Source organism: Bradyrhizobium sp. AZCC 1719 (genome assembly GCF_036924525.1).
In the GTDB taxonomy this organism is placed as follows: Bacteria; Pseudomonadota; Alphaproteobacteria; order Rhizobiales; family Xanthobacteraceae; genus Bradyrhizobium.
The window spans coordinates 5452018-5676848 of record NZ_JAZHRU010000001.1; the positions used below are offsets into that span (position 1 = coordinate 5452018).

Below are 224831 nucleotides of genomic sequence, written 5' to 3' on the forward strand. Positions count from 1 at the left end.
CTTACCGTATCGGCAAGCCCTACACCGTCGCGGGCCGGGTCTACGTGCCGGAAGAGGATCCGAACTATCGCGCCGAGGGAATGGCTTCCTGGTATGGCGACGATTTCCACGGCCGGTTGACCGCCAATGGCGAGGTTTTCGATATGACCTCGCTGACGGCGGCCCATCCGACCCTGCCGATCCCGAGTTACGCTCGCGTCACCAATGTCCGGAACGGCAAGTCGCTGATCGTCCGCGTCAATGACCGCGGTCCGTACCACGGCAACCGCCTCATCGACGTCTCGAACAAGGCGGCGGAACTGCTAGATTTCAAAGCAAATGGTGTCGCTCGGGTGCGGGTTGAATATGTCGGCCGGGCCCCGCTTGAGGGTTCTGACGACCGCCAGCTCCTGGCGACGCTGCGGACCGGCGAGCCCGCGCCGTCCCCGGCTACGGTCCGGGTCGCCTCGGCCCGCCCGTTTGTTCCAGAGATGCCGTCGTCCGCGGGCCGAATCCGGGGCGAGGTGCCGATGCCGGAGGGACGGCCCTATAGCCTCGGCAATACCTCGGCGGACTACGCCTCGATCAACGCGACCTCGGAAATGTCGGCCTCCGGCCGCTCGCGCGGCCGTGCCGCGGAAAATCCGCGCGCAGTGTCCTACGAGAACGAGGCCAGCTATGCGGCACCACGCCAGGCTTACCTGCCGGTCGATCCGCGTGGTCCGAGCGAAGTCCTCAGCGGGCGCGGGCTGTACTAGATAGCGTCTTCAAGCGAAAGCCTGGCCCGGACTTGATCCAGCGTGGCGCCCGGTTCGAAGAAAGCGCGTCGAATATAGCTACTCCTTCAGGAAGGCGATCAGGGCAGCGTTGACCTCATCGGGCCGCTCCTGTTGAATCCAGTGGCCGGCCCCGTCGAGTATGAGCTTTTGCCGCAAGTTCGGCAGCACGCGCCCCATCTCGTTGACCAGCTTGGCGCCGATCAGCCCGGTGATGACGCCATCCTTCGATCCCGCGATGAACAGCGACGGCTGGTGGATTTGCGCGCCCTGCCAGGGTGCGGTCAGTTCCCAATTGCGGTCGATATTGCGGTACCAATTCAGTCCGCCGCGAAAGCCGGACTCCTGATAGACGGCCGCGAAATAGGCGAGGTCGGCCTCGGTCAGCCAGCCCGGCAATGGCCGATCAGGATCGGCGCCAGCGAGAAATCCCTTGCCCTCCTGAACAAATTGGTGGGCCGCCGGATCAGAGAACCCGCGCCCCGCCAGCACGATTCGCATGGTCGCTGAGACATCGCGCTCGAACTCGGCCTCTGCCACGCCCGGCGCCTGAAAATACTGCCAGTAGAAATTGGTGATGCCGTTGTTTCGCAAGGTCTCCAGCGGCAGGCCGCGTCCGCGGGAAGGGGGCGGAACACTGAGGCCCGCCACCTTGGTAAAGATATCGGGCCGGAACATCGCCGCGTGCCAGGCGACCGGCGCGCCCCAGTCATGGCCGACAATGACGGCCTGCTTTTCGCCAAGTGCCGCCACCAGCGCAACCATGTCGCCGACATTGTGGAAGATGGTGTAGGCGCCGACGTCCGCCGGCGCGCTGGTCCGGCCAAACCCGCGCATGTCGGGGGCTACGACATGGAAACCGGCTTCCGCGATGGCGCCGACCTGGTGCCGCCAGGAGTAGGATAATTCGGGCCAACCCATGGCAGAGCAGCACCAGCGGCCCCTGGCCCTGTTCGAAAACAAAGAAGTCGAGCCCGTTGACGGAAATAGTGCGTGAGGTTGGCATCGCGTTTCCGCCCTGTTTTTCGTATCTTGTCCGGAAATTGCAGCATCGCAACGATACGTTTCTTCGTTCGGCACCGCAATCAGATCGACACGGCCACAAGTCCAAAAACCTGTGTTGTTTGCGATACTTCCAACTGTTAGAACGCACGGATTCAGGACATCGCCGATGGCACCAGAAACTTCCGTTTCCCGTAAATCCGACACGGCGGCCATCATCCCGTGGCGCGGCCTGATGGCCGCTGTCTTCGCGCTCTCGGTCGGCTGGGGCGGCATCGTGTATGCCGCCAACAACAGCGTGCAGGGCGCTCCGAAGAAGGACGACGGCGGCTTCGATGGCGATGCGCCGACCGCGATCCTGATCGAGGCTTCCAGCGGCAGCGTGCTGTTCGAGAAGAACGCCGACGAATTGCGGGCGCCATCCAGCATGATGAAGCTGATGACGGTGGAGGTGGTGTTCGACGCCATCAAGCAGGGCAAGGTCAAACCGACAGACGAATATCGGATCAGCGAGAACGCCTGGCGCAAGGGCGGCGCGCCGGCCGGCGGCTCGACGATGTTTGCCATTCTCAACAGTAAGGTGTCGGTGGACGACCTGCTGAAGGGCGCGATCATCCAGAGCGGCAACGATTCCTGCATGGCGCTTGCCGAAGGCATGGCTGGCAACGAGCGGATTTTTGCCGCCGACTTCATGACCAAGCGGGCGCGCGAGCTCGGCCTGACGAAATCGACCTTCGGAAACTCCAGCGGGCTGCCGGACCCTGCCAACAAGATGACGGTTCGTGAACTGGCCAAACTCGCCCGCCACCTGATCCTCGCCTATCCCGACATGTACAAATTGTTCGGAGAGAGAGAATTCACCTGGAACAAGATTCGGCAGCAGAACCGCAATCCGCTGCTGAACACGCTAAATGGTGCCGACGGGCTGAAGACCGGCTACACCAAGGAGGGCGGCTACGGCATGGTCGGCTCCGCCTTGCAGAACGACACGAGGCTGATTGTCGCGATCAACGGACTGGAAGATTCCGACGATCGTGCCTCAGAGGCCAAGAAGATGCTGGAATGGGGTTTTCGCAATTTCGAGACGCGCACGCTGTTCGCGGCCAACCAGCAGGTCGGCTATGCCAAGGTGTTTGGCGGCGAAAGCCGCTCGGTGAAGCTTGCCAGCCCCGAGCCGATCAAGGTGATGGTACCGAAGAACGGCAGTGAGAAACTGATCGCGCGAATCGTTTACAAGGGCCCGGTCCAGGCGCCGATCCAGTCCGGCCAGCAGGTCGGCGTCGTCAAGGTGTGGCGCGGCGCCAATATCGCCGTGGAGGCACCGGTCTATGCCGCTGAAGCGATCGGCACTGGTTCGACCGTGCGTCGTGCAATCGACGGGGTCAGCGAGCTCGTCATCGGCGTGTTCCGCGCGAGCGCAGAGAAGCTCTGAGCATGACCCAGGCAACGCTGCAGCGGCCTTCCGGACGCGGGAAGTTCATTACGTTTGAAGGCGGCGAGGGCTCGGGCAAGTCCACGCAGATCAAGAAACTCGCCGAGCGCCTTGCCGCGGCAAAGCTGCGTACCATCGTCACCCGCGAGCCGGGCGGCTCGCCGGGGGCGGAAATCATGCGGCATCTCGTGTTGTCGGGAATGGGCAAGCTGCTGGGACCGGACGCCGAGACGTTGCTGTTCGCCGCCGCACGCGACGATCACGTTCGCACCGTCATCCAGCCCGCACTCAGCCAGGGAACATGGGTGCTGTGCGACCGCTTCTCGGATTCGACCCGCGCCTACCAGGGCAGCCTGGGCCAGGTCTCTCCGCTCGTGCTCAACGCCATGCAGCGCGTCACCATCGGTGACCTGAAGCCGGACCTCACCATCATTCTGGACATCCCGGTTGAAGTTGGTTTGCAGCGCGCGACCGCTCGCCGCGGCAGCGGCGTGCCTGACCGGTTCGAGTCGGAAGACCTGCAATTCCATCAGGACCTGCGCGACGCCTACAAGCAAATCGCCGCCGAAGACCCGCAGCGCTGCGTGCTGATCGACGCCAATGCCGATGCCGACACGGTTGCTGCCCGCGTCTGGACGGCGCTGCGCGAGCATGTGTTCGCGGTCCCGAGCCCGGCGGGGACGACATGAGCGCGCGCAAGGTCGAGCAGGAAACGGCGGTCAAACATCCTCGCGAAACGGCCGATCTGTTCGGTCACCGCGAGGCGGAGACGGCCCTGCTGAATGCCTATCGCAGCGGCCGCATTCCGCATGCCTGGCTGATCGGCGGCCCGCAGGGCATCGGCAAGGCGACGCTGGCCTATCGCATGGCCCGTTTCGTGCTTGCTAATCCCAATCCATTGCTGCCTTCGGTGCAGCGCGCCGAGACGCTTGCGCTCGATCCGGGCGATCCGGTCGCGCGCCAGATCACGGCCGGCGCCCATGGTGGCCTGCTGGTGCTGGAACGAGGCCTCAACGATCGCGGCGTGATGCGGACAGTCATCACCGTGGATGAGACGCGGGAGACGATCTCGTTTTTCGGCTCGACCGCGGCGGTCGACGGCTGGCGCGTATGTATTGTCGACACCGTCGACGAGCTCAATCCAAACGCCGCTAACGCGCTGCTCAAGATTCTCGAGGAGCCGCCGCACCGATCGCTGTTTCTGCTCGTCAGCCATTCGCCGGCGCGGGCCCTGCCCACGATCCTGTCCCGTTGCCGCAAGCTGCCGCTGCGGCCGCTTGCGACCGGCGACGTCGTGCGCGCGGCGGCGCGAGCCGCCGACATCGCACCCGATGATGCCGTGCTGTCGGAAGCTGCCGACGCGTCGGAGGGGAGCGTGTCCCGCGCACTGACGCTGCTCGGCGGCGACGCGCTGAAGCTGCAGCAGCGGACCGCGGCGCTGCTGGCGACGCTGCCGCAGGTCGATCCGCGCGAGCTGCATGCGCTTGGCGATGCGCTGGGCACCAGCGACCGGGTGGCGCTGGCTGCTTTCATCGACGGCATCGATCGCTGGATCGGCGAAAAGCTGCGCGTCGACGATGCCAATGCAAATCTGCCCCGCCTTGCACGGCTGGCGGAGGTATGGGAAAAGATCATCCGCGCCGCGCGCGACACCGAAGCGTACAATTTGGAGCGAAAACCGCTGGTTTTCTCGGTGTTCGGGATGCTCGCGGACGCGACGCGGTAACCCTCCGCCGGATATCAATTCCGACAATCTATGAGCAATAAAGGAATTCGTGGTGGCGACGGCTGCAAAGAAAGCTTCGAAAAAGCGCAAGGCGAAGAAGGTTCGCAAATCGCCGCCCGCTAGCGCCAGCAAGAAGGCGGCGGCGAAAAAGCGTGCAGCCAGGAAAAGTGCGACGAAGAGCAAGCGCGTCGTGAAGAAGGGCGGCAAGGCTTCGAAAAAGGCTGCAAAGAAGGCTTCGAAGAAAGCGGCGAAGAAGTCGACCAAAAAAGCTGCCAAGAAAGCTGTCAAAAGATCGGCGAAGAAATCCGTTACGAAAACGCCGTCGAAGAAGCGCGCGGTAACGCCGCAGGAAGCGAGCCCTGCCGTTCAAGCGGCGCCGGTCGCAGAAATTCCGAAGCCCGCCGCACCACGCGCAAAGCCGGCTCCCGTCGCCAGGCCGGCAGCGCCCGCCGAACGCGATACCTACTTCATCACGACCGCGATCGCCTATCCGAACGGCCTCCCGCATATCGGGCACGCCTATGAGGCGATTGCGACCGATGCGCTCGCGCGGTTTCAGCGGCTCAACGGCAAGGACGTCTTTTTCCTCACGGGCACCGACGAGCACGGCCTCAAGATGGTGCAAACCGCTGAAGCTGAAGGAATGGGCGTCGCTGAATTGGCCGCGCGCAATGCCGGCCGGTTCAAGGAGATGGACGAGCGCCTCAACGTCTCGTTCGATCGCTTCATCCGCACCACGGAGCCTGACCATCATCGCTCGGTTCAGGTGGTCTGGGATCGGATGCAGCAGAATGGCGATATCTATATCGATACCTATTCCGGCTGGTATTCGGTGCGCGACGAAGCCTATTACGCCGAGGAGGAAACCGTCCTCGGCGAGGACAATGTGCGCCGTGGCCCGCAGGGCTCGCCGGTCGAGTGGGTAGAGGAGAAGAGCTACTTCTTCAAGCTATCCGCATATCAGGACCGCTTGCTGCAACTCTACGAAAGCCAGCCGGATTTCATCGGCCCGGATTCACGCCGCAACGAGGTCATCAGTTTCGTTAAGAGCGGTCTGAAGGATCTGTCGATTTCGCGCACGACGTTCGACTGGGGCGTCAAGGTGCCGAACGATCCCGAGCACGTGATGTACGTCTGGGTCGATGCACTGACCAACTACATCACCGGCGTTGGCTTTCCCGACGAGAGCGATCCGAACTGGCGCTACTGGCCGGCGGACGTGCACGTCATCGGCAAGGACATTATTCGCTTCCACGCGGTGTACTGGCCGGCGTTCCTGATGTCGGCCGGGATTCCCGTGCAGAAGCGGGTTTACGCGCACGGCTTCCTGTTCAGCAGGGGCGAGAAGATGTCGAAGTCGGTCGGCAACGTCGTCGATCCCTTCAATCTGGCCGATCAGTATGGCGTCGACCAGATGCGCTATTTCTTCCTGCGCGAGGTGCCGTTCGGACAGGACGGCAATTACAGCCATGAAGCCATCGTCGCGCGCATCAACGCCGACCTCGCCAACGATCTCGGCAATCTGGCGCAACGCTCGCTGTCGATGATCGCAAAGCAGCTTGGTGGTGTGCTGCCGGAGCCCGGTGAGTTCACCGATAACGACAAGGCGATCCTGGCGCAGGCCGACGCCATGCGGGAAGTCTCGCGCACCGCGATGGCGACGCAACAGATCCATCAATGGCTGAACGCGGTGTGGGCCGTGGTGGCAGAGGCCAACCGCTATTTCGCGGGCGAGGCGCCCTGGGCGCTGGCCAAGACCGATCCTGACAGACAGAAAACTGTGCTGTACGTGACGGCGGAGGTGGTGCGTCAGGTCGCCATTCTGACGCAGCCGGTGATGCCGGATGCGTCGGCCAAGCTGCTGGATAGCCTCGGCATTCCGAACGAGAAACAAGCGCGCGATTTCGCGGCACTTGCCACGCGGATTGAGCCGGGAACGACACTGCCGCCACCGGTCGGCGTATTTCCGCGCTACGTCGAACCAAAGGTGGATTGAGCCGTTTGCAAGCCATGCTCGTCGACAGCCACTGCCATCTCGACTTCCCGGATTTTGCCGAGGACCTCGACGCCATCGTCGCGCGCGCCGAGGCCGCCGGGATCGGCCGCATCGTCACGATTTCGACCCGGGTCAGGCGGCTCGGCGGGCTGCTCGCGATCGCCGAGCGGTTCCCCAACGTCTATTGCTCGGTCGGCACTCATCCGCATCAGGCCGATGAGGAAGACGGCATTCCCGCCAGTGAGCTGATCGAGTTGACGAAGCATCCGAAGGTCGTGGCCTTAGGGGAGGCGGGGCTCGACTATTTCTATGAGCACGGCTCCCGCGAGGCGCAGGAGCGCGGCTTTCGCGCGCATATCGCGGCGGCGCGAGCCACTGGATTGCCGCTGGTGATCCATACGCGCGAAGCCGACGAGGATTGCGGCCGCATTCTCGAAGACGAGGTGGCGAAGGGAGCGTTTCGGGCGGTGCTGCATTGCTACACCGGTGGGCGCGAGCTGGCGATGAAGGCAATTGCGTTGGGCCTGTCGATCTCGTTCACCGGCATTTTGACGTTCAAGAAGTCGGAAGCCTTGCGCGAGCTCGCGGCCGAACTTCCGGCCGACCGCATCATGGTCGAGACCGACTCGCCTTATCTGGCGCCCGGCAAGTTTCGCGGCAAACGCAACGAGCCGTCCTACGTGGTCGAAGTCGCCAAGGTGCTGGCGGAAACGCGTGGCGTCTCGCTGGAAGAGATTTCGCGGCAGACGACCGAAAACTTCTTCCGGCTGTTCTCGAAAGTGCCGGCGCCAAAGGTCGCGGCATGAAGTTGACGCTGACGATCCTCGGCTGCGGCTCTTCGGCCGGCGTACCGCGCCCGGCACTCGGCTGGGGTGCCTGCGATCCCAACAATCCGAAGAACCGTCGCCGCCGCTGCTCGCTGCTGGTCGAGCGCACGGGTGCCCACGGCACCACGCGGATCGTGATCGACACTTCGCCCGATCTGCGCGAGCAGTTGATCGATGCGGAGGTCGATCACATCGACGCGGTGTTCCTGACGCATGAGCACGCCGACCAGACCCACGGCATCGACGACCTGCGTTCGGTCGTGCTGCACCAGCGCCGCCGCATTCCCGTCTACTTCAACCAGTCGACCGCCAAAGACATCATGGCGCGGTTCTCTTACTGCTTCATCTCGCCGGAAGGCAGCGACTATCCGCCGATCCTGACGCGCCATGCGATCGAAGCGGGCGAAAGCCACACCACCGAGGGGAGGGGCGGCCCGGTGAAGCTATCCGCTTTCCTGGTTCACCACGGCAAGATTCCCGCGCTGGGCTTCCGGATTGGGGCCGCCGCCTATACGCCGGACCTCCATGACGTTCCCGAAGAGAGCTGGCCGGCGCTGGAAAACCTCGATCTCTGGATCGTCGACGGGCTGCGTTATGCCGGGCATCCCAGCCATTTCAGCGTCAACGACGCGCTGTCCTGGATCGAGCGCTTCAAGCCGAAGCAGGCTGTCATCACCAACATGCATTCCGACCTCGACTACGAGGTATTGCGCCAGAGCCTGCCGCCGGGCGTGATCCCGGCCTATGATGGTTTGCGGCTGACGTTGAACAGCGCAGGCTGAGTCTGCCGCGGCAAGTCTGCGCGCCGGACGCGGAGGGACGTCGATGATTGGTCTGTTCTTTGAAGTCCAGACAAGGCCCGGGCACCGAGATCAATATCTCGATCTTGCGGCCTCGCTGAAGCCCGAGCTTGAAGCGATGGGCGGCTGTCTCTTCATCGATCGCTTCAGGAGTTTGACACGGGAGAACCTGCTGCTGTCCTATCAGATCTGGCAGGACGAGGGGGCCCTGACGGCGTGGCGAGCCCATGCTCACCATCACGACGTCCAGACAATCGGCCGCGAGAAGGTCTTTTCGGACTATCGCATCCGGGTCGCCCAGGTGATCCACGAAGCAAAGCCCGGCCAGCCGATCTGGCAACCCGAGCGGCGTACGCCTTACAACGATCCCGCAAGGCGCAAGCCGACTTATGTGCTGGCGGCGGAATCGAAGAACGCGACGCTACCGGCCGCGACCGAATTGCGCCGAGACGCTTTCGCAAGCGTCTATCGTGAGGGGCACTTCGCGCATTTGATCGATCTACCAGACGATCAAGCCGGCATCGAATTCGGCGCCCGGCTGTTTGCCGATCCGACAACACAGTACTTCCGCGTTTTCGAGGTCATGCGCGACTACGGCATGTTCGAACGCACGGAGGCGCCGCAGTACTACCGGCCGGTAGAACGATCGTAGGGTGGGCAAAAGGCGCGTAAGCGCCGTGCCCACCATCGCTCGTCGAACTTCCCAAGCGTGGTGGGCACGAGCGTGGTGGGCACGCTTCGCTTTGCCCACCCTACGAAATTACGCCGATATCGCCTTTGCCGAGTCCACCTGATTGCGCAGCATGAATTTCTGGATCTTGCCCGTGGACGTCTTCGGGATGACGCCAAACACGACGGCCTTGGGCGTCTTGAAGCCCGACATGTGGCTGCGGCAGAAAGCGATGATCTCGGCTTCCGTCGCCTTGGCGCCCTCCTTCAACTCGACGAAAGCGCAGGGCACTTCGCCCCATTTCGGGTCGGGCTTGGCAACCACGGCGGCAAACAGCACGGCCGGGTGCTTGTACAGGATGTCCTCGACCTCGACGGAGGAGATGTTCTCGCCGCCGGAGATGATGATGTCCTTGGAGCGGTCCTTGATGATGACGTAGCCGTGCTCGTCGAGCACGCCGAGGTCGCCGGTGTGAAACCAGCCGCCGGCGAAGGCTTCCTGCGTCGCCTTCTCGTTCTTGAGATAGCCCTTCATCACGATATTGCCGCGGAACATGACCTCGCCGATGGTTTCGCCATCGCGCGGCACCTCCTGCATGGTCTGCGGGTCGAGCACGGTGACGGCTTCCTCCAGCGGGTAGGGCACGCCCTGCCGGCGCTTCATCTGGGCGCGTTGGTCGGCGGGCAGTTCCTCCCAGCCCGGCTGCTCAGCGCAGACGGAGGCGGGGCCGTAGACTTCAGTCAGACCGTAGACATGCGTCAGCTTGATGCCGATGCTCTCGGCGCCCTCGAGCACGGCGACCGGAGGTGCTGCGCCCGCGATCAATCCGACCACGCGGCGAGCCTTGTCGCCCTTGGGCGCACCGGGCGCGTTGATCAGCGTGTTGTAGACGATCGGCGCACCGCACATGTGGGTGACGCCGTGATTTTGGATCAGCTCGAAGATTTTTGCGGGATCGACCTTGCGCAGGCAGACATTGATGCCGGCGGCGGCAGCGACGGTCCACGGGAAACACCAGCCGTTACAGTGGAACATCGGCAGCGTCCACAGATAGACCGGATGCTGGCCGAGATTGCCGGCCAGAATATTGCTGACAGCATTGAGATAAGCGCCGCGGTGATGGGTCACGACGCCCTTGGGGTTGCCCGTGGTGCCCGAGGTATAGCTGAGCGCAATTGCGTCCCATTCATCGCCGGGAAGCCTTGCGACGAAGGCCGGATCGCCCGCCGCGACCGCCGCCTCGTACTCGATCTCGCCAATCCGCTTGCCGCCCGCAAACGCCGCATCATCGACATCGACGACGTACGGCTTTGGTCCCTTCATCAGCGTCAGCGCTTCCGCAATCACACCGGCAAATTCAGGATCGACCAGGATGATTTTCGCGCCGCCATGGTCGAGCTGGAAGGCAATCGAGGGCGCGTCGAGCCGGATGTTCAGCGCGTTCAGCACGGCGCCCGCCATCGGTACGGCGAAATGCACCTCGTTCATCGCGGGTACGTTGGGCAACATCGCCGCAACCGTGTCGCCGACGCCGATACCCCGCGCGGCGAGCCAGGACGCAAAGCGCCGGCAGCGCGCATAGGTCTCGGCCCAGGTAAAGCTGCGGCCTTCATAGACCGTGCTGATGTGATCGGGATAAACGGCTGCGCTGCGGGCAAGGAAACTGAGCGGCGTCAGCGGCACGTAATTCGCCGGCGTCTTGTCCAATCCGATCGAATACTGGTTCTGGGCTGCGCTCATCGGCTGTGTCCCATCTACAAAGGTTTGACCTTACAAGAACCCGATGGAAATCCACGGGAAGATCGCCACGATAATCAGGCCGACCATCAGCGCCAACAGGTAACCCCAGATCGGCCGGATACCCTCGGCCGGATCGACGCGCCCGATGGCACAGGCCGCATAATAGCCCACTCCGAAGGGCGGCGCGAATAGCCCGATACCCATCGCAAGAATAACGATCATCGCGTAATGGACCTCGTGGACGCCGACGGCACGGGCGATCGGAAACAATAACGGCCCGAACAGCACGATCGCCGGAATCCCCTCGAGCACGCTGCCCAGGATCACGAAGGCCACGATCGAGACCGCGATGAACGTCGCCGAGCCACCGGGCAGGCCGGTCATGGCGGCCGCCAGCGTCCGCGAAAAGCCGGACTGCGTGAGGCCCCAGGCCATGCCGGTGGCGCAGCCGATGATCAGCAAGATCGCGCCCGACAGGCACGCGGTCTCGACCAACATTGGCACGATCCGGCGCCAGTCGAAATTGCGGTAGATCAAGAGACCGTAAATCAGGTAACCGACGATAAAGGCATAGACGATGCCGATGGTGGAAACCTCGGTTGCGGTCGCAATGCCTTCGACCACGGCGTAGCGGATCACGAATGGCAGCGCGATGGCGGGCAGGGCGATGAGAAACGCGCGGACGACCTCATTGGCGCTCGCCCGCGTGACGTGCCGCAGATCTTCCTTCCGGTAACGCCACCACACCAGCGCCGACAGCGTGATCGCCAGCACCAGGCCGGGCAGCAGGCCGCCGGTGAACAGCGCCGCGATCGATACTCCCGTGACCGAGCCGATGGTGATCAGCACGAGGCTCGGCGGAATGGTCTCGGTCTGCGCGCCCGTGGCGGAGAGGAGGGCGACCAGATCGCCCGGCTTGGCGCCGCGCGCCTTCATCTCGGGAAACAGCACCGGCGCCACGGCAGCCATATCGGCGGCCTTGGAGCCCGAGATACCCGATACCAGATACATCGCGCCGACCAGCACGTAATGCAGCCCGCCGCGGACATGGCCGAGCAAGCTCGCCAGGAACGCCACCATGGCGCGCGCCATGCCGGTCATTTCGATCAGCAGGCCCAGGAACACGAACAGCGGCACCGACAAGAGGATGAGGTGGCTCATGCCCTCGTCCATGCGCCCGACCAGCACCATCAGCGGCGTACCCGTGGTCAGCGCCAGATAGCCGTAGGTCGCCAAGCCAAAGCCGAACGCAATCGGCACGCCGGCGAACACGCAGAAGCCGGCCACGCCGACAAAGAAGATGATCAGATTGAGGTTGCCGAGCGGTTTGAGCGAGCCCCTGAGCAGCCAGAATATCGCGATGACAAGTGCGACCGACAGGATCGCGCCCAGCACCGTGCGAACGTTGCCGACGCGGGCCAGACGCAGCAGCGCGAACAGCGCCATCAGCGCAATGCCGACCGGCAGCGCCGCGGCGCGCCAGCTATTGAGGATCTGCAATGCAGGCGTGGTGATGTAGCTTTCCTCGTAGGCGTATTCGTAGGCTGGCCAGGCAATCAGGATGAGAAACGCCAGGGCGGCTGCTGTCGCCACCAGATCGAGATAGGCGCGCATGGCGGGCTTCGCGTTGGCGACGACCGCCGTCATCCGCATGTGCTCGGCGCGGCGGAATGCTACGGCGGCGCCGAGCATGGCGAGCCACAGGAACAGGATTGAGGCCAGTTCGTCAGACCAGATCAGCGGCCGATGCAGCGCGTAGCGCGCCACCACGCCGGCAAACAGGATGACGATTTCGGCGACAACCAGCAGCGCTGCGGGAAGCTCGACCAGCATTCCCAGGGCGTGTTCGATGGAAGCCAGCAACGAACGGCGGCGAGGGGGCTGAGCCACCTCACCGCCAACCACTTCACTCAGTTCGGCATGAGCCACGACGGCCGCCCGCTTCTTTTTTGACGCGTTTTCTTTACGCGAACCGGTATCCACTTCGCTCGAAAACGCTATGCGATTACGACAGCTTGCCTACGGATTTCTCGAGCAGCTCCCAAGCCTGGTCGCCGTATTTACCTTTCCATTCCGCGTAGAAGCCGGCCGAGCGCAGCTTGTCGCGGAACGGCGTCACGTTGGGCTGGTTGAAGGTCAGGCCCTTGCCCGCCAGTTCCTGCTGCAGCCCGGCGTTCAGCTTGGCGACGTCCTCGCGCTCCTTGATGGCCGCCGCGTTGATGTTCTTGGCGACGATCGTCCTGACATCCTCAGGCAGCTTTTCCCAGGCGCGGCGGTTCGCCAGGAACCAGAAGCCGTCCCACATGTGGTTGGTCAGCGAACAGAACTTCTGCACTTCGTATAGTTTGGCAGTCGAGATGATCGCCAGCGGGTTTTCCTGGCCCTCGACGATCTTGGTCTGCAGCGCCGAATAAACCTCGCTGAAATTGATCGAGGCGGGCGCTGCATCGAACGCCTTGAACATCGAGGTCCAGAGCGGCGACACCGGTACCCGGATCTTGAAGCCCTTGAGGTCCTCCGGGCCGCTAATGGGCTTGGTCGACGACGTCGTCTGGCGGAAGCCGTTATCCCAGATCTTGTCCATCACCACGAGGTTCGCCTTGGTGATTTCGCCGCGGATATAAGCACCCAGGCCCCCGTCCATGGCCTTCCAGACCGTGTCGTAATCCGGGAATGCGAAGCCGATGCCGCTGATAGACGCCGCCGGCACCAGCGTCGCTAGAATCAGTCCCGAGAGCGTGAAAAATTCCACGCCGCCGGACCTGATCTGGCTCAGCATGTCCGTATCGGAACCGAGCTGGTTGTTCGGGAAAATCTGCAGGTCGAACCGGCCCTTGGTCTCGGCTTTGATCGCCGCCGCCATTTCCTTGGCGCGGGCGTTCATCGGATGGCCGTCCGGAAGATTATTGGCGTATTTGTAGGTAAATTCGGCGGTCTGGGCTCGCGCCACCAATGGTGCGCCGATGCCGCCCAAAACCGCTGACGCAGCGGATGCCTTGAGAAGCGTGCGTCGTGAAAAGCTCATCTCATTCTCCCTTGAGAGTTATTGTTCTTGAGGTCCGAAACACGGACCTGCGGTCTCCACGGGATCATCAGCGATCGCCGCGCTCGCGCTTATTGCAGCGTCAGCAGATGTCGGCAATAGGAATGGCCGGGACGCAGCAGATCAGGACTCTCATGGCCGGCAAAGGCGGGCCGTTTCGGCGCCGGAGCTGACTAGATTTGCCAGCATATCCGCCCAAGTATTTGATCTAATTGTAGATATAAATATTCCATAATATACCTTATGCGAATTGCGGGTACGCGATCGGAGTGTGCCCCATTGGCAAGGATGCTTCGGGTTCGATCTGAGTCATTCGTGCTCTATTTGAGTCTGCCTGGATTTACGGCGCCCTGTGCACTTCAGGTCTAGGAATTTCGCAGCCAGAATGTGCTCGGCGTTAGACTGAGGGAACTCAACGCGGAAGCAGCGGACCAAGAGGTCCCAGGTCGATATTCAGGTCCTCGGCGGCGAGCCCGAAGTGCTCCCGCAGGCGCGATATGCGGTTGTCTAGAAGCATCAGCGTCATGCCGACGCGCTCCTCCTCCGCTTCGGTCAAGCCGCCCTCGTCGACACGACGAAGCGCCTGTCGCTCCACGAGTTGACGCAGCAACTCCACGACGGTGAGCACCAGGCGGGCCAGATCTCGTTCGACCGTGTCAGGCGCCATCGAAATGCGCTGGCGCGGCCCCTGCTCATGTCCAGCGACGTCGGCGCTCACTGGTCTCGCTCCGCTGCGCCAGATCGCGTGGTCCGGCCGAGCGACGTGATCAGAGCGCGAAGCGAGATTTGCACCATGTCGATGTCGGCGATCGCCAGCGTGATGTCTCCGGCCAGCACGATGCCACCCGCCAGGAGCCGGTCGAGCAGGTCGACTAGTGCGACCTCTCGAGCCGGGAACGCGGCGGGGCTCACGTGCGCTCCTCGCTGTCGGCGAACGAATAGGGCGGCCAGGGGCCCGTGATCTCGAGCGTCACGTGCGGGTTTTCGGCGCCCAGCCGCTGTGCACGGGCGGTGAGTTCTTCGGCGCGCCCGGCATCCACCAGGTAGGCTGCGTTGAATACATTTTCGCCTGGAGCAGCGGACAGCTCGGCGCTCTGCGTTCGGTGTTGGCGGCGATCGACGGCAAGCCCGGCGAGAACGGCGTCCACCTGCTCGGCCGCAGTGGTTGCGCGCCGCCACGCGTGCTGGCGCCGATCGCGCTGCTCGCGGCGGTTGCGCAGGTAGTCCCTGCCCGCGCGCGCCGATCCGGACCCGTCGGTTTTCTCAGCCACGGACATGGCGCCGGCAGATGCGCCCGCGTGCTGCACGTAGATCTTCACCCCCACCTCCACGCGGCCCGCGAATCGATCCAGCGTCTCGCGGAAGCGCCGGTACTCCCGGCGTAGCAACTGCGCAACGCGGTCGTCGGTGCGGTGAACGGTCGCGAGGCGGAACGGCAGCGTTGGTGTGCACGCGGCAATCGCCGCCACGACCCTGTGGTGCGCGCGTGCGATCACCTCTAGCTCCGCCAGCGTCTCCAGCCTGGCTCGCAGCGCGGTCTCGTCGGCGTCGGCAGGTGCAAGCGGACTGACCACGGCGACCAGGTCTTGGTGGCGGACCAGGTGGATCGCGGCGCCGTCGACGCCGACGAGGCCGGCCGCCTGGGTCGGATTGAACGGGCGCGCGACCGCGTAAGTATAGCTCGCTGTGCTCATCGCCGTGCCTCCAGAGTGGCGGTTTCCAGCGCCCTGATCTTCTTGCGCAACCGCGCGTTCTCGGCCGCGAGCGGCCGCGGCCGTGGCTGGGAAAGCGCCGGATCGTGCTCCCACCAGTCGATCCCCATCGCCTTGGCCTTGTCCACCGACGCGACCAACAGCCGGAGCTTGATGGTTAGAAGCTCGATGTCGAGCAGGTTGATCTTGATGTCGCCGGCGATGATCAGCCCTTTGTCCAGAACCCGCTCCAGAATGTCAGCCAGGTTCGGCGAAGCATCCTGGCGTCCGTGCCACAAGCCTTGTTCCATCATGCGATCATTCCTCGCTTTTGTCCCTCGTCCAGCCGGTCGAGGATCTCGTCCTCGCGTCGATCGAATTCCTCGGCATCGATCAACCCTTGATCCAGTTGCCGCGAAAGCTCGGCCAGCTCGCGCCGGATGGCTGCCGGGCCGCAATGCTGTTCGGCAGCGGCGTCGACCACCCGGTCGATGGTCCACAGCGCGAAGCGGGCCGGCGCGAGCGGCAGCAACAAGACATGCGACAGGAGTCCCACCGCCACGGCCCTCACACGTCCGCTTCGTTGCCGACGAAGCTGTATGGTGGCAAGGGCCCGTACAACTCGACGCTTGCGTAGCCGGGCAGCTCGCGGCGCAGCGGCGACAGGGCACCATCGAAGTCCGCCCGGGCGCCGGACGCCACCAGGAACGATACGTTGACGAAGCAACCGTCGACCGGCGGGCCCCGACGTATCTGCGCGGCATGTGGTTGCAGGCGGGCGATGACCTGGCCCGCGTCACGCGCGCGCCGCTCCGCAACGGCGGCGGCCACGTGCTCGCCGAACGCCACCTTGTCCTGATGGCGGCCGCCATCGGCGGCACGAAGTGCGTGATTTCGCGCGCGTAACTCGTCGTTCTGAAGCAAGAGGTCGCGGAGAAGAGCTTCCTCCGCATGAACGCCTTTGACGTTGAGCTCGACATGGCCATCGATCCGGCACAGCAGTTCGCCATAGCGACGCGCCCTCGATCGAAGCTCCGTCTGCACGGCCTCGTCGTCGGGCGCGACTATCCCGAACCGCATCGGCAGCACGGTGCCGGCTGCGTAGATCCGTCCGATGACCGCATCGTGCTTCACCAGATCGCGCCGCTTCGCGCGCAAGTTCTCCGGCGCGTCGCTAACCACCGCGACGAGATCCTGCTCGCACACGAGCCGGAGGGCGGGAGCTCGCTCTCCCACCCCCACCGCGCCTTCGAGCGGTAGTGGGTGCGAGGCACGCGTGACACAGTAGACGTAGCTGCTCATCAGTCGTCCTTTCCGTTGGGTCAGCCGATTTCCGTGCGCGCCCGGCCGGGTAGCTCGAGCGGCAGCGCGCCGTCGGGCAGCGAGCGGCCGATCCGGGGGCTGCTGCCGGTGAGATCGAGGCGGCCACACACCTCGGCGAAGCGCAGGTAAGCATCGACGCCGGCCACGACGACCCGCGCATCGATGGTGACCACCTCGAGGCCGATCACCGACACACGCACGAACACGTCGATGACCAGCCCGCGGTCCAGGATCAATTCAACGACTTTGTACAGCTCGCCCGACAATCTGCCGTTTGCTTGAGGCGTTTGAGTCATTGCTATTCCAGTCATACGGTTTGCTCCTTCCGGAAAACACGATTTGTCCTTCCGGAAGCTGATACGCGCATGGCTTCGCATCAGTTTCAAAACGAGGACGTAAGCCGCGTCGCCTCGCGCTGCCGCATGCGCTCGCCGCCAATTTTCACTGTCAGTGCAAAGGGTTTCCGTGGGGCCCTACTGCGCGTCGCGCCTTGGCGCTCTTAGGTGGACTCCGATGCAACCAGGAAAATCGGCAGTTTGACTCGAATGGAACCGGAGTGGACTCGAATGCAGCGGTGAAACAGCCGGTGAACATTTCCGTTTTTTGCTGCCGAGACTCAGATCCAATCAGAAACGACATGCACTGAGAACAGAAACGAGTCGCGGCTTAGGCCAATAACGAGTCCGTCAGACCCGTCCCTGCTGTGGAAGATTAGAAGGCAGACGTATTGCGCTCGGTCGCGCTCCGCTGCGGCTGGAACAAGCCTCATGGCCCGCCCGCAACTCGGCATTCAATCCAGCAGCACGGCATCGGTCGCCTGTGCGCAGAACCTCAATCCGCAGCCACTGCCACCGTCGCCAAGCTGGCGTTGCCTGCCGGCCCCGACGTTCGCGTGAAGATCACCGAAGCCTATACCGCATATGTCGCGTCCGACGAGAACGCATAATCGCATGCGCCCGAACCAAGATGCGCCTATGGCGGCGGCTGCTTGGTCCGGCGCGCGATATCAGAGAGGGACGTCCGCCGCGTCATGACGCTGGTCTTGCGCGCCGATCACGCCGCCTTGCTTAGCTCGGTCGTGAGCCTCTTCTCCGCATCGGTTGAGAGGGAGGTTCGAAGGACGCGCGGCTTGAACGGTTCGATCTCCGGCAGCACCTTGTCTTCGGTGACTTTCCTGAAGAGCACAAAGAGCGCAGAGGATCCTTCCGGAATCGTCTCTCCGAGCTTCTTGATGAAGTCGTCACGGATTCCGAAGTCGGTGAGAGAGCCTGATAAAGCGCCCATGCCGGCACCGGCAATTGCACCGAGCGCCATTCCGGCGAGCGGATTCAGGAAAAGGAGACCGACAAGCGCGCCCCACAAGGCGCCGGTGGTCCCGCCGGTGGCCGCGCCAACTTTCGTTAGGCTGACGGCTTGCTTGAGGTAGACTTTACCGCCCTTCTCGCGTTCAACGACGCAAGCATCTTCGAGATCGATGAGGTACTCCTTCTGCAGAGACCGCAGCTTGTTGAGCACCTCATCTGCGGTGTGCAGTCCATCAAAGCCGAGAACGACCAGATCGCTCATTGTGCTCTCCTTTCGTAGACAAGTTTGAACATCGGCATTGCTTTGTCTGTGCCCGCCTCCATCCCAATTCCCCAATGAGCGTCGGGCCCGCCGGGGAGTTGCCGCCACTCACGGACTGATCGATATTGCGATGGCACCGGGCAGCACTTGTCGCACCCAGCGCCACCGCGATCATTCTTGGTGGCAAGGCGACTGATCTCATCCGCAAACGTTCACCGGTACCGTACGCCAACCCCAGCCGGTCCAGACTTGACGATGACGCACAACGCTCCTGGCGACAACTCTGATGCTGTTTCAAGGCCAACAACAACCTGAGAGGCAATTGGTGCTCTAGCCTCGCCCTGAGTGACCTTCACGATGTGGTGAGCGTTGCCGGTGGACGGACCAGTCGACAGCTCAATCAGCTCGCGAGCTCGAGCCGGACCGTCAGCAGCCAGCGTTCGCCAATCTGCATTGGAGCCCGCTGATTTCATCGCTGGTACGAACCCCCGCTTTCCACCCACAATGCGGCTCCAGGCGAAACACAAAGCCCCGAGGCCAGTTGGTTCATGCCGGCCGCAACGGAGGTCTCATCATGCAAGAACGCGCCAGTCGTCCGACCGAAGCTCGCGCCATTCCATTCGACACCGCCAAGCTCGATTCCCTTATGGAAGCGGCTGGAATCGATATCCTGGTCGCGACTTCCAAGCATAACGTCCAATACCTGCTCGACGCGGAGCGCGCGATCTTCTTCGACTATATGGACGCACTCGGCGTCAGCCGTTACTTGCCCGTCCTGATCTACCCGAAAGGTGCGCCCGACAAGGCGGCCTATATCGGGCACCGGCTGGAAACGCACCAGCGAGCCGTGGCGCCGCTGTGGGTTCCGCAAGTCCGCACCGAGGGCAACGGCTCGTTGGATGCCGTTTTGCTCGCGGCAGGCCTGATCAAGAGCGCGGGCGTACCGATGAAGCGGATCGGGGTCGAAATGCCGTTCCTGCCGATGGACGCCGGCAGGGCTCTTTCGGACGCCCTGCCCGATAGCGAGATCAAGGATGCGCTGTTGGTGCTCGAGCGCCTGCGTGCCGTGAAATCACCGGCGGAACTGGCCAAGCTAAAAAAGGCCTCCGAATTGGTGATCGAATCCATGAACGAGGTGATCGCAGACCACGGCCCCGGCACCACCAAGCAGCAGCTTTTCGACGCGTTGAGGATTGCCGAGGTCAAGCGCGGATTGACTTTCGAGTATTGCCTGCTGGCCTGCGGCGCCAGCCACAACCGCGCGCCTTCTGCCGACCGCTGGGAAACCGGCGACGTGCTCTCGCTGGATTCCGGCGGCAACTATCACGGCTATATTGGCGACCTCGCGCGGATGGCCGTGCTGGGCGAACCGGACAGCGAGCTCAAGGACCTGCTGGCCGAAATCGAATCCGTCCAGCGGACGGCATTCGCCGCGGTGCGGCCGGGCGCGATGGGTGGCGAAATCTATGCCGCGGCGGAAAAGCGGCTCGCGCAGTCGAGCCAGCGCGACTGCACCGACTTTCTGGCGCACGGCATGGGGCTAGTCAGCCACGAGGCCCCTCGCCTGACGGCCAAGGGGCCTATTCCCTACGATGATCCCGACGCGCGCCGGCCCTTGGAGCCCGGCATGGTGGTATCGATCGAAACGACGATGAAGCACCCGCGCCGCGGCTTCATTAAGCTGGAGGACACGGTCGCAGTGACCGCAACCGGCTACGAGATCTTCGGCGAAGGCAGCCGCGGCTGGAATATCGGCGGCAGCGCACTGGTGCGGTGAGGTTGGGCTTTTGAAGTCAACAAAGGCCCAACTTCACGCCAGCTCAGTTGACCGCCGCGGGCGCCGGCAAGTCCATCGAGCGAAGACCATGTGACTTGAAGGTTGCAACGACCGTCGCGATGCGCGGTCGCCCGCGAACGTTGGCTTGCGGCTCAGCCCTTTTCGACGTCTCCGCCTGCGTCCAACCAGCCTTTGAAGCCGCCGAGATTGCGTACGTTGCCGTAACCCATATCCTTCAGCGTCTTTCCCACCAGCGCGGAGCGCCCGCCGGATGCGCAGTAAGCAACAACCGTCTTGGTGCGGTCGAAGGCCTTATCGTGCATCGCAGAGGCAGGATCCGCCTTGAATTCCACGAGGCCGCGCGGAATGGCGACAGCACCCGGAACTTTTCCAGAGGCGGTAACTTCCGCAGGCTCTCGAACATCGAGGAAAAGTACATCGGCCCTTCCCAGCAATCCCTTAGCTTCATCGGGACTGATACGCGGGACTTCGGCATCGGCTTCGGCGAGCATCGCTTGTACGGTTTTCATTGGGCCTTCTCCATATGTGGGCTCGCCAGCAACGGCTGGTGTTCTAATCTAAGCTCCCGCAAGGCACGCAATGCCAAATCCGCACAGCAAGGCCGTCGCAAGTTGCAAGGGGCTAATAGTCCATCCCGTTTTGATTTCGATCATGCAATTGAAGGATGCTGCGCTATATTTTTGGGTGTGGCAATCCTGCTGGTTGTCGCGGCAAATCTGGCCAACGCGGCCATACTGCGCTATTTCCCCCTGAACTTCGGCTTGCGCCGCTCCAGAAACGCTGCCACGCCTTCCTTGTGATCCTCGGTCATGCTCGCCAGCGCGAACTGGTCGACGTCCATGTGGCTGGCGAGATCGTCGAGCGCGTGCGCAAGGCGATTGATCGTTAGCTTGGTCATGGCAACCGACAGCGGCGGCTGGGCGGCGATTTTGACGGCGAGCGCCATCGCGGCGTCGAAGGCCTTGCCGGCATCGGCCACCTCCTCCACCAGGCGCCATTCGTAAGCCTCGGCCGCTGTGATGCGCTGGTCGGCCAGGATTACGGCCTGCTTGGTGCGGGCTGGTCCCATCAGGTGCAGCATGCGCGGCACGCTCTGCCAGCTCATATTCATGCCGAGGCCGATCTCGGGCACGCGCATATGGGCGTCGCGGGCCATCACCCGGAAATCCAGCGCGACCGCCAGCGCCACGCCGCCGCCGACGCAAAAGCCCTCGATGGCGCCGATCGTGATCTGCTCCATGTCCTGCCAGGCCCGGGTCAGCCGCGGCCCGAGCTTCAAGTGCCGGCGCAAGGCTCCGAGGTCCATGGTCTTGCGCGAACGGCCCTCGGGGTCCTTGAGATCAAAGCCGGCACTGAACGACTTTGCGCCGCCAGTCAGCACCACGACCGATGTGTCACCATCATCCTCAAAACTGCGGGCGGCGTCGGTAAGCTGGCGCAGCGCTTCCGGCGACAACGCATTGACGCCGTCGCCGCGGTCGAAACGCACAACAGCGATACGGCCGTCCGGCCCGAGGCCTTTTTCAATCGTCACAAACCCGGTCAATCCATCACTCCCTGTTCGTCATTTTTCGAAAGTTTAGACCAGAAAGAATTCCCGCGAACCTGAATCCTTCGTCGGTTCCCGTTCGTCTTGTTCGCGAAACCATCGCATCCGCTTGGCGCGGATCGGGGCGAACAAGGAGCATTTTGCAGATGGGACCATCATATCGCTGGGTGATCGTCGGCACGGGCGCATTGATGACATGCGTCGGCATCGGCGCCATGTTCTCGCTGGCCGTCTATCTGGAACCGATATCGACGGAAACGGAATGGTCGCGCGCCGGAATTTCGGGTGCGATGACCATCGATTTCCTGACCATGGGCATGGCCGGATTTGCCTGGGGCGCGGCCAGCGACAGGTTTGGCACGCGTCCGGTCGTCCTCTGCGGCGCCCTGCTCCTTGGACTCGGCCTGTTTCTTGCCAGCCGCGCGACTTCCCTGATCGAATTCCAGCTCACTTACGGCATTCTCGTCGGCCTCGCCGCGGGCGCCTTCTTCGCGCCGATGATCGCCGCCGCGACAGTGTGGTTCGAGAACAATCGCAGCCTTGCCGTCTCGCTGGTGTCCGCAGGGATGGGCGTGGCGCCGATGACGATCTCGCCATTCGCGCGCTGGCTGATCTCGACCTACGATTGGCGTACCGCGATGATGATCGTGGGCTTGATGGCGTGGGCCTTGCTGATACCGGCCGCGCTGCTGGTCCGGCAGCCCCCGGTGGCGAGGCCATCCGCCTTGCCGGCGTCGGGCGCTGGTAACGATCCGGGAGCAGGATGGTCTGTTGCGGGCGCGCTTCGTTCGCCCCAGTTCGTGGTGTTGGCGCTGACCTTCTTCGCGTGCTGCGCCGCGCATTCCGGCCCGATCTTCCATATGGTCAGCTACGCGATGCTTTGCGGCATCCCGGCGATGACCGCGGTCAGCATCTATAGCGTGGAAGGCTTGTCGGGGCTCGGCGGGCGTCTCCTCCTCGGCATCCTCGCCGATCGGCTGGGCGCCAAGCGGGTGCTGGTCTGCGGCCTCCTGGTGCAGGCGCTGGCGATTGGGACCTATCTCTACGTCAGCAAACTCGGCGAGTTCTACGCGCTCGCGATCGTGTTCGGAACGGCTTATGGCGGCGTGATGCCGCTCTATGCCGTGCTGGCGCGCGAATATTTCGGTCCCCGGATCATGGGAACGGTGTTCGGCGCCGCGACGATGGTATCGAGCCTTGGCATGGCGTTCGGGCCGTGGGCCGGGGGCATGATCTTCGACACTTTCCACGACTACCGCTGGCTCTACATCGGCGCGTTCAGCGTAGGCCTCGCCGCAATGGCGATTGCGTTGACGTTCCCGCCACTGCCGTCGCGATCACGCGAGCGGCTGCAGCCGGCATAAAGAGCAGATTCCCTGCCTCGACATAGCCCGGATTTTGCGCCTATCCTGACGGCATGAGCGACCCTGACCACGACAACCACGGCCATCATCACGACCACGAGCATTCCGAGCTCTCGGAGACCGAGCTGCGCGTGCGCGCACTGGAATCGATCTTGACCGAAAAGGGCTATGTCGATCCGGCCGCGCTCGATCTCCTGATCGATCTCTATGAAAAGAAAATCGGACCGCGCAACGGCGTTCGCGTGGTCGCCAAGGCGTGGAGCGATCCCGCCTATCGCGAACGGCTGATGAAGGACGCGACCGCGGCAATTGCCGAGCTCGACTATTCGGGCCGACAGGGCGAGCATATGGTCGTCGTGGAGAACACACCTGAGCAGCACAATATGGTCGTGTGCACGCTGTGCTCCTGCTACCCGCACCCCGTGCTGGGGCTTCCGCCAGTCTGGTACAAATCCGCGCCCTACCGCTCGCGCGCCGTCTCCGACCCGCGCGGCGTGCTGAAGGATTTCGGCGTGACGCTGCCGGACACCACCAAAATCCGGGTCTGGGATTCCACGGCCGAAGTCCGCTACCTCGTGCTGCCGATGCGCCCTGAGGGTACCGAGGGCTGGAGCGCCGAGCAACTCGCCGAACTCGTCACCCGCGACAGCATGATAGGTACCGGCCTGCCCAAGCAGCCCCGTGAGGCTGCCTGATGGACGGCGCGCATGACATGGGCGGTGCCGAGGGCTTTGGTTCTGTTGTGCCGGAGCCGAACGAGCCGGTGTTTCATGCTGACTGGGAGCGCCGGGCCTTTGCGCTGACGGTTGCCATGGCGCGCCCGGGCGGCTGGAACATCGACATGTCGCGGTTTGCGCGCGAGAACCGGCCGCCCGAGGATTACCTCAGCAAGAGCTATTTCGAGATCTGGCTGGCCGGTCTGGAAACGTTGATGATCGAGCGCGGGCTGGTGACGCGCGAGGAAATCGAGGCCGGCAAAGTGCTGGCGCCGCCCAAGCCTGGCGTGAAGCCGATCGCTCCAAATGAGGTCACGCCGGCGATCCGCCGCGGCGGCCCGACCGAACGCGAGGCGAAAGCACCTGCGATGTTTGCAATCGGTGACATTGTGCGGATGAAAGACATCCACCCGGTAACGCATACGCGGCTGCCGCAATATGTCCGTGGCCATCTCGGCACCATCGAGCTCAATCACGGCTGCCACGTCTTCCCTGACACCAATTCGCTTGGCCAGGGCGAAGACCCGCAATGGCTCTACACCGTGCGTTTCGACGGACCGGAATTGTGGGGCAAGGACGGCGACCCGACGCTCAGCGTCTCCGTCGACGCCTGGGAATCCTATCTGGAGCGCGCGTGATGGATTTGACCCCGCAGCAGGCCATGCGCGCCGCGGTCGCCGTTCCCGGCGTGCCGCGCGATGAAGACGGCCCGGTATTTCGCGAGCCATGGGAAGCGCGCGCCTTTGCGATGGCGCTGGCGTTGCATGAGGCCGGCGTCTTCACCTGGAAGGAATGGGCGGAGACGCTGGGGGCGCAAATCAAGCGCGCGCAGGCCGAAGGCGATCCAGATACGGGCGAGACCTACTACCGGCACTGGCTAGCGACGCTGGAAACGCTCGTCGCCGCCAAGGGCGTCATAACGTCAGATGTCCTGCATCGCTACCGTGACGCCTGGGATCACGCCGCCGACCGCACGCCCCACGGCGCGCCGATCGAGCTGAGGGCGGAGGATTTTGGGAAGTAGACACCGGTCGTCATACCCGCGAAGGCGGGGTATCCAGTACGCCGCGGCTTATCGGCTCAAACGAAGTCTCTGGAATACTGGTTCGCCTGCTTTCGCAGACGATGACATGCGAATGAGCGGCCTATGTCGCGCGAGCTACGCCCCCGCATATTCCCGCCAGCCCTTCGCCCGCAGCGCACAGGCCGGACATTCGCCGCAGCCATAGCCCCAATCGTGCTGCGCGCCGCGCTCGCCGAGATAGCAGGTGTGGGAATGCTCGCGGATCAGATCGACTAGCCCTGCTCCGCCAAGCTCCTGCGCGAGTTTCCAGGTGGACGCCTTGTCGAGCCACATCAGCGGCGTATGCAGCTCAAAATTCTTCGCCATGCCGAGATTGAGTGCGGACTGCAGCGCCTTGATGGTCTCGTTGCGGCAGTCCGGATAGCCCGAGTAGTCGGTCTCGCACATGCCGCCGACGATGTGGCGGATGCCACGCCGGTACGCCAGCGCCGCCGCGAAGGTGAGAAACACCAGGTTACGGCCTGGCACGAAGGTGTTGGGTAATCCGTCAGCGCCCATTTCGATCGCGACATCGCGGGTCAGCGCGGTATCGGAAATTTCCGCCAGTGTCGGAATTTCCAGCGTGTGGCTTTCGCCGAGTTTTGCCGCCCAATCCGGCCGCAACGACCTTAAGCCCGACAGCAGCCGGTCGCGGCATTCCAGCTCGATGGCGTGGCGCTGGCCGTAGCTGAAGCCGAGCATTTCGACGCGCGCAAAGCGCCGCAAGGCCCAAGAAAGGCAGGTGGTGGAATCCTGCCCGCCGGAAAACAGCACCAGCGCGGTTTCGGACGATGATTGGTCGCTCATGACGGGCAATTAGCACTCCCGCGCTTCAAGGCCAACCGGTGGAAATTGCCTCGATTTTAGCCTGTTCCGCTGGGATCGGTCGATCGCTTGCGGCATAAAGCGACCTGCCCCACCAAGCGACGGAAACCCCATGACCCCTTCCCGCGATATTTCCCGCCTCATCGAGATCATGGCGGCACTGCGCACGCCGGTCACGGGCTGTCCGTGGGACCTCGAACAGAACTTCGCGACGATCGTGCCCTACACCATCGAAGAAGCCTATGAGGTGGCCGACGCGATCACACGCGGCGATCTCGATGACTTGCGCGAGGAACTCGGCGATCTCCTGCTGCAGGTCGTCTATCACGCCCGCATGGCGGAAGAGCAGAACGCCTTTGCCTTCGGCGACGTGGTCGAGGCGATCACAGGCAAGCTGATACGCCGTCATCCGCATGTGTTCGCCGACAAGGACGGCAACATCGCTCCCGCGGGCGTCAAGAGCGCGTGGGAACGCATCAAGGCCGAGGAAAAGGCCGAACGCGCGGCGCGGCGGCCGCCGGAGGAGACCACGCATAAATCGCTGCTCGCAGCCGTCAAGGCCGGCCAGCCGGCGCTGACGCGCGCGATGGAATTGCAGCGCAAGGCCTCCACCGTCGGCTTCGACTGGAACGATCCCCGCGCGGTGCTCAGCAAGATTCGTGAGGAGGCTGACGAGATCGAAGCAGCCCTGGACAACGGCAAGCCTGACGAACTCGCGGCCGAAACCGGCGATCTGCTGTTCGCCCTGGTCAATCTGGCGCGGCATGTCGGCGCCGATCCCGAAACCGCGCTGCGCGGCACCAACGCCAAGTTCGAGCGCCGCTTTGCCTATATCGAGCGCGCGCTTGCAGCGAATGGCCGTTCGCTCGAAGACGCATCGCTCGCCGAAATGGACGCGTTGTGGAATGAAGCAAAGGGTGCGGAACAACCGGCCGCCTCAGCCGCAGCGGGGAGTGATCGAAGATAGGACGCGCGTTCGCGCGACAATTACGCCACCCGCGGAACGGCATCAAACCGCGACACCACGATATCGCGCTTGGTCTCGTCGACGCGCACCGTCATGTCGAAGCGTCCGTCGCGGAGCTCCTTGTTGAGCACTTCGGCATTGCGATGCAGCCAACTGATGCCGGCGCCGTCGGAAGCGTCGATGGAGAGGTCGAGCGTCGTGCGCGTGGCCGCCAGGCGATCCTCGATCGCTGTCAGCAGCGCATCGATCCCCTCGCCTGACGCGGCGGAGACCAGGAAGCACGGCCGCTCCGGCGGGCGGCGCGCGGCGATGTTGCGCAGGTTCTCGCGTTCTTCGGGATCGAAGCGATCGATCTTATTCCAGACCTCGAGGATACGTGCGCCGGCATCCGGATCGATGCCGAGCTGACGCAGCACGGCATCAACGTCGCGCTCCTGCGCCTCCGCGTCTTCATGCGAGATGTCGCGCACGTGGAGAATGATATCGGCCTCCAGCACCTCTTCCAGCGTGGCGCGGAAGGCGGCGACGAGCTGCGTCGGCAGGTTGGAGATGAATCCGACGGTATCGGAGAGCATCGCCTTGCCGCCATGCGGCAGGCTCAGCGCGCGCAAGGTCGGGTCCAGCGTCGCAAACAGCATGTCGGCCGCCTGCACTTCGGCACGTGTAAGCCGGTTGAACAAGGTCGATTTGCCGGCATTGGTGTAGCCGACCAGCGCAACCACCCGATACGGCACGCGCTGCCGGCCGGCGCGATGCAGCCGCCGCGTCGCCTGCACCTTCTTCAGTTCATTTTCCAGCCGCGTGATGCGGTCGCCAATGAGGCGGCGGTCGGCTTCGATCTGGGTCTCGCCGGGGCCGCCCATGAAGCCGAAACCGCCGCGCTGGCGCTCCAGATGGGTCCAGGACCGCACCAGACGGCTGCGCTGATAGTTCAGGTGCGCGAGCTCGACCTGCAGCGCGCCTTCTTTGGTCTTGGCGCGGCGGCCGAAAATTTCCAAAATCAGTCCGGTGCGGTCGAGCACCTTGGTGTTCCAGGCCTTCTCGAGGTTGCGCTGCTGGATCGGCGCCAACGCGCAATCCATCACGACCAGCTCGATGTCATGGCCTGCGATCAGGCCCGTGATCTCCTCGACCTTTCCCTTGCCGAGGTAAGTCGCTGGACGGATCTGGGTGACTGGCGCAATCAGCGCGTCGGCGATCGTGAGGTCGATGGCGCGCGCCAGACCCGTGGCTTCCTCAAGCCGGCCCTCGAAATCGCGCGCAGCCTCGTTCGCCTGCGCATCGGCATCGCCGCGGCGCATTCGCAAATATGGGCCGATGACGATCACCCGCCCGCTTTGTTTGGCCCCCGCCGACCGCGGACGGTCGGCGCTCCCTTCACGGTCGAAGGGTTCCAATCAGTTCACTCTCAAGCCGGAGCATCCTCACCGCCCTCGAACAACTGGATCGGAGCGCCGGGCATGATGGTCGAGATCGCATGCTTGTAGACTAGCTGCGAGTGGCCGTCGCGCCGAAGCAGCAAGCAGAAATTGTCGAACCAAGTGACTATCCCCTGCAGCTTTACTCCGTTGACCAGAAAGATCGTCAGTGGCGTTTTTGTTTTACGAACGTGATTTAGGAAGGTGTCTTGTAGATTTTGTGCGCGGTCTGCCGCCATTGTTTTTGTCCCGCCGTCTTGTGCTTCTTTTTATTAAGCCGTTGTTGCTCTCTCACGGAGCCTGCCCCGACCTGCCGGCCCACCCTGAGATCCCCCTCCGGTCGGCTCGACAGCGCGATTAGAGGGTACGCGCGGTTATTAGGCAAGCCGGTTCGGGCGCCACCGGCGCGGAACCCAGTGGCCATTCTCCGCAAGTGTCCGGAAAGAGATAAATATTCCCAAGCAGATGCATGGATCGGAGCGACCCCATTGGGTTGACGGCGCGTTCGATTCGCATCGCATAAGCGCGATTCAATCAGCCTCAGCCAACACCCAGTGCCTTGAGCTTGCGGTGCAGCGCTGAACGCTCCATGCCGACGAATTCGGCCGTACGCGATATATTGCCCGAGAACCGGCTGATCTGCGCGATCAGGTAGTCACGCTCGAACACTTCCCGTGCCTCGCGCAGCGGCAACCCCATGATGTGCTCGCCATTGTTGCTGGTCGGCATCGCCGGCACCATCGAGCCGACATCCTGAGGCAGCATATCGGCTGTGATGATCGCTTCCGGACCGCCGCCGGCCAGAATCATGACGCGCTCGACATTGTTCCGGAGCTGGCGGACGTTGCCGGGCCAGACATGGGACTGCAATACCGCCATTGCATCCTGGCCGATCTGCCGCTTCGGCAAGCCCGTCGCCGCCGATATCTGGTCCATGAAATAATCGATCAGTTCGGGGATATCCTCGCGGCGTTCCGACAGCGGGGGAACACGGATCGGCACCACTGACAGTCGATGGTAGAGATCCTCCCGGAAACGCCCCTCCGCGATCTCCTCCTCCAGATTGCGCGCGGTCGAGGAGATGATTCGGACGTCGACATGAATCTTGGCGGCGCCTCCTGAGCGCTGAAAGGTCTGATCGACCAGCACGCGCAGGATCTTGTTCTGGGTTTCGCGCGGCATGTCGGCGATTTCGTCGATGAAGAGCGTGCCGCCGTGTGCCTCTTCCAACGCGCCTGGCTTGCGCGGCTGCTCGCCGTTCGTCTGCTCGATGCCGAACAGCTCGACTTCCATCCGTTCCGGGGTGATCGCCGCGGCGTTGATGACGACGAACGGGCCTTCTGCACGGCTCGATGCGTTGTGCAGCGTGCGCGCTGCCAGTTCCTTGCCCGAACCGGAAGGGCCGACGATCAGGATACGGCTGTTGGCCTTGGCCGCACGGTCGATGGTCTGGCGCAACTGGTTCATGCAGGCGGAGCGTCCGGTGAGAACGCTCGCGGTGGGAGCCAGTTGCTTGAGTTCCTTCACCTCGCGCTTGAGGCGCGAGGTCTCCAGCGCCCGCGTCGCCACCAGGATCAGCCGGTCGGACTTGAACGGCTTTTCGATGAAGTCATAGGCGCCCCGCTTGATCGCCGCCACCGCGGTCTCGATGTTGCCGTGGCCGGAGATCATCACCACCGGAACGTCGGCGTGCTCCTTCTTGATTTGCTCGAGGAGTTGCAGGCCGTCGAGCTTGGAGCCCTGCAGCCAGATATCGAGAAACACCAGATGCGGACGGCGGTTGGCGACCTCGGCCAACGCCGAATCGCTGTCGCGCGCGGTACGGGTATTGAAGCCTTCGTCTTCCAGGATGCCCGCAACGAGGTCACGAATATCGGCTTCGTCGTCGACAATCAGAATGTCACTGGCCATGGGTTACACCTGCCTTGTCAGTTGCCTGTTGCGGCTTCGGTTTTTGTTTCATCATTGGTCGCGGATGCCGCCTTATTGGTTTCGTCAGTCTGTGGTTTTGCCTCCGGAGCCGGTTGCTTCGGCGCATGGCCGGATACGGCGAACCGCAGCCGCATCCAGGCGCCGCGCTGTCCGGGGCGGAAATCGGAGGCGTCCTTGAGCTCGATGCGGCCGCCATGGTCTTCCAGGACGCGGCCGACGATGGCGAGCCCGAGACCGGTGCCCTTCTGGCGCGTCGTCACATACGGCTCCAGCAACCGGGCGCGGCTCACTTTCGGCAGGCCGATACCGTTGTCGATCACGTCGATCACGATGTCGTCGTTTTCGCGCGCGGCGATGACGTCGATGCGTCCCTTGCCGAGCTCTTCCGGCGGCACCTGCTCGATCGCCTCCGTCGCGTTCTTGATGATGTTGGTCAGCGCCTGGGAGATCAGCCGGCGGTCGAACTGCGCGCGCATCGGGTCCTGCTTGATATCGGCCTCGATATCGAGATCGGGATGCCCGACCTTCATCAGGAATACCGCCTGCCGGACGGTGTCGGCGACGTCCTCGCCCTCCATGACCGGCTTTGGCATCCGCGCGAAGCGGGAGAATTCATCAACCATCCGCCTGATGTCGTCGACCTGTCGCACGATGGTTTCGGTACATTGTTCGAAGATATTCTTGTCTTCGGTGATGACCTTGCCGAATTTGCGGCGGATGCGTTCTGCCGAAAGCTGGATCGGCGTCAGCGGATTCTTGATCTCATGGGCGATGCGACGCGCCACGTCGCCCCATGCCGAGGTACGTTGCGCGGAGACGAGCTCCGTGATGTCGTCGAGCGTGATGATGTAGCTGTCGCGCGACTGGCTGGTCTGCTCGGCGCTGACGCGGACCGACAGGTTGCGCTCATGGCCGTCGCGGGTGATCGTGATCTGGCCCTGCACCAGGCGCTGCGCACCCTCGCGTGCGGTCTTCATCATGTCGTCTAGCTCGGGCAGGACGTCCGATAGCGGATGGTCGAGCGTCTCGGATTCGGCATGGCCGATGAGTTTCTCGGCCGAGCGGTTCAGAATGCCGACACTGCCTGAGGCGTCGACGCCGATGATGCCGGCGCTGGCCGAGGACAATACCGCCTCGATGAAGCGGCGGCGGCTGTCGATCAGGTCAGAGGCGCTGACCAGCTCGTCGCGCTGGGTGCGCAATTCGGCCGTCATCTTGTTGAAGGTCTCGCCGAGTTGGGCGAGGTCGCCTTCGGATTTGTGAACCGGCACCTGGACATGCAGATCGCCGGTCGAAACGATGTTGGCCGCGCTCATCAGATTGCGGATCGGCGCCACCAGCCAGTTGGCGAAATTCAGCCCGATCAGCACCGATGCCATCAGAATGGTCAGAGCGATCACGGCAAACATCAGCGCGAAGGCGACCTGGATGCCGAGCCGGCGGGCTTCGATCTGGGCATATTCGGCGACGCTGGCTTCGGTCTGCTTGAGCTGGCTGATCACACGCGGATCAAGCAGGCGTGCCACGTAAAGGAAGGTATCGTCAAAGGCGCGCAACCGGATCACCGCGGCCACATAATTGGCTTCGGGAAAGACCGCGATCGGCGGCTCATCTTCATTGACGTTGCTGAGAAAATCCTGCGGCGGCGTCGTGAATTCCTGCTGGATGCCGGTCTTCGCCGTGACCAGGACGTTGCCATCCTTGTCAACCAGCATCGCGGCTGGCAGGTTTCGCGCGGCTGCATTTGCGGTCAGCAGTTCCTGAAACGACCGCCGGTCCTGATCATACAACGGTCGCGCACGGGCAATATCTTCCGTCATACCCAGGATGTCGCCACGGATAAGCCTTGCGTGCTCCTGCATGTAGGCGCGGGCAACGGTTAGCGAGTTCTCAATGACCTCGCGTGTCGGACCCGAGAACAGCCGGTCCAGGCCGCGGTCGATGGTCACGTTGGCGACGATCGCGACGAGTACGGCCGGCAGCACGGCGATGATGGAGAACAGGCTGACGATCTGGACGTGCAGCCGTGCCGCGGCCCGGCCGCGCCGCCGCGCCTGGATCACCAGCCAGACTTCGCGGGTGATGATTGCGACCAGTAGAAGTGTGGTCGCTGCATTGATCAGCAGGAACGAATAGACAACCTGGCGAGTCGGCTCGATCGGCGTCAGGCCGGCCAAGACGATGAAGGTCAGAAATGCCGACAGCAGCGCGACGGCGACCGCAAGCGGCGCCACCCACTTCCGCAGGATCCCCCCTCCGGATTCGGTAAGCGATGGGTCGAACGATGGTGCCGAGTTCGTCTCTGCGGTGGTCATTCCGGCAATTCGGTGAGCTGAAAGGCTATGGCCCGCCAATTGCGGACTGATGCATTCATATCACAATGTTGCCGAATTGCGGCATCAGTAAGATGTTTGTTTTATCAATAGCTTACGGGCATTCTTTTCACGCGAGTGGTAAAATTGCCAAGCGTCGAATCATCCTCACCAGGCAATTATCCGCAACGTGACGGCAACCCATTGGGGAAGATGCCATCGGCAAGCTTTGTCGCAGAATCGGACAAGGCATGGGGGATTCGGGAAAGACGCCCAAGCCGTCCTGGGCCAGAACCGTGCACCAACATTCGAACCCGAGGTCCCGTCCTGCCCAAGTTCCCGCGCGGCCCTGCCAGCCCCGCATCCATCGTCGCCGCTATGAAGTGGGTAGCCGGTCTTCCGCCAAAGGCACGTGCCAGCTTTGCCAGCGGTCGATCTGTTCGTGGCACCTATGCGCCATCCGATCAGGCCAAGGAGATCACGAAATCCTGTAGCTTCACCAAGCCATCGCGCGTGCTGGCGCGCTTCTCGGTGGAAGGAGGCCTCGACACCAACGACACGTTGCTGCGCGGTTTCAGCTTCCGGCTTGGCAGCGATGGCCAGAGCTCGGAAATATTCACACAGAGCGCCCCGGTTCATTTCGCGAGGACGCTTGACCAGATGTTGGCTTTCCTCCGAGCGCGCATTCCAGGACCCGACGGCAGGCCGGACGTGGAAAAGGTCGAGGCATTCTCAGTTGCCAATCCCGAGACGCTGCATCAGGCAAGCTACATAGCCGCGCATCCGCCGCCCGCAAGCTTTGCCTGCACAACCTATTGGGGCGTGCACGCTTTTCCCGCGACGAATTCAAAGGGCGAGACCAGGTTCATCAAGTTCAAGGTCGCGCCGGTTGGCGAACAGGCGACCGAGCCCAAGGTCAGGGTAAAGCCTGCCGGGCTGCTGCACGACGACCTCGAAACCCGGATCGCGGCTCGCGATATCAGGTTCAGCGTAATGGCGCTTCTAGATCGTCCCGGTGACCCCGTCATGGACGTGACCGTCCGATGGCCCGATGAGGACGGACGCGAAGCGGTGCGGCTGGGAACTATCGTGATCACCGGTGTTGAAGCAAACGATGCGTGCGAGGAGCCCGTCTTCAATCCGGCAACTCTGGCCGAAGGCATCGGTCATCCGCTGGACGAGATGTTTGCGGCCCGCCGCGCCGCCTACACTATCTCGCAGACAAGGCGTCGCTGAGCGGACGAGACATCCCCGATCACGTTTCGCCTTCCGGCGCGCCATGCTTCTCACGACGCCACGCGCCCGGGCTGACGCCGACCACGGACGAAAATACTCGCGTAAAATGGCTTTGATTGGCAAACCCGGCCGATATCGCAATCTCCGACAGCGGCAGGTCACGGACGGTCATCAACTGCTTGGCCGCCTTCACGCGCTGGCGAAGAAGCCATTGGTGCGGCGGCAGGCCGGTGGAGATTCGAAATGCGCGTGAAAAATGGCTGACCGAGAGATCGAATTCTGCCGCGATCTGTTGCAGCGAAAGTGTCCCGCCGAGGTCGGCCTCCAGTCTTTCACAGGCGCGCTTGACCTGCCACGGCGCAAGGCCGCCGCGGGCCAGCTCGGTATTACGCCGCAGTCCGCCATAGGTCTGGGCAACGTGCGCGGTGAGCGCGAGCATCATGTGATCGATGAAAAGCTGATTGGCCTCGGACGGCCGCCGCAATCCTTCCAGGAACGAGGCGCCGATATGACGGACGACCGTGTCGTCGTGGCCGACGCCGAGCTCACACGCAAGATCGCCAATGCGCGGCGTGCCAGACTGTTCAGCGATGCCGTCGAGCGCCGAGCGCGGAAGATGGAAAAACAGCGAATGAAACGGCTTGTCGATCACATAGCGCGGATCGCACTTGAGATCGTACAGATAGGTTGCACCGGCCCGGACATCCCTCTTCATGATGCACTTGCCGCGCTCCCAAAGCTCGCAGTCCGGATAATCGTGAAGCTTCAGGCTGACGAGAAAGGCATCCTCCGGTGTCAGCGAGCCGGAAAGGCCGGGTACCGGGTTATCATCGCGCGTTTCGGTGACTGCAAGTTCAACGCCGCGCAGTGAACGCGTGACCAGTGACGGCGGCGCATCCTTCAGATGCAAGAAGCGCCCGAGCCTCGCGCCGAAGGCGCCCGCCTGTGCCATATGCGTTATCTCGCTTTTGAAGTTGGAAGGGCTGGTCGTCGCGCGTCAGCGAAATGAATGCGTATTATCTGCTTTCACAGCGCGGCCGTCTACGATGTTTGGCCAAGACCGCTATCTCATCAGCTTTGTGACAACGCAGCCGCTTGCTTTGGAATGGCAGCGCTGTTGCCCGTTTTCAACGCAAGCGCACGCAATGGTAGCGGCCCTTGCCTCATTCGACGGCAGAGGCCGGCCCTGCTCAACCGTTGAGCGACTTCGGTCACAAACGCTTGATGGCCGCTTGCAGCAAGATCAGGCAAAGCACCGCCGCTTTGGGAAAGACCCAGTAGTCCTACGCGCCTAGAACGCGCACCGAAGCTCTCGACGCTTGGCGGCATCAGTACGGTCAGACAGGAAGCAACAGCTTCGCGTCAGCACCGTAAGTCAGGCCCGGCGGCGCGAGCGAAAGGCCCCCTTCGAGCGAGCAACTGCCATGAGCAAGCCAATCCTGCGCAATTCTTCGCAAGTGAATTCCCACACCGCGTCGGACGCGGATCCTTCGTCGATTGCCGACTCCCGTGCTGCCGATGCGGAGATGGCACGCGTGCTTCACACCAAACCACTCCACATGGCTTTGGATGCCTCCGGTGCCGGAATCGCCCACTGGAAACATGAGCCATTGCACGACGTCGTCGAGCCCATGACCCATCACGTCATCATGGCTTACAACGGCTCGGTGCAGCGCATGGAGCGGCGGACAGGGAGATCGGTTGCGATTGGAACGTTTCGTCGCGGCGTTGTGATAATCATTCCGGAAGGATCAAGCTCCCGATGGGATATTCCGAAACCTGTTGATGTCGTTCAGCTCTACCTTCCTCACGCAATGCTGAAGCGCGTTGCCGACGAAGCCGACATTGCCACATCGACCAATCTCTTGGAGCGAACGGCGCATCCCGACCCCATCACGTCCCGATTGCTCCTAAGCGCCTCGGATGTCTTGGAGGGCAATGAGGCGCTGGATACGCTCTTCAGGCAGCAACTGACGGACCTCCTGGCCACGCGTCTACTTGCTGCGCACACCGGCTCGCCAACCACGATCCAGCCGGTCATGGGCGGGTTGTCGCCGAAGGTGCTCGGCCGCGCCATCGAGCGTTTGCGTTCGGATGCCGATGCGGACGTCTCGCTCGCGGCGCTCGCTTCCGATGCCGGCCTGTCGCGCTTCCATTTCTGCCGTGCCTTCAAGGAAAGTACCGGGCTTTCGCCGCATGCCTGGCTACGGCAGTACCAACTAGAGCAGGCCATGAACATGCTGCGCGACACTGACGATTCGATCGTGTCGATCGCAGCCGCGCTTGGCTACTCCTCGCAGACCGCTTTTGCTGCCGCGTTCAGAAAGCTGACGGGCGAAACCCCGAGCGATTGGCGGCGACGCATTCGGTAACAGCAATCGCTCTACAGGTACGGCAATCGCTCTGGGGCAGTCGCAAATCCAATTCGCTAGATCAGCGTGGCACAACGCCAACACCGGATGGAGATAAACGATGGCCTGGATGAACGTCGGTAACCCGTTTGCAATCGCACCGCGGCGGAGAGTCGTCGCCACCGCACTCATGTACGGACTTTCGTTGAGCGTTCGCTTCACCTCGGCAGCGGGCGAAGAAACGGAAGTTCCGGCACATGCCGTCCAAACCGCCCGCCCCGTCAGTTCCATCATCTTTTACAAGGACTGGCCCGCGAAGCCCGCTCCGTTGATGGCCTTTCAACGCGGCTCGCTCTTGGGATCCGGAGGCTGCCGAGCGGCATGTGAACGCCCCACGCCGACGTCGCTAATGCCGGACTGCCCCGCACCGTAACAGCCGGGACTCGTTTCACATCATCTTTGCGTCATCGATCGGAAGAGGTTTGCCGCCAATGCAGGGCGGCGGCGATGACGCGCGCACGTCCGAGAGAATCTAACCACAGGAGCAAACCATGCGACTTGTTATCATAGGAGCCGGCTTCGCCGGCATGTACGCCGCACTTTCCTCAGCCCGCCTGCGCGACATCCAGGGCGTTTCGCCCGAGGAGCTCGAGATCGCACTGATCGCACCCGAGCCGACGCTGGTGGTCCGTCCCCGGCTCTACGAATCGAAGCCGGAGACCCTGACGGCGCCTCTGCTCGATGTCCTCAAAGCTATCGACGTTGTCTACGTGCAAGGCAGCGCCGAAACGATCGACACCAAGGCTCGCATGGTGCAAATGGCTACGGCCAAAGGCACCCGAAAGACTCTCTCTTACGATCGCCTGGTCGTGGCTACGGGCAGCCGCCTGTTCCGCCCGAACATTCCCGGTCTTGCCGAACACGGCTTCAGCGTCGACCAACTCGACGACGCGATTGCCCTCGACCGGCATCTGCATAGCTTGCCCAATCGTCCGGCAATGAACGGGCGCGACACGGTCGTCGTCGCCGGCGGTGGTTTCACCGGCATCGAAGCGGCAACCGAGATACCGGCGCGGCTCCGCGCGATCCTCGGCAAGGATGCCAACCCGCGCGTCATCATCGTCGACCGCAACAGCGCGATCGCTCCCGATATGGGCGCGGGTCCCCGCCCCGTCATTGAGGACGCCCTGCTCAAGCTCGGCGTTGAGACCCGGCTCGGTGCCGGCGTCGCGTCGCTCGACAAATCCGGCGTCACGCTTTCCGATGGCGAGCGCATTGAAGCCGAGACCGTGATCTGGGCCGCCGGCATTCGCGCCGCACCGTTGACCGCACAGATCCCCGCCGAGCGCGACAATTTCGGCCGGCTGCTTGTCGACCGGGATTTGCGCGTGCCGTCGGTGGATGGCGTCTTTGCCACCGGCGACGCCGCTCGCGCGGCATGTGACGATGTCGGCAACTACGCGCTGATGTCGTGCCAGCACGCCACGCGGATGGGCGCCTTTGCCGGCAATAACGCCGCCGCGGAGCTCCTGGGAGTCCCGACCAAGCCATATCACCAGAAGGGTTACGTCACTTGTCTCGACCTCGGCGAGGCCGGCGCACTTTTCACGAGCGGCTGGGAACGCAACGTCAAGATGGTCGGCGACGTCGCCAAGAAGACCAAGCAGGAGATCAACACCGTCTGGATCTATCCGCCGCAGGCCGAGCGTGCCGCGGCGTTGGCATCGGCCGATCCGGAGCGCGTGACCGATGTGACTGGCTTCCTCTAGGCCCTTCACACGAAACGGGCCGCGCTTGCCCCACCGAAGCACGGCCCGCCCAGGATCGAGCGCTAAGATCGAGCGCACGAGTTTTCAAGGATGGATCAGATGATCCGCAACACAGCAGGAGAGAACATGAACCTCAACATGACCGCACCCCCCGTTAGATCGAAGCCCGACGAGTTGGTTCCGTCGCGCTACGCGCTGAAGGTCGGTGAGATTGACGTGCTGGTGGTCAGCGATGGCGTGCTACCGCTCCCAACCGCAATGTTGGCCCACAACGTCGACCCGGCCGTCCGGGCGGCCTGGCTGGACGAGATGTTCCTGCCGCCGGACGCGTTCGATTGGGCGCTGAACGTGGTCGTGGTGCGTAGCGGCGGCCGAACCATACTCGTCGACGCCGGACTAGGGTTCGACCCGGACTTGCACTTGCCGCGGGCCGGGCAGTTGATCAAGCGACTGGAGGCCGCCGGCATTGATCTTGCGTCCGTGACCGACGTGGTGCTTACCCACATGCACATGGACCACATTGGCGGGCTGCTCGTCGACGGGGTGAAGGACCGGCTGCGTCCAGACCTGCGGATCCACGTGGCGGCCGCCGAGATCAAGTTCTGGGAGACGCCCGATTTCTCCCAGGTCTCCATGCCGCCGGGATTCCCGGACGCGCTTCGGTCGGCCGCCAAGCGGTTCGTGAAAGAGTACCGTAGCCAGTTGCGGCCGTTTGAGGAGGAGTACGAGGTGGCGCCCGGGGTGGTCGTCCATCGCACCGGCGGCCACACCCCCGGGCACAGCGTGGTCCGCCTGGCGTCCGGCGGCGACCGGCTGACGTTCGCCGGCGACCTCGTGTTCGCGGTCGGGTTCGAACATCCCGAGTGGTACAACGGCTTCGAACATGACCCCGAGGAGTCGGCCCGCGTTCGTATCAGTCTTTTGCGGGAGCTGGCGGCGACCGGCGGCCTCCTGGTGGCCACTCACCTGCCGTTCCCATCCATCGGCCATGTGGCGGTCGACGGCGACGCCTTTCGTTGGGTACCGGCCATCTGGGACTACTGATCGCTTGTTGGGTTAGGGCCGAACCAGGGCGCGTACTCATAGCGTTTATGAGTGCGCGCCTCCCGGTGGATGCGCAATGATCGCGGGCAAACAAGCATCGGGATCGGCCGTGGCCGGCGGATAGGCTTATGAATTCCTAGCCGCCACTCCGGTAGACCTGAATGTCGAGATCCCTGATCTTCTTGCGCAGCGTATTGCGGTTGAGGCCGAGCAGGTCGGCCGCGCGGATCTGGTTGCCGCGGGTCGCCGCCAGGGCCGCGGTGAGCAGCGGCACCTCGATCTCCTTGAGGATGCGGTGGTAGAGGCCCGGCGGCGGCACGCCGTTCGGAAAGCCCGAGAAATGCGAGGACAGGTAGGCCTCGACCGCACCCCCGAGATTTTCCACGCCAATCGGGGCGTTGCCGCCCGAGGTGACGGCCGGCGGCGCCAGCTCACCATCGATCACCGAGGCCGTAATGACGTCCTGCGGATAAAGCGCGGCCAGCCGGCGCGCGAGGTTTTCGAGCTCGCGCACGTTGCCAGGCCAACGGTGCTGCTTGAGCCGTTCCAGCGCCAGCGTGTCGAGCTTCTTCGGCGGCAAACCGTCCTTCTCGGCGAGCGAAAAGAAGTGCCTGATAAGATCGGGCAGATCCTCGATCCGCTCACGCAACGGCGGCAGGCGCAGAGGCACCACGTTCAGGCGGAAGAACAAGTCTTCCCGGAACAGGCCCTGCTGGATCAGGATGCGCAGATCCTTGTTACTCGCCGCCACGATCCGTACGTCGGTCTTGATCGGGGTGCGGCCGCCGACGGTGGTGTATTCGCCCTGCTGCAGCACCCGCAGCAGCCGCGTCTGCGCCTCCATCGGCATGTCGCCGATTTCGTCGAGAAACAGCGTACCGCCCTCGGCCTGTTCAAACCGGCCTGAGGCGCGGGTGTTGGCGCCGGTGAACGCGCCGCGCTCGTGGCCGAACAACTCCGATTCGATCAGGTCGCGCGGGATCGCCGCCATGTTGACGGCGACGAACGGGCCGTTGCGGCGCTTGCCGTAGTCGTGAAGCGCGCGGGCAACCAGTTCCTTGCCGGTGCCGGACTCGCCGGAGATCATCACCGTGAGGTCGGTCTGCATCAGCCGCGCCAGCACGCGGTAGATCTCCTGCATCGCCGGCGAGCGGCCGACCAGCGGGATCGAATCGAATTCACCCTCGTCCGCCGCGCTCGTCACCCGCTCCTTCGGCTCGGCCAGTGCGCGGCCGACGATGGTGATGAGTTCCTTGAGGTCGAACGGCTTCGGCAGATATTCATAGGCGCCGCGTTCCGAGGCCCGGATCGCCGTCATGAAGGTGTTTTGGGCGCTCATGACGATGACGGGAAGGTTCGGCCGCATCTTCTTGATGCGGGGCAAAAGATCGAACGCGTTCTCGTCCGGCATCACCACGTCGGTGATGACGAGGTCGCCCTCGCCCTGGCTCACCCAGCGCCACAGCGTCGCGGCGTTTCCAGTCAGGCGCACTTCATATCCGGCGCGCGAAAGCGCCTGGTTCAAAACCGTGCGGATGGCGGTGTCGTCATCGGCAACGAGTATGCTACCTGCGGGCATTGCTATTCCTCATCTTGCGTCCTGTGAGGCAGGCGGCAGCGTACCCGGAACGCCGTCGCGGTTGCTTTGGTCGAACTGTTTGGCGGGATTGAACATCGGCATCAGCACCCGGAACGTCGTCTTCCGCGGCTGGGATTCGCATTCGATGATGCCGCCGTGATCGCCGACAATTTTGGCAACCAGCGCGAGACCCAGCCCGCTCCCGGTCTGTTTTGTCGTCACGAAGGGATCGAACAGGTTCGGTAGCAGGTCTTCCGGCACGCCGGATCCATTGTCCTTGACGCAGAACTCCAGCGGCAACGATACCCGCGATTTCTTGCCCGGCACCGACAGGCGGACGCCGGGACGAAAGGCGGTGGTGAGCTGGATTTCCGCATCGCTGCCGAGATCGGCGACCGCTTCGGCGGCGTTCTTCACGAGATTGAGGAAGACCTGAATGAGCTGGTCCTGATTGGCCAACACCGGCGGCAACGACGGGTCGTATTCCTCGATGAAACGGATGTTGCGGGCGAAGCCGGACTGCGCCAGGCGTTTGACGTGGTCGAGCACGGAATGGATGTTGACTGCCCCCCGCGCCACCGGGCGGTCGTCGCCGAACACTTCCATGCGGTCGACCAGGGTGACGATGCGGTCTGCCTCGTCGCAGATCAGCCGCGTCAGCATACGGTCTTCGGACGAGGCCGCCTGCTCCAGCAATTGCGCCGCGCCGCGGATGCCGGACAACGGGTTCTTGATCTCGTGCGCCAGCATCGCGGCCAGTGCGATTACCGAGCGCGCCGCGCTCCGGTGCGTCAACTGACGGTCCATCTTGTCGGCGATGGTGCGCTCCTGCAGCATCACGACGATGTGGCCGGGCCGTTCGGTGAGCGGCGCCACGTGCAGGTCGACCTGGCGATCGCCGCCGATGCGGGGCGTGCCGAGATCGACCTTGTATTCGTTGACGGGCGAGCCGCTCGATCGCACCTGGTCGATAAGCGCCAGCAGTGGGCTGCCGAACGGCACCAATTCTTTTAGCGACTGCCGCCGCAAGAACTGCGTCGAAATCTCGAAGAAGGATTCGGCGGCGATGTTGGCGTCGACGATGCGGCCGTCCGGCGCCACCAGCAGCACCGGGTTGGGCAGCGCGTTGAGAATGGCCTCGCTTTCGGAGGGCACGGCGCGGCGATATTCTGCGGCTGAATTCATGCAGCAGCACTCCATGCGAAATCGTCGAACGCGTCCTGCAGCGACCGGTGGACGCGGTGCGGATCCTCCGACGTCAGAATCTTTTGCCGCCAGCCCTTCAGCGTCTCCGCCGGCGCGCGGCTGCACTGCGCCGCCACCTCCAGCGCCCAGCCGAGATGCTTGCGCGCATGCTTGAGTCCGATGCGCAGCCCGTAATGGCTGCAGATTTCGTCGTAGAGTGCGCGCACATGCGCGAGTTGTTCGGCCAGCGACGGCGCAGTCTCAGCCTGTCCGGTCTCAAGCCGACGGCCGATCTGCCCCGGCAGCCAGGGTTGGCCCTGCGCACCGCGCCCGATCATCACGGCGTCCGCGCCCGACACTTCCCGTGCGCGGACCGCCTGCACGAATGAGGTGATGTCGCCGTTGACGACGAGCGGCACGGAAACCGCGTGCCTGACCGCGCGCACGGCGGCCCAATCGGCGGCGCCCTTGTAAAACTGGCAGCGCGTGCGCCCGTGCACGGTGATCATCTGCACCCCGGCGGCTTCCGCGCGGCGCGCCAGCTCGGGTGCGTTGAGCGAGCGATCGTCCCAGCCGAGCCGCATCTTCAGCGTCACCGGCACCTTGACCGCCGCGATCGTGGCTTCGATCAGCTTGAGCGCATGATCGAGATCGCGCATCAGCGCCGAGCCGGACTGGCCGCCAGTGACATGACGCGCCGGACAGCCCATATTGATGTCGATGATGTCGGCGCCGGCCGCCTCCGCAACCCTCGCCCCCTCCGCCATCCAGTGCGCCTCGCAGCCCGCGAGCTGAACGACATGCGGTCCGACACCGGCCGTCTCGCAACGCAGAATCGACATTGGCCTGCCGTGCACGAGTTCGTCGCTGGCGGTCATCTCGGAGACGACCAGTCCGGCGCCGAGAGTGGCGGCAAGGCGTCGAAAGGGGGCATCGGTGACGCCGGACATCGGCGCCAGAAAGACCCGGTTAGCGACAGCAATTTCGCCTATTTTCAACGGCTTAGAGCGTGAACTTTCCGGGCCGGTCACGGCGTTCTCTTGGTTGGGGCGGCGGCGTCATTGCAACCGTCGACGCATATTGTGAGCACAAATCTTGGGCAGTCAAGCTTCTTGCCTACACTTTAGACAGATCTATCATTTGCGCAAGTGCACTGCAACAAAAACTGCTTTTCCCACAGTTCGTGGGAATCGCTCTGTTTTCCCCATTCGGCGTGGTAAGGGCTGTGCGCCAGCACACCCGCCCTCTCTCACCACCCGTGATTCGTTCGTATTTGAGTCCAGATGCCCAGACCTGAGCGTACCGCAGCCATTCTCGTCGCAGCCGGACGCGGGCTTCGCGCCGGCGCCGGGGGACCCAAGCAATACCGCGAGATCGGTGGGAAGACGGTGATCTTCCGCGCCATGCAAGCGTTCAGCCGGCACCCAGACATCTTCGCCGTGCAACCGGTGGTGAATCCCGATGATGTCGCCATCTTCAACGAGGCCGTCGCGGGACTGCGCCACCAACCGCCCACGAATGGCGGCGCGACACGTCAGGCCTCGGTGCATGCCGGACTCGAAGCGCTGGCCGCGGAGAAGCCCGACATCGTTCTGATCCACGATGCCGCGCGGCCCTTCGTGACCTCGGCGGTGATTTCGCGCGCGATCGATGCCGCCGGCCGGACAGGTGCAGCTATTCCGACAATTCCCGTCACCGATACGATCAAGCAGGTCGGTGATGCCGGTCACGTCGAGGCGACGCCCGAACGCGCATGGTTGCGAATCGCGCAAACGCCGCAGGCGTTTCGCTTCGATGTCATTCTCGATGCCCATCGCCGCGCCGCGCGCGACGGCCGCAGCGATTTCACCGATGATGCGGCGCTCGCGGAATGGGCGGGATTGACGGTGGCGACTTTTGAAGGCGATCCTGCAAACATGAAACTGACGACGCCTGAAGATTTCATTCGTGAAGAAGCCCGGCTCGCCGCCCAACTCGGCGACATCAGGACCGGCACCGGCTACGACGTGCACGCCTTCGGCGACGGCGATCATCTGATGCTCTGCGGCGTTCGAGTTCCGCACGTCAGAGGCTTTCTTGCCCATTCCGACGGCGATGTCGGCCTGCACGCCCTGGTCGATGCCATCCTCGGCGCGCTGGCGGACGGCGATATCGGCTCGCACTTTCCGCCGAGCGATCCGCAGTGGAAGGGTGCGGCGTCTGATAAATTCCTCAAATATGCCGTCGATCGCGTCACCGCGCGGGGCGGACGAATCGCCAATCTCGAAGTCACGATGATCTGCGAGCGCCCGAAGATCGGGCCGCTGCGCGATGTCATGCGCGCCCGCATCGCCGAGATCACCGGGCTCAACATCTCGCGTGTTGCCGTGAAGGCGACGACCAGCGAACGGCTCGGCTTTACCGGCCGCGAGGAAGGCATCGCCGCAACCGCGAGCGCCACCATCCGCCTGCCGTGGGATGATAAAGGTTGGAGCGAGTAAGATGAGCGGCAGCGACGCCCGCGCCCTCGCCCGCTCGCTGCTTGATTTGTGCCGGATGCGCAAGCTGATGATCGCCACCGCGGAGTCCTGCACCGGAGGCCTGGTCGCCGGCGCGCTCACCGACATTCCCGGCTCTTCTGATGTCATCGACCGCGGTTTCATTACTTACTCCAATGAAGCCAAGCGCGCGATGCTCGGCGTCAAAGTCTCGACACTGACAACCTTCGGCGCGGTCAGCAAGGAAACCGCGACCGCAATGGCGGTCGGCGCGCTGGAGAAGGCCGGCGTCGATCTTGCGGTATCCATCACCGGCATCGCTGGCCCCGGCGGGGCCACGCCGGGCAAGCCGGTCGGCCTCGTGCATTTCGCGGTCGCGTCGCGCGACGGCAAGATCCTGCATCGCGAATTCCGTTTCGGTGCGATCGGCCGCACCACCGTGCGCCAGCGTTCGGTGGTGGAAGCGCTGCGCATGTTGATGGAGCTGGCGCGCGGCCCGCAGCCGCCGGTCAAACCGCGACGCGAAACGATGAGCCGGCTACGCCCACGGGTGGCCCGTACGCCGCGGCGCAGCGCCGTCAAACGACGCCGGCCGACGCGGCCATAAACCAGCATCAAACCGCCGCGGCCAAAGCCTTAGCGCGCGTTTCGCTCAGCGAACTCACCGGCGTCAACGCCTCTGGGCTGATCGAAAGCTCGATGATGGCCGGAAGGCCGCTTGCGACGGCTTCGTCGAACGCGCGCGCGAAATCTTCAGTACACTCGACATATGCTCCGAAGCCGCCACAGGCGCGTGCCAGTGCGGCAAAGTCGGGGTTGGCCAGATCGGTGCCGGAGACACGGCCGGGATAGGTCCGCTCCTGGTGCATCCGTATGGTGCCGTACATGCCGTTGTTGCAGACGATCACGATCAGCGGCAGCCGGTTTTCGACCGCGGTCATGAACTCCAATCCGGTCATCTGGAAGCAGCCGTCACCGGCGAACGCGATCACGGTTCGCTCCGGATGCTGTAGCTTGGCGGCAACGGCCGCCGGCAAGCCATAGCCCATCGATCCAGAGGTCGGCGCCAGTTCGGTGCGATACTGCCGATAACGCCAGAAACGGTGCACCCAGACGGCATAATTGCCGGCGCCGTTGCAGATGATGGTGTCATGGGGCAAGCGATCGCTCAAACCGCGCACGACCTGCGAGAGCTGCACGTCGCCGGGCGAGCGGGTCGGCTCGGCAAAGGCGAGATAGTCGGCATGCGCTGCCTTGACATAGTCGGCGCGCGATTGATGCTTCGGCCCCAACCGCTTGATGGCGGCTGCAAAGGCCGCGCTGCTCGCGACCACGCCGAGCGTCGGCGAATAGACACGGCCAATCTCTTCCGGGTCGGGATAGACGTGAACCAGCGGCTGCTTCGGTTTCGGAATATCGAACAGCGTGTAGCCGGATGTGGTGGCCTCCCCCAGCCTCGCGCCAAGCGCGATCACCAGATCGCTGGTTCGGATCCGCTCGGCGATTTTTGCGTCGAGACCGATGCCGACATGGCCACCATAGCAGGGATGCAGATTGTCGAAATAGTCCTGGCATCGGAACGAGACGCCGACTGGAACCTCGTGCGCAGCGGCAAACGTTTCGAGATCGCGGCGGGCCTGATCGCTCCAACCGCCGCCGCCGACGATCAGGAATGGCCTCTTCGCCTCCGACAGCAGCGCATGGAATTGCCGCAAGGCGCCGTCATCGGGCGCGACCGGAATCGGATTGTAGGGCGGCGCATCCGCCACCTCCGCGGTGTCGGTGAGCATGTCCTCGGGCAGCGCCAGCACGACCGGGCCGGGACGGCCCGAGGTCGCGGTGAAGAAGGCGCGCGAAATGAACTCGGGAATCCGCCGCGCATCGTCGATCTGGGCGACCCATTTCGCCATCGGCCCGAACATCTGGCGATAATCGATTTCCTGGAACGCCTCGCGTTCCATCATGTCGCGTCCGACCTGGCCAAGCAGCAGGATCAGCGGTGTCGAGTCCTGGAACGCGACATGGACGCCGGAGGACGCATTGGTGGCGCCGGGGCCGCGGGTGGCGAACACGATGCCGGGCCGTCCCGTCAGCTTGCCATAGGCCTCCGCCATCATGGCGGCGCCCCCCTCCTGCCGCGCGTTGATGAACCGCACGCGCTGGCTCTGGTACATGCCGTCGAGGGCAGCCAGGAAGCTTTCGCCGGGCACGCCGAACACGGTGTCGGCACCGTGCAAGGCCAGTTGCTCGATGAGAATATGGCCACCGGTTCGAAGATTTGCTTCCATCGCCTTGTCCTTCCGTGTCGGGGATTACGGATTTGCGACCGGCTTAAAGAGTCGCGTCGGCACCAGCAACCTGTTTCCTTGCGATACAGATCGACCGATCAGTTGCCTTGTTGCTCCTTCGGTCCTACCCGTGCCTCTACGCCAGTCACGGCCTCGTAAGCCTTGATGACGGCGGTGCAGGACTCGCCGTCGTGCCCGAGCAGCGCCGCCTGCCGGTAGGTCTGGTGCACGGCCTCCGCCATGAACCCGGGCAGACCCGCCTCCTCCAGCCAGCGCGCGTAATAGCGGACGTCCTTGCGGGCGTTCGCCAACGACATAAGCGGGGTGAAGTCGCCATCAAGCGTAGCCTGGCCGTAAAGATCGAGCATGCCGCTCTTGCCGCCGGCCGCCGAGATGATGCGGATGAGTTGCGAGAGGTCGAGCCCGTCCTTGGCCGCGAGCGCAAACCCCTCGCACCACGCCGCCACATTGGCGAAGGCGATATAGTTGTGAATGAGCTTGAGGCGGATCGCGTGTCCCAATGGGCCGATGTGGAAGATGTTTTCGGCATAGAGCTCAAAATAGGGCCTGAGGTCGTCGAGCAGGTCACGCTCGCCGCCGAACAGTACGTTGACCTTGCCGATGTCGGCGTGTTTCGGGGTTCGCGTCATAGGTGCTTCGGCATACCGACCGCCGGCTGCCCGCACCATGCGGTCGAGCTTTGCGACCATCTGCGGGCTGCCGGTGGTGTGATCCACGACGATGAATCCCGGCGCCGGACTGGCGAGCAGCCCATCGCTGCAAATCATCAACGCCTCGACATCCTCGGCCTCGTTGACGCAAATCATGACGATGCGGCAATTGTCGCGAATTTCCTGAAGACCGCTGGCAGCGGTCGCGCCGAACGATTTGGCAACGGCCATGGCCGCCGGGTTGAGATCGTAGGCGGTGACCGCCACGCCCTTGGCGACGAGGTTCTTGACCAAGCCTCGTCCCATTCCACCGAGGCCAATAAAGCCAACGCGTTCGAGTGTCGTCATTTCAACCGTTCCGTTGTTGTTTCCTGGATTCTTTCCGAGAGCCGATCGCGCCGAGTTGCGGAGCCTAGCTTCGGGTCCCGGTGGCGGGCTTGCCGTAAACCGCGTCCGCCCGCTTTTCGAACGCGGCGGCAAAACGCTGGAAGGCCGTATCGAACATCGTCCCCATCAGCATCGCCAGCATCCGGCTCTTGAATTCGTAGGACAGGAAGAATCCGACGTCGCAGTCGGTTTCGGATTTCGGTTCGAACGTCCAGCGGTTCTCCAGATTGCTGAAAGGGCCCTTCAGATACTCGACCATGATTTTCAGGTTCGGCCGGTCCAGCGTCACCCGGCTGGTGAAGGATTCCCGTACCAGCTTGAACGATATCGTCATGTCGGCGACGACGACTTCAGTGCCGTCAGCTTTCTGCGTACGTTGCCGTATCCTCAGCGATTGGCACAGCGGCACGAACTCCGGATAGCGCTCGACATCGGCGACCAGATCGAACATGTGCGACGCGGTATGATGAACCCGGCGCTTGCTGGAAAAGCGAGGCATTGGACGCGCTCAACCGTGTAGCGCAGCCCGCGCCGCCCTGAGCTTGGCAAAATCCTCGCCCGCATGATGCGACGAGCGGGTCAGCGGACTGGCCGACACCATAAGAAAACCCTTGGTATAGGCGACCTTCTCGTAGCCCGCGAATTCGTCAGGGGTCACGTAGCGCATGACGGCGTGATGCTTGCGGGTCGGCTGCAGATACTGCCCGATGGTCAGGAAATCGACGTCCGCGGAGCGCAGATCGTCCATCACCTGCAGCACCTCGTGGCGCTCCTCGCCGAGGCCAACCATGATGCCTGATTTGGTGAAGATCGTGGGATCAATCTCCTTGACCCGCTGCAGGAGCCGGATCGAATGGAAGTAGCGCGCGCCCGGGCGTACCGTGAGATAACGCGCCGGCACGGTTTCCAGATTGTGGTTGAATACATCCGGCTTGGCTGCCGCGACCACCTCCAGCGCGCCTTCCTTGCGCAGGAAGTCGGGGGTGAGGATTTCGATGGTCGTGGTCGGGCAGCGCGCGCGAATGGCGCGAATCGTCTGCGCAAAGTGCTCGGCGCCGCCGTCGGCGAGGTCGTCGCGATCGACCGAGGTCACCACGACGTGGGTCAGCCCGAGCTTGAAGGTCGCCTCCGCGACATGTTCCGGCTCATTGGCCTCGAGCGCGCCGGGCATGCCGGTCTTGACGTTGCAGAACGCGCAGGCCCGCGTGCAGGTGTCCCCCATGATCATGAAGGTGGCGTGCTTCTTGTCCCAGCACTCGCCGATATTCGGGCAGCCGGCCTCCTCGCACACCGTGACGAGGCCGTTCTCCTTGACGATCTTTCGCGTGTCGGCATAGCCGCGGGTGTTCGGCGCGCGCACCCGGATCCAGTCCGGCTTCGGCGGCGACAGCGCATCCGGCCGGTTCACCTTTTCGGGGTGACGCGGGCGAACCTGGTTCAGGGAAACGGTATCGACGAGAACGACCATGGTAAGTCCGGAAATTGCGAGAACATCTAGCTAATCCGTGTTGCAGATGGCTGCAACTCTGTTGCGGAAAACCGCAACCCGATTGCGGCCGCAATCTAGCTCGCGAAACCTAGCAGATCGTGCAAGATAATGACGAATTTCACCTGTTCCGCGAACGATTCTCACCTGAAAATGGTTCAAAACTCCAAGCCTGCCGGCGCCGCCGCCCTCCGGCTCGGCAAGCCGCTGAAACGCTCGTTTTTCGACCGCAGCGTGCACGAGGTCGCGCCCGACCTGATCGGGGCAACGCTCCTGGTCGACGGCGTCGGCGGCACCATCGTCGAGGTCGAGGCCTATCACCATCTGGACCCGGCCGCGCATTCGTTCCGCGGGCCGACGCCGCGCAACCGCGTGATGTTCGGCCCGCCGGGTTTTGCCTATGTCTACCGCTCCTATGGCATCCACTGGTGCGTCAACTTCGTCTGCGAAGAGGAAGGCTCCGCCAGCGCCGTGCTGATCCGTGCGCTGGAGCCGACCCATGGCCTCCCCGCCATGCGCCGCCGCCGCGGCCTGCAGGATGAGCGGGCGTTGTGTTCGGGGCCGGGCAAGCTCACGGAAGCGCTTGGGATCACGATCAAGCACAATGAACTGCCGCTCGACGTGTCGCCGATCGCCCTGCATGCGCGCGTGGGCAGACTCGACATTGCCGCAGGCGTGCGGATCGGCATAACCAAAGCGGTCGATCTGCCATGGCGCTACGGATTGAAGGGGTCGAGATTTTTGAGCAAGCCGTTCTGACAAGGCGGTTTCTCTTTCAGCCGTCATTGCGACCGCAAGCGAAACAATCCACATTTCGGCTCGGGGATAGATGGATTGCTTCGCTGCGCTCGCAATGACGCGGAGATAGTGACGCAACACTCGATCGTCATACCCCGCGAATGCGGGGTATCCAGTACGCCGCGGCTTTTCGGCTTAATCACTGCTGTCTCTGGAATACTGGGTCACCCGCCTTCGCGGGTGACGACAATTGAATGTGCGTTTGCATTCTCGCGACATGAATTGCCCGAGGTTTTCCTGAAGCTTCCTGCCCTCTCCGATGAGAGGGCGCAGGGAATGCCGGGTGCTTGCTGCACCCGCGGTCTCGTGTGCAAATGCACTTAAGAAGTGCGCACACGAGCATACAGGTACAGCCGGAGCAGCCCGGCATTCCCTGCGCGATGGGTTTACGGCTTATGCCGCGCTCTCCCTGGAGACGAATTCCTCTTGCCTCCATCACTGACGAATTGACGGCTCGCATGACTCGGTTGAGTGCTGCAAGCCTCCGCCAGCTTGACACCAGCCACGGGTGCCAGGACCACACGGTTTTGCCGTACGCAGCTTCCTTCGCCAGAGACTTCAACCAGCCAAGTGCGTGCCGGCCAAAATTCTGGCGGAGGCGTTTAAGCGCCGTACGTCCTGCGCGCTGTGTTCACTCACGGCAAAAACCGCCCTGCGATCACATCCACGCGCCCGACGCTGCCGCGTCCACCGCAACCCGCCCCAACGTCAGTGACGATGGCCAACGCCCCTCTCCTCGGGACGGGATGGCGGAAGTTGTAGAGGTGATTTGGGTCAATCACGAAGAGGAATATTTTTGATTCCCAAGCTTGACACGATTTCGGAAAATCAGAAGTGATTTGCCCGAGGGTTGCTTTGCCGCACCTTGAGCTCGAGATTGTGCTTGCAAGGAAAGCAAATCAGCCAGTAGCCCTGCATGAGGGGGCTATATGCGGGACAAGCTAATCCCGGATCTCGCTTCGCTCATCTGGGCTCCGCATGCTTGAATTACGATGGCAGTGCAGTCCAGCACTGCCACCGTAAAATACGCGAAATGAGCATCAGGATGCGCGGCTTAACAGATCAGCGAAGCGCTGCAGGTACAGCGGCCAACCCTGATCACCCGCGACTCCATCGCGCACGCTTTGCCACCCCTCGCCGTGGCGGTCCAGGTGTCGGTGCTCGATCTCAACGCGTGTCCGGTGCGCCGTCTCGGCCGTAAATCGCACTTCCCACTCGCTGGTCTTGTTCGGATCGGTCTCGATCTGCCATTGCGGGCTAATGTTCCAGCTCAAGAGCACTCGATTGGGCGGCTCGTACGCCAGCACTCGCGCCCACCGGCACTCGCTGCCGTCAATGCCGCGGTCATAGAGATGGCCACCAACTCGCGGCTCGAACACCGTCTCGGCGATCGGCACGCCCAGCAGGTTGTGCTCGGCGGGTTTGAAGCGGCCAAAGTCCTCGGTGAAGACCTTGAATGCGCGCGCGATCGGCGCCTCCACCACGATAGAGTGCTTGACGGATTTGATCGCTGCTTGAGTGCTCATTTCGGCTCCTCCGGTGGTTGCTCGATGGCTGTCTTGTAGGCTGCCATCGTCTTGCTCCAGAACACGTCGAGTTCCGCACGAAGGGCTGCCAACCCGGCGGGATCGACGCGGTAGATCCGCTGTTTGCCGGCCGGCGCGTCGACCACGAGCCCGGCGTCCTTCAAGACCCTCAGGTGCTGCGAGACTGCGGGGCGGCTAACCGGCAGGGCACGCGCCAGTCCACTGACCGAGCTCGGATGATCGACCAATCGCTCGAATATTGTGCGCCTGGTCGGATCAGCGAGCGCCGTCCACCCACTCTTCGCGTAAGCCATCGCTAACGCGTAAGTCAATACTTACGTGTTGTCAAGCCACATTCAACGATTTCTGGCAGGGGGCGTTTCGGATTGCGTCGCTATGGATGTCACCGTAATTCGGTGTACTGGCACCAGGCTGACATTCCGGCTGCTCAGAACGAAGCTACACCGTCAGCACATCTTCAATCCGGATCGGCAAGCTGCGCACGCGCTTGCCTGTGGCGTGAAAGACGGCGTTGGCGATGGCGGGGGCCATGCCGACGAGCGCGATCTCGCCGAGGCCTTTGACGCCGAGGGCATTGACGTGTGGGTCGATCTCTTCGACGAAGTACGCTTCAAGTTGGGGAATGTCGAGATTCACGGGCAGCAGGTAATCGGCCATATGGGCGTTGACCGGGCGGCCGTCGCGCGGATCGAGGACAGTGCGTTCCATCAACGCCATGCCCATTCCGCCGATCATGCCGCCAATGCATTGGCTCCTCGCAAGTCGCGGATTGACGACGCGGCCGATGCCATAGGCGCCCGCGGCGCGGCGCAGCCGGATCGTGCCGACATCGGGATCGACGGCCACCTCCGCAAATACGGCTCCAAAGGAGTGCATGGAAAAGCGGGCCGCGACATCGGGATCGCGCTGAGCCGAAGCCGTAGCCTCGATGGGGCGGCCGTCCTGAGGGCGCTTTGCGGCTTCCTCCTGCACGGCAATACAGGCGGCGCGGATCGCAGAGCCGACCGAGGCCATCGTCCATGAGCCGCCATGGGATGGAGCCGGCGGATAGTCAGAGCGGCCAAGGCTGAAGCGCACCCGTTCAACAGGCAGCCCCAGCGTCTCGGCGGCAACCTGCGTCATCGATGTGTAGGTGCCGGGACCCATGTCGCTTGCCGCCACTTCAACTTCGGCGGTGCCGTCCGCAAGCAGCCGCGCCCGCGCATTCGCCGGCGCATGGAAGGCCGGATAGCTCGCCGATGCCACGCCCATGCCGACCAGCAGCCGGCCATCGCGCATCGAACGAGGTTCGGGTAACCGCCGCGACCAGCCGAAACGTTCGGCGGCGAGGTCATGGCATTTCATCAGCGACCGGCTGGAGAACGGCTTGTTCTCGCCCTCATCGATCGCCGGCTCGTTGCGACGCCGCAGATCTATCGGATCGATTCCGAGCTTGTACGACAGTTCATCCACGGCACATTCGAGCGCAAAGACACCGCTTGCCTCGCCGGGGCCGCGCATATGGTTCGGGGTGCCGATATCGAGTGGCAGCAGCCGGTAGCGGGTCCGCACGTTCGGCGTGGAGTACAGGAAGCTCGTAACCGAAGTCAGGGCCTCCATGAACTCTTCATAGCGGCTCGTCTCGCCGGTGCCTTCGTGCACAATGCTGGTGAGCTTGCCGTCCGCCGTGGCCCCGAGAGCCATCCGCTGCAGGGTGCGGGGCCGATGGCCCGTCATGAAGAACATCTGCTTGCGCGTGAGTACGAGCTTGACGGGACGTCGCAACTGTCGCGCCGCCATGACCGCAAGCGTCACATGCGGCCATGTCCTGAGCGACGTGCCGAAGGCACCGCCGATAAACGGACAGATCACCTGTATGTTCTCGGGCGGCAGGCCGAACACGGCTGCGATCTCGGCCTGTTCGTTGACGACGAACTGGCTCTTGCTCCACAGCGTCAGCCGATCTCCATTCCAGGCCGCGACGGTGGCGTGCGGCTCCATTGGATTGTGGTTTTCGCGCGCGATTTCATAGATCTCGTCGACCTTCACCGGCGCGTCCGCGAGAGCGCTGTCGGCATTGCCGCGCGCGGTGTCGGCCGGCAGCCTCGCATCCGGCTGCTTCCCGGCTTCCGGAACGACAGGCCGGGCTTTTGGGTCGGCAGGATCAACGAGCGGCCGCTCGGCCGTGTAGGAGATGCGCAGCGCCGCAGCCGCGCGCTCCGCCTGGTCGAGCGTATCGGCGACGACGATCGCCACCGGTTGCCCGTAGAAGCGCACCTGGTCGTCCTGCAGCACATGCAGCCGCTCGCCTGTCGCCGGATCGATATAGCTCCTGTGCGGCGCGTATGGCAGGCGCGGCGCATTGCGATGGGTGATGACGGCAACGACGCCCGGCATCTTCTCAACCGGCGCGGTCTCGATATCGGTCACGCGGCCGAGCCCCACCGTGGCACCGACGATCACCGCATAGGCCTGGCCGCCCTGGTTGAAGTCGGCCGCGTAGCGCGCCGCGCCTGTGACCTTGGCGCGACCATCCACGCGCGGCAGCGGCTTTCCGATCACGTTCGTCGTCATGCGGCTTCTCCCGTCATTTCAAGAGCGCGGACGATCGTCCGGGGCAGCAGTTCGAGCTTGTAATGATTGCCCGACAACGGACGGGCTCCTTCGAGCGCCAGCCGCGCGGCGGTTTCGAAGATTTTGCGATCCGGTGCCTTGCCGATCAGCGCTTTCTCCACCGTGCGCAGGCGCCATGGCCGGGTGGCCACGCCGCCGACAGCGAGCCGCGCCTGACGGATCACGCCGTCCCCGACATCGAGTGCGGCGGCGGCGGATACGAGCGCGAATTCGTAAGAAGCGCGGTCGCGTACCTTGAGATAGCGCGCCCGCCGGCTGTACGGACCGCCGGGGACCCGCACCGCGAGGATCAGCTCGCCAGGCAGCAGCGTATGTTCGAGATGCGGCGTATCGCCCGGCAAGCGAAACAGTTCCTCGACCGGAAAGCTGCGCTCGCCCCGCGGCCCCCTCACCTGCATCGTGGCATCGAGCGCGACCAGCGCGACGGCAACGTCCGAAGGATGCGTTGCCGCGCAATGATTGCTCGTGCCGAGAATGGCGTGGCCGGCATTGAGGCCATCGATCGCGGCGCAGCCGGAGTTCGGGGTGCGCTTGTTGCAGGGCGCGTCGTGCATCCGGAAATAGGGGCAGCGCACGCGCTGGAGCAGGTTGCCGCCGATGGAGGCCATGTTGCGCAATTGCGGCGAGGCGCCCTCGATCAGGCTTTCGGCAACGAGCGGGTGCAGGCGCTGCACGCCTGGGTGGGCGGCGACATCGGCCATGCGGGCGAGCGCGCCGATCACGAGATCGGAACCCTCGATGCGGATTTCGGAAAGCGGGAGCGTGTTGATGTCGACGAGGTGTTCCGGCTGCTCCACCTCCTCCCGCATGAGGTCGATCAACGTGGTGCCGCCGGCGATGAAACGTCGGCCGGACGATGCGGCGGCGATGGCGGCCTGGACAGAGGTCGCCTTCTCGAGCGTGAATGGAAGCATGGTCAGGCCCTCCTGGCAGCGTCGGCGACCGCAGCGACGATGCCCGGATAGGCGCCGCAACGGCAGATATTGCCGCTCATCCAAAACCTGATTTCATCTGGCGAGCCTGCATGGCCTTCGGCGATGCAGCCTATTCCCGACATGATCTGTCCGGGGGTGCAGAAGCCGCACTGCAAGCCGTCGTGCTCGACGAACGCAGCCTGGAGCGGATGAAGCTCGCCATTCGTTTCAAGGCCTTCGATCGTCTTGATCTCAGCGCCCTCATGCATCGCAGCCAGCGTCAGGCAGGAGACGATCCGCCTGCCGTTGAGAAGGATGGTGCAAGCGCCGCAGGCGCCCTGATTGCACCCCTTCTTCGTGCCGGTGAGATCGAGCGTCTCGCGCAGCACATCGAGCAGTGAGCGGCGGGGGTCCAGGTCAAGCTCATGCTGCCTGCCGTTGACCACCAGCCGGACCCGTCCCGTCGATGCGGCGGGAGGCCGTTCAGAGATGGGCTGCGCGGCGACTTCCGATGCGACCGCGAGAGTGGCCGCTCCCCCGACCGTAAGCAGCACCGAACGGCGCGATAATCCGCCACGCTGCTCTTCGGTCTCAACAGCACCGTCGGTGAACGGCTCATCGCTTGTCATGATCGTATGCTCGCTTGCTTGTTGACGTGATTATCGTTCGCTGATTGCGATAAGATGACGTCACAATTCCTCTTCGACGCTCGGAAGCGGATCGGATTGCGCTGCGCACCAGACATCAAGCGCGGCCAAGCGATCGCCTCGGATGAACAGCGCGAACTAAGCATGAACCTAGTGGGGTGTACCGTTCGGATATTGCGGCGACTATCGCGGTGTTGCGATGAAGTGCCGCCGGGCACCTACAGAGCGCGTCGGAATGCCGACGGGGTCACGCCGACGATCGTTCGGAAAGCCGCCGCGAAAGCTGATGGCGTCTCGTAACCGACTGCAAGCGCGACCTCTGTGACACTCAGGCCTGAATGGGCGAGAAGCTCGCGGGCGCGGCGCATGCGTTGCGCGGTCAACCACGCGTGCGGGGTCTGGCCGGTCGACTGCCGAAATGCCGTGCAGAAGTGGAAGCGGCTCAGGCCGACAAGGGTGGCGAGTTCGTTGAGCCCGATATGCTGTTCGAGATTCTCGCGCATGAACGTCGTGACGCGCCGCACCTGCCAGTCAGCAAGCCCGCCCTTTCTAACCTGAGCAGACAAGCTGCCAAATGATGAATGCTCGCGGATCAGCCGCGCGCAGAGGAGGTCGATCGCCTGCTCCACGAACAGACGGGACGATGCACTGTCCCGCGCCGCCTCGTGGCTGAGAATTTCAAGCAGCCCCGCCGCCGCGGGATCGCCGAAGGCCACGCGCGGAAGAATCTCGACGCGTCTTCCGCCCGCAATCTCGTCGGCGCATGCCTGGAGGCGTTCCTGCGTGAGGTAGACGTGCGAAACCACCACGGGGCCGGCAATGTTCCAGTGGCCGTCAACGCCTCTCGGGATGAGGGTGAAGGCTTTCGAGTTGGTCCTGGACGTCAGGCGCTTGTTCTCAATCCGCCAGGATATCTCGTGCTGTCCTTCGTGGCAGCCGACGGCGACGTACCCGGCCACGCCGCGCATGTAATCCTCTTGCAACCCGCCATGCGCCCACTTCCGTGTCAGGCGCGTATCACCGTGCAAGATCTCAGGCACCAATACCGGTGGCTCGTCCAAGATGCGCGCCATCTCAATGGCAGGATCCGGACTTGAGTGGCCGGCTGTAGATCGGGCCAGGCCGCGTTGATTCGGTGCGGCCCTGCTTCGGGAACGGAACAGCCGCTGGTCCAAACTGTCGTCCTCGTCGAGCCGCTACACTTTTGCACCACCATTATGCAAAAAGACGCAGCCATTGGGTAGAAAAACATCTGCGACAATCCTGACGCGCCCCCTCCTGACTGCCTACAAATTGATCAACCCATGGTCGCGCGGTTCGGCTGAGGCCCTCCGTCCTCGCGGCTGAAGCCGGCCGCCTCCCCCGCCGTGTTCAATGCCCAAGAGAACTCGCCATTGCAGTCCCGTCCACTGCAAATTGAAATGGTAGACATCGCCGTAACGACGCGCATCGCTATTTCAACAATCGCAACATCGGCTCAATCCCGTCACGACACGCCCACGTTGAACCCGTAAGTGTGGCCTGCTGTTTCGCCTTGCGCGAGTGAAGTGCCCACAAACTGTGCTGCGTCGAACATGCGGAACACGTGGTGAATTTGCGCAAACGACGGCGCCACCAACCAGCAACAGAAAACTGCAAACAAAAGGAGCTGTAGATGGCCGGCGTGTTTCCTGTTCAAGGATTTGGATTCCTCTCCAACTACAATGGCGCATTCGTCGCCGGTTCCGCGCTCGCCGCCATGCAGGCGATCGCCGGCACCAATTCAAATTCGATCGAACTCGCTCCGCGGCTGTTTATGCAAACGAGGACGTCGAATGATGTTTTCGCCGATCCCAACAAGACCGAGAGCGACGCCAATATTCTCCAGGCGGCGGCAAATGCGCAGGCGCTCGGGCTTTCGGTCACGCTGAAGCCTATGGTCTCAGCCCTCGATGGCACGCTCGCATACGCACTCATTCCGAGCGATCCCGCCGCTTTCTTCGCTTCCTACAAGACCGCAATGGTCCACATGGCTGAAATCGCCGAGCAAGCGGGCGTGACCATGCTCTCGATCGGCAATGAGCTGGGCAAGCTCTCCGGACCGCCATATCGAAGCTACTGGGTCGACCTCATCGATTCCGTACGCGCCGTGTTCCACGGCGAGATCACCTACGCAGCCGCAACCGACGAAGCCATCAATGTCAGCTTTTGGGACAAGGTCGATGTCATCGGAATCAACGCCTATCCGCCGCTGACGACGACAACCGAGCCGACCGTCGAGGAGATGGTCAATGCGTGGAACAACATGTCCACGGACGACTACTGGGCGAAGGTGATGAATCACATGTCGCCGGTCGATTTCTTCCATTCCCTTGCCTTGCAGTACGACAAGCAGGTGTTCTTCACCGAAACCGGTTATCGCAGCCTCGACGGAACCAATATCAGCCCGGGCGGCTGGGCCGAAGGCACGACGCAGGATGTGCAGGAGCAATACGATGCCTTCAACGCCTTCTTTCAGGTTTGGGGATCGGAAGGCGGAAGCTGGTTCAGGGGCGCGTCGATCTGGAACTGGGATACGAACAACAAATATTCGCCGATCGGCTACTCGCCCCAGGGCAAGCCTGCGCAGGAGTTGATTACCGAATGGTATGGAGGTCAGCACCAGCCGCCCGGCCAGACGCTAACGGGTTCTCCGTCTGCCGATTTGATGGATGTCGGCGGCGGCAATGACGTGCTGTCGGGCGGGGTCGGCAACGACACGATCAAAGCCGGCGGCGGCGATGACACCATTACCGGCGGCCCCGATACAATTCCGAAACTCATGGAGACGTCAGTCACGGTGACGGGCTACAGCTCCGTCGTCGACGGCGTCGGCGCCAAGATGCAGCTCCTGATCAACGGGCAGCAGGTCGGCAGCACCGTCGAATTCCACGGCGCGAGCGATCCATCGGGTTTCCAGACCTTCACATTCACATTCGCCAACCCGGCCAGCGTCTCCAGTCTCGATCTCGCCTTCATCAACGACATCGCCAACGCCAATGGCGACCGCAACCTTTATATCAAGGACATCACCGTCAACGGCGAGCACCTTGCCGTGTCAGAAGGCGTCAATCCCAGTTCGCCGGGGACGTGGAACCTCTACCAGAACAAGTCCATCCACTATGACATGACCGGCCGCCAGGACCTGTTCTTCGGTTCGTCGACCGATGATGACGATCTGGAAGGAGGCCCGGGCAAGGATGTGATCAGCGGCGGCGCCGCCACGGACATGATCCAGGGTAGCGCGGGCAATGACACCATCAACGGCGGCCCCGGCGCGGACGTGATCCGCGGCGGGGCGGACGACGACACGATCAACAGCGGCGCCGGCATCACCACGGCGACCGATCAGCTTTATGGCGACGACGGCAACGACGTCATAAAGGCCAGCACCGGCGATACCGGCGCCCTGCTCGACGGCGGCAGTGGCAAAGACCAGCTCTATGGCGGCTGGGTAGCCAATGTCCTGAATGGCGGTGACGGCAACGACTATCTCTCCGGCGGCGGCGGACTGGATACGATGCACGGCAACGCCGGCGACGACCAGCTCAAAGGCGGCCCGGCGGCAACCCAAATGTCCGGCGACGACGGCAACGACAGCTTGCAGGGCGGCACGGGCAGCGAGTTTCTGTACGGCGGCAGCGGCAACGACCGGCTGACCGGCAGCGCAGGGAACGATTATCTAGCCGGCGGCACCGGCAACGACACATTCGTGTTCGCCCCCGGCTTCGGCAAGGACACCGTTGCCGACTTCCAGAATACCGATGGCGTGCAGGATATCGTTCAGTTCAGCAAAACGGTGTTTGCCGACTTCAGCGCGCTCCAATCGCACATGGCCGAGGTTGGCACCAGCGTCGTGATCACGGTCGACGCCAACAATGCGATCGAGATCCAGAACAAGACAATGAGCCAACTCCACGCCAGCGATTTTCTGTTCGTGTGAGCTCCACTGCGGGATGATGACTCAAGCTATCTCAGCCGTCATTGCGAGCGGAGCGAAGCAATCCACGTCTCGGCATAACGGATGGATGGATTGCTTCGCTGCGCTCGCAATGACGGGGATAGTTCGGAGCCCTTCTTACGACGCCAGCTTCAACCGCTCCAGTGCTTCCTGCAGCTTTGCCTTGCGCGCGACCGCCGCCTCGCGCTTTTCCTTTTCCTCTTCGACGATCTCCTCGGGCGCGTTGGCCACGAATTTCTCGTTGCCGAGCTTGGCGTCGACGCGCTTGATGTCGGCCTCGGCCTTGACGATTTCCTTGTCGAGCCGGGCCTTTTCAGCCGACAGATCGATCACGCCCTTGAGCGGCAGAGCGACAACCTCGCCGCGCACGAGCAACTGAACAGCGCCTTCCGGCGGGCGGTCGGCGAAATCGATCGCGGCGAGCCGCGCCAATCGCTTGACGATGTCGTTCCAGCGCTGCGCGCGCCCCTTTGTCTCCTCGGACGCACCCGACAGCACCACCGGGATCAGCGTGGCCGGCGCGATGTTCATTTCCGAACGTACCGAACGGATGGCGGTGACGAGATCGACCACCCACCCGATTTCGGCCTCGGCGGCCGGATCGCTGAAATCCCCGGCATCGAGCGCGACTATGGCCGGTGCAATTACTGGATCGCCGGGTCCTGCCATCGCCATCGCGGCGATCTGCTCGGCGGTAACCGAACTGACCTTGCGCGGCCATTCCGCCAACACCAGCAGGCCGTCGCGCTTGGCCGTCACCGCCCAGAGTTCCTCGGTGATGAAGGGCATGAACGGGTGCAGCAATTTAAGGATCTCGTCGCGCGCCCAGGCGATCATGGCGCGGGTCTCGGTTTTCGCCGCCCCCTCCTCGCCCATCAGCACCGGCTTTGCGAGTTCGAGATACCAGTCGCAATAGACATTCCAGACGAAACGATAGATGGCGTTCGCCGCATCGTTAAAGCGATAGCCCTCGATCGCCTCGGTGACCTCACGCGTGGCGCGCGAGGTTTCATGCGCGATCCAGCGGTTCAGCGTCTCCCTGGCATTCACAGGATCGAAGCCGTCTGGCTTCTCGCAACCGTTCATCTCGGCAAAGCGGCAGGCGTTCCAGAGTTTGGTCGCGAAATTGCGATTGGTTTCGACCAGTTGCGGCGAGAGCTTGATGTCGTGGCTGTGCGCCGCGCCGCGCGCCAGCGCAAAGCGCAGCGCGTCGGCGCCAAAATCGTCGATGACGCCGAGCGGATCGATGACGTTGCCTTTCGACTTCGACATCTTCGCGCCCTTCTCGTCGCGAACCAGGCGGTGGATGTAGACGGTCGAGAATGGCGCATCCTTCATGAAGTGCAGGCCCATCATCATCATCCGGGCGACCCAGAAGAAGATGATGTCCCATCCCGTGACGAGCACGTTGGTCGGATAGTAGCGCTTCACTTCCGCCGTTTCGTCGGGCCAGCCGAGCGTCGAGAACGGCCACAGCCCTGATGAAAACCAGGTGTCGAGCACGTCCTCGTCACGCGTGATGAAGCCCTCGCGCTTGGTGGGATCCAGCGCCATCTCGCGCCCCTGCTCCGGCGTGATGACTTCCTGCTCGACGTAATAGCCGAGTGCGTTGCCGACGGCTTCGTCTTCGGTCTCGGCGACGAACACCTTGCCGTCAGGACCGTACCAGGCCGGGATCTGGTGGCCCCACCAAAGCTGGCGCGAGATGCACCAGGGCTGGATGTTTTCCATCCATTCGAAATAGGTCTTTTCCCAGTTCTTCGGCACGAAGCTGGTCGCGCCCGAGCGCACGGCTGCGATCGCCGGCTGCGCCATGGTCTTGGCGTCGACATACCACTGGTCGGTCAGATAGGGCTCGATCACCACGCCGGAGCGGTCGCCATGCGGCACCATGTGCGTGTTCGGCTCGATCTTTTCCAGGAAGCCGAAATCTTCCAGCCGCGCCACGATCTTCTTGCGCGCGGCAAAGCGATCGAGATTGTGCAGCTCTTCCGCGAGCATCAGCGCGCCTTCCGGCAGGCCGCGCAGATAATCCTCGTTGTCGACGAGGGCCATGCAGCCCTCGCGATCGAACACGTTGATCTGCGGCAGGCCGTGACGCTTGCCGACCTCGAAGTCGTTGAAGTCGTGCGCCGGCGTGATCTTGACCGCGCCTGAACCCTTTTCGGGATCGGCGTAGTCGTCGCCGATGATGGGGATGCGGCGGCCGACCAGCGGCAGGATCACATGCTGCCCGATCAGGTGCCCGATCCGTTCGTTCTCCGGATGAATCGCAACGGCGGTGTCGCCGAGCATCGTCTCGGGACGTGTCGTCGCCACGACGACAAAAGTCGAGGGATCGTCGGGGCTAAAAGTCTTGCCCTCGATCGGATAGCGCAGATACCAGAGGCTGCCCTTGACCTCGACCTGCTGCACCTCGAGATCTGAGATCGCGGTGAGCAGTTTCGGGTCCCAGTTCACCAGCCGCTTGTCTTTGTAGATCAGGCCTTCGCGGTGCAGCTCGACGAACACTTTCACGACCGCGCGCGACAGCCCCTCGTCCATCGTAAAACGTTCGCGCGACCAGTCGCAGGAGGCGCCAAGGCGCTTCAACTGATTGACGATGACGCCGCCGCTTTCCGCCTTCCACTGCCAGACGCGCTCGAGGAATTTGGCGCGGCCAAGGTCGCGGCGGCCCGGCTCCTGCCGTTCCATCAATTGCCGCTCGACCACCATCTGGGTCGCGATGCCGGCATGGTCGGTGCCCGGCTGCCACAGCACATCGCGGCCGCGCATGCGCTCGAAGCGGCAGAAAATGTCCTGCAACGTGTTGTTCAGCGCGTGGCCCATATGCAGCGAGCCCGTCACGTTGGGCGGCGGGATCACGATGGTGAACGGCGCGGCATCTTTCCGTTCCGGGCGGCCGGCCTTGAACGCGCCGCTTTCCTCCCAGATCCGTGACATACGGCTTTCGATATCGGCGGGCTGGTAGTTTTTTTCGATCATGGCACTGCAATTGGGGATATCGGGGCGTTCTCGAGCAATCCGTCGCCGGTCCGCTTAGAGAATACGCATCAAAACAACGTGGTAGCGCCCGGCTCTGATGTGATCGGTGCCGGGCCGGCCCCTAGAAAGCCGCCACAGCGCCTCAAGTCAACCTGACAACTTAAGTCCGGGGCAGCGGGAAGCCGCGATAACGCCGGTTTGACTGTCCGAATGGGGATCCGCCCGGAACTAGAGCCTTTTCGGTTCTGATTGAATCAGAACCGGGCTCTAGATTCTTGTTTTGACGCGTTTTCTTGACGCGAGCCGGTGTCCACCCGGGATCAAGTCCGGGGCAGGCTTTCGCTTGAAAACGCTCTACCGCCCGCGCGAAACCCGCTCGATTTCGGCCTTGACGATCCGCTCCACCAATCCCGGCAGATTGTCATCGAGCCAGGATTTCAGCATCGGCCGCAGCATTTCCTTGACCAGATCTTCCAGCGTCCGCGCGTTATTGCTCAGCACGGTATTGGCCAGCGAATTGAAGGCGGATTCGACCGCGGAGACGGTCGAGCGCGACAAGATCGGCTGCTGTGGTGCTTCGAACGGCGGCGGCTCGTGGGCTGGCTGCCGCCCCCTGTGGGACTCGCTGAACTCGATGTCGTCCTCCGGCTCGATCTTGTTGAAGGAGGCTTTCGGTGGCGCCGGATCCGGCAGCGCCATCTCGTCGGTGAGTTCGAACACGTCGGCTTCCGGCTGCGCAGGCCTGATCTCCGTCTCGGGCGTTGCCGCATCGAGACTCGCCAGCATCGCGTCGATGTCGTCCTGGTTGTTGCTGGCGGCCGGTTCAGGCGCGGGTGCAGGCGGCGGCGGGGCCGGCGCGGGCTTCGGAGCAGCCGGCTTGGGGGCAATGGCCGACGGCGGGATGTCCTTCATCACCGGTTTCGGCGGCGCCGCCGCGGCGGCCTCCGGCTTGGCAGCGGCAGGCTTTGCCTCGTCGTCGGCAATGATGCGACGGATCGACGCCAGAATCTCCTCCATCGAGGGCTCTTGGACCTTTGCAGGTTGCGTCATCTCCGACTCCACATCGAAACCATTTTACACCAAAGCCAAGAGGGAATTGCCGGTTCCGGAAATGCAGGCCGGGATTTTCACCGCACAAGCCTGACTTGTCCCCAGATCAAGCCCGCCCGCGGCATCGCGCGGGAGGTCTGCTCCCCTCAAAACACAACCCGACGCGCGTCCGTGAGATGCAAGGACGCGAGCCGCGAATCGCTCAGCTCGCCCAGGAAACGGTACGTCATGGCCACAAATGATTGCAAGCAAAGCGCCCGGCGCTTCAGGCGCCGGGCGACGATATTCGTCCTGTGTTGCGCGGGGTTGCGCCGGTATCAGCGGCCGTCGGGTGTACGAACGCCGGCCCAGCTATCGCGCACCTGATGATAGTGCACGCTCGGATCGTAGATCGTGGTGGGCAGGTTCAGCACCTGCGGCGTCAGCCGTCCGATCTTGTCCAGCACGGAGTATGACGCCACCACGCGATCGTGCTGCGCGGTGACGAGCGCGACGCGCGCATTCACCAGCGCCTGCTGCGCGTTCAGCACGTCAAGCGTGGTGCGCTGTCCGGCCTTGGCTTCCTCGCGCACGCCGTTCAGCGCGATTTCCGACGCCTGCACCTGCGCCTGGGCGGAGGCGACCTGCGCCTTGCCGGCGACGAGCTGCCCCCATGCCGTGACTACGTTGGCGCGGGTCTGGTCGCGAGTCTGATCGAGCACGAGACGTTGTTGCGCCGCCGTTTCCTTGGACTGGCGGATCAGCGAATATTCAGTGCCGCCCTGATAGATGGGCACCGTGAGCTGCGTGGTCACGGATGCGCCGAACGTGCGGTACTGGATCAGGCTCTGCTCATAGGCCTGCTGGACCGAGCCCTGAATCGTGACCGTCGGCAACAGCGCGCCTTCGGCCACCTTGACCTGGAGGTAGCTGACGTCGATGCCGAACATCGCCGCGGTGACGTTCGGATTTTGCGTCAGGCCGAGCTCGACGGCCGCCGGCAGCGTCGACGGCAGGAAGCGGTCGACCGGCGAGCCCGGCGCCAGCGCTTGCGGCTCGTTGCCGATGATGCGGCGGAAGTTCGAACGCGTCGTCGTCAGATTGGCTTCCGCGGTCAGGAGCTGCGTCTTGCCGGCGGCAAGCTGGGCTTCCGACTGCGCAACGTCGGTGCGCGTGACTTCGCCGACATTGAAGCGGTCGCGCGTCTGTTTCAGCGTCTGCTCGAGCACGCGAACGTTACTCTTCTGCACCTCGACGATCGCGGAATCGCGCAGATAGTCCATGTAGATGGTGGCGCCGCTGAGCAGGACGGTCGATTCGAGTGCACGCAGCGCTTCGCGCGCGCCGGAAACCTGGCCTTCCGCCGCCCTCGTTCTGTTCGCGGTCTGCTGACCGTTGAACAGCGTCTGCGTGATGGTGCCACCGATGCTGCGCGGCGAATTGGCGCCGACAATAGGGGTTCTCACGATATTGTCGGGAGTGCCGCCCTGAGTGCTGAGCGTATCCGTATACTGGACGCCCGCGCTTGCGTTGACCGAAACCCTGGGACGATAGCCCGACAGCGCCTGCGGCACGTTCTCGTCGGTGATGCGCACCTGCGCGCGCTGCGCGTTGAGCTGCGGATTGTTCTGATAGGCGCGCACCAGCGCTGCCTCAATTGTGTCGGCCAAGACGGGCGTCGGGCCCATGCACACTAATAGAAGGGCCGAAGCCGCGGCCCCGGCAAATGCCTTCACCCCACGCATCCCAAGCAATCCAATCATTTTTGAAACGCCCGGCCGATGACCATGATCGCACACGATCATTAACCGAACGTCGCTTCACTTGAAGTGAGTCCCAGCTCACCTTATTCCGCACCTAGGCTGGACGGAACACCCCGGCAAGCAAACCCCGTCGAAACTCTTCACGTGGGGCAATCGGGCCACACTTCTGATTTCGAAGAGGATTTAGCTGGCTACGGCGGGCGATTATTGGGCGTGGGAAGGGCTGAAAGGCTAGAAAACGAAGGCCGGAACAAGTTCCATGCCGGGCAGCACCGGGGCAACGGCATCGAACAGCGTCCGGTGACCGAAATCGCCGTGCGAACAGGTCACCATGGTGGCCCGCGCCGGCTGCGACTTTGCAAAAACGCCCACCAATCGGCCACCGTTCCGCAATTGCCCGTAGAGCCGCTCCGGCACGATCTCGGTTGCGCCGTTCAGCACGATGACGTCCCAGGGCGCGTTCGCCGGGTCTCCATCGGCCGGCGCCGCGGTCCGAACCGTCACGTTTCCACAGCCATTGGCGGCCAGAATCGCCTGTGCCCTCGCCGCCAGCGCCGAATCGTTCTCCGTCGCGGTCACTTGGGTAGCGAATCGGGCGATCACGGCGGCGGCGTAGCCGGTGGCGCAGCCGACCACGAGGACGCGATCGCTCTGCCTGATCTCGGCCGCCTGCAGCATCTTCGCCAGCACTGCCGGCTTGATCAGGAAGCGCTTGGCCGAGCCCCCTTCGCTGACGTCGAGATCGAGATCCAGATAGGCCAGCGCCTGCTTGTTTTCGGGAACGAAGGCCTCGCGCGGCACCGCCAGCATGGCATCGATAATTCGGATATCGGTCACGTCGCTCGGACGCACCTGACCATCGACCATTTTCTGGCGCGGGGTCGCAAAACCGGACATAGGCGAAGACCCTGAAAGCATGCGGCGTTGCCGCCGGGGAGCTGAAACCGGGCCATCTTTGGTACAAGCTCCGGCAAAACGCAACATGCGGGCGCCTGCGACCACCGCCGGTGCGGAAAAGCCGCTGCTCTCGCCTACTCTATCGCCACGGCTAATCTGGCGATCAGCCGCGCCACCTCATCCAGATGTTCGTTGTCATGCTCTTCGACGGCTTGCGCGAGCCGAAGCAGGCATTCGTCGTCGCTCATGGCGGGAATGTCGCTCGGAACGATCGGAGGTGCCGCGCGTGTCAGTTCGGTCACATTGGCTGGCATCGAATCAGCTCCCGTGAAACCCGGCACCACAGAGGCTCCGGGCCGATTGAGTCGAATTGGCGGCCCGATCCAGGACCCCCTATAGATGACGCAATTGCCGGCGCCCGGTTCCGCCCGCCATCTGCCCGGGAGACGAAAGCACTGACAAACCGTTGTCGTGCGAGGACTTTCCGGCCCTGCTTCAAGCAAATGCGCAGCCTGTGATTTGGTCCTTTGCAAGCCCGAAAGGCTTTGTTATACGCTGCCCGCTCGCGAACCTTTGTTTCGCCTATTCCTCGGTAGCTCAGCGGTAGAGCATTCGACTGTTAATCGAATGGTCGCTGGTTCGAATCCAGCCCGGGGAGCCACCGCCTTTTCTACGCCAAGGCGCGATGCAGCGCGCCAACATGCGACTTTTCACCGCGTAACGATCTGGTTCAAGTTTCCATCAGCCTGGCGGACAGGAATTCGATGAACCGCTGGGTCTTGGCTGCAATGAGGCGAGTTTCGGTGACGGCGTGAATGCTGACCGGCGACCCCTGCCATTCCGGCAGGACACGCCGGAGCCTGCCCGAGGCCAAATCTTCGGCGACGATCTTCTCGGCAAGCAGGGCAATGCCCTGGTGGTTGACCGCCAGGGCGCGGATCATCCCGACGCTGTTGACCGTGAAGCGGCCGCCAACGTCGACATCGATCTTGTTCATCCCCTGATGCAAGGTCCAGATCCTTGGCATGCAGATACATTCGTGCTCCGCCAGGTCCGCCGGTGTTGCCGGCTCGCCTGACGCCTCGATATAGCCAGGAGACGCATAGAGGTGGCGCGAGTGCCGCCCGATCAGGCGGGTGATCAGACTGGAATCTTCCAGCTTGCCGATGCGGATCGCCACATCGAACGGCTCGGCCACTAGGTCGACGCGGCGTGGAGTCAGATCGAATTCGAACGTGATGCCGGGATAGCTTTGCGCAAAATCGACGATGATCGGCGTGAGGTAAAGCGTGGCGAAGTCGACCGGGAGCGAAACCCGCAGGACACCGCTCGGCTGCTCCAGCATCGCGCCGAGCTGTTCGTGCGCGAGCCGCGCCTCATCGACGATACGCTTGCTTCGTTCGTAGTAAAGCTGGCCGGCCTCGGTGAGCTCGATCTTGCGTGTCGTGCGATGCAGTAATCTTAGGCCTATCGCCTTCTCCAGCTCGCTGATGCGTCGCGACAGAGTGGAGTTTGGCATGCCGAGAGCCTCCGCCGCCTTCCGGAAGCTCCTGGCTCTGGCCACCTCCACGAACAGCGCCATGTCGTTCAAGTGGCTCACGCTATTGCTCCATATATGGAATATTTATTTCAATTTTGCCGGATTTATCCCGACATTGGAATAGTGGACAAGCGCTCCTGCAAATGGAGATCCCAATGAGTCCCCTATTCACCCCTGTCCGCGTCGGCCGCTACACTCTACCGAACCGCCTCGTCATGGCCCCGATGACCCGCAGCCGCGCCGGCCTCGACGGTACGCCGGGCGAGCTGGCCACCGAATATTATTCCCAGCGCGCCGGCGTCGGCCTGATCGTCACCGAAGGCACCCAGCCCTCGGATGACGGCCAGGGCTATCTCACCACCCCGGGCATCTACACGCCCGCCCATGTCGCCGGCTGGCGGAAGATCACTTCTGCCGTGCACGACAAGGGCGGCCACATCTTCATCCAGCTCATGCATGCCGGGCGCATGTCGCATCCCGACAATACGCTGCATCGCCGCCAAGGGGTCGCGCCGTCCGCGATAGCGCCGGGGACGGGTATGTTCACCATGACGGGGATGCAGGACATTCCTACGCCGCGCGTGCTGACGACCAAAGAGGCGCGCCAGACGGTCACCGATTTCCGCCATGCCGCGCGCTCGGCGGTCGAGGCCGGCGCCGACGGCATCGAGATTCACGGCGCGAACGCCTACCTAGTCCAGCAGTTCTTCGCGCCAAGCGCCAACACGCGCACGGACGAATATGGCGGGTCGATCGAGAACCGAGCGCGCTTCGCCATCGAAGTCGCCACGGCGATCGCCGAGGAGATCGGCGCGGACCGCACCGCGATCCGCCTGTCCCCCGGCACGACGATATGGGGGATCGACGAAGGCGCCGAAGCGCCGGACCTCTACCGCCATCTGATCGCCGAACTCGACAAACTCGGGCTCGCCTATGTCCACGTCATGCATCAGGGCAACGAGCCGTTGCTGGCCGACATCCGCAAACTTTGGTCAGGGTCTCTGATCCTGAACCGCCCAGGTCGTGCGCGGGAGCAAATTGGCGCCGATGTTGCATCCGGCCTGGCCGACCTTGAAGCCTACGGTCAGATGGTCCTTGCCAATCCAGACTTTGTCGAACGGTTGAAGACCAATGCGGCGCTGAATGCGGCAGTCCAAGCCACTTTCTATGGTGGCACCGCCATAGGCTACACCGACTATCCTGCTTTAAGCGCGCAAAGCGCAGCCAAGTAAATCCGCAGACGCCAGTAGTCCAATAGATGTCTCTTACCTGAGACGGACTGCCTAATGAAGTCCTGCACGAGGGACTTCCAATCCATGTCTTCCACAGGAAGGAGAAACCTCTTGAACCCACCCGATGGCTTTAAAAGTGCCCCCCGCCGGTCTGAACCGCTTGGCTCCGGCCGGGCCCTACGTCTTCAAGCATATGGCGGCACAGAGAGCCTGAAAGTCGATTGGGTATCCGCCCCCGAGCCTGGTCCCGACCAAGTGCTCGTCCAGGTCAAGGCTGCCGGAGTAAACGGAATCGACTGGAAAATCCGTGAAGGCTACGTCCGCGACAAGTTCAAGTTATCTTTGCCCGCGACGCTTGGCATCGAAATGGCGGGGGTCGTGCTGCGGACCGGCTCCAACGTCGAAGGCGTGAGGGTCGGAGACCGGGTCATGGCCGCGCTGGGTGGCCTGGGCGCTTATGCTGACCATTTGCTGATAAATGCCGAAAAACTCGTCAAGACGCCTACAGTCCTGTCAGACATTGACGCGGCGGCAGTACCGGTGGCAGCGATGACGGCATGGCAAGTCCTTCAGGTCGCCGATTTCGACCTTCGGGGGCGGCTGGTGTTGATCCACGGCGCGGCTGGTGGGGTGGGCAGCTTCGCTGTCCAGTTCGCCAAGACGGCTGGAGCGACCGTCTATGCTACTGCCTCAACCAAGAGCGTGGCCCATGTCCAAGCCTTGGGCGCTGACGAAGTGATCGATTACCAGAAACAGAACTTCGAGCTTCTTGCGAGCGACATTGACCTTATCGTCGATCTTGTCGGGGGCCAGGTCTTGGACAAATCTTGGGCCGTCCTATCGCCTAGCGGCGTCCTGGCCAGCATCGCTGCAACTGATGTGGTTTCGCGCGCCCCGGCAGGCCGTCATGGCATCTGGTTGTCAGTCAAACCTGACACCGCGCGCCTAGCCACAATCGCTCAAGAGATCGCTGACGGCTCGCTGCGGTCGACGATTTCAGAAGTGGTCGGCTTCGACGATCTGGCATCCGCGATCGAGCGCAATCGCACTGGCCACGCTCCCGGAAAGATAGTCTTAGACCTCACCAGGTGACTGCAGCTCATGGTAATCGTCCCTAAAAGGAGACCGTCTGCATTCGGCTCATGTTGGGACGGCCGTGAACCACAGTTATGCTGTCTCACGTTCTACTGCCCGATAGCGGCCGTAGCCCACTTTGACGAGCAGTTCCTCATCGCACATCCGGGACAGATAGCATCGGGGGATGCCGACCGCTGTGAGTGCCCCCGTCCGCACCTCGCCCCTCTCGCGAGCCAAGGCAACAGCTCGCTCCCTCAGCGTGGGCTTCGGCCCGCCAGCAAGGCGTAGGGGCTTCGGCGCGATCTCGGTCGCGCTTGCGCTGCTTCGGCAAGTGGGGCGCACTCGGGCGGAGGACAATCGCCAATTCGTATTTCTCAGTTTCGTCGACCCCGGCGAGCCAGCTACGGCTTTTCTATTCTCCGACACGACAGAACAATCGCAATCGGTGCGGCAGAGGCAGGCCGAGGTACCGCGTTGCCTGCGGCCCGGATATCGCCGGGGAACGCCCCCTTACGGGCGAACATAGGCTGTCACTCAACCTGGCGGCCCCATATTTAATTTCGGAAATTAATTACACCACACTTGACTACCTATATAATATCTGAAAGGTTACATTTAATAAATCGATAAAAAATTGGGGCGTCTATTATGGGTAAAGTATTTAAATTTTTGGCTGCGGGTTTACTCGCCGGCATCTTTCATTCGCCGGCCAATGCCGCGCTGGTGAGCTTCACCGGCGACGGCACTTTCTCCTATATCTCCAATTGCAGCAACGGTAGCCCTGGCTGCTCGATTTCCGCCGACAAGAACGTGCTCAAAATGTCGGGCGCGTCGTGGCCGACATACCAGCCGAGCACGCTGACCATCACGGACATCGTCGGCACCAACGTCCCAACCAATCAGGACGATTACGTCATCGGCAAGATTACCTGGGTGAACCAGGCGACCTACAACACCGACCAGAACTTCAACGTCAATTACAAGTTCAAACTGAGCTTTACCTCGCCGAGCGCTTCGTACGATTCACAGGTGTTCAACCTGAACATCAAGCAGACGACAAATCCGTCGCCCGACAACGTCTTCAACATCAGCCAGACGACGCTCAACAATCTGGGTCCATTCACGCTCAACGGCGTTACGGTTTCCGACATTCACTTCGTTGAAGTTGGTGACGGATGGTACAATGGAAGCACCTGGATCAACCCGGAGTGCGGGACGTCGACGCTTTACATCGTGGCGGACTTCACGGATCAGATAGTTGCCCCCCCGGTCCCGGAACCCTCGACATGGGCGATGATGATCCTCGGCTTCGCCGGCGTCGGCTTCATGGCCTATCGCCGCAAGCGCGGTGGAAACGCGCTTCCCGCGGCCTGATCTCACTCACCGAAAACAACGCAAAAGCCGCCCGTGATCCGGGCGGCTTTTGTTTGTCGGCATCTCCGGCGCCCTACTTCGCCGCAATCGCGGCAATGAACAGCGCACAAGCCGCGGTGGAAGCGACCGTCCGCACGTGGTTCCAGCGTGTCCAATCCGTCAGGTAGCGCGCCCACAGCGAGGCGGCCTCGTGGCTTGCGGGATCTGCCGCGGCAAGCGCGTTGTTCAGGGGCACGTTGAAGACCATCGTCACGACGAACATGCCGAGCACATAGAGCATGCCGCCGGCCAGCATCGCCATCGCGCCGGGCTCGCTCCAGCGCAACAGCGCGGTCACCGCCAGCGCCGCACTCGCTGCCGTCGTTCCCAGGAAGATCGGCATGAACAGCGACTGCACGATCGTGACGTTGATCGCATTCATTGCCGCGATGCCGGAGGCCTGTCCGATCCGGCCGAGCGCCGCCATGATGAAGGTCGAAAACGCGAAATAAAGCCCGGCGAGCAGACCGCAGCCGAGGGCACAAAACCACAGCAGAGCGGTGATCAACATCTGCAGCATGATCATGCCCTCCATACACCGGTCGCGGCGGTTCGGCGGGCATAATCGGAAAAGTCCCGCGCCGGACGCCCGAGCGCCTGCTCGACGCCGTGTGCGACACCCGAATTGCGTCCGTCGAGCACGACGGTGAACAGTTCCAACATCAGTTCGATGACGTCCTCCGGCATATGGGGCCGCATGCCGGCCGCAAAATCGTCCGCCGCGATCTGCCGGTATCGGACCGGCCGGCCGACGGCACCGGCGATCTCGGCGACCGCTTGCGCGAACGTCAGCGCACGCGGTCCCGTCACCTCGTAGACCTTGCCGGCATGGCGCCGATCCGTCAGCGCCGCGACCACGACTTCGGCGATATCGTCGGCATCGATAAACGGTTCGGGCACGGCGCCGGCCGGCAACGCGATTTCGCCGGCGAGCACGCCTTCCAGCAGATAACCCTCGGAAAAATTCTGATCGAACCAGCTTGCGCGCACGATGGTCCAGGGAACGCCGGATTGCTGCAGCGCCGCCTCCGCCCGCTGCGCGCCCGGCTCGCCGCGCCCTGACAGCAGCACGACGCGCTCGAGCCCATTGTCGCGCGCCAGCCGGCCCACTTCCGCGATTGCATCAGCGGCACCCTCGACCGCAAGGTCCGGCTGGTAGGTGACATAGGCCATCGAGACGCCGGCAAACGCGGCCGGCCACGTCTCGGGCCGGGTCCAGTCGAACGGGACAAGTGTCGAACGCGACACCGGCCGCGTCGGGATGCCGCTCGCCCTTAGCAGCGCATCGACCCGCGCGCCGGTCTTGCCCGCGCCGCCGACGATCAGGATCGGGAGTTCTGACATGGATCACTCCTTTCGGACACAATACGAGAATATCTCGTATTTGCTAAACCCGATAAACTCTCGTATTGGTAACGTCAAGTCGCATTTGTGTGAGAGAACCGATGGCTAGGCAAAAAGCCGGACAGAAGGTGGCCGCAACGGCTGCGCCCGTGTTGGCGCGGCTGGTCCCGACCCAGCAGCGCAGCCGCGAGCGGTTCGAGAAAATCCTGCAATGCGCGGCAGAGCTGATGGCCGAGAAAGGCAGCGAAGCCTTCCGCATGAGCGACGTCGTCGAACGCAGCGGCGTGCCGTTCGGCTCGCTCTATCAATACTTTCCGGACAAGACCGCGATCATCGGCACGCTCGCGGAACGCTACAACGCGATCGGCCGCGATTGCGTGCGGCGCGATCTCGCCGTGGTCAGGACTACCCGCGATCTGCACCCGGCCCTGTGCCGCATGACCGACAGCTACTATCGGATGTTCATGGAAGTGCCGGTCATGCGCGACATCTGGCAAGCGACGCAGGCCGACCGGGCGCTGCAAAAACTTGACGAGGAGGACGGCGTCTATCTCGCCGGGCTGCTCGGCGATACCCTGCGGCGGATCGCACCCGATGTATCAGCAACTGCGCTGGCCTCGTTTTCCCAACTGATGATGACGCTGATCGCGGCGACCGTCCGCCACGCCATCACGCAGGATACAAAGGAAGCCGTCCGCATCCTCACTCTGTTCAAGCGGATGCTGCCGAAGAATCTGGCGGCGTTGGAGACGTGAGGACGTCGGCGCGGGAATGCCGTACCGCCCCGCCCCTACCGCTCGAACACCGCAGCACAAGCCGGGCTCAGGCTCGCCTTCTGCCGGCGCAGGCATGCGGTGATCGCACGCGCGTTCGGGATCTCACCGGCGCAAAGCCGGTAGACGTCGGGCGTGCAGGCCCTGCGCTGTTCAGGCGTGCCTTGCTGGGCATGGGCCGCACCGCTCGCCATCAGCGTCAGCAGGAAGCCGAGCGTCGAAGCCCGACGGGAGCGACAAAGAACAGCCGCACTTCGCGCAAACCTTGCCTTCATGACCGCGTCTCCCTGGACCATGCCCGCCTTGACAAGGCAGGTGTCGTCCAGCCGAATACGCGAACCGATTTTTGCAAAATGTGATTTTTCTCACACGCGCCGCGCGTGGGCGTGCCTAGGGTTCGCGCGGGGAACTCAACACTTTAGTAACCAGCTTTGCCGCGGCCGCCGGATCGATAAAATTCGAACGATCCGCTCAATCTGGGAACAAAATACCTTTGAGATCATCGCCTCTGGAACCCGGAGAGCGCGATGAGCGAAGTTGAATACGATCTGCTGCTGGAAACCGTGCAGACGGCCATTGCGCCGGCCCCGGAGGATGATTTCGTGGTCCCGACCCAGCGCCTTTATCCGTCGCCACGCGCCGCCAACGACAATGGAGCCTCTTGGCCGCTGGTTCCGTTCCCTGAGGGCTGGCACGCTGCCTGCTGACCGAGGCCGGCTTGCTGCGGCCTCTCATATAATCGGTCTAAGTCGTTGATTATATGAATGGAGGCCACGACCAGAATTGAACTGGTGTACACGGTTTTGCAGACCGTTGCGTAACCACTCCGCCACGTGGCCCCATCGGGCGCACTCATATACGCCTCGCCCCGGATAGGCAACCAAGCAGCGCAATTCCTGCCATCACTGGTTAGCAAACCGCCTCCTCAACCTGCGGACGGATCGCCAATTCGATTGTTCCGCAGACCCAGCTTGGCGGTCCTTGCGCGGATGCCCCCGACCGTCCGCTTCATTTCGAGTGCGATGGTCCTCGGGGGCTTGCCGCTGCCGATCAGCGAGCGCAGCAGCGCATCGTCTTCCGCCGTCCATTCGGCGCCGCTCAGTTGAAAGCGATCTTCGCAGCCCGTTTCCTTGGCCGGTGCCGCAAACCGCTCCCAGCCCAGCGTCTCATGGAAAATGACGACAAAAGCGATCCAGAGAACGATGGCCCGCCCCTCGGACAGGGCGGCGGATTTGAGATGCTCTGCGCTGAACGTCGCGGGCCGCAAAGCGTCCAGCGCAGGCCAGATGTCTGAAGCGATGGAATTGACGAAATAGACGCACAGCGACACGAAGGGACCAGCGGCCATAGCGCCGATCGCTGCGATCAGCCACAGCGGCAGTTTTCCCTGGGCTGTTTTGCTCACCAATTGGGTGGCGAGGCCGGTCAGGCACCAGGGCACAATGGCGAGCGAGAGAACATAAAGTGTCGCCCCCGCGCCTCCCATGATGGCGGCATACGGTCCGAGAACGACCGAAAGCACTGCCAGCACGATCGGAACGCCGCAGAAGAAAACGAGATCGATCAAGGCCTGTTTGGACAGGCGCCTATGCGCCACCAGTTCCATCGCGTTGCTCCGCTTGCATCCGACGCGTCAGTCATAGTGCGAGCGACGGAATGGAGCAACGTATCCGCCAGATCCAAGCTGCCAACTGGCGCGGCCAGGCAACGTCAACAAATGCCGCGTTAAACAAATAGAGTATGCGGACGCGGACGGCGCGGCACCGTCGCCCGCGCCGTCCAGACATCGCGCACGGCTCAGACCCGCTCTATTGCCTGAAGCCGCCGCCGTCCAACGGCGGGGTCGTCGAGCGAGCGCCGCAATTGCTCCTCCAGTTCATCAAGCAGGAAGAAACTGACATCGTCGACGGAGCCCTGACCCTTGGCGAAGGGCTGTTCGAGCAGCCGGATCAGATACAGGACGTAGACGAACATGTAGGTGATGAATCCAAACAACAGGGCCGCGGCCGGATCACCCTCCGTCTTCAGCAGCAGCAACAGGACGATGATCGAGAACACCAGTGTTTGCACGAGCACATGCACCGATGGGACGAATTCGACGCGCTGGATGGTGTAGATGCGAAGCAGCACCCTGCGCATCGCATCCTGATTGGTGCGAAGGCGTACGACGAAATTCGCCGCCATGCCCATGCCCTCCAGTCGACCGAGGATCGGCGTCAGCTTGCTGAGCTCGTCGAGCACGGGGGAAATGTTCTTGTGGTCGTAGGCGCGGTCCAGGCCTTGGCGGAGCTTTGCGATGACCCCGATCAGGATCAGCCGCGCTTCCCTGAGATTGAAGCGCTCATTGGTCCGCGCGAAGCATTCCAGGTCGCCGTCGATGGCTTCGACCGCGGTGCGCAGTGCCGTCGGAATTTGTTCGGCTTCTTTGTAATCCTTGAGAATGCTCGACAGCAGGAAGCCGATAATGAATATGGCGCCACCAATGCCGCTGGTCACCAGCCCGTTGAGCTCGAGGAACTCGAATCCGAAATAGTGAACGATTGCCTTGGCGCCGCCGAGCAACAGGACGATGATGCCGACCGTGAAGAACAGGCGGAATTTCTTTCGCAGGCTGATTTCGGCGCCGCCGAAAGGGAGATGCGAGCTGATCGAAGACGACAATGCGCGAGTATCCTTTCCCTGGAGAACGTACAGGAGACAAGTTCCGTCCGTTCAATTGCAGTATTTGCGGCCCGAATTCCGATGACTTCAAGGGCGGTGATCCCAACTACGCTTTGTCATCTCGAGCCTTGCACGTGCGTACTGAAGACGAGCCGCGCCCAGCCGCCCGACCTCAGATACGCTCGACGCAGATAATCATTAAGCCTGCAAATGGCTCCCCGTTCCCGCGGCGGCGTTGGCGACATATCGCCACAATGACACAGGGGCTTGGACGGCGGCTTCAGGCTGCTGTGGGCGGCTTTTTCATCGGCTGGCCGCTATCAGGACCGAGGCCTATTGCGACCGGACTCACGCGCGCTTGAACATCGAAAGCGCTCACCAGGCCGCGAGACTATTACCTGCGGCGATTTTCTTTTTGAGCGAACGACAGCTTCGGCCCTGCCTATCTCGCTCGACAAAATGCATCATTGCGCCAACGGATGCAGAACCTGAATGTTGTTCGACCAACCGCCTTCGGGCGGGTTTTAATTTTGCGTCATCGGCGAGCCGAATGCAATGCAACATGTGATTGAGCAGTTGACACGTCTATCGCGAAACGATGCTATGTTGCCGATTTAATTAAAAAGTAGGTAGCATCCATGAGAAAATCCGCGTTCTTATTGCCGTTAGTCGCCTCCACGTTTTTTGCGTTGGCGACCCTGCCGGCCTCGGCCAGTGTTTATGACTCGCTCGTTGTCTTTGGCGACAGCTTATCGGACAGCGGCAACAACGCCGCGGTAATCGGCGTCAATGCAGGGCAGACCATTTCAGGTAACACGTACGTTCCCAGTCAGCCCTACGGATCTGGCGTTTACAGCAATGGACCTGTCTGGGCATCAGACGTTGCGTCGAAACTTGGCATAACGCTTCAATCTTCGCTACTTGGCGGAACCAATTATGCCTATGGCGGAGCGACCACAGGTCCGGTCGTCAGCGGCTTTCCGTTTAGCCTGCTCACCCAGGCAAATCAGTACCTGGCCACTAACATTGCCTCTCCCAATGCGCTGTATGTAATCGCGGGCGGCGGGAATGATGCCAGGGCAGCGCTCGGCGCAATCGCCGCGTGCCCTGCATGCTTGGGGCCAACCGTGGCGGCAACTGCCACCGCATACGCAAACAACGTCGGGTCGATCGTGGACGCCCTTCAAGCGGCCGGCGCCAAGAACATCGTGGTCTGGAACACTCCAAATCTCGGACTGGCGCCCGCTGTCACAGCCGCAGGCGCCTCCGGATTGGGGACTTTCCTCGCGAGCAGTATGAACGCAGCACTCGCCGCGGAACTGGCGGGCGAATCCGGCGTATCGACTTTTGATATTTTCGGTCTGGGCACGACGATCGCACTCAATCCAGGAGCGTTTGGGTTTACTAATGTGACCGATGCCTGCGGAGCCGTCCCTGGCGCGAACTGTGATACTTACGCATATTGGGATGGCATTCATCCGACGGCTGCGGCTCACGCGGTACTTGCCGACGCCTTCCTCGTGGTTGCCGGAGTTCCCGAGACATCGACCTGGGTGATGATGATCATCGGCTTTGCCGGCGCTGGGTACATGACGTATCGCCGTCGTCAACCATCAGCCGCTCCTACCGCAGCCTGATCAGCTTGCCCGCCCCGATCCGAAAGCAGAGACCGCCTTCGGGCGGTCTTTTCGCCCGCCCGGGAACGTCAATGCGCAAAAAGGTGATTAAGCACGACGACCGCGCCGACTTCGTTTTCGGTTGAACGCCCGGTACGCGATTACAATAGCATGCTGATGGCCACGACGATGAACGGCGCGGCCACCAGCAGAACCGGCCACAGCCGGAACATCAGGCGACGAGACTACTACCTGCAATTTTCTTTTTGAGCGTCTCGCAGACGGTGCGGACTTCGGACGTCATCAGGGAACAATCCTCGATCTGCAGGAAGTAGCGCTTGCCTTCCTCGCGATAGTTTGCAGCCAATTCCTTGATCTCGGACACCATGGCGTGAACGCCAGCCACCATCGCTTCACATCGTTTGGCGGCGTCGGTTAGTTCCACACCGAGTGCTTCAATCTCTTTCACTGCCGCATCATATTCGCGGACCACAGCTTCGGCTGAGAGCTTTCCGACCTGATTGACCCCTTCCTTGTGCTCGACATAGTCGGGCATCGGGCCTTTCGGTAACGGGTGGTCATTGCTGTGGGGTATCTCTTGGATAACGGGCGCTCGGCGGGCGTTGTAGATGAGAGTACCGATTTCCCCTTCGATTTCATCAGCGTCAAGCAATGGAGAGCGAGTGAGAACTTCTGTAGTTAAAGACATCGACTTGGCTCCAAATTGTTACGCGGAGAGCGGAGAATTTATCATCGTCAATGGGAATGTCATCCTTGTCCACAGGCCGCTATGTCTTCTTGCAGACATTGGAACCGCCGCGTTGGTATCATGGTCATGACGGAATACGGAACAAACGCTGCACAATTTGAGATGCAGCAGCCGCTTCGACGCAACTCTTGCTTGAAAACCAAGAGTTAGCCGCGCTTGCGACGGCGGTAATCCCGCTTCTTCGGCTTCGGCGCGAGTTCCGGCATCGCCGCCTGCACTTGCTGATACCTCGCCAGCATGCGGTCAAAGCTGGCGTTGAGCGCCTCCGCGACCTCGGGCCGCTTCTCGAGCCCGGCGAGCAGCAGGCCGGCGGCCTCGATGGTGGAGAGGCCGTCGCGGCGCGGCTCCTTGCGGAGTTTGCCGTAACGCGAGGGGCGCTTCGGGCCCAGAATGACCCGCTGGCATTTCAGCATCCACGCGTTGCGCCACCACAGCGCCTTGGCCTGGCTCCATGTGCCGTCCAGCAGCACGACGCCCTCGATGTCGGACAAGATGGCGCGCTGGTGCGGCTCGACCTCGCCCTTGCGATTGATCGCCACGATCTCGGCATCGGTGTCGAGATCGCTGACCTTGGCCGAGCCGAGATAGAGCACCGCCCAGCGGGAAGGGTCATCGACCTTCCGTCCCAGCGCCTTGGAGAGGCTCGGCCAGGACAGGCCGATTTTGACGACCGCGTCCTTGAAGTGCATAGCGGTCAGCCGCGCAGTGCCGAGCGCCCTGTCCTGCTCCTGCGGATGCTGCAGGATCAGGAGCGAGATCTTGCTCTCGATCGGCCTGACGCTGTCGCAGATGCAGAGCGGCAGCGGCTTGCCGCAATGCGGACAGTCCGGAACGGCCTCCACCGCGGTTCCGGCCTCGGGATTGGATTGGTCTGACATCCGCCCGCTATACGCTTTCCGCAGCCGGTAATCCAACTATTCGGCAGGTGCGGCGATCGCGGCCGGCCGGGATCGCTGCCGCAGCCGGTCGATCAGGAGGTAGATCACCGGCGTCGTGTACAGCGTCAGGATTTGCGAAACCAACAATCCGCCGATGATGGTGATGCCGAGCGGCCGGCGCAGCTCGGTGCCGGGGCCGGTGGCGATGACCAGCGGAATGCCGGCAAACAAGGCCGCCATCGTCGTCATCAGGATCGGCCGGAAGCGGGCGCGGCAGGCCTCGAAGATCGCGTCAGCCGACGACAGGCCGCGGTGGCGCTCGGCATCGAGCGCGAAATCCACCATCATGATGCCGTTCTTCTTGACGATGCCGATCAACAGAATGATGCCGACAAAGGCGATCACGGTGAGCGGCGTATTGGTCACCTGCAGCGCCAGCAGCGCACCGAGGCCTGCGGACGGCAGGGTCGAGATGATCGTGATCGGATGCGCCAAGCTCTCATAGAGCACGCCGAGCACGATATACATCGCCACCAGCGCGCCGAGGATCAACAGCGGCTGCCGCCCGCTGGTCTTGTTGAAGTCGCCGGCACTGCCGTCGAAACTGCCGCGGATGCCTTCGGGCATGTGCAGTTCCTCGACCGCACGCTGGATGTTGGAGGTCGCGACCTCCAGCGGCACATCGGGCAGCAGATTGAACGAGACCGTCGTCGAGGGGAACGATTGCGAGTGGTACACCGCAAGCGGCGACAGGCCGCGCTGGTAGCGCACCACGGCCGATAGCGGCACCTGGGCGTCGTTGGCGCCTGCCACATAAATCCGCTCCAAATTGGAAGGATCGCTCTGGAACTTCGGATCGATTTCCAGCACCACCATGTACTGGTTACGCTGGGTATAGATGATCGAAATCTGGCGCTGCGCGAAGGCGTTGTTCAGGGCGTTGTCGATGTCCTGGACGCTAACGCCGAGGCTCGAGGCGGTCTTGCGGTCGATCACCAGCGACAATTGCAGCCCGCCGGGGTCGCGGTCGCTGGAGATGTCGGTGATGCCCTCCACCGTCTCCATGCGCTTGGCGACCAGCGGCGCCCATTTCTGCAGGAGCTCGAGATTCGTGCTCGACAGCGTATACTGGTAATCGGAATCGCTTTGCCGGCCGCCGGTGCGGATGTCCTGCGCCGCGAACATGAACAGGCGGATGCCGGCGACCCGATAGAGATTCTTGCGCAGGCGATCGATCACCTGCGCCGTCGACATGCCAGCCCGCTCCTCCGGCGGCTTCAGGCTGATGAACATGGTGCCGCGATTGGAGCTGCCGCCGCCCGGACCGGCGGTGCCGCCGAGCGAAGAGCCGACGGCAGCGACCGCCGGATCGGCCATCACGATATCGGCCAATTGCTGCTGCAGCCCGAGCATCGCCTGGAACGAGGTATCGGGAGATGCGCGTGTAGCGCCGATCACCAGCCCGCTGTCGTCGGTCGGGAAGTAGCCTTTCGGCGTCTTGATATAGAGCACCACCGTCAGCGCAATGGTGGCAAAGAACACGAGCAGGGTCAGGAACGGGAAGCCGAGCACCGCCCGCAGCGTCCAGGCGTAGAAGGAAACGATGCGCGACAGCGTGCCCTCGACCAGCCGGTCGAGCCAGGTCGCGCGATCGGAGGTCGCTTCCTTGATATAATGCGCGCAGATCATCGGCGTGATCGTGAGCGACACGACAGTTGACACCACGATGGCAAAGGTCAGCGTCAGCGAGAATTCGCGCAACAGCCGGCCGACGATCCCGTCCATGAAAATCAGCGGCGTGAAGGCCGCGATCAGCGACAGGCTGATCGACAGCACGGTAAAGCCGATCTGCTTGGCGCCTTCGAGCGCCGCCGGGTACGGCGCCATGCCATGTTCGAGGTTGCGGTACATGTTCTCGATCATGACGATGGCGTCGTCGACCACGAAGCCGACGGAAATCGCCAGCGCCATCAGCGACAGATTGTCGATCGAGAATCCGGCGAGCCACATGCCGGCGCAGGTGCCGGCCAGCGCCAGCGGCACCGAAACGCCGGCCGCAATCGTCGGCGTCAACCGCCGCAGGAACGCGAACACCACCACCATGACGAGAAATGCCGTCGCCAGCAGCGTGTATTGCATGTCGAGCACGCTGGCGCGGATGGTGCCGGTGCGGTCGACGAGCGTCGAAATTTCCACGCCGCCGGGCAGCCACTGCTTCAGTTCCGGCAGCAGCGCCCTCACCCGATCGACAGTATCGATCACGTTGGCATCGCCCTGCTTGGTGATCTGGATCAGAACCGCCGGCTGCTTGTTGAACCAGGCGATCGAGCGGCTGTTGCGGACGGAATCCTCGACATCGGCGACATCGGCGAGGCGGACGAAATTGCCGGCGGAACTCTTGATGATGATGTCGCGGAATTCGGCCGCGGTACGCATCTGCTTGTTGGTCGAGATCGTCTCGCTCTGGCGGCCGCCGTTGAAAATGCCGACTGGTCCCAGCGGATTGGCGTTGATGATGGCGAGCCGCACGTCGTCGGTCGCAATCCCGGCATTCGACAGCGCCACCGGGTTGAGCGCGATCCGTACCGCCGGCTGGTCGGCGCCGGTGACGTTGACTTCGCCGACACCCGGAACCTGCGAGATGCGCTGCGCAATCACGGTATCGGCGACGTCATACATCGCGCTCGTCGTCAGCGTCTTCGACGTCAGTGCCAGCACGAACACCGGGGAGGCCGCGGGATTGGCCTTGCGAAAGCGTGGCAACGACGGCAGATCGGTCGGCAGATCCGCCAGCGAGGCGTTGATCGCCGCCTGCACGTCGCGCGCGGCGCGGTCGATGTTGCGGCCGATCGAGAATTGCAACTGGATGCTGGTGGTGCCGAGCGAACTGGTCGAGGTGATCCGGTCAAGGCCCGCAATTTGGCCGAGCCTGCGCTCCAGCGGCGCCGCAACCGTCGAGGCCATCACGGAAGGATCGGCGCCAGGACGCGTGGCGGACACCCGGATCATCGGGAAGTCGACATTGGGCACTGACGAGACCGGCAGAAAGACATAGGCGACCATGCCGACCAGGAAGAGCCCGATCGCCAGCAGCGTGGTACCCACCGGCCGCCGGATGAAGGGCTCCGAGATCGATGCCATCTACTGCATCCCCTCGGTGGCGCCGGCAACCGTGGGTCCGGGCGGCCCTGGGTCTGGCACCGCCTTCTCGATTTTGCGATTGATCCGGTCGAGCGCCAGATAGATCACTGGCGTTGTATAGAGCGTCAGCAACTGGCTCAGCAGCAACCCGCCGATGATGGAAATGCCTAGCGGGAAGCGCAGCTCCGCGCCGGTGCCGCTTTCGATCGCCAGCGGCAGCGCACCGAACAGCGCCGCCAGCGTCGTCATCATGATCGGGCGGAAGCGCAGCAGGCACGCCTGCACGATAGCCTCGGAAGGCGACATGCCCTGACGCCGTTCGGCTTCAAGCGCGAAGTCGATCATCATGATCGCGTTCTTCTTGACGATGCCCATCAACAGGATGATGCCGATCAGGCCGATCACCGACAGGTCCTGCCCGAACAGCATCAGCGCCAGAATGGCGCCGACGCCGGCGGACGGCAGCGTCGAGAGAATGGTGATCGGGTGAATGTAGCTCTCGTAGAGCACGCCGAGCACGATGTAGATGGTAACGATCGCCGCCAGAATGAGCCATGGCTGGCCGGCCAGCGACTTGGAGAATTCGGCCGCATCGCCCGAATAGACCCCGACGATGCTGCCGGGCATGCCGATCCTGGTCTCGATTTGCTTGACCGCCGCGACGGCATCGCCCAACGCCTCGCCGGGGCCGAGGTTGAAACTGAGCGACACCGCCGGAAATTGCGCGAGATGCGAGATCGCCAGCGGCGCGGTAGTACGGGTCAGCGTCGCCACCGCCGATAGCGGCACCTGGGCGCCGGGCGCGCCGGCGGTCGTGCTCGCGGCCCCCGGGAGATAGAGTTTCGACAGGATCGACGGATCGCGCTGGTACATCGGCATCGCCTCCAGCACCACGCGATACTGGTTGGCCTGGCCGTAGATCGTCGAAATCTGCCGCTGCGCAAAGGCGTCGTTGAGGGTGTCGTTGACCGCCTGGAGGCTGACGCCGAGCTGGCCGGCGCGCTGGCGGTTGATGTCGAGCGCGGCGCGCAAGCCGCCCTCCTGCGCTTCCGACGAGACATCGCGGAACAGCGGATCCCGGCGCATCTCGGCAACGAGCTTCTGCGACCACAGCGCCACCTGCGCGGCATCGGTGCCGGTCAGCGTATACTGATACTGCGAGCGGCTCGACTGGGTCGAGATCTGCACGTCCTGCACCGGCTGGAAATAGATGGTCATGCCGGGAATTTTCGCTGTGCGCTGTTTCAGCCGGTCGACCACCACGGAAATATCATCATGCCGCTCGCCGCGCGGCCTAAGCGTCATTACCAGACGCCCGACATTGGTGGTCGGATTGACCGATCCGGCCCCGATCACGGAGACGACGCCGATCACGTCCGGATCGGCCTGGATCGCGGCCGCCGCCGTCGCCTGCCGGCTTTGCATCTCGGCAAAGGAGACGTCGGGACCGGCCTCGGTCACGGCGGTGATCGAGGCCGTATCCTGCAGCGGCAGAAAGCCCTTCGGCGCAATCACGTACATGATTAGCGTCGCGGCGATGGTGGCGAACGTCACCACAAGGGTCGCGCGCTGGCGCTGCAACACCCATAGCAGCGTGCGATGGTAGAAGGCGACCATGCGGTCGATGAAGCGGCTGACGGCGGCAAGCCCCGGCACCGTCATCTCTTCCCCGACATGCTTCAATAGCCGCGAACACATCATCGGCGTCAGCGTCAGCGACACGATCGCCGAGGTCACGACCGCAATCGTCAGCGTCAGCGCGAATTCGCGGAACATGCGCCCGACCAGCCCGGACATGAACAGCAGCGGGATGAAGACCGCGATCAGCGACACCGTCAGTGAGATCACGGTAAAGCCGATTTCGCTGGCGCCCTTCAGCGACGCCTCCATCACCGATTCGCCGTTCTCCATGTGGCGGACGATGTTCTCTATCATCACGATGGCGTCGTCGACTACGAAGCCGGTGCCGATCGTCAGCGCCATCAGCGACAGATTGTCGAGGCTGAAGCCGCAAAAATACATGATGCCGAAGCTCGTGATCAGCGAGAGCGGCAGCGCCACGCCCGCGATCAGGGTCGCGCGCAGCGACCGCAGGAACAGCAACACCACCAGCGTGACCAGCACGACGGAAAGGATCAGCGTGAACTGGACGTCCCGCACCGAGGCGCGGATAGTGACGGTGCGGTCGGAGACGATGTTCAGATTGACGCCGGCCGGAATCGCGCGCTGCACCTTGGGTATTTCGTCGCGGATCTGCCTGACGACGTCGATGACGTTGGCGCCGGGCTGGCGCTGGATGTCGATGATCACGGCCGGCGTGCCCTGATACCAGCCGCCGGTCCGGTCGTTCTCCAGCCCGTCGATGATGATGGCGACGTCGCCGATCGTGACAGGTGAGCCATTGCGATAGGCGATGATGATGGGCTTGTAGGCCTCCGCCGCCGCGATCTGGTCGTTGGCGGCAATTGTGTAGGCCTGCTGCGCACCGTCGAGCGATCCCTTCGGCCCTGAGACATTCGCGCCCGCGATGGCGTTACGCAGATCCTCCATCGAAATGCCGTAGGCCGCGAGCCGCGCCAGATCGGCCTGCACCCGCACCGCGGGCTTGAGCCCGCCGAGGATCGCAACGCGCCCGACGCCGGAAATCTGGCTGAGCCGCTGGCCGAGGATGGTGTCGGCGATATCGCTCATGGCGCGGAGCGAAATCGTCTCCGACGTCAGCGCCAGTGTCAGGACCGCCGCATCCGCCGGGTTTACCTTGGCGTAGGTCGGCGGATACGGCAGATTCCTTGGCAGGATGCCTGCCGCTGCGTTGATGGCCGCCTGCACGTCCTGGGTGGCGCCGTCAATGTCGCGGTTGAGGTCGAACTGCAGCGAGATCTGGCTGACGCCGAACGAAGAGGTCGACTGCATCGAGGACAGCGAGGGAATCTGCCCGAGCTGGCGCTCCAGCGGCGCCGTGATGAGCGAGGCGACCACGTCGGGGCTGGCGCCCGGCAGTTGCGTCGTTACCTGCACGGTCGGGAAATCGACCTGCGGCAGTGCCGAGACCGGCAGCGCCCAATAGCCGAGCGCGCCGCCGATCATCAGCGCGATCCCGAGTAGCGAGGTCGCGATCGGCCGGCGGATGAACGGTTCGGAGACGCTCATGGTTGCGTGCTCACTTTACGAATTCATTTCAGGCGTGCGGCGCATCGATCATGGCTGCGCCTTCGCAGCGCCGCCACGCGCTGGCTCGGCCGGCGCCGGGCCGGTTTGTCCCTTTTGATCGCCCTCGCCGCGCTCGCGCCTGCCGCGGCGCTCGCCATCGTTTGCTTGACCCTCCTTGCCCGGACCTGCCTTGGAGTCTCCCTTGGCATCGGGGCTGCGGCTGCGCTTGCGCGGCGCGAGGTCGGCGGTTGGCGCCCTGTCGTCGGTGCCAATCAAGACATTGGCGCCGTCAGACAGATTGGCAAAGCCGGTGGTCACCACGCGGTCGGAGATCGAAAGGCCGCTGGCGATGACGGCATCGTTTTCGTTCTGCTGCGTCACCACGACCGGCTTTGCGGTCGCGACATTGTCGGGGCCGATCACATAGCTGAATGTCCCAACCGGACCACGTTGCACCGCCGAGCTCGGCACCACGATCGCCTTCTCCAGCGTTTCGACCTTCAGCCGCACATTGACGAACTGTCCGGGCCAGAGCTGAAATTTGGCGTTGGGAAACTCCGCCTTCAGCTTCAGCGTGCCGGTGGTCGGATCGACCTGGTTGTCGATGCCTTTGAGCGTACCGGTGTCGATGACGGTCACGCCGTCATTGCCGAACACGTCCACCGTCAGCACGCCTTTGGCGGCGGCAGCGTTGACCCGCACGATCTGCTGCTGCGGCAGGCTGAACTGCACCGCGATCGGCTGCAGTTGGGTGATGATGACGAGGCCGGTGACGTCGGAGGCGCGGATGATGTTGCCCTGGTCGACCTGGCGCAGGCCGGCGCGCCCAGACAACGGCGCGATGACTTTGGTATAGCCGAGCATTGCCTTGGCATTGTCGATCGCGGCCTGATCGGCCTGCACCAGCGCTTCCTGCTGGGCGACCACGGCGCGCTGGGTATCGGCCTGCTGCTTGGATCCGGCATTCGATGCGGCGAGCTGCTGATAGCGCGCCAGATCGAGCCTTTGGTTGGCGAGCAGCGCCTCGTCCTGTGCCTTCTTCGCCACCGCCTGGTCGTACTGCGCCTGATAGATCACGGGATCGATTTCGGCCAGCACGTCGCCCTGCTTGACGTCCTGACCTTCGACGAAGTTCACCTTGATCAGCTTGCCGTCGACCTGGGCGCGCACCGTTACCGTGTTCAGCGCACGGACCGAGCCCACGGCATCGAGATAGACCGGCACATCCTGCGTGCGGGGCATAGCCGCCAGCACCGGTACCGGGAGATCGGGACGCGCGCCGGGCCCGCCACGGCCGGTCTGCTTCTGCTGAAAGGCGTTCCAGCCGAGATAGCCGAGTCCGCCGAGGATCAACAGCGTGATCGAAAGCGACACCATCCGCCGGCCAATGCCGCGCACGACGCGCTTGCGCGCCGTCTTCGGGTCATCTTTCACTTCGGGCTTAAAGAGCATTGACCGGCCTTTCCATCCTGGGCTCCCAGCCGCCCCCCAGCGCCTGATAGAGGCTGACGATTGCCAGAAGCCGGGCCAGTTGGGCCTGCGACAGCGCATCCTCGGCCTGGAATAGTGTTAGCTGCGTATTTAGCACAACTACGATGTCGGCAGTCCCGGCCCGTAACTGCTGCTCGGACAATTCAAACGCCCGCCGCGACGCCGCCACGACCTCGCGCTGCAGCCGCAGCTTCTCGGTGGTCTGGCGGATCGACATCAGGGCGTTGTCGACATCGGCAAAGGCCTGCACCACCGTCTTGCGGTAGGTCTGCAGCAGTTCATCCTGCAGCGCCTTGGTGAGCTCGAAATTGCCGAGGATCCTGCCGCCGTCGAAGATCGGTTGGGTCAGGCTGCCGACCATGCTGAAGAACGCGGCTTGCGGCTGAAACAGCGCCGTCAACGCCGAGCTTTGATAACCGCCCTGCCCCGTCAGTTGAATGCTCGGAAAGAACTGCGCGCGGGCGCTGCCGACATTGGCGGTGGCCGAGGCAAGCTGCGCTTCCTGGCGGCGGATGTCAGGGCGTTGCGTCAGCAACTCGGAAGGCAGGCCCGGCGTGACGCGTGGCGCGGCAATCCGATTGAGGGTTCCGCCGGTGACACGCACCGATTCTGGCGGCCGCGACACCAAAGTTGCCAGCGCGTTGATGTTCTGGTCGAGCGTCTGCCGCAGCGGCGGCACCAGCGCGCGCTGGTTGGCCACCACGCTTTCCTGTTGCGCGACGTCGAGGTCGGTACCGGTGCCGGCTTTGAAGCGCTCCTTGATGGCGTTCAGGATGCGCTCGGCGCTCGCGATGTTTCGCTGTGCGGTACGAATCCGATCCTGCGCGGCAAGCACCTGGAAATAGGCATTGGCGACCGTCGTCAGCGTGGTCAGCGCGATGACGTCACGGTCAAAGCGGCTGGCAGCCGCAGTCTCCTCCGCCGCCTGGGCGGCGTCGCGGTTCTTGCCCCAGAAATCCAATTCGTAGCTGGCGCTAAGCGATGCCGAATAGTTGACCACCTCCCGGCCGCCAATGGACAGGCCGCTGGTGCTCGAACGGGAGGTGCGGGAATAGCTTTCCGACCCGGTAGCACTGAGAGTTGGCAGCAGCGCCGCGCCCGCGATTCGTGCCTGCGCATCGGCCTGCCTGAACCGCGCGGTGGCGGCCGCAATATCCAGATTGACGGTCTGCGCCTCTTCCATCAGGCCCGTCAGCTCCCGCGAACGAAATCCGCGCCACCAGTCGAGCGTCGGGGGCGTGTCCGCAGCCTTCGAAAGCCGGGCTGCTTTGTAGCCTTCGGGGATGTCGAGTGCAGGGTCGGGAAGGTCCTTGGTCAGGATGCAGCCCGCCGAGCTGGCGACGAGGCCAAGCACGGCAAGCGATCGCGCCAGCCGCTTGCCGCCCGGAATGAGAACAGGCCAACCTTCGATCGCAGCAGTTGCAATTCGCTGGGTCACACCCGTTCTCCACCGGGCAAGTCCCGGCCCGGCGCAATATGCGCGCTTCTCCTGTTGGGCTGCGATACGTTCACAGGGGGTGATGCTTCCGTTGGAACCGAACCGCGATATTAGCCTTGCGATCAGCACGCGGACAGCCCCGCGCAGCCTCTCGCCGATCGTGCGTTCAGATGCTTAAAAGCGGGCGACAAAGAGCTCACTTTCCCTTGTTTTATAGGGCTCGGAACGATGTCGGGACGCCGCAGGACCGCCGAATTCTTACGAAGATTTCATGGGGTTTTTCCCCTGTTCTGACGTCGACACCGGCTCGTCGCACAGCGGAGCCCCGGCCTGTGGCCGATTTGAAACTCCGGGAACAGCCGAATCTCGCGCATCGACCGGACACCGTTTCCACGAGGACTCGGCCATCGCTTCGGCTGTCGCGTGACGAGCCTGCCGATCGATCTGGACGTGGCCGAATCGAACCGGCAATCGTTGCTGCTCTGCGTCAACCGCGCGGCGCTCACAGCTTGCACGAGGCATGCGGCCGGTCCACGGGAGGGCACAGCCTTCAATACCGGCTTGGCGAGTGGAAAAATCAACGTTTATACTTCGACGGCGTTGTCCACCCGTGCCAAGCATTGAAGCAGGGTCGATCGACCATGCGAAGCCGGGTAAACCGCAATTCGATGGATCGCACATGCCCGAGTTGATTTCGGTCACATCGGAAACTGTAGACGCGACGTTTCCGGAATTGCCCCGCATGGTCCGGCTGGCGCTGGGCTTTGGTTCAAAGCTGCAACACGGCACGCTCGACGTGACACTGGCCGACGGCCGCATGGTCCGGTTGGGCGGCAACGGGCCGGGTCCTGCCGCCGTGATGAAGATTTACGATTACGGCTTTGCCTCGCGGCTCTTGCGCGGCGGCGACATCGGCATTGCGGAAGCCTATCTGCGCGGCGAATGGGACACGCCCGACCTCACGCAATTCCTCTATCTGTTCTGCGTCAACCAGGACTGGATGCAGACCATGCTGATCGGCAATCCGCTGACGCGTACCTTCCAGGCCGTCAGGCATTGGCTCAACCGCAACACAAAGGGGCAGGCTCGTCGCAACATCTATGCGCATTACGACATCGGCAACGCCTTCTATTCGGCGTGGCTCGATCCCAGCATGACCTATTCGTCGGCGCTGTTCGAGGACGACACACCCGACCTGACGGCCGCGCAGCACAACAAATACCGGCGGCTCGCCGAGGCCATCGATCTGCGGCCGGGCCAGAAGCTGTTGGAGATCGGCTGCGGATGGGGCGGCTTTGCCGAATATGCCGCCAAGACGTTCGGCGCCAAGGTGGTCGGACTTACCATCAGCAAGGAGCAGCGGGACTTTGCGCAGGCGCGCATTCAGAACGCCGGGCTCAGCGACAGGGTCGAGATCAAGCTCAGGGATTATCGCGACGAGCGCGACCGCTATGATCGGATCGCCTCGATCGAGATGATCGAGGCGGTCGGCGAGCAATTCTGGCCGAAGTACTTTTCACAGTTGCGCGACCGCCTGCTGCCTGGGGGGCTGGCCGGCATCCAGGCCATCACCATCCAGGACAGCCTGTTCCAGACCTATCGCCGCGAAGTCGACTTCATCCAGCGCTACGTCTTTCCGGGCGGCATGCTGCCGTCGCCGCAGATCCTGAAAACGCTCGGCGAGCGCTTCGGTGTTCCCGTCATCCGCGAACGCATTTTCGGACAAGATTATGCCAAGACGCTCGCGATCTGGCGAAGCAATTTCCGCGCGGCCTGGCCAAATCTGACGCCGTCGGGTTTCGACGATCGCTTCCGGCGGCTGTGGGAATATTACCTCGCCTATTGCGAGGCCGGTTTCCTGTCCGGAAATATCGACGTGCGCCAGGTGGTGTTTGCGAAATCGGGCTGATCGCCTGCCCCAACGCTGGCTTGTATGGCCGGCGGCCCTCCTTTAGGGTCGCCTAACGATTAGGCAAACAAACCGGCGATTTCAAAGACATGGCCTTCAACAAAGACGTCATCGAAGCGATCGGCAACACCCCCCTCATCAAGCTCAAGCACGCTTCGGAAGCGACCGGCTGCACCATTCTCGGCAAGGCCGAATTCATGAATCCCGGCCAGTCGGTCAAGGACCGCGCCGGCAAGTGGATGATCCTCGAAGCCGAAAAGCGCGGCGATCTCAAACCGGGCGGGCTCGTGGTGGAATCGACCGCCGGCAATACCGGTATCGGGCTCGCCGTGGTCGCGAGCGCCCGCGGTTACCGCACGCTGATCCTGATCCCGGAAACGCAGAGCCAGGAAAAGAAGGACATGCTGCGGCTGTGCGGCGCCGAGCTCATCGAGGTGCCGCAACTGCCCTATGCCAATCCGAACAACTATCAGCATGTGGGACGGCGGCTGGCCGCCCAGCTTCGCAAGACCGAGCCGAACGGCGTGTTGTTTGCCGACCAGTGGAACAATCTCGATAATGCCAAGGCGCACTACGAATCCACCGGACCCGAGATCTGGGAGCAGACCGGCGGCAAGGTCGACGGCTTTATCTGCTCGGTCGGCACCGGCGGCACGCTCGCCGGCACCAGCCGCTTTCTGAAGGAGCAGAACAAGGACATCGTGACCGCCTGTGCCGATCCGCACGGCTTTGCGATGTACGAGCTGTTCAAGCACGGTCAGGCCAAATCGACGCCAGGCGACTCGATCACCGAAGGCATCGGGCTCGGCCGCGTCACGCCCATCATCGAGACCGCTGTTGTCGATGACGCTTTCCTGATTTCCGACGAGGAAGCCATGACGGTGATCTACGAACTGCTCGAGCAGGAAGGCCTGTGCCTCGGCGGCTCCACCGGTATCAACGTCGCTGGCGCGATCCGATTGGCAAAGCAGCTCGGACCCGGCAAGACCATCGTCACCGTGCTGGCCGATTCCGGCGGCCGCTATCAGTCAAAGCTGTTCAATCCGGCATTCATGCGCTCGAAGAACCTGCCGGTGCCGGCATGGCTGGAAAAGCGTACCAACATCGACGTGCCGTTCGAGAAGGTGTGAGGGGATTTTTGTAGGGTGGGCAAAGCGAAGCGTGCCCACCAACAGTGTCGCCGCGGATAGATGGTGGGCACGGCGCAGGAGCGCCTTTGCCCACCCTACAGCAGCCGCTAATGCCGCAAAATCTGGCTCAGGAATAGCTTCGTCCGCGCGTGCTGCGGATTGGCGAAGAATTCCTGCGGCGTGTTTGACTCGATCACCTGGCCCGCGTCCATGAAGACGACGCGGTTGGCGACTTCGCGGGCAAATCCCATTTCGTGGGTGACCACCAGCATGGTCATGCCTTCCCTGGCGAGATCGACCATGGTGTCGAGCACTTCCTTGACCATTTCCGGGTCGAGCGCCGAGGTCGGCTCGTCGAACAGCATCACCTTCGGATTCATGGTCAGTGCGCGAGCAATGGCGACGCGCTGCTGCTGACCGCCCGACATCTGGCCGGGATATTTGTTGGCCTGATGCGGGATCTTGACCCGCTCCAGGAATTTCATCGCGGTCGCCTCGGCGTCCTTTTTCGGAATGTTGCGTACCCAGATCGGCGCCAGCGTGCAGTTCTCCAGCACGGTCAGGTGCGGAAACAGGTTAAAGCTCTGGAACACCATGCCGACCTCGCGGCGGACTTCATCCACCCGCCGCAGGTTCGGACCGAGTTCGATGCCCTCGACCACGATCTGGCCTTCCTGGAATTCCTCCAGCGCGTTGATGCAGCGGATCAGCGTCGACTTGCCCGAGCCTGAGGGGCCGCAGATCACGATGCGCTCGCCCTTGGCGACATCGAGGTTGATGTCGCGCAGGACGTGAAAATCGCCGTACCATTTGTTGAGTGCGTTGATGCCAACGATCGAGTTTGCGGTCATGGTGATGTACTCAGTTGCGACGATGTGCGTTCAGCCGGTTCTCGACGAACAGCGAGTAACGCGACATCCCGAAGCAGAAGACGAAATAGATGATGCCGACAAAGGTAAAGCCGGTAAACAGCGTTGTCGGGGTCGACCAGACCGGATCGGAGAACGAGGCGCGCAGACTGCCAAGCAGGTCGAACAGCGCAACGATCGAAACCAGCGAGGTATCCTTGAACAGCGCGATGAAGCTGTTGACGAGACCGGGGATGACATGGCGCAGCGCCTGCGGCATCACGATCAGAGCCGTGGTTTTGCCCCAGGACAGGCCGAGCGCGCTCGCCGCCTCCCCTTGCCCGCGCGGGATCGCCGCCAGCCCCCCGCGGATGACTTCGGCCTGGTACGCACCGGCAAACAGCGCAATGCCGATCAGGGCGCGCATCAGCCCGTCGATGGTGAAGCCGGCCGGCACGAACAGCGGCAGCATATAGGTTGCAAAGAACAGCACGGTAATCAGCGGAACGCCGCGCCAGAACTCGATGAAGGCGATCGAGAAAATCCGGATCAGCGGAATGGTCGAGCGCCGCCCGAGGGCCAGCGCAATGCCGACCGGCATCGAGGCGACGATGCCGACGACCGATACAACCAGCGTCACCAGAAGGCCGCCCCACAACCGCGTGTCGACCTCCGGAAGTCCACCGCTGTCGAGCCCCATCACCGCGATCACCAGGGCGATGGCGACAAAGACCCCAAGGCAGGTGACGAGCGGACGCCAGCCGGACCGCAAGCCGCCACCGAGCCAGAACAGCAGCGCCGAGACTATCAACGTAGTCGCGCCGAGATCAGCCCAGACCGGCTGGCCGGAGGCCTGGATCTGATCGCGCAGCCAGGTTAGCGGCAACAGGACCCAGCCAATCACCGTGCTCACCAGTACGATCAGCTTGCCGAGGACCCATAGCAGCGGTCCGATCACGGCCGTCGCCTCGCCCGCGGCCACGAGCTTCCTGCCGCCGTCGCCGATGCTATCGTTGAAGCCAGACAGCAGCCCGGCGGTCCAGCTCACGCCGAAGCCGCCGAGCCCACCGCCGCGCAGCAGGAAGAAGGCGACGACAGGTAACGCCACGAAGAACAGAATGGCGTTCGGACCCTTGGCCGGTAGCCGCGGAATCAGCAGCGGAACCAGCAGGATAGCGGCAAGAATGAAGGTCAGGTTGACGCGCCAGCGCTCCGGCTCCGGGTAGAAGCCATAGATGAACTGGTAAATCTTCGCTTGAATGAACGGCCAACAGGCGCCGACGGGGCGTCCAACATTTTCAGCGAGGCAGGCCGTCCGATCCGTGCCGGTCCAGACCGCATCGACCAGCGCGAACTTCACGGCCGGAACGACAGTGACCCACAGCAACAACACGCTGACAATCGTGATCAGGATGTTGGTCGGCGAATTGAACAGCCGCGTGCGCAGGAAGCCGATGAAGCCGGTGGTCTTCACGGGCGCGGCCCGCTCGGGCACGAGGTCCTGGCGGACGAAAATGGATGAAGTCGTGTCGCTCATCCGCCCATGCTCCGGCTGATCCGCCATCCATAGAAACTCATGATCGCGCTGGTGACCAGCGAGATCAGGAGATAGACGCCCATGGTGATGCCGATGATTTCGATCGCCTGCCCGGTCTGGCTCAGCGTGGTCCCGGCGAACACCGAGACCAGATCGGGATAGCCGATCGCGACCGCCAGCGAGGAGTTCTTGGTCAGGTTGAGGTACTGGTTGGTGAGCGGGGGCAGGATCACGCGCATCGCCTGCGGGATCACGATCAGCCGCAACACCGAGCCGCGCTGCAGCCCGAGCGAGGAGCCGGCTTCCATCTGGCCCTTGTGCACGGAGAGAATGCCCGCGCGCACGATCTCGGCAATGAAGGCTGCCGTGTAGGTCGACAGCGCCAGCGTCAGAGCGACGAATTCCGGTATCAGGCGTGAGCCGCCTGCGAAGTTGAAGCCTCTGAGCACGGGCACCTCAAACGTGACAGGTACGCCGAAAATCAGCACGCTGAGCAGCGGCAGTCCGATCACCATGGCGAGCGCATAGGGCCAGACCTTGATCACCTTGCCGCTCTGGAAGAGCTGACGGCGCGCGTATCGCCACAATGCGATCGCGGCGACGATCGCAACCAGCAGGGCGACGACGAACGGCTCGAAGCCGGCCTCGCCGATCGGCTTCGGAATGACCAGGCCGCGGTTGCTGAGAAAGAAACTGCCGAAGACCGAGATGCTCTGCCGCGGATTGGGCAAAGCGGCCAGCACCGCGAGATACCAGAACAGGATCTGGAACAACAGCGGCAGGTTGCGGATCAGTTCGACATAGCCGCCCGAGATTCGCGCCAGTAGCCAGTTCGGCGACAGCCGGCCGAGCGCGACCAGGAAGCCGATCAGGGTGGCGAAGAAAATGCCGATCACCGAGACCAGCAATGTGTTGAGCAGCCCGACGAAAAATACGCGCGTGTAGGGATCGGACCCCGAATACGGGATCAGGCTCTGGCTGACGTCAAAGCCGGCATTGTTGGCAAGGAAGCCGAAGCCCGCGGTGATCCGCTGCGCCTGCAAATTGGCGCGGGCGTTGGCGACGATCTCGTAGGAGATCCATGCGAGCGCGGCAACGAACAGCAGTTGGAGGACGAATCCGCTCCAGCCAGCACGGCCGCCGAGCGCGCGCTGCAGCCTGGGAAGTAGCTGCGACGGTGGTTTTCGGGGTTCGATGGCCATCGCCGCAGCCCCTCTCGCTGGCGCTTAGCGGATCGGCGGGGCGTACTGGATACCGCCCTTGCTCCAGAGTTGGTTGAGGCCGCGGGCAATACCGAGCTTGGAGCCGGAGCCGACGTTGCGCTCGAAGGACTCGCCGTAATTGCCGACCGCCTTCACGACCCGCACCATCCAGTCCTTGGTCAGGCCGAGTTGCTCGCCCAGATTGCCGTCTGTGCCGACGGCGCGCTTGACCTCGGGTTTGTCGGACTTGGCCATCTCGTCGACGTTCTTCTGTGTCAAGCCGAGCTCTTCGGCGCCGACCATCGCATACAGCGTCCATTTCACGATATCGAACCACTGATCGTCGCCATGGCGGACCATCGGCCCGAGCGGTTCTTTCGAGATCACCTCGGGCAGCACGACGTGATCGGCTGGGTTGGCGACCTTCAGGCGTTCGGCATAGAGCTGGGAGACGTCGGAGGTGAACACGTCGCACCGGCCGGACTCATAGGCCTTGACGGTCTCGTCGGCGGTCGCGAACGCGATCACCTCATACTTCATGTTGTTGCCCTTGAAGTAGTCGGCGAGGTTCTGTTCGGTCGTGGTGCCAGTCTGCACGCAAACCGACGCACTGTTGAGTTCCAGCGCCGAATTCACCTTCAGCGACTTCTTCACCAGAAAGCCCTGGCCGTCATAATAGGTAACACCGGTGAAGTTGGCGCCCAGCGAGGTATCGCGCGACAGCGTCCAGGTGGTGTTGCGGGACAGCACGTCGATCTCGCCCGACTGCAGCGCGGTGAAACGGTCCTTGGCCGAGAGCGGGACGAATTTGATCTTGGTCGCGTCGTTGAAAATGGCAGCCGCGATCGCCCGGCAGATGTCGACGTCGAGCCCGGTCCAGTTACCCTTGTCGTCGGGCGTCGAGAAGCCCGGCAGGCCCTGGCTGACCCCACAGGACAGCATGCCCCGGTCCTTGACCGTCTTGAGGGTTTGCGCCGAGGCGGCCTGGGCCGAGAGGCCGGCGGCAAGGGCAAGGGTAACAACCAGAGATACGCGTTTCATGGGTTAGGCCTTTCAAGGGGACGTCCGGAGATCGTTTTTTAGGCAACGCCTGACGTTGTGGGGCCAACCCGCTGATCCCTCGCTGAAAAGCGTCGTCCCGACCGTGCATTTGGCGTGCCAATCCGGTCAGGCGGTGGATCTGATATCGCGGCAGGCCCCTCAACTTGCAGCGACTGTTCGTTGGCGCGCATCTCAGAACGACTGGCGTGCCGGGTCAAGGGGTTGACTGCCGTCTTCTGTGTCTTGTTATTAACTCACCCGGCCTCGACCCGCCGCTCGCCGGTGTTTTCGCGATCAAGTTGTGGCTGCGGCATAACGTCTTGGATAATGCAAACGCATGAGCTTTTCGAACGACGGTCCGCCCAACCCGCCAAAGCCCGAAACCAGACTGGTCACCGCCGGCCGTGACACCAAGGGACAAAGGGGTTTCGTCAATCCGGCGGTGTACCGCGGGTCGACCGTGCTCTATCCGACCGCGGAGGACCTGCACGCCCACCGCGCCGAATTCTCCTACGGGCGTCATGGCACCCCGACCACGCAGGCGTTGCAGAACGTGCTGATGTCACTGGAGGGCCCGCAATGCGCGGGCGTCGGCCTCGCGCCATCGGGACTTGCCGCCATCACCACCACGCTCCTGTCGGTCTTGAAGGCCGGCGATCATCTGCTGGTGACCGACAACGTCTACCGGCCCTCGCGCAACTTCTGCACCGGCATGCTGACCCGTTACGGCGTCGAGGTCGGTTATTTCGATCCGCTGGTTGGCGCTGGGATAGAGAAGCTATTTAAACCGAACACCAGAGCGGTACTGGTCGAGGCGCCCGGCTCGCAGTCGTTTGAAATGACCGACATTCCCGCCATCGCTGAAGTCGCGCATGCAAGGGACGCGCTCGTCATCGACGACAACACCTGGGCGACGCCACTGTTTCACCGCTCGCTCGACCAGGGCGTCGACATCAGCATGCAGGCCGCCACCAAATATATTGGCGGCCATTCCGACATCATGTTCGGCACGATTTCGGCGAACGCAAAAGCCTGGCCGCTGCTCACCGAGGGTATCCGCCTGCTCGGCGTCTGCGCCGGACCCGACGACGTATTCCTGGCGCTGCGCGGCACCCGCACGCTTTCGGTGCGGCTCGCGCAACATTATCGCTCGGGCCTGGAAATGGCGCGCTGGCTCGCCGGCCGCCCCGAGGTCCTGCAGGTCTTGCATCCGGCGCTCGAAAGCCATCCCGGCCACGCGATCTGGAAGCGCGACTTCACCGGCGCCTCCGGCCTGTTCAGCATCGTGCTGAAACCGGTCGCCCAGAAGGCGGTCGATGCCCTGCTCGACGCCGTCAAACTGTTCGGCATGGGCTATTCGTGGGGCGGTTTCGAAAGCCTCATCATCCCGTTCGACTGCGATCCCTACCGCACCGCGACCAAATGGTCCCCCGGCGGACCGACGCTGCGGCTCCATATCGGCCTCGAGAGTGTCGACGACCTCAAGGCCGATCTCGATCGCGGCTTTGCGGCGTTGAAGGCGGCCACCTAAAGCCTGACGAGATCAGGTCCGGCCTGATGCCTCGTTGACCGCCCAACCAAAATGTCGAAAACAACCCCATGCAAAGTAGCCGGCAACGGCCGGCATAGCAGGCGGTGGACTGAACCTAATCTCATCGCACTCTAGGCGGATACCTCACGCCGGCCGCCTAATGTCCCCGCCTCGCGGTCTCAGCCATCTCAGCCGCAAGCAATAGCGCCGCGCGGCTGGCGCCAACCGAGGCGACGCCTTGGCCGGCGATGTCATAGGCCGTGCCATGCGCCGGCGTACAGATCGGAAACGGGAAGCCGCCGAGAATTGTCACCCCGCGATCGAAGCCCATCAGCTTCATCGCGATCTGGCCCTGGTCGTGGTACATCGTCAACACCGCATCGAAGGCCCCGTTCTTGGCGCGCAGGAAAACCGTATCGGCCGGAAACGGCCCTTCCGCCGCTATTCCTTCGGCCCGGCCGGCCATAACAGCAGGCTCGATCAGATCGATCTCCTCGCGGCCGAAATTGCCGCCGTCACCGGCATGCGGGTTGAGCCCGGCCACCGCGATACGGGGCTCGGCAAAGCCGGCCTGTCGCATGCAGGCATCGGTCAGTTTCAGCGCGCGATGGATGCGCTCGACGGAGAGACGCGAGGCCACATCCTTGAGCGCAATGTGCGAGGTGACGCGGGCATTCCAGAGCCTGTCGAGCACGTTGAATTCGCTGGCTGGCGTTTTCAGGCCGGCGACCTCGGCGGAGAACGCGATCTCGTCATCATACTCCGCGCGCGCGAGCCGCATCGCCTTCTTGTTGAACGGCGTAAAGCAGACGGCGTCGGCCTGCCCGTCACGCGCCAGCGTGAGCGCGCGACGATAATTCTCCAGCGCGAACGCGCCGCCGGCCTGGCTCGCGACACCACGTTCGATGGTCGCGGGATCGAGATGGCCAAGGTCCATAAAAGCGGCGTCACTGCCGATTGTTCGCGGGTCCGCGGATGGCGCTACATTTGGCAGGTCCGTCCTGACGCCGGCCACGCGCGCGCCTTCGTCGAAAACGCGGCGATCTCCGATCACGATCAGGCGTGCGTGGGAACGGATTTCATCGAGGCAGGCGAGTTTTGCGGTCAACTCCGGGCTGATGCCGGCGGGGTCTCCCATCGCCAGCGCGATCACCGGCTTGCCGGGGCTATGCGGCTTCATATGATCCTCACCTTTTCATCAGCAGCTTCGTCCGGCTTTCGCAGCAGACGCACAATCTGTAGCGCAAGCGGAAGCAGCAGCAACGCCATCGCGGCCAGAACGAGGGTCGTCACCAGCCGGTTCGCAAAGAATATCCCGATCGATCCCTTCGACATCAGCATGGCCTGCCGGAACGCGTCCTCGGCCTTGTCGCCGATCACGATCGCAAGCACCAACGGAGCCAACGGATAGTGCAGCTTCTTGAAGAGATAGCCGAGGACACCGAAGCCGAGCATCAAGACGACGTCGAGATAGGAGTTCGAGACCGAATAGGCGCCGACGACGCAGATGATGACGATCAGAGGGGCGATGACGGCGAAGGGAATGCGCATCAGGGCGGCGAACACGGGAACGGTGAGCAGCACGAGCGCAACCGCAACGATGTTGCCGACATACATTGAGGCGATCAGCCCCCAGACGAAATCCTTCTGGTCGACGAATAGCATCGGTCCGGGATTCAATCCCCAGATCATCAGCCCGCCCATCATGACAGCAGCCGTAGCCGAGCCGGGAATGCCGAGCGAAAGCATCGGCAATAGCGCGCTGGTGCCGGCGGCGTGGTCGGCGGTCTCCGGCGCGACGATGCCCTCGGCCTCGCCGGTGCCGAAACGCGCGCCGTTGCGCGAGAAGCGCTTGGCGATGCCATAGCTCATGAAGGAAGCGGCGGTCGGACCGCCCGGCGTAATGCCCATCCAGCAGCCGATGGCGGCGCTGCGCAGCAATGCAATGCCATGCTGCGGCAGACGGCCGAGCGCCCGGACGACTTCCTTCCAATCCACCCTCGACGATACCGCGCGGGCCTGAAACTCCTCCTCCACCGCAATCAGCAATTCGCCGATGCCGAACAGCCCCATCACGGCAACGACGAAGCTGACGCCCTTCACCAGCTCGTCGATACCCATGGTGAGCCGCACGCTGCCCGAGACGGTATCGATGCCGATCGCCGCGATGGCAAAACCGATCGCGAGTGCCACCACCGTCTTGATCGGAGCCGCACCGCCCATGCCGACGAAACTGGCGAAGGCAAGGAAATAGACCGCAAAATATTCGGGCGGTCCGAAGGCGAGCGCCACCTGCGCCACCCAGGACGCCAGAAACGTAATCAGGATCACGCCGACAAGCGCGCCGAACGCCGCCGAGCCGAAAGCGGTGGCCAGCGCCGTTGTCGGCCTGCCATCGCGCGCCATCGGATAGCCGTCGAAGGTGGTGGCGACCGACGATGGTTCGCCCGGGATGTTGAACAGAATCGACGTCACCGAGCCGCCGAACAACGCGCCCCAATACATGCTCGAAAGCAGGATGATCGCCGACACCGGCTGCATGCCGAAGGTCAGCGGCAGCAATAGCGACACTCCGTTTGGCGCACCCAGGCCGGGCAGAACGCCGACGAGAATGCCGAGCAGGACGCCGATCACCATCAGCGTCAGGTGCGGAACGGTAACCGCGATGGTGAAACCGTGCAGGAGCGATTGAAGGTTTTCCATCGCCCGTCCCTTCAGAAACCGAACGCGGCGGCGAGCGCGCCGTGCGGCAGCGACACCTGAAACATGCGCTCGAACACGATGTAGAGCGCCAGCGGCGTAGCCGCGGCGATGACAAGCGCGCGCAAAACCGATTGCCGCCTCGGCAGCGCCAGCACCGCGAAAACATAGCCCGCCGAGGCGAGATACATTCCAACCATTGGAATGACGGCGACGAAAATCGCGGCTGGAACGAACAAGCCCGCGAGGCGGCGCAACTCGGACGGCGTTATGGCTGTCCTGACCATTGCGAGGGTGCCGCGCCCCACGGCGCCCTGCGCCATGTTGTAAAGGCTGCCGAGCACGATGATGATTCCGGTCAGGAACGGAAACGTGCCGGCGTCGACGCCGGCGCTCGACCAGCCGATGCCGTTGTCGATGCTGGAAACAACGACAACGACGCCAAAGAGTGCGGTCAGCGCCGCGGCGGCTATCTCGAGCGCGCGTCGTGATATCATCGGTCAGGCCCTACTTCACCAGCCAGCCCTGTTCGCCCGCGACCTGCTTTACATGTTCGAGGTCCTGCTTGATGAAGTTGTCGAGCGCAGCGCCGGTTAAGAAGGTATCAACCTGCGAGGTCTTCTCGATGTAATCCTTCCACTCCGGCGTCGCCTGCACCTTCTTCAACAGATCGACGTAGAACGCCGCCTGCTCCGGGCTGACCTTGCCGGGCAGCCAAACCGTGCGCGGCTGCTCATATTGCGAAATCGCAAGCCCTTGCTCGACACAGGTCGGCACGTCGCTCCAGCCTTCTGACGCCGTGACCTTCGGCCCCTGCGGCAACCGCTTCGGGCTGAACGCGCAAAGCGGACGCTGGGTGCTGCCGCGCCATTGCCCAAGGCTCTCGGAGGGATTGTTGACGTGGGCATCGATATGGCCGCCGGCCAGTTGCACGGCAGCCTCGGCGCCGCTCTTGAATGGGATGTAGGTGAACTTGACCTTCGCCGCCTTCTCGATCATCCGCGTCAGCACCTCATCGGTGTCCTTGGACTGTGCGCCGCCCATCTTGAACTCGGTCGCGGCCGCCGCCTTGAGAAAGTCGCCCGCCGTCTTGTAGGGCGCGTCCTGTTTCACCCATAGCAGGAACTCGTCCTGCGCCATCGCGGCGATCGGGGTGAGATCGGTGTAGTTGAAGGCGACCTTGGAGACGAGCGGTTGCTGCCACGCGTTCGAGGTACCGAAGATCACCTTGTAGGGATCGCCGGCGGACGCCTTGCCGTAGACATAGCCTTCCGCCCCGCTGCCGCCGCCCTTGTTGACGACCACGACCGGCTGGTCGGTCAGTTTGTATTTGGTGACGATGCTCTGGACGGCGCGCGCAAGATTGTCGGTGCCGCCGCCCGGCCCCGCCGTTGCGACGAACTCGATCGGCTTCTGCGGCTGCCAGGCCGCGGTGGCCGGAAGCGCGCCCGCGAGCATGAACGTTGCCGTGGATAGCAGCAGTTTTGACGTGATCTTCATGGTTTGCTCCCCGTAGGCATTTCTTGTTGTCGTTCGTATTCTCGTTTTCTCGTCAGGCGACCTGCTCCTTGCGGCCGGCCGAGGCGGCAATGATCGCACCCTCCCGCTCGAACGCGTCGATCTGCGCCTGATCAAAACCATGTTCGCGCAGCACCTCGCGCGTATGCTCGCCATAAACAGGCGCGCCCGAACGCACCTTGCCTGGGGTCGCCGAGAATTTGACCGGCAGCCCGATTGTCTTCACCGGTCCGAGCGTCGAATGTTCGACCTCAACCACCATCTCGCGCGCGAGCGTCTGCGGATCGCTCAGCGCTTCCAACATGTCGTGCACGGGGCCGCAGGGCACGCCCCTCTCGTCAAGTGCCGCCAGCCAATGCGCCCGCGTCTGTTTGCGGAAACGCCCGCTCAATTCGGCTTCGAGCTCCTTCAGATTCGCCATGCGGTCGGAGCCGTTGACGAAGCGCGGGTCGGAAGCCAGTTCCAGCGCGCCAAGCGCTTCCAGCATCAATAGCCAGTGCTTCTTGTTGGCGCCGCCTACCACGAACCAGCCATCGGATGCCTCGAACGCCTGATACGGTGCGTTGAGCGGATGGGCCGAGCCCATGGCGCGCGGCGCCATGTTGCTGGCGAGCGCAATCGTCGACTGCCAATAGGTCTGAACCAGCGCCGCCTCGTAGAGCGAGGTCTCCACCCATTGCCCTTCACCGGTCTTGAGCCGGTGTGAATAGGCGGCAAGGATGCCCATGCTGGCGAGGAGTCCGGCCGTGATATCGGACAGCGGCGGGCCGCATTTGACCGGCGGACCATCCGGCCGTTCGCCCGTGAAACTCATGATGCCGCTCATCGCCTGGGCCACCAGATCGAAGCCGCGACGATGCTTGTACGGGCCGGTTCGGCCGAAACCGGAGAGCGAGCAATAGATCAGCGCCGGAAAATCCCGATGCAGTTCCTCATAGCCGAAGCCTAACCGCTCCATCGCGCCGGGCGCGAAATTCTCGACCAGCACGTCAGCGTCCGCGATCAGCCGCCGCAGCACTTGCTTGCCGCCTGCGGTCTTCAGATCGAGCACGATGCCGCGCTTGTTGCGGTTCATCATCAGGAACGAGGCCGCCTCGTCACCGATCTTCGGTGGCACCGAGTGCCGCGTGTCGTCGCCATTGGGCCATTTCTCGATCTTGATGACATCGGCGCCCATGTCGGCGAGCATGAGCGTGCAGGTCGGTCCCGCCATCACATGGGTGAGATCGATGACCTTGAGGCCGGCAAGCGGCCCCGAACGCGGCGTCGTGTCGTTTTGAAGGGACATGCGGGCTCCTATTGGCCGCGCCATTGCGGCGCGCGCTTGGTGAGAAACGCGTCGAGCCCTTCACGGAAATCCTGGCTGGTGTAGCACATCAGGATGAGGTCCTCGCCCTCCTCGCGCGTCAGCCGTTTCTGCAGCCGGGCGACTGCCTGCTTGGTCGCGCTCAGCGTCAGCGGCGCGTTGCCGGCAACGAGCCGTGCGATCTCGTCGGCGCGCCTGTCGAGCGCGGCCAGATCATCGACGACCTCGTTGAGCAGGCCTACCGAGGCCGCCTCCTCGGCTTCGACAAGCCGTGCCGTGAAGATCAGATCCTTGACGCGCGCCGGGCCGATCAACGCGGTGATGCGGCTGATATTCGACATCGACAGGCAATTGCCGAGCGTGCGCGCGATCGGAAACCCCATCCGCGTGCTTCGGGTGCCGATGCGGAGGTCACAACAGGCCGCGATTCCCGCACCGCCGCCGGTGCAGGCGCCGTTGATGGCGGCAATGGTCGGCACCCGGCACGTTTCGAGAATGCCGAGCACACGGTCGATGCGGTTCTCGTAGTCGAGCCCGTCCTGCGGCGCCTTGAAGGCCCGGAACTGGTTGATGTCGGTGCCCGCGGCGAACGCCTTGTCGCCGGCTCCCCGCAGCAGCAGCACCTTGATCGCATGGTCGCGGTTGGCGCGCTCGCAGATCGCAGCCAGCCGCTCGTACATCGCGAAGGTGAAGGCGTTGCGCGCCTGCGGTCTGTTGAAGGTTATCCGGCCGATACCGTCATCAAGGGCAAACAGGAGGTCATCCTCCCGTACCGTTACGTCTTGATCCATCCCGTCGGCCCTTTCTTAATCGATTTTAACCAATTCTGAATGCAAAAACACGATTTATCAAGCTGGAACTAGCAAGCTTCCGGTGATATAGCCATTTTTGCATTCAAACTGGATCTTTACGGCGATGCTTCATGAGGAAGTCGTAGGCCGCGTCCGCGCCATGTTGCTCGATGGCGAGATCCCGCCGGGCGCGCGGATTCCCGAGCGCGACCTCTGTGAAAGGCTGCAGATCTCGCGCACGCCGCTGCGCGAAGCCCTCAAGGTGCTCGCCGCCGAGGGCCTGGTTCAGTTGCTGCCGAACCGCGGCTCGCGCGCGGCCAGGCTGACCGACAGGGACATGCGCGACCTGTTCGAGGTGTGCCAGGGGTTAGAGGCGCTGGCCGGTGAACTGGCCTGCGAGCGCATCACGGATGCCGAGATCGCCGAGGTCGCCGCCGTCCACGCCGCGATGGTACAGCACTACGGCGATCGCGACCTTCTCCAGTACTACCGCTGCAACCGCACCATCCACGAGGCGATCATCGCCGCGGCCGGCAACCCGGTGCTGTCAGGCCTATATGAATCCGTTACGGCCCGCATTCGGCGTGCGCGCTACGTCACGCCGATGACACCGCGGCGCTGGGCGCTGGCGGTGCAGGAGCACGAAGCGATCCTCAATGCACTCCAACGCCGCGACGGCGTGGGGTTGTCGCATATCCTGCGCGCGCATCTGCGCCACAAGCGCGAGGAAGTCTTGCAGGCCGGCTTCGCGGAGACCGAGCCGCAAGATGAGGCTCGCGCATCATAGCAGCGTCTAGCCTGACGCTGATTCGCATCCGAAGCGCCGTCCATCTCTATCCGCATTCGGCCGTTGCTACGCCCACGCCGAGACGCCCCCGGGTTTTTGCGGAGCGGTTTTTCCAAAACGATAACCACCCGTTCACCATGACGGCGAATCCCGCCATGCGATCGACCAAATAATTCAACCCTCAAGTTCCCTTATACCTTTGATGCCTAGTCATACCTCCGGGGATGGCTGCCATTGCAGTGCAGTGGGACGTCCCTGCGTAAGAGTAGTAAAGCGTATGAACATCGCACGTGTCGTCGTTCTGACCATCGCATTGAGTGCCGGCGGTGTTGCCGCCTATCTCGCCCGTGGCACCGAAGAACAATCCCGCCCGGCGGCCGAACCGGTCGCACAATTGCCGACGGTGGAGATCCTGGTCGCGAAGTCCGACATCGGGCTCGGCCAGCCGGTCAAGCCCGAGGACCTGCAATGGCAGGCCTGGCCGGCCGCGACCGCCGGCAGCAATCTGATCAACCGCGCCAGCAAGGCCGAAGCCATCAACGAAATCGCCGGCTCGATCGCGCGCAGCCCGTTCTTCGCTGGCGAGCCGATCCGCGAACAGAAACTGGTCAAGGCCAATGGCTCCGGCTTCATGGCAGCCATCCTGCCGACCGGCTCGCGGGCGCTCTCAACCGAGATCTCGCCGGAAACCGGCGCCGGCGGCTTTATCCTGCCCAACGACCGTGTCGACGTCATCCTCTCCAAGCGTGAAAAGAATCCGGACAGCAAGGGGCCCGACGTCGTCCAGTCGGAAATCATTCTCTCCAACATCCGCGTGCTGGCGATCGATCAGGCGCCGAAGGAAAAAGAGGGCAGCAACTCCCTCGTCGGTCGCACCGCCACGCTCGAACTGAAGCCCGAGCAGGCTGAGACGCTGGCGCGTGCGCGCCAGAGCGGCACGCTGTCGCTCGCGCTGCGCAGCATCACCGATGTCAACGCGGCCGAAGGCCGTTCCGAGGAACAGGCTCAGCAACGAAGCCAGAGCGTCAACGTGGTTCGCTACGGGATCGCTAATCAAACGACGGCACAGAAGTGACCGAAAGGACGCCCGAGATGAAGTTTGGGGAAAATCAGTCAGCGATGCGAACCGTGGCGGTGCGCACCCTGTTATTGTCGGCTGTCGCCGCGCTGACGCTCGGGCCGCTGCTGCCTGTGGTCGCAGCCGAGTCCGAGAAGGATCCGGTGACGACGTCTGCCATCGGCCCGGTCAAGATGCGCTTCCTGTCGCTCGGTGTCGGCAAGTCGGTTGTCGTCGACCTGCCGCGCGATGTGAAGGATGTGCTGGTCGCCGATCCGAAGATCGCCAATGCCGTCATTCGCTCCCCGCAACGCGCCTATATCATCGGCGGCGCCGTCGGCCAGACCAACGTGGTGTTTTTCGACGGCGACGGCCAGCAGATCGCCTCCTACGACATCGCAATCAAGCGAGACCTCAACGGCGTGCGCGCCGCGCTGCGGCAGTCGTTGCCGGGGATTCAGATCGAGGGCGTCGGCGACAGCGTGCTGCTGACCGGCTCGGTTTCGAGCCCGGTCGAAGCCCAGCAGGCCGGCGAGATTGCCGCGCGGCTGGTCGGCGGGTCCGAGAAGGTCGTCAACTCGATCGTCGTCCGCGGCCGCGACCAGGTGATGTTGAAGGTCACTGTCGCGGAGGTCCGGCGGGATGTCGTCAAACAGATGGGTGTCGATCTCAGCGCCCAATTGAATGTCGGCAATACGACTGTGAATTTCAACAATGCCAATCCCTTCACTGCAAACAACGCGCCCCTCGTGCCTGGCAATGGCCTTGGCATAGCAGCCGGCACGATGCCGTCGGTCCAGGCCGTGCTTCGCGCGATGGAAAAGGCCGGTGTCGTGAAGACGCTCGCCGAACCCAATCTGACAGCGATATCAGGCGAATCCGCAACGTTTATCTCAGGTGGTGAATTTCCCATTCCGACCGGCGTGAGCTGCCAAACAACAACAGGCGGTGGCTTCGGAAATTGCGTCCAGACTGTCAGCTTCAAGAAATTTGGCATCTCGCTCAACTTCACGCCGGTCGTACTCTCTGAGGGTCGGATCAGCCTGCGGGTGATGACGGAAGTTTCGGAAGTCTCGACCGAAAACTCTCTGACTGGCGGCCAAGGTGGAACAACCATTCCCTCGATCAAGACCCGCCGCGCCGAGACGACGCTGGAAATACCCTCCGGCGGCTCGATGGCGATGGCCGGCCTGATCCAGGAGCAAACCAAGCAGGCCATCAACGGGCTGCCGGGGCTCGATCAATTGCCGGTGCTGGGCGCGCTGTTCCGCAGCCAGGACTTCGTCAACAACCAGACCGAGCTGATGGTCATCGTGACGCCCTACGTCGTGCGCGCGGTCGCGCAGAAGGAGTTGTCGCGGCCCGACGACGGGTTTGCGCCGGCATCCGACTCCCAATCCACGCTGCTCGGGCGCATCAACCGGATCTACGGCGTCGCCGCTCGCATCGATCCCGTCAGCGACGTCCAGGGCAATTTCGGCTTCATCATCGATTGAGACCGCAGAACTGTTCACCGAGTGGGGACGAGGACAGAACGATGACAACGAAAATTCCGCTCCATCGCGTCAAGGCTTTGGGCATTCTTGGTGCCCTCTTCGGCCTTTCGGCGGCGCTCGGTGCCTGCACGCCGCAGACCACGGAAATCGTGACCGCCAGCGTATCCGATGATTACCGCCACCGTCATCCGATCGCCGTGACCGAAGCCAACCATTCGATCGTCGTGTTCGTGGGTCATGCCCGCGGCGGCCTCTCCGGGCCGCAACGCACCGACGTCATGGGCCTGGCGCGGACATGGGCGCGCGAAGGCACCGGCGCGATCATTGCGGACGTCCCGGTCGATACGCCCAATGCCCGCGCGGCTGCGGCGACGTTTCGAGAAATCCAGTCGGTGCTGATGGCGGGCGGCGTGCCCTCGCGCGCCATCACGCTGCATCACTACCGTCCCGACGATATCAGGACCTTGCCGACGATCAGGCTGAGCTATCCGAAGATCAAGGCGGTGGCCGGCCCGTGCGGCCTGTGGCCGCAAGACCTCGGCCCGAACATCGACAACGTCGCCTACAACGAAAACCGCTCCTATCACAATTTTGGCTGTGCCACCCAGCGCAACCTGGCGGCGATGATCGACAATCCGGCGGACCTCGAGCAGCCGCGCCCCGAGACGGCCGCCTACACGCCGCGGCGCAATATCGCCTTTGACAAATATCGCAAGGGCGTTGCAACCGAAACCGCCTACCCCGAAGCCGACAAGGCCAAACTCAGCGATACAGGCAAATGATCAGCCGCGTCTTTCAAAACTCCGACGACCAACTGGACGACACCCCGGCGCAGCCCGAGGAATACATCTCGCCGGCGCCGCGCGTATCGGTACAGGCCTTTTGCGCCAGCGTGGCGATCGCAACCGCGGTGCGCGCGGCGAGCGAAGACCGCCGTCTCGGCAAGGCGCACCTTTCGGTTCACATGGGCGGTATTGCCGCCGCCATCGAGGCCTACCACAAGGCACCGACGCCGAACGTTATTTTGCTGGAGAGCGACCCGGCCACCGACATCCTCGAAGGCCTCGATGAACTCGCGACCGTGTGCGACGCAGGAACGCGCGTTGTCGTCATCGGCAACGCCAACGACGTCGCACCCTATCGCGAACTGGTGCGGCGTGGCGTCAGCGACTACGTCACCGGACCGATCGAACCGATCGACGTAGTTCGTGCGATATGTGGCCTTTACGCGGCCTCCGAGACCGTAGCCGTCGGCCGTATCGTTGCCGTCGTCGGCGCCAAGGGAGGCGTCGGCGCATCCACCGTCGCGCACAATGTGGCCTGGATGATCGCGCGCGATCTGGCGCTCGATTCCGTCGTGATCGATCTCGACCTTGCCTTCGGCACCGCCGGCCTCGACTACAATCAGGATCCGGTTCAAGGCATCGCCAATGCAGTCTTCCAGCCGGAACGGCCGGACTCTGCCTTCATGGAACGTCTGCTGGCGAAATGCACCGACCACCTCGACCTGCTGGCCGCGCCGGCAACGTTGGACCAGGTCTATGATTTCGGCGCCGATGCGTTCGATGCGATCTTCGACACGATGCGCATGACGACCCCGTGCATCGTGCTCGACGTCCCCCATCAGTGGTCGGCATGGACCAAGCGCACGCTGGTCGGCGCGGACGACATTTTGATCGTCGCCGAGCCTGACCTCGCCAATATGCGCAACACCAAGAACATGCTGAACGTGCTGAAGGCGGCGCGGCCCAATGACCGCCCGCCGCTCTATTGCCTGAACCAGGTTGGAATGCACAAGCGTCCGGAGATCTCCACGCGCGAATTCGCCAAGGCAATCGAGAGCCAGCCGATCGCGGCGATTCCGTTCGATTCGAAGATGTTCGGCACCGCCGCCAACAACGGCCAGATGATCGCGCAGATCGCCGCCAAGCATCGCACCACCCAGATGTTCCTGCAGATCGCGCAGCGCATGACGGGCCATGCCGTGACCAAGCGGTCGCGGACTTCGTTCCTGACGCCGATCATCAAGAAGCTGCAGGGCGCGACGGCCCGCAGGGCGTGAGCAAGGGATAACGGCGCAGCGGCGTTGGCCGCTGACGCTGATCGCGTTTTCGAGCGAAAGCCTGCCCCAACTTGATCCGGGTGAATTCAGGCTCTGTTGGTTCTGATTGGATCGGAACCGGTTGAGCGCTAGACTAGTCGATGCGTCGGGCCGAGGCGATCGGCATCTTGTCGGCCTCAGCTCGCGCGTTCTCCCTGTCCTTGCGCGCCAGCATCCGCTTCAATTGCGCGACGTTGGCTGCCGCCTCGGCGGGCGGCAGGTCGGCTTTCACGATCTTTTCCGCCTCGGCAAAATGACCCTGCAGGCCGACCGCCAGTGCAAGATTGGCGCGCACGCGCGGATCGGTCCCGGCCAGGCTGTGGGCGCGGCGCAGCGTCTCCTCGGCCCTGGGCAGGTCCTTCGAAAGCACGTAGGACAGTCCGAGATTGGACAGCACCGACGGATGGTCGGGCACGATTTTCAGCGCGCTCGCATAGTATTGCCGCGCCTCCTCGTATCGGCCGAGTTGATCCAGTGTTGCTCCCTGCGCCGACAGCAGCCGCCAATCGGGATCGTCGGGGCTGTGGGCGCGGCCGAGCACGTCGAAGGCCTGCTGGAAATTGCCATTATCCGCCAGCGCGCGGCCGTAGGCTGCGAGCAGCAGCTTATTGCCCGGATGGGCGATGGAGGCCTGTTCGAGCACCGCAACCGCCTGCGACCGCTGCCCTGTCGCGCGAAGCGCCTTGCCGTATTTCAGGGCCGCGTCGGCATCCTTCGGATTGACGCGATAGCGTTCCTGGTAAAGTTGGATATCGCGGCGCGGATCGGTGGTGTGGTCAGCGTCGGCCTTCTCGCCGATCGAACCGGTAATGTCTGACAGTCCCGAGGTCTGGCAGCCGCCAAGCCCCAACACCAGGATCAGGGTCGACGTGCACGCAAGGAGCCGCGTGACGCGGAGCGGACGGGGTGGCTTCTGGAACATGTAGCGGGACTCACGGCGGCGACTGTCCAGAAGTGTTCACAGCTTAACCCTAAGTTCCGGTTAAGCTGGCCCGCTTTTGCGGTAATTGGTGACCTTTGCGGGCGGCTGCCGCCAGGCACGCGCGTGCCGGTCCGTTTCGCCGAGCCGCCTAGTCGAGGAATTGCGCGCCGAGTTCGCAACCGATCCGCCAGGCCAGCTTGCACTGACGCGGCCTTCCCTCCGAAAAGATCACCGTGAATTCGGGAGGAATTTCGGGATATTCGGCGATGATCTTCACGCCGCCATCCGACATGTCTGTAATCATGCAGTCGCGCGGCAATCCGCCGGTCGCAAACTGTATTTTCGCAAAGTTTCTGCACGCACGTCGTTCGCTTCTGCGGCGATTCGCTAACATGTCTACCCTGGCCTTGCTGGAGTGATTCACCCGAAGGTGCCCTCAGCTTTACAGAAGAATTGTTGGAATTGACCTAGCGCAACGGCTCGCAATGTAACTGATACGTTCGAATTCCGTTTACCGAACCCGGAGCCGAAGACCTCCGAGCACCGGCAAACTACGATCGAGCAGCGCCCATGCACTGCAATTTTCGGCAAATTAAAGGGTTGATCGCCCCTCGTTAGGCGATAGCCTGACCCCTCGACTCGATTTGGCGGAAACCGACGCGCATGGGAAGCCTCGTCCTTCTCGACCTGATGGGCGGCGTAGCATTGCTGCTGTGGGGCCTGCACATGGTCCACAGCGGAATCCTGCGCGCGTTCGGGCCGAACCTGCGAATGTTACTGGCGAAGGCCCTGAGCAACCGCTTCTCCGCCCTCGCCGCCGGTCTCGGCCTGACCGCGCTGCTTCAAAGCAGCACCGCGACGGCGCTGATCACGAGTTCGTTTACGTCGGACGGGCTCGTCAGCCTGGTGCCTGCGCTCGCCATCATGCTCGGTGCCAATGTCGGCACCACGCTGATCGTGCAGATCCTGTCGTTCAACATCGCCGCCGTCGCGCCGGTGCTGTTCATCATTGGCCTGGTCGCCTTCCGCACCGGGCCACGCTCGCGCATCAAGGACATCGGCCGCGTCTTTATCGGCCTCGGCCTGATGCTGCTGGCGCTGCACATCCTGCTCAATACGCTGGCGCCGGCGGAGAACGCGCCGGGCGTGCGCGTATTCATGAACGCCATCACCGGCGATCCCGTGCTCTGCATCCTGTTCGCTGCGATCGTGACCTGGCTCGTGCATTCCTCCGTTGCCAGCGTACTGCTGGTGATGTCGCTGGCCTATGCGCATTTCATCACCCCCTATGCGGCGCTGGCGCTCGTGCTCGGCGCCAATCTCGGCAGCGCCATCAATCCGATCGTCGAGGGCGCGCGCCGCGACAATCCCGCCAGCTATCGGCTTCCGCTCGGCAATCTCGTCAACCGGCTTGTCGGCGTGCTGCTGGTGGCGCCGTTCCTGCAGCCGATCGCGGAGCTTCTGATCGCGTGGCAACCGGATGTGGCCAAGGCAACCGCCCTGTTCCACATCGCCTTCAACGTTGCGACCGCAGCTCTCTTCATTGGCCTGCTCGACGGCATGGCGCGGCTGTTGAAGAGGTTGCTGCCCGAGCGCGTCAAGGAGGCCGACCCGACAGGTCCGCGCTATCTCGACGAGAGCGCACTCGAGACCCCTTCCCTCGCGTTGGCGGATGCCGCCCGCGAGACCCTGCATATGGGCGATCACGTCGAGATCATGCTGCGCAAGGTGATGGCGGCGATGATGACCAACGACCGCGCGCTGGTCGACGAGGTCTCGCGGATGGACAACAACGTCGACAGCCTCGACGAGGCGATCAAGCTCTATGTCACGAAACTCACCCGCGGCAGTCTCGACGAGCGCGAGGGACACCGGGCGATGGAGATCGTCTCCTTCGCCATCAACCTCGAGCATATCGGCGACATCATCGACAAGAATCTGAGCGAGCTGGCAACCAAGAAGATCAAGCGCCGCTTCCAGTTCTCGGCCGAGGGCGCCGAGGAGCTTTCGGCTTTCCACAAGCGAACGATGGATTCGCTGCGGATCGCGTTCGGGGTCTTCATGTCGGGTGACCTCAACGAAGCGCGAAAATTGCTGGCCGAAAAGGCCGCGCTGCGCAATGCCGAGCTCGCCGCCACCGAGCGGCACCTCGACCGCCTGCGCGAGGGCCGGCCCGAAACCATCGAGACCACGTCGCTTCATCTCGACGTGTTGCGCGACCTCCGGCGCATTCACTCGCACATCTGCTCGGTCGCCTACCCCGTGCTCGATGCCGCCGGCGAACTCGCCGCCCATCGCAGCGCCGAAAGCGAATTGCCCGCACTGCCCACGGCGGCGCCGAGCCGCTGACAGTCAGCGATCGAGCGTCTTCGAGGCGGTGGCACGGTTCTTCACGATCAGCATGATGTTTCTGATGTAGATGATCGTGGCCATCGACTGGCCGATGATGATCACGGGCTCGCGCTTGGCGATGCCGTAGATCAGCGTCATCATGCCGCCTCCCATCGAGAAGAACCAGAACGCCATCGGCACCACGCTCTGTCCGGCCCGCTCGCTCGAGATCCACTGCACCAGGAATCGCGCGGTGAACAGCAATTGCGCGATCAGCCCGAACGCCAGCCAGAAATCGAACTTGGCGACGAACACGTCGTAGAGATAGTCGCCGAGCGCCTGGCCGTATTGAATCAGCATCAGCGAACCTCGATCGCAACGGGCATCGACTTCTTGCGTCGGATCAGCCACCACACGCCGGCGAGATCCATGATCCCGATCCATAACCGGTCAAAGAAGCCGTAATTGGACACGCCGGAATGGCGCGGGCGGTCGATCACGTCGACGTAAGCGATGTCGAAACCTTCGCGGCGCACCAGCGCCGGCAGGAACCGATGCAGCCCGTCGAAATAGGGCATCGAGAGGAACACCTCGCGCGGGAACGCCTTCAGCCCGCAACCGGTGTCGCGGGTACCGTCGCGCAGGATCGCGTTGCGCACGCCGTTGGCGATCCGCGACTGCAGTTTCTTGAAGCCGGTATCCTTGCGCCCGACCCGTTGGCCTGCCGCAAGACCGACGCGGCCACCGCCTTTTTCGACGGCCGCGATCAGGTCCGGCAGGAACGCCGGATTGTTTTGCCCGTCGCCGTCGAGAGTCGCCACGATGGCGCCGCGCGCGGCCCGCACGCCGCTACGCACCGCCGCCGATTGCCCACTTGAGGCAGCGTGCTTCAGTTGCCGAAGCTGCGGATGCTGTTTCATCATCGCCGCCAGCCGCTCGGCGGTCGCATCCGTCGAACCGTCGTTGACATAGATGATCTCGTAGGCCCAGCGGCGGCCGAGTGCGCTGACGATTTCCGCAATCAGCGGCGCGACGTTGTCCGCCTCGTTGCGCACCGGTACGACGATTGAAACGGCGACCGCATCTCTGTCGGCAGGTATCAAATCGGCACTCGTCTGGTTGGTTGGAAGGACCCGGAACCGGGCGTATCGGGCCGTCTGGCGGCGTCCGCTTTTATGGGGCGAAAGCGCCGCGGGCAACCCTTTTGAGGCGCCCGGACGAGGGCCCGGCAAGGGACACGATGCTGCCGTCGCGCTGGATCGCAAATCCGAGCCGGCGGGCCGCAAACCAGTATCGCACGAACATCGCTCCGACGATGCCGATCAGCGCCCCGGCAACCACGTCACTGGGATGGTGAGCAACCAGCACCAGACGGGTCGCCGCAATGATGAGGGCATAGACGGCCATCGCAAAGCGAGCTTTCGGCCAGATGACCGACACGGCGAACGCGAGCGCAAAGGCGGTCGTGGCGTGGCCGGAAGGAAAGCTGAAATAAGCGGGGTGGCCCGCGAAGTGCGAGAAGTGGAAAGCATTGGCCTCGCCGCCGACAAACGGCCGACCGCGACCGATGCTGTATTTCAGCACCTCGGTGACCAGACTGGACACGGCGACGGCGCAGAAGATGAACTGCAGCCGTGTTCCGAGACTAAGCAGCAATGAGCGCCTGATGCCATGCAGGGCCGGTGCGGCGATCGCGACCGCGATCAGCAATCCTGCCAGCCCCGCCAACACATATTCGTCCTTGCCGAAATCAGTGAGAATGCGGACCCACCACAGCGAGGGCGTGCCGCGCTTTGGCATCTGGGCGATTTCCCACGCATCGATCGCATACATCAACACCACGATCGCTGCGCCGAGACCTGCCGAGATCCACAAGACGTGACGCGCCGAGCGGCGAGCGGCTTCGGCTCGCCGCGAATGCGACGGCGACCGCACGAGCTGCGCCAGTGACAGCCACGTCAGCGTGGAGAAACGCGCAAGATAGGTTTTGGAATCGTCAACAGAAGGGCTCGCAGCCATCTTACTCCGTGCCTTCCGAGCGGAAGATGGCGATCGAGATCGCCTTGCCCTGCGAAATGTTATAGCCCTCGATCCGCTTCGCTACGTTGTAGCGCAGCCCGATTGCTTCAGCACGCTGGACGAAGGCGCGCTCCGTGCGCCATTCAACCAGCGCGAAGCGGCAACTGCCCTGCCCGAGGAAATCGGCCGCGCCGGATCCGTCGGTGAGCAGCGTGCCGGTACCGGTCATGAAGACGAGGCTCGGCTCATGAAAGCCCGCGGCTGCCGCCTTTGGTCCGACGCAGACCACGTTGCGAAGCGCGCGCGCGATCTCAGCGCTTGGAAACATGGCAGTCAGCGACGGCATGACAATGCCGTAGATTCCGACCGCCAGAAACATCGCCGCGACCACGGCATTCAACAGCGAGCGCTCAGCGCGGCTGTCCTCGAACATCCACCACGCGATCAGGCCGAAGATCATCGCCGCCGCCAGGAAGGGCCAGGCCGGAAATGCCGGGTAATGCGTCAGCTTGATGGCGCCGATGACGGCGATCACGGCTGCCCCCGCCGGAATGACAAACCACCAGGCCGCACCGCGCATCAGCCAGGAGCGCGACAGCACGCGGCGCTCCAGCGCGCCGGCGGTGAGGATCGCAATCGCCGGATAGAGCGGCAGCACGTAGTGCGGCAGCTTGGTCAGCACCAGTTCGAACACGATCCATGACGGAACCAGCCACGCCAGAAGATATTGCGCGCCGGGCTCGCGCCGCGCGCGCCATACCGCCGGCGCCGCCATTCCCGCCAGCGCCGCACCCGGCCAGAACGTCACCCAGAACAGCAGCAGATACAGGCCGGGCGGCGCGCCATGGGACTCCTGCGCGCCGAGTTTGCCCAGCATGTCGCCGCCGAGCGAATTGGAGAAGAATGCCTCGCCCGCGCGCCAGAAGATCGCAACGAACCAGGGCAGCACCAGCACCAGCGTCCACATCAGCCCCCAGACCGGGCGCAGCCGCCAAAGCCATGCCGCCGAGCGGTCGAGGATCGCAAGTGCCAGGATGGTCAGCCCGACGAACATCAGGATCAGCGGCCCCTTGAGCAGGATGCCGCCGGCCAGCGCCGTCCAGAAGATCGCCGGCGGGGCCCAGGGCGGACGCGCCGGATCCTCGCCACGCTGCCAGGACAGATACACCCGCGCCATTGCCCCCATCGCGGCGACAACGGTCAACAGCAGCATCGCGTCGGTTTTGGCCAGCCTTGCTTCGGCGCCGAGCAGGACGGAACTGCACATCATCAGTGCTGCCAGCGCGGCCCCGCGCCGCGTGACAAAGGCGAGCGCCGCCCAGTAGGTCAGGAGAACCGCGCCGATAGCCCCGATCAGGGAGGGAATCCGGTAAAGCCAGATCCGCAACTGCGCGCGCGGCAGGCCGAGCGATGAGGCGGTTTCGACCACGGCGGCCTGCAGCCAGTAGATGCCGACCGGCTTCTTGTAGCGGACGTCGTCCTGGAAGCGGATGTCGACGAAATCGCCGCTTTCGACCATCTGCTTGGTCGCCTGCGCAAAGCGCGCCTCGTCGCGGTCGATTGCCGGAATGTTGAAGAATCCGGGCAGGAAAAGCACGATACCGCAGAGCACCAAGAACACGATGGCGCGAAAATGGTTCGCGGTGGCATAGTCGAACACAACGGCCAGCCTGCGGCCAGAATGCGCAGGTTTTACAGGCTGTTGGCCCGCTCCAAAGCGTGGGGGGTGCAAGGTTTCCACCATGCTGCTCGCATACGATGAAACCGCACTGCAAACAACACCGCAAAACCCCTAAGTCGTGGTCATCAGGTGGCTTTTTCCTTACTGGACCCGAATGACCACAGTGTCGGCCGCGCCGGTCGCGTCGATCACCGTCAGCCGGGCAAAGCCCGGTCCGGGCGGATCGACCAGCCGCTGCCGCCGGCTGTCGATCTCGCCGACCGAGGCGCCGTTCACCATGACGGTCAGCGGCAGCACGCCACCGGCGACCTTGACCGGCATCGCGGCGGCCTGCCCGTCGCTTGAACGGTCGACGTCGATGCGCGACCCGTTCAGGGGAAACTGGATGCGCGGCGCACAATCGGTGCCGGTCCGGATCAGTTCGCCGACCGGACGGAACCGCCGCAGTGGCAATGGCAGTTTGGCGTTGCTGGCGATCAGCGCACCTTTCGGCGACTTCGGCAGCGCCGCCGGGATTTTTCCGGTGCGCGCAAAGGCGTCGAACAGGATCGGCGCGGCGGCGGTGCGGCCGACCAGCCCCGGCACCGGCGCGCCGTCGGGACGCCCGACCCACACGCCGATCGTGATGCGGCCATCGAAGCCGACCGACCACGCGTCGCGATAGCCGTAGCTGGTGCCGGTCTTGAACGCGATTCTGTTGTGCACGCCGTTTTCCGGCGGCGGCGTGCCAAGCAATACGTTACCGACCTGCCAGGCGGCGGCCTGGTCCATCAGCCGCAGCGGCTCTCGCTCGTCCCTGGTGAGCACGATCTCGCGCAGCGGCCGCGCCGCGCCCAGCCGCGCCAGCCCGGCATAGAGCTGCGCCAGGTCCTGCAAGGTGACGCCGACGCCGCCAAGGCCCATCGCAAGGCCCGGCGCCTCGTCCTTCGGCAGCACGAGGTTGCCGCCGGCCTGCTTCAGCCGTGACGACAGCCGGCTGGAGCCGACGCGGTCGAGCAGCGCGATCGCTGGCACGTTCAGCGAGAGTTGCAACGCCTTACGCACCGGCACGGTGCCCTGGAACATCATGTCGAAATTTTCCGGCGCATAGGAGCCGAAGCGGATCGGCCGGTCGTCGATGAGGCTTTCGGGGTGCACAAAGCCATCCTCGAAGGCGAGCCCGTAGATGAACGGCTTTAGCGTCGATCCGGGCGAGCGCACCGCGCGGGTCATGTCGACCTGCCCGGCGCGGCGCTCGTCGAAATAATCCGCCGAGCCCACACGCGCCAGCACGTCGCCCGTTTCGTTGTCGACCGCGATGATAGCGACTGAAATATTCGACCCCTGCGCCACGGTACGGTCGCGCGCCAAGGCCTCCAGCGTTTTCTGCAAGCCGGAATCCAGCGTGAGCTTGATCAGCGGCGTATCTTTCACCGTCGCCATCGCGGCATCGGAGGAATGCGGCGCCAGGATCGGCATCGGCTTGCGCAGCCGCGGCACCGCCACCGCCTTGGCCTGCGCCGCGTCCTCTTGCGACACGACGCCATCCTCGACCATCCGTGCCAGCACGCGGTCCCGCGCGACGTGGGCGGCTTCCGGATGACGGTCGAGCCGGCGGCGCTCCGGCGATTGCGGCAGCGCGACCAGCAGTGCGGCTTCAGCGAGCGAAAGCCGCTTCGGCTCCTTGCCGAAATAGGCAATGGATGCGGCGCGGATGCCTTCGAGATTGCCGCCGAACGGCGCCAGCGCAAGATAGAGATCGAGGATTTCGTCCTTGCTCAGTTGCCGCTCGAGCTGGACCGCACGCACCATCTGGCGCAGCTTTGCGTAGACCGAGCGCTCGCGCCGCGGCTCCATCAGCCGCGCCAGTTGCATCGTAATGGTCGAGCCGCCGGAGACGATGTGGCCGCGTGTGACGAGTTGCAGCGCCGCCCGCCCCAGCGCCAGCGGATCGACGCCGCCATGCGACCAGAACCGCTGGTCTTCATAAGCGAGTAGCACCTTCAGATAGCCGGGATCGACCGCCGCCTTCGCATCGACCGGCAACCGCCAGCGTCCGTCGGCCATCGCATAGGCGCGCAGCAGCTTGCCGTTGCGATCGACGATGGTGGTGGAGACTTTGCGCGCCTCTTCCAGCGGCAACGGACCCAGCGAGTAGACCCAACCCGCGAAAGCGGTCGTGATGACGACGAGGGTAAAGGCCAGCGTTACGGCGATCCGGAAAAAGCGGCGAGGCCCAATACCACCGTCATGCCCGGGCTTGCCCGGGCATGACGATTGAGATTGTGGTGACACCGCGTCGCTCATCCCACCATCGCTCATTTCGCCGGACGCACCTCGACCGAGCCGGTGCCGGTACGGCCGTAGCGCGAGGGGTTGTACATGTCCTCGACATAGGCCTGCGGCAGCACGTATTTGCCGGGCGAGACCGCGCGCACGATATAGGCCACCGTGAACACCGACTGGTCGTCGCTCGCCCGCTCGATCGCCGCGGTGAAGCGGTCGTCGCGGAACTCAGTATGCTCCGGCTCCTCGCCGTCCTCGATCCAGTCCAGCGTGCCGCTATCACCCGACGACACCAGGCGCGGGTTGTCGATCTCGAGACCAGCCGGCAGATAGTCGGCCACCATGATGTGCCCGCGTTCCGGCTTGGCCTCGGTGATCTTCAACACCACCGCGAAGCGATCGTTCTGCTTGGCCTTGGTGACGTCGGCGGGCTTGCCGTCGAGTGTGAAGTAATTGCGCTCGATCTTGAAGCCGCTGGAAGCTGCCGGCTCGGGGGTAACCGGCGAGCCCGAGACCGAGACCACCGCCTGCACCGGTGCATCGCCGGTATTGGTGATCTTGACCGGCTTGCCGGCCACCGCCTCGGCCTTGTAGCTGCGATAGACGGCGGCCTTGACCGGCGATCCATCGATATCGAGTGCCAGCGTTTCCTTCGACAGCGCCCGCGCGGCCAGCACCATCCATGCATTCTCCTGCGTGGAGGTGTAGGGCGTCAGCCCGCGCGCCGCTTCGACCCGCTGAACGGCCTGCGTCAGTGTCGCCCGCGGTGCGTTGCCTTCGCTGGCGAGCGAGACCAGCGCCGCCGCGTCGCGCAGTGCCGAGCCGTAATCGACGCGGCCGAACTCGAGCACCGGTTTTGGCGCCAGCGCATCGAGTGCCGCCGCGTAGACCCGTTCCGCCCGCGTCTTGTCGCCGACCAGCGCCAGCGCCGCGGCAAGCTGCGATTTCGCAATCGGCGTTGCGAGATTGCTCAGCTTGGTGTCGGCGAGATAGCGGAGATCGCCGATCGGCGCTGCGCCATTGCGGGCGAGCACGTAGAGGCCGTAGGCCAGATCGCGGCCGCCGTCCTTTTCCGGCTCGTTGGCATTGACCACCGAATTGCGGATGCGATCCAGCGCGTTCTTGAACAGCACGTCCGGCACCGCAAAGCCCTTTTCGCGGGCCCGCGTCAGGAAGTCCGTCACATAGGCATCGAGCCAGGCGTCTTCGCCGCCCGCCGACCACAGGCCGAACGAGCCGTTCGAGCCCTGCCGCGCCAGCAGCCGCTCGATCGCGTCCTTGATGCGCTGGTCGACGGCGGTATCCATCGCCAGGTGCGCGCCGGCAGCGAGATCATTGACATAGAGCAGCGGCATCGCGCGGCTGGTGATCTGCTCGGAGCAGCCGTGCGGATAACGATCCAGCGCTTTCAAAATGGTCGCCGCATCGAGTGCGGTGGACAGGCCGACCGACAGCGACACGCTGCCGGTGCCCGAGACCAGGTCGGAGAACATGTCCGACGTCAGCGTCAGGCTTTCGCCTTTGGCCAGTGTCCGTATCGAGCGTCGCGCCAGCACCTGCGTCGCCGCCTTGACGTCGAGCGCATAATGCCGCGCCAAGGCCAATCCGTTCGGGCCCTTGACGTCGACGTCGAGATTGGCGGTACCGGCGCCGCCGGCATCGAGCGCCAGCGACATCGAGGTCCGCTGCTTGGCGGCGAGTTTGACCGTCGTGGTCGGATTGCCCGTCACCTTCACGGGTCCCGACGTCTTCACGCTGATGCTGTAGTCGCCAGGGGCGCCCTCGACATTGTCGAGGTCGAAGCTCATGGTGCCCTTGTCGCCATTGAGCAGGAAGCGCGGCAGCGTCGCCGTCAGCACGACGGGATCGCGCACCGTGACATCGATGGTGGCGCGGCCAAGCTTGGTCGCGTTCCACGCCACCGCCATCACCCGCGCGGTGCCGGCGAATTCCGGAATGTCGAAACTGATCTCGGCGGTGCCGTCGGCGCCAACCGTGACGATGCCGGAATAGAGCGCCAGCGGCTTCTGCGTGGGCGGCGAGCCCTGCAGTTCGGCGCCGGCGGAATCGCCGCCGGTCCTGATCTGGCCGCGCGTGCCGTGCATGCCGTCGATCAACTGGCCGTAGAGGTCGCGGATTTCGGCAGTCAGGCGGCGCTGGCCGAGATAATAGTCATCGGGCGCCGGCGGCTTGTAATTGGTCAGGTTGAGAATGCCGACATCGACCGCGGCAACCACGACCTTGGCGTCCTCGCCGGGATTGAGCCCGCCAAGCTTGACCGGAATCTTCAAGCTGGTGCCGGGCCGAACCAGCGGCGGCGGCGACAGCGCGACCTGCAGCGTACGCGCCTTCTTGTCGATCCCGAACCACTTCAAGCCGATCGCCCTTCCGGGCATCCGCAACGCCGCCGCGTCCAGCGGTCGCCGCAGCGTCGCCAGCACATAGGCGCCGGTGCCCCAATCCTTGCCGACGGTCAGTTTGACCTGCTGGGTGCCTTCCTTGACGTCGACGATCTGGGTCGTCAGCAATCGGTCGCCGAGCACGTTGACCGTCAGCTTGCCGGCCGTGCGGGCATTGACCGACACCACCATGGTATCGCCGGAGGCGTATTCCGGCTTGTCGATCGAGGTCTCCAACAAATCAGGCGTATCGGCGCTGCCGTCGGAATACCAGCCGACGTCGAACTGCACCGAGGTGATCGGGCCATCCGCCTCGTTCGATTTGACGTCCAGGCGATAGCGGCCGGGCTCCGGCGCGACCGACACCCGCGCCGCCTTGTCGGCTGTGAGCGTCAGGTCGCCATCGGCAACGCGTTTGGTGGATTTGACCGGCTCGTATTCCCAGGACGAATGCTGCCGATACCACTGATATCGGGACTCCATCTTCAGGAGTTCGTAGCGCAGGCCGTCTCGCGACAGTTGCTTACCGTCCGGGCTGACGAAGACCACGTCGAACTCGGCCTTGTCGCCTTCAGCGACGCTCTTGTCGCCGAACAGCGGCTTGATGCCGATCAGGGCCGCGGTCGGCGCCACGGGGAGCACCAGCTTGCGCTCGACCGCGCGGCCGCCGGTCTCCACCATCCGGATGAAGATCTGCGCCTCCTGCGGCTGGGTCGAGGTCGGCGCCTTCGCCAGCGACACCGGGAAAGTCGCCACACCGTTGGCGTCGGCCTCAGGCAGGTTCTCGATCGGGGTGCGCTCGTTGGAAGCGGTTTCCTCGTCCTCCACGCCGAACTGATAGCCGGGATAGCCGGGCCGCCCGGAGGCTGCGGGGGCGACCAGCATGTCGCCTTCGAGCTGCAGGCCCGACGCCGGCGCACCATAAAGGAACTTGCCAGCGACCTTCAGTTCAACCGGAGTCTCAGCCTTGATCACCTTCTCCTTGGCCGAGACGTCGAATTCGATCCGTTCGGGGATGTAGTCCTCGACCATGAAGGTGGTCTCACCGACGGACGAGCCCTTGGGGTCGGTAAAGGCGCGCACCCGCCAGGTCCCGGTCGGGACCGCCGAATTGAGCGGCACGGCCATGGAGCGGCCGCCCGCACCCTGGTCGGGGAGCTGGGCCCGGCGGAATTCGACGCCGTCCGGCCGCTCGATCACCAGCGTCAGCGGCCCGCCGGCCATGGCGTTGCCCTGCCCGTCGCGCAGCAGCGCGGTCAGGTAGACCGTCTCGTTCGACCGGTAGACGCCGCGCTCGGCATAGACGAAGGCGTCGGCGCCGGGAGGCACCACCCGCCCCGACACGCCGCGGTCAGTGAGATCGAAGGCATTGGCCTTCAGGCTGAGGAAGGCGTAGTCCGCCTTCTCGCTCATCACCGTCAGCAACGCCGGCGACAGCCCGCCCTCGCCGCGCGCAAGCCCCGCCTCGAAAAGGACGTGGCCGGCATCGTCGGTCTTGCGGGTGGCCAGGATCTCGTTGTTGCGCGCCACCAGACGTACTTCGGCCCTCGATACCGCTTCGGTCGAAGCCAGCGAATTGACGAAGACATGGATGCCGTCATTGCCGGAAAACGCTGTTAGCCCCATGTCAGAGACAATGAACCATTGCGTCGCCAGAGTGCCGTCATCGTCGCTGCTGCTGCCCGGGCCCTTGGCGGCGGCCGTCATCACGTAGACGCCGGGTTGCAAATCGCCGAGCGCCTGGTCGACCGGGAAAGCTGTCACGACATCCTGGTTCAGCGTGGAGGCGGTAGCGAGCTCGCCGGACCAGACCTTGACGCCGCGCTCGTTGCCGAGATCGGAGAGCTGATAGCTGGAGAGCGTCTTCTGAAAATCGCTGTCGACCACTGTGCTGATCAGGTTACGGTCGCCGATCCGGAACACATTGACGTTCACCGAAGGCGTATTGACGCTGACCAGCGGAATGCCGCGCTGGCCGGTGCGCGGCAGCACATAGGCGCGGCCGGTGAAACGCACGAACGGCTTGCGGTCGCGGACGTAGACGTTGAACTCGGCCGATTTCGGCAGGCTCTCCTTCACCGTGGACGGCAGGCCGGCGCGCAGGTTGATGTTGTAGCGCTCGCCATGCTTCAGCCCGTCGACGCAGAGCTGCTTGCCCTCGCTCGTCAGCGCCGGCTTGTCGGTGCCGGCCAGCGCCACGAAGGGCGCGAAATCGACCCGCTTGGCGAGGTCTTCGGAGAACTGGAAACAGGCGCGCGGCGAGGCGCCGTCGGAATCCACGGTATAGTCGAGCAGCCGGAAGCCATGCTGGTCCCGCATCTTCTCGTACTGGCCGCGGACCTCGGCGACCTCGCGCATATCGAGCGACAGCCGCAACGCATCGAGCGCCGGACGCCACAGCTTGCGCTCGGACATCGCCCTGCCGAGCACGGCCAGCGCATCGGCCTCCTCGGCCTGGTTGCCGGCGCGCTGATAGGCGATGTAGGCCGCGGTCGAGGCGCGCTCGTAGAGGAAGGTCTGTTCGCTGGAACTGACGGAGCGGATCTGGAAGATGGTCTTGGCGAGCCGCAGCCAGTTGGCGCTGTCTTCCGGCGTAGTTGCTGCGATCTGGCCGAGGATCTGCAGGCCCACCCGGAAGTCGGCGCGCTTGAAGGCGGCGTCGGCGTCGTTGCGCAGCGTCGCGGAGGACTTGGCCACCGCCCCCGCCTCGCTCTTGATCTGGGCCTCCAGCTTGACGGCCGAATCGGCCAGCTCATCGCGCTTGAACGCCTTGTCCGCGGCCCCCGCCGCCGTCAGGCCAAGCGCCAGCGTGGCGCAAATCACTGTGGCGCGAACCAAACCGATCATGATGGGCTCCTTGCCGCGGACAGATGCCGCGAAACGTCGAAAAATGCGCGAAAAGGTGACGGACTGATGGCGGTGGCGAAGGCTTGCGGAAGGGTCGCATGCATGGCTTAGGCAGTCCAAACGGTCGCGGGCCGTCCCATAGCAGACGGTCAGCGGGGAGGCATGTATATTGGGGCAGGCCCGAGGCTACGGCCCGCCGTCTGGCTTTGTCGCACCCTTGAGGAAATCGGTTCGACCGTCTTGGCGGGAAGGCGGATTTTTCATATTGGCAGTGCTAGAAAGGCTCAAGGCGGCGAGGCCGCCCCGACGGTCCCATAGCTCAACTGGATAGAGTAACGGATTTCTACTCCGTGGGTTGCAGGTTCGAATCCTGCTGGGATCGCCACTACCATTTCGCGCTTTTCCGCAATTTCGACTTCATTCTCGTCTCGGTTTAGATTCTCGGCTTATGATGCCGGCCAGCGATTGCTTCCGTCGCCCTGACAAAGGATGCGGACGTCATGCCAAAAAAGGGAATCACCGGCCACGACGAGTGGGTTGTCACGGAAGCGCTGGCGACGGCGCTGGTCGCACTTGAGCAGCTCGAGCCGACCCAGCAGTCGCGCCAGCAGATGGACGACATCCGGAAACTCCTGGCGGCAAATTGTCAGCCTGGGACCATCAACCTGCATCTCGCCCAGGCTAAGTGCCGGCTGAACCCCCATGCCGATCGCGCCATCATCTATCGCGAGTACGGATTTCAGGACTGGGAAGTCTGAACGGCGAGCGTGCTACCTGCTGGAACAAGCTCGGAGCGCTGGTGTTCTGTCGTAGGGAGAGGACCGCGACAATTCTGTGCGGAAGGCTGGGAGGATATTAGGATGAAACTACCGCACGCACCCGCCGCGGCAGCTCTGACGATTTTGGCCGCGACGATCGCCCTGCCCGCGCCCGCCCGCGCTCAGACCTATGATCCCAACTATCCCGTTTGCCTGCAGGTCTACCAAGGCTTCGTGGACTACTATTTCGAGTGCCACTATCGAACGATGGCGCAGTGTCAGGCGTCGGCATCGGGCCGCTCCGCGCAATGCGTCGTTAACCCGTACTATGCCGGGCGCGGCAAGCGCCAGAAGCGGTACCAGTCCTACTGAGAGTCGGCTCGCTTCGACGGGGCGGCGCTCGGCGTGGCTCCCGCCTCGCCGCTCCCGCCCCCTGTTCACCAGCCGTAGCTGCCGAGCGCCAGTGGCCTTCGTTGCGCCTTAGCCGTTCGCGTCGTGTCGGACTGCAGGCAGCGCCGGGCCGCTTCGATCTCGGCATCGCTCGCGCCCTTGCTCCGTGCCCAGTGCTCCGCGGCGGGCGCACTGTATTTCGCCACGTAGTAGCGCACGACCGGACACGAAATTCGACGCAAGACACCGGACTGGTCACTCGCAAATCCGGCGCTTGATGTACCCAGACACAGCGCCAGCACACATATCCAACGTAAGGCCATGTGATTCCCCTCTCTGTGTCAGAGGGCCATGGCTTTCAGCGACGCATCAAGCCCGATTGTGAGTTCCGTCAACGGAACGGTCGGGGCTGTGCTTAAGCCGCAACTATTGCCGTCGTGACGGCGTCGCTCCGCCCGTGAACGCGACTTTCTACGACCGTTAAAATTGATTGTTTACGAAAAAGACCGAACCTGATTGCCGCCCGGGAGGAATACGCTAGCCTCTGCTTGCCAGAACGAGCGTGAACCGTTGGTAGCTCAGATGGAATTCGAACGCCGATCTGTCGCAAGGACGACGATTTCAAAAAGCGCGTTGCTGTTCTTTGACGCTCAGCGCGGTGTATTCACCTGCCGCGTTCAGGATGTCACGAATTCCGGGGCTGGAATTGAACTCCACGACCTCAACCTGCTGCCACTGAATTTCGAATTGACCTTCGATAATTTTCATAACGTTCGCGAATGCCGCGTGATCTGGCGGCAAGGCGACTTCGTCGGTGTTGCGTTTCAAAACTGATCGATCTGCGGCCAGGCCGCCATAGCGCAGGACCGCAGCAGGCAAAACAGGCTTGAAGACAAAAGAGTCTTGAAGACAAAAGTATCTTGGAGACAAAACAGCCTTGGAGGATGGAACTAACAGCGGGGCTCCGCGTCGAATCCATGCTTCGGTTCCACTGGCACGCAAGCTAATGACGGGCGAGCTGCCTTCGCGTATCGTTTGCGCTCGGGTCGTTTGGAGTTTGCGACGGGAGTTCGAACATGTCCTGGGATCGTCCGTTCGCTCAGCCTGTGCCGCTCCCGAAGGGGCCGCCAGCGCAAACCCTGCGAGATGCCGCCGACTACATCAGGACCCTTCCTCAGCCCGAACGCGACCGTCAGGAATGGCGGCTTGCCGTCCAGATGCTTATTGATGCCGCCGAAGATCGTGGACCCGTGCTGTTCGCGCGCATGGGAATTGTCAGGGCCTTTGAGACGAGTATTGAAACGACGCTCAATGCGGAGTCCCAGGATCCCCGCCAGGCAAGCTGAAAGAAAGCAAAGCTGAAGGGAGACCGTGACGCCGGCATCTGAGCCAAGGTCGGCGTCACACAGATGGTGCCGGAGAGCATGAAGACGCTTCAAGCCCGGCAGCTCCAAATCGAACGAGAACTCGCGCTCGCAGGCGAAGTGCAAGGCACCCCGCTGCCGAACGACCGTCGGCCTGCCTAGGCTACATTCCTAATTCGGAAATCATCGATCCGCTTGCCGGACTTCAATTTTGCAAGGAGCCAGCGAGGTGTCTTCCCTCGGCCTGCCCACGTCTCGGACGGCCGATCGGGATTCCGGAATTTCGGAACGACCGTTGGATACGGACGCCGCCCTGTCGATGATTTCGTGCGCTCGGCTTCGACGACGCCCTTGAGTTGCTTCAGGCGATCTTCAAGGAGACGTTTCTCTGCAAGCAGAGTCGTTGCCAGCCTGGCGGCTACTTCTTCGTGGAGTGCCCACAGCTCATCCGTGGACATTGATTTAAAGTCTTTCCGGTTCACGACCGTCCCCAATCATGATTCGATGGTTGTCATCGTTGGTTGCAAAACATGAGTAGAATAAGGCCGATTTAGAACCTCCTTCGGGCAGAAAAGTTCCATCCCCTTTGGCATCGTGACACGACACAACCATAACGGAATCTGCTCGAAGGTGCACCAAGAAGCTGCGCCAAATTTTTTCTCCGCAGGTTGCAACTGTTGATTGATTCAGACGCAGAGCCCGCGATGATTTGAAGCTAACCGCCTCTCGTTGACGGTTCCCTAATCGCGACTGCTTCGCGAGCGGCGGCTCTCTGGCAAGTCATTACAGATTTGCGCCGGAACGGCGGCCTTTCGGCCGGGTGAAGGGCGGTGCCCCGCCCGCAAATCATCAGGAAGCGCCGGCGGCGGCGACCATCTGTGACTTTTGTCCTGCGCGATTAGGGTGCCCATAATAGCCGAGCGCTCGTCTCCCTGGGGTAGGCGATAGGAGCGGCACCCGGCTATTCGGGCCGCGCGGCGGTGCGGCCTGAACAGGAACTCATTTATGATTTAAAGGAACTTTAAAAAGCTATTGAATCATAACGATTTTGTCGGAACGCAAATCGCGCCGCATCAGCACCGGGCTTGCCGCGGAACCGGAACGACGGAAACGGCCATGAATAGCCCTGGCATGAGGAAACGTAACGCTCTCGACACGTTTCCCCCTGTCTTGTGAATGAACGGCCGAGCGCGGGGGCCCCTTGAGTCTGCCACCACCCGAATTCGATCGCGACGAGGCGCTGGTGTGTATGGCGCTGGCGTTCTGCCTGGCCGGTGCATCGACCAGCATCATCTACCGGCTGCTGGGTTAAGGGGGTGCGGACGGATCAGTGAGCCACTGTGCGCATGCCAACGAGCGCGTGGCGCGCTTTTGGTTTTGCGATGTGATGGTGCCGATGAAGCGAGGTAAGCCGCGGCTCAAGTGCTCGCGGTCAGGAGTAGACGAGGCCCGGAGTGCCTAGGAGTCCGGGCCTCGTGGCCTCCAGTGGTAGCGCTCGTCGTGATGAACGAACGCCCTGCCCCCCGCTGCAAGCGACGGCGTTATAGATCGGCGTTACGTGCACAGCCAATCCGTACGAGTACGGTGAGCTGGCGCCCGCGCGGGTCGCGCGTAGTCTCCGGGCCGGCGATCACTGCATTCCGTCCCGTTCCAAAGGCGAGATCTGCGGCGAGCTACGCCAAGCGCCGCCATTCGCCTGCCTCTACCGCTTATCGAACGGAATGTACTGGTGATACTCTTTCGGCACTGAGCTCCGGTAACGCGCAGGCACCGTGCCGCGGTCGATCGAACGGTCGATCTCCTGCTGCCGGGTCATCTTGGCCGGTTTCTTTTTCTTCGGCGCCGCCTTTTCCTTTTCGGCCGCGGCGGCTTCCGGCGCGGCGGGGGGCGACGTTGCCGTTGCGGCAGTGCCGCCAGCCGGCGCGCCTTGCGCCAGCGCGACGGCCGGCAGGAGGAGGAGAGCCGCCGCCGACGCGGCCAGCACAAGACGAGACGGCTTTGGCATGGAAAACTCCAGTTCTGGCCTGCTCCGGTTCCAGCCAGATCCTATTACGTCCGTAACCGTCCGCACACCGGGATTTTGGCGAGGCGGACGGGCATGGACCGGCTATGCTTGACCCGGCTGCAGGTCGTGAAAACGTACGCGAGCCGGCTGCACTGCCAGTCCGGACCAAGCGCGGCACTCAAGACCGGCTCCGGCCTGGACAGGCCGGGCGCAAAGAAACCGATGGCGCAGGCCAGTGAGATGATGGCGGCGGCGAGAACAAGGTTCTTGCGGGTCCACCAATTGTGCGGCATGGCGGTCGCTCCTGTTTCGAAAGCGCGGAGCATAGGATCACTCCACCCGCAGTGCCTGTGAACGGCTTCACATTACACGGATTTGTGCGCGAGCCCGATGGACGCGGAAATGGGTATAACTGGCGCAAATCCGTTGCGCGCGCGCAACGCTTGATCGACACTGCCCGCTCGGGGCGAGCGCGTGTGCGGGGCGTGCGATGGACGAGCAGGAAACGGGCAAACAGGATTCCGGCAAGCAGGAAGCGAGCTACGACTATCATCGCTACAAGCAATTGCTGGCGGAAGCGGTCGACGAGACCAAACGGCTCGAGCTGATCGAGATCATCGTCAGGGAAAAGGCCCGCGACAGGCTGGAGGCGCAGCGGATGGCGGACCGGGTAGCGATGACCGCGATGACGGTCGCACGCGTCCTTGGATCCGGGGGCCGTCGCGATATCTAGAGGAGCGATCACTTCTCCGAAGCGAGCATCACCAGCGAGCCGATCAGCCCGATCAGCGCACAGGCGAGAAGGCCATATTGAAGGATCGCCAGCGCCCGGCCTGGGGCTTCGGTCGCCGTTGCCATCTCGTAGAGCAGCCAAGCTGACGTAATCCCGCTCATCAGGATCAGTTTGGCCATTTGCTGCTCACGCAAGCCTCCCCTGCTCTACCCGCCCCCTTTCGACGCTGGTATTTTGCCCCGGGTTCACTTACCTAGTCCCCATTCCGCGCGCGTGGCGCGTCCAACCCCAAGAGTGAAAGCGACAAGGCCTCTTTTATGAGTGGATTCAAGGAACCTAATTTCGCGGACCGCCAGAAGGCCGCGATGCAGGCGCGGCAGAACATTTTGAACAAGTTTCGCGCCCAGCCGGGACCCGACGATCCCGAGGTGAAGCGCCGCCAGGCCGAGCGCGAGGCCGTCGCGGCCGCCCGCGCCAAGGCGAGAGAGGCCAAGGAGGCCGAAAAGGCCGAGCAGAAACGTCGCGAGGCCGAGGCCGCCGCGGCGGAGGCCGCCAGATTGGCGCGCGAAAAGGAAGAAGAGGCCGCCAGGCAGGCGGCGCTGGAGGCTGAGCAAAAGGCCAAGCGCGACGCGCGTTACGCCGCGCGCAAGACCAAGGGCAAGAAGAAGTAGGCCTGCGATTCGCGGCCGATACTGGCGCGTCCGCTTAACGGTCATTCCGGGGCGATGCAAAGCATCGAACCCGGAATCTCGAGATTCCGGGTCTGGTCCTTCGGACCATCCCGGAATGACGGCGGCTCAGTTCTTCTTCATGCCGTCTTCTTTTTTCATGCCCTCGTGCTTCATGCCTTCCTTCTTCATCATACCGTCCTCTTTCTTCATGCCGTCCTTCATGCCGTCCTTGGACATGGACTCCTTCTTCATGCCGTCGCCCTTGCCCATTTTGTCCTGAGCGAAGGCGGCTGGCGCGAACGCGAGGCTGAGCGAAACAAGCGCGGCAGAAAGGCCGAGGCCGATACGGGTCGTGGTGGTGGTCATGGGATGGTCGTCCTTGGTTTGGGTGGGCTTCTCGAAAGCGACGTCTGCCGCTTCCCCAACGACGATGGCGCGAAGGGGTTTGTTACCGGCCACGCCCCAAAGTTCTGCAATTCTCACGGTTAGTTGAAGCGGGCGATTCAGCTAATATGGGCTGAAGCCGGTCCGGATTGCCGATCCAAGAACCGATTGCAGGGGACAAACCATGCTCACGCGCCGCCATGTCATCGCATCTGCGCTCGCCGCACCCGCCGTGCTTCGTTTCGGCACCGGTACGGCCCATGCGGCCACCACGCTGAAGATTTCGCACCAGTTCCCGGGCGGCACCATCGACAAGGGCGACTTCCGCGACCGGCTGTGCCGCATCTTCGCTGCCGAAGTCGCCAAACGCAGCGGCGGCGAAATCGCCGCCGAAGTCTATCCGAACGCCTCGCTGATCAAGACCAGCGCGCAATTCTCGGCAATGCGCAAGGGCGCACTCGATATCAGCCTCTACCCGATGCCGTATGCCGGCGGCGAACTGCCGGAGACCAATATCGGCCTGATGCCGGGCCTGGTCGCAACCTACGACCAGGGCCTGCGCTGGAAGAAGGCGCCGGTCGGCAAGGCGCTGACCGACTTCCTCGCCGACAACGGCGTTATCCTTCTCACATGGGTCTGGCAGGCCGGCGGCGTCGCCAGCCGCTCCCGACCGATCGTCGCGCCTGACGACGCCAAGGGGTTGAAAGTGCGCGGCGGCTCGCGTGAAATGGATGTGGTGCTGAAGACCGCGGGTGCGTCGATCCTGTCGATGCCATCGAACGAAATCTACGCCGCGATGCAGAGCGGCGCCTGCGATGCCGGTATCACCTCCTCCACCAGCCTGATCTCGTTCCGCCTCGCGGAGGTCGCCAAATCGCTGACCTCGGGCGCCGGCGCCTCCTATTGGTTCATGCTGGAGCCATTGATGATGTCGAAGGCAATCTTCGACAAGCTACCCAAAACGCAGCAGGACATCATCCTGACGGTCGGCAGCGAACTGGAAGCGTTCGGCCGCAAGGGCGCGCAGGATGACGATATCGAGGTCGCCAAGGTCTATGAGAAGGCCGGCGCCAAGGTCAGCACGCTCGATGTCGCGACCGTCAGCAAATGGCGCGACATCGCGCGCGATACCGCCTGGAAGGACTACAGCGCCAAGTCGGCAATGTCGGCCAAGCTGCTGAGGCTCGCCAGCGACGTCCCCGCATGATGCATGGTCCGCTTCCGGATCAACGCCCCGCGCGAGCTGCGATCGAGCCGCCGGCCACCACCTGCAACAGGTCCGTACGCACCGCCTCGATATGCTGTTCCAGAAACCGGCAGGCCTGGTCGATCTCTTTTGCCCGGCACAGCTCGATCAGGTGCGCGTGCTCCTTTTCGGCCGTGCCCATCGCCTTGGTATTGGAGAGCTGCAGACGCGTGTAGCGGTCGCTGGTCTGCAAGAGCGCCACGACGATCGCCTTGGTACGTGGCTGCCTGGCGTGAACGTATAGTGCCATATGGAAGTCAGCGTTGAGCTGCCCCCATTCGCTGACGTTGCGCGCCTTGATCGCTTTCTCGAAGCGCTTCTGGATGTCGTCCAGCGCGGCAAAGTCTTGTTCCGCAAAGTGCGGCGCCGACTGCGCCAGGAGCCGCGGCTCCATGATTCCGCGAAGATCGAACACGTCGTTGATTTCGTCCAGCGATAGCTCTGAGACGATCGCGCCTTTTTGCGGGACGATACGCACCAGCCCCTCCGCCTCGAGCTGAAACAGCGCTTCGCGCACGGGAATGCGGCTGACGCCGTATGCCTCGCCCAACGCATCCTGCCGCAGTTGTGAGCCGGCCGGATAAGTCCCGTCGAGAATGGATTGCCTGAGCTGATCGACGATCGCAGCCGACAGCGTCCGGTGCTTCAGAGGGACTTTCATTTGATCTTCCGTCGTCATCGCCGGCCTTTCCGATCGAGGCGGCCCTGTTTCGCACGTTGAAATGGTCCGCGGCAGCGAAAGCCGAGGCGGCCCATAATCTCCATTTGACAAGATTGTATAAATTATACAATTTCGAATGGCACGAGAAATCTTGACGGGCAGCGGGGCTCTTTATGATCGAGCAGGCAATTGCGGACATGCCAGCGTTCAGCGCCCGGGGAATCGTCGTCAGGGCTTCGAGTCTTCTGCTCGCTTTCGAGCGCATCGCCTTGATGGGGCTGATGTATCTGCTGACGGCTCTGATCCTGGTGAACGTCGTCACCCGCTATTCGCACTTCCCGATCTACTGGATCGATGAATCGGCGGTCTATTGCGTGGTCTGGCTGACCTTCATCGGCGCCTCCGCCATGACGCGGCTCAGGCTCGACTTCGCCGTCACCATGATGACCGAGCGCCTCTCGGCGCGGCATCAGAAGCTCGCGAAGATCATCGCGACGGGCATGGTCGTCGTGTTCGGTGTGGCGCTGATCATCACCTGCTTCCTCTGGATGGATCCGATCGGGCTTGCCCGCGCCGGCTTCGACGCACGCAAGCTTGCCGCCGAGACATTCAACTTCCTCTACACCGAGCGCACCCAAACGCTGAACTGGCCGACCTGGGTGCTCTATTTGACGCTGCCGATCTTCGCGGTCTCCATGACCATTCATGGCTTGGCAAACCTGCTCGAAGATCTCGAACTGGTGCCACGGATGCCGCCAAAGGGCTTTCAACTCTCCGAACTCGACGGGGTCAACTAGTGATCACGTCAGCCGCCTTCATCGCGATCATGCTGGTCGGGGTACCGATCGGCCTTTGTCTTTGCCTGGCCGGGTTCGTCTTCATCATCGCATCAGGCAATCCGGTTCTGTTTCAATCCTACCCGCTGCAGCTCTTCGGCGGGGTCGACAGCTACGGCCTGATCGCCATCCCGCTCTTCATCCTGATCGGCGAAATCATGAATGGCGGCGGCATTACGCGGCGCATCGTCGACATGGCGATGGCCTTTGTCGGCTCGCTGAAGGGCGGGCTGGCTTACGTCAATATCCTCGCCAACATGTTCATCGCCTCCATCCTCGGCTCCGCGACCGCGCAGGTCGCCATCATGGCGCAGATCATGGTGCCGGAGATGGAAAAGAAGGGCTACGACAAGACCTTCGCGGCAGGACTCACGGCCTATGGCGGCATGCTCGGGCCGATCATTCCGCCGTCCGTGATGTTCGTTGTCTACAGCGTCTTGGCGCAGATTTCTGTCAGCGACATGCTGATTGCCGGCATCGTGCCGGGCGTCATCCTCACAGCGATGTTCTTCATCGTCGTCGCGCTGATGGGTTTCGTCTACAATTATCCCCGAGGGGAATATCAATCACCACGGCAGCGGGCGGCGACAATCCTGCGCACGTCACCAACCCTGCTTATTCCGATCGTCATCGTCGGCAGCATACTCGGCGGATTGGCAAACGCGACAGAGTCCGCAGCCGTTGGCGCTGTCGCCGCTGCGCTGATCGGAAAATTCTGGACCAAGGAGTTCAGGTTTTCACAGCTGCCGCAGATGATGCTGCGCGCAGGCATCTACTCGGCCATCGTGCTGTTCCTGGTCGCCGCCGCGGCGGTGTTCTCCTGGGTCCTGGTGTTCGGCAAGGTGCCGCAGGAGACCGCGGCATGGATACAGTCGGTCGCCAAGGATCCAGTCAGTTTCATGCTGATCTGCAACGTGATCCTGCTGGTGATCGGTACTGTCATCGACGGCGTTCCCGGCCTAATCATGACGGTTCCGATCCTGCTGCCGGTCGCGACCGAAATCTATCATATCGATCCGCGCCACTTCGGCGTGGTCGTGGTGATCAATCTGGTGCTCGGGTTGCTGTCGCCTCCGGTCGGTCTTTGTTTCTTCGTGGCGGCAGCCGTCACCGGCGCCAAGCCCGGCAAGATGTTCATGGTGACGCTGCCGTTCTTCGGCATCTCCTGCATCCTGCTGGTGCTGCTCTCGCTCTATCCCTCCCTCTCCCTCGTCCTCATCAAGTAGGTCCAACCCCTTAAGGAGCATTGTCATGTCGCTTTCACGTCGCCGCTTCCTTGCCGCCAGCGCGGCCGTGCCGCTGTTCGCGCCGTCGCTGGCACTGGCGCAAGCCAAGGAGCTTCGCCTCGGCTTGATCACGCCCAATGGTCATTCCTGGAACAAGGCGGCGCTAAAACTCGGCGACGATCTCAAGGCTGCCACCAACGGCCGCCTGACCATGACGGTCTTTCACTCCGGCCAACTCGGCAACGAGCCGGCGATGATGCAGCAATTGCAGTCCGGCGCGCTCGACATGGGCTTCATCCAGGCCGCCGAGCTCGGCTCGCGCGTGCCACATATCGCAGCAATCAACGCGCCCTACATCGTGCGCTCGACGCCGTCGGTCGCCAAATTCGTTCGCCATCCGGCGGCGATCAAGCTGTTCGAGGTGCTGCCCAAGGAGACCGGAACGATCGGACTGGGCTGGGGTATCACCGGCATGCGCGCCATCTTCTCGGCGAAAGACCTGACTGGTCTCGCCGACATCAAGGGCATGAAACTGCGCATCAACCCGACGCCGGTCTATCGCGATTTCTATTCCTCGCTCGGCGCGGCGCCGACGCCGATCCCGACGCCGCAGGTGTTCGACGCCATGGCGAACGGCCAGGTCGACGGCCTCGAGGCGGACCTGGAGTTCTCCTGGAACCAGCGCTTCGACAAAGTGTCAAAAGTCATCCTGCAGATGAATGCCGTCTTCATGCCGATGGCAGCGATCGTCTCCGGCCGCGTCTGGCAGTCGCTGCCGGCGGCCGACCGCGAGCTGATCACCAAGACGGTCAAATCGACGCTCGATGCGCAGATCGATGAATTGGCCGACAATGAGCCGAAGCTGATCGAGAACTTCAAGAACGCGCCGATCCCGATCCGTCAGGTCCCGGCCGGGGATACCGAAGCGGTTATTGCCGAATTCGACAAGATCTGGCTGCCCAAGGCCCCGGTGCTTGCCGAACTGCGGAAAGTCGGCGCGACGCTCTGATCCCAACCATCGTTTTCAAGCCAAAGCCCGGCGGATTCATCAGTCCGCCGGAACAATTCCAATGGAGCTAAACAAATGAGCCCACGTATTTCCTGGGAAGGCGTCTTCCCGGCCGTCACCACGCAATTCAATGACGACCTGTCGCTCAACATCGATGCGACCGCGAAGGTCATGGACGGCCTGATCCGCGACGGCGTTTCCGGACTGATCGTCTGCGGATCCGTTGGCGAGAACACCTCGCTGGAGCGCAAGGAGAAGGTCGCGATCATGGAAGCCGCGAAATCCGTTGCGGCGGGTCGCGTACCCGTGCTGTGCGGCATTGCCGAGTTCACGACCGCCTTTGCCGTCGAAACCGCCAAGGAAGCGGCGCGCGTCGGCATCGATGGCGTGATGGTGATGCCGGCGCTGGTCTATTCCTCCAAGCCGCATGAGACGGCCGCACATTTCCGCGCGGTCGCCACGGCGACCGACCTGCCGGTGATGCTCTACAATAACCCGCCGATCTACAAGAACGACGTCACGCCGGACATTCTGACCTCGCTCGCCGACGTCGAGACCGTCGTCTGCTTCAAGGACTCTTCCGGCGACACACGGCGCTTCATCGACACCCGCAACATGGTTGGCGACCGCTTCGTGCTGTTTGCCGGCCTCGACGACGTCATCGTCGAGAGCGTCGCCATGGGCGCAGTCGGCTGGGTCTCCGGCATGTCGAACGCCTTCCCGCGCGAGGGCGAGACCTTGTTCCGCCTCGCCAAGGCGGGACGTTATGCCGAAGCCATGCCGCTCTACGAATGGTTCATGCCGCTCTTGCACCTCGATGCCCGTCCGGATCTTGTCCAGTGCATCAAGCTCTGCGAGCACATCATAGGCCGCGGCACCGCGCTGACCCGTCCGCCGCGGCTTGCGCTGCTGCCGCACGAGAAGGCCGAGGTCGAGGCCATGATGGCGAAGGCGCTGAAGAACCGGCCAGTGCTGCCGAATGTCGGGCTGAAGGCCGCGTAAGCGGCCTACTTGGCGGCGTCACAGGCCCTCATGGTGAGGAGCGCGAAGCGCGTCTCGAACCATGAGGCCCCCTCTGTGGCCTACATCCTTCGAGACGCCCGCTCTGCGGGCTCCTCAGGATGAGGAGTTTGAGCGGCTATGACGCAGTAGGACTATTTGGCGGCCCGCTTCGCGTTCAACGCCGCCGCGACGCGGCTGACCGGCGGGCGGCCGATCAGCCCACTGACGACATTGGTGGCCGCCACCAGCTTTGCCATGTCGACGCCGGTCGCAATGCCCATGCCTTCGAGCATGTAGACCACGTCCTCCGTCGCGACATTTCCCGTCGCGCCGGGGGCGTAGGGGCAGCCGCCGAGACCGCCGGCGGCGGAATCGATCACGCGGCAGCCCTCCTCCATCCCGGCATAGAGATTGGCGAGCGCCTGGCCGTAGGTATCGTGGAAATGCATCGCCAGATTGGCCATCGGCACATGGCCGGCGACCGCGCGCAAAAGCTGCCGCGCTTTCAGCGGCGTGCCGACGCCGATGGTGTCGCCGAGCGAGATTTCATAGCAGCCGAGGTCCCACAGCACTTTTGCGACATCGACCACCGCCTGCGGCTTGATTTCGCCCTCATAGGGACAGCCGAGAACGGTGGAAATATAGCCGCGCACCCTGACGCCATCGGCCCTGGCGCGGGCGAGCACCGGCTTGAAGCGTTCGATCGATTCCGCGATCGAACAATTGATGTTGGCGCGGGAAAAGCTTTCCGACGCCGCAGCGAATACCGCGATCAGTTTGGCGCCGGCGGCCTGAGAAGCCTCGTAGCCCTTCTCGTTCGGCACCAATACCGGCAGTTCGCAATTCGTATGATGGCTGACGCCGCGCAACACCTCGGCCGATCCGACCATCTGCGGGATCGCCTTGGGCGACACGAACGCGCCAACCTCCACCGCCTTGAGCCCCGCGCCGATCAATGCCTCAATGAACGCAATCCGGTCGGCGACGCTGATCGGGGTTTTTTCGTTCTGCAACCCATCGCGCGGGCCGACTTCGACAATGTGAACGCTGTCGCTCATGACGCTACCGTCGGTTCGATTTCGGCAAGTTCGACGCCTTCGCCGACGATATCGCCGACCTTGCACCTGATTTTCGTCAACACGCCCGCAAACGGCGCGCGCAGGGTCTGCTCCATCTTCATGACTTCCAGCGTCAGGATCGCCGCGCCCTTCTCCAGCGTCGCGCCTTCCTCGGCCAGCAACGCCACCACGGTCCCCGGCAGCGGCGCCACGATCTTGTCCTCGCCGACCAGTTCCTCCGTCTCGCCGCCGAACGGATCAACCCAATGCAGGTCGAAGCGGCCGTTCCGGGTGCGGAGATAAAGCTCGTGGCCTTCGATCACGGCCGTGACGCGCGATTTCATGCCCTCGATCGTCAGATCGAAACTGCCTTCTTCCGCGGGCGACGTCGCGAAAACGAACTCGTGCTTGCCGATGGTCAGTTTCGACGGACCATTGCCGTAGTGCAGCGTTACCTTGTGTTCGGCGCCCTGCCCCTGACGTAACGAGAACACCCGCTTCCGCTGCCCGACCGGCATCCAGCCAAACGTCTGCCAGGGCGAATGCGCTTCCTTGCGCGCAGCCTTCTGCTCATCGACAACGATTGCCGCTACCGCAGCGCAAAGTTCGAGATCCCCTGCCGTCCCCGAGGATTCCGTCAGCTTCTTCAGTTCGCGCTCGATGAAGCCGGTGTCGATGGTATTGGCGCGCACCTGCGGGTGCGTCACCAGCGCGGACAGGAACGGAATGTTGGTGACAATGCCGCGGACGTCGGTCTCTTCCAGCCCACGATTCAGCCGCTCGATCGCTGCCTGACGGGTCGGCGCCCATGCAATGACCTTGGCGAGCATGGCATCGTAATATGGCGACACCGCATCGCCGCTGCGATAGCCTGCATCGATCCGCAGGCCGTCGACCGCCTCAGGCGTGCGCCAGGTCCTGATCCGGCCGACTGATGGCATAAAATTCTTCTGCGGATTTTCGGCGTAAACCCGCGCCTCGATGGCGTGTCCGTTCAGCTTGATCTCGTTCTGCGCCAACGGCAGCTTTTCGCCGAACGCCACCCGCAACTGCCATTCGACGAGATCGACGCCGGCGATGAGCTCGGTCACGGGATGCTCGACCTGCAGGCGGGTGTTCATTTCGATGAAGAACACCTCCTTGCCGTCGGAGACGAATTCGATGGTGCCGGCGCCGACATAGTTGACGGCGGCAGCCGCCTTGCGCGCAGCCGCGCAGACTGTTTCGCGTTGATTGGCGTCCAGCGTCGGCGACGGCGCCTCCTCGATCACCTTCTGGTGCCGCCGCTGCAGCGTGCATTCGCGTTCCCAGAGCGAGAGCAGATTGCCGTGGCTGTCGCCGATGATCTGCACCTCGATATGCCTTGGGTTTTGCACGAATTTCTCGATCAGCATGCGATCGTCGCCGAACGCAGCCTTCGCTTCGCGCTTGGCGCTGACGATCGCCGCCGCAAGCTCGCCGGCCGAATTGACCACGCGCATGCCCCGCCCGCCGCCGCCGGCGGAAGCCTTGACCAGCACGGGGAAGCCGATCTTCTCGGCGGCCTTCGCAAGCGTCGCCTCGTCCTGGGCCTCGCCGTGATAGCCGGGCACCAATGGCACGCCAGCCTTTTCCATCAGCGCTTTCGAGCCGGACTTCGAACCCATCGCCGTCATCATCTCGGCCGTGGGGCCCACGAACACCAGCCCGGCATTCAGGCAGGCTTGCGCGAATTCGGCATTTTCAGACAGAAAGCCGTAGCCGGGATGCACCGCCTCGGCGCCGGTCTGGCGCGCCGCTTCGATCACGCGCTCGACGTTGAGATAGCTGTCGCGCGCCCGCGCCGGCCCGAGCAGCACGGCCTCGTCGGCCATGGCGACATGCATGGCGTCGCGGTCAGCCTCGGAGTAGACCGCGACGGTGCGCAGGCCCATGGCGCGGGCGGAGCGGATCACACGGCAAGCAATCTCGCCGCGGTTGGCGATCAGGAGGGTGCGAAAACGCCGGTAAAGTTTCGAGCGGTCCATCATCACATCCTGAACAGGCCAAACTTCGTGGGTTCAATCGGCGCGTTGGCCGCGGCGGACAACCCAAGGCCCAACACCAGGCGGGTGTCGGCGGGATCGATCACGCCATCATCCCACAGCCGCGCGGTGGCGTAATAGGGATTGCCCTGGCTTTCATACTGCGCGCGGATGGGCGCGCGGAACTTGTCCTCTTCCTCGGCCGACCAGCTTTCGCCCTTCGCCTCGATATTGTCGCGGCGGACCTGGCTCAACACCATGGATGCCTGCTCGCCGCCCATGACAGAGATGCGAGCATTCGGCCACATCCAGAGGAAGCGCGGAGAGTAGGCGCGGCCAGACATGCCGTAATTGCCGGCGCCATAGGAGCCGCCGATCACCACGGTGAATTTCGGCACGCCGGCGGTCGCCACCGCTGTCACCAGCTTGGCGCCGTCGCGCGCGATGCCGCCGGCCTCATATTTCTTGCCGACCATGAAGCCGGTGATGTTCTGCAGGAACACCAGCGGGATGTTGCGCTGGCAGCACAGCTCGATGAAGTGCGCGCCCTTCAGCGAGCTCTCGCTGAACAGAATGCCATTGTTGGCGATGATGCCGACCGGATAGCCCCAGATATGGGCGAAGCCGCAAATCAGCGTCGCGCCGTAGAGCTTCTTGAACTCGTCGAACTCCGAGCCGTCGACGATCCGCGCGATGATGTCGTGGACGTCGAACGGCTTTCTGCCGTCTGCGGGGACGACGCCGTAGATTTCCTCGGCGGGAAACAGCGGCTCCCGCGGCTCGCGCATGTTCAGCACCGCGCGCGCCGGCGGCTTCAGCGTGGCGACAATGCGCCGGGCGATTCCGATCGCATGTGCATCGTTCTGCGCATAGTGATCGGTGACCCCGGAATGGCGGGAATGCACGTCGGCGCCGCCGAGCTCTTCGGCGGATACCACCTCGCCGGTCGCGGCCTTCACCAGCGGCGGGCCGCCGAGAAAGATGGTACCCTGATTGCGCACGATGATGCTCTCGTCCGACATCGCCGGCACATAGGCGCCGCCCGCGGTGCACGAGCCCATTACGATGGCGATCTGCGGAATGCCCTGCGAGGACATCTGCGCCTGGTTGTAGAAGATGCGGCCAAAATGCCGCTCGTCCGGAAAGATCTCGTCCTGCATCGGCAGGAAGGCGCCGCCGGAATCGACCATGTAGACGCAGGGCAGATTGTTCTGGCGCGCGATATCCTGCGCGCGCAGATGCTTCTTCACCGTCATCGGATAATAGGTACCGCCCTTGATGGTGGCGTCGTTGGCGACGATCACGCATTCGCGGCCCGAAATGCGCCCCACCCCGGTAATGACGCTCGCAGAATGAACGTCGCCACCATAGAGCCCGTGGGCCGCCAGCGGCGATAGTTCGAGAAACGCCGTGCCGGGATCGACCAGCAGGTCGACGCGCTCGCGCGCCAGCATCTTGCCCCGCGATGTATGCCGCTTGCGCGACACCTCGCCGCCGCCGCCGGCGACCACTTTGAGCTTCTCGCGCAGTTCGGCCACGAGACCCCGCATCACGTCGGCATTGCGGGCAAACTCGGAGGACGTAGGATCGATGGTGGAATGAAGCGGCATGATCGGCGTTTTCTTTGGATGCGAGGGAGCCGTTGGAATGGCTTCAGGACGGCCGGAACGTAACGTTCGAGGACGATATGACAGCCTGTATCATCTTTGCCTCGATGTGAAGTTCAAGCCGTCTTTTCAAACAGCTCCCGCCCGATCAGCATGCGGCGGATTTCGCTGGTGCCGGCGCCGATCTCGTAGAGTTTGGCGTCGCGCAACAGCCGCCCCGTGGGATAGTCGTTGATGTAGCCGTTGCCGCCGAGGAGCTGGATGGCGTCGAGCGCGCATTGCGTCGCCTTCTCCGCGGCGTAGAGGATCGCGCCGGCGGCGTCCTCCCGCGTAGTCTCGCCGCGGTCGCAGGCCTTGGCCACCGCATAGACATAGGCGCGCGAGGCGTTCATCGTGGTGTACATGTCGGCGATCTTGCCCTGCACGAGTTGGAAGCTGCCGATCGGCTCGCCGAACTGCTTGCGCTCGTGCACGTAGGGCAGCACCACGTCCATGCAGGCCTGCATGATGCCGATGGGACCTGCCGCCAGCACCGCGCGCTCATAGTCGAGGCCGCTCATCAACACGTTGACGCCGCGGCCGACCTCGCTCAGCACGTTCTCCTCGGGGACTTCGCAATCCTCAAACAGCAGTTCGCAGGTGTCGGAGCCGCGCATGCCGAGCTTGTCGAGTTTCTGCGCGGTGGAAAATCCCTTCATGCCCTTTTCGATGAGGAAGGCGGTGATGCCGCGCGGGCCGGCGCTGGCGTCGGTCTTGGCGTAGACCACCAGCGTGTCCGCCTCGGGGCCGTTGGTGATCCACATCTTGTTGCCGTTCAGCACAAAGCGGTCGCCCTTTTTCTCGGCGCGGGTCTTCATCGAGACCACGTCGGAACCTGCGCCGGGCTCCGACATCGCCAGCGAGCCGACATGCTCGCCCGAGATCAGCTTCGGCAGATATTTCCGCTTCTGTGCATCACTGCCGTTGCGGCGGATCTGGTTGACGCAGAGGTTGGAATGCGCGCCGTAGGACAGGCCGACGGAGGCCGACGCCCGCGAGATTTCTTCCACTGCGATGCAGTGCTCGAGATAACCGAGGCCGGCGCCGCCATATTCCTCCTCGACGGTGATGCCGTGCAGGCCGAGCGCGCCGATCCTGGGCCAGAGGTCGCGCGGGAACTGATTGCTGCGGTCGATTTCGGCGGCGCGTGGGGCGATTTCGTTCTGCGAAAACGCATGCACGGTTTCGCGAATTGCGTCCGCGGTCTCGCCTAGGTCGAAGTTGAGAAGCAGCGCCCTGTTTGAGGCCATCGTTCCACCCTTGCATTTCTTCGAATTAAACGATCATACGTTTTTTTACTATCCTCGCAAGTGGGACCTATTCAGGCTCAAATGGACGCTGCAGACTATTGAAATTACTATATTTTCGTGCCAGAATTATACGACCGCTTGCTCGTTTCCCGAGGCGGCGAACGCCCTCCACTCTCAGAGGCCCAATGGCGCGGACGATCGGCTCACATGGCCCCAAGACGATGGAGGCGATCCGCAAGGCCGGGCTGCGCCTGATCTTCGAGCACGGCTACGCGGCGATGAGCCTGCGCCAGCTTGCGGCCGAAGTCGGGATCCAGTCGGGCTCGCTCTATAACCACATCTCGACCAAGCAGGAATTGCTGTTCGTCCTGATACGGGACCACATCAACGAGCTGCTGCGCCAGCTCGATCGAGCTCTGCTCGGGAAACTGGAGCCGGCCGACAAGCTTCGTGCCTTCGTCGCCTTTCACGTCAGTTACCACATGACCAAGAAGCGCGAGGTCTTCATCGCCAATTCCGAGCTGCGAAGCCTGGAGCCGAAGAACTACGAGGAGATCGTGGCGCTGCGCGGCGCCTATGAGCGGCGGCTCGCGGAAATTCTCACCGAGGGTGTCACGGAAGGCGAGTTCGAGGTCGTTGACATCCAGGTGGCGACGTTTGCGATCCTGTCGCTCCTGACCGGCCTCACTGCCTGGTACCGGCCCGGCGGGCGGCTCACCAAGGAGGCGATCGTCGCCGCCCATGAGAAGCTCGTGCTATCGGGCGTCGCTCCTGGCGCGACGCCTGAGCGGGCGCAAACCAAGTGCGCGCCCTCCCCTGATGTCACGGCTCGCGGCAGGCCGGAGGGCGGATGAGGCGCCGATGACGGAACGTCAACCCCTCGACGAATTCGACCTGAAAATCCTGTCCGAGTTGCAGAAGGACGGACGTATCCGCAACAACGAGCTGGCAGACAGAGTCGGCCTCTCGGAGCCTCCGTGCCGGCGGCGCGTTCGATCCTTGCGCGAGCGCGGCTATGTCAGTGCCATCAAAGCCACGCTCGACGAAAAGCTCCTTGGTTACGAGGTTATTTCCTACGTATTGATTCAGTTGCAGAGCCAGGCTCAGGCGACGTTGCAGGCGTTCGAAAGATCGATCGCGGCAATACCGCTGGTCCAGCAGAGCTGGCGCATTTCGGGCGACGCCGATTATCTGCTCAAATGCGTGGCGCGAAACGTCGAGGGCATGCACCAGCAGCTTCTGCAATTTTCAGCGATGCCCGAGGTCCGCAACATCAGAACCTTCCCGGTGCTTGGCGTCGCCAAGGATGCGCCGTTGCCCATATTCCCAAATCCGGCGGCATCTGACCCGGGGCAGTAGGCCCCACGTCTACCGCGCCGATCGGGCGCTTAGCTCTACTGCGTCATAAGCCCCTCATGGTGAGGAGCGCGAAGCGCGTCTCGAACCATGAGGCCCCGTCTGTGGCCCTACATCCTTCGAGACGCCCGCTCTGCGGGCTCCTCAGGATGAGGGGTTTGGAGCGGCTGTGACGGAGATTAGTGGGTCCAGGGCTCGCCGCGCCTGAAGGCGAAATTGTCGGCGTAAGCGGCCGGCCGGCGCACCGAATCCTTGGGCTCGATCACCTGGTAGGCGATGCCCTTGCGCTCGCAATAGGCGATCGCGTCTTCCTTGGTGTCGAAGCGCAAGGTGAGCTGCTGCTTCATGTCGGAGGACGAGGTCCAGCCCATCAGCGGCTCGATCGCCCGCGGCTGCTCGGGCTCGTAATCGAGCTGCCATTCCTGGGTCTGGGCCCTTCCCGATTGCATCGCGTTCTTGGCAGGCTTGAAAATGCGGGCGGTCATTGGATGGTCGGGTCCTCAAGCGATATGCGACATGGAAGCGTTTGGTGGAAACGGCCGGGATAGTATAGAGACACCTTTCAGGAATTTGATCGGTGATTCCGGAAACCCGGATGTACCATTTCCGTGCCGGTATAGTCATTATGCCGTACTGTGACAATCCAGGGCTATCCGGCGCCCGGGACCCGGTCTTGCGGCGCGATCTTCCCGAAAGCATCACGAAGCGGCACCCATGAAAATCAACGCTACCCTGCCAGAAAAAGGACGCGACCTCCGGCTCGACCTGTTTCGCGGAGTCGCGAACTGGGCGATCTATCTGGACCATATTCCCGACAATGTCGTGAACTGGATCACCACCCGCAATTACGGTTTCAGCGACGCCGCCGACCTGTTCGTCTTCATTTCCGGCTATACCGCCTCATTCGTCTATGCCCGGATGATGCTCGAGCGCGGCTTCATCGTCGGCGCCACCCGGCTGACCAAGCGCGTCTGGCAGCTTTATGTCGCCCATATCATCCTGTTCGTGATCTATATCGCCTCGATCAGCTATCTGGCGCTGCGCTTTGGCGACTCCGAACTGGTCAACGAATTCAACGTCGCCGTCCTGGTCGACAATGCGACCGAAACGCTGCGGCAGGGCTTGTTCCTGAAGTTCAAGCCGCTCAATCTCGACGTGCTGCCGCTCTACATCGTGCTGATGGGCCTGTTCCCGCCGGTGCTGTGGATCATGCTGCGCCAGCCCAACTGGACCATGCTGGCCGCGATCGTACTGTGGCTGGTGTCGCGGCAGACCGGCTGGAACCTGCCCGCCTATCCGATCGGCACCTGGTACTTCAACCCGTTCGCCTGGCAGGTGCTGTTCGTGTTTGGCGCATGGTGCGCGCTCGGCGGCGCCCGGAAGAACATGCACATCATCAACGCGCCGATCACGCTGTATCTATGCATCGCCTACCTGATCCTGGCGCTGATCATGACCATGGCCGGCCGGTTTCCGACGTTCGGCGAGCTGTTCCCGCAGTGGCTCTATTCGATGTTCAACCCGAACGACAAGACCAACCTTGCGCCCTACCGCTTCCTGCACTTCGTGGCGATCGTGATCCTGGTGATCCGTTTCGTGCCGAAGGAATGGCCGGGGCTGGAGTGGAAGATCTTCGATCCGCTGGTGGTCTGCGGCCAGCAGTCGCTCGCCGTGTTCTGCGTCGGCGTGTTCCTGTCGTTCGTCGGGCATTTCGAACTGTCGATGAGCACAGGCTCGCTGTTCGCGCAGATCTTCGTCAGCCTGACCGGCATCGCGATCATGACCATCGTGGCCTATTACATTTCCTGGTCGAAGCGGCAGGACAAGCCGCTCAAGCCGGCAGCGCCGAAAGCCGCCTGAGCGGCTTCCGGCTGAATCGCGGCAGCCGGTTCAGGCCGGTTGCGCGGTCGACGCCACCAGCGTCCGCACGTCGGCGTAGATGTTGACCAGCGGCGCGACCACCTTGTGCATCGCGTTCTTCGATACGATGGTGTCGTGCATGACCAGATGATCGACGCCCGTGGTCAGGAAGCAGTTCACGGCATCCTGCGGCGTTTCCACGATGGGCTCGCCCTTGATGTTGAATGAGGTGTTGATCAGCACGGGAACGCCAGTCAAGGCCTCGAATTCCTTCAGCAGGCCGTAGAGCATCGGATTGGTTTCTTCGCGCACGGTCTGGACGCGTGCCGTGCCGTCGACATGCACGATCGCGGGAATCTTGTCGCGCCATTCAGGGCGAACCGGCTTGGCGATCAGCATGAAGGGCGAGTCTTCCTCGCCTTCAAAAATTTCCTTCATGCGCTCGGCCAGTACGATCGGCGCGAACGGCCGGAACGCCTGCCGGTGCTTCACGCGGCTGTTGAGGATGTCCTTCATCTCACCCTTGCGTGGATCGGCCAGCAGGCTGCGGTTGCCGAGCGCGCGCGGCCCGAATTCCGAGCGGTCCTGAAACCAGCCGATCACCTTCTGGTCGGCGAGCAGTTTGGCGGTGTCGCGGCAGACATTGTCGCTCCTGACGGCGTCGACCTGGATCCGCACCAGAAACTTCTGCAACTCCTTGGCGGCATCCTGATCGCTGTAGCGCCTGCCGACATAGGCGTGATCCATCACGAAGGCGCGGCGTTGCCTCAGAATTTCGAGCCAGCCGTAGTAGGCGCAGCCGATTGCAATGCCGTCATCGCCGGCCGCCGGCTGGACCCAGACGTTCTCGAAGCCGGCTTCGCGGGCGACGCGCCCGTTCGCCACGCAATTCAGTGCAACGCCGCCGGCCATACAGAGGTTCTTCGCGCCGGTGGTTTCGCGCAACCATCGGGCGCGGGCCAGCAGCACGTTCTCGGTGTCGTCCTGCGTGCGCCAGGCCAGGTCCTCCCAGTGCCGCATCGCGGGGTGTTTTTCCCAGTTGCTGCCGGGTTCGAACACGTAAGGCTGCTTGAAGTCGGCGGTCCAGTGCGGCACGTGCAGCTTGCCGTCGTGCAGTTCGAGCAGATGCTTGACCTGGTCGCGGCGGCCATAGGGCGCCAGTCCCATCAGCTCGCCGCACTTATTCCAGTCGCCGAAGATGTAGGTTGAGGCGCGGCTGTAGAGCGCGCCGAGCCCGGGCATGGTGTAGAATTCGTCGCTGAGGAAGCCGCGGTCCGGCTCCATCCAGACCTTCTTCAGGCACTCGAGCGTCGTTCCGTCGAACTTGTAGTAACTCTCGGACTCGCGCGCCAGCGGCGTCGCCGTGTCGCTGGCGGGAAACGATTCCATGACATCGGAGCGATAGCTGCCGACGCCATCGACGATCATCACGACGCCATCCTCGAACGGCGACACCGCGAACGCGCTGTAGGCGTGCGCGAGGTGATGGGAGATCGTCACCACCTTGTCCGAATGTTTCAGATACAGCGGATGCTTGGCTGCCTCGTCGCGCTCGAACTCCGGCAGGAAGCCCGGCGCGTCGAAATAGACCAGCCGCTCTTCCATTTCCGGGACCGGCAGGATGTAGCAATTGCGCACCACCAGATCGACGTCGTCGAGCGTAATGCCCTCGGCTTCGAGGCAATAATCGATCACTTCCTTGTAGAAGCCCGAGGCGTGCTTGGTCCGCGTGATCCGCTCCTTGGCGATCGCAAACGCAATGGCGCCGTCGCGCAACAGGCAGGCGCTGACATCATGGTCATAGGTGTTCAGACCAAGGACATAAGTGTGTTTTTTTGGCATGGGTACTCGTCAGGAGAGGATCGTCTTGCGCTGAGAAATGGAAATCGTGTCGACATCAAGTTGCTGGCATGGCGTTGCCGTAGCTTCTTTCGAAATTCTGCAGCGCACAACCATCAGTGTTCAGCAAGTATTCAGGAAGATGAATGGCGCAACGCAAGATTCCTCGGCAGACCGGCTGTAACTTGACCTTACCTGCCCTTCTCAATAAAGTCCCGAAAGCTTCGAAAGAACCTTGTAAAATATTGTCTTAGCGCATCTGAACCGAAAGCTTTCTCGCGCGTCTTAGTGAGACGGTGCAGAAGTTCAGATGTTTGGAAGTGACCGGGAGATTCTCGAATGGCTAAACGCTACAATATCCTGACACGCTGCCTTGCAGCGCTGGCCTTGTTGTTCGTCTATGTGGCCAGCACGTCTGCGATTCTGGTAGGCGGCACGACGACGTCCGCGCAGGCGTATCGCGGCAGAGGCAGAGGCTATTATGGCGGCCGTGGTTTCTATCGCGGCGGTCGTGGCTTCTATCGCGGCCGGGGCTTCTATGGTGGGCCCGTCATTGTACGTCCTGGTCCGCGCTGCTGGTGGACCCCTTACGGCCGACGCGTCTGCAGGTGGTGATAGAACCGATTGCCGTCGTGTGAGACGGGATCATAAAAGGAATCAGGCGTGCCGATCGGCACGCCTTTTTCTTTGGCCGATTGCTTCCGCGCACAGTGAGCGCCGGCCGCGCCCGGCTTAGCTTGCAAGCCGCGGTAACAGCTTGAGCGCATTGCCTCGCTCGATCCCCGCCATCTGCTCCTCCGTGAACACGTCCGCCTCGCGCAATCCCTTTACGTGATCGCTGCCGGTCCGGTATGGGAAATCCGTGCCGAACACGATCTGCGACGGCGGAATGAGCGACGCCAACGCCGACATCGCGGCGCGGTTGGACGTCTGCGCGGTGTCGTAGAAGAATCGCTTCAACTCGGCGAGGGTGCCGTCGGGCACTGTCTCCTTGGCCTTCGGCACCAGCAGCGGATGGCGGACGAAGCGCTCGATCAGAAACGGCATCGTCCCGCCGGCATGCGAGAAGATCCATCGGATATCAGGGAAGCGCCTCGCGTTACCGGAGAAGACGATGTCGGCGATCGTGCGCGTCGTGTCGGTGCCGAACTCGATCATGACGGGCGGCTGCGTCGGCGCCAGGTTCACGCAGCAATTGGCCGCGGTGGGATGGGTGTAGACCAGCGCTTTGCGGCGATTGAGCTCCTCCATGACCGGCAAGAACACGGGATCGCCGAGCCACTTGTCCCCGTAGCTCGTCATCAACGCGATGCCGTCGGCCTTGAGCGTGTCGAGCGCATAGGCGAGCTCGCGCAGGCTGCCTTCAGCGTCGGTGAGCGGCAGCATCGCGAAATTGCCGAACCGCCCCGGATAATCCGCGACCAGCTTTGCGGCATATTCGTTCGACTCGCGGCAGAGCCTCCGTGCCGTATCGCCCTTGGTGAAATTGACCGCGGGCGTGGTGACGGACAGCATCGCAGTGGCGATGCCGGCCTTGTCCATATCGGCGAGCGATTTCTCGATCGTCCAGTTCTTCATCAAGGGATCGCCGAAGCCGCTGTCGTTCGACGCGGTCACGTATGTTGGCGGCGAAAGATGATGGTGAACGTCAATCCGGAACGGCTTTGCGTCGGCGGTTTGTGCCCCTGCCCGACCACCACCGATCGCCGTCGTCAGCGCCAGCGCGCCGGCACCCAGCATGAAGCCACGCCGGCTTGGTGCGGCGAATGACTGATTTGAGTGACCACAGCAGAAGCATCCCCGCAGCGGGGCGGTGCGCAAATCCGTCATTCGTTCTCTCCCCGATCTTGTTGTTGTTGCGTGCAGCCTTCAGCCGTCGAGAATGGCGACCGCCCGGGTCCAGCCGGCAGATGCCCGCTCGATCTTTACCGGGAAGCACGACACCATGAAGCCGGTCGACGGCAATTGCTCGAGATTGTGCAGCTTCTCGAGGTGGCAATAGCCGATGTGGCGCCCGGCCTTGTGGCCTTCCCAGATCAGGCTGGCGTCCTTCGTCTCGGCATATTTCTTCGCGGTGTAGACGAACGGCGCATCCCAGCTCCAGCCGTCGATGCCGGTCAGGCGCACGCCGCGCTCCAACAAATACATCGTCGCCTCGTAGCCCATGCCGCAGCCGGAGGTGACGTAGTCCTGCCGCCCGTATTTGGCGCCGGCGCTGGTATTGACCACGACGATCTCCAACGGCGACAGCGTATGGCCGATGCGCTTCAATTCCGTTTCGACATCCTTGGCGGTCGCGACGTAGCCATCCGGAAGATGCCGGAAGTCGAGTTTCACACCCGGCTGAAAGCACCATTCCAGCGGCACCTCGTCTATGGTCCATGAACGCTCGCCGCGGTTCATGGTGGGATGGAAATGCCAGGGCGCATCCAGGTGCGTGCCGTTGTGGGTGGAGAGCGATACCTGCTCCACCGCCCAGCCCTGGCCATCAGGCAGATCTTCCGCCTTCAAACCTTCGAAGAACTGCAGCATCCGCGGCAGGCCTTGCTGGTGATCGATGTACTGGATGGTCGGGTGGTTGCCGGGCGGATCGGCCGGCACGTCGTTTTGCAGGGGGACGGAAATGTCGATCAATCTGCGCGCCATGGCGTTTCCTCGCTGGATGTTCTTTTTGTGTAGCGTGGTCGCAAACGGCTATTGCCGCTCGACCCGGTTCTTCAAGATGCCGATCTTTTCGACTTCGAGTTCGATGGTATCGCCGTGCTCAAGATACCAGCCGAGTTCGAGCCCGCATCCATTGCCGACGGTGCCTGATCCGATGAATTCGCCGGGCATCAGGGTCTCGTCCTGGCTGACATGGGCGATGATCTCTTCGAACGAGAATAGCATGCCCTCGGTCACCCCTTGCGAGCGCATCTCGCCGTTGACGCGTGCTTCCATCTTCAACTTGTAGGGATCGCCGATCTCGTCCGGGGTGACGATCCACGGGCCCATCACGTTGCCGCCGTCGAAACTCTTGCCCTTCGCCGGACCTAGCCGTCCCTCCATTTCAATGCGCTGGGCATCGCGCGCGGAAAAGTCGTTGAAGATCGTATAGCCGAAGATGTGGTCTTTAGCCTTGGCGGCGGAGATGTTGGCGCCCTTGTTCCTGGTGATGATGCCGAATTCGAGCTCATAGTCCATCACCTGGCTGTAGCGCGGCCACTTCACCGTGGTGTTGGTCCCGCGCACGCTGAAGCGGTTGGTGATGTAATAGATCGGCTGCTTGCGATAGACTTCCGGCAGTTCGCCGAGCGGCTCGGCCTCGATCCGCGCCAGCTCGGTCATGTCGCCCTTGGCGCGTGCGGCGAGTTTGAGCTGCCCGCGCGGGGCCTGCAGGATATGCAGCGGGAACGACATGCCGTCCCGCATCTGCCGCGGCTCCGGGACCGGCGCGAGAATTTCCGCCGTCGCCACCGGCACCGACAAGCTCTCGTCCTTGCCGTGCTTGTCGAATGCCTTTGCCGCCTGTTCGAGCGCGGCGTCGCCGGCGTCGATCAATGCCAGCATCGATGCGAAGGCCGGGTTGGCGCTCCCGCTGCGGCTAGCAGCAGCCACGAGATCGAACAGAAGCGTGTCGCCCCCGTGCACGATGCCGATCTTTTCCTGACTGCCGGATTTGAATGTCGCGAGTTTCACTGGATGCACCCCTTGTTTTCTTCCGAAATATATGATCAAAAAAAATATCGATAAACAAGACGGAAAAATGTGTAGTGGGGAGAACACCGTGAAAAAGGTCCTTGCCGCCCTCGCGGTCAGCGTGGCGCTGACCGGCACCGCCTTTGCCCAAGCCAAGATCCAGGTCGGTTGCACGGCGACTTCGGATTGCGCCTCGGCAATGATCGCGATCGACGAAGGCATTTTTAGAAAGCACGGACTCGAGGTCGAGATGACGCCGATCGGCATCAACTCGAACATCCCGGCGGCGATCCTGTCGAATTCGATTCAGATCGGCGGGCCGACCTCGACGGTGTTTTTGCAGGCCGTCGACGGTGGGCTCGATCTCGTCGCTATTGCGGGTGCTACCACCATGAGCCCGGTGTCGAACGGCAACATCACCGCCTTCGTCCGCAACGGCATCACCATCAAGGAGCCGAAGGATTTCGTCGGCAAGAAAGTCGGAGCGCCGGGGCTAAACGCCTTCCTGCATGTGCTGTTCGTGAAATGGCTGGTGGAAAAAGGCGTCGATCCCAAGGGCGTCAATTTCGTCGAGGTCACCTTTCCGACGATGGCCGATATCATCAAGTCCGGCGGCGTCGACGCCGTGCTGACCGCTGAGCCGCTGGTGACGCGGATGACCAATGCCGGCCTTGGTTCGGTCGGGGCGCGCTATGCGGTCGAACTGGCGCGCACCGATCCGATCATCTTCTACGCCGCCTCGCGCGAATGGGCGGAAAAGAACGCCGCGGCAGTCAAGAAATTCCGCGATGCGCTCGCCGAATCCGCCGAGATCGTCAATAATGACCGCGAAAAGGCGTCGAACTCGATTGCCAAGTTCACCAAGCAGCCGATCGAACTGGTCAAGGCGACGCCGCCGAACCGTTCCGAACCGGCGCTGAAGCCCGAGCAGCTCTCTTGGTGGATCGAGGTGATGTCGTCGCAGAAGATGCTGCAATCCAAGCTCGACACATCGAAGCTGGTCCTGAAATAGCAGATTGCACGATGCCTGCTTCCGAACGCCAATTGAACCGACCGGTGACCGAGGCCGCTACCTTGAGCGAGCGCGCGGCCATGCTGGTCGAGCAGGACATCCTTGCCGGCCATCTGGCGCCGGGATCGCGGCTCGGCATCGTCGACCTCGTGCAGCGCTACGAGATCGGCGCCACCCCCTTGCGCGAGGGCCTGTCACGGCTGATGTCGCGGGGGCTGATCGTGGGCATCGGACAGCGTGGCTTTCGCGTCGCCGACATCAGCCGCGAGGATCTGCTCGACATCACTACGATGCGCACGGCGGTCGAAGTCGAAGCCATCAGGCTCGCCATCATCCATGGCGACGACGCCTGGGAGGCCGACATCGTCAGCGCGCTGCACCAGATGCGCCGGCATATCGAGCGAACCGGCGATGAATTCCGCGAGGGCGCCGGGGACTTTGACCGGCTGCACAAGGGCTTTCATACCGCGATATTGGCGGCTTGCGGCTCAAAGCGTCTGCTGGCCGCCCATTCGGACCTCTACGACCAGGCCTACCGCTACCGCCGCGTGATGATGCGCTCGTTCGACAGCGGCAAGAAGTTCGTGCGCGGGCATCAATTGCTGGCTGACCGGATTATCGCACGCGATATTCCCGGCTCCCAGGCCATGCTGGAAGCGCATCTGCGCTCGACCCTCAATTTCGTCTATCCTCCCGGCAGCGAGAGCTGAACCATGGCAAGCGCCGCAAAACGCCTCGACGTGGGTACACCTGCACCGCAAGTCAGCTTTGACGCGGTCACGCTGCAACTCGGCGGCAAGACCATCATTGAGAATCTGAGCCTGGGCGTGCGGCCCGGCGAATTCCTCTGCATCGTCGGCGCCTCCGGTTGCGGCAAGACCACAGCGCTGCGGCTGGCGGCCGGTCTCTACCAGCCGACCAGCGGCAAGGTGAATTTCGACGGCCAGCCGATGCGCCAGCCGCGCCGCGAGATCGCGATCGTGTTCCAGGATTACGGCAAGGCACTGCTGCCGTGGCGCACCGCGGCGGGCAATGTCTCGCTGGCGCTGGAAGCGGGCGGCATGCCGTCGGCCGAGCGCCCTGCCCGCATCGAGGAGCTTTTGCGCACGGTCGGCCTGCCCGGCCATGCCGGAAAATACCCGTCAGAAATGTCAGGCGGCATGCAGCAGCGCCTGCAGATCGCCCGCTGTCTCGCACAGGAACCGAAGACGCTCCTGATGGACGAGCCGTTCGGCGCGCTGGATGCGATGACGCGGCAGGGATTGCAGGATGAGGTATTATCGCTGGTGGCAGCCAGCGGCGCTACCGTGATCTTCGTGACCCACGACCTCGACGAAGCCATCTATCTTGGCGACCGCGTTATCGGCCTGCTGCCGCATCCGGGACGGATCGGCATCGAGTTGCCGGTCAACCTGCCGCGCCCGCGCGATCAATTGTCGACCCGCGAGCATCCGGAATTCCTGCGACTGCGGCGGCAATTGTTCGATTTCATCAAGGCCACCGAGCAGTGACGGCGAATTCCGCCAAGGCGCTCGTGCTGCCGCTCGCCGTGCTGGTGGCGTTCGAAGTCTGGGCACGCGCCACCCATCTGCAGAGCGACAGCCTTGCGCCGCCGAGCGAGATCGTGATGGCGCTGTTCGGCGCCTTCGCCGATCTCTCGATCCTGGCGGCGACGCGCGACACGCTGTTTTCAGCTTTCGCCGGGCTTGCGATCGGCACCACCATCGGCTTGGCGTTCGGCATCGCCTTCGGGATTTCGGATACGCTCGATCGCCTGATGGAAGTAACCGTCGAGGCCATCAGGCCGATCCCCTCGATTGCACTGTTGCCGATCGCGCTGATCGCGCTTGGTTTTGGCTACCGCATGGAAATCGTGATCGTGGCGTTCGCCTGCGTCTGGCCGGTACTGATCCTGTCGCGCGCGGCCGTGCGCAGCATCGAGCCGCGGCTGATGGAGGTGGCGCGGGCGCTGCGGCTGCCGCCGGCACAGCGGGTCTGGAAGATCATCATCCCTGCGGCGCTGCCACGGATCTTCGTCGCCTTCCGCCTGGCGGCCGGCATCGCGCTGATCGTCGCCGTGACGGTCGAAATCGCGATCAACCCGCTCGGACTCGGCGCCGGCATCATGCTGGCGCAGCAGGCGCTGCGCCCGGACCTGATGCTGGCCTATCTGGTCTGGATCGGCGCCATCGGCTACGCGCTGAATATCCTGTTGGTCGTCGCCCAGAACCGCCTGTTCGGCCGCGCCGCGTTGAGCGGAGACGGCGCATGAACCGCGCGGCCCTCCTGTGGCGCGTGGCGAGCTTTGCGGTTGCGGGCGGCTTCGTCGCGCTATGGCAACTGATCGCCAATTTAAAGCTGGTCTCGCCGGTGTTCCTGCCGGGACCGGACCGGGCCTGGGCTGCGCTGGTGCGCGGGTTTTCCTCCGGCGATCTCTGGAGCAAGCTCGCCGGCACGCTCGAGCACATGGCCTATGGCTGGCTCGCCGCCTCCATTGCCGGCATCGCGATCGGCGCGATCATTGGATCGTCGCGCAGGATGCGGACCTTTGTCGCGCCGTCGCTGGAGTTTCTACGGCCGCTGCCGGTCTCGGCGATCATTCCGGTGGCGATCGCCATGCTTGGGCTGACGCAGGCGATGGCATTGTTCGTGATCGCCTTCGGTGCGATCTGGCCGATCATGCTGGCGACCATCCATGGTTTTGCGGCGGTCGAGCCGCGGCTTTACGAGGTCGCGCGCTCGCTGCAGATGTCGCGGCTCGCGGTAATCTTCAAGATCGCGCTGCCCTCCGCCAGTCCCGACATCCTCGCCGGCATGCGCCTCAGCCTGACGGTGGCGCTGATCCTGTCGGTGGTCTGCGAAATCCTGGCCGGCCTCGACGGGCTCGGCCACTGGGTTCTGCTGTCAGCCCGCGCGTTCCGCTCGGCCGACCTGTTCGCCGGTGTCATCCTGCTTGGCGTCACCGGTTACGTGACGTCGGTGGTGATGTCGCTGGCGGAGCACAGACTGCTGGCGTGGCAGACAGCGCAACGCTAGTCTAGTCGATGCCCCCCTGACAAACGTGCTCCAGCCGAACCCGCCAGACCTCCGGCCCCTCCTCCAGATAGGTCCATCGAAATCCATCTCCGTAGCGCATTTCGAACTGGTGGCGCAGCGGCCGTGGCGGATGATCCGCAATCAGTTGCAGCGACGCTTCGGGCATCAGGTTTTCGAACAGCCGGACGATGATCTCATGGCGGAATCTCGGCTCGATCTCTCGCACGTCGATGACGCGTTCGGATGGACTGCTGGGTTGCGACATTAAAGGCTCCTGACGGTGTTGGGGCTCACCAGCCCTGGCGATTTCGCCGTGGTGGCGCGCGCTCTGAGAAAATCGTTGGTCGTCGGCACGTTTGGATAAATCGCCGCCAACTCCCGGAAACCTCGCTCCGGCGGCATCTTGCCGTCGAGCACTTCGCGGAACGTGCGGATCACGGCGAGCATGTCGCAATGCTGTGGCGACAGCCTCAACGAAGCAACGTTGGCCTGCACGAGATCGTCGAGATCCAGGATCAGGTTGGTGCAGGCGTGGGCGAGCGTCTGAACCCCGTTCACCACCAGAAACCGTTCGTCGTCGAGCGTGTCCACCGGCAGGCCATCCGGATCGGCGGCGCAGACAAAACGGCAATTGTCCTTGGCGAGCTTGTGCAGGCGCGCGTGATAACACCGGGCCGAGATTGCCAATGGGGCACGGCCGAACGCGAACACCTCGATCTCGGCGAGCGGTGTCGCAGCCGCAATCGCCGCAATCGATTTCAGCGGCAATTCCGGCGGCAGGCAGATGCGCCGCGCACCCTGCGCGGCGAACCATTCCGCCGTGCCTTCATTGTAGACGTTTACGAACGGCCCGACGACATGCGGCCGCCCAGCGAGATGGGAGATGCAGGAAATGTCGTTAGCCTCGACGAGCCATTCGCCGACTTGGGCCAATTCCGCGGTACGCTTGCGTTCCCGCTCCAGCGTGACGAGCGCCAGCGAACTCACCAGCACCTGTTTCCCTGCCGCGGTCAGCCGCTCGATCACCGCCGGAAAATGATCGTCGAAGAACGGCATCCGCTTGGAGCAGACCACCTCGCCCACCGCCACCGCGTCCACCGCGGCCTCGTCGGCGATGCGAAAATAGAAATCGCGCCAGACGTCCGGCTCCCAGTTGAACAGGACGGGGCCCAGCGTGAGCTTCATCGGAGTTGTCGTCGTCATGTCTGCATCACCGATTCATCCCTATCGCCAGTTCTTGCGGTAGGCACCGAGTGTCGAGTTCTGCCCTTCGGTCAGGGTGGCCAGGCGATCGGCCGGCGGCTTCTCTCCCGCATCGAGCGCATCGAGTTGTTCGCGAAAACCGCGCACGACGCCCTCGATATAGGCTCGGCTGCGCTGTCGCCCCTCGATCTTCAGCGCGGTCACGCCAGCGGCGCGCAGACCGGGCAGAATGGCTGCCGCGTCGAGGCTGACGGGATCCTCGAACAGGTAGCCTGACCCGAGCGAAGTCTTGAAGCGGCCCTTGCAGAGGGTCGGATAGGCCGCGGGCTCACCTTTGGCAAAGCGATTGATCGTAAAATCGCCAAGTCGCGACACCAGCGTTCCGCCCTCCTCGCGGTAGGTGACATGGCTGGCCGGAGAACAGACGCCATTCATGTTTGGCGACTGTCCCGTCACGTGGGACGACAACGAACAGCGGCCCTCCGCCATCACGCACAATCCGCCGAAGATGAAGACTTCGGTCTCGCAATCGATCGCGCGGGTGATCGCTGCGATTTCCGAGACCGTGAGGACGCGTGGCAGTACGACACGCCTGACGCCGAAACGGCGCACATAGAAACCGATCGCATCGGGATTTGACGCCGCGGCCTGGACGGAAAGATGCAAGCGTTGATCCGGATGGGTGCGCGCCGCATAGTCGATCAGGCCGACATCGGCGATAATCAGCGCATCCGCGCCGGCAGCTACCGCGTCGTCGACCGCGCGATGCCAGAGCGCCTGGGCACCAGCCGTCGGAAAGGTGTTGATGGCGACCAGCACCTTGGCATCGCTCCGATGGGCATAGGCAATCCCCTCGGCCAATTCGCGACGGCTGAAATTCAGGCCTGGAAAGTTCCGCGCGTTGGTCGCGTCGGCAAAACCGCAATAGACGGCATCGGCGCCGGCATCGACGGCGGTGCGCAGCGCGGCCGGCGTCCCCGCCGGACAGATCAATTCCATGTTCGCGCCCCCTCCTGTTTCGCGGCAGCCGCCACGCCCTTCAAGTGAAGCAGCGCCCCGGCCAGCAGCCTTTCGCTCAAGGGCGCCAGCGGTCCGAACAGGGTGGCCGTATCCGCGACGAGATCTACGCCCGCATCGTCAATCGCGTTGCGCAACGCGAGCACCGCCTCTACGTCGCCCTCGACCACGAGATCGCGCGAGAAGAACAGCGCATCGCCGTCATAGGACCCGTCGATGAGTCCCAGGAGGGCCAACAGGGGTCCGGCAATCCGGACCGGAATGCCGGCGGGAAGGCTCCGTACCGCGACCAGGCTCGGCGTTTCCGGGTGCGGCGCCAGCACGAACGAAAATGGCAGATCGGAAGGCTCGAGCCCAAAGCGCTTGTGCGCATGCTCGCCGAGCCGCTCGAAAATATGCGGATGGCGCGCCACCACCGACCGCAGCACCAGCGATAACGGCAACTGCAACGGGCTGAGCGGCAACGGTTGCAGGGTGCGGGTGATCAATCGCGGAAGCGTCGGTACGGGCGGCATTCTCACGCAGTCAGCCTCATTTGCAGGGCACGTGGCGACCGGAATGGCACGTCCATCGTCGTGCTGCTTACCGTCGGGGCTGGCGCCCAATCTTTGTCCTGGAACAAGGACGGCCGCAAAAATCTCGTGGAGGGGTTCGCTTTTAAGTGAGGTGTCCGTGCCCCGACGCGACTTGCCGCCATTCCGCGATCTCAGAAGTTTCATGTCCCATCTGGAACACGTGGGGCGCCTGGTCCGAATCCGCGAGCCGGTGTCGGTCGTGCACGACATGACCGAGATTCACCGGCGGACTTTGCGTGCCAATGGCCCGGCGCTGCTGTTTGAAGCGCCGCTCATGCCCGATGGAGCCCCGGGGGAAATGCCGGTGCTCGTTAATCTGTTCGGTACGAAAGAGCGAACCGCTTGGGGCTTCGGGGTCGATCCGGCAGGGCTCGGCACGCTCGGAGAAATGCTGGCGGAGCTCCGGGAGCCGCGACCGCCCCGCGATTTCGCCGACGCGATGTCGAAAATGCCGCTCGCCCGGGCCGCCATGACGATGCGGCCCAAGACGGTTCGTACGCCGCCGGTGCAGGAGATCGTATGGCGCGGAGAACAAATCGATCTCAGCCGCCTGCCGGCGCAAATTTGCTGGCCGGGCGAACCGGCGCCCCTGCTCACTTGGCCGCTGGTCATTACGCGGCCGCCGGACGATGAGAGCGGAGACGAGATCAATGTCGGCGTCTACCGGATGCAGGTGATCGGCCGCGACCGCGCCATCATGCGCTGGCTCGCCCATCGCGGCGGGGCGCGCCACCATCACCGGTGGCAGGCGCGAGGAGCGGACATGCCGGTGGCGGTGGCGATCGGCGCCGATCCCGCGACCATCCTCTCTGCCGTCCTGCCCCTGCCTGAAACGCTGTCGGAATTCCGTTTCGCCGGGCTGATCCGCGGCGAACGGCTGCGGCTTTCGCCGTGCATCACCGTGCCCCTGATGGCGCCGGCGGATGCCGAAATCATCATCGAGGGACTGGTGTCGCCGGACGAGACCGCACCGGAAGGGCCGTTCGGCGATCACACCGGCTACTACAATGCCGTGGAGCATTTTCCGGTGATGCGGGTGACGGCCGTCACGATGCGCCGCAATCCGGTTTACCTGTCGACATTCACCGGCCGGCCCCCGGACGAGCCATCGCGCATCGGCGAAGTGCTCAACGAGCTGTTTGTTCCTCTGGTCAGGAAGCAATTGCCGGAAATCGTCGACCTCTGGCTGCCGCCGGACGCCTGCTCCTACCGGGTCGCGATTGCGTCGATCGACAAGCGCTATCCGGGCCAGGCGCGCCGCATCATGCTTGCGCTGTGGTCGTTGCTGCCGCAGCTCACCTACACCAAGTTCCTGATCGTCGTCGATGCCGACATCAACGTGCGTCGGTGGGCGGATGTGGTTTGGGCCATCTCGACCCGCTCCGATCCCTCCCGCGATCTGGTCACGCTTACCGATACACCGATCGACTATCTCGACTTCGCGTCACCGAAGGCGGGTCTGGGCGGCAAGCTCGGGATCGACGCGACCCGCAAGACCGGCGCCGAGACGACGCGCGAATGGGGCCGCGTCCTTGAGATGGACGCGGCCGTCGTCACCCGCGTCGATGAGCTATGGCAACGGCTCGGCCTGACCCAAATGCTTTCGCAAGGGGCGCTTTCGCAAGGGAGGGTGCCATGACGGCGCGGCGGCGGATCGTCGTCGGCATCAGCGGCGCGTCGGGCGCAGCCCTTGGCGTGCGCGTCGTCGAACTGCTGGCCGCGACCGGCCAATGCGAATTGCATCTCGTGGTCACGCCCGCCGGCGAGCGGACATTGGCTCATGAGGTCGGCGACGGTGCCCTGCCCCGCGTCGCAGCGATGGTGGCGCGCCATCATGCGAGCGCCGACATCGGCGCCAGCATCGCCAGCGGCTCATTTCGAACCGCAGGCATGATCGTCGCGCCGTGTTCGATCCGGACCTTGTCCGCCATCGCAGCCAGCGCCACCGACAATCTGTTGGTACGGGCTGCCGACGTCCAGTTGAAGGAGCGGCGCAGGCTGGTGCTGATGGTGCGCGAGAGCCCGCTTCATCTCGGTCACCTGCGGGCAATGGCGGCGGTGACGGAATTCGGCGCGATCGTGGCGCCGCCGGTGCCGGCGTTCTACGCCCGGCCGGCGACCCTGGCGGAAGCAACCGATCACATCGCGCGCCGCGCGATCGGCTTACTCGATATTGATCTCGGCATTTCCATGCGCGAGTGGCAAGGCTAACGGCAGATCCGCCGATGCTTGAGTGCTTTCAAGCGAAAGCCAGTCCCCGACTTGATCCGGGTTGGACACCGGTTCGCGTCAAGAAAACGCGTCAACCAAGAATCTACATCCCGGTTCTGATTCAATCAGAAACCGACAAGGGTCTATGGTTGGGAGGCGCGCTCCGGCACGGCCGACGAAGAGACGCTCGCCCGGAGGCGCTGCGGTTCCTGCTGAAGCCAGGATCGCCGCCTCTCTGCGCTCAGGAGATCCCTGCCGGCATGTCCGACCCAGCGCCACAACGCCCGCAGACTGAAGGTGACGAGCACCTCATGGTGCCGCATCCCCTTGCCGCCCTTGACCAGCCCGAGATCGCGAATGATGCAGTACGTCCCGCTGCTCATGCGGGCGAACTTCGCATCTCGAAAAAAATTGCGCACACGCGACAACATGCGCGCAGCATGCACCGCAGATCGATTTCGTCAATCTTGACGGCTGCCGAATCGACCACGCCGGAATACGAAAGCCGTCAGAGCGTTGCGTTGTTGTTGCGTTCGCCGATGCGATACAGTTGCGCGGTCCGAACCGGCACACGACCCAGCACCGCGCGCCGCTCGTTCATGCGCTCGCTCGGCGAATCCGGCTGCGCAAAGCACTCAAGGATCTGAATGCGGATTTCCTCCGCGAGCGGGCCTTCGACCCGGCGCATGCGATTCCAGAGCCGGATGATTTCCCGTTGCTTCTCGACATCCATTGGTCACCTCCAAACAACGACCAAAGAGAACATAACAGGAACGAAATTGCAAGCCACGAATTCGCGTCGGTGTCACAAGTCATGAAAGCGAAATTGCAGTATCGAAAGGTCGCGCGCACGCGTAGGCGTTATCGACAACGGCGTCCGTCACGCCTCGGATAAAATCATCATTAAGCGCGCCGAAGGCAGCTACTCCGAGATCTCGGTTTCAACTCTAAATACAGAGGCCGAGAATCTTCAGTCGGCAGGCCTCAGCCGCGCGCGATTTGGACTTCGCAGCGTTTGCCTGCTTAGAATCCTTCGGCGAACTCTTTGGCGAACCCTTCGGCGCCTTGGGACGCTCATAGTCGCCTGCGATCACCATGGCCCAGTACGTACGACCGGTCCGCGCGCTTTTCACGCTGGCAACACCTACGCGCGTCGCGCCGGGCAACAGGAGGTTCTTCCGGTGCCCGGACGAATTGATCCACTGGTCGAGGGTTTTGGGAAAACCGTCGTAGCCGTACGCAATGTTCTCTGCGGCCCGGCCTGCGCCCGCCGGGCCGACACGCGTATTGAACCGGCCAAGGACATCGTGATCCAGTTTGTCCTTTGCGGCCATCGCCTCGGCTTGATCGTGCGCAATCCGTGTGAGAATCGCATCCAGGGTTACGCGCTTCTGCCCGTGCTTTAGCCGAAAATCAGAAATCATCTGCGCGGGATTGGCCGCCGCCGGCCGGCTCCCTGCGGTGGCAAAGCAAATCACCAGCCCCAGCAGAAGGGCCTGCCGCACCAGAATGACTGTCTTCCTACCAGCCACAATTGTTCCCCCGCCCCTCCCCAATTGTGCCGGGAAGATTCAATCCGAAAAAGACGTAGCAAGTCATTGATTTTATTGGTCGGGGCAGCTGGATTCGAACCAACGACCTGCAGTACCCAAAACTGCCGCGCTACCAGGCTGCGCTATACCCCGATCCGACGCTGGAAATGCTCGATACACGCTAAACCCGCAGCCATCAAGGCGATGGAAACCGGTCAGCGCTTGTTGAACAGCGGGTGCGCCACCCGGTCGCCGGGCTGAATGCCGTATTTTTGCGCCGTGCCGGCAATCACTTCCAGGACCCCCCTGGCAAGCCCACCCGAGGAGATGATCTTGGTGGAGTGCGGCTCGGTATTTTCCGCGATTCGCAGGATGCGGCCGTCGGCGCGGATGAAGATCATGTCGAGCGGAATGTAGGTGTTCTTCATCCACATCGAGATCTGCTGCTCCGGCGAGAAATCGAACAGCATGCCTTTGCCGTCGGGGAGTTCTTTTCGGTACATCAGCCCCTGAGTCTTCTCCTCCTCCGTCGTCGCCATCTCGACCAGGAACACGCGTACGCCTGACTTGGTGGCGATCTCGAGCGGCTGAACGCTCGCGGCCTGCGCGGCAGGATTGGCGCAGAGGATGAAGAGCACCGCAGACGCCGCGGCCAGCGACGTCACCAGGCGGCCCGGGATGCGAAGCCGCGCAACCATCAAAGCGAAATTCATCAAAGCACTCACGCCGGATATCTCGGGAGAAATTGCCGGGAACCCTAACCTGAGGATTGCGGCAAATGCCAGAGGCCGCCGCGCTGAGGCGCGACGGCCGGCTCACGTTTGCGTCAATGGTACGGCAGGATCAATGCGACGACAGCGCCGACGGGCCGGTCTCCGGATGAATTTCGGCTGCCATCATGCCCTTGGACCCGGGCCCGTAGCGCACCAGCACGTACTGGCCCGGCCGCAGTTCGGTCATGCCGAAGCGGCGCAGCGTTTCCATGTGGACGAAGATGTCAGGCGTGCCCTCGCCGCAGGTCAGGAAGCCGAAACCGCGCAGCCGGTTGAACCATTTGACCTGGGCCCGCTCGAGACCGCTGGTCGGCGTAACGCTGACATGAGTCCGAGGCGGCAGCATCTGCGCCGGATGGATCGCGGTGGACTCATCCATCGAGACGATCCGGAACGCCTGATAGCCCTTGGCGCGCTGCACGCATTCGACCACCACCCGAGCGCCTTCATAGGCGGTCTGGTAGCCGTCGCGCCTGAGCACGGTGACGTGCAGCAGCACATCGGGCCAGCCATTGTCCGGCACGATGAACCCATAACCCTTCGAAGCATCGAACCATTTGATGATGCCCGATATTTCGACAAGGTTAGCTGCGGCATCGCCGAGCCCTGACAGCGCGTCCGCCGCCGGATCGCGCTGTGCGCCGGCTGCATATTCACCTGGTCCAAGCCTGTTCTGCCCTGTCCCGCCTGTCGGCGGCCCCCCGAGCTTCTTGGACCCAAATTCGTCCGACCCCATGACCCCGGACCTCACACTTCAAAAAGCGGTCCACTGTCGCCGTAGCGGACCGGAACACGCGCCCTACCATGACCATCATGATAACGCAGCGCGAATCTCTCGAATCAAAGATAACACTCCCGATTGTGGCGCATAGCTAAAAAAACAAACTGGCCTGCAACTATGAACAGGCTTGCACAGCCGCGAATCAGTTGGAGATCAATTGCCTACAAACGGTCCGAGCGTTTCTCCGATGTCGTGACGGATCACCAGATCGGCAACGTCGTCCTGTTCAGTAGGTTCATTGTTGATGATCACGAGCTTCGCGCCGCAGTTCTTGGCCATCAACGGAAAACCCGCGGCAGGCCAAACAACTAGCGACGATCCGACTGCCAGGAACAGGTCGCAATGCTGGGCCAGTTCGGTAGCGCGGCGCATCGCGTCTTCCGGCATCGCCTGTCCGAACGAGATCGTGGCCGTCTTTACCGGCTCTTCGCAGATGGTGCAGTCGGGTGCGCTGCCGGCTTCCTCGAAACGCTGCTTTACCCATGGAAGATCATAGGCATGTCCGCAGCCGATGCAGCGAGCATAAGTCGTGTTGCCGTGCAGCTCGATCACGTCATCGGCCTTAAAGCCTGACACCTGGTGTAAATTGTCGATGTTCTGGGTGATGATCGCCGGCGTCTTGCCGGCTTTGTAGAGCGAGGCCAGCGCGCGATGCCCGCGACCGGGCTTGGCCGCGGCAAACGTTGCCTCCATCGCAAAGCGTCGCCGCCAAGCCTCGGCCCGCGCGTCGGCGCTTGCAACGAATTCGTCGAACGCGATTGGGCGGTTGCGGGTCCACAGGCCGCCCGGGGAGCGGAAATCCGGAATGCCGCATTCGGTGGAAATGCCGGCTCCGGTAAAGGGAACGATACATGCGGCTTCGGCGATCATGTTGCCGAGCTGCTCGACGCCGCTGCGCAAATCCTTGGCGATCACCGCTGATATTTTCCGAATTGTTGGGCCGCGCGGATTATAGCACGGTCGTTCGGATTGCCAGACAGATGCGCCCCAGCCCGGCCGCGCATGCGCGTCGATAAGGCGGCTTTATAAAGCAACCTTATCCCGCGCTAACTCATCAAGCCGCCTTATCAAGCCCTTCGGCTCTTTGGCTTCTTCAATCTTCTTCGCTTTTGGCGCGGGTCCGCTTTCCGCCTTCTTCACCGGCTTGCCATACTGCGCCAGCTTCTCCAGTTCCGCCTCCAACTCGGCGCGGCGCGCAGCGACTTTCTCGAACAACTTATCAGTGGCGTGCTCGCGCAGGCCCGCGAGTTCTTCGATGCTCAATGAATCCAGATCGATCTTTGCCATTGGAACCTCCCGTTTGTCTTTCGCTAACGGGAACCCGCATGAGCGACAAGAATGCGCCACACCTTATCCACCGCCTTCGCTTCAGGCGGCACGCGATCACAATGCTTCCCCATTCCCCATTCACGCCCCATTCGCGCGGGCCAATGATGGCGGGCGCGAATCAAAAAACGGATGGGTGATGACGGAGAAGGAAGAAAGACTCGCGCGCGACCGTGCCGAAATCGCAGCACGCGTCGCGAGCTTCAGGCAAACCCAGCAGAAGTTCGAACGCGAGCGCGAAGAATATTACGAAACGACCTTGGCCAACGCGCTGAATGGATCCAGCCGGCCATCATTCTGGCGTTGAGGCAGAACCGGCAAGAGCACTGTTCGACTTCCGCGTAGTCGCCGACGGAAATATCGCGGCGCGGAACCCGCAATAGAATTTGCTGCGGCTGGAACCAAGCCGATGCCTCGACGTTTTCCTAACAAGTGCAGCAACCTTGCGAGAGGTGAAAGCACGAAAGCCCCGTCTAGATCTTCGGATGTAGGCGGGGTTTTCGTTTGCCGGTTTGGAGGGCGGCATTGCGAGCTATGCGATCCCGCGGACCTGACCATCGAATTGCGCGGAACGAATACGATCCGTTCGGTGTTTCACTACCGGAAGGTGCATCATGCCTGCGTGGATGGAAATTCTGATCAATTTGATCGGTTATGCCGGCTTCATCGCCATCGCGACCTATCACAAATCGCCGGACGAAAAATTGCCGGACCGCTGACTATCGAGTCCTCCCGTTGCAGGGTCCTCGTGGGCGTCAGTTTGTCTTGCGCGGTTCGCCGAAACAGCCATGCTGGCGCACGGGCGCTTACAGTTCGGCCTTCATGCATCGCGCAGCAGCGCGAGATAGACTCCCTTTGTTCTCCTGGAACGAACAGGGGGTGCGTTTCAAGCACGATTACCTGCTTAAGATAACGTTACCTCGCCGTCCCGGCCGTCGAACCTTTTTGGTGCAGCCCGTACCTATCTAAAAAAGGTGCTGCGATGACCCAGGCCGACCACTATCGAGAACAATCCGACAGAGCCCGACGGCTTGCCGAAGCCGTCAAGGATCCGGAAGCTTCGAAGAAACTGATCGAGATGGCCGAGGAATTCCGCCTCTACGCCGAGCGACTGGAACAGATGCATTAGCGCGATTGCGCGGGGCGTGCACGGCATAGAGGCTTTAAGCTTCTATTTACCCCTTTGCGCTGTAGCACCCGGCCGTTAACCCAACCTCTTTACAAGACGTAAACACGAGCCTGACAAGTTTCGATCAGGAGGGTTGCACCCATGGTCATTTACCCCATACCGGTTGAAGTGACACAAGCCAGAATCCAACTCGTCGTCGATCAGGCCGCCAAGGCGCCGCCGCATACGATCAATCAGGATCTAAGGGCCGTCGACCACGCCAAGGCAGCCGCCATCGAAGCGGCCCTGGCCGATCTACAGACCGACGAGCCGTCGCTGGTGGACGTCAAAGTCTGACCTGACCGGGAAATACCAATCTTGCGCGCGAGGGCCAGACTGCGTCGGCCCCCTCTCACGCTCGCCATGCGAGCTGTTGTGCGTGCACGACGCCGAGCGTCAGCAGACCGCCGATGCCGGCGAGCACGGCCAAGCCAGCGAACCAGACCCATTGCGGCCTTTCCTTGTAAGCGAGGAAGGCAGAGCAAACCGTACACACGATCGTCGGCATGTTTGCGACCAGTAAGACCCATGCGAGCATCTTTAGCCTCCCAGCGAGAAAGCGGATGCGCAAAGGCTAGCGATCGTCGCTGAACGAGACTGTGCGGGCAGTCACATCCGCATCCCAGCGGCAGCGCTCGACATGCTCGTTGCGCGTCGAGGCAGGCATATCCTTCGTCAATGCATCAGGCGCGGCACGATAACCGATACCGCCAGCAATGCGCCGAGGCTGCTCACCACGGACAATTTCATCCGGGCCGTCCTGGCATCGGTAATCGGGAGCACGAAAAAGAAAACCATCGCAACTATGAGCACGCCATAGAGCAGGTACATGGTCGATCCCTCCGTTGCCGCCACAGTGGACGGAGGGGCCAACCGCGTATGTGTAGGGGATCACGCAGGTGACGCGGTGCCGCCCAGTAAATCTTGCAATTTTACGCTTTTGGTTGTCTCTATCACAACGTGAGCGTGCCACACCGTTGATCAAAGTTCGAGAGAAAAAGAAATGCTCGGGAAGTTTCTGCGCGACGAGGGCGGCGCCACCGCAATCGAATACAGCCTCATCGCCGGCTTTATCGCCTTGGCCATCATCGCCGCCGTCGGAATGACCGGCGAAAAACTGGTGGCGCTATTTGAGAGCCTTATTCCCGCGTTGACTCTTTAGGTGCGATTAAATTTCACGGCAAGGGTGAGGATCGCGAGCCCACCGCACCATGGGCTACGCGATCCAATAAGCTACGCGATCCAATAAATTGCTGTTCCAACGACAACGAGAGCAATGGCACCAGCGGTCAAAGTCCCGAGTTTTTGCTCGGACTTTGTCGGCAAATCCTCCCGCGCCGCATTCTCTTCAGCCGGATGATCTTGTTTCATACAACACCTCTCTCGTTTCAAGACCGGCGTAGCGGTTTCGTTCCTGGAACCAAGGTTCGAAATTTATCGACAAGAGGACGAGAGAGGAATTAGCTCAAAAGCACATCGGCTACGGAGTTTTGGTTAGGCACGGATGTGCGCACTTTTTAGAAGTCGATAGACAGATCGGCAATGCCTTCCCATCCGAAAAAGAGGTATGGGAGGCGGCGCCGGCTGATGGCCTCGTGGCGGAGGCCTCGTGGCGGACGTTCCGGTTGCAGACGAGCAAGACGGGCAAGTGAATCCCTGCGAGGTAACCACGTCGAACACTTCGCCGACGTTTAAGGCGCGGAGCTACTCAATAAACCAACCCACCCATAGGCTGTCTCCGACACCGAGTTTCTCGAACGGACACGGGCTCGAACAGGCATTGTGCTTGGGACCGTGCCCCAGCGGCCTACTAGTAGCTTACGGCTCAGCTTGCGCGGTCTGCAGCTTGCTCCCAAAGGGATTCGATCGTGCCTTCTGGTAACCTTTGTTCGCTTGGATTGTCGTCTCGCCTCAGAGTTCTAAGCGATCGGAAGAAAAGATATTTGGTTAGGCGATTTCGGAGCAACTGATAAACCAACAGGACGATCACCAACATCGTCCCAAAAATTCCGATGAAAGCCATTGCACTACTTTTGTATCCCCAGCCTGCAAGCGACTGCATTCCAAAGCCACCGCATAGCAGCAGCAGCCCAATCGCAGCATCGACCTTTTGCTCAGCGAACATTTTGAGTAGGTGCGAACTGAATCCACCGTATCCGCTCTTAGCCTGTAGTTCCATCGACCGAGCCCGAACAAATACTAAGGCTCGTGCTATCAGTACGGCGCCAGCGATATCGTAAATGTTGCCTACGACGCTAAAATAGTTGGCTGAAGAAGCATCGTAAAAAATCCCCAAGACCATTGCCACCCCCACAGGTTCCACAATCTATACGTCAAACATTTGCCGTCTCGCCACGGGCAGCGCATAGGCAGCGCGAAAGCACGCACAATTGCTTACTTCGGTCATGGCCCCCTCAGAGCTTCATCGCAGCAATAATCAAGCCTGCAGTCGCGAAAGTGGCACTAAAGCACCACTGCCAATGCTTCACCCAGAAGTCGGCAACCACGTGGGCGGCCTTGGATGTCCAATGGCGGCGGCACTCTCCCAAGTAGAATATGAAACCGTCATGCTCAGGGGTAACGTAAGTCCCTTCCCACCACTTCCGCAAAAGCTTCTTCACCGCGAATCACCGAGTCGTTGAACATAGGGAATGGATATCACCCACTTTCTCAACGTATCCGGTCCGTTCACGTTATCCGCTGTATTCACACCGGGGGTTTAACTGACGCGTCCTTGGACCTTAGACCCACACCGCCCGCCCGAGAGGCGCTCACAGTGGTCTGTGGCTAAAAACACGGGGCGACGGAAAGACCTAACGCTGGGTTTGAATGCTTGCGCCAACCCACTCGGAGAGCCAGAGAACGGCCGTGGAAGGACTGACACCCAATTGACACGCAATACCCTGCCCTGTGGTGCATTTTGCTGCTATTTGTTAGCCGCGACGCCCCAAATGATGGAAAATCCGCAAACGTTCTCAGGAGGACAAGAAACATGCGCTATCTCCACACCATGCTGCGCGTCCGCAATCTCGATACTGCGATGAAGTTCTACCGGGACGCGCTGGGGCTGAAGGAAGTACGCCGGGTCGACAACGACAAGGGCCGGTTCACGCTGGTGTTCCTGTGCGCGCCGGAGGACGAAGGCCTGTTCAAGACCGCTCCCCAGAACCGCGGCGCGCCGCTGGTCGAGCTCACCTATAATTGGGACGAGGAGAAATACGGCGAGGACCGCTATTTCGGTCACCTCGCCTACGAGGTCGACGACATCTACGCGACCTGCGACCGCCTGATGAAGGCCGGCATCACCATCAACCGCCCGCCGCGCGACGGCAACATGGCTTTCGTCCGCTCGCCGGATCTACATTCGATCGAGCTATTGCAGAAGGGCGAACCGAAGCCGCCGGCCGAACCGTGGACCTCGATGCCGAACACCGGTCACTGGTAGGCCTTGTACAATTTCTTCGTCCACCTCCACTCGCTGTTTCGGATTGGACCGTCGCCCTCGGAAATTCCGAAATCATAAGTGTTCCTTCACTCGGGTTCTTTCCTGCGCAGGAACCGCCCCTCGCACGCCGCGTTTCTCCTCGAATAGATTTGAGGAGGAGACGATGGGACGAGGAATTCTGCTGTGGTTGCTGGGCGTGCCTATTCCGGTGATCATTCTGTTGTGGCTGTTCTTCGGCCACTGATTGGCTGACGCTAGCCCGCGCATGACGCGGAAATCGGGGCTCTGTCGCACTGCGGCGGAGCCCCGATTTTTGTTGGGCTTGAGCCCACGCAAGAGCGCGCTTTTTTGCCGATCTTCGGCTATTAACGGCCAATCGGAAAATCAGCGGGAGCAACGCGCGTGGCCGACAACAACAAACAACAACTCACCATCTGGGGCCGGGCCAATTCGGTCAACGTGCAAAAAGTACTGTGGTGCCTCGCCGAACTCGATCTTGCCTATGAGCGTATCGATGCCGGCATGCAGTTCGGAAAGAACAACGAGCCTGCTTATCTGGCGATGAATCCGAACGGCCGCGTACCCACGCTGGTCGATGGCGACTACGTGCTGTGGGAATCCAATTCCGTGATGCGTTATCTCTGCATGGCCTATGGCCAAGGATCTGAACAAGGTTCGTCGATCTATCCCTCGCAGCCGAAGGCGCGCGCCGGCGTTGATCGCTGGCTCGACTGGACGCTGTCGACGCTGCAGCCGGTCGACCGGCCGGTGTTCTGGGCGTTGGTGCGCACGCCCATCGAAAAGCGCGACATGGTCGCGATCCAGAAGGATGTCGATGCCGAAGCCGCGGTGTGGCGGATCGTCGTGGCGCACCTGGCAACGCGGCGCTTCATCGAAGGCGATCAGTTCACCATCGCCGACATCGCGCTGGGCGCCTTTGCGCGGCGCTGGTTCGGCGTCGAAGGCGTGACAAAACCGAAACTGCCTAACCTCGAACGCTGGTTTTCGCAGCTCACCGTCCGCCCAGGGTTCACGCAGTTCATCGCGCCGCCGATGACGTAAGCGCGAATCTTCTCAACGCGAGCCGCCGGAGACCCCCGCTCCTACGCTCACCGCGCCGCCGATTTTCATGCAGGTGTTGGTGCCTTCGATTCTGACGAAGCCCGCGCCGTATTCCGCGCATGCATTGGCTGAAGCTGGGCGCTTCAGAGGAAGCGACTTGCCCGACGCGGGGGCCTTGTCGAGCTTCTGAGGGCGGGGTTGTTCCGCGACCGAGGCAACCGAAGACAGCGCCACGGCGATCACTATAAAGAGGGATTTTCGCATCCCGCCTTTTATCGTTCCTTGCGGATCAGTGCCAGACTAGCGGACGAACTTGATACCGATCGATTTGCCGCGGCGCCAGACCACTTCGCAGCGGCGCCCGGTCCTGGCGTCGCGCGAAAACGCCAGCCGCAATTTCGCCGGCAGCGTGTTGGGATCGTCGATCGTGACCTTCGCCCCCGTTGCGGACATATCCTGCACCACGCACTGGCGCGCGGCGAAACCGCCTTCGAGCGTGATCCACCCAGGTTGACTCAATGATTTGCGCGCGTCGCGCTTCTTGCTTGATAGCAAAGCCATGTCGAAAAGCTCCCCCGAGGCCAGCCCTACACCATGCGGCTTTAGAATCCGTTGCTCGGCGCGGCGCGTCTCACCGTGCGGCCGGGACGCCGATGGAGACGCAAAGCGGCTGCAGAAACGTCTTTCCGAGCGGCTTGCCCACCCGCCCAAACGCCACTATACGTTCGCCCGTCGCCGCCCCCATCAGCCATGGACGGCCGGCGTCCAACACGGCTCATCAGGCGCTAACGTCTTGATTTTCCTGTTGTTCTTGCTCCCTTCGTCTATCGGTTAGGACGCCACCCTTTCACGGTGGAGAGAGCGGTTCGATTCCGCTAGGGAGCGCCATCACGCTGCCACCACTTTCAAGGCCCAAGCCGACCACTTTCAAGGCTTAAGGCAACCATTTTCAGAGCTCAGGTTCCCTGTCGTCCGCAGGTTCCGGCAAACGGACCGTGGCGCGTATGTAAAGGAACAGGGAAATGGATACGGCCGCTATCGCAATCACAACTTGTGTCGCGCTTTACGTCGCACTCCGCTTTACGTTGCGGTGCTACTTTCCGCCGGATACCTGACCCGAGCTCCTCACGAGGCTCGGGAAATCACGCTGTGCGGGGGGAAGACGCGAAACGCGAATGCCTCTCGACAGAGTGATCAGTTTTGCCAGAGACCAAAATCGATCTTGCCTAAACCAGCAAACTGATTTTATTTCGTTCGGGTATCGCCCTTCACCAAGAGGCGCCAACGCCCAATCGCGTTGCTCTTCCCCGCAAGTCGCGTCCTAGAGGCCCCCGGCACACGTCGGGCGATGCGCCCCGCGTAGCATTCGACTGCAGGTGCATCCGGCATAAAGATCGGGAAAACTGCTTATTTATTTTATGCTCACGTCCATCGATGGCCCGTTAATTTGATTACATTCAAAAGAAACACAACGCAGTGTCCATTCAGCGCAAATGCAGCCGGGACGCGCATTCTAAAGGGGATGCACGATTAATCGCGCGCAACCTACAAATGTTGGAATTATTTCAAATAGAGGTACCTCAGTAATTGCTGACAACTTTACAGTTTTTTAATGAATGATAGATTTCGGGAAGATGCGGCAATCGCCAGCCGCCATTTTTACGTGAATTTTTAGCACTGGTAGCAGGGAGTATAATGAATGATTAGTTCACGCGGAATATTGGCAGCTGCTTTGATATCGATGGCCGCTGTTTCGATCAGCCCGGCGCAGGCAGACATCGTTGTGGTCACGGGCGTCAACAATCAGGGCACGGACAACGTGCTGCTGAACACCGCGACAAACCTGTCGCTCGTCACTGGCACGGTCGGACCAAACGACCTAGTGGTTAATTTCACTTCCACGAGCGGCAGCGGACTCTTGAGCGCAAACCCCAGCGGCCAGGCGACGGTGTCAGGCGGTACGGAAAACGATCCTCTGACTCAACTCTCGTTCGACCTGGCGAGCGGCGGCACGTTCACGCGATCCGTCTTTAACATCAATGCCGCCACCGATGGGAGCGTGCTTATCCACGTGGAGGGCATCAACATCACCGGCGGCTCCTTCACAGACGACTTCACGGTTGACGCCAACGGCCAAAACTTCTTCACCATCACCAGTATCAACGGACAGCTGATGACCGACGTTTCGCTCACAGCGATTAATGGCGCCACGTTCGAGGATGTGCGGCAAGTCCGGCTCGGAGGGTTCGAGACGGTCGGTGCCGTCCCCGAGCCCTCCACCTGGGCCATGATGATCCTCGGCTTCGCTGGCGTGGGCTTCCTCGCCTACCGTCGCCGCCCACAAGGTCAGGCCCTGCGGCTGGTCTGACGCGCGCATCGATCGAAGAAGAAAAGGCCGCCACTGTGGCGGCCTTTTTTGTGAAATGGCGACCCACCCAAGTTAATCGCTGCAGAGGCATGTGATGAAACGGCGGGATTGCAATTTCGAGACGATGTCGACCGCCGAGCTCTGGGACTTGTACAACGAGCTCGGATCCAAACCTGCCGTCAAGCTGGAGGCCGAAGCAAACTTGCTTCAACAAAGGCTGGACGAAATCCAGCGCCGTGCCAGCCTTTCCCCATGGGTGGCACCGACAAGCGCAAACATGGGGCCGCGGCGAAATTTCGCAACCCGCATCCCCCATTCCAGACATGGTCGGGTAGAGGCACACAGCCGCGCTGGGTGAAGGACGCGCTCGAGCGCGGCGCGACAATGGATAGCCTGCGGTTGAAAGCGTTGGCCGCTTCGCAGAACGAGGAAGATACTCATCCGGTGTAATTTCGGCGGCTGACGCGCTTTCGCCTGCTCGCCCGGAGCGTCGTACTGGGAGCATCCGATGGATCGACATCCCCGCGAAAGAACTAGCCAATCCGAAAGCCGCCATCATGAAGATCATTGGCTTCGCTGGCATCGGGTTTTTTGGCCTCTCGCCGCCGCAGGCAATGCCGCGCACTGGGTCTGGTCTGACGGGCGCGCATCGATAGAATGGTCTGAAGGCCGCCACTTGTGGCGGCCTTTTTGCGGAATTGGCGGCCCCACAAAGTTAGCGGCTTTGCTTCAGCGAAGACTGGACGAGATCCATCGGCACGTCAGCCCTCAGCCAGCACCTGGCACAGCAAAACGCAAACATGCCGCCGTGCCAAATTTCGCAATCCGCGCGCCTCGTTCCAAACATGGTCAGGCGGAGGAACACAACCGCACCGGGCGTCTCTCGGACGCAAAGCGTCTGGACGCCCCACAGCTTTTGCGGAAAGAATGCGCGATTACACGGTAAACGAGAAAGCTGGAATCACCGCTGGCGCGGTGATGGCGCTCGTGATCGTGGCGTGGCCAGCAATCGTTGCATTGGCGTTGCTTTCCGGAAGATAAGTAAAGCTGCTGGCGACGTTCACGGAACTTTGTTCTACTCCGAGAACGGCAGCGGGAACTTTGTTCTACTCCGGAGAACTACGGGAAGCATGGCTGACATTTCTTCGCGCGTCGATGGCGACCGCGTCCTCGCCGATCTCAACGCGCTGCGCGCCATCGGCGCCTACAAGACCGGCGTTCACAAGCCGACTTTCTCCGAACCGCATCTGCGCTCGCTGGCTTGGCTGATGCAGCGGCTTCCTGAGGCCGGCCTCACGGGCGAGATCGACGGCATCGGCAACGTGCTCGGAACCAGCACGAAAAGCGGGCCGAAACTGCTGGCGGGATCGCATCTGGAAAGCCAGAACCACGCGGGCTGGCTCGATGGACCGCTCGGCGTGGTCTATGCGCTCGAGGCCGCCCGCGTCATCAATCCCGACCCGAATATAGAGGGCGCCGTCGAAGTCGCATCATGGTGCGACGAGGAAGGCCATTTCGGACACTTCCTCGGCAGCCGGTCCTATGTCGGCGGCGTCACCGAAGCCGATATCGACGCCGCGCGCGACCGCAACAATGATAGGAGCATGCGTGACGCGCTACGTGAGGCGGGTCTTGCCGGCCGCGCCCGCGCGCGGTGCGAACAAGGGCGGCATATCGGCTATCTGGAAGCCCATATCGAGCAGGGCGAGGCGCTGGAAAGCAGCGGCCTCAAGATCGGCATCGTCACGTCCATCGTCGGGATCTGGCAATACCGCATCACCTTCACGGGTGAACAAAACCACGCCGGCACCACGCGGATGGCCATTCGCCGGGACGCCGGCCTCGCACTCGCCAGATTTTGCGTCGATATCGACAATCGTTTCCCCGCCGCCTGCGGCCCGCGCACGGTGTGGACCACCGGCCGCATCACGCTCGATCCCGGTGCGCCCAGCATCATCCCGGGAGCGGCGGAAATGCTGTTCCAGATTCGCGACGACGATCCTGCCGTGATTGCGCGGCTGGAGGAACTGCTCCACGGCATGGCCGCGGAGGTCAACGCCCAAGGCCGCTGCGCCGTCGCGGTGGAGCGCATCCGCACCGGGACGCCCGCGCGGATGGATGGCTCGTTCCAGCAGGCCATCGAGGGTGCCAGCGCAGCTTTTGCCGACGGCAAGTCGCTCCGCATGCCGAGCGGCGCCGGCCACGACGCCCAGATTCTCTCAACCGTCATGCCGGCCGGCATGCTGTTCGTGCCCTCGATCGGCGGCATTTCGCATCACTGGACCGAGAACACCGCCGACGCCGACATCGTTACCGGGGCAGAGGTCTTTGTTGACGCCTGCCGGCGGCTGTTGGCGCAATGAGGCGACGCGAGATGCGACATGGTTGCTGAGACCAGGCCGGCCTATTCGATCAGGGACATTCCGGCCAGCGTATGGGTGCTGGGCTTCGTCTCCATGCTGATGGACATCTCGTCGGAGATGATCCACGCCCTGCTGCCGATCTACCTGGTCTCGGTCCTCGGCGCATCGATGGTGACGGTCGGCGTCATCGAAGGCATCGCCGAGGCGACCGCCTCCATCACCAAAATATTCTCTGGCGCGCTCTCGGACTGGCTCGGGAAACGCAAATGGTTGGCCGCCATCGGTTACGGCCTCGCGGCCTTCACCAAGCCGGTGTTTCCGCTGGCGCCAACCGTCGGCTGGCTGGTGGCCGCGCGTTTCGTCGACCGGATCGGCAAAGGCATTCGCGGCGCCCCGCGTGATGCGCTGGTGGCCGATCTCTCGCCGGCCGATCTGCGCGGCGCCAGTTTCGGGCTGCGCCAATCGCTCGATACGATCGGCGCCTTCGTCGGCCCCCTGCTCGCCATCGCCCTGATGTGGTGGACATCGGACAACTTCACGGCCGTGTTCTGGGTTGCCGTAATTCCCGCTTTCCTGGCGCTGGCGCTGATCGTTTTCGCCGTGCGTGAGCCGGCGCGGCCGCAGGCGCTGCGCACCGTCCGCAATCCGATCAGCCTGGCCGAGATCAAAAACCTGGGGCCGGCCTATTGGTGGGTGGTGGCGGTCGCGAGCGTGTTCACGCTGGCGCGCTTCAGCGAGGCATTCCTCGTTCTCCGCGCCCAGAATGTCGGGCTGCCGATCATGCTCGTGCCTGCCGTCCTGGTGGCGATGAATGTCGTCTATGCCCTCGCAGCCTATCCCGCCGGCGTCATCTCGGATCGCATGGGCCGCACGGCCGTGCTGGCGAGCGGCATGCTGGTGCTGGTTGCCGCCGACATCGCGTTGGCGTTGCTGCCGTCGGTGGGCGGTGTTGCGCTGGGCGTCATTCTCTGGGGCCTGCACATGGGACTGACGCAGGGACTGCTGGCCGCGCTCGTTGCGGATACCGCGCCGGCCGAGTTGCGCGGCACGGCTTACGGATTCTTCAACCTGCTCGGCGGCGTGGCGATGCTCGCGGCCAGCGTCATTGCCGGCGCACTCTGGGATATTGCAGGGCCGCAGGGCACGTTCCTGGCCGGCGCCGGCTTCGCCCTCGTCGCGCTGGCGGGATTGCTGGTGGTACAGGGCAAGATCGGCCAACGGGCCGCGGCCTGAGCGGCGCCGGATTCCGCCGGGTTCCTTGGTGACAAGGAGTCGCGTCTGGCTTTCTTGCAAACGGCTGGGTTTGCGGCCATTTACGCTCGCACGAGGTAAAGTTCTCCAGATGTTGCTGCTGCAGGCCCTCCCTACATCGATCGGCGTTGCCGCCATCGCGCCGGCGTTGCTGGTGCTCTGGCTCGTCATTGCCGCGGACGAGCGCCCCGGCCCACCCGCGCGGGTATGGCTCGCTTTCGTACTCGGGGCCGCCAGCATTTCTCTGTTGGGCATTGCGCGCGCCCCGTTTGCCGCGATCCTTGCGGTGCCTGGAAACCCCTGGATGACGCAAGGCCTGCGTTCGATCTTCGGGGTGGCCGCGCCCGAAGAGATCGTGAAGGTCCTCGTGATCATTCTAGTGTCATTGCCGGTGCGCCGCCGTGCGTTTGCGGACCCAATGGACACGGTGGTCTACGGTGCGGCCGCAGGCCTCGGCTTCGCGGCCTACGAAAACCTCGCCTATCTCGTGCAGCACGCCGACATGTGGCGGTCGCTGGCCGCCTTGCGCAGCGTATTGACGGTGCCGTTTCACGGCGCACTCGGCATCATCGCAGGCGCCTATATCGCGATCGCGCGCGCCGGCACCGCGCTCGGTGCGCATCGCCATCATCGCGACTGGGCGCGGATCTCTAGCTGGGCGCTGGCGCTGTTCGCGCCGGTCGCGCTGCATGCGGCATTCGATTTTCCGCTGCTGACGCTACAGAAACATCCAGATCTCGGCGCCAACGTGCGGATGCTGCTGGGGGCGGCAAGCCTGCTGATCGGCTTCAGTTCGATCGGGTTTGCCATACGGCTGGTGCGGCGCGTCGGCCGCCATCATGCGCCGCGCACCGAGATCGCGCGTGAGCGGCTGAGCCAGTTGCGGCGGATGTGGGCCCTGCTGCTCGTGGGCAGCGGCGCGGGCTTCGCCGGCGCGGCTTTCGTCCTGACCTCGCTTCATCACTGGTTCGTCAATCCGGAGCGCAATGCGTCGCTGCTTCTCATTCCGCTCGGCATGACCTCCATCTTGATAGGCTTGGCGCTGTTGCTGGCCACGTCGGCTGTCTATGTGTTTGGCCGCAATCGCATCAGAACGTCCTCGGACGGATTTTCGTCCGCGCCTGAGCCAGGCTGAACGTCATCCTTCAGTCGTTGATCTCGCTTAAAAGCTAGCCAACATTTTTACCCGCAGCGGGCGTACCGGGTATATTGGGCACTCGGCACGGCAGGCATCGGGAGTTTCCAATGACCCAAGACATTCCCCCTGATATCGGCAAGCTGCAGTCCGAAATGAATGCCGCGGTGAAGGCGCACTGGAAGGCCTTCCTGTTCGAAGGCATCGTGCTCGCCCTGCTCGGCCTGGCTGCGATGATCGTGCCGCCGCTGGCGAGCCTCGCCGTCACCATCTTCCTCGGCTGGATGTTTCTGATCAGCGGCATTGCCGGGTTGTTCGTCACTTACTGGGCGCGGCAGATGCCGGGCTTCTGGTGGTCGCTGTTTTCGGCGGCGCTGGCCGTTCTCGCCGGCGGGATTTTGCTGGCGCGGCCCGCGCAGGGCGTCCTCACGCTCACCATCGTGGTCGGCGCGTATTTTCTCGCCGAGGGCGTCGTCAGCATCATGTACGCGCTACAGCACCGCCGCGAATTGTCGGAGCGCTGGTCCTGGTTGCTGATTTCAGGCGTGATGGACCTCCTGATCGCATTCATCATCATCGCCGGCCTGCCGGGTTCGGCGGAATGGGCGATCGGCCTCCTGGCCGGGATCAATCTCGTGCTCGGCGGCGCGTCACTGGTCGGCATAGCGCTCGCCGCGCGCAAATCCTGACGCCGCCGATTATGGGATGACAAGACCCGGCTGGTGCGCTATAGAGCCCGCCATGATCATGATCGCCGCCAGCAACTTTTGGTATTTTAGCTACGACAGCTCGCTGGCGGTGGGAGGATCGCGCTCAATCTGACGAATTGAAGCCAAGAAGTCCGAACAGCCGCCAAACCTGGCGGCTTTTTTATTGGCCGGCAGGTTTCCTTTCAAACAGGAGCCACAGCCGTGTTGAGCACCACCGACGACCTTCGAATTAGCGAACTGAAAGAACTGAGTACGCCGCAGGAGGTGATGGGCGAGATACCGCGCACCTTGACCGCGACGCGCGTCGTGATGGCGGCGCGCAATGCCATTCACGCCATCCTGCACGGCACCGACGACCGCCTGCTCGTGGTCGTCGGCCCCTGCTCGGTCCACGATCCCGCCGCGGCCGTTGATTACGCCGAGCGACTCGCTGCACTGCGCGAAAAGCTCGCCGACCACCTCGAAATCGTGATGCGTGTCTATTTCGAAAAGCCGCGCACCACGGTCGGATGGAAGGGACTGATCAACGACCCCAATCTCGACGGCTCCTTCGACATCAACAGGGGCCTGCGGCTCGCCCGCAATGTGCTGTCGGCGGTGAACAATCTCGGCCTGCCGGCCGGGACCGAATTCCTCGACATGACGACGCCGCAATACATTGCCGACCTGATGGCATGGGCGGCAATCGGGGCGCGCACGACCGAGAGCCAGATCCATCGCGAGCTCGCTTCCGGTCTCTCCTGCCCGGTCGGCTTCAAGAACGGTACCGACGGCAATATCCGCATCGCGGCCGATGCGGTGAAGTCGGCCTCGCATCCGCATCATTTCATGGCTGTCACCAAAGGCGGGCGCTCGGCGATTGCGGCAACCACCGGCAACGAGGACTGCCACATCATCCTGCGCGGCGGCAACAAGCCGAACTACGACCGGAAAAGCGTCGATGCCGCTTGCGTCGAACTTGTCCGCGCCGGCGTCACCCCGCGGATCATGATCGACACCAGCCACGCCAACAGCAACAAGAAGCCGGAGAACCAGCCGCTGGTGGTCGCCGACATCGCGCGCCAGATATCGGAGGGCGAGCAGCGCATCACCGGCGTCATGATCGAGAGCAATCTGGTCGCCGGCCGCCAGGACGTCGTGCCGGGCAAGAAGCTAGCCTATGGGCAGAGCATCACCGACGGCTGCATCGACTGGGAGACGACGGTGTCGGCGTTGAACATGCTGGCTGATGCCGTGGCGACGCGCCGCAACGTGCCATCGCGCCGTTTCCGGGAGGAGCGCTCGGCGTAGCCCACCCGGGTCGAATGATGGCAGGGCGCGGTCGACGCGCCCTGCCTCAGTTTTTATTGAAGCTGCACTACGATCCGAAGCGTGCACACTCGCGCGACGCCGTCAAAGCTGCGCCTGGCAAAAAACTTCACACGTACGAAATCAGGCTCCGCGGGCGTCTCGAAGGATGTAGGCCACAGACGTGGCCTCATGGTTCTCCCGGCGATGCGAAGCATCGCCCGGAGACGCGCGGAGCCTGTCATCGGGCCGCGCTACGCACGGACCCGTTGGCGCTCCTCACCATGAGGGACGTATGACGCAGTAAGCCTAACAGCCGCGGCAGATGCTCTTGATCTTGCGGTCGAGCGCTGCGTTTTCCTTGCTCAGCGGATCGTTCGGATCGTTCAGGTTCTTTTCGCTGGGCACGTCGCTGCGGCGCGGCTGACGGTGTCCGATCGGCGCCTCCGGAATCCCTCCGGCACTCGGGTTGCTCTTTGGCATTGTCGACGTCCCGCCCTGCGCGAACGCAGCAGGCATGCCGATCAGGACCATCAGCGCGACTGACAAGATTGTTCTTTGCATCCCGATTCTCCGCCTTTTAGATTCCTTTATCGTGTCCGTTCGGGCACGTCGATCGTTGCGCAGTTTCGCCGTCCCTGGGCAGCACAGTCCTGTGCCTTTCGTACATCGGCCATGGTGCCGAGCAACCAGATTCCGGCGGCCACCAGCAGCACGAAGAAGCCGAGCAGAACGGCGTTTTCGATTCCGCGATGGCCCTCGTCTTCCGGCGGCTCCCGCTTCTCCTCGCCGTCCTCCGTCATCGCCCGATCACGGCTTTGGCGGATAGAGGTGAACGTCTCCACAATAGTCGACGATACGATACTGCACTTCCGAGGATAGTTCACATTCCTCGGAACTTGCATGCGACAAATAATTCGGTCCAATCGGCGCCTTTCCATGGCCGCCGGGAATGTCGAGCACGTAATCCGGCTGGCACAGGCCCGAAACGCGGCCGCGCAAGTTGCGCATCAGTTCCCGTCCCTCTGCAATGGTGGTGCGCAGATGTCCGGTCCCCGGCGCCAGATCGCCATGATGCAGGTAATAGGGCTTGATTCGGTTTTCAACAAAGGTCCGCATCAACGCTTCCAGCGTCGCGGAATCGTCATTGACGCCGCGAAGCAGCACCGTCTGGCTTACCAGCGGAACACCGGCGTCGGCCAGCCGCGCGCAGGCGGCGCGGGCCTCGCCCGACAATTCGCGCGGATGATTGGCGTGAACGGCGATCCAGGTCGTTGCGCCGTCAGCTTTCAACGCCCTGATCATGTCGCCTTCGATGCGCGCAGGCGCAGCCACCGGCACGCGGGTGTGGATGCGAACGATCTTGACGTGATCGATGGCGGCGAGGTCCGTCATGATCTCAGCCAGCCGCCGTGGCGACAGCATCAGCGGATCACCGCCGGTCAGGATGACTTCCCAGATTTCGTTGTTCTTGCGGATATAGTCCAGCGCGTCGCGATAGGCGGCCTCGGACAGCGCCGTCGCCTTGCCAGGCCCGACCATCTCGCGGCGGAAGCAGAAGCGGCAATACACCGCGCAGACATGCACCAGCTTGAGCAGCACGCGATCGGGATAGCGATGGACGATGCCGGCGACCGGCGAATGCGCATCGTCGCCGATCGGGTCGGCATTTTCACCGGGCGCATTCATCAGTTCGAGCGCGCTCGGAATGAATTGCCGCGCGATCGGATCGTCAGGATTTTCAGTATCAATCAGGTTAGCGATATCGGGCGTCACCGCGATGGCGTAGCGCGCGGCGACCCGCTCGAGGTCGGCGAGATCGGCCGGCTTCGCCAACCCCCGCTCGATGAGATCAGCGGGCTGCCGCAGCGTTGCCAAAAGTTTTGGATCGATCTTGTTCATGTCTCTCCTGCCGGTGGCGTCCACACCACCTGGTCCACCCGCAGTGCGCCGCTTGCCAGCATCACCAGCCGATCGAAACCGAGCGCGACGCCGCTCGACGGCGGCATCGCGGCAACCGCTGCGAGAAAATCCTCATCCAGCGGATAGCGCTCGCCGTAGCGCCGCTCCTTCTCGTCCATATCAGCGGCGAAACGGCGGCGCTGTTCGCCGGCATCGGTCAATTCGCCAAATCCGTTGGCAAGTTCGACGCCGCAGGCATAGACCTCAAAACGTTCGGCGACGCGCGGATCGGACGCTTTCGCCCGCGCAAGGGCTGCTTCCGGCGCCGGATATTCGAACAAGACAGTCAAACGCCCCTGCCCCAGATTCGGTTCGACATGCTCGACCAGCACTTTGCTGAAAATATCCGACCAGGTGTCGTCATCAGTGATCCGCACCCGCGGCCTTGCTGCCGCCGCAAGCGCCACCCGATCGCCCTCGCCATTGCTGATTGTGGCCAACAGATCAATTCCAGCAAAGCGGTCGAACGCGGATGCCACCGTCAGCAGTTCCGGCTCGGCGAAGGGATCGGCCGTTCTGCCCCGGAACGAAAACTGCCTGATCCCGGTCGCCTGCGCTGCATGTGCGATCACGACGATGGTGTCGGCCATAACGGCGTCATAGCCTGCGTCGGCACGATACCATTCCAGCATCGTGAATTCGGGCAGATGCAGATCGCCGCGCTCGCGGTCGCGGAACACGCGCGCCAATTCGAAGATTTTGGCTTCGCCGGCAGCGAGCAGTTTCTTCGCGGCGAATTCCGGCGACGTTCGCAAATAGCGCGTCGCGCGTGTGCCATCGTGGCTGATGATTTCGGTGCGTGGGGCATGCAGATGCGTCTCGTTGCCCGGCGAGACCTGCAGGATGCCGGTTTCCACCTCGGTAAAACCCTGCTCGTCGAACCAGCCTCGCACTGCCCTCGTGATCGCGGCTCGCGCCATAAGGAACGGCCTTCGATCGGCGTGCCGTGTGGCCGCCCACCAGGGCGAGGGCTGGTCGATATCAGCCATCACAGGCGGTTCCGAATCCACCGAGCATCCTCCGCGGAGCCAATCAAGGCCATCAGGGAATCGGCAAATACCATTGATATTGTTCGACTTTCTTTGCGTCCGACACGACGAGCCGGAGGAAGCAGCAAGATCCAGCTCCAGCTCGGTCATTTCATGTCGAAAGACGCTCTCCTTGTCCATTCGCCCGATCGATGTCGCCGCATCCCACTGAAGCTGCGGGTCTTCGCGAACCGCTTAAAACATTACTTTAAAGCCCCATCAGCAACGGTCGGCCCCATCGTTAAATTGCTTGCCAGACGCGTCATATAACAACGGCGAAATCCAGCTATTAGCAGCTCGCCGGAACGGCCGTAAAACGCTGGCATCGACGGGCAAAATCAGTATGTTGCAGCCCGAAACCGCCTGATTGGCCCTGCGGACACAAATGTCCGGTTCGGCCGAAGGCCAGAAATTCGGGAAAACAGCTTTGAAAGTCATCGCCAGTTCTATTCGCAAGGGCAACGTCATCGAGCAAGACGGCAAGCTCTATGTCGTCCTGTCAGCCGAAAACATCCATCCCGGCAAGGGAACCCCGGTCAGCCAGATCGAAATGCGCCGCATTGGCGACGGCGTGAAGGTGTCGGAACGCTACAAGACCACTGACCAGGTCGAGAAGGCCACCGTCGAGGACCGCAACTTCAACTACCTCTACGAGGATGGCGACGGCTTCCATTTCATGAACGCCGAGACCTATGACCAGGTCCAGGTTTCGAAGGAGATCGTGGGTTCGTCCGCGCCTTACCTGCAGGAAAACATGACCGTGAAGCTGTCGATGCACGACCTGAATCCGGTCGCCATCCAGTTGCCGCAGCGCGCAACCCTCGAAGTTGTGGAGACCGAGCCGGTCACCAAGGGGCAGACCGCGTCTTCCTCCTACAAGCCTGCTATCCTGTCCAACGGCGTGCGCACCTCGGTGCCGCCGCACATTGGAACGGGAACACGGATCGTGGTCATGACCGAGGACGGCTCCTACGTCGAACGCGCAAAGGACTAAGACCGCGCCATAGGCCACGGGGCATACGCCGGGGGCGATGCATTGGGTACAAAGGCTGTCCGCTTGCTCTCGCGTTGGCTGGCAGCCTTTTGTTTGCTCCCCGCCGGGATTGCCGGCGTTTCCGCCAATGAGTTCAGAACGCCGTCGATGTCGGCCGTTCGCGTCGAATGGCGCGCCGTTCTGAATCAGCTTCGCAGCGAGATCAATTCCCAGCCGGCGATCGCGCAGCGCTTCACCTTCGCAGGGCAGCGGCGGGTGCCGGCATGGGATCCGCGCGCGACGCCCGCGCTGGTGCAGTTGAACGCGATCAATTCGGCGATGTTCGCCGGAATCGGCCGCAGTCCGGTGCCGGTGCTGTTGCCCTTTGATACCGCGGCCTATCTCGAGGCCGAGGCCAGTGGCACGCGCCACGCGGCGGTGTCACGCCATCAGGCCGGCTTTCGCCCCGTCGACCTGTTTCACGCTGGCCCCTCCGGCTACGACGCGGTGTTTTCGCTGGATCCCGGCGCCGGTGACGGCCTGCCGTCTCGAACTTTCGCCCGTCCGGTCGAGGTGCAGATTACGGGCTCGGTCCTGGTATACGATCTCGCCGATCCGCTCAGCGGCAAGGGCGAGCCGGTCAAGGCGCTGGCGTCGCAATTTCCGGACATGCGCCGTTTCATTCGCGAAGGTTATGTGCGCTACGCCTTCACCCGTTTCGGCGTGCCCTATGTGGTGTCGATCCAGTGCCTCGATTCTGCGCCGCGGGCGCGGCGGCTGGCCTGCCGCGAGGCTTACCCGATCGCCGAGCGCTTCCTGAAGGCGCTGCGCATCGCCGGAGGCCAGCCGGCGCGGCCGCGCTTCGACGTTTCCTCCGAGGTTGCTGAACGGCCGGCCACCCCTTCGCCCGACTTCAGCTATCGTCCGAGCGGTGACATCATTGCCAACAGCGGCGCGCGCAGGCGCGGTGGCCGCGCCGACCTCGTCGCCTATTCGCAGATCCGCTTTCCGCTGGAGAACGCTCCGGCCCGGGTTAGCTCGCAGCAGTTCACCAGGCGCAAATCCGGCGAAAGCCGAGGCACCTATCAAGGCGTCTATCCGTGGCGGGACAATTTTTGCGAAGCCCGCAGTTTCCACGTCGGCCAATGTGCGGCCGGCTTCGGTCACCAGGGCCAGGACATTCGCCCCGCGCCCTGCCCGCCGAACAGCAGCGCCGGCAAGGCCTGCCATCCGAGAAAGCAGGCGGTCGTCGCCGTCCGCGACGGCGTCGTCATCCGTTCCTTAAAACAACAGGCGGCAACGCTGCAGATCAACACAGGCACCGAGCACATCCGTTTCCGTTACATGCACATGAATCCGTCAGCCATGGATGCGGACGGCATTCTCAACGGCCGACGCGTCACCGAGGGCGAGAAGATCGGCGTGGTCTCCAACTATCTCGATTTCCCCAACGGCACGTCGTACCACCTCCACTTCGACGTGCAGGTGTTCACGCGTGACGGCTGGATCTGGGTCAACCCCTACACCACCCTGATCGCCTCCTACGAACGGCTGATCCGCGGCCGCGGCCACGAAATCGGGACCGAGCCGCCGGCCGCCGTCGCGCATGCGCTGCCGAAGAATGTACGGCGCCACGTCGCGCGACAAGCGGAAGGCCGCGCTAACTAATCGCAAACCGATTCGCTTTCCAGCCACGGAACCGTTCAAATCTCTACAATGGATTCCGTGGGCATTAACCGCTGGCGGCGTAACGTGGGCACTGGAATAGAAACCGCAGTCCGTTCCCACAGCATGTTCACCACGTTCGCCTGGTATTTCCTATCGCTGGAAGGCCGCATCAGCCGCCAGGAGTTTCGGCTTGGCTATTTCGGCCTTGTGATTGTTAATGCGTTGTTGATCCGGACATGGCGCAACCTCACCGTTCCGCGCGTGCGCTATTACAGTGGCCACGATATCAGCCATGACTGGTCGATCCTGCTGGTGCTGCTCGTACTCCTTTGGCCGCTCATTGCTGTCACCGTGAAGCGGCTACACGATCTGAATGTTTCGGGGTGGTGGCTACTCGCGGCACTCGCAACTCCCGTTATTTCCAGCGTAACAAGCGTCAGCGGATGGATTATTACGCTGTTGGCGGTGGCCGTTCTAAGCGTTCTGCCAGGAGCGTCTGGCGACAACCGGTTCGGACGTGATCCGCTCGCCCAAGGCGGGATCTAGCGGCCCGGCGGTTAGGCGGCTGCATTCTTCCGCGCCGGCGGCGTCCAGCGAAACGCGGCGCCGAATCTGTTCCAGACATTGATCGAGGCGACGGCGGAGGTGAGATAGGCGAGCTCCTTCTCGGAGAATTCCGCGCTCGCCTGCGCATAGACCTCGTCACTGACGCCGTCTGCGAGCAACGTCAGCGCCTCCGTCCAAGCCAGCGCGGCACGCTCGCGCGCGGAAAACTGCGGCGCCTCGCGCCAGACCACCACGAGATTGAGCTTGTCGGTGGGCACGCCGAGCTTCTCGCCCTCGAGGATATGATACTGCACGCAAAAGGCACAGCCGTTGATCTGCGAGGCACGCAGCTTGATCAGCTCGAGCAGTTGCTTGTCCATTCCCGCCTTGCCCGCGACCTGGCTGAGCGCCAGCACCGCCGCGTAGGCGTCCGGCGTCAGCGACATGAAATCTTGGTACTCTTTGCGGGCGTGTGACATCTCTTGTGCCTCATGTTATCAGTGTTCTGATTGATTATAAGAGTACTGATATGCTGCGCAAGACACCACGAAGTACGGCAGCGCGATCACGAAACGTATCGGCAAAAAGACTACAAGCGAGGCGAAAGCCGGCCGCCGGAAAAGCCGGCCGACGGTCGCAGCAAAAATCTGCGGAAACTCCCGCGTCATTGATGCTGCGGCCGCCCCCGCCCGGCGAGGGCAAGCGCGGCGAGCAAGGCTATCTCGCCTATCTGCTGCGCCAGGCCCAGGGTGCGACGCGGCTGGCGATGGAGCGGTCGCTGGCCGAGCTTGGCGTCACCTCGCCGCAATTCGTCGTGCTGACGATGCTGCGCGCCTATCCCGGCCTGTCCGGCGCGGAACTCGCGCGGGTGGCGATGCTGACGCCGCAGACGGTCGGCGTCATCATCCGCAATCTCGAGCGCGACGGCGCCATCAAGAAGACCCCGCACCCGATCCATGCCCGGGTGCTGCAATGGACAGTGACGCGGCGGGGCGCAGCGCTACTCGACAAATGCCGGCGCCACGCGCAGGCGATCGAGCGGCGGCTGGCGGCGGGGCTTTCCGCCAACGCTCAGCGCCTGATCCGCCGCTGGCTGGCCAAAATCGCCGCGGATTTGTGAAGGAAATGCCGGTTCCCGCGGCGTCATGGCTTTTGGCGCAGGCCCGCCCTGCCGCTAGACTGCGGGCATGAAACAGCCTGATTCCCAGCAAGCCCCAACCCGCCGCGCAGTGCTGGGCCTCGGTACCGGCGCTCTGCTCGCGACGACGTTTCCCGCTTTGGCCGCGCCGGCCGGCTTCGACCAGTGGCGCGACAATTTCCGCGCGCGCGCGACTTCAAAAGGCATTTCGGACGCGACCTGGACGCGGGTGATGGGGCGGATCGAGCCCGACATGACCGTGTTCCGGCAAATGCAGAAGCAGCCGGAATTCCACGAGCAGATCTGGCAATACGTCAATCGCCGCGTCTCCGATTGGCGCATCATCAACGGCCGTGAAGCCTTGAAGAAGCACGAGGCGCTGTTCGCGCGGATCGAGCAGGATTTTGGCGTCGAGCGCGGCACGCTGCTTGCGCTGTGGGGCGTCGAGTCCGCCTATGGCGATCCCTTGGTGCAGCAGAACCATATGCGCCCGATCTTTCCGGCTCTCGCAGCGCTGGCCTGGAACGAGCCGCGCCGCCGCGCCTATTGGGAGACCGAGCTGATCAACGCGCTCAAGATCGTCGACCGCGGCTGGGGCACGCCGGAGGAAATGCGGGGATCCTGGGCCGGCGCGATGGGCCACACCCAGTGGATGCCGGAAGTCTGGCTCAATGTTGGCATGGACTACGACAAGGACGGCCGCGTCTCGCCGTTCGGCAAGCCCGACGATGCGCTCGGCTCCAGCGCGCGCTATTTGCTCAACCGCGGCAAGTATCACCGCGGCGAGCACTGGGGCTATGAAGTCCGCAGCTCAGGAGGGGCTTCGAGCGGCAGCCGGACCTATGCGGCGTGGGCCAGCGCCGGCGTCACACGCGCCGATGGCAAACCGTTCCCGCAACCGAGTGCATCGGCGCAGATGTGGGTGCCGGTCGCCGGGGGACCTTCGTTCCTGCTCGGCCCGAATTTTTATTCGGTGAAGAGCTACAACCCCTCGATGAACTACGCGTTGGCGATCTGCCATCTCGGCGACCGCATCCTGGGTGCGCCGCCCTTCATCCAGCCCTTCCCCGGCTCGGAGCGCGCGCTGACGCTTCCCGAAGTGCAGGAGCTGCAGACCCGGCTGACCAAAGCCGGCTTCGACACCGGCGGCACGGACGGCCGCGTCGGCAACGACACGATGAAGGCGGTTCGCGACTATCAAACCAAGACGGGACTGCTGCCCGCGGACGGTTATGGCGGGCTGAAGGTGCTGGCGCGGTTGAGGCAGGGTGGATAGCGACGCAGCTTCAACCTCGCGCGATTTGCGCCGCGTCCTCTCCATCGAGTCTGCAGTCAAGCTGCCTCCAGCGGTTCGGCTTCCTTCGCCAGCCGATCCACAAGATCATCTACTGCGCGTTCGGCCGCAGCGATCGACGCCTTCAAGCGTTCATCGCCGAACTCGTCATACTCGATGGCGATGCTGTGGAAGTCGGTGACGCCGAGGAAGCCGAAAACGTCGCGCACCGACCCTTCGACATGGTTGATGTGCGCGATCCGTCCGCCCGGATCGTAGCCGTAATCACCTCGCGAGCTGAGCATGATGAGACGTTTACCCTTACCAGCCAGTAGCTGCGAATAAGGATCGTCTGGCCGGGCACGGTCAAAGCCGAAAGTGCGACCGACCCGCACGACATTGTCGACATACGCCTTGAACTGCGCCGGCATTCCAAAATTGTACATCGGCACGCCAGCCACGATCAAATCTGCGGCGATGAGTTCATCGACCAATGCGTCGCTTTCTGCCAGCACATCATTCATCCACGGTTCGCGCAGCTCGGATTTGGTGAAGGCCGCACCGATCCATTTCTCGGTGACGTGATGCGGTGGTGATTGGCCGACATCCCGATCGGTCACGAGGTCATTCGGCCGGTATTGCAGCCAACGCTGCACGAAGCGTTCAGTGAGGCGGCGCGTGTGCGACCCGCGAGGGAACCGGTCCGATCTGTCAGGCCGCGCACTGGCGTCAATCCGTAGCAAGTTCATGGCATATCTCCTTTCATCCTTGTTCGACTAGATGGATCGGGCGGAGTGCATTGACAAAAGCAAATTGCTCATCACATGGATGAACTACATTCATCTATAAGGCCTGCCGATGAGACGTCTTCCACCGCTGTCCGGACTGCGGGCATTCGAAGCCGCCGCGCGGCATCTGAGTTTCAAGCGTGCAGCTCAGGAGCTGCACGTGACGCCGACCGCCATCAGCCATCAGGTTCGGCAGTTGGAAGAGGTGATTGGCGTGACGCTGTTCGAGCGGCGGACGCGTCAGGTCCTGCTGACCGCGGAAGGGCAGGTCTTGCTACCGGTTCTGCGCGACGGATTCGATTCCTTCGCACGTGTCATCGAAGGATTGAGCCGCAGGCAGCGCCGCGCGACGGTGACACTTTCGGCCACTCCCGCGTTCACCGCCAAGTGGCTGGTGCCGCGCATCGCGGGCTTTCACAACGCAAGACCTGACATCGATCTCACGCTGCTGGCGACCCTGGAGGTCGTGGACCTTAATTCGGGTGTCGCGGACCTCGCGTTGCGCTATGGCCCTGGCCCTTATCCCGATCTGAGCGCCGAACCGTTGGCCATCGATCGTTTTGCGCCAGTGGCAAGTCCGCGTCTTGGTCTGAAAAAGCCGGCCGATCTGCACTCAGCGACCTTGCTGCATTTTGACTGGCGCCGCAGCGATAGCGGCAATCCGACCTGGCGGCGCTGGCTGAAGATCGCGGGTATCGACGGTATCGATGCTCGGGCCGGGCTCCGCTTCAGCGACGAGACCCACGCGATCCAGGCCGCCGTCGCCGGCACCGGGGTTGCGTTGCACAGTCTGCTGCTCGTGTCGGAGGAACTGGCGACCAAAACGCTGGTCGTGCCATTCGGCCCGGAAATCGAAGGCTTCACCCTACATCTTGTGCGCGGCTCCCGGAGACCCCTGACCGAACCGATCGAAGCTACGCAAGCCTGGTTGCGCGCGCAATTCGCGAAAAGCTCACCTTCACGCTGATGCACGCGCGCGTGGCGCAGTCGATCACTGCTGCCCGCGTTTTCGTCTATGCGCGTCGCGCCACCCCACCCGCATTCATGCCGCCGTCGATGACAAGCTCCGTTCCCGTCACATAGCGCGACGCATCGGACGCCAGATACAGCACGCCCTGCGCAATCTCCTCGGCCTCCCCGGCCCGGCCGAGCGGCGTTACTATTTTCGCGCGCTCCTCCGGATCGATCGGTGCGTTCTGTCCGCTACCTGTGGCTCCCGCTGGAATCTTGGCCCAGATCGGCGTGTCGATGATGCCGGGATGCACAGAGTTGACGCGGATGCCGTCGCCGAACGTGGCGCATTCCATCGCGATCGACTTGGCGAACAGCCGGACACCGCCCTTGGTCGCGGAGTAGCCGGAAAGCCCGGCCGCGCCGCGCAAGCCCGCCAGCGACGACATCATGATGATGGAGCCACCGCCGGTCTTGCGCATCGCAGGCAGGCAGTGTTTCACCGACAAAAACACGCCGTCGAGATTGATCGCGGTCTGCCGCCGCCAGTCCGCAAGCGACATCTCAGTGATCGACGGCACTGAAATGCCGATGCCGGCGTTCGAGACCAGCACGTCGAGCCGGTCATGGCGCTTCATGACATCGGCCACGACTTCGATCCAGCGTTCCTCGCTGGTGACGTCGTGATGCCAAAAGCTCGCCTCCCCACCCGCCTTCTTGATCCGCGCGACGACCTCGGGGCCTTTCAAATCGTCGACATCGGTCACCGCAACCGACGCCCCCTCGCGCGCCAGCAACTCGCAAACCGCTTCGCCAATGCCAGATGCGCCGCCCGTTACCAGCGCGACCTTACCCTGAACCTGTCCAGCCATTTCTTCTCCCGTTTGTTGTTATTGATTTTCGAATTATCTGATGACGGCCGGCCCCGGATCCGGTACCGCGACGTCGAGCACGCGCAATTGCACGCGCTCTGAACCCTGGAAGCGATCGACCGCGAGCGATCCTGCCACGTGCAAAGGCTGGCCACGGTTCTGCGTCAGCGCGTGTCCGAGCTTCTGTCCGACCGCGCGGAACGCGATGCCGTTGACGATGGCGCCGTCGCCGGACTTGAAGCGCACGCGCAAATGCGCCTGCCCGACCTCGTCGGCATAGACGAGCTGATGCGCCGGCAGCGCGATCACCGGCTCCGGATTGGCCGCGCCGAACGGCCCGGCGCGGTTCAGCGTATTGGCGAATTCCACAGTCACGCTGCGCGCGCTGACGGCGCCATCGATGAACAGCTCGTTCTCGTGACGGGAATTGGCGACGTCCTCGGCCAGCGCGCTTTCCATGAAGGCACGAAACTCCGCGAGCTTCTCTTTGCGCAGCGTCACGCCGGCAGCCATGGCGTGGCCGCCGCCCTTCATCAAGAGCCGCTCCTTCACCGCCTGCCGCACGGCCTTGCCAAGATCGACGCCCGAGATCGAGCGGCCCGATCCGGTGCCGATGCCGCCCGGCTCGAGCGCAATGGCAAAGGCGGGACGCGCAAACTTCTCTTTCAGCCGCGAGGCGACGAGACCGACAATGCCGGGATGCCAGCCTTCGGCGGCGGTCACGATCACTGCGCCCTTGTCTTCGAGCCCGAGCGAGGCCAGCGCCTCGGCTTCGGCCTGCGCTTCGGCCGCCTGCTCGATGACGCGGCGCTCGCTGTTGAGACGATCGAGTTCGGCCGCGATCCGCGCGGCCTCCGAGACGTCGCCCTCCAGCAACAGCCTCACACCGAGATCGGCGCGCCCGATCCGACCGCCCGCGTTGATGCGCGGGCCCAGCATGAAGCCGAGATGCCAGGCTTCGGGCGGCCCGTTCAGCCGCGCCACATCCATCAGCGCGGTATGCCCGACATGGTCGCGGCGGCGCATCGCGATCAGGCCCTTGGCGACAAAGGCGCGGTTGAGCCCGGTCAGCGGCGCGACATCGGCTACGGTGCCGAGTGCCACATGATGCAGCATGCCCAACAGGTCCGGCTCCGGCAGCTCTGCGCTCCAGAAGCCGCGGCCGCGCAATTCGCGGTTCACGGCGACCAGCGTGATCAGCACCAGGCCGACCGCTGCGAGATGTCCAAGCCCGGAGAGATCGTCCGGCCGGTTCGGATTCACCAGCGCGTCGACCTCCGGCAATTCATCGCCAGTCTGGTGATGGTCGATGACGACGACGGATAGGCCGAGCTTTCGCGCTTCCGCCAGCGGCTCGATGCTGGTGGTGCCGCAATCGACGGTCACCAGCAGCGTCGCGCCCTTGGCAGCTAGCGCCCTCACCGCCTCGACATTAGGGCCGTAGCCTTCAAAGATCCGGTCCGGGATGTGAATCAGCGGATCGAGCCCGCAATGGCGCAGATGCCAGGCCAGCAGCGCTGCCGACGTGGCACCGTCCACGTCGTAGTCGCCGAAGATCGCAACCTTTTCCCCGCGCATCGCGGCATCGGCGATGCGTTTGGCCGCCAGTTCCATCTGCGTCACGGTGTGGGGATCGGGCATCAGTTTGCGGATGGTCGGATCGAGAAAATCCTGAACCTCGTCAATTCCGACATCGCGGCCCGCCAACACGCGGGCCAGCATTTCCGGCAACTGGTAGCGCTGGGTGATCGCCAGCGCCCGCGCCGCTCCCCTGGCGTCGAGCCGGTCGCGCCACAATTTGCCCGTCGCCGAACGCGCCACGCCGAGAAACGCCGGCGGCAGTTCAACGGGAAGTGCGGATGCGGGAAGGATCATGATGCCTTCGAGAGATAGGGGCTAGGCGGGCTGTGGGCAAACGCAAACGGCGACGGTGGCAGGCAAACGAATCGTGTGCGGCAACGCCGGCACAGCCTCGGGCGTCGCCGCCCCTGGGCCATGCCGACAAATGCGACTTGCACAAAGAAGATGCAACTTCATCAGGTAAAACTACCCGCAAGCCGCCGGAACTTAAACCAATCGTTAGCCATGATCCCCGACAAAGGAGACCAATACGCTCTCATTTGAGTCCCGCCGATCCGCAGAAGATCGACATCCGCACAAAGACTGAGGAATTCTCGCCAATGTCCGTCGCGCTTCGCTCCCCAACCGCAACGACCGCAAAACAGCCGGCCAAATCAGCGGGCGCCGACGACGAATCCGACGTTTCCGCGCTGATCGCGAGATTGACCGCCGAGGTCAACCAGGTCGCCTGCGAGAAGACCAAGTCGATCCAGAAGATCACCAACCAGATGAAGATGCTGGCGCTGAACGCGCTGATCGAGAGTTCGCGCGCCGGCGCGCAAGGTGCGGGCTTTGCCGTGGTGGCGCAGGAAGTCCGCAACGTCGGCCAGCAAGTCGAGACGATTGCCCGCGAGCTCGAAAGCCAGCTCACCAACCGGACCGGCAATCTGATGAATTCGATCGCGCAGATGGCCGACCGCTCGCGCGGCGAGCGCATGGTCGATCTGTCGCTCAACGCCATCGAGCTGATCGACCGCAACCTCTATGAGCGCACCTGCGACGTGCGCTGGTGGGCAACCGATTCCGCCGTGGTCGATTGCGCGGCCGAGCCAAGCGCTGCTGCCGTTAGCCATGTGTCGGAACGGATGTCCGTCATCCTCGGCGCCTATACCGTCTATCTCGATCTCTGGCTGTGCGATCTCAACGGCAATGTACTGGCCAACGGCCGCGCCGATCGGTTTGGCGTCGTGGGCCAGAACGTGGCGCAGACCAAGTGGTTTCGCGCCGCGCGAGCCTTGCGCTCCGGCGACGATTACGCCGTCGGCGACGTCGAATGCCAGCCTTTGCTCGGCAACGCTCAGGTCGTGACCTACTGCGCCAGTGTTCGCGAAGGCGGCAAGGCGCATGGCAGGCCGACCGGCGTGCTGGCGATTCATTTCGACTGGGAACCGCAGGCCCGCGCCATCGTCCAGGGCGTGCGCGTCGGCGCGGCCGACAAGGCGCGCGTGCTGCTGGTCGATTCGAATTTCCGGGTGATCGCGGCGTCCGACGGCCAGGGCCTGCTCACCGAACGCATTTCGCTGCAGCTCGAAGGAAGGCGCTCAGGCTTCTACCAGGATCGCTCCGGAACGATGGTCGCGTTCCACGCCACGCCCGGCTACGAGACCTATAGGGGCCTCGGCTGGTTCGGCGTGATCCAGGCCGGCGCGGGATAGGCGCGACGGAAGTCGTCAGTCATCGTGCACAAGGGGCGCGGCGACGCAGCGCGTAGGATGGGTGGAGCGAAGCGATACCCATCAACCACAGTAGCGAAAGTGATGGGTTTCGCGAAGAGCTCAACCCATCCTTGTATCAGCATGACCTGCTAAGGTGTGAGCGTTCCGCAAGGAATGGCCCGGCCTGGGTGGCCACCCGGACCGGGCCGCCGATCGTTGGATCGTAACCCATCGAAGCATTGTGAGCTGATCTTCGTAGCCGGATCACGGTCGGCATCTTCGTCGAGGCCCGCATTGTTGAATGAGCATCAGGCTCGCATTCAAGGGAGGATCGAGAAGATGAGCAAGCGTAGCATAGTTTGCGCCGGCATCGATACTGGCAAGCACAAGCTCGATGTGGCGCTGCATGGAAGGCCGGAACGGCTGCAGGTGGCCAATACGGCCGAGGGGCACGAGGAGTTGTTCGTCTGGTTGCGGCAGCACCGGGTCAAACGGGTCGGTATCGAAGCCACTGGCGGCTACGAGCAAACGGTCGTCCGGCGGCTGCGGCAGGGCCGTTTCGTGGTCGTCGTGTTCCAGCCCGCGCAGGTGCGCGCCTATGGGCGCTTCCATCTGAGGCTGGCGAAGAACGACAAGATCGATGCGGCCTTGATTGCGGCCTGCACGTCCGACGTCAGGACCATCCATGCCCCGCCCGACCGGCGTCTGGCAGAACTGGCCGGGTTACAGACCCAGATCGACCAGATCGTCCGTGCGATGGCCCGGTTCAAGAACCATCGCGAGTCGTGCCGCGATGCCGCTCTGCGGCAGCTCTGGGACGACGAGATCCGGCGATTCCAGGGGCTTTTCCGGCAACGGCTCAAGCAGCTGGTGGCGGCGATCCGTCAGCATCCCGATCTCGCCGAGCGGCTCGACCTGATCCTCAGCGTCGATGGCATTGCGTTGCGCACCGCAAGCGCCATCGTGGTGCGCATGCCGGAGATCGGCCAGCTCAGCCGCGGCCAGGCCGGCGCGTTGGCTGGGCTTGTCCCCTACGATGACGACAGTGGCGAGCACGCCGGCGATCGCCACATCAAGGGTGGCCGCGAGCGGTTGCGCAATAATCTCTACGCCGCGGCATGGATCGCCTCGCTGCGCTGGAACCCGCAACTGACGGCGCTCTACAAGCGGCTGCGCGACGCTGGAAAGGAGCACAAGGTGGCGGTCGTCGCCTGCGCTCGCAAGCTGCTGATCTTCGCCAACGCGGTCGTCGCCCGCGGCACGCCATGGGAGGTCCGCACGATCGCTCATTGAGTTGCCGGCGAGCTCGGCAGAGCAACCACTCTCCAGTCCCTTCCAGCTTCGTTTCTTGGTTCGACCGGAGAGGCCGTTCCTTCGTCCCGACCTGCTTCAATCCGTGACGCCGCGCGCAGACGTCGTCAAGGATGGCCGTCGCGCATTGCTCAAAGCACGCTCCGTAGCTGCCAGGCCACTCCTTGACGACGTCAAGCGCGGTGTCACACTGCAGTTGGTCGGGGCGCGCTCATCCTCGTCCAACTTGATAGTTGCTACGAGCTAAGCCCCACGCAGCCCGCTCAACACCCCAACCGATCGGCAATCCCACCAAAATCCTTGGCGACGATGTCCCAATTGCCGGTGGCTTCGAAATCGTATTTCTGGTGCGGGCCGTACTCGGTCGGGCGCGCGACGAAGGCGGTCTTGAGGCCGTTCTGCTGCGCGGCTTTCAGGTCGCCATTATGGGCGGCCACCATCATCACCTGCTCGGGCGGCAGGCAGAGCAGTTTGGCGGCGCCGAGATAGGTTTCGGGATCGGGCTTGTAGTGCTCGAACAATTCCGCCGACATGATGAGGTCCCACGGCAGGCCGGCGAACTTTGCCATGTTGGTCAACAGCGCGACGTTGCCGTTGGAGAGCGGCGAGATGATGTACTTCTTCTTTAGCCGCGTCAGCCCGGGCACGCTGTCGGACCACGGATGCAGGCGGTGCCAGCCCATCGTCAGGTAGTGCAGATCGGCGTCGCTCAGCCCCCTGATTCCGAACTCGGCGACCAGTTTTTCCAGCGAGCGCCGGTGCAGCGTGTCGAGGATCTGATAGCCGCGTTCGGGATGTTTGCGCACCTCGTCCATCGAGGCCATGTAAACGCCGCGCCAGCCATCGACCAAGGCCGTCCAGTCGGCCTTGATGCCGGAGGTTTTCGACCACTGTATGAAATCGTTGATGAGGCTGGTGCGCCAGTCGACGACGGTGCCGAACACGTCGAACACCAGCGCCTTTACTGAGGAAATGTCGGACATCGGTCGTCCCCTTTGCCGTCATTCCGGGGCGCGCGCAGCGCGAACCCGGAATCTCGAGGTTCCGGGTTCGATGCTTCGCATCGCCCCGGAACGACGAGGGAGTATCCTCAATCCAGATGAAACTTATCCAACTGCCGGTGCTCGGCCTTGATATAACGCACCGTGCCCGTCACCGAACGCATCACCACCGTTTCGGTCTCGATCACGCCATCCTTGCGGAACTTGACGCCCGACAGCAGCGAGCCAGTCGTGACGCCGGTTGCAGCGAACAGGCAATCGCCCCGCACCATGTCCTCGATGCCGTAGATCATCTTCGGGTCGGTCACGCCCATCTTGTGCGCGCGCTCGCGCTTCTCCTCGCTGTCGAGGATCAGGCGGCACTGCATCTGGCCGCCGATGCAGCGCAGCGCCGCCGCCGCCAGCACGCCCTCGGGCGCGCCGCCGGTGCCGATATACATGTCGACGCCGGTGTTGTCGGGATCGGCGCAATGGATCACGCCGGCGACGTCGCCATCGGTGATCAGCCGCACCGCCGCGCCGGTCGAGCGGATGCTGGCGATGATGTCGGCGTGACGCGGGCGATCGAGCACGAGCACCGTGATCGCGGCGGGCTCAACGCCCTTGGCCTTGGCGAGGCGGCGGACGTTGTCAGCCGGCGACGCATCAATTTCAACAACGCCCTTGTCGTAGCCCGGTCCGACCGCGAGCTTCTCCATGTAGACGTCGGGCGCGTGCAACAGCGTGCCGCCATCGGCCATCGCCATGGTCGCGATCGCGCCCGGCATGTTCTTGGCGCACAGCGTGGTGCCTTCCAATGGGTCGACGGCGATATCGACCTGGGGCCCTGCATTCAGCCCGACCTTCTCGCCGATGAACAGCATCGGCGCCTCGTCGCGCTCGCCCTCGCCGATCACGATGGTGCCTTCGATCGGCAGCTTGTTGAGTTCGCGGCGCATCGCGTCCACTGCGGCCTGGTCCGCCGCCTTCTCCTGGCCGTGGCCGCGCAGCCGCGCGGCCGAAACGGCTGCACGTTCCGTCACCCGCACGATTTCAAGCGTGAGGATGCGCTCGAGCAGCAATTGCGGCGGAACGGAAATATGGGTCGACATCGGCTCACTCCTTTAAACCTGCACGGGCCTTCTGGCCCGCATTCAATCCTTTGGCACGCAATCCGTTCGGATCCCGCGTCAGTTCTTTTCGATCCGTATCACCTGCGGCCGGCCGCTGATTACCTTGTCGCGCTGCACCGCCTCCAGCGCGCGATAGACCGCATCCTCGGACGTCGCGTAAGTGATCAGAATGACCGGAACCGGTGCGGCTTTCTTCGCCGCGCCGTTCGCGTCGACACCTTCGGGGTGGCGCTGCACGATCGATTCCAGCGAAATCTTCTGTTCGGCAAGGCGGGTGGCGATGGTAGCGGCGGTGCCGGCAAGGTCGCGCGCCATCAGGCGAATGTAGTAGCCGCCCTCATGGCGCTCCATCGGCGCCTTGGTGGTGTCGCGCAGCCGCTCCACCGGGCGTCCGAACGGCTTGGCGCGAATGCCGCGCGCCACGTCGGCGATATCGGCAACCACGGCGGACGCCGTCGCAGCGCCGCCGGCGCCAGGTCCCACCAGGGTGATCGCGGGAATGCCCTCGCCATCGATGGTCACGGCGTTGGTGACGCCCATCACCTGCGCGATCGAGGACGATTTTGGCACCATGGTCGGATGCACGCGCTGCTCGATGCCCTTGGCGGTGCGCACGGCAACCCCGAGCAGTTTGACCCGATAGCCGAGTTCTTCCGCCGCCCGCAGATCTTCCGGTGCGATTGAGGAGATGCCTTCGACATAGACCGCGCTCTGCGCCACTTTGGTGCCGAAGGCGAGGCTCGCCAGGATTGCAAGCTTCTGCGCGGTATCATGGCCATCGACGTCGAAGGACGGATTGGCTTCGGCATAGCCGAGCCGCTGCGCATCCTTCAGGCATTCGGCAAACGACAAGCCCTCATGCTCCATCCGGGTCAGGATGTAATTGCAGGTGCCGTTGAGGATCCCATAGACGCGGTTGACGCCGGTGCCGGAAAGCCCCTCGCGCAGGGTCTTGATGACCGGAATGGCCGCGCCGACCGCCGCCTCGAAGTTCAGGGCGCCGCCATGCTTCTCGGCAGCCTTCGCCAGCCGAATGCCGTGTTTGGCGATCAGCGCCTTGTTGGCGGTTACCACCGACTTGCCGGCCTTCAGCGCGGCCTCGATCGCCGACAGCGCCGGCTCGCCGGAGCCGCCCATCAGTTCGACGAAGCAATCGACGTTGGGATCGTTGGCCAGCGCCACCGGGCTCTTGGCCCAGTCGATGCCGCGCAGATCGAGCGAACGCTTTTTCGCTTTCGAGCGCGCGGTGACGGCAACGACGCGCACGCCGCGCCCGCTGCGCTCCGACAGCGTGCGCGACTGCTCTTCGATGAGGCGGACGACTTCGGCGCCAACAGTGCCGAGCCCCGCGATACCCACTCTCAGGGGTGCGACCATGAATGAGAGAACCTGCAGTAAAAGGAATTAACGCCGGTTGGCGAGAGGAACCACGTTGTGCAACGTTTCAATGCCGCTTTCAAGGAAGCGGCGCACCCCGCGCGCGGCCTGGCGGATACGCTGCTCGTTTTCCACCATGGCGATGCGGACAAAGCCTTCGCCATGCTCGCCGAAAGCGACGCCGGGCGAAACCACCACACCTGACTTCTCCACCATCAGGGTCGCGAACTGCATGCTGCCGACGCCCTCGAAGGCTTTGGGCAGCGGCGCCCAGGCGAACATCGAGGCCTGCGGCGGCGGGATCTCCCAACCGGCCCGGCCGAACGATTCGACCAGCGCGTCGCGGCGCCTACGGTAGGTGTCACGCATCTCCTTGATGCAATCGTCCGGCCCGTTCAGCGCGGCGGTGGCCGCGACTTGAATGGGCGTGAACGCGCCGTAGTCGAGGTAGGATTTCACCCGCGCCAGCGCTGCAATGATCCGCTCGTTGCCGACGGCAAAGCCCATGCGCCAGCCCGCCATCGAGAACGTCTTCGACATCGAGGTGAATTCGACCGTGACGTCGATTGCGCCGGGAACCTGCAACACCGAGGGCGGCGGATTCCGGTCGTCGAAATAAACTTCGGCGTAGGCCAGGTCCGACAGGATGAAGATCTCGTGCTTCTTCGCGAACGCCACCAGATCCTTGTAGAAATCGAGCTCGGCAACATAGGCGGTCGGATTGGAGGGATAGCACACGATCAGCGCGATCGGCTTCGGGATCGAATGAATGATCGCGCGCTCCACCGCCTCGAAAAACTGCGGCGTCGGTTCCGAGGGCACTGAGCGAATCACGCCGCCCGCCATCAGAAAGCCGAAGGCGTGAATCGGGTAGCTCGGATTGGGGCACAGCACGACGTCGCCGGGCGCGGTAATCGCCTGCGCCACATTGGCAAAGCCTTCCTTCGAGCCCAGCGTCGCAACCACCTGTGTATCCGGATTGAGTTTTACGCCGAACCGCCGTCCGTAATAGGCGGCTTGCGCCTTGCGCAGGCCGTTGATGCCGCGCGAGGCCGAGTAGCGATCGGTCCGCGGCTTGCCCAGCGTCTCCTTCAGCTTCTCGAGCACATGGGGCGGCGTCGGCAGGTCCGGATTGCCCATGCCCATGTCGATGATGTCGGCCCCGGCATTGCGCGCGGCCGCCTTGGCCTGGTTGACCTTCTCGAACACGTAAGGCGGCAGACGGCGAATGCGATAGAAATCTTCCATGGGACCCTTGCTCCGACAACCGGCAGGACAGAATCGGACGGAACCTGCGCGCGCTACGAAACCCGATCGGCTTCGTCCAAAAATCGCGCCCAATCAAGGATTTGGAGCGAATTCAGGCGTGAGGTCTTAAGGCTCTGGACCCGCAATGCGGTTGAATTGGGTTCTTTTACCACGGGAGCCCGGCAGCGCCAGTAATTAGGTCACTTCTTGGCCGGTTTTGGCGGGGTGGCGGCGGCCGCCTGACGGTCGCGAGCGGCGGTCAATTCTGCCTGGATTTTAGCCAACTCGGCTGGCTTCATCGCCTCCTCGTTGCGGTCCGGCGGCAGGTCGTGAACCGGTAGATAGCCACCAGCTTCCTTCGGGCGCTCTGGCGCGTCAGCCGGCAGGCCGAAGCCCGGCATATCAGCGATCTGGGTCGAGCAGCCGCCGAGCGCGAGCGCCGCAAGCAGCGTGGCAACCGACCACAACCTTATCGTTCGATCCACCGCCATCCGTCCCAGAAATCCCCAACTACCTGATGCAGTGCACGCGCATCGCGACGACATCTATGTGCTGGTACGAGCCTTGCAACGCCAAATCGTCCCGCGGCGTTGATTACGCTAGAACCGTTCAAACCATTGTCGCCCGAAACGATTAAAGCCCAAAGAGCAGACCGAGCCGATGCGGCTGCAATGTGTCGGTCAGAACACAAGAACTTTATCGCAGTGCAACAGGGTTAACTCAACCTTGTTGCCACCAATCCACGCGGTGACGAACGCAAAATGAAGCTATAGTGTCCCTGATATGAGTGACGTCAACACCGAAACCCAGGCTTCGACAACTTTCAACGCCGAAGCCTTCGCCATGAACATCGCGAAAGCGATGGAGACGAGCGGCCAGGCGCTCGCGGCCTATCTCAAGCCGCGCGAGGACGGGGAGCCGAAGGACAAGCCGCCCAGCGAAATCGGTGAAGTCGTCAAGACCTTCACCAAGGTGGCGGAATACTGGCTGACGGACAAGGAGCGCGCCGAAGCCCTTCAGACCAGGATGGGCAAAGCCTATCTCGATCTCTGGGGCTCTGCGATGCGCCGCATGGCCGGTGAACAGGCCAAGCCTGCGATCGAGCCGTCGCCGCGCGATAAGCGCTTCAAGGATCCGGAGTGGAAATCGAATCTGTTCTTCGATTTCGTGCTGCAGCTCTATCTGCTCACCGCGCAATGGGCGCAAGAACTGGTGAAGAACGCCGAAGGCGTCGATCCGCACACGCGCAAGAAGGCCGAGTTCTACGTTCAGCAGATCACCAACGCGATCGCTCCGTCGAATTTCGTGCTTACCAATCCGGAAGTGCTGCGCGAGACGCTGGCCTCGAACGGGGACAACCTCGTTCGCGGCATGAAGATGCTGGCCGAGGACATCGAGGCCGGGCGCGGCATGCTGCGCATTCGTCAGTCCGATCCATCGAATCTCGAAGTCGGCGTCAACATGGCGACGACGCCGGGCAAGGTGATCTACCAGAACGAGCTGATGCAGCTCATCCAGTACACGCCGACCACGGAGACGGTGTTGCGCACGCCGCTGCTGATCGTGCCGCCCTGGATCAACAAGTTCTACATTCTCGATCTCAAGCCGGAAAAATCCTACATCAAATGGTGCGTCGACCAGGGCATCACCGTGTTCGTGATTTCCTGGGTCAATCCGGACAAGGAACTCGGCAAGAAAACCTTCGACGACTACATGAAGGAAGGCCCGCTGACCGCGATGGACATCATCGAAAAGGTCACGGGCGAGATGAAAGTCCATACCGCCGGCTACTGCGTCGGCGGCACCCTGCTGGCGTCGACGCTGGCCTGGCTCGCCGAGAAGCGGCGCCAGCGCGTCACCTCGGCGACGTTCTTTGCGGCGCAGGTCGACTTCACCCATGCCGGCGATCTGCTCGTGTTCGTCGACGAAGACCAGATCGCGACGCTGGAGCGCGAGATGGAAGCACGGGGCGTTCTCGAAGGCAGCAAGATGGCGATGGCTTTCAACATGCTGCGCTCCAACGACCTGATCTGGTCCTATGTCGTCAGCAACTACCTGAAGGGACAGCCGCCCTCTTCCTTCGACTTGCTGCACTGGAACTCCGACGCCACGCGGATGCCGGCGGCCAACCATTCCTATTACCTGCGCAACTGCTACCTGGAGAACCGGCTCTCCTCCGGCAGCATGGTGCTCGACAACACCCTGCTCGACCTGTCGAAGGTCAAGGTGCCCGTCTACAATCTGGCGACGCGCGAGGACCACATCGCGCCGGCGGATTCGGTGCTCTACGGTTCGCAGTTCTTCGGTGGCCCGGTCAAATATGTGCTGTCCGGCTCGGGCCACATTGCAGGCGTGGTCAACCCGCCGGACGCGGGCAAGTACCAGTACTGGACCAACGACAACATCAAGGATGTCACGCTCGCCGACTGGATGAAGAACGCCACCGAGCACAAGGGATCGTGGTGGCCCGACTGGCTGCAATGGCTGGAGGGCATCGACGCCGAGCGCGTGCCCGCGCGCGCCGTCGGTTCCGAGGAGATGCCGCCGATCGAGGACGCACCCGGCAGCTACGTCAAGGTGCGCGCGTAGCACGGAGGCGCGCTGTTGGGTATAACCGGCAATCCCATGGCGGGAATCGTTGAGGGGAAACCAATGACGCAACCAATAACGCGTGAATTGTTCTGGCTGACTCTGACCGTGATTTTGACCGGGCTCATGTGCGTCCCCTACTTCATCAATCGCTGTCAGGTGCGCGGCCTCTCCGGCGCCATGGCCAACCCTTCGCGCAACGACAAGCCGCATGCGGATTGGGCCAATCGGATGATGTTCGCACATGACAATGCGGTCGAGAATTTGATCATCTTCGCGCCGCTGGTGCTGATCCTCAACGCCATCGACTATTCCGACAGATGGACCGTACTGGCCTGCGCCGTGTATTTCTGGGCCCGCGTCGCCCATCTGATCGTCTACACGCTGGGCCTGCCGGTATTCCGCACGCTGGCCTTCACCGTCGGCTTCCTGGCGCAAGCCGTGCTGGCGCTGGCGATCTTCAGGGTGGTTTGAAAACCTTCCTGCGCACGAAACCAAAAGCAAAACCCCGGAACTCGGCTCCGGGGTTTTGTCATTGGCGGCCTCTGAAACAGCGCTTCATCGTCCACCGCAGCACCTCACATCACGGAAACAGCGCGATCTGCTCCAGCCCGGCCGTCTCGGGCAATCCGAACATCAGGTTCATGTTCTGGATCGCCTGCCCGGCCGAGCCCTTCACCAGGTTGTCGAGCGTGGAAATCACGATCGCCCGGTTTTTGATGCGGTCGGCGACGACGCCGATCTGCACATAGTTGGAGCCGCGCACGTTCTGGGTCTGCGGCAGTACGCCCTTCTTGGCGACATGCACGAAGGGCTCGTTGGCGTAAGCCTTCTCCAACGCACCCCGCAAATCGTCCGGCGTCGCTCCGCCGTTGAGCCTGACATAGGACGTGCAGAGTTCGCCGCGCGCCATCGGGATCAGATGCGGCGTGAAGTTCACCGTCACCGCAGCGCCTGCGGCAACGCCGATCTCCTGCTCGATCTCCGGCGCGTGCCGGTGGGTGCCGACCGAATAGGGCGACAGCCCCTCGCCCGCCTCGCTGAACAGCGTGTTCTGCTTCAAGCCGCGCCCGGCGCCGGTAACGCCCGACTTGGCGTCGATGACGATGTCGTCGACGTCGATCAGTTTTGCCCTGGCGAGCGGCACCAGCGCGAGCAGCGCCGCGGTCGGGTAACAGCCGGGACACGCGACCAGCCGCGCGGCCGCGATCTTCTCGCGGTAGAATTCGGTGAGGCCGTAGACGGCCTCGCCCTGCAGTTCAAGCGCCCGGTGCTCATGGCCGTACCATTGCGCATAGGTGTCCTTGTTGCGCAGCCGGAAATCGGCGGACATGTCGAGCACCTTGATGTTGGGGTTGGCCCTGAGGACGGCGGCGATGATCTCCTGCGTGGTGCCGTGCGGCAGCCCGCAGAACACCGCGTCGAGGCTGGTCCAGTCGACCTTCTCCCACTCGACCAGCTTCGGCAGATCGAGCATGAAGAAATGCGGGAACACGTCGCCCATCGACTTGCCGGCGTGGGTGTTGGCGGTGAGCGCGGTGATCTCGGCGTTCGGATGCCGCGCCAACAGGCGCACCGCGTCGGCTCCGGTGTAACCGGAGGCACCGAGAATGCCGATCTTCTTTTTCGAGCTCATCACGCGTTCCTTTCTTCAGGCGTCGTCGTTTGCTTGTCTTGTACCGTAACCGCCGCGAATGCCAGCGGCCGTGCCGCGCGCATCTGGGCTGCAATTTCACGCGCGTCGGCGTCGCCTTGCGAGGCGAGCGCCTGGGCCAGCGCGGTGTAGTCGGCGTCCGACTTGTGCTGGTTCAGCTTGAAGCTGCCCTCCACCTCCTCGACCGTCATCTCGAGTCCCACGATCGCCTTCTTCATCGCCGCCAGCCGCCCTGCCGTCATCTTCGAGGACAGCCACGGCTTCTTCGGCAACAGCCGCTCCTCGAACTTCGCGCTCAGCGTCTCGATCTGCTCGGCCAGTTCATCGTCCGACATCACCCGCACCGGGCCGGTCAGATGCACGGCCTGATAGAGCCAGGTCGGCACCTGATCCAGCGACACGTACCAGTCCGGCGACACATAGGTATCGGTGCCATTGACGGCCAACAACCACGGGGTCGCGCCGTCGGCGAGCTTCACCAGCGAATTTTGCCGCGCAACGTGAAACGCCGCGCGCGGCGTGCCGTCATTGGCCGAGATCAGATAGAACGGCAGCGACGAGGCGACGGGCTTATTGCCATCCCACGCGCAGGCCAGACCAAAGCCGCGCGCTTCCGCAAACGCGAGGCTCGCGGCGCGGTCGGACTTGAACGGTGGTGGCGTATACATCTCAAACTCCTGCTTGACGTAGGAGCCGCCAGTTCAGACCGCGTTTTCTGGAAAAGGAAGAAGCCGCGGGACCGGATCCGGCGGCAGAGGCGACAATCTCAAACGCAGACGTCCGCCCATACCGCGACGAGGGCGCGGCGGCGGCGAGCGATGGAGATGGTCGAAGCGAAAATCATAGGCGCGGCTATAAGGCCGCGCCCGGCTGGCGTCAAGCTCTAGCCGTCATTCCGGGGCGCACGCGAAGCGAGCGAACTCCGGGGCGCCCTCGCGCCCCTGAGAATCTCGAGATTTCGGGTTCGATGCTGCGCATCGCCCCGGAATGACACTGCGTGTCAGATCACCGGATTCCACGGGGCCGGGATCAGCCGGTAGCCATTGCCGTCCTTTTCGACAAAACCATTGGCCGGGAACGGGTAATGGAAGCCCTGGACCCGCATCTTGTCTGCGACCAGCATGTCGTAGACCCGCCGGCGGGTCTTTTCCGCCAGCGCCGGATCCTGGTCGAACATCAGGTGCCAGCCCGGATTGGTGACGAACAGCGCCGGCAGGTTGGTGACATCAGATTGGATGAACACCTTGTCGGAGCCGGATGCGAGAACATAGGAGGTATGGCCCGGCGTGTGACCGATGGTTTCCACCGCCGTCAGTCCAGGCGCTACTTCCTTGCCCCACTCATAGGGCGTCACCTTCTTCTTGAGCCCCGCCTCGAGCACGCGGCGGGCGTTCTTGAACACGGTCTGCATCCGCCCTTCCGGCGCACGGCTCATCTCGCCGTCGTCCATGAAATATTTCCATTCCGCCGCCGGCACCAGCACCTCGGCATTGGGAAAGGTCGGTGTGTTTTCGGCGGTCAAAAGGCCGTTGATGTGGTCACCATGGAAGTGCGAGATCACGACGATGTCGACTGCCTTGGGGTCGAAGCCCGCGGCAACCATGTTGGCGCCGAACTGGCCGACATTGCCCTTGCTCGACGCAAAGGCCGCGGCGCCGTTGCCGGTATCGACCACCACGAGCTTGCCACCGGTATTGATGACCAGCGGTGCGAACTGGATCGACATCTTGTCCTTCGGCATAAAGGCCTTTTCGAGCGCCGCGTTCACTTCGTCCTTCTTGGCGTTGAGCACGAATGTGTCGGGCAGCGCGAAATTGTTGACGCCGTCAGAGATGGCCGTCACCTGGGCATCGCCCACCTTGTAGCGATAGAAGCTCGGCGCCTGCTTGTCCGCCACCTGGGCGGCCGCCCTGGCGGGCGCCTGTGGCAACAGCGGTGTGGCGGCGAGCGCCGCGGCGCCAGTGAGTGCGTGACGACGTGTCAGTTGCATGGTGATGTCCTCCCAGTTGAGACGATGGAATGCGGTTCTGCGGGATGTCTCGTTGCTCGCCGCCTGTGGTTGGGTTGCCGCCAAATCTATCCCGATTCTGCGATAGCGCGACGACAGGCAAGCGGCGGCAATTCGAGATGAGCCTGGTATCTTGGCGGCTAACCCCTCGAAGAACGGGTTATTCCACCCAGGTCCACACTCATCTCCGTCGACGCCGATTCGTGCAGGACTCGTTAATGGGCATCCTGCAGAAGATGCGAATGATTCGCAGTTGACCTCACTGCCGGCTTAATAGTCCGACGTTTCGGAACAGCGCCTTCCAAAAACTGAGTTCGACACCCAACCCCTCTAGGCGGGCGCGTGCTTGCGGCTCGCCGGCCTGCGCTGCCTTCTTGTACCACGCGATCGCCTGCTCCTTATCCTGCGGAACACCTGTACCGCTCTCATAGGCCCAGCCAAGATTATATTGAGCCCTCGCATTGTGTCCTTCGGCGGCGCTGCGCAGCAGGCCTATCCCCTTTGCAATGTCCCGCGGCACGCCTCGACCGTTGATGTGAAGCAATCCCAAGCTCATCTGCGCCCAGGCGAAGCCTTGATCTCCTGCCTTCGCATACAATTCGGCGGCGCGCTTTTCGTCGCGCGCGACGCCAAGCCCCGCCTCGTACAAATAACCCGCGTGTGCCTGGCTGAAAGCGTCGCCCTGCTCCGCCGCCAGCAGAAACCAGCGCAAGGCCTCACCGTAGTCGCGCTCGATACCGCGGCCACCCTCGTACATGCTGCCAAGATACGCTTGGGCCTTGGCGTTCCCGCTCTCGGCGAACGGCTTGAGCCGTGTCATTGCGATTTCGTAATCGTTTTTAAGATACGCATTCACGCCTTCGTTGAAACCGGTGCTGACATCCCAGATGCGCGAGCGCGCTTTCGGTGTGAGAACGACTTGCTCGTGCCTGAACGCATTGAAGGTGTCCAAGCCCACCTTGATCGCCGCCCGGAAATCAGCCGGGCAGACTGGCGCGTCGAACGTCAAGCGCACGGTGGCGCTGGAGCGCACGGTTCGCCCCTCGATCACGGCGGCTCCGCTCACTTCGATCTGACCGTTAACGGAACCGTATGGCGTCGTGCCGCTTAGGCTCTTTCGATATTTGATAGGCGCCGGCTTTTGCTCAAAGTTGGTTTCCTCGGGAATGGTGAGTACGCCCGTCTCCCGGTATTCGAGCGAACGGCAACGAAAGGGCCGGTCGGTTGCCCCACCTGTGCTCAACAGCAGAACCGATGGCCGAATGTCGGTCAGAGGCAGCAGCCGCAGGCCCCACCGCTCGCTGAAGTCGACCCGCGAGCTGATGCGAAAGGTCGCGGTGATGGCATAGGCGTCGGACAATTCCCGCGGGTTCGGGAAGCTGTAGTCGCCGGTGCCCTTCAGCGTCGCCTGCTCGATCAGTTTCCTCGCGGTATTCTGCCGGTCGACCGTTTCCAGCTGTTGCGCGAGCGAGCGTCCCAGCGCGGCGCCCGATCCCGTGCCGGACAGAATCGAACGTGCCTGCCGCGTACCATCGCTTGCAAGCTCGTACTGCGTATCTGCCGCCACCGTAAAATGCTCCGGCGCCGCCACCGGAATGCGGGCCAGCGTGCCTCTATCGATGTTCAGTACTGGTTTGCCGCTAAGGTGGCTCGGCAGGGAGCCAAAGGCCTGGAGCGATAACGTAGGATCGAGATACTGATCGATTTCGGGTACGTAAACGATGGCATGGTCGAAATCCGGAGTGGCGACTTCCGTCAGCGTGTACTGCACGCCTGCGTTCACCGCGACGAGATTGGCTTCGATCCCTTGCGCGGCGAGCAGCGCCTTGAGGATCGTCGCATGCGCCTTGCAGTCGCCGTAGCGCGCGGCGAGCACCGCGGACGCCGGCTGCGAAGTCCAGCCGCCATCATCGAATCCGATGCCGACATAGCGGATATTCCGCGCTACCCAGTTGTGGACTCGCTCTACCTTGAGGCGGGGACTGGCGGCATCGCCGACGATTTCGGCCGAGAGCCTGCTCAAGGTTTCGTCGGGCCGCGCCATGGGGGCATTGCGGGCATTGAGCATGGACGCAAAGGCGGCATAGTCCGCAAACGTGCTGACTTCGAAACGCCGGGCGTCGTCGAATCTGCCGCCATCGATCTGACGCGCCTTCGGCATCTCCTGTTTGAGGCGCACGTGATGAACGATCCTGTCGCCCAACCTCTCTTCGGCATGTTCGACATTGCGCCCCGCGATGCGCAGTGGTTTGGCGACGGGCCCGTCGAGGGTCAATTCGATTGTCTCTGGAGGCTGGTCTGCCGGCTGGCTCCAATAGCGTGCAAACTCGCCCGCAAACTTCGGACGCTTTGCCTTGTAGGTCAGCCGGCCTCTCACCTTGTCGCCGGGCGCGACGTGCGGATAGGCGATGATCCTTTGTCGCGTTTCGTCGAAATATGGTGAGGAAGAGTCCGCCGATACCGGTTGATCGCGGACGGCGCGTTCATCGACCGCGATGACGCGGCCGTCCGCCTTGACGGTGGCAAGCTCGCTGGAAAGCAGTTCGTCGAAGTAGCTGTTGTATACCGTGCGCTGCTGCGCAATTTCCTCGGCGCCTTTTTCGTTGAGCGCCTGGACTTCGAAGTCGAAGACGGTGGTGCTCAACCCTTGTTCATCGAAAGTCACGGCGTAGCGGGCGACGGTTCGGCGCCAGCCAGGATCGACCCAGGCAGACCCCTGATCTGTATTTGTCCTGTCGCCGGCGTTGGCAGCAACAAGGGTCGACGAGACCAGCAACAGCAGCAATACTGAGTAGATGCGCTCGATCATATCGCTGAAGGGCCCCGGGTAATGCTACGCCGGCTATTCAGCTAGCAGCGCGAAATTACCGTCGTCTCGCTCCGATAGCGATAATTTTATCTTCCCGTACAGGATGTAGAGGTCTGGCATGGGCAGGCTTGCGATCGGTATCCGGGCTTACACCACCCGCCACAGCCATTCGGCGATCTTCCCCATGACGTCGCCTACCAGCAGCAGAACGGCCGACCAGACCAGGGCCGAGACAAAATTGGCGATCTGAAAGGGCCAATATGACATCTCGAAAATGCCGGCGGCGAGCGGCACCGAGGCGCGCAGCGGCCCGAAGAACCGGCCGATGAAGATCGAGGGCACGCCCCATTTTTTCACGAATTCCTCGCCGCGCGGCAGGATCTCGGGATAGCGCGACAACGGCCACATCTCGGCGACATGCTCCTTGTAACGGTAGCCGAACCAGTAGGAGACCCAGTCGCCGAGCGCCGCGCCGAGGCCGCCGGCGAGCCAGACCGGCCAGAAGCTGATGCCGCTGACGCCGATCAGCGCGCCGATCGCGACCAGCGCGCCCCAGGCCGGAACCACCAGCGAGACGAAAGCCAGCGATTCGCCGAATGCCAGCACCAGGACGATCGGGGCGGCCCAAGCCTGATTGTCGCGCACGAAATCAGCCAGAGCACGCACATAATCATCCATTCCGAGCCCTTTCCGCCCCGATTCCTGTCTTTGAACCCTTCTACCGGTTCCGCTGGGAAGAACAGGTAAGCCAGCCCCTTCCGCGACATCAAGTCACAAAGCAGGGGCCAGCGCGTGAACCCACATCGGATGGGCAAGAGGCCTGAGCCAAGGGATTTGAGCCAAGCATTTGAGCCAAGGATCTGAGCGTTGGCGATCAGCTCTGGGGCGGCGGTGGCCGCCTGGATGGGCGCGGTTTCGCCGGACGCGGCTGCGCAGGAGCGATCGGTTGCAGGGTCACAATCACGGGATTCGGCTTGTGATCCAGCGCGGCACCGGTGGCCGCATCGACGCCCATGCCGACCAGGCCGCCAAGCAAAATGTTGCCGGCGAAGCCCGCCGCGCCCGTGCCCGGAATTTCCTTGGTGAGCGGGATGACCTGCGGCTCAAAACCCTCTTTGTTGACGGTCACAGTGATGTCGGCGCTGCGCTTGGCCACGACCACGCACGGGGTGACGCAGGCGGTCGGCACATCCAGCCCCGATACCTCGGCGGTGGCGCCTGACGGCGTGCTCGAAATGGAAATATTTTCGGTCGTTCCACGCGTCACCGACGCACAACCAACACACGGCGCCGCGAGTGCGACGGCCAACAGCAATCTGATCATTGGATTTGTTCCCCCTGCCGCCGCGACCTTCACGCAACCCAAAGGTGAACGCAAGTCTGCTCACCTCGATCGGCTTGGTTATTGTTAATCGGACGCAATCCCCTTATTGGCTGCGGCTTCCCTGCAGGGGGCCCCGGCCCCGCCTCGGCGGTCACTTTTTGAGCCCATCCGTGGCATAGTCACAGCAACCGATTCGCTGCCGCGCGCTGCGCGCAACATCTAAAGAGCCATGTCCAAGTCATTGAAATCAGCTACAAAATCAAAACCCGCCAGCGACCTCTTTGGGGCAGAGTCGAAGAGTCGCGCGGCGCCCAAGGCCGCGTCGCGCGGAACGAGCGCCGAGGCTGGCTATACCGCGGCCGACATCGAGGTGCTGGAAGGATTGGAACCGGTGCGCCGCCGCCCCGGCATGTACATCGGCGGCACGGACGAAAAGGCGCTGCACCACCTGTTCGCCGAAGTCATCGACAACGCCATGGACGAAGCGCTCGCAGGGCATGCCTCTTTCATCGAGGTGGAACTGAGCGCCGATGGCTTTCTCACCGTCACCGATAATGGCCGCGGCATCCCGGTCGATCCGCATCCGAAGTTTCCGAAGAAGTCCGCGCTCGAAGTCATCATGTGCACGCTGCATTCCGGCGGCAAGTTCGACTCCAAGGTCTACGAGACCTCGGGCGGCCTGCACGGCGTCGGCGTCTCCGTGGTCAACGCCCTCTCCTCGCGGCTCGAGGTCGAAGTCGCGCGCAGCCAAAAGCTCTACCGGATGAGTTTTGAGCGCGGCCACCCCAAGGGCAAGCTCGAGGACCTCGGCAAGATCAACAACCGCCGCGGCACCCGCATCCGCTTCAAGCCGGACGCCGACATCTTCGGCGCCAAGGCGGCCTTCAAGCCGCAGCGCCTGTTCAAGATGACGCGCTCGAAAGCCTACCTGTTCGGCGGCGTCGAAATCCGCTGGCGCTGCGATCCCGCACTGCTGAAGGGCATCGAGGATGTGCCGGCCGAGGACAGTTTCCACTTCCCGGGCGGCCTGAAGGATTATCTCGGCGCCGCGATTCACGCCGACACGCTGGTGCACCCGGATATCTTCTCCGGCAAGTCGGGGCGGAACGGCGCCCATGGCGCCTGCGAATGGGCAGTCGCCTGGACGGCCGATGCCGACGGCTTCCTCTCCTCCTACTGCAACACCGTGCCGACGCCGGATGGCGGCACCCACGAATCCGGCCTGCGCAGCGCAATGCTGCGCGGCCTGAAAGACCACGCCGAGCGTATCGGCCAGGGCAAGCGCGCCGCGCCCGTCACGTCGGAAGACGTCATGGTGGGGGCTGCGGTGATGCTGTCCGTGTTCGTGCGCGAGCCGGAATTCCAGGGCCAGACCAAGGATCGTCTCGCCACCGCAGAGGCCCAGAAGATCGTCGAGCAGGCGATCAAGGATCCGTTCGACCACTGGCTGTCGGGCAATCCGCTGCAGGCCAACAAGCTCCTCGATTTCGTCGTCGAGCGCGCCGACGAGCGGCTGCGCCGCCGTGCCGAGAAGGAGATCTCGCGCAAGACGGCCGTGAAGAAGCTGCGCCTGCCCGGCAAGCTTTCCGACTGCACCAACAGCGCTCAGGAAGGCTCGGAACTCTTCATCGTCGAGGGTGACTCGGCCGGCGGCAGCGCCAAACAGGCGCGCGACCGCAAGACCCAGGCCGTGCTCCCCCTGCGCGGAAAAATCCTCAACGTCGCTTCCGCCGGCAAGGACAAGCTGACGCAGAACGCGCAGCTCTCCGATCTCATGCAGGCGATCGGCTGCGGCACCGGCGCGCATTATCGCGAAGAGGATCTGCGCTATTCGCGCATCATCATCATGACGGACGCCGACGTCGACGGCGCGCATATCGCGTCATTGCTGATCACGTTCTTCTATCGCCAGACGCCGCGTCTGATCGACGAAGGCCATCTCTATCTGGCGGTGCCGCCGCTCTATAAGCTGACCCACGGTAGCAAGTCGGTCTATGCCCGCGACGATGCACATAAGGAAGCGCTGCTGAAGAGCGAGTTCAACGCCAACGCCAAGGTCGAGGTGAACCGCTTCAAAGGCCTCGGCGAGATGATGCCGGCCCAGCTCAAGGAAACCACCATGGACCCGGCCAAGCGCACGATGCTCCGCGTGGTGCTGCTGGCCGACGACCGCGAAGGCACGGCTGATTCCGTCGAGCGGCTGATGGGAACCAAGGCCGAGGCCAGATTCGCCTTCATCTCCGACAAGGCGGAGTTCGCCAGCGACGAGCTGCTGGACGTCTGAATCTCATCAGAACAGGCGATTTTCCGGCGATTTCCGGCCTATTTGGTCGGTCCATTGCCGGAATCTGCCCGTTTTTCTGGCTTTTGCCGGTCATTCCTTTTCGGCCCAGTGTGCTTCCCCCGCAACAGCAATTTGGCCGGAACTGCGTATAGTCACGCTACTGGATTTTGGGAATCGGCGCTCGCGCACCTCTAGAGCGGTGGCGCACCTAGGGTAAGGGACTTGAAAATGAAAAAGGTACTGCTCGCTCTGACCGCGGTGGCGGCAATGACTGGATCGGCCGTTGCGGCTGACCTCGGGGCCCGTCCCTATGCCAAGGCTCCTGCGCCGGTCGCCCCCGTTTATAACTGGACCGGCTTCTACATTTTCGGCGGCGCCGGCGGCGGACTGTGGGCTGCTGACACGACCACCCAGGTTACCGCGACCGGCGCTTGCATCCTCTGCACCAATCAGCGCCAGGGTGGCTCGGGCTGGTACGGGACGGTCGGTGCCGGCTACGACTGGCAAGTCAATCCCACATGGGTTGTCGGCGTATTCGGTGACGGCCAGTTTGGCAGCATCAAGGGCACCATCCAGGATCAGGGTCCGTTCTGGGCCGGCGACATCAAGATGGAGAGCGCCTGGGCTGCGGGCGTCCGGGTCGGCCTGCTCGTTGCTCCGAACGTTCTCTCCTACGTGAACGCCGGCTATTCCGGCTCCGATTGGTCCGGCACCACCCTTGTCTCCACCTTCAACGGAGCTCCGGTCGGCACTCACACTGACGGCTTCACACGTCATGGCTGGTTTGTCGGCGGTGGTGTCGAAAACAATCTGAACATCTTTGGCATCAGCGCTCCCGGCTGGTTCATGAAGACCGAATACCGTTCGGCTTTCTATGACCGGAAGGCGATCAATGAACTGGTCGACGGGACCAATGCGTTTGTTGGTCGCGACATCACCTTCAAGCCCTGGGTTCAGACCATCAGCACCTCGCTGGTTTACCGCTTCAACTGGAGCGGCGCTCCGGTCTCCGCCAGGTACTGATCGGCAAACACCGGTCTCGGCCAATCAACAACTCAAAAGCCCCGGCATCGCCCGGGGCTTTTTTGTTGCCCGGCGCGGGACCCGAACCAAGCAACCGGGGCACGAGGCCTCCGCTTAACGATCATTCTCTCTCAGTTCCCTGGCCACCGCCGCCTTCAGCGACCGATAGGTCCGCCGCAGCCGGCACTCGAGCTCGGACCAGTCCTGATCCGTCATCGCCTGCCCGCGCGCGTCGCGGTAGGCCATCGCCCCGGCGCGGCCGATACCGAAGATCAGCAGCGACGGCTCGTCCGGCCGCTTGCCGTAGGTGATGGCGGCCACGCGGGCAACCGTCACGCCGTACTGCGCGGGGCCCACGGCCTCGCGCCTTGCCTGCCACCAATCGAGCTCGAGACGCGCGGCCTCCTCGACGTCGAAGCCGCCGGGTGCAGCCGATGCGAGCAAACGGTAGTAGGTCACGAGCGCGGGCAGCGCGGCGTTGGCGGCCTCGCGGGAGCGCGTCGGCTGGAAGGCTTTCGCGGCCCTGGCCGCCGCAAATGCGATCCGAAAGCTATCGAGCGGCGAGAAGCCGAATTGCGTCCGCGACAGCTCGTAGAGGTGATAGAACAGCGCGGGATAGCGCTTGTCGTAATAGTCGCGCCACATCGCGGTTTCGAGCCGCGCGATTTCAGCCGAATCGAAGGCGCGCAAATCAGCGTTCCGCGGCCACGACACATAGGCGCCGACGGCAAAGAGAATCAACGCGAGCGCTAGACAGATCATTCGGCAGCTCATGAGGATCCTTGGCGATGCCGCAACTTCCGGCCTTGCGAAGCCGGCCGGCTTTCTATTCGATCGGAAGCTACGGCCGCCGCCGACAATGGTTTCCTGCGGTGGCCCGACGACACGACCGAAGACAAAGCCGCGCCGCGTCCCCGCGGCATAGCGGCAGGAGGGAGGAAGCCATGGCCAGATCCCTTTCGATCATCGGCTTTCTGGCGCTTGCGATCGGCCTGTTGTGGATCGGACAGGGCACCGGCGCGATCCCTTGGCCGTCATCGAGCTTCATGATCAATCAGTTGCAATGGGCCGGATATGGCGCCGTGCTCGGCGCCGTCGGCCTGATCCTCATCTGGCTAGGCAACCGGTAGATTCGTAGGGTGGGCAAAGCGACTTGTCCGCCGTAGCTCAACGAGCGAAGGCGGAAGCGTGCCCACCGCCCTTCACTCGTTCTGAAAATGGTGGGCACGGCGCGAAGCGCGCCTTTGCCCACCTTACGAAAACCAAAAGCAAACGGACAACTCACATGACCACAAAACTCTTCGACCTCTCCGGCAAGGTAGCCATTGTTACCGGCGGCAATGGCGGCATCGGGCTCGGCATGGCCCGGGGCCTCGCAGAGGCCGGCGCGGCGATTGCCGTGGTGGGCCGCAACGAAGCGAAGTCGGCCGACGCGGTCGCGGAATTGACGAAAGGCGGCGCCAGGGCGATTGCGGTTGCGGCTGATGTCACCGACAAGGCGGCAGTCGCTGCGATGACCGAGCGCGTCGTCCGCGATCTCGGCCGCATCGATATCCTCGTCAACAATGCCGGCATCAACATCCGCAAGCCGCCGCATGCGCTTGATATCACCGAATGGAACAGCGTGATCCAAACCAACCTCACCAGCGCCTTCCTGTGCTCGCAGGCGGTCTATCCGGCGATGAAAGCGGCCGGCGGCGGCAAGATCATCAATATCGGCTCGATGATGTCGATCTTCGGCGCCAGCTTCACGCCGGCCTATGCCGCGAGCAAGGGCGGCATCGTGCAGTTCACCCGCTCCTGCGCCTGCGCCTGGGCAGCCGACAACATCCAGGCCAACGCCGTGCTGCCGGGCTGGATCGACACCGACCTCACCAAGCGCGCCCGCCAGGAGATCGGCGGCCTGCACGACCGCGTGCTGGCGCGCACCCCCGCGGCGCGCTGGGGCGGGATAGACGACTTTGCGGGAATCGCCGTCTTCCTTGCCTCGCCCGCCTCTGACTTCGTCACCGGCACGGCGATTCCCGTCGACGGCGGGTATTCCGTTATGGGGTAGCGGCTTCCTCGTTAGGCTGCGCTTAACGCCCACGCAAATACCTGCCGGGCACTTAAGACACACGCTACCGCCTGAAATCGTCGAAATCCCGACGTTTTGCCCGTTACGAGGCGAAAAGCGGCAGCCTAACGGCGATGTCTAGGTGTGGAAGTGACGAAGGCCTGCCACTGTGGCGTGCGGGTGACAGCATTTCCAGAAGTTCCCGGTTACAACGTGACCAGAATCAAACACTCACGTCACTTGGTTGTATTGGGGAGAATTATGAAGAAGATTGCCCTCGCCGCCGCCGCCCTGGCCATCGGCACCGTAAACGCATCCGCCGCCGATCTGGCCGCTCGGCCCTACACCAAGGCGCCCGCGCCGATCGCCGCCGTCTATAACTGGACCGGCTTCTACATCGGCGCACAGGCCGGTTACGCCTGGGGTGACAACAGCACCCGTGAGTTCATCACCGCTACGGGCCTGCCCACCGCCTTCAATCGGGGCTTCAACACTGATGGCTTCGTTGGCGGTGGTCACATCGGCTACAACTGGCAGGTCGGTCAGTTCGTCTTCGGTCTCGAAGGCGACCTTGAAGGCGCCGACATCAACGGCGGTTATCGCTTGGCGAATCTCAACGGCACGGACTTTCGGCTGGATGCTCAGGCCTCTATCCGTGGCCGTCTCGGTGTGGCCTTCAACAACTCGCTGCTCTACGTGACCGGCGGTGCGGCCTGGGCGGATATGGAGCACACTTACGTCTTCGCGAACACCCTCTTTGAAACCCACTCCACCACCCGCACCGGCTGGACCGTGGGCGCAGGCTGGGAATACGGCTTCACGCCGAACTGGTCGGCCCGTCTTGAGTATCGCTACACCGATTTCGGCACTTTCCGGAACGCCTCTGTCTTCTCGTTCCCCGGATTCTCGTATGAACACGATCCGGTGTTTCACACGGTGCGTGGCGGTATCAGCTATCGCTTCGGCGGCCCGGTCGTCGCCAGGTACTGATCCGGTTACCTGACAGCCCTCGACAGCTCAAAGCCCCGGCATCGTCCGGGGCTTTTTGTTGCGCCCTGCACGCCGGCCCGCGTACTGCAGCGTGGGGGATCGGCCGTCAGCCGCGGACCGGCGACTGCACATGCTCGGGCTGCACGCCCACGCCTACAAACCGCGCCGTGATGCCTTGCAACCAGGGCACCGCGGTGACCAGCCGCATGACAAACGGGACCTTCAGGGGCTGGTTGCCCGGCTTCAGCGCCGCATTCACGATGTTGTTCTGCACGACGACCTGCATCCGCTGCGTCATCTTTACCGGGAATTCGCGGCGCCGGCGCACCGCGTCGAGTTCGTCTTCGGACGGGCAGCCGCTTACCAGCTTCGACGCCAGCAGATTCGCCGTCGCCACGGCATCCTGAACCGCGAGGTTGACGCCGACGCCGCCGATCGGCGACATCGCATGCGCGGCGTCGCCGATGCACAATAGCCCCGGCCGCGTCCAGCGCTTCAGCCGGTTGACCGCAACCGTCAACAGCTTGACGTCGTCCCAGCTCTTCACCTCGGCAAGTCCCGGTTTCAGGACCGGCGCCATGCGCGCGATGTCGTCGAGCAGCGCGGGCAGTCCGCTCGCCTTGACCGCGTCGTATTGTCCTTTGGGAATGACGAACGCGCATTGCCAATAGTCGCCGCGGTCGAAGGTCACCATCATCTTGCCGGGATCGACCCGGGCAAACAGGCTCTCGTTTTCGTTCTCTCGCTTGCCGGCGCGAAACCACAAGACATCCATCGGCGCGCCGATTTCCTCGACCTCAAGGCCGGCGCGTTCGCGCACCAGCGAATGGCGTCCGTCGCAAGCAATGGTCAAGTCGGCCTCGATATCGATGATGCCATCCGGCGTCTTCGCCTTCACGCCCGTGACGCGCTCGCCGTCGCGAACGAGATCGATTGCTTCCGTCGACATCATCACCTTGAGCGATGCGAACCGCTTGCCGCTTTCGCGCAGGAAATTGAGAAAATCCCACTGCGGCATGAAGGCGATGAAGGGATATTTGACGTCAAGCCTGCTCAGGTCGGCGAGCCGCACCGTTTCCCCGCCGAACATGCCTTGCATCTTCTGCAAGCGCTGGTGCGGCAGTTTCAGGAAGCCGTCGATCAGCCCGAGTTCGTCCATCACCTGCAGCGTCGAGGGATGCACGGTGTCGCCGCGAAAATCGCGAAAGAAGTCGGCGTGCTTCTCCAGCACCACGACATCGATGCCGGCGCGGCCCAGCAGATACCCGAGCATCATTCCGGCCGGCCCGCCGCCGACGATGCAGCAACGTACTTTCATCGCTCGCTCCTGTCGCCGGTTTTCCCGGCTCGAGGCAGCATCGATCATCTGCCAAGCATCGGCAATACACGCTCGTCGCAATGACGTGGAAAGGCCGCGGCGTACTGGATGCCCCGCATGCGCGGGGCATGACGTCGAAGACGGCGGGCCTCGCGTCCGCTACCGCCTAAAACTCTTGATCTCGGAGACGCTGCCGTCGCGATAGGTCAATTCCACCGAAACCGATCTGGTCGCCGGCGCGAGCTTCAAATAGGGCTGCGCGTCGCGCGGAATGGCGATGGGATCACGAGTGTCACAAGGTGGCATTTTCAGCACCTTGTCGGGCACCGCACTGTCGATGCCGAGGCGCACTTCGCGGATCGCGCAGCGGTATGACATCAGGTGCGTATAGTAGACCAGAAGCCCGTTGTACTCGCGGAACGACAGCCAGCTCGTCGCGGTCATATCGAGGATCTTGCGCTGGTCGCGGATCAGTGCGGCTTCGGGATCGAACCTGATCGGAAACGGCCCCTGCAACTCGCCATTGGTGTCGACATAGCGCACCTGGATGACGGCCGCCGGTGCATCGGCCGGCAGCTCGACCGACGGGTTGGGCATCCGCTTGCGGGTACGCGGATCGAGCGTATCCATGAAGCCGGTCTCGCGGAAATCGCCGCTGTCGCCGATCCGCCATGAAATACCGAGCGTCGGATCGGCGATCGAGAACACCACGGTCCAGCCGCCATTGTGGCGCGAGAACATCGCGATCGGCGCGTTCACGGAATCGTTCTGCGGCTGCAGGCGCTGTACCGGAGGCAAAGCTGCAAGCTTTTGCAGCGGCTCGGCGGGCTTCGCCGCCTCAGGCTGGGCCTTCGCCAAACCATTCAGGAAAACGTCGTCGACCATCTGGTCGAAGTAAACCGGGATCTGCTTATGGCGGACGGTCTCTGCGAGTTCGCTGACCGCGCGCCGCGTGCGTTGCGCGACCTGCACGAGATTGACGCCGGGCTGCGTGATCTCCTTGGCGAAGGTTCGCGTGAACACCGAATTGGGATTGGCGTCGTCATTGGAAAGCCGGTCGAGCGCGGTCTGCCGCGGCCCGGCCGAGAAGATCGAGAACACGCCTTCCGGCAATTGCGTCATCGGCGCGAGACCGCCGCCGCCGGCAACCGCACGCGTGCCGGCGCGCTCGAACGGATTGTTGCGGCAGGCATCGAACACCAGGATGGCGGTGCGCACCTTCCGGTTCTGCATCCGCTCGATGATGCGGTCGGCGAGGATCGAGGCATCGCGCACGAGTTCTTCCTGGCCTTCGGTCGCCGCCGGCACGTCGGTCGGCAGCAGGAAATTCTGGCCCGCGATTTCAAAACCGTGGCCGGCATAGAAGAAGAACGCCGTATCGCCGGCGTCGACCGCCTTGTCGAACGCCAGCAACGTCTGGCTGAATGCCTGCCGGTTCTGGTTTTCCGCCACCATCACCGTGAAGCCGAGCTGCTTGAGCGTATCGCCCATGGTGCGGGCGTCGTTGACCGCCTTCTGCAGCTTGGGCACGTTCCGGTAGTCGTTGTTGCCGACCACCAGCGCGACACGCTTTTCCGCCTGCGCAGGCGCGGCAAAGGTCGCGACGCAAGTTGCAAGGCTTGTCACCGCAAGCAGTTTGAAAAGCCAGCCCTTCATGGAATTCCCCCTGCGCACGATTCGTCCTGGTTTGGCCCGTGCGAAGCCGTTTCATGCCATAGTCGGCAGGCTATTGCCCATGGTTCAACAGCTTCGTTCGATGGGAATGAGATGGCTCGATTTGACGGCCAAATGACGGTTTTTGCCGTTATTTGTGCGAAAACATTAAGCTTTTTGGGCTTCAATGCCGGTTCCTAGATTGACTTTGGCCATTTCGACCCTATGTTCGCGCTCAACGCGGCCTTGGATCGAAACGCGATTCCTTAGGTTAGCCGCTCGTCTGCGTAAGTCAGAGCCCCCAGCTTTTCAAAAGCGCGCCGTTTCGGGGCAAAACGCGACAGCCTTTTTACCTTCGATTCCGAACGGCGGTGTCGACTAGAGGCTCAATGTCTTTTTCCCATCTCGGACTTTCCGATAAGGTCCTCGCCGCAGTTGCGGCTTCCGGTTACACCACCCCTACTCCCATCCAGGAACAGGCGATCCCCCCCGTTCTGGCCCGCCGCGACGTCCTCGGCATCGCCCAGACCGGCACCGGCAAAACCGCCGCCTTCGTCCTGCCCATGCTCACTTTGCTGGAAAAGGGCCGCGCCAGGGCACGGATGCCCCGCACCCTGATCCTCGAACCGACCCGCGAACTTGCGGCACAGGTGAAAGAGAATTTCGACAAGTATGGCGCTGGCCAGAAACTCAACGTCGCGCTTTTGATCGGCGGCGTCTCGTTCGGCGACCAGGATTCCAAGCTGACCCGTGGTGTCGACGTCCTGATCGCAACTCCGGGCCGGCTGCTCGACCACACCGAGCGCGGCGGCCTCCTGCTCACCGGCGTCGAACTGCTGGTCATCGACGAAGCCGACCGCATGCTGGACATGGGCTTCATCCCCGATATCGAACGCATCTGCAAGCTGGTGCCGTTCACGCGCCAGACCCTGTTCTTCACCGCGACGATGCCGCCGGAAATCAGCCGCATCAGCGAAACTTTTCTGCACAACCCTGAACGAATCGAAGTCTCGCGGCCGGCAACTACGGCGACCGGCGTGTCGCAGTTCAAGGTCACCGGCGGCCGTGAGCCGCACCAGAAGCGCGAACTCCTTCGCCGCCTGTTGCGCGACGCCAAGGACCTCAACAACGCGATCATCTTCTGCAATCGCAAGCGTGAGGTCGCCGTCGTTCACAAATCGCTGCAGAAGCACGGCTTCAGTGTCGGCGCCCTGCACGGCGATATGGACCAGTCGGCGCGCACCGCGGCGCTCGATCAATTCCGCAAGGGCGAGATCCCGCTGCTGGTGGCCTCCGATGTCGCTGCCCGCGGCCTCGACATTCCCGCCGTCAGCCACGTCTTCAATTTCGACGTGCCGCATCACGCCGACGACTACGTGCATCGCATTGGCCGCACCGGACGCGCCGGGCGCGCCGGCACCGCGATCTCGATCGTGACGCCGCTCGACAGCAAGTCGATCGCTGCAATCGAACGACTGATCGGGCAAACCATTCCGCCCGCCGAAGGTGACTACGCCCTACATTCGGACTCGTCCGAGGAGGCCGATCAGCCGCGCGAACATCGCGCGCGGGAAGGCTCGCGCGGCGGGCGCAAGCCGCGCCGCGAACGCGAGCCGCGACACGCCAAGGATCCTGAGAAGCGCAGCGAGAAGAGCGCTGATCGTGAACCGCGGCATGCCAAGGGCACGGGCCGCAGTGCCAGGCCGCAGCCGGAGGCCACCGCCTTCTCGCCGCCCGCCCCTGCGCAGCCTTCGCGCGTGCCCTCGATCGGGCGACCCGAACCGCGGCGCGCCCACCGCGAGGTCGAATCAGAGCCCGCCGATCACTCGCACCTTCCTGCATTCCTCTTGCGGCCCATTCGCGCCCGCGTCTGACAAGCGTCGATTTCCTGCGGCCGGAACTGTTTACCGGCCGTTCATCCTCCTCCGTTAACTTACGGCGATAATTTAGTCATTGCTGCACGGCAACGACCGGCGCTGCTCGCTATTGGGGACGGATCAGTGGTCAAGCTGCTGGACGAGCACGAACGCACGATGGCGTTTGCCGAAGTCGCGTTGGGCCAGATCAAATCCCTCAGGCAGACCGCCGTCCCACGCAATTATGAAATCTGGTACGTCTACGCGACCGGATACAATGCTCCCCTCAACAAGATCATCAACGAGACGCTGGCGCGCAACGGCAAGCTGAGCGAGTCCGATCTCGAACAGATCTACGAAACCTATCTCTCCCACATCAAGGCCTCCGACCGCATCGACAAGGTCGGCGCGCGCGTGATCGGCGAGATCGACGACGTGATGACCCTCATTACCGAGGCGCTCAGCATGTCGGAGAGCTATGACGCCAAGCTGAGCGGCGCGAACGAAAAACTCAGGAACGCCAAAAGCGTCGATCAGATCAAGGCGATCGTCGACGGTCTGGTGAAATCGACGCGCGAGATGCGCGAGACCAACAAGGCGCTGGAGAACCGGCTGGCGTTATCTAGGACCGCCATCAGCAATCTTCAGCACAGCCTCGAAGCGATCCGCGCCGAGAGCCTGACCGATCCGCTGACCGGATTGGGTAATCGCAAATATTTCGACCGCTCGATCGAGATGGCGGTGCGAACGGCGATGGCGAGCGGCGAACCGCTGTCGCTGATGATGTTCGACATCGACCATTTCAAATCGTTCAACGATTCCTACGGCCATCTAACCGGCGATCAGGTGCTGCGGCTGGTAGCGATGTCGCTGAAGCAAACCATCAAGGGCCAGGACATCACCGCCCGCTATGGCGGCGAGGAGTTCGCGGTGGTGCTGCCGAATACCGGGCTGCGGCAGGCGCTGACGGTCGCTGACCACATCCGCCGCGCCATCATGGCCAAGGAATTGAAGAAGAAATCGACCGGCGAAATTCTCGGCCGCGTCACCATCTCGGTCGGCGTTTCCATGCTGAAGCCGGACGACGACACGGATTCGCTGATCGAGCGCGCTGATGCCTGCCTCTACGCCGCCAAGCGCAACGGCCGCAACCGCGTGGTCTGCGAAGTCGACCCCGAATACGCCGCCGAGACCCGCACCCAGGTCGCCTAGGCGCCAGCTATTTGCGCCGCGCCTTCCTCGCCTTCGCTGCCGGCTCACGGCTGCCAGCCGGCTTGTTCACAGCCTTGCTCGAGACCTTCGGCTTCGCCGCCTTGCGCGCCTTCGGGCGCTTGCGTAACGCCGCGCGCTGCGCCGCCGCCAGCGCAGCCCTCGCCCATTCGGCCAATTCCTCGGAGTCGTCGAACAGACGAGCCGGCAATTGCCAATACGAGTTTACAGTAACGGTCTTGGCCCGCGTCTGATATTGAAATGGTGTCGATCCCTCTGCTTCGAATTGCGGGATCGTTTGTTGATCAGCGCGAAGATAAAGCCCTGCGCGTAGCGACAGTGCGAAGTTGGTGCCGTCGGCGGATATGCCAAATCCGGAGAACATCCGGCGGATGGTGACGGGGCCGAAGTCCGCAAACAGATCGATCAGAAAATCGCGATCCATCGCTCACCGCCCCCCGGCGACCGGTCGCTCAAACCTTCGCAGGTGTCAGTTGAACCGACTCGCCGCAGCCACAGGCGGAAACCTGGTTCGGGTTGTTGAAGATGAACTGCGCCTGGAGCTTGTCGGCCTTGTAGTCCATCTCGGTGCCGAGCAGGAACAGGACCGCCTTGGGATCGACCAGAATCTTGACGCCCTTGTCCTCGACGACTTCGTCGGTGGGGCGGATCTCATGGGCATATTCCACCGTATAGGATTGCCCGGCGCAGCCGCCGTTTTTGATGCCAACGCGCAAGCCCACGATCTCGGAATCGGCGCGTTTGGTCAGCTCCGTGATCCGCGCGGCGGCGGCCTCGGTCAGCTTCATGACCTGCGGGCGCGGCCTCGGCTTCGGCTTGGACTGGACGATGGTATCCATAGCGGTCGATCTCCGGCGTCGCGTCGCGGCGACGAGCTATCATAGCATTAAAATAACAACGAAATTCCCACTGTGAAGGTCTCTCGTCATAAACTCGATCAGAACCCCTCGAAACGCTGTCCGCTAGTAAATCTTCCAAATTCCCGGCGTCGCCAGTTCCAGCAAATGGTTGTCCGGGTCGCGGAAGTAGATGCTTTTCCCGCCGCGCGGCCAGTCCGTCCTGCCTTCGATCGCGACATTGTGCTCGCCGAGTGCCTCTTCCCACACCGGCATCTCAGCCGCCGGAATGGCAAAGGCCATGTGAATGGGGCCGCTGCCATCATGCGGCGGAATGGTGCCGCCGGGGAGTTGGATCGTCTCAGGCGCCGAGCCGCGGCGAAACAGCAGCAGCACGCTCCGTCCACCGACATCGAAAGCAACGAACCGCGGATCCGCCGTCAGCGCTTCCAAACCCAGCACCTCCTCGTAGAACGCGCGGGCGCGGTCGAGGTCATCGACATAGAGTGCAGTCTCGATGACGCCGGATAGCTTGGGCAACGGGTCCCTTCACCACATGTTGAGGACGAGGCGCGCCTCGTCGGACATCCGATCCGGCGTCCAGGCCGGATCCCACACCAGATTGACATTGACGACACCGACGCCAGGCACGCTGGCGATCGCGTTCTCCACCATGGTCGGCAATTCGCCGGCCGCCGGACAATTCGGGGTGGTCAGCGTCATCGTCACATCGACGCTGCGGTCGTCCTTCAGGTCGACCTTGTAGATCAGTCCGAGTTCGTAAATGTCGGCCGGAATTTCCGGGTCGAACACCGTCTTCAGCGCGGCAACGATTTCCGTGCCGAGCCGCTCCGTCTCCTCCGGCGGCAGCGCCGAATTGGTTTCCATGTTGGCGGTTTTGACTTCGGCTGTGTCACTCATGCGAACAAATCCTGCGCCTTGATCAGCGCCTGTGCCAGATGGTCGACTTCTTCCCGGGTATTATACATTCCAAACGACGCCCGGCAGGTGGCTGTGACATTGAACCGCTCTAAAAGCGGCATCACGCAATGGGTGCCGGCGCGCACCGCGATTCCCTGCCGGTCAATTACGGTTGCGACGTCGTGAGGATGGGCGCCCTTCATCTCGAAGGAGATCACCGGCCCCTTGCCGCGCGCGGTGCCGATCAGCCGCAGCGAATTGATTTCGCGCAGCCGGTCCTGAGCGTAGTTCAAAAGATCGTGCTCGTGGGCGGCGATGCGCTCCTTGCCGATCGAGTTGACGTAATCGATCGCAGCGCCCAGCCCGATCGCCTCGACGATCGGCGGCGTCCCGGCTTCGAACTTGTGCGGCGGCTCGCCATAGGTG

Annotated in this window: 217 protein-coding genes, 5 tRNA genes and 1 pseudogene (2 of these 223 only partly in view); 92 read left to right on the forward strand and 131 right to left on the reverse strand. The window is 63.0% G+C overall.

Annotated features, from left to right (window positions below; translation table 11 throughout):
* On the forward strand, positions 1–737 hold the 3' portion of the coding sequence (locus V1292_RS25700) for a septal ring lytic transglycosylase RlpA family protein (RefSeq protein WP_334375426.1). Its footprint begins 133 nt before the window's first position; 737 of the gene's 870 nt are visible here — the last part of the coding sequence; its start codon lies beyond the left edge, outside the window; its stop codon occupies positions 735–737.
* Positions 738–815: 78 nt separating this feature from the next.
* Here V1292_RS25700 and V1292_RS25705 read toward each other — a convergent pair.
* Positions 816–1761 (reverse strand): annotated as a pseudogene (locus V1292_RS25705) (alpha/beta fold hydrolase).
* 165 nt (positions 1762–1926) lie between these two features.
* Here V1292_RS25705 and V1292_RS25710 point away from each other — a divergent pair.
* From V1292_RS25710 to V1292_RS25740, 7 genes are read left to right on the forward strand one after another with little or no spacing between them, the layout of a single operon-like run.
* Positions 1927–3189: a D-alanyl-D-alanine carboxypeptidase family protein gene (locus V1292_RS25710; protein ID WP_442895564.1), complete on the forward strand. Its 1263-nt coding sequence runs from the start codon at positions 1927–1929 to the stop codon at positions 3187–3189.
* Between the two features lie 2 nt (positions 3190–3191).
* Complete coding sequence (gene tmk, locus V1292_RS25715; protein WP_334375427.1) at positions 3192–3878, forward strand: dTMP kinase; 687 nt, start codon at positions 3192–3194, stop codon at positions 3876–3878.
* Positions 3875–4915 carry a DNA polymerase III subunit delta' gene (locus V1292_RS25720; protein ID WP_334375428.1) on the forward strand — a complete coding sequence of 347 codons (1041 nt, stop codon included), beginning with the start codon at positions 3875–3877 and terminating at the stop codon, positions 4913–4915. The genes tmk and V1292_RS25720 overlap by 4 nt, the downstream gene beginning before the upstream one ends.
* Before the next feature lie 52 nt (positions 4916–4967).
* On the forward strand, positions 4968–6911 hold the full coding sequence (gene metG, locus V1292_RS25725) for a methionine--tRNA ligase (protein WP_334375429.1): 1944 nt from the start codon (positions 4968–4970) through the stop codon (positions 6909–6911).
* 14 nt (positions 6912–6925) lie between these two features.
* Positions 6926–7717, forward strand: a complete 792-nt coding sequence (locus V1292_RS25730) for a TatD family hydrolase (RefSeq protein ID WP_334377164.1) — start codon at positions 6926–6928, stop codon at positions 7715–7717.
* Entirely contained in the window at positions 7714–8520 is an 807-nt protein-coding gene (locus tag V1292_RS25735; RefSeq protein WP_334375430.1) for an MBL fold metallo-hydrolase, read from the forward strand. The genes V1292_RS25730 and V1292_RS25735 overlap by 4 nt, the downstream gene beginning before the upstream one ends.
* A 43-nt stretch (positions 8521–8563) precedes the next feature.
* Positions 8564–9190, forward strand: coding sequence for an antibiotic biosynthesis monooxygenase family protein (locus V1292_RS25740; protein ID WP_334375431.1), 627 nt, complete (start codon positions 8564–8566; stop codon positions 9188–9190).
* A gap of 108 nt (positions 9191–9298) precedes the next feature.
* Here the strand turns inward: V1292_RS25740 and V1292_RS25745 are convergent, their stop codons facing one another.
* The 11 genes from V1292_RS25745 to V1292_RS25795 all read right to left on the reverse strand — a co-directional run bounded on the left by V1292_RS25745 (position 9299) and on the right by V1292_RS25795 (position 18571).
* Complete coding sequence (locus V1292_RS25745; RefSeq protein WP_334375432.1) at positions 9299–10948, reverse strand: acyl-CoA synthetase; 1650 nt, start codon at positions 10946–10948, stop codon at positions 9299–9301.
* Between the two features lie 30 nt (positions 10949–10978).
* Complete coding sequence (locus V1292_RS25750; protein ID WP_334375434.1) at positions 10979–12877, reverse strand: TRAP transporter large permease; 1899 nt, start codon at positions 12875–12877, stop codon at positions 10979–10981.
* A 76-nt stretch (positions 12878–12953) separates the two neighbouring features.
* Positions 12954–13973: a TRAP transporter substrate-binding protein gene (locus V1292_RS25755; RefSeq protein WP_334375436.1), complete on the reverse strand. Its 1020-nt coding sequence runs from the start codon at positions 13971–13973 to the stop codon at positions 12954–12956.
* A 430-nt stretch (positions 13974–14403) separates the two neighbouring features.
* Complete coding sequence (locus V1292_RS25760; protein WP_334375437.1) at positions 14404–14709, reverse strand: gas vesicle protein K; 306 nt, start codon at positions 14707–14709, stop codon at positions 14404–14406.
* Positions 14706–14903 carry a gas vesicle protein gene (locus V1292_RS25765; RefSeq protein WP_334375438.1) on the reverse strand — a complete coding sequence of 66 codons (198 nt, stop codon included), beginning with the start codon at positions 14901–14903 and terminating at the stop codon, positions 14706–14708. Before V1292_RS25765 ends, V1292_RS25760 begins: the two co-directional genes overlap by 4 nt.
* A complete protein-coding gene (locus V1292_RS25770; protein ID WP_334375439.1) occupies positions 14900–15685 on the reverse strand; it encodes a GvpL/GvpF family gas vesicle protein in 786 nt (261 codons plus the stop codon). The genes V1292_RS25765 and V1292_RS25770 overlap by 4 nt, the downstream gene beginning before the upstream one ends.
* Positions 15682–15996, reverse strand: a complete 315-nt coding sequence (locus V1292_RS25775) for a gas vesicle protein (RefSeq protein ID WP_334375440.1) — start codon at positions 15994–15996, stop codon at positions 15682–15684. Before V1292_RS25775 ends, V1292_RS25770 begins: the two co-directional genes overlap by 4 nt.
* Positions 15993–16217 carry a gas vesicle protein GvpG gene (locus V1292_RS25780; RefSeq protein WP_334375441.1) on the reverse strand — a complete coding sequence of 75 codons (225 nt, stop codon included), beginning with the start codon at positions 16215–16217 and terminating at the stop codon, positions 15993–15995. Before V1292_RS25780 ends, V1292_RS25775 begins: the two co-directional genes overlap by 4 nt.
* Positions 16218–16249: 32 nt before the next feature.
* Positions 16250–16984: a GvpL/GvpF family gas vesicle protein gene (locus V1292_RS25785; RefSeq protein ID WP_334375442.1), complete on the reverse strand. Its 735-nt coding sequence runs from the start codon at positions 16982–16984 to the stop codon at positions 16250–16252.
* Between the two features lie 20 nt (positions 16985–17004).
* Positions 17005–17301: a gas vesicle protein GvpJ gene (gene gvpJ, locus V1292_RS33965; protein WP_442894547.1), complete on the reverse strand. Its 297-nt coding sequence runs from the start codon at positions 17299–17301 to the stop codon at positions 17005–17007.
* Positions 17302–18058: 757 nt separating this feature from the next.
* A complete protein-coding gene (locus V1292_RS25795) occupies positions 18059–18571 on the reverse strand; it encodes a DUF1269 domain-containing protein (RefSeq protein WP_334375443.1) in 513 nt (170 codons plus the stop codon).
* 574 nt (positions 18572–19145) lie between these two features.
* On the opposite strand from V1292_RS25795, the gene V1292_RS25800 reads away from it, so the two are divergent.
* Positions 19146–20348 carry a Xaa-Pro peptidase family protein gene (locus V1292_RS25800; RefSeq protein WP_334375444.1) on the forward strand — a complete coding sequence of 401 codons (1203 nt, stop codon included), beginning with the start codon at positions 19146–19148 and terminating at the stop codon, positions 20346–20348.
* A gap of 152 nt (positions 20349–20500) precedes the next feature.
* Here the strand turns inward: V1292_RS25800 and V1292_RS25805 are convergent, their stop codons facing one another.
* Together V1292_RS25805 and V1292_RS25810 are read right to left on the reverse strand one after the other, a co-directional pair.
* Positions 20501–20860: a rhodanese-like domain-containing protein gene (locus V1292_RS25805; RefSeq protein WP_442895565.1), complete on the reverse strand. Its 360-nt coding sequence runs from the start codon at positions 20858–20860 to the stop codon at positions 20501–20503.
* Between the two features lie 248 nt (positions 20861–21108).
* Complete coding sequence (locus tag V1292_RS25810; RefSeq protein ID WP_334375446.1) at positions 21109–21915, reverse strand: enoyl-CoA hydratase/isomerase family protein; 807 nt, start codon at positions 21913–21915, stop codon at positions 21109–21111.
* Positions 21916–22064: 149 nt separating this feature from the next.
* Here V1292_RS25810 and V1292_RS25815 point away from each other — a divergent pair, with 149 nt between their 5' ends.
* From V1292_RS25815 to V1292_RS25830, 4 genes are read left to right on the forward strand one after another with little or no spacing between them, the layout of a single operon-like run.
* Entirely contained in the window at positions 22065–23282 is a 1218-nt protein-coding gene (locus V1292_RS25815) for an MFS transporter (protein WP_334375448.1), read from the forward strand.
* Between the two features lie 53 nt (positions 23283–23335).
* The gene (nthA, locus tag V1292_RS25820) at positions 23336–23977 is read left to right on the forward strand and encodes a nitrile hydratase subunit alpha (RefSeq protein ID WP_334375449.1); all 642 of its coding nucleotides are present in this window, start codon (positions 23336–23338) and stop codon (positions 23975–23977) included.
* The gene (gene nthB, locus V1292_RS25825) at positions 23977–24636 is read left to right on the forward strand and encodes a nitrile hydratase subunit beta (RefSeq protein ID WP_334375450.1); all 660 of its coding nucleotides are present in this window, start codon (positions 23977–23979) and stop codon (positions 24634–24636) included. The genes nthA and nthB overlap by 1 nt, the downstream gene beginning before the upstream one ends.
* Positions 24636–25022 (forward strand): nitrile hydratase accessory protein, encoded by a 387-nt coding sequence (locus V1292_RS25830; RefSeq protein WP_334377165.1) that lies wholly within the window; start codon positions 24636–24638, stop codon positions 25020–25022. The genes nthB and V1292_RS25830 overlap by 1 nt, the downstream gene beginning before the upstream one ends.
* Positions 25023–25157: 135 nt before the next feature.
* On the opposite strand, the gene queC is transcribed toward V1292_RS25830, so the two are convergent.
* Positions 25158–25868: a 7-cyano-7-deazaguanine synthase QueC gene (gene queC, locus V1292_RS25835; RefSeq protein ID WP_334375451.1), complete on the reverse strand. Its 711-nt coding sequence runs from the start codon at positions 25866–25868 to the stop codon at positions 25158–25160.
* A 130-nt stretch (positions 25869–25998) separates the two neighbouring features.
* On the opposite strand from queC, the gene mazG reads away from it, so the two are divergent.
* Positions 25999–26853 (forward strand): nucleoside triphosphate pyrophosphohydrolase, encoded by an 855-nt coding sequence (gene mazG, locus V1292_RS25840; protein WP_334375453.1) that lies wholly within the window; start codon positions 25999–26001, stop codon positions 26851–26853.
* Positions 26854–26873: 20 nt separating this feature from the next.
* Here mazG and hflX read toward each other — a convergent pair whose 3' ends face one another.
* From hflX to V1292_RS25860, 4 genes are all read right to left on the reverse strand, one after another.
* Positions 26874–28250: a GTPase HflX gene (gene hflX, locus V1292_RS25845; RefSeq protein ID WP_334375455.1), complete on the reverse strand. Its 1377-nt coding sequence runs from the start codon at positions 28248–28250 to the stop codon at positions 26874–26876.
* Between the two features lie 11 nt (positions 28251–28261).
* Positions 28262–28510, reverse strand: coding sequence for an RNA chaperone Hfq (gene hfq / locus V1292_RS25850; protein ID WP_006020546.1), 249 nt, complete (start codon positions 28508–28510; stop codon positions 28262–28264).
* 301 nt (positions 28511–28811) lie between these two features.
* Complete coding sequence (gene ntrX, locus V1292_RS25855) at positions 28812–30182, reverse strand: nitrogen assimilation response regulator NtrX (RefSeq protein WP_028346102.1); 1371 nt, start codon at positions 30180–30182, stop codon at positions 28812–28814.
* Between the two features lie 17 nt (positions 30183–30199).
* Entirely contained in the window at positions 30200–32518 is a 2319-nt protein-coding gene (locus V1292_RS25860; protein ID WP_334375456.1) for a sensor histidine kinase NtrY-like, read from the reverse strand.
* A gap of 375 nt (positions 32519–32893) precedes the next feature.
* On the opposite strand from V1292_RS25860, the gene V1292_RS25865 reads away from it, so the two are divergent.
* Entirely contained in the window at positions 32894–33751 is an 858-nt protein-coding gene (locus V1292_RS25865) for a catalase (protein WP_334377166.1), read from the forward strand.
* Between the two features lie 19 nt (positions 33752–33770).
* Here V1292_RS25865 and V1292_RS25870 read toward each other — a convergent pair whose 3' ends face one another.
* On the reverse strand, positions 33771–34703 hold the full coding sequence (locus V1292_RS25870; protein WP_334375457.1) for a helix-turn-helix domain-containing protein: 933 nt from the start codon (positions 34701–34703) through the stop codon (positions 33771–33773).
* A gap of 472 nt (positions 34704–35175) precedes the next feature.
* Between V1292_RS25870 and V1292_RS25875 the strand changes: the two genes are divergently transcribed.
* The 3 genes from V1292_RS25875 (at position 35176) to V1292_RS25885 (ending at position 38915) form a co-directional block, all read left to right on the forward strand.
* The gene (locus V1292_RS25875) at positions 35176–36123 is read left to right on the forward strand and encodes a helix-turn-helix transcriptional regulator (protein ID WP_334375458.1); all 948 of its coding nucleotides are present in this window, start codon (positions 35176–35178) and stop codon (positions 36121–36123) included.
* A 530-nt stretch (positions 36124–36653) separates the two neighbouring features.
* Positions 36654–37871: an NAD(P)/FAD-dependent oxidoreductase gene (locus V1292_RS25880; protein ID WP_334375459.1), complete on the forward strand. Its 1218-nt coding sequence runs from the start codon at positions 36654–36656 to the stop codon at positions 37869–37871.
* 90 nt (positions 37872–37961) lie between these two features.
* On the forward strand, positions 37962–38915 hold the full coding sequence (locus V1292_RS25885; protein ID WP_334375461.1) for an MBL fold metallo-hydrolase: 954 nt from the start codon (positions 37962–37964) through the stop codon (positions 38913–38915).
* Between the two features lie 136 nt (positions 38916–39051).
* Here the strand turns inward: V1292_RS25885 and ntrC are convergent, their stop codons facing one another.
* From ntrC to dusB, 3 genes are read right to left on the reverse strand one after another with little or no spacing between them, the layout of a single operon-like run.
* On the reverse strand, positions 39052–40494 hold the full coding sequence (gene ntrC, locus V1292_RS25890) for a nitrogen regulation protein NR(I) (RefSeq protein ID WP_065744582.1): 1443 nt from the start codon (positions 40492–40494) through the stop codon (positions 39052–39054).
* A gap of 9 nt (positions 40495–40503) precedes the next feature.
* Positions 40504–41679, reverse strand: a complete 1176-nt coding sequence (locus tag V1292_RS25895; RefSeq protein WP_334375463.1) for a two-component system sensor histidine kinase NtrB — start codon at positions 41677–41679, stop codon at positions 40504–40506.
* Positions 41676–42677: a tRNA dihydrouridine synthase DusB gene (gene dusB / locus V1292_RS25900; RefSeq protein ID WP_334377167.1), complete on the reverse strand. Its 1002-nt coding sequence runs from the start codon at positions 42675–42677 to the stop codon at positions 41676–41678. The genes V1292_RS25895 and dusB overlap by 4 nt, the downstream gene beginning before the upstream one ends.
* Before the next feature lie 285 nt (positions 42678–42962).
* Here dusB and V1292_RS25905 point away from each other — a divergent pair, with 285 nt between their 5' ends.
* Positions 42963–44159, forward strand: a complete 1197-nt coding sequence (locus V1292_RS25905) for a bifunctional 2-C-methyl-D-erythritol 4-phosphate cytidylyltransferase/2-C-methyl-D-erythritol 2,4-cyclodiphosphate synthase (RefSeq protein ID WP_334375464.1) — start codon at positions 42963–42965, stop codon at positions 44157–44159.
* Between the two features lies 1 nt (position 44160).
* Positions 44161–44763, forward strand: a complete 603-nt coding sequence (locus tag V1292_RS25910; RefSeq protein WP_334375465.1) for a CinA family protein — start codon at positions 44161–44163, stop codon at positions 44761–44763.
* A 7-nt stretch (positions 44764–44770) separates the two neighbouring features.
* On the opposite strand, the gene V1292_RS25915 is transcribed toward V1292_RS25910, so the two are convergent.
* From V1292_RS25915 to lipA, 4 genes are all read right to left on the reverse strand, one after another.
* A complete protein-coding gene (locus V1292_RS25915; RefSeq protein ID WP_334375466.1) occupies positions 44771–46444 on the reverse strand; it encodes a thiamine pyrophosphate-binding protein in 1674 nt (557 codons plus the stop codon).
* A 98-nt stretch (positions 46445–46542) separates the two neighbouring features.
* Entirely contained in the window at positions 46543–47463 is a 921-nt protein-coding gene (locus V1292_RS25920) for an NAD(P)-dependent oxidoreductase (RefSeq protein ID WP_334375467.1), read from the reverse strand.
* Between the two features lie 64 nt (positions 47464–47527).
* Positions 47528–48001 carry a type II toxin-antitoxin system RatA family toxin gene (locus V1292_RS25925; protein ID WP_334375468.1) on the reverse strand — a complete coding sequence of 158 codons (474 nt, stop codon included), beginning with the start codon at positions 47999–48001 and terminating at the stop codon, positions 47528–47530.
* Positions 48002–48010: 9 nt separating this feature from the next.
* Positions 48011–48970, reverse strand: coding sequence for a lipoyl synthase (lipA, locus tag V1292_RS25930; protein WP_334375469.1), 960 nt, complete (start codon positions 48968–48970; stop codon positions 48011–48013).
* A 171-nt stretch (positions 48971–49141) separates the two neighbouring features.
* Here lipA and V1292_RS25935 point away from each other — a divergent pair, with 171 nt between their 5' ends.
* The gene (locus V1292_RS25935; RefSeq protein ID WP_334375470.1) at positions 49142–49747 is read left to right on the forward strand and encodes a DNA-3-methyladenine glycosylase; all 606 of its coding nucleotides are present in this window, start codon (positions 49142–49144) and stop codon (positions 49745–49747) included.
* A 1079-nt stretch (positions 49748–50826) separates the two neighbouring features.
* Here the strand turns inward: V1292_RS25935 and V1292_RS25940 are convergent.
* The 6 genes from V1292_RS25940 to V1292_RS25965 form a co-directional block, all read right to left on the reverse strand.
* The gene (locus tag V1292_RS25940) at positions 50827–51312 is read right to left on the reverse strand and encodes an SRPBCC family protein (RefSeq protein ID WP_334375471.1); all 486 of its coding nucleotides are present in this window, start codon (positions 51310–51312) and stop codon (positions 50827–50829) included.
* Entirely contained in the window at positions 51309–51626 is a 318-nt protein-coding gene (locus tag V1292_RS25945; RefSeq protein WP_334375472.1) for an ArsR/SmtB family transcription factor, read from the reverse strand. The genes V1292_RS25940 and V1292_RS25945 overlap by 4 nt, the downstream gene beginning before the upstream one ends.
* A 145-nt stretch (positions 51627–51771) precedes the next feature.
* Entirely contained in the window at positions 51772–53886 is a 2115-nt protein-coding gene (locus V1292_RS25950; RefSeq protein ID WP_334375473.1) for a xanthine dehydrogenase family protein molybdopterin-binding subunit, read from the reverse strand.
* Positions 53883–54860 carry an FAD binding domain-containing protein gene (locus tag V1292_RS25955; protein WP_334375474.1) on the reverse strand — a complete coding sequence of 326 codons (978 nt, stop codon included), beginning with the start codon at positions 54858–54860 and terminating at the stop codon, positions 53883–53885. Before V1292_RS25955 ends, V1292_RS25950 begins: the two co-directional genes overlap by 4 nt.
* A gap of 2 nt (positions 54861–54862) precedes the next feature.
* Positions 54863–55489, reverse strand: coding sequence for a (2Fe-2S)-binding protein (locus tag V1292_RS25960; protein ID WP_334375475.1), 627 nt, complete (start codon positions 55487–55489; stop codon positions 54863–54865).
* Between the two features lie 236 nt (positions 55490–55725).
* Complete coding sequence (locus tag V1292_RS25965) at positions 55726–56580, reverse strand: AraC family transcriptional regulator (RefSeq protein ID WP_334375476.1); 855 nt, start codon at positions 56578–56580, stop codon at positions 55726–55728.
* Positions 56581–57161: 581 nt separating this feature from the next.
* Between V1292_RS25965 and V1292_RS25970 the strand changes: the two genes are divergently transcribed.
* A complete protein-coding gene (locus tag V1292_RS25970; protein ID WP_334375477.1) occupies positions 57162–59468 on the forward strand; it encodes a glycoside hydrolase family 113 in 2307 nt (768 codons plus the stop codon).
* Positions 59469–59603: 135 nt separating this feature from the next.
* Here V1292_RS25970 and V1292_RS25975 read toward each other — a convergent pair whose 3' ends face one another.
* The 5 genes from V1292_RS25975 to V1292_RS25995 all read right to left on the reverse strand — a co-directional run bounded on the left by V1292_RS25975 (position 59604) and on the right by V1292_RS25995 (position 66474).
* Positions 59604–62471 (reverse strand): valine--tRNA ligase, encoded by a 2868-nt coding sequence (locus tag V1292_RS25975; RefSeq protein ID WP_334375478.1) that lies wholly within the window; start codon positions 62469–62471, stop codon positions 59604–59606.
* A 354-nt stretch (positions 62472–62825) separates the two neighbouring features.
* On the reverse strand, positions 62826–63521 hold the full coding sequence (locus V1292_RS25980) for a PopZ family protein (protein ID WP_334375479.1): 696 nt from the start codon (positions 63519–63521) through the stop codon (positions 62826–62828).
* 317 nt (positions 63522–63838) lie between these two features.
* Complete coding sequence (locus V1292_RS25985) at positions 63839–65245, reverse strand: TolC family outer membrane protein (protein ID WP_334375480.1); 1407 nt, start codon at positions 65243–65245, stop codon at positions 63839–63841.
* A gap of 249 nt (positions 65246–65494) precedes the next feature.
* Positions 65495–66160 carry a protein-L-isoaspartate O-methyltransferase family protein gene (locus V1292_RS25990; RefSeq protein WP_334375481.1) on the reverse strand — a complete coding sequence of 222 codons (666 nt, stop codon included), beginning with the start codon at positions 66158–66160 and terminating at the stop codon, positions 65495–65497.
* Positions 66161–66294: 134 nt separating this feature from the next.
* The gene (locus V1292_RS25995) at positions 66295–66474 is read right to left on the reverse strand and encodes a hypothetical protein (protein ID WP_334375482.1); all 180 of its coding nucleotides are present in this window, start codon (positions 66472–66474) and stop codon (positions 66295–66297) included.
* Positions 66475–66746: 272 nt separating this feature from the next.
* On the opposite strand from V1292_RS25995, the gene V1292_RS26000 reads away from it, so the two are divergent.
* Positions 66747–66821 (forward strand) — tRNA-Asn (locus tag V1292_RS26000).
* Positions 66822–66890: 69 nt separating this feature from the next.
* On the opposite strand, the gene V1292_RS26005 is transcribed toward V1292_RS26000, so the two are convergent.
* Positions 66891–67760 carry a LysR family transcriptional regulator gene (locus tag V1292_RS26005; RefSeq protein WP_334375483.1) on the reverse strand — a complete coding sequence of 290 codons (870 nt, stop codon included), beginning with the start codon at positions 67758–67760 and terminating at the stop codon, positions 66891–66893.
* 83 nt (positions 67761–67843) lie between these two features.
* Between V1292_RS26005 and V1292_RS26010 the strand changes: the two genes are divergently transcribed.
* The 3 genes from V1292_RS26010 to V1292_RS26020 all read left to right on the forward strand — a co-directional run bounded on the left by V1292_RS26010 (position 67844) and on the right by V1292_RS26020 (position 71383).
* Positions 67844–68932 carry an alkene reductase gene (locus tag V1292_RS26010; RefSeq protein ID WP_334375484.1) on the forward strand — a complete coding sequence of 363 codons (1089 nt, stop codon included), beginning with the start codon at positions 67844–67846 and terminating at the stop codon, positions 68930–68932.
* A 111-nt stretch (positions 68933–69043) separates the two neighbouring features.
* Positions 69044–70024 (forward strand): NADP-dependent oxidoreductase, encoded by a 981-nt coding sequence (locus tag V1292_RS26015; RefSeq protein ID WP_334375485.1) that lies wholly within the window; start codon positions 69044–69046, stop codon positions 70022–70024.
* Positions 70025–70657: 633 nt separating this feature from the next.
* Complete coding sequence (locus V1292_RS26020) at positions 70658–71383, forward strand: choice-of-anchor K domain-containing protein (protein ID WP_334375486.1); 726 nt, start codon at positions 70658–70660, stop codon at positions 71381–71383.
* Positions 71384–71456: 73 nt separating this feature from the next.
* Here V1292_RS26020 and V1292_RS26025 read toward each other — a convergent pair whose 3' ends face one another.
* Together V1292_RS26025 and V1292_RS26030 are read right to left on the reverse strand one after the other, a co-directional pair.
* The gene (locus V1292_RS26025; RefSeq protein ID WP_334375487.1) at positions 71457–71942 is read right to left on the reverse strand and encodes an anthrone oxygenase family protein; all 486 of its coding nucleotides are present in this window, start codon (positions 71940–71942) and stop codon (positions 71457–71459) included.
* Between the two features lie 2 nt (positions 71943–71944).
* Positions 71945–72766, reverse strand: coding sequence for an NmrA family NAD(P)-binding protein (locus V1292_RS26030; protein ID WP_334375488.1), 822 nt, complete (start codon positions 72764–72766; stop codon positions 71945–71947).
* A 101-nt stretch (positions 72767–72867) separates the two neighbouring features.
* On the opposite strand from V1292_RS26030, the gene V1292_RS26035 reads away from it, so the two are divergent.
* Positions 72868–73521, forward strand: coding sequence for a TetR/AcrR family transcriptional regulator (locus V1292_RS26035; protein WP_334375489.1), 654 nt, complete (start codon positions 72868–72870; stop codon positions 73519–73521).
* A 35-nt stretch (positions 73522–73556) separates the two neighbouring features.
* Here V1292_RS26035 and V1292_RS26040 read toward each other — a convergent pair whose 3' ends face one another.
* Positions 73557–73814: a hypothetical protein gene (locus V1292_RS26040; protein WP_334375490.1), complete on the reverse strand. Its 258-nt coding sequence runs from the start codon at positions 73812–73814 to the stop codon at positions 73557–73559.
* Between the two features lie 252 nt (positions 73815–74066).
* Between V1292_RS26040 and V1292_RS26045 the strand changes: the two genes are divergently transcribed.
* Entirely contained in the window at positions 74067–74246 is a 180-nt protein-coding gene (locus V1292_RS26045; RefSeq protein WP_334375491.1) for a hypothetical protein, read from the forward strand.
* 58 nt (positions 74247–74304) lie between these two features.
* Here V1292_RS26045 and V1292_RS26050 read toward each other — a convergent pair.
* From V1292_RS26050 to V1292_RS26060, 3 genes are all read right to left on the reverse strand, one after another.
* Positions 74305–74378, reverse strand: a tRNA-Cys gene (locus V1292_RS26050).
* Positions 74379–74464: 86 nt separating this feature from the next.
* Positions 74465–75145: a hypothetical protein gene (locus V1292_RS26055; RefSeq protein ID WP_334375492.1), complete on the reverse strand. Its 681-nt coding sequence runs from the start codon at positions 75143–75145 to the stop codon at positions 74465–74467.
* A 191-nt stretch (positions 75146–75336) separates the two neighbouring features.
* Positions 75337–76200 carry a hypothetical protein gene (locus V1292_RS26060; RefSeq protein ID WP_334375493.1) on the reverse strand — a complete coding sequence of 288 codons (864 nt, stop codon included), beginning with the start codon at positions 76198–76200 and terminating at the stop codon, positions 75337–75339.
* Positions 76201–76838: 638 nt separating this feature from the next.
* Here V1292_RS26060 and V1292_RS26065 point away from each other — a divergent pair.
* Positions 76839–77837, forward strand: coding sequence for an SGNH/GDSL hydrolase family protein (locus V1292_RS26065; RefSeq protein WP_334375494.1), 999 nt, complete (start codon positions 76839–76841; stop codon positions 77835–77837).
* A gap of 211 nt (positions 77838–78048) precedes the next feature.
* On the opposite strand, the gene V1292_RS26070 is transcribed toward V1292_RS26065, so the two are convergent.
* The 6 genes from V1292_RS26070 to V1292_RS26095 all read right to left on the reverse strand — a co-directional run bounded on the left by V1292_RS26070 (position 78049) and on the right by V1292_RS26095 (position 88656).
* A complete protein-coding gene (locus V1292_RS26070; RefSeq protein ID WP_334375495.1) occupies positions 78049–78525 on the reverse strand; it encodes a hypothetical protein in 477 nt (158 codons plus the stop codon).
* A 206-nt stretch (positions 78526–78731) separates the two neighbouring features.
* The gene (locus tag V1292_RS26075; RefSeq protein ID WP_334375496.1) at positions 78732–79463 is read right to left on the reverse strand and encodes a tRNA-uridine aminocarboxypropyltransferase; all 732 of its coding nucleotides are present in this window, start codon (positions 79461–79463) and stop codon (positions 78732–78734) included.
* 36 nt (positions 79464–79499) lie between these two features.
* Positions 79500–82604 (reverse strand): efflux RND transporter permease subunit, encoded by a 3105-nt coding sequence (locus V1292_RS26080; RefSeq protein WP_334375497.1) that lies wholly within the window; start codon positions 82602–82604, stop codon positions 79500–79502.
* Positions 82605–85754, reverse strand: a complete 3150-nt coding sequence (locus tag V1292_RS26085; RefSeq protein ID WP_334375498.1) for an efflux RND transporter permease subunit — start codon at positions 85752–85754, stop codon at positions 82605–82607.
* 48 nt (positions 85755–85802) lie between these two features.
* Positions 85803–87206 carry an efflux RND transporter periplasmic adaptor subunit gene (locus V1292_RS26090; RefSeq protein ID WP_334375499.1) on the reverse strand — a complete coding sequence of 468 codons (1404 nt, stop codon included), beginning with the start codon at positions 87204–87206 and terminating at the stop codon, positions 85803–85805.
* Entirely contained in the window at positions 87196–88656 is a 1461-nt protein-coding gene (locus V1292_RS26095; protein WP_334377168.1) for an efflux transporter outer membrane subunit, read from the reverse strand. Before V1292_RS26095 ends, V1292_RS26090 begins: the two co-directional genes overlap by 11 nt.
* A gap of 706 nt (positions 88657–89362) precedes the next feature.
* Between V1292_RS26095 and V1292_RS26100 the strand changes: the two genes are divergently transcribed.
* Both V1292_RS26100 and V1292_RS26105 read left to right on the forward strand, forming a co-directional pair.
* On the forward strand, positions 89363–90592 hold the full coding sequence (locus V1292_RS26100) for a cyclopropane-fatty-acyl-phospholipid synthase family protein (RefSeq protein WP_334375500.1): 1230 nt from the start codon (positions 89363–89365) through the stop codon (positions 90590–90592).
* Between the two features lie 89 nt (positions 90593–90681).
* A complete protein-coding gene (locus V1292_RS26105) occupies positions 90682–91722 on the forward strand; it encodes a cysteine synthase A (protein ID WP_334375501.1) in 1041 nt (346 codons plus the stop codon).
* Positions 91723–91829: 107 nt separating this feature from the next.
* Here V1292_RS26105 and V1292_RS26110 read toward each other — a convergent pair whose 3' ends face one another.
* The 4 genes from V1292_RS26110 to V1292_RS26125 are packed head-to-tail and all read right to left on the reverse strand — an operon-like array spanning position 91830 to position 96350.
* Positions 91830–92573 carry an amino acid ABC transporter ATP-binding protein gene (locus V1292_RS26110; protein ID WP_334375502.1) on the reverse strand — a complete coding sequence of 248 codons (744 nt, stop codon included), beginning with the start codon at positions 92571–92573 and terminating at the stop codon, positions 91830–91832.
* A gap of 10 nt (positions 92574–92583) precedes the next feature.
* Positions 92584–94107 carry an amino acid ABC transporter permease gene (locus V1292_RS26115; protein ID WP_334375503.1) on the reverse strand — a complete coding sequence of 508 codons (1524 nt, stop codon included), beginning with the start codon at positions 94105–94107 and terminating at the stop codon, positions 92584–92586.
* Positions 94104–95309 (reverse strand): amino acid ABC transporter permease, encoded by a 1206-nt coding sequence (locus tag V1292_RS26120; RefSeq protein WP_334375504.1) that lies wholly within the window; start codon positions 95307–95309, stop codon positions 94104–94106. Before V1292_RS26120 ends, V1292_RS26115 begins: the two co-directional genes overlap by 4 nt.
* Before the next feature lie 24 nt (positions 95310–95333).
* The gene (locus tag V1292_RS26125; RefSeq protein WP_334362475.1) at positions 95334–96350 is read right to left on the reverse strand and encodes an amino acid ABC transporter substrate-binding protein; all 1017 of its coding nucleotides are present in this window, start codon (positions 96348–96350) and stop codon (positions 95334–95336) included.
* Between the two features lie 337 nt (positions 96351–96687).
* Between V1292_RS26125 and metC the strand changes: the two genes are divergently transcribed.
* On the forward strand, positions 96688–97881 hold the full coding sequence (gene metC, locus V1292_RS26130; RefSeq protein ID WP_334375505.1) for a cystathionine beta-lyase: 1194 nt from the start codon (positions 96688–96690) through the stop codon (positions 97879–97881).
* Positions 97882–98038: 157 nt separating this feature from the next.
* On the opposite strand, the gene V1292_RS26135 is transcribed toward metC, so the two are convergent.
* The 6 genes from V1292_RS26135 to V1292_RS26160 are packed head-to-tail and all read right to left on the reverse strand — an operon-like array spanning position 98039 to position 104196.
* Positions 98039–99061, reverse strand: coding sequence for a 4-hydroxythreonine-4-phosphate dehydrogenase PdxA (locus V1292_RS26135; protein ID WP_334375506.1), 1023 nt, complete (start codon positions 99059–99061; stop codon positions 98039–98041).
* Positions 99058–100584: a tripartite tricarboxylate transporter permease gene (locus V1292_RS26140; RefSeq protein ID WP_334375507.1), complete on the reverse strand. Its 1527-nt coding sequence runs from the start codon at positions 100582–100584 to the stop codon at positions 99058–99060. The genes V1292_RS26135 and V1292_RS26140 overlap by 4 nt, the downstream gene beginning before the upstream one ends.
* Before the next feature lie 11 nt (positions 100585–100595).
* On the reverse strand, positions 100596–101078 hold the full coding sequence (locus V1292_RS26145) for a tripartite tricarboxylate transporter TctB family protein (RefSeq protein WP_334375508.1): 483 nt from the start codon (positions 101076–101078) through the stop codon (positions 100596–100598).
* Positions 101079–101088: 10 nt separating this feature from the next.
* Positions 101089–102081 carry a Bug family tripartite tricarboxylate transporter substrate binding protein gene (locus tag V1292_RS26150; RefSeq protein ID WP_334375509.1) on the reverse strand — a complete coding sequence of 331 codons (993 nt, stop codon included), beginning with the start codon at positions 102079–102081 and terminating at the stop codon, positions 101089–101091.
* A 52-nt stretch (positions 102082–102133) separates the two neighbouring features.
* A complete protein-coding gene (locus V1292_RS26155; RefSeq protein ID WP_334375510.1) occupies positions 102134–103387 on the reverse strand; it encodes a CaiB/BaiF CoA transferase family protein in 1254 nt (417 codons plus the stop codon).
* An 8-nt stretch (positions 103388–103395) separates the two neighbouring features.
* Positions 103396–104196, reverse strand: coding sequence for an enoyl-CoA hydratase/isomerase family protein (locus tag V1292_RS26160; protein ID WP_334375511.1), 801 nt, complete (start codon positions 104194–104196; stop codon positions 103396–103398).
* A 124-nt stretch (positions 104197–104320) separates the two neighbouring features.
* Between V1292_RS26160 and V1292_RS26165 the strand changes: the two genes are divergently transcribed.
* The 5 genes from V1292_RS26165 to V1292_RS26185 all read left to right on the forward strand — a co-directional run bounded on the left by V1292_RS26165 (position 104321) and on the right by V1292_RS26185 (position 109598).
* Positions 104321–104983 (forward strand): GntR family transcriptional regulator, encoded by a 663-nt coding sequence (locus V1292_RS26165; RefSeq protein ID WP_334375512.1) that lies wholly within the window; start codon positions 104321–104323, stop codon positions 104981–104983.
* A 277-nt stretch (positions 104984–105260) separates the two neighbouring features.
* Positions 105261–106058, forward strand: a complete 798-nt coding sequence (gene cpaB, locus V1292_RS26170) for a Flp pilus assembly protein CpaB (RefSeq protein ID WP_334375513.1) — start codon at positions 105261–105263, stop codon at positions 106056–106058.
* Between the two features lie 17 nt (positions 106059–106075).
* On the forward strand, positions 106076–107536 hold the full coding sequence (locus tag V1292_RS26175; protein ID WP_334375514.1) for a type II and III secretion system protein family protein: 1461 nt from the start codon (positions 106076–106078) through the stop codon (positions 107534–107536).
* A gap of 41 nt (positions 107537–107577) precedes the next feature.
* Positions 107578–108318, forward strand: coding sequence for a CpaD family pilus assembly protein (locus tag V1292_RS26180; protein ID WP_334375515.1), 741 nt, complete (start codon positions 107578–107580; stop codon positions 108316–108318).
* Entirely contained in the window at positions 108315–109598 is a 1284-nt protein-coding gene (locus V1292_RS26185; RefSeq protein ID WP_334375516.1) for an AAA family ATPase, read from the forward strand. The genes V1292_RS26180 and V1292_RS26185 overlap by 4 nt, the downstream gene beginning before the upstream one ends.
* Before the next feature lie 133 nt (positions 109599–109731).
* Here the strand turns inward: V1292_RS26185 and V1292_RS26190 are convergent, their stop codons facing one another.
* Positions 109732–110559, reverse strand: a complete 828-nt coding sequence (locus V1292_RS26190; protein WP_334375517.1) for a tetratricopeptide repeat protein — start codon at positions 110557–110559, stop codon at positions 109732–109734.
* A 148-nt stretch (positions 110560–110707) separates the two neighbouring features.
* A complete protein-coding gene (locus V1292_RS26195) occupies positions 110708–110953 on the reverse strand; it encodes a PilZ domain-containing protein (RefSeq protein ID WP_028346170.1) in 246 nt (81 codons plus the stop codon).
* Between the two features lie 269 nt (positions 110954–111222).
* On the opposite strand from V1292_RS26195, the gene V1292_RS26200 reads away from it, so the two are divergent.
* On the forward strand, positions 111223–112908 hold the full coding sequence (locus V1292_RS26200; protein ID WP_334375518.1) for a Na/Pi cotransporter family protein: 1686 nt from the start codon (positions 111223–111225) through the stop codon (positions 112906–112908).
* A 3-nt stretch (positions 112909–112911) separates the two neighbouring features.
* Here the strand turns inward: V1292_RS26200 and V1292_RS26205 are convergent, their stop codons facing one another.
* The 6 genes from V1292_RS26205 to V1292_RS26230 form a co-directional block, all read right to left on the reverse strand.
* Positions 112912–113250, reverse strand: a complete 339-nt coding sequence (locus V1292_RS26205; protein WP_334375519.1) for a lipid-A-disaccharide synthase N-terminal domain-containing protein — start codon at positions 113248–113250, stop codon at positions 112912–112914.
* Complete coding sequence (locus tag V1292_RS26210) at positions 113250–113990, reverse strand: glycosyltransferase family 2 protein (RefSeq protein ID WP_334377169.1); 741 nt, start codon at positions 113988–113990, stop codon at positions 113250–113252. Before V1292_RS26210 ends, V1292_RS26205 begins: the two co-directional genes overlap by 1 nt.
* Positions 113991–114063: 73 nt before the next feature.
* On the reverse strand, positions 114064–114909 hold the full coding sequence (locus V1292_RS26215; RefSeq protein ID WP_334375520.1) for a phosphatase PAP2 family protein: 846 nt from the start codon (positions 114907–114909) through the stop codon (positions 114064–114066).
* 1 nt (position 114910) lies between these two features.
* Positions 114911–116653 carry an ArnT family glycosyltransferase gene (locus V1292_RS26220; RefSeq protein ID WP_334375521.1) on the reverse strand — a complete coding sequence of 581 codons (1743 nt, stop codon included), beginning with the start codon at positions 116651–116653 and terminating at the stop codon, positions 114911–114913.
* Positions 116654–116731: 78 nt separating this feature from the next.
* Entirely contained in the window at positions 116732–118876 is a 2145-nt protein-coding gene (gene pbpC / locus V1292_RS26225) for a penicillin-binding protein 1C (RefSeq protein ID WP_334375522.1), read from the reverse strand.
* A gap of 11 nt (positions 118877–118887) precedes the next feature.
* Positions 118888–124101 (reverse strand): alpha-2-macroglobulin family protein, encoded by a 5214-nt coding sequence (locus V1292_RS26230; protein ID WP_334375523.1) that lies wholly within the window; start codon positions 124099–124101, stop codon positions 118888–118890.
* A gap of 308 nt (positions 124102–124409) precedes the next feature.
* Between V1292_RS26230 and V1292_RS26235 the strand changes: the two genes are divergently transcribed.
* From V1292_RS26235 to V1292_RS26245, 3 genes are all read left to right on the forward strand, one after another.
* A tRNA-Arg gene (locus V1292_RS26235) sits at positions 124410–124486 on the forward strand.
* 115 nt (positions 124487–124601) lie between these two features.
* Positions 124602–124859: a hypothetical protein gene (locus tag V1292_RS26240; RefSeq protein WP_334375524.1), complete on the forward strand. Its 258-nt coding sequence runs from the start codon at positions 124602–124604 to the stop codon at positions 124857–124859.
* A gap of 102 nt (positions 124860–124961) precedes the next feature.
* Positions 124962–125231 (forward strand): DUF3551 domain-containing protein, encoded by a 270-nt coding sequence (locus V1292_RS26245; protein ID WP_334375525.1) that lies wholly within the window; start codon positions 124962–124964, stop codon positions 125229–125231.
* Positions 125232–125296: 65 nt separating this feature from the next.
* Here V1292_RS26245 and V1292_RS26250 read toward each other — a convergent pair whose 3' ends face one another.
* Complete coding sequence (locus V1292_RS26250; RefSeq protein ID WP_334375526.1) at positions 125297–125572, reverse strand: hypothetical protein; 276 nt, start codon at positions 125570–125572, stop codon at positions 125297–125299.
* A gap of 259 nt (positions 125573–125831) precedes the next feature.
* Here V1292_RS26250 and V1292_RS26255 point away from each other — a divergent pair, with 259 nt between their 5' ends.
* Together V1292_RS26255 and V1292_RS26260 are read left to right on the forward strand one after the other, a co-directional pair.
* Positions 125832–126083: a PilZ domain-containing protein gene (locus tag V1292_RS26255; RefSeq protein ID WP_334375527.1), complete on the forward strand. Its 252-nt coding sequence runs from the start codon at positions 125832–125834 to the stop codon at positions 126081–126083.
* 242 nt (positions 126084–126325) lie between these two features.
* Positions 126326–126595: a hypothetical protein gene (locus V1292_RS26260; RefSeq protein ID WP_334375528.1), complete on the forward strand. Its 270-nt coding sequence runs from the start codon at positions 126326–126328 to the stop codon at positions 126593–126595.
* A gap of 176 nt (positions 126596–126771) precedes the next feature.
* Here V1292_RS26260 and V1292_RS26265 read toward each other — a convergent pair whose 3' ends face one another.
* The 3 genes from V1292_RS26265 to V1292_RS26275 all read right to left on the reverse strand — a co-directional run bounded on the left by V1292_RS26265 (position 126772) and on the right by V1292_RS26275 (position 128911).
* Entirely contained in the window at positions 126772–127095 is a 324-nt protein-coding gene (locus V1292_RS26265) for an H-NS histone family protein (RefSeq protein WP_334375529.1), read from the reverse strand.
* 1220 nt (positions 127096–128315) lie between these two features.
* A complete protein-coding gene (locus V1292_RS26270) occupies positions 128316–128618 on the reverse strand; it encodes a hypothetical protein (protein WP_334375530.1) in 303 nt (100 codons plus the stop codon).
* Positions 128619–128662: 44 nt separating this feature from the next.
* On the reverse strand, positions 128663–128911 hold the full coding sequence (locus V1292_RS26275; RefSeq protein ID WP_334375531.1) for a hypothetical protein: 249 nt from the start codon (positions 128909–128911) through the stop codon (positions 128663–128665).
* Positions 128912–129108: 197 nt separating this feature from the next.
* On the opposite strand from V1292_RS26275, the gene V1292_RS26280 reads away from it, so the two are divergent.
* The gene (locus V1292_RS26280; protein WP_334375532.1) at positions 129109–129351 is read left to right on the forward strand and encodes a hypothetical protein; all 243 of its coding nucleotides are present in this window, start codon (positions 129109–129111) and stop codon (positions 129349–129351) included.
* An 8-nt stretch (positions 129352–129359) separates the two neighbouring features.
* On the opposite strand, the gene V1292_RS26285 is transcribed toward V1292_RS26280, so the two are convergent.
* A complete protein-coding gene (locus V1292_RS26285) occupies positions 129360–129530 on the reverse strand; it encodes a hypothetical protein (protein ID WP_334375533.1) in 171 nt (56 codons plus the stop codon).
* Positions 129531–129668: 138 nt separating this feature from the next.
* Here V1292_RS26285 and V1292_RS26290 point away from each other — a divergent pair, with 138 nt between their 5' ends.
* Positions 129669–130022 carry a DUF6481 family protein gene (locus tag V1292_RS26290; protein WP_334375534.1) on the forward strand — a complete coding sequence of 118 codons (354 nt, stop codon included), beginning with the start codon at positions 129669–129671 and terminating at the stop codon, positions 130020–130022.
* A 126-nt stretch (positions 130023–130148) separates the two neighbouring features.
* Here V1292_RS26290 and V1292_RS26295 read toward each other — a convergent pair whose 3' ends face one another.
* A complete protein-coding gene (locus V1292_RS26295) occupies positions 130149–130388 on the reverse strand; it encodes a pentapeptide MXKDX repeat protein (RefSeq protein ID WP_334377170.1) in 240 nt (79 codons plus the stop codon).
* Between the two features lie 202 nt (positions 130389–130590).
* On the opposite strand from V1292_RS26295, the gene dctP reads away from it, so the two are divergent.
* Complete coding sequence (gene dctP / locus V1292_RS26300) at positions 130591–131613, forward strand: TRAP transporter substrate-binding protein DctP (RefSeq protein WP_334375535.1); 1023 nt, start codon at positions 130591–130593, stop codon at positions 131611–131613.
* A gap of 19 nt (positions 131614–131632) precedes the next feature.
* Here dctP and V1292_RS26305 read toward each other — a convergent pair whose 3' ends face one another.
* A complete protein-coding gene (locus V1292_RS26305; RefSeq protein WP_334375536.1) occupies positions 131633–132313 on the reverse strand; it encodes a GntR family transcriptional regulator in 681 nt (226 codons plus the stop codon).
* Positions 132314–132510: 197 nt separating this feature from the next.
* Between V1292_RS26305 and V1292_RS26310 the strand changes: the two genes are divergently transcribed.
* The 4 genes from V1292_RS26310 to V1292_RS26325 all read left to right on the forward strand — a co-directional run bounded on the left by V1292_RS26310 (position 132511) and on the right by V1292_RS26325 (position 136386).
* Positions 132511–133110: a TRAP transporter small permease gene (locus V1292_RS26310; protein ID WP_334375537.1), complete on the forward strand. Its 600-nt coding sequence runs from the start codon at positions 132511–132513 to the stop codon at positions 133108–133110.
* A complete protein-coding gene (locus V1292_RS26315) occupies positions 133110–134375 on the forward strand; it encodes a TRAP transporter large permease (protein ID WP_334375538.1) in 1266 nt (421 codons plus the stop codon). The genes V1292_RS26310 and V1292_RS26315 overlap by 1 nt, the downstream gene beginning before the upstream one ends.
* Before the next feature lie 25 nt (positions 134376–134400).
* Positions 134401–135384, forward strand: a complete 984-nt coding sequence (locus V1292_RS26320; RefSeq protein WP_334375539.1) for a TRAP transporter substrate-binding protein — start codon at positions 134401–134403, stop codon at positions 135382–135384.
* A gap of 75 nt (positions 135385–135459) precedes the next feature.
* The gene (locus V1292_RS26325; RefSeq protein WP_334375540.1) at positions 135460–136386 is read left to right on the forward strand and encodes a dihydrodipicolinate synthase family protein; all 927 of its coding nucleotides are present in this window, start codon (positions 135460–135462) and stop codon (positions 136384–136386) included.
* Positions 136387–136538: 152 nt separating this feature from the next.
* Here the strand turns inward: V1292_RS26325 and V1292_RS26330 are convergent, their stop codons facing one another.
* The 4 genes from V1292_RS26330 to V1292_RS26345 all read right to left on the reverse strand — a co-directional run bounded on the left by V1292_RS26330 (position 136539) and on the right by V1292_RS26345 (position 142343).
* A complete protein-coding gene (locus V1292_RS26330; protein WP_334375541.1) occupies positions 136539–137444 on the reverse strand; it encodes a hydroxymethylglutaryl-CoA lyase in 906 nt (301 codons plus the stop codon).
* Positions 137441–139450 (reverse strand): acetyl/propionyl/methylcrotonyl-CoA carboxylase subunit alpha, encoded by a 2010-nt coding sequence (locus tag V1292_RS26335; protein WP_334375542.1) that lies wholly within the window; start codon positions 139448–139450, stop codon positions 137441–137443. Before V1292_RS26335 ends, V1292_RS26330 begins: the two co-directional genes overlap by 4 nt.
* Before the next feature lie 2 nt (positions 139451–139452).
* The gene (locus V1292_RS26340; protein ID WP_334375543.1) at positions 139453–141057 is read right to left on the reverse strand and encodes a carboxyl transferase domain-containing protein; all 1605 of its coding nucleotides are present in this window, start codon (positions 141055–141057) and stop codon (positions 139453–139455) included.
* A 113-nt stretch (positions 141058–141170) separates the two neighbouring features.
* Entirely contained in the window at positions 141171–142343 is a 1173-nt protein-coding gene (locus tag V1292_RS26345; protein ID WP_334375544.1) for an isovaleryl-CoA dehydrogenase, read from the reverse strand.
* A 185-nt stretch (positions 142344–142528) separates the two neighbouring features.
* Here V1292_RS26345 and V1292_RS26350 point away from each other — a divergent pair, with 185 nt between their 5' ends.
* Positions 142529–143197: a TetR/AcrR family transcriptional regulator gene (locus V1292_RS26350; RefSeq protein ID WP_334375545.1), complete on the forward strand. Its 669-nt coding sequence runs from the start codon at positions 142529–142531 to the stop codon at positions 143195–143197.
* A gap of 7 nt (positions 143198–143204) precedes the next feature.
* Entirely contained in the window at positions 143205–143702 is a 498-nt protein-coding gene (locus V1292_RS26355; RefSeq protein WP_442895631.1) for an Lrp/AsnC family transcriptional regulator, read from the forward strand.
* Positions 143703–143878: 176 nt separating this feature from the next.
* Here V1292_RS26355 and V1292_RS26360 read toward each other — a convergent pair whose 3' ends face one another.
* Entirely contained in the window at positions 143879–144184 is a 306-nt protein-coding gene (locus V1292_RS26360; RefSeq protein WP_334375547.1) for an ETC complex I subunit, read from the reverse strand.
* A 229-nt stretch (positions 144185–144413) separates the two neighbouring features.
* Between V1292_RS26360 and V1292_RS26365 the strand changes: the two genes are divergently transcribed.
* Positions 144414–145559: an OpgC domain-containing protein gene (locus V1292_RS26365; protein WP_334375548.1), complete on the forward strand. Its 1146-nt coding sequence runs from the start codon at positions 144414–144416 to the stop codon at positions 145557–145559.
* Between the two features lie 30 nt (positions 145560–145589).
* Here the strand turns inward: V1292_RS26365 and V1292_RS26370 are convergent, their stop codons facing one another.
* The gene (locus tag V1292_RS26370) at positions 145590–147401 is read right to left on the reverse strand and encodes a carbamoyltransferase family protein (protein WP_334375549.1); all 1812 of its coding nucleotides are present in this window, start codon (positions 147399–147401) and stop codon (positions 145590–145592) included.
* A 336-nt stretch (positions 147402–147737) separates the two neighbouring features.
* Between V1292_RS26370 and V1292_RS26375 the strand changes: the two genes are divergently transcribed.
* A complete protein-coding gene (locus V1292_RS26375) occupies positions 147738–148013 on the forward strand; it encodes a hypothetical protein (RefSeq protein ID WP_334375550.1) in 276 nt (91 codons plus the stop codon).
* A gap of 117 nt (positions 148014–148130) precedes the next feature.
* Here V1292_RS26375 and V1292_RS26380 read toward each other — a convergent pair whose 3' ends face one another.
* The 3 genes from V1292_RS26380 to V1292_RS26390 form a co-directional block, all read right to left on the reverse strand.
* Positions 148131–149138 carry an amidohydrolase family protein gene (locus V1292_RS26380; RefSeq protein ID WP_334375551.1) on the reverse strand — a complete coding sequence of 336 codons (1008 nt, stop codon included), beginning with the start codon at positions 149136–149138 and terminating at the stop codon, positions 148131–148133.
* Between the two features lie 129 nt (positions 149139–149267).
* Positions 149268–150044 (reverse strand): cyclase family protein, encoded by a 777-nt coding sequence (locus V1292_RS26385; protein ID WP_334375552.1) that lies wholly within the window; start codon positions 150042–150044, stop codon positions 149268–149270.
* Between the two features lie 48 nt (positions 150045–150092).
* Positions 150093–151076, reverse strand: coding sequence for a fumarylacetoacetate hydrolase family protein (locus tag V1292_RS26390; RefSeq protein ID WP_334375553.1), 984 nt, complete (start codon positions 151074–151076; stop codon positions 150093–150095).
* A gap of 88 nt (positions 151077–151164) precedes the next feature.
* Here V1292_RS26390 and V1292_RS26395 point away from each other — a divergent pair, with 88 nt between their 5' ends.
* From V1292_RS26395 to V1292_RS26415, 5 genes are read left to right on the forward strand one after another with little or no spacing between them, the layout of a single operon-like run.
* Positions 151165–152088 carry an ABC transporter substrate-binding protein gene (locus V1292_RS26395; RefSeq protein WP_334375554.1) on the forward strand — a complete coding sequence of 308 codons (924 nt, stop codon included), beginning with the start codon at positions 151165–151167 and terminating at the stop codon, positions 152086–152088.
* An 11-nt stretch (positions 152089–152099) separates the two neighbouring features.
* Positions 152100–152798: a GntR family transcriptional regulator gene (locus V1292_RS26400; RefSeq protein ID WP_334375555.1), complete on the forward strand. Its 699-nt coding sequence runs from the start codon at positions 152100–152102 to the stop codon at positions 152796–152798.
* A 3-nt stretch (positions 152799–152801) separates the two neighbouring features.
* Positions 152802–153599, forward strand: a complete 798-nt coding sequence (locus V1292_RS26405) for an ABC transporter ATP-binding protein (protein ID WP_334375556.1) — start codon at positions 152802–152804, stop codon at positions 153597–153599.
* Positions 153596–154360, forward strand: coding sequence for an ABC transporter permease (locus V1292_RS26410; protein ID WP_334375557.1), 765 nt, complete (start codon positions 153596–153598; stop codon positions 154358–154360). Before V1292_RS26405 ends, V1292_RS26410 begins: the two co-directional genes overlap by 4 nt.
* Positions 154357–155124 (forward strand): ABC transporter permease, encoded by a 768-nt coding sequence (locus V1292_RS26415; RefSeq protein WP_334375558.1) that lies wholly within the window; start codon positions 154357–154359, stop codon positions 155122–155124. Before V1292_RS26410 ends, V1292_RS26415 begins: the two co-directional genes overlap by 4 nt.
* Before the next feature lies 1 nt (position 155125).
* On the opposite strand, the gene V1292_RS26420 is transcribed toward V1292_RS26415, so the two are convergent.
* From V1292_RS26420 to ubiT, 4 genes are read right to left on the reverse strand one after another with little or no spacing between them, the layout of a single operon-like run.
* The gene (locus V1292_RS26420) at positions 155126–155389 is read right to left on the reverse strand and encodes a DUF2249 domain-containing protein (protein WP_334375559.1); all 264 of its coding nucleotides are present in this window, start codon (positions 155387–155389) and stop codon (positions 155126–155128) included.
* On the reverse strand, positions 155389–156309 hold the full coding sequence (gene ubiV, locus V1292_RS26425; RefSeq protein WP_334377171.1) for a ubiquinone anaerobic biosynthesis protein UbiV: 921 nt from the start codon (positions 156307–156309) through the stop codon (positions 155389–155391). Before ubiV ends, V1292_RS26420 begins: the two co-directional genes overlap by 1 nt.
* Positions 156310–156348: 39 nt before the next feature.
* On the reverse strand, positions 156349–157326 hold the full coding sequence (gene ubiU / locus V1292_RS26430; RefSeq protein ID WP_334375560.1) for a ubiquinone anaerobic biosynthesis protein UbiU: 978 nt from the start codon (positions 157324–157326) through the stop codon (positions 156349–156351).
* A complete protein-coding gene (gene ubiT, locus V1292_RS26435; RefSeq protein ID WP_334377172.1) occupies positions 157317–157859 on the reverse strand; it encodes a ubiquinone anaerobic biosynthesis accessory factor UbiT in 543 nt (180 codons plus the stop codon). Before ubiT ends, ubiU begins: the two co-directional genes overlap by 10 nt.
* 202 nt (positions 157860–158061) lie before the next feature.
* On the opposite strand from ubiT, the gene V1292_RS26440 reads away from it, so the two are divergent.
* Positions 158062–159558: a UbiD family decarboxylase gene (locus tag V1292_RS26440; protein WP_334375561.1), complete on the forward strand. Its 1497-nt coding sequence runs from the start codon at positions 158062–158064 to the stop codon at positions 159556–159558.
* A complete protein-coding gene (locus V1292_RS26445; RefSeq protein WP_334375562.1) occupies positions 159555–160130 on the forward strand; it encodes a UbiX family flavin prenyltransferase in 576 nt (191 codons plus the stop codon). Before V1292_RS26440 ends, V1292_RS26445 begins: the two co-directional genes overlap by 4 nt.
* 143 nt (positions 160131–160273) lie before the next feature.
* Here V1292_RS26445 and V1292_RS26450 read toward each other — a convergent pair whose 3' ends face one another.
* From V1292_RS26450 to V1292_RS26485, 8 genes are all read right to left on the reverse strand, one after another.
* Entirely contained in the window at positions 160274–160513 is a 240-nt protein-coding gene (locus V1292_RS26450) for a hypothetical protein (protein ID WP_334375563.1), read from the reverse strand.
* Positions 160514–160638: 125 nt separating this feature from the next.
* Entirely contained in the window at positions 160639–160818 is a 180-nt protein-coding gene (locus V1292_RS26455; RefSeq protein ID WP_334375564.1) for a hypothetical protein, read from the reverse strand.
* 259 nt (positions 160819–161077) lie between these two features.
* Positions 161078–161620 (reverse strand): CAP domain-containing protein, encoded by a 543-nt coding sequence (locus tag V1292_RS26460; protein WP_334377173.1) that lies wholly within the window; start codon positions 161618–161620, stop codon positions 161078–161080.
* A gap of 118 nt (positions 161621–161738) precedes the next feature.
* Positions 161739–161815, reverse strand: a tRNA-Pro gene (locus tag V1292_RS26465).
* Between the two features lie 62 nt (positions 161816–161877).
* Positions 161878–162375: a DUF192 domain-containing protein gene (locus tag V1292_RS26470; protein ID WP_334375565.1), complete on the reverse strand. Its 498-nt coding sequence runs from the start codon at positions 162373–162375 to the stop codon at positions 161878–161880.
* 130 nt (positions 162376–162505) lie between these two features.
* Positions 162506–163171 carry a cold-shock protein gene (locus tag V1292_RS26475; protein ID WP_057845021.1) on the reverse strand — a complete coding sequence of 222 codons (666 nt, stop codon included), beginning with the start codon at positions 163169–163171 and terminating at the stop codon, positions 162506–162508.
* 198 nt (positions 163172–163369) lie between these two features.
* Positions 163370–164131, reverse strand: coding sequence for an SIR2 family NAD-dependent protein deacylase (locus V1292_RS26480; protein ID WP_334375566.1), 762 nt, complete (start codon positions 164129–164131; stop codon positions 163370–163372).
* Positions 164132–164239: 108 nt separating this feature from the next.
* Complete coding sequence (locus V1292_RS26485; protein ID WP_334375567.1) at positions 164240–164503, reverse strand: hypothetical protein; 264 nt, start codon at positions 164501–164503, stop codon at positions 164240–164242.
* Between the two features lie 178 nt (positions 164504–164681).
* Here V1292_RS26485 and V1292_RS26490 point away from each other — a divergent pair, with 178 nt between their 5' ends.
* The 3 genes from V1292_RS26490 (at position 164682) to V1292_RS26500 (ending at position 166007) form a co-directional block, all read left to right on the forward strand.
* The gene (locus V1292_RS26490; RefSeq protein WP_334375568.1) at positions 164682–164849 is read left to right on the forward strand and encodes a hypothetical protein; all 168 of its coding nucleotides are present in this window, start codon (positions 164682–164684) and stop codon (positions 164847–164849) included.
* 675 nt (positions 164850–165524) lie between these two features.
* Entirely contained in the window at positions 165525–165671 is a 147-nt protein-coding gene (locus V1292_RS26495) for a hypothetical protein (protein WP_198027963.1), read from the forward strand.
* Positions 165672–165812: 141 nt separating this feature from the next.
* Entirely contained in the window at positions 165813–166007 is a 195-nt protein-coding gene (locus V1292_RS26500) for a hypothetical protein (protein WP_028346212.1), read from the forward strand.
* Between the two features lie 55 nt (positions 166008–166062).
* On the opposite strand, the gene V1292_RS26505 is transcribed toward V1292_RS26500, so the two are convergent.
* Together V1292_RS26505 and V1292_RS26510 are read right to left on the reverse strand one after the other, a co-directional pair.
* A complete protein-coding gene (locus V1292_RS26505) occupies positions 166063–166248 on the reverse strand; it encodes a hypothetical protein (protein WP_334375569.1) in 186 nt (61 codons plus the stop codon).
* A 137-nt stretch (positions 166249–166385) separates the two neighbouring features.
* Positions 166386–166541 carry a hypothetical protein gene (locus V1292_RS26510; protein ID WP_156433807.1) on the reverse strand — a complete coding sequence of 52 codons (156 nt, stop codon included), beginning with the start codon at positions 166539–166541 and terminating at the stop codon, positions 166386–166388.
* 172 nt (positions 166542–166713) lie between these two features.
* On the opposite strand from V1292_RS26510, the gene V1292_RS26515 reads away from it, so the two are divergent.
* Positions 166714–166872: a Flp family type IVb pilin gene (locus V1292_RS26515; RefSeq protein ID WP_334375570.1), complete on the forward strand. Its 159-nt coding sequence runs from the start codon at positions 166714–166716 to the stop codon at positions 166870–166872.
* A 71-nt stretch (positions 166873–166943) separates the two neighbouring features.
* Here V1292_RS26515 and V1292_RS26520 read toward each other — a convergent pair whose 3' ends face one another.
* Positions 166944–167081: a hypothetical protein gene (locus V1292_RS26520; RefSeq protein ID WP_334375571.1), complete on the reverse strand. Its 138-nt coding sequence runs from the start codon at positions 167079–167081 to the stop codon at positions 166944–166946.
* 454 nt (positions 167082–167535) lie between these two features.
* Positions 167536–168012, reverse strand: coding sequence for a hypothetical protein (locus V1292_RS26525; protein WP_334375572.1), 477 nt, complete (start codon positions 168010–168012; stop codon positions 167536–167538).
* 690 nt (positions 168013–168702) lie between these two features.
* Here V1292_RS26525 and V1292_RS26530 point away from each other — a divergent pair.
* A complete protein-coding gene (locus tag V1292_RS26530) occupies positions 168703–169155 on the forward strand; it encodes a VOC family protein (RefSeq protein ID WP_334375573.1) in 453 nt (150 codons plus the stop codon).
* A 402-nt stretch (positions 169156–169557) separates the two neighbouring features.
* Entirely contained in the window at positions 169558–170217 is a 660-nt protein-coding gene (locus V1292_RS26535) for a glutathione S-transferase family protein (RefSeq protein ID WP_334375574.1), read from the forward strand.
* Positions 170218–170229: 12 nt separating this feature from the next.
* Here the strand turns inward: V1292_RS26535 and V1292_RS26540 are convergent, their stop codons facing one another.
* Together V1292_RS26540 and V1292_RS26545 are read right to left on the reverse strand one after the other, a co-directional pair.
* Complete coding sequence (locus V1292_RS26540) at positions 170230–170481, reverse strand: porin (protein ID WP_334375575.1); 252 nt, start codon at positions 170479–170481, stop codon at positions 170230–170232.
* A 36-nt stretch (positions 170482–170517) separates the two neighbouring features.
* The gene (locus V1292_RS26545; RefSeq protein ID WP_442895566.1) at positions 170518–170778 is read right to left on the reverse strand and encodes a PilZ domain-containing protein; all 261 of its coding nucleotides are present in this window, start codon (positions 170776–170778) and stop codon (positions 170518–170520) included.
* A 252-nt stretch (positions 170779–171030) separates the two neighbouring features.
* Between V1292_RS26545 and V1292_RS26550 the strand changes: the two genes are divergently transcribed.
* The 3 genes from V1292_RS26550 (at position 171031) to V1292_RS33970 (ending at position 173035) form a co-directional block, all read left to right on the forward strand.
* A tRNA-Glu gene (locus V1292_RS26550) sits at positions 171031–171105 on the forward strand.
* An 811-nt stretch (positions 171106–171916) separates the two neighbouring features.
* Complete coding sequence (locus V1292_RS26555) at positions 171917–172585, forward strand: PEPxxWA-CTERM sorting domain-containing protein (RefSeq protein ID WP_334375576.1); 669 nt, start codon at positions 171917–171919, stop codon at positions 172583–172585.
* 252 nt (positions 172586–172837) lie between these two features.
* Positions 172838–173035 carry an H-NS histone family protein gene (locus V1292_RS33970; RefSeq protein WP_442895567.1) on the forward strand — a complete coding sequence of 66 codons (198 nt, stop codon included), beginning with the start codon at positions 172838–172840 and terminating at the stop codon, positions 173033–173035.
* A gap of 485 nt (positions 173036–173520) precedes the next feature.
* Here the strand turns inward: V1292_RS33970 and V1292_RS26560 are convergent, their stop codons facing one another.
* Positions 173521–173649: a hypothetical protein gene (locus V1292_RS26560; protein WP_334375577.1), complete on the reverse strand. Its 129-nt coding sequence runs from the start codon at positions 173647–173649 to the stop codon at positions 173521–173523.
* A 66-nt stretch (positions 173650–173715) separates the two neighbouring features.
* On the opposite strand from V1292_RS26560, the gene V1292_RS26565 reads away from it, so the two are divergent.
* The 5 genes from V1292_RS26565 (at position 173716) to V1292_RS26585 (ending at position 179334) form a co-directional block, all read left to right on the forward strand.
* Positions 173716–174948, forward strand: coding sequence for a Zn-dependent hydrolase (locus V1292_RS26565; RefSeq protein WP_334375578.1), 1233 nt, complete (start codon positions 173716–173718; stop codon positions 174946–174948).
* Between the two features lie 18 nt (positions 174949–174966).
* Entirely contained in the window at positions 174967–176181 is a 1215-nt protein-coding gene (locus V1292_RS26570) for an MFS transporter (protein ID WP_334375579.1), read from the forward strand.
* A 109-nt stretch (positions 176182–176290) separates the two neighbouring features.
* The gene (locus tag V1292_RS26575; protein WP_334375580.1) at positions 176291–177334 is read left to right on the forward strand and encodes a PrsW family glutamic-type intramembrane protease; all 1044 of its coding nucleotides are present in this window, start codon (positions 176291–176293) and stop codon (positions 177332–177334) included.
* A 110-nt stretch (positions 177335–177444) separates the two neighbouring features.
* Entirely contained in the window at positions 177445–178023 is a 579-nt protein-coding gene (locus tag V1292_RS26580) for an HdeD family acid-resistance protein (RefSeq protein WP_334375581.1), read from the forward strand.
* Between the two features lie 222 nt (positions 178024–178245).
* On the forward strand, positions 178246–179334 hold the full coding sequence (locus tag V1292_RS26585; protein ID WP_334375582.1) for a 3-deoxy-7-phosphoheptulonate synthase: 1089 nt from the start codon (positions 178246–178248) through the stop codon (positions 179332–179334).
* A gap of 306 nt (positions 179335–179640) precedes the next feature.
* Here V1292_RS26585 and V1292_RS26590 read toward each other — a convergent pair whose 3' ends face one another.
* The 4 genes from V1292_RS26590 to epmA are packed head-to-tail and all read right to left on the reverse strand — an operon-like array spanning position 179641 to position 182282.
* Positions 179641–179895, reverse strand: coding sequence for a hypothetical protein (locus V1292_RS26590; protein WP_334368798.1), 255 nt, complete (start codon positions 179893–179895; stop codon positions 179641–179643).
* A 26-nt stretch (positions 179896–179921) separates the two neighbouring features.
* Positions 179922–180134 (reverse strand): hypothetical protein, encoded by a 213-nt coding sequence (locus V1292_RS26595; RefSeq protein WP_334375583.1) that lies wholly within the window; start codon positions 180132–180134, stop codon positions 179922–179924.
* A 7-nt stretch (positions 180135–180141) separates the two neighbouring features.
* On the reverse strand, positions 180142–181233 hold the full coding sequence (locus V1292_RS26600; RefSeq protein WP_334375584.1) for a lysine-2,3-aminomutase-like protein: 1092 nt from the start codon (positions 181231–181233) through the stop codon (positions 180142–180144).
* Positions 181230–182282, reverse strand: a complete 1053-nt coding sequence (gene epmA / locus V1292_RS26605) for an EF-P lysine aminoacylase EpmA (protein ID WP_334375585.1) — start codon at positions 182280–182282, stop codon at positions 181230–181232. Before epmA ends, V1292_RS26600 begins: the two co-directional genes overlap by 4 nt.
* Before the next feature lie 466 nt (positions 182283–182748).
* On the opposite strand from epmA, the gene efp reads away from it, so the two are divergent.
* From efp to V1292_RS26620, 3 genes are all read left to right on the forward strand, one after another.
* The gene (gene efp, locus V1292_RS26610) at positions 182749–183315 is read left to right on the forward strand and encodes an elongation factor P (RefSeq protein WP_057863529.1); all 567 of its coding nucleotides are present in this window, start codon (positions 182749–182751) and stop codon (positions 183313–183315) included.
* Positions 183316–183462: 147 nt separating this feature from the next.
* Positions 183463–184962: a M23 family metallopeptidase gene (locus V1292_RS26615; RefSeq protein ID WP_334375586.1), complete on the forward strand. Its 1500-nt coding sequence runs from the start codon at positions 183463–183465 to the stop codon at positions 184960–184962.
* Between the two features lie 123 nt (positions 184963–185085).
* Complete coding sequence (locus V1292_RS26620; protein WP_334375587.1) at positions 185086–185508, forward strand: DUF805 domain-containing protein; 423 nt, start codon at positions 185086–185088, stop codon at positions 185506–185508.
* Between the two features lie 11 nt (positions 185509–185519).
* Here the strand turns inward: V1292_RS26620 and V1292_RS26625 are convergent, their stop codons facing one another.
* Positions 185520–185987, reverse strand: coding sequence for a carboxymuconolactone decarboxylase family protein (locus V1292_RS26625; protein WP_334375588.1), 468 nt, complete (start codon positions 185985–185987; stop codon positions 185520–185522).
* 191 nt (positions 185988–186178) lie between these two features.
* On the opposite strand from V1292_RS26625, the gene V1292_RS26630 reads away from it, so the two are divergent.
* Positions 186179–186628, forward strand: coding sequence for a MarR family winged helix-turn-helix transcriptional regulator (locus V1292_RS26630; protein WP_442895568.1), 450 nt, complete (start codon positions 186179–186181; stop codon positions 186626–186628).
* 67 nt (positions 186629–186695) lie between these two features.
* The gene (locus V1292_RS26635; RefSeq protein WP_334375590.1) at positions 186696–187922 is read left to right on the forward strand and encodes a lytic murein transglycosylase; all 1227 of its coding nucleotides are present in this window, start codon (positions 186696–186698) and stop codon (positions 187920–187922) included.
* Between the two features lie 56 nt (positions 187923–187978).
* On the opposite strand, the gene V1292_RS26640 is transcribed toward V1292_RS26635, so the two are convergent.
* Entirely contained in the window at positions 187979–188668 is a 690-nt protein-coding gene (locus V1292_RS26640) for an FMN-dependent NADH-azoreductase (protein ID WP_334375591.1), read from the reverse strand.
* A gap of 109 nt (positions 188669–188777) precedes the next feature.
* On the opposite strand from V1292_RS26640, the gene V1292_RS26645 reads away from it, so the two are divergent.
* Positions 188778–189674 (forward strand): LysR substrate-binding domain-containing protein, encoded by an 897-nt coding sequence (locus V1292_RS26645; protein WP_334375592.1) that lies wholly within the window; start codon positions 188778–188780, stop codon positions 189672–189674.
* A 46-nt stretch (positions 189675–189720) separates the two neighbouring features.
* Here the strand turns inward: V1292_RS26645 and V1292_RS26650 are convergent, their stop codons facing one another.
* On the reverse strand, positions 189721–190530 hold the full coding sequence (locus V1292_RS26650; RefSeq protein WP_334375593.1) for an SDR family NAD(P)-dependent oxidoreductase: 810 nt from the start codon (positions 190528–190530) through the stop codon (positions 189721–189723).
* A 33-nt stretch (positions 190531–190563) separates the two neighbouring features.
* Positions 190564–192405: a single-stranded-DNA-specific exonuclease RecJ gene (gene recJ, locus V1292_RS26655; RefSeq protein ID WP_334375594.1), complete on the reverse strand. Its 1842-nt coding sequence runs from the start codon at positions 192403–192405 to the stop codon at positions 190564–190566.
* A 305-nt stretch (positions 192406–192710) separates the two neighbouring features.
* Between recJ and V1292_RS26660 the strand changes: the two genes are divergently transcribed.
* Both V1292_RS26660 and V1292_RS26665 read left to right on the forward strand, forming a co-directional pair.
* A complete protein-coding gene (locus V1292_RS26660; RefSeq protein WP_334375595.1) occupies positions 192711–193805 on the forward strand; it encodes a methyl-accepting chemotaxis protein in 1095 nt (364 codons plus the stop codon).
* Positions 193806–194144: 339 nt separating this feature from the next.
* Positions 194145–195098, forward strand: a complete 954-nt coding sequence (locus V1292_RS26665) for an IS110 family transposase (RefSeq protein ID WP_334375596.1) — start codon at positions 194145–194147, stop codon at positions 195096–195098.
* Between the two features lie 281 nt (positions 195099–195379).
* On the opposite strand, the gene V1292_RS26670 is transcribed toward V1292_RS26665, so the two are convergent.
* From V1292_RS26670 to V1292_RS26690, 5 genes are all read right to left on the reverse strand, one after another.
* Complete coding sequence (locus V1292_RS26670) at positions 195380–196099, reverse strand: haloacid dehalogenase type II (protein WP_334375597.1); 720 nt, start codon at positions 196097–196099, stop codon at positions 195380–195382.
* Positions 196100–196206: 107 nt separating this feature from the next.
* Entirely contained in the window at positions 196207–197208 is a 1002-nt protein-coding gene (glpX, locus tag V1292_RS26675) for a class II fructose-bisphosphatase (protein ID WP_334375598.1), read from the reverse strand.
* A gap of 78 nt (positions 197209–197286) precedes the next feature.
* Entirely contained in the window at positions 197287–198606 is a 1320-nt protein-coding gene (locus tag V1292_RS26680; RefSeq protein ID WP_334375599.1) for a homoserine dehydrogenase, read from the reverse strand.
* A 27-nt stretch (positions 198607–198633) separates the two neighbouring features.
* Positions 198634–199854 (reverse strand): LL-diaminopimelate aminotransferase, encoded by a 1221-nt coding sequence (locus V1292_RS26685; protein WP_334375600.1) that lies wholly within the window; start codon positions 199852–199854, stop codon positions 198634–198636.
* Positions 199855–200054: 200 nt separating this feature from the next.
* The gene (locus V1292_RS26690) at positions 200055–200345 is read right to left on the reverse strand and encodes a hypothetical protein (RefSeq protein ID WP_334375601.1); all 291 of its coding nucleotides are present in this window, start codon (positions 200343–200345) and stop codon (positions 200055–200057) included.
* Between the two features lie 292 nt (positions 200346–200637).
* Between V1292_RS26690 and V1292_RS26695 the strand changes: the two genes are divergently transcribed.
* Both V1292_RS26695 and V1292_RS26700 read left to right on the forward strand, forming a co-directional pair.
* The gene (locus tag V1292_RS26695) at positions 200638–202443 is read left to right on the forward strand and encodes a PHA/PHB synthase family protein (RefSeq protein ID WP_334375602.1); all 1806 of its coding nucleotides are present in this window, start codon (positions 200638–200640) and stop codon (positions 202441–202443) included.
* Positions 202444–202518: 75 nt separating this feature from the next.
* Complete coding sequence (locus V1292_RS26700) at positions 202519–202917, forward strand: MAPEG family protein (RefSeq protein ID WP_334369280.1); 399 nt, start codon at positions 202519–202521, stop codon at positions 202915–202917.
* 109 nt (positions 202918–203026) lie between these two features.
* Here the strand turns inward: V1292_RS26700 and argC are convergent, their stop codons facing one another.
* The 6 genes from argC to V1292_RS26730 all read right to left on the reverse strand — a co-directional run bounded on the left by argC (position 203027) and on the right by V1292_RS26730 (position 210235).
* Entirely contained in the window at positions 203027–204079 is a 1053-nt protein-coding gene (gene argC / locus V1292_RS26705; RefSeq protein ID WP_334375603.1) for an N-acetyl-gamma-glutamyl-phosphate reductase, read from the reverse strand.
* Complete coding sequence (locus tag V1292_RS26710; protein ID WP_334375604.1) at positions 204079–204765, reverse strand: FMN-binding negative transcriptional regulator; 687 nt, start codon at positions 204763–204765, stop codon at positions 204079–204081. The genes argC and V1292_RS26710 overlap by 1 nt, the downstream gene beginning before the upstream one ends.
* Positions 204766–205097: 332 nt before the next feature.
* On the reverse strand, positions 205098–206087 hold the full coding sequence (locus V1292_RS26715; protein ID WP_334375605.1) for an MBL fold metallo-hydrolase: 990 nt from the start codon (positions 206085–206087) through the stop codon (positions 205098–205100).
* A 277-nt stretch (positions 206088–206364) separates the two neighbouring features.
* Positions 206365–208914, reverse strand: a complete 2550-nt coding sequence (locus tag V1292_RS26720) for a DUF3857 domain-containing protein (protein WP_334375606.1) — start codon at positions 208912–208914, stop codon at positions 206365–206367.
* A 147-nt stretch (positions 208915–209061) separates the two neighbouring features.
* Positions 209062–209592 (reverse strand): DedA family protein, encoded by a 531-nt coding sequence (locus V1292_RS26725; protein ID WP_334375607.1) that lies wholly within the window; start codon positions 209590–209592, stop codon positions 209062–209064.
* Between the two features lie 196 nt (positions 209593–209788).
* A complete protein-coding gene (locus V1292_RS26730; protein WP_442895632.1) occupies positions 209789–210235 on the reverse strand; it encodes a PEGA domain-containing protein in 447 nt (148 codons plus the stop codon).
* Between the two features lie 232 nt (positions 210236–210467).
* Here V1292_RS26730 and parE point away from each other — a divergent pair, with 232 nt between their 5' ends.
* Together parE and V1292_RS26740 are read left to right on the forward strand one after the other, a co-directional pair.
* Positions 210468–212522: a DNA topoisomerase IV subunit B gene (gene parE / locus V1292_RS26735; protein WP_334375609.1), complete on the forward strand. Its 2055-nt coding sequence runs from the start codon at positions 210468–210470 to the stop codon at positions 212520–212522.
* A 228-nt stretch (positions 212523–212750) separates the two neighbouring features.
* Positions 212751–213545 carry an outer membrane protein gene (locus V1292_RS26740; protein ID WP_334375610.1) on the forward strand — a complete coding sequence of 265 codons (795 nt, stop codon included), beginning with the start codon at positions 212751–212753 and terminating at the stop codon, positions 213543–213545.
* Between the two features lie 114 nt (positions 213546–213659).
* Here the strand turns inward: V1292_RS26740 and V1292_RS26745 are convergent, their stop codons facing one another.
* The gene (locus V1292_RS26745; RefSeq protein ID WP_334375611.1) at positions 213660–214307 is read right to left on the reverse strand and encodes a hypothetical protein; all 648 of its coding nucleotides are present in this window, start codon (positions 214305–214307) and stop codon (positions 213660–213662) included.
* 182 nt (positions 214308–214489) lie between these two features.
* Between V1292_RS26745 and V1292_RS26750 the strand changes: the two genes are divergently transcribed.
* From V1292_RS26750 to V1292_RS26760, 3 genes are all read left to right on the forward strand, one after another.
* Positions 214490–214675, forward strand: coding sequence for a hypothetical protein (locus tag V1292_RS26750; protein WP_334375612.1), 186 nt, complete (start codon positions 214490–214492; stop codon positions 214673–214675).
* Positions 214676–214830: 155 nt separating this feature from the next.
* The gene (locus tag V1292_RS26755) at positions 214831–215601 is read left to right on the forward strand and encodes an SDR family NAD(P)-dependent oxidoreductase (protein WP_334375613.1); all 771 of its coding nucleotides are present in this window, start codon (positions 214831–214833) and stop codon (positions 215599–215601) included.
* A gap of 261 nt (positions 215602–215862) precedes the next feature.
* On the forward strand, positions 215863–216591 hold the full coding sequence (locus tag V1292_RS26760; RefSeq protein ID WP_334375614.1) for an outer membrane protein: 729 nt from the start codon (positions 215863–215865) through the stop codon (positions 216589–216591).
* A gap of 106 nt (positions 216592–216697) precedes the next feature.
* On the opposite strand, the gene V1292_RS26765 is transcribed toward V1292_RS26760, so the two are convergent.
* Positions 216698–217909, reverse strand: a complete 1212-nt coding sequence (locus V1292_RS26765; RefSeq protein WP_334375615.1) for an FAD-dependent oxidoreductase — start codon at positions 217907–217909, stop codon at positions 216698–216700.
* 159 nt (positions 217910–218068) lie between these two features.
* Entirely contained in the window at positions 218069–219565 is a 1497-nt protein-coding gene (locus V1292_RS26770; RefSeq protein WP_334375616.1) for a caspase family protein, read from the reverse strand.
* A 386-nt stretch (positions 219566–219951) separates the two neighbouring features.
* Here V1292_RS26770 and V1292_RS26775 point away from each other — a divergent pair, with 386 nt between their 5' ends.
* Positions 219952–221436, forward strand: coding sequence for a DEAD/DEAH box helicase (locus V1292_RS26775; RefSeq protein WP_334375617.1), 1485 nt, complete (start codon positions 219952–219954; stop codon positions 221434–221436).
* 126 nt (positions 221437–221562) lie between these two features.
* The gene (locus tag V1292_RS26780) at positions 221563–222630 is read left to right on the forward strand and encodes a GGDEF domain-containing protein (protein WP_334375618.1); all 1068 of its coding nucleotides are present in this window, start codon (positions 221563–221565) and stop codon (positions 222628–222630) included.
* Positions 222631–222637: 7 nt separating this feature from the next.
* Here the strand turns inward: V1292_RS26780 and V1292_RS26785 are convergent, their stop codons facing one another.
* From V1292_RS26785 to V1292_RS26805, 5 genes are all read right to left on the reverse strand, one after another.
* The gene (locus tag V1292_RS26785; protein ID WP_334375619.1) at positions 222638–223072 is read right to left on the reverse strand and encodes a TfoX/Sxy family protein; all 435 of its coding nucleotides are present in this window, start codon (positions 223070–223072) and stop codon (positions 222638–222640) included.
* Between the two features lie 28 nt (positions 223073–223100).
* Positions 223101–223487, reverse strand: coding sequence for a HesB/IscA family protein (locus V1292_RS26790; RefSeq protein ID WP_028346265.1), 387 nt, complete (start codon positions 223485–223487; stop codon positions 223101–223103).
* Between the two features lie 123 nt (positions 223488–223610).
* Entirely contained in the window at positions 223611–224024 is a 414-nt protein-coding gene (locus V1292_RS26795) for a VOC family protein (RefSeq protein WP_334375620.1), read from the reverse strand.
* A 9-nt stretch (positions 224025–224033) separates the two neighbouring features.
* Positions 224034–224405 carry an SUF system Fe-S cluster assembly protein gene (locus tag V1292_RS26800; RefSeq protein WP_028346267.1) on the reverse strand — a complete coding sequence of 124 codons (372 nt, stop codon included), beginning with the start codon at positions 224403–224405 and terminating at the stop codon, positions 224034–224036.
* Positions 224402–224831: the 3' end of a cysteine desulfurase gene (locus tag V1292_RS26805; protein ID WP_334375621.1), read on the reverse strand. The gene runs 818 nt beyond the window's last position; the window shows 430 of its 1248 coding nt (coding positions 819–1248); the start codon falls outside the window, past its right edge; its stop codon occupies positions 224402–224404. Before V1292_RS26805 ends, V1292_RS26800 begins: the two co-directional genes overlap by 4 nt.

Excerpts from the sequence above, each read along its gene's own strand:
- V1292_RS26600 (WP_334375584.1), bottom strand. The coding sequence starts at position 181,233 with ATGAACAAGATCGATCCAAAACTTTTGGCAACGCTGCGGCAGCCCGCT.
- ubiT (WP_334377172.1), bottom strand. The coding sequence starts at position 157,859 with ATGCCGCCCGTACCGACGCTTCCGCGATTGATCACCCGCACCCTGCAA.
- V1292_RS26255 (WP_334375527.1), top strand. The coding sequence starts at position 125,832 with ATGGAATTCGAACGCCGATCTGTCGCAAGGACGACGATTTCAAAAAGC.
- V1292_RS26070 (WP_334375495.1), bottom strand. The coding sequence starts at position 78,525 with ATGTCTTTAACTACAGAAGTTCTCACTCGCTCTCCATTGCTTGACGCT.
- V1292_RS26175 (WP_334375514.1), top strand. The coding sequence starts at position 106,076 with ATGAAGTTTGGGGAAAATCAGTCAGCGATGCGAACCGTGGCGGTGCGC.
- V1292_RS26270 (WP_334375530.1), bottom strand. The coding sequence starts at position 128,618 with ATGCCAAAGCCGTCTCGTCTTGTGCTGGCCGCGTCGGCGGCGGCTCTC.
- V1292_RS26785 (WP_334375619.1), bottom strand. The coding sequence starts at position 223,072 with ATGGATCGCGATTTTCTGATCGATCTGTTTGCGGACTTCGGCCCCGTC.
- ubiV (WP_334377171.1), bottom strand. The coding sequence starts at position 156,309 with ATGAAGCTCACGCTGGGCCCCGTCCTGTTCAACTGGGAGCCGGACGTC.
- V1292_RS26355 (WP_442895631.1), top strand. The coding sequence starts at position 143,205 with ATGACGGAACGTCAACCCCTCGACGAATTCGACCTGAAAATCCTGTCC.
- V1292_RS26650 (WP_334375593.1), bottom strand. The coding sequence starts at position 190,530 with ATGGCTGGACAGGTTCAGGGTAAGGTCGCGCTGGTAACGGGCGGCGCA.
- V1292_RS25885 (WP_334375461.1), top strand. The coding sequence starts at position 37,962 with ATGGATCAGATGATCCGCAACACAGCAGGAGAGAACATGAACCTCAAC.
- V1292_RS25990 (WP_334375481.1), bottom strand. The coding sequence starts at position 66,160 with ATGTCCGGTTTTGCGACCCCGCGCCAGAAAATGGTCGATGGTCAGGTG.
- V1292_RS26295 (WP_334377170.1), bottom strand. The coding sequence starts at position 130,388 with ATGACCACCACCACGACCCGTATCGGCCTCGGCCTTTCTGCCGCGCTT.
- gvpJ (WP_442894547.1), bottom strand. The coding sequence starts at position 17,301 with ATGACTCAAACGCCTCAAGCAAACGGCAGATTGTCGGGCGAGCTGTAC.
- V1292_RS26290 (WP_334375534.1), top strand. The coding sequence starts at position 129,669 with ATGAGTGGATTCAAGGAACCTAATTTCGCGGACCGCCAGAAGGCCGCG.
- V1292_RS26055 (WP_334375492.1), bottom strand. The coding sequence starts at position 75,145 with ATGGAACTGGTGGCGCATAGGCGCCTGTCCAAACAGGCCTTGATCGAT.
- V1292_RS26540 (WP_334375575.1), bottom strand. The coding sequence starts at position 170,481 with ATGCGAAAATCCCTCTTTATAGTGATCGCCGTGGCGCTGTCTTCGGTT.
- V1292_RS25830 (WP_334377165.1), top strand. The coding sequence starts at position 24,636 with ATGGATTTGACCCCGCAGCAGGCCATGCGCGCCGCGGTCGCCGTTCCC.
- V1292_RS26275 (WP_334375531.1), bottom strand. The coding sequence starts at position 128,911 with ATGCCGCACAATTGGTGGACCCGCAAGAACCTTGTTCTCGCCGCCGCC.
- V1292_RS26515 (WP_334375570.1), top strand. The coding sequence starts at position 166,714 with ATGCTCGGGAAGTTTCTGCGCGACGAGGGCGGCGCCACCGCAATCGAA.
- V1292_RS26450 (WP_334375563.1), bottom strand. The coding sequence starts at position 160,513 with ATGAGCAGCGGGACGTACTGCATCATTCGCGATCTCGGGCTGGTCAAG.
- nthB (WP_334375450.1), top strand. The coding sequence starts at position 23,977 with ATGGACGGCGCGCATGACATGGGCGGTGCCGAGGGCTTTGGTTCTGTT.
- V1292_RS26305 (WP_334375536.1), bottom strand. The coding sequence starts at position 132,313 with ATGAAAGTCCCTCTGAAGCACCGGACGCTGTCGGCTGCGATCGTCGAT.
- V1292_RS26765 (WP_334375615.1), bottom strand. The coding sequence starts at position 217,909 with ATGAAAGTACGTTGCTGCATCGTCGGCGGCGGGCCGGCCGGAATGATG.
- V1292_RS26155 (WP_334375510.1), bottom strand. The coding sequence starts at position 103,387 with ATGTCCCTTCAAAACGACACGACGCCGCGTTCGGGGCCGCTTGCCGGC.
- V1292_RS26420 (WP_334375559.1), bottom strand. The coding sequence starts at position 155,389 with ATGTCGCAACCCAGCAGTCCATCCGAACGCGTCATCGACGTGCGAGAG.
- V1292_RS25925 (WP_334375468.1), bottom strand. The coding sequence starts at position 48,001 with ATGCCTCGCTTTTCCAGCAAGCGCCGGGTTCATCATACCGCGTCGCAC.
- V1292_RS26725 (WP_334375607.1), bottom strand. The coding sequence starts at position 209,592 with ATGGATGATTATGTGCGTGCTCTGGCTGATTTCGTGCGCGACAATCAG.
- V1292_RS26670 (WP_334375597.1), bottom strand. The coding sequence starts at position 196,099 with ATGTCCGACATTTCCTCAGTAAAGGCGCTGGTGTTCGACGTGTTCGGC.
- V1292_RS26230 (WP_334375523.1), bottom strand. The coding sequence starts at position 124,101 with ATGATCGGTTTGGTTCGCGCCACAGTGATTTGCGCCACGCTGGCGCTT.
- V1292_RS25880 (WP_334375459.1), top strand. The coding sequence starts at position 36,654 with ATGCGACTTGTTATCATAGGAGCCGGCTTCGCCGGCATGTACGCCGCA.
- V1292_RS25730 (WP_334377164.1), top strand. The coding sequence starts at position 6,926 with ATGCTCGTCGACAGCCACTGCCATCTCGACTTCCCGGATTTTGCCGAG.
- V1292_RS26495 (WP_198027963.1), top strand. The coding sequence starts at position 165,525 with ATGACCCAGGCCGACCACTATCGAGAACAATCCGACAGAGCCCGACGG.
- queC (WP_334375451.1), bottom strand. The coding sequence starts at position 25,868 with ATGAGCGACCAATCATCGTCCGAAACCGCGCTGGTGCTGTTTTCCGGC.
- V1292_RS26555 (WP_334375576.1), top strand. The coding sequence starts at position 171,917 with ATGATTAGTTCACGCGGAATATTGGCAGCTGCTTTGATATCGATGGCC.
- V1292_RS26200 (WP_334375518.1), top strand. The coding sequence starts at position 111,223 with ATGGGAAGCCTCGTCCTTCTCGACCTGATGGGCGGCGTAGCATTGCTG.
- V1292_RS26260 (WP_334375528.1), top strand. The coding sequence starts at position 126,326 with ATGTCCTGGGATCGTCCGTTCGCTCAGCCTGTGCCGCTCCCGAAGGGG.
- V1292_RS26625 (WP_334375588.1), bottom strand. The coding sequence starts at position 185,987 with ATGTCACACGCCCGCAAAGAGTACCAAGATTTCATGTCGCTGACGCCG.
- V1292_RS26150 (WP_334375509.1), bottom strand. The coding sequence starts at position 102,081 with ATGAAGATCACGTCAAAACTGCTGCTATCCACGGCAACGTTCATGCTC.
- V1292_RS26090 (WP_334375499.1), bottom strand. The coding sequence starts at position 87,206 with ATGCTCTTTAAGCCCGAAGTGAAAGATGACCCGAAGACGGCGCGCAAG.
- V1292_RS26590 (WP_334368798.1), bottom strand. The coding sequence starts at position 179,895 with ATGCAAAGAACAATCTTGTCAGTCGCGCTGATGGTCCTGATCGGCATG.
- V1292_RS26180 (WP_334375515.1), top strand. The coding sequence starts at position 107,578 with ATGACAACGAAAATTCCGCTCCATCGCGTCAAGGCTTTGGGCATTCTT.
- glpX (WP_334375598.1), bottom strand. The coding sequence starts at position 197,208 with ATGTCGACCCATATTTCCGTTCCGCCGCAATTGCTGCTCGAGCGCATC.
- V1292_RS26345 (WP_334375544.1), bottom strand. The coding sequence starts at position 142,343 with ATGGCCTCAAACAGGGCGCTGCTTCTCAACTTCGACCTAGGCGAGACC.
- V1292_RS26685 (WP_334375600.1), bottom strand. The coding sequence starts at position 199,854 with ATGGAAGATTTCTATCGCATTCGCCGTCTGCCGCCTTACGTGTTCGAG.
- cpaB (WP_334375513.1), top strand. The coding sequence starts at position 105,261 with ATGAACATCGCACGTGTCGTCGTTCTGACCATCGCATTGAGTGCCGGC.
- V1292_RS25980 (WP_334375479.1), bottom strand. The coding sequence starts at position 63,521 with ATGACGCAACCTGCAAAGGTCCAAGAGCCCTCGATGGAGGAGATTCTG.
- V1292_RS26745 (WP_334375611.1), bottom strand. The coding sequence starts at position 214,307 with ATGATCTGTCTAGCGCTCGCGTTGATTCTCTTTGCCGTCGGCGCCTAT.
- V1292_RS26085 (WP_334375498.1), bottom strand. The coding sequence starts at position 85,754 with ATGAGCGTCTCCGAACCGTTCATCCGCCGGCCGATCGCGACCTCGCTA.
- V1292_RS26595 (WP_334375583.1), bottom strand. The coding sequence starts at position 180,134 with ATGACGGAGGACGGCGAGGAGAAGCGGGAGCCGCCGGAAGACGAGGGC.
- V1292_RS25915 (WP_334375466.1), bottom strand. The coding sequence starts at position 46,444 with ATGGAAGCAAATCTTCGAACCGGTGGCCATATTCTCATCGAGCAACTG.
- V1292_RS25745 (WP_334375432.1), bottom strand. The coding sequence starts at position 10,948 with ATGAGCGCAGCCCAGAACCAGTATTCGATCGGATTGGACAAGACGCCG.
- V1292_RS26165 (WP_334375512.1), top strand. The coding sequence starts at position 104,321 with ATGCTTCATGAGGAAGTCGTAGGCCGCGTCCGCGCCATGTTGCTCGAT.
- V1292_RS26120 (WP_334375504.1), bottom strand. The coding sequence starts at position 95,309 with ATGGCCATCGAACCCCGAAAACCACCGTCGCAGCTACTTCCCAGGCTG.
- V1292_RS25910 (WP_334375465.1), top strand. The coding sequence starts at position 44,161 with ATGAGCGGCAGCGACGCCCGCGCCCTCGCCCGCTCGCTGCTTGATTTG.
- V1292_RS26350 (WP_334375545.1), top strand. The coding sequence starts at position 142,529 with ATGGCGCGGACGATCGGCTCACATGGCCCCAAGACGATGGAGGCGATC.
- V1292_RS26570 (WP_334375579.1), top strand. The coding sequence starts at position 174,967 with ATGGTTGCTGAGACCAGGCCGGCCTATTCGATCAGGGACATTCCGGCC.
- V1292_RS25735 (WP_334375430.1), top strand. The coding sequence starts at position 7,714 with ATGAAGTTGACGCTGACGATCCTCGGCTGCGGCTCTTCGGCCGGCGTA.
- V1292_RS26330 (WP_334375541.1), bottom strand. The coding sequence starts at position 137,444 with ATGAGCGACAGCGTTCACATTGTCGAAGTCGGCCCGCGCGATGGGTTG.
- V1292_RS26470 (WP_334375565.1), bottom strand. The coding sequence starts at position 162,375 with ATGAATTTCGCTTTGATGGTTGCGCGGCTTCGCATCCCGGGCCGCCTG.
- V1292_RS25895 (WP_334375463.1), bottom strand. The coding sequence starts at position 41,679 with ATGAATTCAGCCGCAGAATATCGCCGCGCCGTGCCCTCCGAAAGCGAG.
- V1292_RS26445 (WP_334375562.1), top strand. The coding sequence starts at position 159,555 with ATGACGGCGCGGCGGCGGATCGTCGTCGGCATCAGCGGCGCGTCGGGC.
- ntrC (WP_065744582.1), bottom strand. The coding sequence starts at position 40,494 with ATGCCCGCAGGTAGCATACTCGTTGCCGATGACGACACCGCCATCCGC.
- V1292_RS26160 (WP_334375511.1), bottom strand. The coding sequence starts at position 104,196 with ATGGATCAAGACGTAACGGTACGGGAGGATGACCTCCTGTTTGCCCTT.
- V1292_RS26110 (WP_334375502.1), bottom strand. The coding sequence starts at position 92,573 with ATGACCGCAAACTCGATCGTTGGCATCAACGCACTCAACAAATGGTAC.
- V1292_RS26520 (WP_334375571.1), bottom strand. The coding sequence starts at position 167,081 with ATGAAACAAGATCATCCGGCTGAAGAGAATGCGGCGCGGGAGGATTTG.
- V1292_RS25775 (WP_334375440.1), bottom strand. The coding sequence starts at position 15,996 with ATGATGGAACAAGGCTTGTGGCACGGACGCCAGGATGCTTCGCCGAAC.
- mazG (WP_334375453.1), top strand. The coding sequence starts at position 25,999 with ATGACCCCTTCCCGCGATATTTCCCGCCTCATCGAGATCATGGCGGCA.
- V1292_RS25800 (WP_334375444.1), top strand. The coding sequence starts at position 19,146 with ATGCAAGAACGCGCCAGTCGTCCGACCGAAGCTCGCGCCATTCCATTC.
- V1292_RS25960 (WP_334375475.1), bottom strand. The coding sequence starts at position 55,489 with ATGACAAGCGATGAGCCGTTCACCGACGGTGCTGTTGAGACCGAAGAG.
- V1292_RS26680 (WP_334375599.1), bottom strand. The coding sequence starts at position 198,606 with ATGGTCGCACCCCTGAGAGTGGGTATCGCGGGGCTCGGCACTGTTGGC.
- V1292_RS26020 (WP_334375486.1), top strand. The coding sequence starts at position 70,658 with ATGGGTAAAGTATTTAAATTTTTGGCTGCGGGTTTACTCGCCGGCATC.
- V1292_RS25805 (WP_442895565.1), bottom strand. The coding sequence starts at position 20,860 with ATGCTCGCCGAAGCCGATGCCGAAGTCCCGCGTATCAGTCCCGATGAA.
- dctP (WP_334375535.1), top strand. The coding sequence starts at position 130,591 with ATGCTCACGCGCCGCCATGTCATCGCATCTGCGCTCGCCGCACCCGCC.
- V1292_RS26220 (WP_334375521.1), bottom strand. The coding sequence starts at position 116,653 with ATGGTGGAAACCTTGCACCCCCCACGCTTTGGAGCGGGCCAACAGCCT.
- V1292_RS26740 (WP_334375610.1), top strand. The coding sequence starts at position 212,751 with ATGAAAAAGGTACTGCTCGCTCTGACCGCGGTGGCGGCAATGACTGGA.
- V1292_RS25870 (WP_334375457.1), bottom strand. The coding sequence starts at position 34,703 with ATGGCACAGGCGGGCGCCTTCGGCGCGAGGCTCGGGCGCTTCTTGCAT.
- V1292_RS26065 (WP_334375494.1), top strand. The coding sequence starts at position 76,839 with ATGAGAAAATCCGCGTTCTTATTGCCGTTAGTCGCCTCCACGTTTTTT.
- pbpC (WP_334375522.1), bottom strand. The coding sequence starts at position 118,876 with ATGAGCGACGCGGTGTCACCACAATCTCAATCGTCATGCCCGGGCAAG.
- V1292_RS33970 (WP_442895567.1), top strand. The coding sequence starts at position 172,838 with ATGGGTGGCACCGACAAGCGCAAACATGGGGCCGCGGCGAAATTTCGC.
- V1292_RS26775 (WP_334375617.1), top strand. The coding sequence starts at position 219,952 with ATGTCTTTTTCCCATCTCGGACTTTCCGATAAGGTCCTCGCCGCAGTT.
- V1292_RS26115 (WP_334375503.1), bottom strand. The coding sequence starts at position 94,107 with ATGAGCGACACGACTTCATCCATTTTCGTCCGCCAGGACCTCGTGCCC.
- V1292_RS25770 (WP_334375439.1), bottom strand. The coding sequence starts at position 15,685 with ATGAGCACAGCGAGCTATACTTACGCGGTCGCGCGCCCGTTCAATCCG.
- V1292_RS26545 (WP_442895566.1), bottom strand. The coding sequence starts at position 170,778 with ATGGCTTTGCTATCAAGCAAGAAGCGCGACGCGCGCAAATCATTGAGT.
- V1292_RS26635 (WP_334375590.1), top strand. The coding sequence starts at position 186,696 with ATGAAACAGCCTGATTCCCAGCAAGCCCCAACCCGCCGCGCAGTGCTG.
- V1292_RS26695 (WP_334375602.1), top strand. The coding sequence starts at position 200,638 with ATGAGTGACGTCAACACCGAAACCCAGGCTTCGACAACTTTCAACGCC.
- V1292_RS25860 (WP_334375456.1), bottom strand. The coding sequence starts at position 32,518 with ATGACCACCGCAGAGACGAACTCGGCACCATCGTTCGACCCATCGCTT.
- parE (WP_334375609.1), top strand. The coding sequence starts at position 210,468 with ATGTCCAAGTCATTGAAATCAGCTACAAAATCAAAACCCGCCAGCGAC.
- V1292_RS26205 (WP_334375519.1), bottom strand. The coding sequence starts at position 113,250 with ATGCTGATTCAATACGGCCAGGCGCTCGGCGACTATCTCTACGACGTG.
- V1292_RS26575 (WP_334375580.1), top strand. The coding sequence starts at position 176,291 with ATGTTGCTGCTGCAGGCCCTCCCTACATCGATCGGCGTTGCCGCCATC.
- V1292_RS25785 (WP_334375442.1), bottom strand. The coding sequence starts at position 16,984 with ATGAGCAGCTACGTCTACTGTGTCACGCGTGCCTCGCACCCACTACCG.
- V1292_RS26195 (WP_028346170.1), bottom strand. The coding sequence starts at position 110,953 with ATGTTAGCGAATCGCCGCAGAAGCGAACGACGTGCGTGCAGAAACTTT.
- V1292_RS25945 (WP_334375472.1), bottom strand. The coding sequence starts at position 51,626 with ATGGCTTACGCGAAGAGTGGGTGGACGGCGCTCGCTGATCCGACCAGG.
- V1292_RS26750 (WP_334375612.1), top strand. The coding sequence starts at position 214,490 with ATGGCCAGATCCCTTTCGATCATCGGCTTTCTGGCGCTTGCGATCGGC.
- V1292_RS26660 (WP_334375595.1), top strand. The coding sequence starts at position 192,711 with ATGTCCGTCGCGCTTCGCTCCCCAACCGCAACGACCGCAAAACAGCCG.
- tmk (WP_334375427.1), top strand. The coding sequence starts at position 3,192 with ATGACCCAGGCAACGCTGCAGCGGCCTTCCGGACGCGGGAAGTTCATT.
- V1292_RS25965 (WP_334375476.1), bottom strand. The coding sequence starts at position 56,580 with ATGGCGCGCATCTTGGACGAGCCACCGGTATTGGTGCCTGAGATCTTG.
- ntrX (WP_028346102.1), bottom strand. The coding sequence starts at position 30,182 with ATGGCCAGTGACATTCTGATTGTCGACGACGAAGCCGATATTCGTGAC.
- nthA (WP_334375449.1), top strand. The coding sequence starts at position 23,336 with ATGAGCGACCCTGACCACGACAACCACGGCCATCATCACGACCACGAG.
- V1292_RS26365 (WP_334375548.1), top strand. The coding sequence starts at position 144,414 with ATGAAAATCAACGCTACCCTGCCAGAAAAAGGACGCGACCTCCGGCTC.
- V1292_RS25975 (WP_334375478.1), bottom strand. The coding sequence starts at position 62,471 with ATGATCGAAAAAAACTACCAGCCCGCCGATATCGAAAGCCGTATGTCA.
- V1292_RS26690 (WP_334375601.1), bottom strand. The coding sequence starts at position 200,345 with ATGGCGGTGGATCGAACGATAAGGTTGTGGTCGGTTGCCACGCTGCTT.
- V1292_RS26665 (WP_334375596.1), top strand. The coding sequence starts at position 194,145 with ATGAGCAAGCGTAGCATAGTTTGCGCCGGCATCGATACTGGCAAGCAC.
- recJ (WP_334375594.1), bottom strand. The coding sequence starts at position 192,405 with ATGATCCTTCCCGCATCCGCACTTCCCGTTGAACTGCCGCCGGCGTTT.
- ubiU (WP_334375560.1), bottom strand. The coding sequence starts at position 157,326 with ATGGAATTGATCTGTCCGGCGGGGACGCCGGCCGCGCTGCGCACCGCC.
- V1292_RS26010 (WP_334375484.1), top strand. The coding sequence starts at position 67,844 with ATGGAGATCCCAATGAGTCCCCTATTCACCCCTGTCCGCGTCGGCCGC.
- V1292_RS26475 (WP_057845021.1), bottom strand. The coding sequence starts at position 163,171 with ATGGGGTCGGACGAATTTGGGTCCAAGAAGCTCGGGGGGCCGCCGACA.
- V1292_RS26405 (WP_334375556.1), top strand. The coding sequence starts at position 152,802 with ATGGCAAGCGCCGCAAAACGCCTCGACGTGGGTACACCTGCACCGCAA.
- V1292_RS26360 (WP_334375547.1), bottom strand. The coding sequence starts at position 144,184 with ATGACCGCCCGCATTTTCAAGCCTGCCAAGAACGCGATGCAATCGGGA.
- V1292_RS26245 (WP_334375525.1), top strand. The coding sequence starts at position 124,962 with ATGAAACTACCGCACGCACCCGCCGCGGCAGCTCTGACGATTTTGGCC.
- V1292_RS26440 (WP_334375561.1), top strand. The coding sequence starts at position 158,062 with ATGTCCCATCTGGAACACGTGGGGCGCCTGGTCCGAATCCGCGAGCCG.
- V1292_RS26630 (WP_442895568.1), top strand. The coding sequence starts at position 186,179 with ATGCTGCGGCCGCCCCCGCCCGGCGAGGGCAAGCGCGGCGAGCAAGGC.
- V1292_RS26755 (WP_334375613.1), top strand. The coding sequence starts at position 214,831 with ATGACCACAAAACTCTTCGACCTCTCCGGCAAGGTAGCCATTGTTACC.
- V1292_RS26190 (WP_334375517.1), bottom strand. The coding sequence starts at position 110,559 with ATGTTCCAGAAGCCACCCCGTCCGCTCCGCGTCACGCGGCTCCTTGCG.
- metC (WP_334375505.1), top strand. The coding sequence starts at position 96,688 with ATGAGCTTTTCGAACGACGGTCCGCCCAACCCGCCAAAGCCCGAAACC.
- V1292_RS26285 (WP_334375533.1), bottom strand. The coding sequence starts at position 129,530 with ATGGCCAAACTGATCCTGATGAGCGGGATTACGTCAGCTTGGCTGCTC.
- argC (WP_334375603.1), bottom strand. The coding sequence starts at position 204,079 with ATGAGCTCGAAAAAGAAGATCGGCATTCTCGGTGCCTCCGGTTACACC.
- V1292_RS26325 (WP_334375540.1), top strand. The coding sequence starts at position 135,460 with ATGAGCCCACGTATTTCCTGGGAAGGCGTCTTCCCGGCCGTCACCACG.
- V1292_RS26710 (WP_334375604.1), bottom strand. The coding sequence starts at position 204,765 with ATGTATACGCCACCACCGTTCAAGTCCGACCGCGCCGCGAGCCTCGCG.
- lipA (WP_334375469.1), bottom strand. The coding sequence starts at position 48,970 with ATGGTCGTTCTCGTCGATACCGTTTCCCTGAACCAGGTTCGCCCGCGT.
- V1292_RS26565 (WP_334375578.1), top strand. The coding sequence starts at position 173,716 with ATGGCTGACATTTCTTCGCGCGTCGATGGCGACCGCGTCCTCGCCGAT.
- V1292_RS25940 (WP_334375471.1), bottom strand. The coding sequence starts at position 51,312 with ATGAGCACTCAAGCAGCGATCAAATCCGTCAAGCACTCTATCGTGGTG.
- V1292_RS26320 (WP_334375539.1), top strand. The coding sequence starts at position 134,401 with ATGTCGCTTTCACGTCGCCGCTTCCTTGCCGCCAGCGCGGCCGTGCCG.
- V1292_RS26720 (WP_334375606.1), bottom strand. The coding sequence starts at position 208,914 with ATGATCGAGCGCATCTACTCAGTATTGCTGCTGTTGCTGGTCTCGTCG.
- V1292_RS26335 (WP_334375542.1), bottom strand. The coding sequence starts at position 139,450 with ATGGACCGCTCGAAACTTTACCGGCGTTTTCGCACCCTCCTGATCGCC.
- V1292_RS26800 (WP_028346267.1), bottom strand. The coding sequence starts at position 224,405 with ATGAGTGACACAGCCGAAGTCAAAACCGCCAACATGGAAACCAATTCG.
- V1292_RS26370 (WP_334375549.1), bottom strand. The coding sequence starts at position 147,401 with ATGCCAAAAAAACACACTTATGTCCTTGGTCTGAACACCTATGACCAT.
- V1292_RS26075 (WP_334375496.1), bottom strand. The coding sequence starts at position 79,463 with ATGTCAGACCAATCCAATCCCGAGGCCGGAACCGCGGTGGAGGCCGTT.
- V1292_RS25955 (WP_334375474.1), bottom strand. The coding sequence starts at position 54,860 with ATGCTTCCATTCACGCTCGAGAAGGCGACCTCTGTCCAGGCCGCCATC.
- V1292_RS26045 (WP_334375491.1), top strand. The coding sequence starts at position 74,067 with ATGAGCGAAGTTGAATACGATCTGCTGCTGGAAACCGTGCAGACGGCC.
- V1292_RS26525 (WP_334375572.1), bottom strand. The coding sequence starts at position 168,012 with ATGGTCTTGGGGATTTTTTACGATGCTTCTTCAGCCAACTATTTTAGC.
- V1292_RS25795 (WP_334375443.1), bottom strand. The coding sequence starts at position 18,571 with ATGAGCGATCTGGTCGTTCTCGGCTTTGATGGACTGCACACCGCAGAT.
- V1292_RS25920 (WP_334375467.1), bottom strand. The coding sequence starts at position 47,463 with ATGACGACACTCGAACGCGTTGGCTTTATTGGCCTCGGTGGAATGGGA.
- V1292_RS25865 (WP_334377166.1), top strand. The coding sequence starts at position 32,894 with ATGAAGTGGGTAGCCGGTCTTCCGCCAAAGGCACGTGCCAGCTTTGCC.
- V1292_RS26645 (WP_334375592.1), top strand. The coding sequence starts at position 188,778 with ATGAGACGTCTTCCACCGCTGTCCGGACTGCGGGCATTCGAAGCCGCC.
- V1292_RS26185 (WP_334375516.1), top strand. The coding sequence starts at position 108,315 with ATGATCAGCCGCGTCTTTCAAAACTCCGACGACCAACTGGACGACACC.
- V1292_RS26105 (WP_334375501.1), top strand. The coding sequence starts at position 90,682 with ATGGCCTTCAACAAAGACGTCATCGAAGCGATCGGCAACACCCCCCTC.
- V1292_RS26080 (WP_334375497.1), bottom strand. The coding sequence starts at position 82,604 with ATGGCATCGATCTCGGAGCCCTTCATCCGGCGGCCGGTGGGTACCACG.
- epmA (WP_334375585.1), bottom strand. The coding sequence starts at position 182,282 with ATGGCTGATATCGACCAGCCCTCGCCCTGGTGGGCGGCCACACGGCAC.
- V1292_RS26415 (WP_334375558.1), top strand. The coding sequence starts at position 154,357 with ATGAACCGCGCGGCCCTCCTGTGGCGCGTGGCGAGCTTTGCGGTTGCG.
- V1292_RS26490 (WP_334375568.1), top strand. The coding sequence starts at position 164,682 with ATGACGGAGAAGGAAGAAAGACTCGCGCGCGACCGTGCCGAAATCGCA.
- V1292_RS26760 (WP_334375614.1), top strand. The coding sequence starts at position 215,863 with ATGAAGAAGATTGCCCTCGCCGCCGCCGCCCTGGCCATCGGCACCGTA.
- V1292_RS26030 (WP_334375488.1), bottom strand. The coding sequence starts at position 72,766 with ATGTCAGAACTCCCGATCCTGATCGTCGGCGGCGCGGGCAAGACCGGC.
- hfq (WP_006020546.1), bottom strand. The coding sequence starts at position 28,510 with ATGGCGGCAGACCGCGCACAAAATCTACAAGACACCTTCCTAAATCAC.
- V1292_RS25740 (WP_334375431.1), top strand. The coding sequence starts at position 8,564 with ATGATTGGTCTGTTCTTTGAAGTCCAGACAAGGCCCGGGCACCGAGAT.
- V1292_RS25995 (WP_334375482.1), bottom strand. The coding sequence starts at position 66,474 with ATGCCAGCCAATGTGACCGAACTGACACGCGCGGCACCTCCGATCGTT.
- V1292_RS26615 (WP_334375586.1), top strand. The coding sequence starts at position 183,463 with ATGTCGGCCGTTCGCGTCGAATGGCGCGCCGTTCTGAATCAGCTTCGC.
- V1292_RS25710 (WP_442895564.1), top strand. The coding sequence starts at position 1,927 with ATGGCACCAGAAACTTCCGTTTCCCGTAAATCCGACACGGCGGCCATC.
- V1292_RS25935 (WP_334375470.1), top strand. The coding sequence starts at position 49,142 with ATGGTTCAAAACTCCAAGCCTGCCGGCGCCGCCGCCCTCCGGCTCGGC.
- V1292_RS26385 (WP_334375552.1), bottom strand. The coding sequence starts at position 150,044 with ATGGCGCGCAGATTGATCGACATTTCCGTCCCCCTGCAAAACGACGTG.
- V1292_RS26040 (WP_334375490.1), bottom strand. The coding sequence starts at position 73,814 with ATGAAGGCAAGGTTTGCGCGAAGTGCGGCTGTTCTTTGTCGCTCCCGT.
- V1292_RS26790 (WP_028346265.1), bottom strand. The coding sequence starts at position 223,487 with ATGGATACCATCGTCCAGTCCAAGCCGAAGCCGAGGCCGCGCCCGCAG.
- V1292_RS25985 (WP_334375480.1), bottom strand. The coding sequence starts at position 65,245 with ATGCGTGGGGTGAAGGCATTTGCCGGGGCCGCGGCTTCGGCCCTTCTA.
- V1292_RS26485 (WP_334375567.1), bottom strand. The coding sequence starts at position 164,503 with ATGGCAAAGATCGATCTGGATTCATTGAGCATCGAAGAACTCGCGGGC.
- V1292_RS26510 (WP_156433807.1), bottom strand. The coding sequence starts at position 166,541 with ATGTACCTGCTCTATGGCGTGCTCATAGTTGCGATGGTTTTCTTTTTC.
- V1292_RS25950 (WP_334375473.1), bottom strand. The coding sequence starts at position 53,886 with ATGACGACGAACGTGATCGGAAAGCCGCTGCCGCGCGTGGATGGTCGC.
- V1292_RS26505 (WP_334375569.1), bottom strand. The coding sequence starts at position 166,248 with ATGCTCGCATGGGTCTTACTGGTCGCAAACATGCCGACGATCGTGTGT.
- V1292_RS26125 (WP_334362475.1), bottom strand. The coding sequence starts at position 96,350 with ATGAAACGCGTATCTCTGGTTGTTACCCTTGCCCTTGCCGCCGGCCTC.
- V1292_RS26580 (WP_334375581.1), top strand. The coding sequence starts at position 177,445 with ATGACCCAAGACATTCCCCCTGATATCGGCAAGCTGCAGTCCGAAATG.
- V1292_RS26340 (WP_334375543.1), bottom strand. The coding sequence starts at position 141,057 with ATGCCGCTTCATTCCACCATCGATCCTACGTCCTCCGAGTTTGCCCGC.
- V1292_RS26715 (WP_334375605.1), bottom strand. The coding sequence starts at position 206,087 with ATGCAACTGACACGTCGTCACGCACTCACTGGCGCCGCGGCGCTCGCC.
- V1292_RS25970 (WP_334375477.1), top strand. The coding sequence starts at position 57,162 with ATGGCCGGCGTGTTTCCTGTTCAAGGATTTGGATTCCTCTCCAACTAC.
- V1292_RS26310 (WP_334375537.1), top strand. The coding sequence starts at position 132,511 with ATGCCAGCGTTCAGCGCCCGGGGAATCGTCGTCAGGGCTTCGAGTCTT.
- V1292_RS26640 (WP_334375591.1), bottom strand. The coding sequence starts at position 188,668 with ATGAACTTGCTACGGATTGACGCCAGTGCGCGGCCTGACAGATCGGAC.
- V1292_RS26455 (WP_334375564.1), bottom strand. The coding sequence starts at position 160,818 with ATGCGCCGGGTCGAAGGCCCGCTCGCGGAGGAAATCCGCATTCAGATC.
- V1292_RS26380 (WP_334375551.1), bottom strand. The coding sequence starts at position 149,138 with ATGCTGGGTGCCGGCGCGCTGGCGCTGACGACGGCGATCGGTGGTGGT.
- V1292_RS26035 (WP_334375489.1), top strand. The coding sequence starts at position 72,868 with ATGGCTAGGCAAAAAGCCGGACAGAAGGTGGCCGCAACGGCTGCGCCC.
- V1292_RS26145 (WP_334375508.1), bottom strand. The coding sequence starts at position 101,078 with ATGATATCACGACGCGCGCTCGAGATAGCCGCCGCGGCGCTGACCGCA.
- V1292_RS26240 (WP_334375524.1), top strand. The coding sequence starts at position 124,602 with ATGCCAAAAAAGGGAATCACCGGCCACGACGAGTGGGTTGTCACGGAA.
- V1292_RS26500 (WP_028346212.1), top strand. The coding sequence starts at position 165,813 with ATGGTCATTTACCCCATACCGGTTGAAGTGACACAAGCCAGAATCCAA.
- V1292_RS26100 (WP_334375500.1), top strand. The coding sequence starts at position 89,363 with ATGCCCGAGTTGATTTCGGTCACATCGGAAACTGTAGACGCGACGTTT.
- V1292_RS25755 (WP_334375436.1), bottom strand. The coding sequence starts at position 13,973 with ATGAGCTTTTCACGACGCACGCTTCTCAAGGCATCCGCTGCGTCAGCG.
- V1292_RS26215 (WP_334375520.1), bottom strand. The coding sequence starts at position 114,909 with ATGGCTGCGAGCCCTTCTGTTGACGATTCCAAAACCTATCTTGCGCGT.
- V1292_RS26025 (WP_334375487.1), bottom strand. The coding sequence starts at position 71,942 with ATGCTGCAGATGTTGATCACCGCTCTGCTGTGGTTTTGTGCCCTCGGC.
- V1292_RS26135 (WP_334375506.1), bottom strand. The coding sequence starts at position 99,061 with ATGAAGCCGCATAGCCCCGGCAAGCCGGTGATCGCGCTGGCGATGGGA.
- V1292_RS26400 (WP_334375555.1), top strand. The coding sequence starts at position 152,100 with ATGCCTGCTTCCGAACGCCAATTGAACCGACCGGTGACCGAGGCCGCT.
- V1292_RS25815 (WP_334375448.1), top strand. The coding sequence starts at position 22,065 with ATGGGACCATCATATCGCTGGGTGATCGTCGGCACGGGCGCATTGATG.
- V1292_RS26280 (WP_334375532.1), top strand. The coding sequence starts at position 129,109 with ATGGACGAGCAGGAAACGGGCAAACAGGATTCCGGCAAGCAGGAAGCG.
- V1292_RS25720 (WP_334375428.1), top strand. The coding sequence starts at position 3,875 with ATGAGCGCGCGCAAGGTCGAGCAGGAAACGGCGGTCAAACATCCTCGC.
- V1292_RS26620 (WP_334375587.1), top strand. The coding sequence starts at position 185,086 with ATGTTCACCACGTTCGCCTGGTATTTCCTATCGCTGGAAGGCCGCATC.
- V1292_RS25905 (WP_334375464.1), top strand. The coding sequence starts at position 42,963 with ATGCCCAGACCTGAGCGTACCGCAGCCATTCTCGTCGCAGCCGGACGC.
- V1292_RS26375 (WP_334375550.1), top strand. The coding sequence starts at position 147,738 with ATGGCTAAACGCTACAATATCCTGACACGCTGCCTTGCAGCGCTGGCC.
- V1292_RS26770 (WP_334375616.1), bottom strand. The coding sequence starts at position 219,565 with ATGAAGGGCTGGCTTTTCAAACTGCTTGCGGTGACAAGCCTTGCAACT.
- V1292_RS26250 (WP_334375526.1), bottom strand. The coding sequence starts at position 125,572 with ATGGCCTTACGTTGGATATGTGTGCTGGCGCTGTGTCTGGGTACATCA.
- V1292_RS26140 (WP_334375507.1), bottom strand. The coding sequence starts at position 100,584 with ATGGAAAACCTTCAATCGCTCCTGCACGGTTTCACCATCGCGGTTACC.
- V1292_RS26530 (WP_334375573.1), top strand. The coding sequence starts at position 168,703 with ATGCGCTATCTCCACACCATGCTGCGCGTCCGCAATCTCGATACTGCG.
- V1292_RS25875 (WP_334375458.1), top strand. The coding sequence starts at position 35,176 with ATGAGCAAGCCAATCCTGCGCAATTCTTCGCAAGTGAATTCCCACACC.